Origin of the sequence: Nocardia sp. NPDC127526, from assembly GCF_042672265.1 — a bacterium.
Classification (GTDB): Bacteria; Actinomycetota; Actinomycetes; order Mycobacteriales; family Mycobacteriaceae; genus Nocardia.
In genome coordinates, this window is record NZ_JBHXVO010000004.1 from 1 (window position 1) to 229425 (window position 229425).

Annotated in this window: 213 protein-coding genes and 1 riboswitch (1 of these 214 only partly in view); of the genes, 105 read left to right on the top strand and 108 right to left on the bottom strand. The window is 68.3% G+C overall.

The genetic code is table 11. The annotated features are described in order from the left end of the window. Positions 1-46: 46 nt before the first annotated feature. The 6 genes from hisG to ACFVIV_RS08845 all read right to left on the bottom strand — a co-directional run bounded on the left by hisG (position 47) and on the right by ACFVIV_RS08845 (position 5580). A complete protein-coding gene (gene hisG, locus ACFVIV_RS08820) occupies positions 47-898 on the bottom strand; it encodes an ATP phosphoribosyltransferase (protein WP_379194223.1) in 852 nt (283 codons plus the stop codon). A gap of 108 nt (positions 899-1006) precedes the next feature. Further along, positions 1007-1270, bottom strand: coding sequence for a phosphoribosyl-ATP diphosphatase (locus ACFVIV_RS08825; RefSeq protein WP_029923562.1), 264 nt, complete (start codon positions 1268-1270; stop codon positions 1007-1009). 200 nt (positions 1271-1470) lie between these two features. After that, the gene (locus ACFVIV_RS08830) at positions 1471-2052 is read right to left on the bottom strand and encodes a TerD family protein (RefSeq protein ID WP_379194224.1); all 582 of its coding nucleotides are present in this window, start codon (positions 2050-2052) and stop codon (positions 1471-1473) included. A 64-nt stretch (positions 2053-2116) separates the two neighbouring features. Continuing rightward, entirely contained in the window at positions 2117-3919 is a 1803-nt protein-coding gene (locus ACFVIV_RS08835) for a choline/carnitine O-acyltransferase (protein ID WP_379194225.1), read from the bottom strand. Then, a complete protein-coding gene (locus ACFVIV_RS08840; protein ID WP_379194226.1) occupies positions 3916-4740 on the bottom strand; it encodes a class I SAM-dependent methyltransferase in 825 nt (274 codons plus the stop codon). The genes ACFVIV_RS08835 and ACFVIV_RS08840 overlap by 4 nt, the downstream gene beginning before the upstream one ends. Before the next feature lie 12 nt (positions 4741-4752). Next, a complete protein-coding gene (locus tag ACFVIV_RS08845) occupies positions 4753-5580 on the bottom strand; it encodes an arpA protein (RefSeq protein WP_379194227.1) in 828 nt (275 codons plus the stop codon). 268 nt (positions 5581-5848) lie between these two features. On the opposite strand from ACFVIV_RS08845, the gene ACFVIV_RS08850 reads away from it, so the two are divergent. Together ACFVIV_RS08850 and ACFVIV_RS08855 are read left to right on the top strand one after the other, a co-directional pair. Further along, complete coding sequence (locus ACFVIV_RS08850; RefSeq protein WP_379194228.1) at positions 5849-7234, top strand: NAD(P)/FAD-dependent oxidoreductase; 1386 nt, start codon at positions 5849-5851, stop codon at positions 7232-7234. 121 nt (positions 7235-7355) lie between these two features. Then, on the top strand, positions 7356-8282 hold the full coding sequence (locus tag ACFVIV_RS08855) for a toprim domain-containing protein (RefSeq protein ID WP_379194229.1): 927 nt from the start codon (positions 7356-7358) through the stop codon (positions 8280-8282). Between the two features lie 2 nt (positions 8283-8284). Here ACFVIV_RS08855 and ACFVIV_RS08860 read toward each other — a convergent pair whose 3' ends face one another. Continuing rightward, positions 8285-8647, bottom strand: a complete 363-nt coding sequence (locus ACFVIV_RS08860) for an MmcQ/YjbR family DNA-binding protein (protein ID WP_379194230.1) — start codon at positions 8645-8647, stop codon at positions 8285-8287. Positions 8648-8748: 101 nt separating this feature from the next. On the opposite strand from ACFVIV_RS08860, the gene ACFVIV_RS08865 reads away from it, so the two are divergent. Continuing rightward, the gene (locus ACFVIV_RS08865; protein ID WP_379194915.1) at positions 8749-9261 is read left to right on the top strand and encodes a DinB family protein; all 513 of its coding nucleotides are present in this window, start codon (positions 8749-8751) and stop codon (positions 9259-9261) included. On the opposite strand, the gene ACFVIV_RS08870 is transcribed toward ACFVIV_RS08865, so the two are convergent. From ACFVIV_RS08870 to ACFVIV_RS08885, 4 genes are all read right to left on the bottom strand, one after another. After that, positions 9207-9875 (bottom strand): alpha/beta fold hydrolase, encoded by a 669-nt coding sequence (locus ACFVIV_RS08870; protein WP_379194231.1) that lies wholly within the window; start codon positions 9873-9875, stop codon positions 9207-9209. The genes ACFVIV_RS08865 and ACFVIV_RS08870 overlap by 55 nt on opposite strands. Positions 9876-9905: 30 nt before the next feature. After that, positions 9906-10871 (bottom strand): alpha/beta hydrolase, encoded by a 966-nt coding sequence (locus ACFVIV_RS08875; protein ID WP_379194232.1) that lies wholly within the window; start codon positions 10869-10871, stop codon positions 9906-9908. A 38-nt stretch (positions 10872-10909) separates the two neighbouring features. Beyond that, entirely contained in the window at positions 10910-11275 is a 366-nt protein-coding gene (locus tag ACFVIV_RS08880; RefSeq protein WP_379194233.1) for an alpha/beta fold hydrolase, read from the bottom strand. Positions 11276-11377: 102 nt separating this feature from the next. Continuing rightward, a complete protein-coding gene (locus ACFVIV_RS08885) occupies positions 11378-12355 on the bottom strand; it encodes a GlxA family transcriptional regulator (RefSeq protein ID WP_379194234.1) in 978 nt (325 codons plus the stop codon). A 138-nt stretch (positions 12356-12493) separates the two neighbouring features. On the opposite strand from ACFVIV_RS08885, the gene ACFVIV_RS08890 reads away from it, so the two are divergent. Further along, on the top strand, positions 12494-12646 hold the full coding sequence (locus tag ACFVIV_RS08890; RefSeq protein ID WP_379194235.1) for a hypothetical protein: 153 nt from the start codon (positions 12494-12496) through the stop codon (positions 12644-12646). Between the two features lie 10 nt (positions 12647-12656). Here ACFVIV_RS08890 and ACFVIV_RS08895 read toward each other — a convergent pair whose 3' ends face one another. The 5 genes from ACFVIV_RS08895 to metH all read right to left on the bottom strand — a co-directional run bounded on the left by ACFVIV_RS08895 (position 12657) and on the right by metH (position 20227). After that, positions 12657-12839 (bottom strand): hypothetical protein, encoded by a 183-nt coding sequence (locus ACFVIV_RS08895; RefSeq protein WP_379194236.1) that lies wholly within the window; start codon positions 12837-12839, stop codon positions 12657-12659. Between the two features lie 85 nt (positions 12840-12924). Beyond that, positions 12925-13953, bottom strand: coding sequence for an alpha/beta hydrolase (locus ACFVIV_RS08900; protein WP_379194237.1), 1029 nt, complete (start codon positions 13951-13953; stop codon positions 12925-12927). 156 nt (positions 13954-14109) lie between these two features. Then, entirely contained in the window at positions 14110-14784 is a 675-nt protein-coding gene (locus ACFVIV_RS08905; protein WP_379194238.1) for an HAD family hydrolase, read from the bottom strand. Between the two features lie 121 nt (positions 14785-14905). Beyond that, positions 14906-16570, bottom strand: a complete 1665-nt coding sequence (locus ACFVIV_RS08910; RefSeq protein WP_379194239.1) for a serine/threonine-protein kinase — start codon at positions 16568-16570, stop codon at positions 14906-14908. Positions 16571-16648: 78 nt separating this feature from the next. Continuing rightward, complete coding sequence (gene metH, locus ACFVIV_RS08915) at positions 16649-20227, bottom strand: methionine synthase (RefSeq protein WP_379194240.1); 3579 nt, start codon at positions 20225-20227, stop codon at positions 16649-16651. Between the two features lie 173 nt (positions 20228-20400). On the opposite strand from metH, the gene ACFVIV_RS08920 reads away from it, so the two are divergent. Further along, positions 20401-21294 (top strand): PAC2 family protein, encoded by an 894-nt coding sequence (locus ACFVIV_RS08920; protein ID WP_379194241.1) that lies wholly within the window; start codon positions 20401-20403, stop codon positions 21292-21294. Between the two features lie 39 nt (positions 21295-21333). On the opposite strand, the gene ACFVIV_RS08925 is transcribed toward ACFVIV_RS08920, so the two are convergent. Continuing rightward, positions 21334-21639 carry a hypothetical protein gene (locus ACFVIV_RS08925; RefSeq protein WP_379194242.1) on the bottom strand — a complete coding sequence of 102 codons (306 nt, stop codon included), beginning with the start codon at positions 21637-21639 and terminating at the stop codon, positions 21334-21336. A gap of 191 nt (positions 21640-21830) precedes the next feature. On the opposite strand from ACFVIV_RS08925, the gene ACFVIV_RS08930 reads away from it, so the two are divergent. Genes ACFVIV_RS08930 through ACFVIV_RS08940 form a run of 3 tightly spaced genes read left to right on the top strand, consistent with a single transcriptional unit; the run spans position 21831 to position 26125 of the window. Then, on the top strand, positions 21831-23024 hold the full coding sequence (locus ACFVIV_RS08930) for an XRE family transcriptional regulator (protein WP_379194243.1): 1194 nt from the start codon (positions 21831-21833) through the stop codon (positions 23022-23024). A gap of 24 nt (positions 23025-23048) precedes the next feature. Beyond that, entirely contained in the window at positions 23049-23831 is a 783-nt protein-coding gene (locus ACFVIV_RS08935; protein WP_379194244.1) for a DUF2127 domain-containing protein, read from the top strand. Positions 23832-23884: 53 nt separating this feature from the next. Next, the gene (locus ACFVIV_RS08940) at positions 23885-26125 is read left to right on the top strand and encodes a serine/threonine-protein kinase (RefSeq protein ID WP_379194245.1); all 2241 of its coding nucleotides are present in this window, start codon (positions 23885-23887) and stop codon (positions 26123-26125) included. A 6-nt stretch (positions 26126-26131) separates the two neighbouring features. Here the strand turns inward: ACFVIV_RS08940 and ACFVIV_RS08945 are convergent, their stop codons facing one another. Further along, complete coding sequence (locus ACFVIV_RS08945) at positions 26132-27367, bottom strand: MFS transporter (RefSeq protein WP_379194246.1); 1236 nt, start codon at positions 27365-27367, stop codon at positions 26132-26134. A gap of 105 nt (positions 27368-27472) precedes the next feature. On the opposite strand from ACFVIV_RS08945, the gene ACFVIV_RS08950 reads away from it, so the two are divergent. Next, positions 27473-28363 (top strand): LysR family transcriptional regulator, encoded by an 891-nt coding sequence (locus ACFVIV_RS08950; protein WP_379194247.1) that lies wholly within the window; start codon positions 27473-27475, stop codon positions 28361-28363. 231 nt (positions 28364-28594) lie between these two features. Here the strand turns inward: ACFVIV_RS08950 and ACFVIV_RS08955 are convergent, their stop codons facing one another. Further along, positions 28595-28693, bottom strand: a complete 99-nt coding sequence (locus tag ACFVIV_RS08955) for an AAA family ATPase (protein WP_379194248.1) — start codon at positions 28691-28693, stop codon at positions 28595-28597. Positions 28694-28921: 228 nt separating this feature from the next. Between ACFVIV_RS08955 and ACFVIV_RS08960 the strand changes: the two genes are divergently transcribed. The 4 genes from ACFVIV_RS08960 (at position 28922) to ACFVIV_RS08975 (ending at position 36990) form a co-directional block, all read left to right on the top strand. Continuing rightward, complete coding sequence (locus tag ACFVIV_RS08960; protein ID WP_379194916.1) at positions 28922-30448, top strand: TIGR02677 family protein; 1527 nt, start codon at positions 28922-28924, stop codon at positions 30446-30448. Continuing rightward, the gene (locus ACFVIV_RS08965; RefSeq protein WP_379194249.1) at positions 30448-31842 is read left to right on the top strand and encodes a TIGR02678 family protein; all 1395 of its coding nucleotides are present in this window, start codon (positions 30448-30450) and stop codon (positions 31840-31842) included. The genes ACFVIV_RS08960 and ACFVIV_RS08965 overlap by 1 nt, the downstream gene beginning before the upstream one ends. Next, on the top strand, positions 31842-36425 hold the full coding sequence (locus tag ACFVIV_RS08970) for an SbcC/MukB-like Walker B domain-containing protein (RefSeq protein ID WP_379194250.1): 4584 nt from the start codon (positions 31842-31844) through the stop codon (positions 36423-36425). The genes ACFVIV_RS08965 and ACFVIV_RS08970 overlap by 1 nt, the downstream gene beginning before the upstream one ends. Before the next feature lie 112 nt (positions 36426-36537). Beyond that, positions 36538-36990 (top strand): GNAT family N-acetyltransferase, encoded by a 453-nt coding sequence (locus tag ACFVIV_RS08975; RefSeq protein WP_379194251.1) that lies wholly within the window; start codon positions 36538-36540, stop codon positions 36988-36990. Between the two features lie 284 nt (positions 36991-37274). Here ACFVIV_RS08975 and ACFVIV_RS08980 read toward each other — a convergent pair whose 3' ends face one another. Beyond that, entirely contained in the window at positions 37275-37721 is a 447-nt protein-coding gene (locus ACFVIV_RS08980) for a MarR family winged helix-turn-helix transcriptional regulator (protein ID WP_379194252.1), read from the bottom strand. A gap of 105 nt (positions 37722-37826) precedes the next feature. Between ACFVIV_RS08980 and ACFVIV_RS08985 the strand changes: the two genes are divergently transcribed. Next, positions 37827-39014, top strand: a complete 1188-nt coding sequence (locus ACFVIV_RS08985; RefSeq protein ID WP_379194253.1) for an MFS transporter — start codon at positions 37827-37829, stop codon at positions 39012-39014. A gap of 106 nt (positions 39015-39120) precedes the next feature. Here the strand turns inward: ACFVIV_RS08985 and ACFVIV_RS08990 are convergent, their stop codons facing one another. Beyond that, entirely contained in the window at positions 39121-40569 is a 1449-nt protein-coding gene (locus ACFVIV_RS08990; protein WP_379194254.1) for a lipase maturation factor family protein, read from the bottom strand. 209 nt (positions 40570-40778) lie between these two features. Between ACFVIV_RS08990 and ACFVIV_RS08995 the strand changes: the two genes are divergently transcribed. Then, the gene (locus tag ACFVIV_RS08995; protein WP_379194255.1) at positions 40779-42239 is read left to right on the top strand and encodes an MFS transporter; all 1461 of its coding nucleotides are present in this window, start codon (positions 40779-40781) and stop codon (positions 42237-42239) included. Here the strand turns inward: ACFVIV_RS08995 and ACFVIV_RS09000 are convergent. The 4 genes from ACFVIV_RS09000 to ACFVIV_RS09015 all read right to left on the bottom strand — a co-directional run bounded on the left by ACFVIV_RS09000 (position 42211) and on the right by ACFVIV_RS09015 (position 45458). Continuing rightward, entirely contained in the window at positions 42211-42486 is a 276-nt protein-coding gene (locus tag ACFVIV_RS09000; protein ID WP_379194256.1) for a FeoC-like transcriptional regulator, read from the bottom strand. The genes ACFVIV_RS08995 and ACFVIV_RS09000 overlap by 29 nt on opposite strands. Next, a complete protein-coding gene (feoB, locus tag ACFVIV_RS09005; RefSeq protein WP_379194257.1) occupies positions 42483-44603 on the bottom strand; it encodes a ferrous iron transport protein B in 2121 nt (706 codons plus the stop codon). The genes ACFVIV_RS09000 and feoB overlap by 4 nt, the downstream gene beginning before the upstream one ends. Next, positions 44600-44944 carry a ferrous iron transport protein A gene (locus tag ACFVIV_RS09010; protein ID WP_379194258.1) on the bottom strand — a complete coding sequence of 115 codons (345 nt, stop codon included), beginning with the start codon at positions 44942-44944 and terminating at the stop codon, positions 44600-44602. The genes feoB and ACFVIV_RS09010 overlap by 4 nt, the downstream gene beginning before the upstream one ends. A 97-nt stretch (positions 44945-45041) precedes the next feature. Further along, positions 45042-45458, bottom strand: a complete 417-nt coding sequence (locus ACFVIV_RS09015; protein WP_379194259.1) for a CBS domain-containing protein — start codon at positions 45456-45458, stop codon at positions 45042-45044. Positions 45459-45694: 236 nt separating this feature from the next. On the opposite strand from ACFVIV_RS09015, the gene ACFVIV_RS09020 reads away from it, so the two are divergent. Together ACFVIV_RS09020 and ACFVIV_RS09025 are read left to right on the top strand one after the other, a co-directional pair. Beyond that, positions 45695-45895 (top strand): hypothetical protein, encoded by a 201-nt coding sequence (locus tag ACFVIV_RS09020; protein WP_379194260.1) that lies wholly within the window; start codon positions 45695-45697, stop codon positions 45893-45895. Between the two features lie 267 nt (positions 45896-46162). Next, complete coding sequence (locus tag ACFVIV_RS09025; protein WP_379194261.1) at positions 46163-47362, top strand: hypothetical protein; 1200 nt, start codon at positions 46163-46165, stop codon at positions 47360-47362. Positions 47363-47721: 359 nt separating this feature from the next. Here ACFVIV_RS09025 and ACFVIV_RS09030 read toward each other — a convergent pair whose 3' ends face one another. From ACFVIV_RS09030 to ACFVIV_RS09050, 5 genes are all read right to left on the bottom strand, one after another. After that, a complete protein-coding gene (locus ACFVIV_RS09030) occupies positions 47722-50475 on the bottom strand; it encodes an ATP-binding protein (RefSeq protein WP_379194262.1) in 2754 nt (917 codons plus the stop codon). A gap of 683 nt (positions 50476-51158) precedes the next feature. After that, positions 51159-51434, bottom strand: coding sequence for a hypothetical protein (locus tag ACFVIV_RS09035; protein ID WP_379194263.1), 276 nt, complete (start codon positions 51432-51434; stop codon positions 51159-51161). A gap of 101 nt (positions 51435-51535) precedes the next feature. After that, a complete protein-coding gene (locus ACFVIV_RS09040; RefSeq protein ID WP_379194264.1) occupies positions 51536-52321 on the bottom strand; it encodes a M15 family metallopeptidase in 786 nt (261 codons plus the stop codon). 466 nt (positions 52322-52787) lie between these two features. Beyond that, positions 52788-53213: a M15 family metallopeptidase gene (locus ACFVIV_RS09045; RefSeq protein ID WP_379194918.1), complete on the bottom strand. Its 426-nt coding sequence runs from the start codon at positions 53211-53213 to the stop codon at positions 52788-52790. A gap of 343 nt (positions 53214-53556) precedes the next feature. Next, complete coding sequence (locus ACFVIV_RS09050) at positions 53557-55233, bottom strand: fumarate hydratase (RefSeq protein ID WP_379194265.1); 1677 nt, start codon at positions 55231-55233, stop codon at positions 53557-53559. 225 nt (positions 55234-55458) lie between these two features. Between ACFVIV_RS09050 and ACFVIV_RS09055 the strand changes: the two genes are divergently transcribed. The 7 genes from ACFVIV_RS09055 (at position 55459) to ACFVIV_RS09085 (ending at position 61318) form a co-directional block, all read left to right on the top strand. Continuing rightward, entirely contained in the window at positions 55459-55935 is a 477-nt protein-coding gene (locus ACFVIV_RS09055) for a MarR family winged helix-turn-helix transcriptional regulator (protein ID WP_379194266.1), read from the top strand. Positions 55936-56097: 162 nt separating this feature from the next. Next, positions 56098-56994: an STAS domain-containing protein gene (locus ACFVIV_RS09060; protein WP_379194267.1), complete on the top strand. Its 897-nt coding sequence runs from the start codon at positions 56098-56100 to the stop codon at positions 56992-56994. A 13-nt stretch (positions 56995-57007) separates the two neighbouring features. Continuing rightward, complete coding sequence (locus ACFVIV_RS09065; RefSeq protein WP_379194268.1) at positions 57008-57400, top strand: STAS domain-containing protein; 393 nt, start codon at positions 57008-57010, stop codon at positions 57398-57400. Then, positions 57390-57803 (top strand): ATP-binding protein, encoded by a 414-nt coding sequence (locus ACFVIV_RS09070; protein ID WP_379194920.1) that lies wholly within the window; start codon positions 57390-57392, stop codon positions 57801-57803. The genes ACFVIV_RS09065 and ACFVIV_RS09070 overlap by 11 nt, the downstream gene beginning before the upstream one ends. Further along, positions 57796-58428 carry a SpoIIE family protein phosphatase gene (locus ACFVIV_RS09075; protein ID WP_379194269.1) on the top strand — a complete coding sequence of 211 codons (633 nt, stop codon included), beginning with the start codon at positions 57796-57798 and terminating at the stop codon, positions 58426-58428. Before ACFVIV_RS09070 ends, ACFVIV_RS09075 begins: the two co-directional genes overlap by 8 nt. Further along, entirely contained in the window at positions 58425-60788 is a 2364-nt protein-coding gene (locus ACFVIV_RS09080) for a SpoIIE family protein phosphatase (RefSeq protein ID WP_379194270.1), read from the top strand. Before ACFVIV_RS09075 ends, ACFVIV_RS09080 begins: the two co-directional genes overlap by 4 nt. A gap of 194 nt (positions 60789-60982) precedes the next feature. Then, positions 60983-61318 (top strand): STAS domain-containing protein, encoded by a 336-nt coding sequence (locus ACFVIV_RS09085; RefSeq protein ID WP_379194922.1) that lies wholly within the window; start codon positions 60983-60985, stop codon positions 61316-61318. A 120-nt stretch (positions 61319-61438) separates the two neighbouring features. On the opposite strand, the gene ACFVIV_RS09090 is transcribed toward ACFVIV_RS09085, so the two are convergent. After that, on the bottom strand, positions 61439-62476 hold the full coding sequence (locus ACFVIV_RS09090) for an LLM class F420-dependent oxidoreductase (RefSeq protein ID WP_379194271.1): 1038 nt from the start codon (positions 62474-62476) through the stop codon (positions 61439-61441). 111 nt (positions 62477-62587) lie between these two features. Between ACFVIV_RS09090 and ACFVIV_RS09095 the strand changes: the two genes are divergently transcribed. Further along, positions 62588-63238 (top strand): cyclodeaminase/cyclohydrolase family protein, encoded by a 651-nt coding sequence (locus ACFVIV_RS09095; protein WP_379194272.1) that lies wholly within the window; start codon positions 62588-62590, stop codon positions 63236-63238. A gap of 147 nt (positions 63239-63385) precedes the next feature. Further along, the gene (locus ACFVIV_RS09100; protein ID WP_379194273.1) at positions 63386-64135 is read left to right on the top strand and encodes a L,D-transpeptidase family protein; all 750 of its coding nucleotides are present in this window, start codon (positions 63386-63388) and stop codon (positions 64133-64135) included. A gap of 64 nt (positions 64136-64199) precedes the next feature. Here ACFVIV_RS09100 and ACFVIV_RS09105 read toward each other — a convergent pair whose 3' ends face one another. Further along, entirely contained in the window at positions 64200-65048 is an 849-nt protein-coding gene (locus ACFVIV_RS09105; RefSeq protein WP_379194274.1) for a bifunctional 5,10-methylenetetrahydrofolate dehydrogenase/5,10-methenyltetrahydrofolate cyclohydrolase, read from the bottom strand. A gap of 265 nt (positions 65049-65313) precedes the next feature. Between ACFVIV_RS09105 and ACFVIV_RS09110 the strand changes: the two genes are divergently transcribed. Continuing rightward, entirely contained in the window at positions 65314-66174 is an 861-nt protein-coding gene (locus ACFVIV_RS09110; protein WP_379194275.1) for a YdcF family protein, read from the top strand. Between the two features lie 63 nt (positions 66175-66237). Next, complete coding sequence (locus ACFVIV_RS09115) at positions 66238-67110, top strand: putative protein N(5)-glutamine methyltransferase (protein ID WP_379194276.1); 873 nt, start codon at positions 66238-66240, stop codon at positions 67108-67110. A 20-nt stretch (positions 67111-67130) separates the two neighbouring features. Here ACFVIV_RS09115 and ACFVIV_RS09120 read toward each other — a convergent pair whose 3' ends face one another. After that, positions 67131-67724, bottom strand: a complete 594-nt coding sequence (locus ACFVIV_RS09120; protein WP_379194277.1) for a TetR/AcrR family transcriptional regulator — start codon at positions 67722-67724, stop codon at positions 67131-67133. Between the two features lie 74 nt (positions 67725-67798). Here ACFVIV_RS09120 and ACFVIV_RS09125 point away from each other — a divergent pair, with 74 nt between their 5' ends. Beyond that, the gene (locus tag ACFVIV_RS09125) at positions 67799-68389 is read left to right on the top strand and encodes a hypothetical protein (RefSeq protein WP_379194278.1); all 591 of its coding nucleotides are present in this window, start codon (positions 67799-67801) and stop codon (positions 68387-68389) included. Between the two features lie 25 nt (positions 68390-68414). Continuing rightward, positions 68415-69131, top strand: a complete 717-nt coding sequence (locus tag ACFVIV_RS09130) for an HAD family hydrolase (protein WP_379194279.1) — start codon at positions 68415-68417, stop codon at positions 69129-69131. Here the strand turns inward: ACFVIV_RS09130 and ACFVIV_RS09135 are convergent. Together ACFVIV_RS09135 and ACFVIV_RS09140 are read right to left on the bottom strand one after the other, a co-directional pair. Continuing rightward, entirely contained in the window at positions 69098-69922 is an 825-nt protein-coding gene (locus ACFVIV_RS09135; protein WP_379194280.1) for an SDR family oxidoreductase, read from the bottom strand. The two genes, ACFVIV_RS09130 and ACFVIV_RS09135, sit on opposite strands and share 34 nt — an antisense overlap. A gap of 29 nt (positions 69923-69951) precedes the next feature. Further along, positions 69952-71523 (bottom strand): succinic semialdehyde dehydrogenase, encoded by a 1572-nt coding sequence (locus ACFVIV_RS09140; RefSeq protein ID WP_379194281.1) that lies wholly within the window; start codon positions 71521-71523, stop codon positions 69952-69954. A 91-nt stretch (positions 71524-71614) separates the two neighbouring features. Here ACFVIV_RS09140 and ACFVIV_RS09145 point away from each other — a divergent pair, with 91 nt between their 5' ends. Genes ACFVIV_RS09145 through ACFVIV_RS09160 form a run of 4 tightly spaced genes read left to right on the top strand, consistent with a single transcriptional unit; the run spans position 71615 to position 73951 of the window. After that, on the top strand, positions 71615-72313 hold the full coding sequence (locus tag ACFVIV_RS09145) for a TetR/AcrR family transcriptional regulator (protein WP_379194282.1): 699 nt from the start codon (positions 71615-71617) through the stop codon (positions 72311-72313). Between the two features lie 59 nt (positions 72314-72372). Next, positions 72373-72813: a GNAT family N-acetyltransferase gene (locus ACFVIV_RS09150; protein ID WP_379194924.1), complete on the top strand. Its 441-nt coding sequence runs from the start codon at positions 72373-72375 to the stop codon at positions 72811-72813. A gap of 24 nt (positions 72814-72837) precedes the next feature. After that, positions 72838-73194: an antibiotic biosynthesis monooxygenase family protein gene (locus tag ACFVIV_RS09155; RefSeq protein WP_379194283.1), complete on the top strand. Its 357-nt coding sequence runs from the start codon at positions 72838-72840 to the stop codon at positions 73192-73194. Between the two features lie 31 nt (positions 73195-73225). Further along, entirely contained in the window at positions 73226-73951 is a 726-nt protein-coding gene (locus ACFVIV_RS09160) for a class I SAM-dependent methyltransferase (RefSeq protein ID WP_379194284.1), read from the top strand. Here the strand turns inward: ACFVIV_RS09160 and ACFVIV_RS09165 are convergent. Both ACFVIV_RS09165 and ACFVIV_RS09170 read right to left on the bottom strand, forming a co-directional pair. Next, positions 73929-74348, bottom strand: coding sequence for a hypothetical protein (locus ACFVIV_RS09165; RefSeq protein WP_379194285.1), 420 nt, complete (start codon positions 74346-74348; stop codon positions 73929-73931). The genes ACFVIV_RS09160 and ACFVIV_RS09165 overlap by 23 nt on opposite strands. Positions 74349-74374: 26 nt before the next feature. Beyond that, positions 74375-74875 (bottom strand): hypothetical protein, encoded by a 501-nt coding sequence (locus ACFVIV_RS09170; RefSeq protein ID WP_379194286.1) that lies wholly within the window; start codon positions 74873-74875, stop codon positions 74375-74377. A 119-nt stretch (positions 74876-74994) separates the two neighbouring features. Here ACFVIV_RS09170 and ACFVIV_RS09175 point away from each other — a divergent pair, with 119 nt between their 5' ends. Continuing rightward, entirely contained in the window at positions 74995-75690 is a 696-nt protein-coding gene (locus ACFVIV_RS09175; RefSeq protein ID WP_379194287.1) for a DUF2993 domain-containing protein, read from the top strand. A gap of 24 nt (positions 75691-75714) precedes the next feature. Here ACFVIV_RS09175 and ACFVIV_RS09180 read toward each other — a convergent pair whose 3' ends face one another. From ACFVIV_RS09180 to hutU, 5 genes are all read right to left on the bottom strand, one after another. Further along, complete coding sequence (locus ACFVIV_RS09180) at positions 75715-76587, bottom strand: alpha/beta fold hydrolase (RefSeq protein ID WP_379194288.1); 873 nt, start codon at positions 76585-76587, stop codon at positions 75715-75717. 86 nt (positions 76588-76673) lie between these two features. After that, entirely contained in the window at positions 76674-77666 is a 993-nt protein-coding gene (gene hutG / locus ACFVIV_RS09185) for a formimidoylglutamase (RefSeq protein WP_379194289.1), read from the bottom strand. Beyond that, positions 77663-78844 carry an imidazolonepropionase gene (gene hutI, locus ACFVIV_RS09190; protein ID WP_379194290.1) on the bottom strand — a complete coding sequence of 394 codons (1182 nt, stop codon included), beginning with the start codon at positions 78842-78844 and terminating at the stop codon, positions 77663-77665. The genes hutG and hutI overlap by 4 nt, the downstream gene beginning before the upstream one ends. Before the next feature lie 12 nt (positions 78845-78856). Then, positions 78857-80287: a purine-cytosine permease family protein gene (locus ACFVIV_RS09195; protein ID WP_379194291.1), complete on the bottom strand. Its 1431-nt coding sequence runs from the start codon at positions 80285-80287 to the stop codon at positions 78857-78859. Positions 80288-80323: 36 nt separating this feature from the next. After that, positions 80324-82000: a urocanate hydratase gene (gene hutU, locus ACFVIV_RS09200; RefSeq protein ID WP_379194292.1), complete on the bottom strand. Its 1677-nt coding sequence runs from the start codon at positions 81998-82000 to the stop codon at positions 80324-80326. A gap of 141 nt (positions 82001-82141) precedes the next feature. Here hutU and hutC point away from each other — a divergent pair, with 141 nt between their 5' ends. Beyond that, positions 82142-82897 (top strand): histidine utilization repressor, encoded by a 756-nt coding sequence (hutC, locus tag ACFVIV_RS09205; RefSeq protein ID WP_379194293.1) that lies wholly within the window; start codon positions 82142-82144, stop codon positions 82895-82897. A gap of 56 nt (positions 82898-82953) precedes the next feature. After that, positions 82954-83418 carry a hypothetical protein gene (locus ACFVIV_RS09210; RefSeq protein ID WP_379194294.1) on the top strand — a complete coding sequence of 155 codons (465 nt, stop codon included), beginning with the start codon at positions 82954-82956 and terminating at the stop codon, positions 83416-83418. Between the two features lie 3 nt (positions 83419-83421). On the opposite strand, the gene ACFVIV_RS09215 is transcribed toward ACFVIV_RS09210, so the two are convergent. The 5 genes from ACFVIV_RS09215 to recC form a co-directional block, all read right to left on the bottom strand. Further along, a complete protein-coding gene (locus ACFVIV_RS09215; RefSeq protein ID WP_379194295.1) occupies positions 83422-84921 on the bottom strand; it encodes a flavin-containing monooxygenase in 1500 nt (499 codons plus the stop codon). A 102-nt stretch (positions 84922-85023) separates the two neighbouring features. After that, positions 85024-85872, bottom strand: coding sequence for an alpha/beta fold hydrolase (locus ACFVIV_RS09220; RefSeq protein ID WP_379194296.1), 849 nt, complete (start codon positions 85870-85872; stop codon positions 85024-85026). A 207-nt stretch (positions 85873-86079) separates the two neighbouring features. Next, a complete protein-coding gene (recD, locus tag ACFVIV_RS09225) occupies positions 86080-87960 on the bottom strand; it encodes an exodeoxyribonuclease V subunit alpha (RefSeq protein WP_379194297.1) in 1881 nt (626 codons plus the stop codon). Positions 87961-88201: 241 nt separating this feature from the next. Further along, positions 88202-91579 (bottom strand): UvrD-helicase domain-containing protein, encoded by a 3378-nt coding sequence (locus ACFVIV_RS09230; RefSeq protein ID WP_379194926.1) that lies wholly within the window; start codon positions 91577-91579, stop codon positions 88202-88204. Positions 91580-92354: 775 nt separating this feature from the next. Then, positions 92355-95663: an exodeoxyribonuclease V subunit gamma gene (gene recC / locus ACFVIV_RS09235; RefSeq protein WP_379194298.1), complete on the bottom strand. Its 3309-nt coding sequence runs from the start codon at positions 95661-95663 to the stop codon at positions 92355-92357. A gap of 199 nt (positions 95664-95862) precedes the next feature. On the opposite strand from recC, the gene ACFVIV_RS09240 reads away from it, so the two are divergent. The 6 genes from ACFVIV_RS09240 to ACFVIV_RS09265 all read left to right on the top strand — a co-directional run bounded on the left by ACFVIV_RS09240 (position 95863) and on the right by ACFVIV_RS09265 (position 101997). Then, positions 95863-96048: a hypothetical protein gene (locus ACFVIV_RS09240; protein ID WP_379194299.1), complete on the top strand. Its 186-nt coding sequence runs from the start codon at positions 95863-95865 to the stop codon at positions 96046-96048. A 281-nt stretch (positions 96049-96329) separates the two neighbouring features. Further along, the gene (locus ACFVIV_RS09245) at positions 96330-97061 is read left to right on the top strand and encodes a tat pathway signal sequence (protein WP_379194300.1); all 732 of its coding nucleotides are present in this window, start codon (positions 96330-96332) and stop codon (positions 97059-97061) included. Between the two features lie 331 nt (positions 97062-97392). Continuing rightward, on the top strand, positions 97393-98397 hold the full coding sequence (locus ACFVIV_RS09250; RefSeq protein WP_379194301.1) for an AraC family transcriptional regulator: 1005 nt from the start codon (positions 97393-97395) through the stop codon (positions 98395-98397). Positions 98398-98544: 147 nt separating this feature from the next. Further along, a complete protein-coding gene (locus ACFVIV_RS09255; protein WP_379194302.1) occupies positions 98545-99993 on the top strand; it encodes an NAD(P)/FAD-dependent oxidoreductase in 1449 nt (482 codons plus the stop codon). Between the two features lie 141 nt (positions 99994-100134). Then, positions 100135-101040, top strand: coding sequence for a hypothetical protein (locus ACFVIV_RS09260; protein ID WP_379194303.1), 906 nt, complete (start codon positions 100135-100137; stop codon positions 101038-101040). A gap of 183 nt (positions 101041-101223) precedes the next feature. Next, positions 101224-101997, top strand: a complete 774-nt coding sequence (locus ACFVIV_RS09265) for a hypothetical protein (protein ID WP_379194304.1) — start codon at positions 101224-101226, stop codon at positions 101995-101997. A 118-nt stretch (positions 101998-102115) separates the two neighbouring features. Here the strand turns inward: ACFVIV_RS09265 and ACFVIV_RS09270 are convergent, their stop codons facing one another. From ACFVIV_RS09270 to ACFVIV_RS09280, 3 genes are read right to left on the bottom strand one after another with little or no spacing between them, the layout of a single operon-like run. Further along, positions 102116-102766, bottom strand: coding sequence for an urease accessory protein UreD (locus ACFVIV_RS09270; protein WP_379194305.1), 651 nt, complete (start codon positions 102764-102766; stop codon positions 102116-102118). Between the two features lie 38 nt (positions 102767-102804). Continuing rightward, complete coding sequence (gene ureG / locus ACFVIV_RS09275) at positions 102805-103518, bottom strand: urease accessory protein UreG (protein ID WP_379194306.1); 714 nt, start codon at positions 103516-103518, stop codon at positions 102805-102807. Positions 103519-103561: 43 nt separating this feature from the next. After that, positions 103562-104767: a pentapeptide repeat-containing protein gene (locus ACFVIV_RS09280; RefSeq protein ID WP_379194307.1), complete on the bottom strand. Its 1206-nt coding sequence runs from the start codon at positions 104765-104767 to the stop codon at positions 103562-103564. Between the two features lie 786 nt (positions 104768-105553). Between ACFVIV_RS09280 and ACFVIV_RS09285 the strand changes: the two genes are divergently transcribed. Both ACFVIV_RS09285 and ACFVIV_RS09290 read left to right on the top strand, forming a co-directional pair. After that, complete coding sequence (locus tag ACFVIV_RS09285; RefSeq protein ID WP_379194308.1) at positions 105554-108064, top strand: hypothetical protein; 2511 nt, start codon at positions 105554-105556, stop codon at positions 108062-108064. After that, positions 108061-109011 carry a hypothetical protein gene (locus ACFVIV_RS09290; protein ID WP_379194309.1) on the top strand — a complete coding sequence of 317 codons (951 nt, stop codon included), beginning with the start codon at positions 108061-108063 and terminating at the stop codon, positions 109009-109011. The genes ACFVIV_RS09285 and ACFVIV_RS09290 overlap by 4 nt, the downstream gene beginning before the upstream one ends. 42 nt (positions 109012-109053) lie before the next feature. Here the strand turns inward: ACFVIV_RS09290 and ACFVIV_RS09295 are convergent, their stop codons facing one another. After that, the gene (locus tag ACFVIV_RS09295) at positions 109054-109686 is read right to left on the bottom strand and encodes an urease accessory protein UreF (protein ID WP_379194310.1); all 633 of its coding nucleotides are present in this window, start codon (positions 109684-109686) and stop codon (positions 109054-109056) included. 133 nt (positions 109687-109819) lie between these two features. Here ACFVIV_RS09295 and ACFVIV_RS09300 point away from each other — a divergent pair, with 133 nt between their 5' ends. Next, positions 109820-110800, top strand: a complete 981-nt coding sequence (locus ACFVIV_RS09300; protein WP_379194311.1) for a zinc-binding dehydrogenase — start codon at positions 109820-109822, stop codon at positions 110798-110800. Positions 110801-110866: 66 nt separating this feature from the next. On the opposite strand, the gene ACFVIV_RS09305 is transcribed toward ACFVIV_RS09300, so the two are convergent. Both ACFVIV_RS09305 and ACFVIV_RS09310 read right to left on the bottom strand, forming a co-directional pair. Then, positions 110867-111766 (bottom strand): SDR family NAD(P)-dependent oxidoreductase, encoded by a 900-nt coding sequence (locus ACFVIV_RS09305; RefSeq protein WP_379194312.1) that lies wholly within the window; start codon positions 111764-111766, stop codon positions 110867-110869. A gap of 27 nt (positions 111767-111793) precedes the next feature. Next, on the bottom strand, positions 111794-113284 hold the full coding sequence (locus ACFVIV_RS09310; protein ID WP_379194313.1) for an MFS transporter: 1491 nt from the start codon (positions 113282-113284) through the stop codon (positions 111794-111796). Positions 113285-113396: 112 nt separating this feature from the next. Here ACFVIV_RS09310 and ACFVIV_RS09315 point away from each other — a divergent pair, with 112 nt between their 5' ends. Both ACFVIV_RS09315 and ACFVIV_RS09320 read left to right on the top strand, forming a co-directional pair. Beyond that, positions 113397-114065, top strand: a complete 669-nt coding sequence (locus tag ACFVIV_RS09315) for a TetR/AcrR family transcriptional regulator (protein ID WP_379194314.1) — start codon at positions 113397-113399, stop codon at positions 114063-114065. A gap of 123 nt (positions 114066-114188) precedes the next feature. Beyond that, positions 114189-114968 (top strand): VOC family protein, encoded by a 780-nt coding sequence (locus tag ACFVIV_RS09320; RefSeq protein WP_379194315.1) that lies wholly within the window; start codon positions 114189-114191, stop codon positions 114966-114968. A 3-nt stretch (positions 114969-114971) separates the two neighbouring features. On the opposite strand, the gene ACFVIV_RS09325 is transcribed toward ACFVIV_RS09320, so the two are convergent. From ACFVIV_RS09325 to ACFVIV_RS09355, 7 genes are all read right to left on the bottom strand, one after another. Then, a complete protein-coding gene (locus tag ACFVIV_RS09325; RefSeq protein ID WP_379194316.1) occupies positions 114972-115385 on the bottom strand; it encodes a YchJ family protein in 414 nt (137 codons plus the stop codon). Positions 115386-115413: 28 nt separating this feature from the next. After that, positions 115414-116082 carry an O-methyltransferase gene (locus tag ACFVIV_RS09330; RefSeq protein ID WP_379194317.1) on the bottom strand — a complete coding sequence of 223 codons (669 nt, stop codon included), beginning with the start codon at positions 116080-116082 and terminating at the stop codon, positions 115414-115416. A gap of 17 nt (positions 116083-116099) precedes the next feature. Beyond that, a complete protein-coding gene (locus ACFVIV_RS09335) occupies positions 116100-117821 on the bottom strand; it encodes an urease subunit alpha (RefSeq protein WP_379194318.1) in 1722 nt (573 codons plus the stop codon). Then, positions 117821-118132 (bottom strand): urease subunit beta, encoded by a 312-nt coding sequence (locus ACFVIV_RS09340; RefSeq protein ID WP_379194319.1) that lies wholly within the window; start codon positions 118130-118132, stop codon positions 117821-117823. Before ACFVIV_RS09340 ends, ACFVIV_RS09335 begins: the two co-directional genes overlap by 1 nt. A 5-nt stretch (positions 118133-118137) precedes the next feature. Beyond that, positions 118138-118440, bottom strand: coding sequence for an urease subunit gamma (locus tag ACFVIV_RS09345; protein WP_369636412.1), 303 nt, complete (start codon positions 118438-118440; stop codon positions 118138-118140). Positions 118441-118560: 120 nt separating this feature from the next. Then, positions 118561-118950, bottom strand: coding sequence for a PaaI family thioesterase (locus ACFVIV_RS09350; RefSeq protein WP_379194928.1), 390 nt, complete (start codon positions 118948-118950; stop codon positions 118561-118563). Positions 118951-119150: 200 nt separating this feature from the next. Continuing rightward, a complete protein-coding gene (locus ACFVIV_RS09355; protein ID WP_379194320.1) occupies positions 119151-119858 on the bottom strand; it encodes a hypothetical protein in 708 nt (235 codons plus the stop codon). Between the two features lie 102 nt (positions 119859-119960). On the opposite strand from ACFVIV_RS09355, the gene ACFVIV_RS09360 reads away from it, so the two are divergent. The 6 genes from ACFVIV_RS09360 to ACFVIV_RS09385 all read left to right on the top strand — a co-directional run bounded on the left by ACFVIV_RS09360 (position 119961) and on the right by ACFVIV_RS09385 (position 126168). Next, complete coding sequence (locus tag ACFVIV_RS09360; RefSeq protein WP_379194321.1) at positions 119961-120998, top strand: FecCD family ABC transporter permease; 1038 nt, start codon at positions 119961-119963, stop codon at positions 120996-120998. A gap of 343 nt (positions 120999-121341) precedes the next feature. Next, positions 121342-122442, top strand: coding sequence for a FecCD family ABC transporter permease (locus ACFVIV_RS09365; RefSeq protein ID WP_379194322.1), 1101 nt, complete (start codon positions 121342-121344; stop codon positions 122440-122442). Further along, positions 122439-123287, top strand: coding sequence for an ABC transporter ATP-binding protein (locus tag ACFVIV_RS09370; RefSeq protein ID WP_379194323.1), 849 nt, complete (start codon positions 122439-122441; stop codon positions 123285-123287). The genes ACFVIV_RS09365 and ACFVIV_RS09370 overlap by 4 nt, the downstream gene beginning before the upstream one ends. A gap of 74 nt (positions 123288-123361) precedes the next feature. Then, on the top strand, positions 123362-123769 hold the full coding sequence (locus ACFVIV_RS09375; protein WP_379194324.1) for a BlaI/MecI/CopY family transcriptional regulator: 408 nt from the start codon (positions 123362-123364) through the stop codon (positions 123767-123769). Between the two features lie 43 nt (positions 123770-123812). Next, positions 123813-124757, top strand: coding sequence for a M48 family metalloprotease (locus tag ACFVIV_RS09380; protein WP_379194325.1), 945 nt, complete (start codon positions 123813-123815; stop codon positions 124755-124757). After that, complete coding sequence (locus tag ACFVIV_RS09385) at positions 124750-126168, top strand: DEAD/DEAH box helicase (protein ID WP_379194326.1); 1419 nt, start codon at positions 124750-124752, stop codon at positions 126166-126168. The genes ACFVIV_RS09380 and ACFVIV_RS09385 overlap by 8 nt, the downstream gene beginning before the upstream one ends. 92 nt (positions 126169-126260) lie before the next feature. On the opposite strand, the gene ACFVIV_RS09390 is transcribed toward ACFVIV_RS09385, so the two are convergent. Further along, complete coding sequence (locus ACFVIV_RS09390; protein ID WP_379194327.1) at positions 126261-126701, bottom strand: nuclear transport factor 2 family protein; 441 nt, start codon at positions 126699-126701, stop codon at positions 126261-126263. A 321-nt stretch (positions 126702-127022) separates the two neighbouring features. Here ACFVIV_RS09390 and ACFVIV_RS09395 point away from each other — a divergent pair, with 321 nt between their 5' ends. The 5 genes from ACFVIV_RS09395 (at position 127023) to ACFVIV_RS09415 (ending at position 132372) form a co-directional block, all read left to right on the top strand. Next, on the top strand, positions 127023-128459 hold the full coding sequence (locus tag ACFVIV_RS09395) for a GuaB1 family IMP dehydrogenase-related protein (protein ID WP_379194328.1): 1437 nt from the start codon (positions 127023-127025) through the stop codon (positions 128457-128459). 328 nt (positions 128460-128787) lie between these two features. Then, a complete protein-coding gene (locus tag ACFVIV_RS09400; RefSeq protein WP_379194329.1) occupies positions 128788-130170 on the top strand; it encodes a hemolysin family protein in 1383 nt (460 codons plus the stop codon). Continuing rightward, complete coding sequence (locus ACFVIV_RS09405) at positions 130163-131227, top strand: hemolysin family protein (protein ID WP_379194330.1); 1065 nt, start codon at positions 130163-130165, stop codon at positions 131225-131227. Before ACFVIV_RS09400 ends, ACFVIV_RS09405 begins: the two co-directional genes overlap by 8 nt. After that, complete coding sequence (locus ACFVIV_RS09410; protein ID WP_379194331.1) at positions 131224-132117, top strand: 3-methyladenine DNA glycosylase; 894 nt, start codon at positions 131224-131226, stop codon at positions 132115-132117. Before ACFVIV_RS09405 ends, ACFVIV_RS09410 begins: the two co-directional genes overlap by 4 nt. Before the next feature lie 6 nt (positions 132118-132123). Next, complete coding sequence (locus tag ACFVIV_RS09415; RefSeq protein WP_379194332.1) at positions 132124-132372, top strand: hypothetical protein; 249 nt, start codon at positions 132124-132126, stop codon at positions 132370-132372. Between the two features lie 21 nt (positions 132373-132393). Here the strand turns inward: ACFVIV_RS09415 and ACFVIV_RS09420 are convergent, their stop codons facing one another. Both ACFVIV_RS09420 and ACFVIV_RS09425 read right to left on the bottom strand, forming a co-directional pair. Beyond that, a complete protein-coding gene (locus ACFVIV_RS09420) occupies positions 132394-133209 on the bottom strand; it encodes an NAD(P)H-binding protein (protein WP_379194333.1) in 816 nt (271 codons plus the stop codon). A gap of 22 nt (positions 133210-133231) precedes the next feature. Next, positions 133232-133375: a hypothetical protein gene (locus tag ACFVIV_RS09425; RefSeq protein WP_379194334.1), complete on the bottom strand. Its 144-nt coding sequence runs from the start codon at positions 133373-133375 to the stop codon at positions 133232-133234. A gap of 264 nt (positions 133376-133639) precedes the next feature. Between ACFVIV_RS09425 and ACFVIV_RS09430 the strand changes: the two genes are divergently transcribed. The 4 genes from ACFVIV_RS09430 (at position 133640) to ACFVIV_RS09445 (ending at position 137479) form a co-directional block, all read left to right on the top strand. After that, the gene (locus ACFVIV_RS09430; RefSeq protein WP_379194930.1) at positions 133640-135145 is read left to right on the top strand and encodes an LVIVD repeat-containing protein; all 1506 of its coding nucleotides are present in this window, start codon (positions 133640-133642) and stop codon (positions 135143-135145) included. After that, a complete protein-coding gene (locus ACFVIV_RS09435) occupies positions 135142-135768 on the top strand; it encodes a DUF305 domain-containing protein (RefSeq protein WP_379194335.1) in 627 nt (208 codons plus the stop codon). Before ACFVIV_RS09430 ends, ACFVIV_RS09435 begins: the two co-directional genes overlap by 4 nt. Before the next feature lie 34 nt (positions 135769-135802). Then, positions 135803-136636: a GNAT family N-acetyltransferase gene (locus tag ACFVIV_RS09440; protein ID WP_379194336.1), complete on the top strand. Its 834-nt coding sequence runs from the start codon at positions 135803-135805 to the stop codon at positions 136634-136636. 99 nt (positions 136637-136735) lie between these two features. After that, positions 136736-137479: a PaaI family thioesterase gene (locus tag ACFVIV_RS09445; RefSeq protein WP_379194337.1), complete on the top strand. Its 744-nt coding sequence runs from the start codon at positions 136736-136738 to the stop codon at positions 137477-137479. Between the two features lie 164 nt (positions 137480-137643). Here ACFVIV_RS09445 and ACFVIV_RS09450 read toward each other — a convergent pair whose 3' ends face one another. Continuing rightward, the gene (locus ACFVIV_RS09450) at positions 137644-138432 is read right to left on the bottom strand and encodes a hypothetical protein (protein ID WP_379194338.1); all 789 of its coding nucleotides are present in this window, start codon (positions 138430-138432) and stop codon (positions 137644-137646) included. 93 nt (positions 138433-138525) lie between these two features. On the opposite strand from ACFVIV_RS09450, the gene ACFVIV_RS09455 reads away from it, so the two are divergent. Continuing rightward, positions 138526-138975, top strand: a complete 450-nt coding sequence (locus ACFVIV_RS09455; protein WP_379194339.1) for a MarR family winged helix-turn-helix transcriptional regulator — start codon at positions 138526-138528, stop codon at positions 138973-138975. Between the two features lie 6 nt (positions 138976-138981). Here ACFVIV_RS09455 and ACFVIV_RS09460 read toward each other — a convergent pair whose 3' ends face one another. Then, positions 138982-139617: an HD domain-containing protein gene (locus ACFVIV_RS09460; protein ID WP_379194340.1), complete on the bottom strand. Its 636-nt coding sequence runs from the start codon at positions 139615-139617 to the stop codon at positions 138982-138984. Between the two features lie 88 nt (positions 139618-139705). On the opposite strand from ACFVIV_RS09460, the gene ACFVIV_RS09465 reads away from it, so the two are divergent. Together ACFVIV_RS09465 and ACFVIV_RS09470 are read left to right on the top strand one after the other, a co-directional pair. Beyond that, positions 139706-140662, top strand: a complete 957-nt coding sequence (locus ACFVIV_RS09465) for a GlxA family transcriptional regulator (protein WP_379194932.1) — start codon at positions 139706-139708, stop codon at positions 140660-140662. A 25-nt stretch (positions 140663-140687) separates the two neighbouring features. Further along, entirely contained in the window at positions 140688-141209 is a 522-nt protein-coding gene (locus ACFVIV_RS09470) for a pyridoxamine 5'-phosphate oxidase family protein (RefSeq protein ID WP_379194341.1), read from the top strand. Between the two features lie 33 nt (positions 141210-141242). Here ACFVIV_RS09470 and ACFVIV_RS09475 read toward each other — a convergent pair whose 3' ends face one another. The 4 genes from ACFVIV_RS09475 to ACFVIV_RS09490 form a co-directional block, all read right to left on the bottom strand. Continuing rightward, positions 141243-141728: a DM13 domain-containing protein gene (locus ACFVIV_RS09475; protein WP_379194342.1), complete on the bottom strand. Its 486-nt coding sequence runs from the start codon at positions 141726-141728 to the stop codon at positions 141243-141245. A 149-nt stretch (positions 141729-141877) separates the two neighbouring features. Next, complete coding sequence (locus ACFVIV_RS09480) at positions 141878-143167, bottom strand: acyl-CoA dehydrogenase family protein (protein ID WP_379194343.1); 1290 nt, start codon at positions 143165-143167, stop codon at positions 141878-141880. 2 nt (positions 143168-143169) lie between these two features. After that, positions 143170-143811 carry a TetR/AcrR family transcriptional regulator gene (locus tag ACFVIV_RS09485; protein ID WP_379194344.1) on the bottom strand — a complete coding sequence of 214 codons (642 nt, stop codon included), beginning with the start codon at positions 143809-143811 and terminating at the stop codon, positions 143170-143172. Beyond that, complete coding sequence (locus tag ACFVIV_RS09490) at positions 143808-144554, bottom strand: SDR family NAD(P)-dependent oxidoreductase (RefSeq protein ID WP_379194345.1); 747 nt, start codon at positions 144552-144554, stop codon at positions 143808-143810. Before ACFVIV_RS09490 ends, ACFVIV_RS09485 begins: the two co-directional genes overlap by 4 nt. A gap of 195 nt (positions 144555-144749) precedes the next feature. Here ACFVIV_RS09490 and ACFVIV_RS09495 point away from each other — a divergent pair, with 195 nt between their 5' ends. The 5 genes from ACFVIV_RS09495 to ACFVIV_RS09515 all read left to right on the top strand — a co-directional run bounded on the left by ACFVIV_RS09495 (position 144750) and on the right by ACFVIV_RS09515 (position 150702). Beyond that, positions 144750-146939, top strand: coding sequence for a malate synthase G (locus ACFVIV_RS09495; RefSeq protein WP_379194347.1), 2190 nt, complete (start codon positions 144750-144752; stop codon positions 146937-146939). Positions 146940-147569: 630 nt separating this feature from the next. Next, positions 147570-148109 (top strand): HNH endonuclease, encoded by a 540-nt coding sequence (locus tag ACFVIV_RS09500; RefSeq protein ID WP_379194349.1) that lies wholly within the window; start codon positions 147570-147572, stop codon positions 148107-148109. 40 nt (positions 148110-148149) lie between these two features. After that, positions 148150-148416 carry a WhiB family transcriptional regulator gene (locus ACFVIV_RS09505; RefSeq protein ID WP_379194351.1) on the top strand — a complete coding sequence of 89 codons (267 nt, stop codon included), beginning with the start codon at positions 148150-148152 and terminating at the stop codon, positions 148414-148416. 186 nt (positions 148417-148602) lie between these two features. Then, the gene (locus ACFVIV_RS09510; RefSeq protein WP_379194353.1) at positions 148603-150216 is read left to right on the top strand and encodes a VWA domain-containing protein; all 1614 of its coding nucleotides are present in this window, start codon (positions 148603-148605) and stop codon (positions 150214-150216) included. A gap of 69 nt (positions 150217-150285) precedes the next feature. Then, the gene (locus ACFVIV_RS09515) at positions 150286-150702 is read left to right on the top strand and encodes a hypothetical protein (protein ID WP_379194355.1); all 417 of its coding nucleotides are present in this window, start codon (positions 150286-150288) and stop codon (positions 150700-150702) included. Positions 150703-150799: 97 nt separating this feature from the next. On the opposite strand, the gene gcvP is transcribed toward ACFVIV_RS09515, so the two are convergent. The 7 genes from gcvP to ACFVIV_RS09550 all read right to left on the bottom strand — a co-directional run bounded on the left by gcvP (position 150800) and on the right by ACFVIV_RS09550 (position 157895). Beyond that, a complete protein-coding gene (gene gcvP / locus ACFVIV_RS09520; protein ID WP_379194357.1) occupies positions 150800-153637 on the bottom strand; it encodes an aminomethyl-transferring glycine dehydrogenase in 2838 nt (945 codons plus the stop codon). 165 nt (positions 153638-153802) lie between these two features. Beyond that, positions 153803-153919, bottom strand: a riboswitch (glycine riboswitch). 105 nt (positions 153920-154024) lie between these two features. Then, complete coding sequence (locus tag ACFVIV_RS09525) at positions 154025-154591, bottom strand: MerR family transcriptional regulator (RefSeq protein WP_379194359.1); 567 nt, start codon at positions 154589-154591, stop codon at positions 154025-154027. 213 nt (positions 154592-154804) lie between these two features. Further along, positions 154805-155278: a bifunctional nuclease family protein gene (locus tag ACFVIV_RS09530; RefSeq protein ID WP_379194361.1), complete on the bottom strand. Its 474-nt coding sequence runs from the start codon at positions 155276-155278 to the stop codon at positions 154805-154807. An 81-nt stretch (positions 155279-155359) separates the two neighbouring features. After that, positions 155360-156118 carry a MerR family transcriptional regulator gene (locus tag ACFVIV_RS09535; RefSeq protein ID WP_379194362.1) on the bottom strand — a complete coding sequence of 253 codons (759 nt, stop codon included), beginning with the start codon at positions 156116-156118 and terminating at the stop codon, positions 155360-155362. A 44-nt stretch (positions 156119-156162) separates the two neighbouring features. Beyond that, entirely contained in the window at positions 156163-156633 is a 471-nt protein-coding gene (locus ACFVIV_RS09540; protein ID WP_379194364.1) for an FHA domain-containing protein, read from the bottom strand. A 185-nt stretch (positions 156634-156818) separates the two neighbouring features. After that, the gene (gene gcvH / locus ACFVIV_RS09545) at positions 156819-157217 is read right to left on the bottom strand and encodes a glycine cleavage system protein GcvH (protein WP_379194366.1); all 399 of its coding nucleotides are present in this window, start codon (positions 157215-157217) and stop codon (positions 156819-156821) included. Positions 157218-157277: 60 nt separating this feature from the next. Continuing rightward, entirely contained in the window at positions 157278-157895 is a 618-nt protein-coding gene (locus ACFVIV_RS09550) for a CDP-alcohol phosphatidyltransferase family protein (protein ID WP_379194368.1), read from the bottom strand. 291 nt (positions 157896-158186) lie between these two features. On the opposite strand from ACFVIV_RS09550, the gene ACFVIV_RS09555 reads away from it, so the two are divergent. The 3 genes from ACFVIV_RS09555 (at position 158187) to ACFVIV_RS09565 (ending at position 162337) form a co-directional block, all read left to right on the top strand. Next, the gene (locus ACFVIV_RS09555; RefSeq protein ID WP_379194370.1) at positions 158187-159887 is read left to right on the top strand and encodes a GMC oxidoreductase; all 1701 of its coding nucleotides are present in this window, start codon (positions 158187-158189) and stop codon (positions 159885-159887) included. A 114-nt stretch (positions 159888-160001) separates the two neighbouring features. Continuing rightward, a complete protein-coding gene (locus tag ACFVIV_RS09560) occupies positions 160002-161378 on the top strand; it encodes a DUF2252 domain-containing protein (protein WP_379194934.1) in 1377 nt (458 codons plus the stop codon). Between the two features lie 56 nt (positions 161379-161434). Then, positions 161435-162337 carry an NERD domain-containing protein gene (locus ACFVIV_RS09565; protein ID WP_379194372.1) on the top strand — a complete coding sequence of 301 codons (903 nt, stop codon included), beginning with the start codon at positions 161435-161437 and terminating at the stop codon, positions 162335-162337. Here the strand turns inward: ACFVIV_RS09565 and ACFVIV_RS09570 are convergent. Together ACFVIV_RS09570 and ACFVIV_RS09575 are read right to left on the bottom strand one after the other, a co-directional pair. Then, positions 162303-162959 (bottom strand): phosphatase PAP2 family protein, encoded by a 657-nt coding sequence (locus ACFVIV_RS09570; protein WP_379194374.1) that lies wholly within the window; start codon positions 162957-162959, stop codon positions 162303-162305. The genes ACFVIV_RS09565 and ACFVIV_RS09570 overlap by 35 nt on opposite strands. 79 nt (positions 162960-163038) lie before the next feature. Then, positions 163039-163674: a class I SAM-dependent methyltransferase gene (locus ACFVIV_RS09575; protein WP_379194376.1), complete on the bottom strand. Its 636-nt coding sequence runs from the start codon at positions 163672-163674 to the stop codon at positions 163039-163041. 117 nt (positions 163675-163791) lie between these two features. Between ACFVIV_RS09575 and ACFVIV_RS09580 the strand changes: the two genes are divergently transcribed. Together ACFVIV_RS09580 and ACFVIV_RS09585 are read left to right on the top strand one after the other, a co-directional pair. Next, positions 163792-164439: an LppP/LprE family lipoprotein gene (locus ACFVIV_RS09580; RefSeq protein WP_379194378.1), complete on the top strand. Its 648-nt coding sequence runs from the start codon at positions 163792-163794 to the stop codon at positions 164437-164439. A gap of 14 nt (positions 164440-164453) precedes the next feature. Beyond that, the gene (locus ACFVIV_RS09585; protein WP_379194380.1) at positions 164454-166253 is read left to right on the top strand and encodes a hypothetical protein; all 1800 of its coding nucleotides are present in this window, start codon (positions 164454-164456) and stop codon (positions 166251-166253) included. Positions 166254-166284: 31 nt separating this feature from the next. Here the strand turns inward: ACFVIV_RS09585 and ACFVIV_RS09590 are convergent, their stop codons facing one another. Continuing rightward, positions 166285-168192 (bottom strand): acyl-CoA dehydrogenase, encoded by a 1908-nt coding sequence (locus ACFVIV_RS09590; protein WP_379194382.1) that lies wholly within the window; start codon positions 168190-168192, stop codon positions 166285-166287. A 112-nt stretch (positions 168193-168304) separates the two neighbouring features. Between ACFVIV_RS09590 and ACFVIV_RS09595 the strand changes: the two genes are divergently transcribed. After that, positions 168305-169723, top strand: coding sequence for a threonine/serine exporter ThrE family protein (locus ACFVIV_RS09595; RefSeq protein WP_379194936.1), 1419 nt, complete (start codon positions 168305-168307; stop codon positions 169721-169723). On the opposite strand, the gene ACFVIV_RS09600 is transcribed toward ACFVIV_RS09595, so the two are convergent. Further along, entirely contained in the window at positions 169700-170095 is a 396-nt protein-coding gene (locus ACFVIV_RS09600) for a nuclear transport factor 2 family protein (protein ID WP_379194384.1), read from the bottom strand. The two genes, ACFVIV_RS09595 and ACFVIV_RS09600, sit on opposite strands and share 24 nt — an antisense overlap. A gap of 85 nt (positions 170096-170180) precedes the next feature. On the opposite strand from ACFVIV_RS09600, the gene ACFVIV_RS09605 reads away from it, so the two are divergent. After that, positions 170181-172391, top strand: coding sequence for an MMPL family transporter (locus ACFVIV_RS09605; RefSeq protein ID WP_379194386.1), 2211 nt, complete (start codon positions 170181-170183; stop codon positions 172389-172391). A gap of 5 nt (positions 172392-172396) precedes the next feature. On the opposite strand, the gene ACFVIV_RS09610 is transcribed toward ACFVIV_RS09605, so the two are convergent. Then, entirely contained in the window at positions 172397-172810 is a 414-nt protein-coding gene (locus ACFVIV_RS09610; RefSeq protein WP_379194388.1) for a hypothetical protein, read from the bottom strand. Continuing rightward, positions 172807-173061: a hypothetical protein gene (locus tag ACFVIV_RS09615; protein WP_379194973.1), complete on the bottom strand. Its 255-nt coding sequence runs from the start codon at positions 173059-173061 to the stop codon at positions 172807-172809. Before ACFVIV_RS09615 ends, ACFVIV_RS09610 begins: the two co-directional genes overlap by 4 nt. Between ACFVIV_RS09615 and ACFVIV_RS09620 the strand changes: the two genes are divergently transcribed. Further along, positions 172954-173424 (top strand): hypothetical protein, encoded by a 471-nt coding sequence (locus ACFVIV_RS09620; protein ID WP_379194390.1) that lies wholly within the window; start codon positions 172954-172956, stop codon positions 173422-173424. The genes ACFVIV_RS09615 and ACFVIV_RS09620 overlap by 108 nt on opposite strands. Here ACFVIV_RS09620 and ACFVIV_RS09625 read toward each other — a convergent pair. The 4 genes from ACFVIV_RS09625 to ACFVIV_RS09640 form a co-directional block, all read right to left on the bottom strand. Further along, positions 173405-175048: an alpha-L-fucosidase gene (locus ACFVIV_RS09625; protein WP_379194392.1), complete on the bottom strand. Its 1644-nt coding sequence runs from the start codon at positions 175046-175048 to the stop codon at positions 173405-173407. The genes ACFVIV_RS09620 and ACFVIV_RS09625 overlap by 20 nt on opposite strands. A gap of 59 nt (positions 175049-175107) precedes the next feature. Next, positions 175108-175848, bottom strand: coding sequence for a TetR/AcrR family transcriptional regulator (locus ACFVIV_RS09630; protein ID WP_379194394.1), 741 nt, complete (start codon positions 175846-175848; stop codon positions 175108-175110). Between the two features lie 12 nt (positions 175849-175860). After that, positions 175861-177096: a cytochrome P450 gene (locus ACFVIV_RS09635; protein WP_379194396.1), complete on the bottom strand. Its 1236-nt coding sequence runs from the start codon at positions 177094-177096 to the stop codon at positions 175861-175863. Between the two features lie 156 nt (positions 177097-177252). Next, entirely contained in the window at positions 177253-178764 is a 1512-nt protein-coding gene (locus tag ACFVIV_RS09640) for a sugar transferase (RefSeq protein WP_379194398.1), read from the bottom strand. A 518-nt stretch (positions 178765-179282) separates the two neighbouring features. Here ACFVIV_RS09640 and ACFVIV_RS09645 point away from each other — a divergent pair. Genes ACFVIV_RS09645 through ACFVIV_RS09660 form a run of 4 tightly spaced genes read left to right on the top strand, consistent with a single transcriptional unit; the run spans position 179283 to position 182981 of the window. After that, positions 179283-180524, top strand: a complete 1242-nt coding sequence (locus tag ACFVIV_RS09645) for a methyltransferase domain-containing protein (protein WP_379194400.1) — start codon at positions 179283-179285, stop codon at positions 180522-180524. Further along, positions 180521-181303 (top strand): sugar phosphate nucleotidyltransferase, encoded by a 783-nt coding sequence (locus ACFVIV_RS09650; RefSeq protein ID WP_379194402.1) that lies wholly within the window; start codon positions 180521-180523, stop codon positions 181301-181303. Before ACFVIV_RS09645 ends, ACFVIV_RS09650 begins: the two co-directional genes overlap by 4 nt. Then, complete coding sequence (locus ACFVIV_RS09655) at positions 181300-181950, top strand: PIG-L deacetylase family protein (protein WP_379194404.1); 651 nt, start codon at positions 181300-181302, stop codon at positions 181948-181950. The genes ACFVIV_RS09650 and ACFVIV_RS09655 overlap by 4 nt, the downstream gene beginning before the upstream one ends. Positions 181951-181952: 2 nt before the next feature. Further along, entirely contained in the window at positions 181953-182981 is a 1029-nt protein-coding gene (locus tag ACFVIV_RS09660) for an NAD-dependent epimerase/dehydratase family protein (RefSeq protein WP_379194406.1), read from the top strand. Here ACFVIV_RS09660 and rfbC read toward each other — a convergent pair. Beyond that, positions 182965-183531 carry a dTDP-4-dehydrorhamnose 3,5-epimerase gene (rfbC, locus tag ACFVIV_RS09665; RefSeq protein ID WP_379194408.1) on the bottom strand — a complete coding sequence of 189 codons (567 nt, stop codon included), beginning with the start codon at positions 183529-183531 and terminating at the stop codon, positions 182965-182967. The two genes, ACFVIV_RS09660 and rfbC, sit on opposite strands and share 17 nt — an antisense overlap. A gap of 14 nt (positions 183532-183545) precedes the next feature. On the opposite strand from rfbC, the gene ACFVIV_RS09670 reads away from it, so the two are divergent. Both ACFVIV_RS09670 and ACFVIV_RS09675 read left to right on the top strand, forming a co-directional pair. Further along, positions 183546-184631, top strand: a complete 1086-nt coding sequence (locus ACFVIV_RS09670) for a class I SAM-dependent methyltransferase (protein ID WP_379194410.1) — start codon at positions 183546-183548, stop codon at positions 184629-184631. 112 nt (positions 184632-184743) lie between these two features. After that, a complete protein-coding gene (locus ACFVIV_RS09675) occupies positions 184744-185379 on the top strand; it encodes an MspA family porin (protein ID WP_379194412.1) in 636 nt (211 codons plus the stop codon). 5 nt (positions 185380-185384) lie between these two features. On the opposite strand, the gene ACFVIV_RS09680 is transcribed toward ACFVIV_RS09675, so the two are convergent. The 4 genes from ACFVIV_RS09680 to ACFVIV_RS09695 form a co-directional block, all read right to left on the bottom strand. After that, the gene (locus ACFVIV_RS09680) at positions 185385-186221 is read right to left on the bottom strand and encodes a glycosyltransferase family 2 protein (protein WP_379194414.1); all 837 of its coding nucleotides are present in this window, start codon (positions 186219-186221) and stop codon (positions 185385-185387) included. Positions 186222-186237: 16 nt separating this feature from the next. Continuing rightward, on the bottom strand, positions 186238-187566 hold the full coding sequence (locus tag ACFVIV_RS09685) for a polysaccharide pyruvyl transferase family protein (protein ID WP_379194416.1): 1329 nt from the start codon (positions 187564-187566) through the stop codon (positions 186238-186240). Between the two features lie 76 nt (positions 187567-187642). Next, positions 187643-188767, bottom strand: coding sequence for a serine hydrolase domain-containing protein (locus ACFVIV_RS09690; RefSeq protein WP_379194418.1), 1125 nt, complete (start codon positions 188765-188767; stop codon positions 187643-187645). A 91-nt stretch (positions 188768-188858) separates the two neighbouring features. Next, positions 188859-190382 (bottom strand): serine/threonine-protein kinase, encoded by a 1524-nt coding sequence (locus tag ACFVIV_RS09695; RefSeq protein ID WP_379194420.1) that lies wholly within the window; start codon positions 190380-190382, stop codon positions 188859-188861. 108 nt (positions 190383-190490) lie between these two features. Here ACFVIV_RS09695 and ACFVIV_RS09700 point away from each other — a divergent pair, with 108 nt between their 5' ends. From ACFVIV_RS09700 to ACFVIV_RS09765, 14 genes are all read left to right on the top strand, one after another. Further along, the gene (locus ACFVIV_RS09700; protein ID WP_379194422.1) at positions 190491-191696 is read left to right on the top strand and encodes a hypothetical protein; all 1206 of its coding nucleotides are present in this window, start codon (positions 190491-190493) and stop codon (positions 191694-191696) included. Positions 191697-191710: 14 nt separating this feature from the next. Further along, complete coding sequence (locus tag ACFVIV_RS09705) at positions 191711-192919, top strand: hypothetical protein (protein WP_379194424.1); 1209 nt, start codon at positions 191711-191713, stop codon at positions 192917-192919. Positions 192920-193097: 178 nt separating this feature from the next. Beyond that, a complete protein-coding gene (locus ACFVIV_RS09710; RefSeq protein WP_379194938.1) occupies positions 193098-194141 on the top strand; it encodes a glycosyltransferase family 4 protein in 1044 nt (347 codons plus the stop codon). Next, complete coding sequence (locus ACFVIV_RS09715) at positions 194138-195298, top strand: glycosyltransferase family 4 protein (RefSeq protein ID WP_379194426.1); 1161 nt, start codon at positions 194138-194140, stop codon at positions 195296-195298. The genes ACFVIV_RS09710 and ACFVIV_RS09715 overlap by 4 nt, the downstream gene beginning before the upstream one ends. A gap of 532 nt (positions 195299-195830) precedes the next feature. Next, positions 195831-197105, top strand: a complete 1275-nt coding sequence (locus ACFVIV_RS09720; RefSeq protein ID WP_379194939.1) for a lipopolysaccharide biosynthesis protein — start codon at positions 195831-195833, stop codon at positions 197103-197105. After that, on the top strand, positions 197102-198106 hold the full coding sequence (locus ACFVIV_RS09725) for a glycosyltransferase (RefSeq protein WP_379194428.1): 1005 nt from the start codon (positions 197102-197104) through the stop codon (positions 198104-198106). The genes ACFVIV_RS09720 and ACFVIV_RS09725 overlap by 4 nt, the downstream gene beginning before the upstream one ends. Before the next feature lie 52 nt (positions 198107-198158). Further along, on the top strand, positions 198159-199562 hold the full coding sequence (locus tag ACFVIV_RS09730; RefSeq protein WP_379194430.1) for a hypothetical protein: 1404 nt from the start codon (positions 198159-198161) through the stop codon (positions 199560-199562). Beyond that, positions 199553-200851, top strand: a complete 1299-nt coding sequence (locus ACFVIV_RS09735) for a Wzz/FepE/Etk N-terminal domain-containing protein (RefSeq protein WP_379194432.1) — start codon at positions 199553-199555, stop codon at positions 200849-200851. Before ACFVIV_RS09730 ends, ACFVIV_RS09735 begins: the two co-directional genes overlap by 10 nt. Next, on the top strand, positions 200848-202227 hold the full coding sequence (locus ACFVIV_RS09740; RefSeq protein ID WP_379194434.1) for a glycosyl hydrolase family 28-related protein: 1380 nt from the start codon (positions 200848-200850) through the stop codon (positions 202225-202227). Before ACFVIV_RS09735 ends, ACFVIV_RS09740 begins: the two co-directional genes overlap by 4 nt. Continuing rightward, positions 202224-203507 (top strand): GNAT family N-acetyltransferase, encoded by a 1284-nt coding sequence (locus tag ACFVIV_RS09745; RefSeq protein WP_379194436.1) that lies wholly within the window; start codon positions 202224-202226, stop codon positions 203505-203507. Before ACFVIV_RS09740 ends, ACFVIV_RS09745 begins: the two co-directional genes overlap by 4 nt. Next, complete coding sequence (locus ACFVIV_RS09750; RefSeq protein ID WP_379194438.1) at positions 203497-204831, top strand: glutamate-1-semialdehyde 2,1-aminomutase; 1335 nt, start codon at positions 203497-203499, stop codon at positions 204829-204831. Before ACFVIV_RS09745 ends, ACFVIV_RS09750 begins: the two co-directional genes overlap by 11 nt. A gap of 13 nt (positions 204832-204844) precedes the next feature. Continuing rightward, on the top strand, positions 204845-206176 hold the full coding sequence (locus ACFVIV_RS09755; RefSeq protein WP_379194439.1) for a glycosyltransferase: 1332 nt from the start codon (positions 204845-204847) through the stop codon (positions 206174-206176). A 49-nt stretch (positions 206177-206225) separates the two neighbouring features. Then, positions 206226-207056: an SDR family NAD(P)-dependent oxidoreductase gene (locus tag ACFVIV_RS09760; protein WP_379194441.1), complete on the top strand. Its 831-nt coding sequence runs from the start codon at positions 206226-206228 to the stop codon at positions 207054-207056. 10 nt (positions 207057-207066) lie between these two features. After that, positions 207067-207939, top strand: a complete 873-nt coding sequence (locus ACFVIV_RS09765; protein WP_379194443.1) for an amidohydrolase family protein — start codon at positions 207067-207069, stop codon at positions 207937-207939. Positions 207940-207941: 2 nt separating this feature from the next. On the opposite strand, the gene ACFVIV_RS09770 is transcribed toward ACFVIV_RS09765, so the two are convergent. Then, entirely contained in the window at positions 207942-208103 is a 162-nt protein-coding gene (locus ACFVIV_RS09770) for a hypothetical protein (protein WP_379194445.1), read from the bottom strand. 17 nt (positions 208104-208120) lie between these two features. Between ACFVIV_RS09770 and ACFVIV_RS09775 the strand changes: the two genes are divergently transcribed. Beyond that, on the top strand, positions 208121-208462 hold the full coding sequence (locus tag ACFVIV_RS09775; RefSeq protein WP_379194447.1) for a hypothetical protein: 342 nt from the start codon (positions 208121-208123) through the stop codon (positions 208460-208462). A gap of 59 nt (positions 208463-208521) precedes the next feature. Here ACFVIV_RS09775 and ACFVIV_RS09780 read toward each other — a convergent pair whose 3' ends face one another. Continuing rightward, positions 208522-209526 carry a PHP domain-containing protein gene (locus ACFVIV_RS09780; RefSeq protein ID WP_379194449.1) on the bottom strand — a complete coding sequence of 335 codons (1005 nt, stop codon included), beginning with the start codon at positions 209524-209526 and terminating at the stop codon, positions 208522-208524. An 88-nt stretch (positions 209527-209614) separates the two neighbouring features. Then, positions 209615-210166 carry a Uma2 family endonuclease gene (locus ACFVIV_RS09785; RefSeq protein ID WP_379194450.1) on the bottom strand — a complete coding sequence of 184 codons (552 nt, stop codon included), beginning with the start codon at positions 210164-210166 and terminating at the stop codon, positions 209615-209617. Positions 210167-210596: 430 nt separating this feature from the next. On the opposite strand from ACFVIV_RS09785, the gene ACFVIV_RS09790 reads away from it, so the two are divergent. Next, positions 210597-212651, top strand: a complete 2055-nt coding sequence (locus ACFVIV_RS09790; protein ID WP_379194452.1) for an SDR family oxidoreductase — start codon at positions 210597-210599, stop codon at positions 212649-212651. A gap of 148 nt (positions 212652-212799) precedes the next feature. Here ACFVIV_RS09790 and ACFVIV_RS09795 read toward each other — a convergent pair whose 3' ends face one another. After that, entirely contained in the window at positions 212800-213447 is a 648-nt protein-coding gene (locus ACFVIV_RS09795; protein WP_379194454.1) for a cutinase family protein, read from the bottom strand. Positions 213448-213789: 342 nt separating this feature from the next. Between ACFVIV_RS09795 and ACFVIV_RS09800 the strand changes: the two genes are divergently transcribed. Beyond that, positions 213790-214968, top strand: a complete 1179-nt coding sequence (locus ACFVIV_RS09800; protein ID WP_379194456.1) for an RNA-guided endonuclease InsQ/TnpB family protein — start codon at positions 213790-213792, stop codon at positions 214966-214968. A 55-nt stretch (positions 214969-215023) separates the two neighbouring features. Here ACFVIV_RS09800 and ACFVIV_RS09805 read toward each other — a convergent pair whose 3' ends face one another. Next, positions 215024-215959 carry an alpha/beta fold hydrolase gene (locus tag ACFVIV_RS09805; protein ID WP_379194458.1) on the bottom strand — a complete coding sequence of 312 codons (936 nt, stop codon included), beginning with the start codon at positions 215957-215959 and terminating at the stop codon, positions 215024-215026. Between the two features lie 98 nt (positions 215960-216057). Next, positions 216058-216957: an expansin EXLX1 family cellulose-binding protein gene (locus ACFVIV_RS09810; protein ID WP_379194460.1), complete on the bottom strand. Its 900-nt coding sequence runs from the start codon at positions 216955-216957 to the stop codon at positions 216058-216060. Between the two features lie 202 nt (positions 216958-217159). Between ACFVIV_RS09810 and ACFVIV_RS09815 the strand changes: the two genes are divergently transcribed. Further along, entirely contained in the window at positions 217160-218020 is an 861-nt protein-coding gene (locus ACFVIV_RS09815) for a cyclopropane mycolic acid synthase family methyltransferase (RefSeq protein ID WP_379194462.1), read from the top strand. Here the strand turns inward: ACFVIV_RS09815 and ACFVIV_RS09820 are convergent. Continuing rightward, entirely contained in the window at positions 218013-218990 is a 978-nt protein-coding gene (locus tag ACFVIV_RS09820) for an NAD(P)/FAD-dependent oxidoreductase (RefSeq protein ID WP_379194464.1), read from the bottom strand. The genes ACFVIV_RS09815 and ACFVIV_RS09820 overlap by 8 nt on opposite strands. 83 nt (positions 218991-219073) lie before the next feature. On the opposite strand from ACFVIV_RS09820, the gene ACFVIV_RS09825 reads away from it, so the two are divergent. Beyond that, the gene (locus ACFVIV_RS09825; RefSeq protein WP_379194466.1) at positions 219074-219658 is read left to right on the top strand and encodes a helix-turn-helix domain-containing protein; all 585 of its coding nucleotides are present in this window, start codon (positions 219074-219076) and stop codon (positions 219656-219658) included. 6 nt (positions 219659-219664) lie between these two features. Here ACFVIV_RS09825 and ACFVIV_RS09830 read toward each other — a convergent pair whose 3' ends face one another. Beyond that, a complete protein-coding gene (locus tag ACFVIV_RS09830) occupies positions 219665-220666 on the bottom strand; it encodes a zinc-binding alcohol dehydrogenase family protein (RefSeq protein WP_379194941.1) in 1002 nt (333 codons plus the stop codon). 235 nt (positions 220667-220901) lie between these two features. Between ACFVIV_RS09830 and ACFVIV_RS09835 the strand changes: the two genes are divergently transcribed. Continuing rightward, on the top strand, positions 220902-221681 hold the full coding sequence (locus ACFVIV_RS09835) for an SDR family NAD(P)-dependent oxidoreductase (RefSeq protein WP_379194468.1): 780 nt from the start codon (positions 220902-220904) through the stop codon (positions 221679-221681). 3 nt (positions 221682-221684) lie between these two features. Here ACFVIV_RS09835 and ACFVIV_RS09840 read toward each other — a convergent pair whose 3' ends face one another. The 9 genes in view from ACFVIV_RS09840 to ACFVIV_RS09880 are tightly spaced (at most 12 nt apart) and all read right to left on the bottom strand, a layout consistent with a single transcriptional unit that may run on beyond the window. Then, positions 221685-222326: a TetR/AcrR family transcriptional regulator gene (locus ACFVIV_RS09840; RefSeq protein WP_379194470.1), complete on the bottom strand. Its 642-nt coding sequence runs from the start codon at positions 222324-222326 to the stop codon at positions 221685-221687. Further along, a complete protein-coding gene (locus ACFVIV_RS09845) occupies positions 222323-223024 on the bottom strand; it encodes a TetR/AcrR family transcriptional regulator (protein ID WP_379194943.1) in 702 nt (233 codons plus the stop codon). The genes ACFVIV_RS09840 and ACFVIV_RS09845 overlap by 4 nt, the downstream gene beginning before the upstream one ends. Beyond that, a complete protein-coding gene (locus ACFVIV_RS09850) occupies positions 222964-223647 on the bottom strand; it encodes a hypothetical protein (protein ID WP_379194472.1) in 684 nt (227 codons plus the stop codon). The genes ACFVIV_RS09845 and ACFVIV_RS09850 overlap by 61 nt, the downstream gene beginning before the upstream one ends. 12 nt (positions 223648-223659) lie before the next feature. Then, positions 223660-224610 (bottom strand): MlaD family protein, encoded by a 951-nt coding sequence (locus tag ACFVIV_RS09855; protein WP_379194474.1) that lies wholly within the window; start codon positions 224608-224610, stop codon positions 223660-223662. Then, complete coding sequence (locus ACFVIV_RS09860) at positions 224607-225614, bottom strand: MlaD family protein (protein ID WP_379194476.1); 1008 nt, start codon at positions 225612-225614, stop codon at positions 224607-224609. Before ACFVIV_RS09860 ends, ACFVIV_RS09855 begins: the two co-directional genes overlap by 4 nt. After that, the gene (locus ACFVIV_RS09865; protein WP_379194477.1) at positions 225611-226528 is read right to left on the bottom strand and encodes an MCE family protein; all 918 of its coding nucleotides are present in this window, start codon (positions 226526-226528) and stop codon (positions 225611-225613) included. Before ACFVIV_RS09865 ends, ACFVIV_RS09860 begins: the two co-directional genes overlap by 4 nt. Then, positions 226529-227542, bottom strand: a complete 1014-nt coding sequence (locus tag ACFVIV_RS09870; protein WP_379194479.1) for an MlaD family protein — start codon at positions 227540-227542, stop codon at positions 226529-226531. Continuing rightward, entirely contained in the window at positions 227539-228546 is a 1008-nt protein-coding gene (locus tag ACFVIV_RS09875; protein ID WP_379194481.1) for an MlaD family protein, read from the bottom strand. The genes ACFVIV_RS09870 and ACFVIV_RS09875 overlap by 4 nt, the downstream gene beginning before the upstream one ends. Beyond that, positions 228543-229425: the 3' portion of an MlaD family protein gene (locus tag ACFVIV_RS09880; RefSeq protein ID WP_379194483.1), read on the bottom strand. The gene runs 164 nt beyond the window's last position; the window shows 883 of its 1047 coding nt (coding positions 165-1047); its start codon lies beyond the right edge, outside the window; the stop codon is at positions 228543-228545. The genes ACFVIV_RS09875 and ACFVIV_RS09880 overlap by 4 nt, the downstream gene beginning before the upstream one ends.

The following is a 229425-nucleotide window of genomic DNA, read 5'->3' on the forward strand; positions in this document are numbered from 1 at the left end:
CGCTGCGTTTTCCTCCGCAGCGGGCGCGATCGCGTATGGACTCGATTCAGAAGGCGCGGCAGGACCGGATGTCGGTCGCCAGGATGGCCTTCGCACCCAGTTCCGCGAGCTGATCCATGAGCTCGTTGCCGTTCTTGCGCGGCACCAGCGCGCGCACGGCGACCCAGTCCGGATCGGTGAGCGGGGAGACGGTCGGCGACTCCAGGCCCGGGGTGATGCGGACCGCGGCGTCGAGCAACTCCTTCGGGCAGTCGTAGTCCAGCATCAGGTACTGCTGGGCGAAGACCACGCCCTGGATGCGGGCCACGAGCTGGTTGCGGGCCTTGTCGCGCTGGTCGGCGCCCTTGGCCTCGATGAGTACGCCCTCGGAATCGCAGAGGGTGTCCCCGAAGGCGACGAGGCTGTGCTGGCGCAGGGTGCGGCCGGAGCCGACCACATCGGCGATGGCGTCGGCCACGCCGAGCTGAATGGAGATCTCCACGGCGCCGTCGAGGCGGATGACCTCGGCCTCGATGCCGCGCTTCTGCAGATCGGCCAGCACCAGGTTGGGGTAGGAGGTGGCGATGCGCTTGTCGTAGAGGTCCTCGACCTTCCAGTCGCGGCCGGCGGGGGCGGCGTAGCGGAAGGTGGAGCGGCCGAAGCCGAGCGCCAGGCGTTCCTGGACGGGCGCCCCGGAATCGAGGGCGAGATCGCGGCCGGTAATGCCGAGATCCAGTTCGCCGGAGCCGACGTAGATGGCAATGTCTTTGGGGCGCAAGAAGTAGAACTCGACCTGGTTGGCCGGGTCGAGCACGCTCAGCTCGCGGGAATCGGTGCGCTTGCGGTAGCCCGCTTCGGACAGGATGGCGACGGCGGATTCGGAGAGTGCGCCCTTATTGGGGACGGCGACGCGAAGCATAGGGTGTCCTTTCGGGACGGGTCGGAGGACGATCGGTCGGTGGTCGCGAGGGATTCGGTCGCACCACGCTGGCGGCGCTGCCGGCGCGGTGGCCGAAGAACCGGCGCGTCACAGATGTCGGTAAACGTCCTCGAGCCGCAGTCCGCGGCCCACCATCAGAACCTGCACCCAATACAAGAGCTGGGAGATCTCCTCCGCGAGGGATTCATCGCTCTCGTGCTCGGCGGCGAGCCACACCTCGCCGGCTTCCTCCAGTACCTTCTTGCCCTGCGCATGCACGCCGGCGTCCAGGGCGGCGACGGTGCCGGAACCTTCCGGACGATTGACGGCACGATCCTGCAGCTCGGCGAACAGGGCTTCGAAAGATTTCACGGGAAGACATTCTCGCAGATGACCGCGAACACCCTGCAATTCGCCCGGTCTGCGCGAACCGCTCGACCACATTGCCCGGGTCTGCCCTCCCCTTCGACCACATCGCCCCGGCCACGGTGGCCTGCCCCTCCGCCCCACACAGCCAACCGCCCGGCCACAGTTCATGTGGCCGGGCGGTCTCTCTCTGCTGTGGGAAACGGCTACGCCATGGCGAAGCGCAACAGGGCCTGCATATCGCCCTGTTTGATCTTGCCCTTGCGGTCGAGGACCTCGAGCTGCCAGTTGGGTCCGGTGCGGAAGGCGCGGGCGATGGCATTGGCATTGTCGGCGCCGAGCAGGGACGGCCAGATGTCGGCGACCTGCTGGGTGCTGCCGCCGGTGGCGTCGTAGATCTTGAAGGAGATGTTGTTGGCCTTCTCGAAGCTGGAGCCCTTCTTGAAGGCGGCCGCCACGAAGATGATGGCGTCGATGGCCTGCGGCACATTGCCGAAGGTCACGTGCACGGTCTCGTCGTCACCGGAGGCCGCGCCGGTCTGCTCGTCGCCGGTGTGCACGACCGAACCGTTGCCGAGCGGATCGAGGGAGTCGAGCCCGGCGAAGCGCACCGGCTCGGTGCCCTGCATGAGGATGGCGATCAGATCCAGGTCGACGCCCTTCTTGCGGCGGGCCAGACCCAGCACCCCGCCGCTCGCACCGGAGGACGGGTCCCAGCTGACGCCCACACTCATCTTGGTGATCCCACCGAGATCCGCTGCGCCGTCTTCTTTCCGAAGCGTAATCACGCCTGCCACACTACCGGCGTTTGCGGATCGCGGTGGGGTGCAAAGTTTTAACGGATGGTTTCGATCACACTGCCAGCAGTTCCGCCAGTTCGGCCACCGCGCCGCGCAGCTGCTCGGCGAAGCCGTGCATTTGCTCCGCAACCGATTTCGGCGTGGCGAGGTAGAGATTCCACCGGTCGGGCAGCAGCACGTAGGCGACACCGATGCATCGCTGACTGGTCGATCCGAAACCGAAGTACTCGATATTGACCGAGGGCGCGGAGCTGGTGCTCAGATAGTCGTCGCGCGCGATGCGCCAGCCGGGGCTGTCGTAGAACGCCATGGGACCGTCCGCGTGCAGTTGCGCGCCGCGGCGGCGCTGGATGAGTTGCAGTTCCCACAAATGCTGTTCGGGCGCCTCGCCGCGCTGGCATTCCTGGGCGCGCTGCACGTGCGCCGCGGCGGCGGCCTGCACGGCGGCGCGTTTGCGGTCGGCATCGGCCTCGGGATCGGCCATGACGGCGACGAAGTCCAGGATCTCCGGCGTCACCACGCGCATGGCCTCGGTGCGGCCGTTGCGGTATTGCCGGGTGGCGATGGATTCGTAGGTGGCGCCCGTCAGGCCCTTGCTGCGCTTGTGGGCGAGCTGATAACTCAGCTGCGCGAAGGCGTCGGGGGAGATCCCGAGCTTCTTGATGCGGCCGGTGCCGAAGTCGAAAGAGACCGCGCTGGTGGCGTTCTCGGCCGCGTACTGGGCGAAGGACGCGGCGGCGGAGGCCACGGTCGACTTCTGCTCGGCGTCGAGGGTGAACTCGATCGGCTCGGTGGCGGGCAGGCCCTGCGGTTGCGCGCCGGATTGCGCGGCGTGCTCGGCGACCGGGGACTCCAGCAGCACGTCGACGAAGGACAGGATGGTGGTGCCGTCCAGTCCGCAGTGCTCGACATTGATGCCCGCGCGGCCGTCGGCGAAGACGATGAAGGAGACCGCCTTGTCGAACCAGCGGTTGCCGCTGTCGCCGTGCAGCAGTTGATCGCAGGCGTGCAGGGTATCGCGGGGAGCGAAGTCCTCCAGGCAGATACAGAACAGGGCGGTCTCGATGGTGTCGAGGGCGGCGGCATTCGTGGCGCGCAACTCGGCGTACACCGGGGCCCAGTCGACGCGGGCCAGGGTGGTGAGATGCCCGGGCGAGGAACTGGTCGCCGCCCGCCGCGCGCCCGCCTTCATGACCGAGCGCAGGCCGTCGGTGAGATCCTCGTGCGTATGCGGCACGCCGTTCGGGCCGATGGCGTCCATGCGGAACATATTGCCGCGGTAGAAGACGACGATGTGCCGCGCCTGGGACGGTCCGGGCCATTCCGCGCTGTAGGGCACGCGCACGGTGTCCTGCGGATCACCCGGAATCCGGGTCTCGGAGAACAGGAACTTGTTCTGCGCCATGTTCAGCCGCTGCCCGCGCTGGGTGACCGGCGGAATCTCTTCCTTGTCCAGGCGCAGCTTGTAATCGACCGCCGCGGTCACGATGGCCGCGGCGCGCTCGGCCTGATCGGCGGTGGTGGACGCGGCCAGCACGGTGTCATCGCGGAACAGGAAGAAGAAGTTGGCGTTCAATGCGATTCGATCGCGCCGCCCCAGATACCGCGACGGCCAGAACTCGTCCAGCCAGCTGCCCACGCCGGGCTCGGCGTCGAAGCGCTGCAGATCGGCGTGCAGGGTGCGCGCCGGGCTGTCGGGGCGCAGCAGATCCGCGACGGTCGCCGCGGTGTCGGCGTATTCGGCGCTGGTCAGCAGTGGCGCGCACCAGTGCAGGAAACGCGTGCAGCTCTCCTCCAGGGTGGGCAGCGGCACTCGCGGCAGCTGCTCGTCGTGGGCGAAGGTCCGTTCGCTCAAGGGTGGTCCTCGTGGTCGGTGGATAGATTCGGCCGGGACAGATAGAGCTGGGCGTAGAGCCAGCCGTCGGATTCGAGGCCGGCGGGGTCGATGCCGGCGGCCTCCAGGGTTTGCAGGACCTGGGCCTGTTCATCGGGAGAGGCGAAGCGGCGCTGCCGGAACGCACCGGGGGCGCGCTCGGTACGGTAGCCGAGGGCGGCCAGGCGCGCGGCAATGGGTTCGAAGGAGAACATGCGCAGGACGAAATGCGCCATCCACGGCAGTTTCCCACCGTGCGCCCCGGCCACGCGCAGCAGAGTGCGGTCGGTGATGTAGCCGACGCAGCCGGTGGAGATGACCAGGTCGGCGGTGGCGAGCGTGCGGCGCTGGGTCTCGGTGGGGTCGGCGGTCTCCAGGTCGGCGTGCACGGTGGCGTGCAGGAAGCCGGCGGTGCGGGCGTAGTCGAGGGCCGGGGCGGAGGAGTCCATGCCGATGAAGCGGACGCCGGGCAGGCGGTCGCGGGCGGCCAGCAGCTTCCGATCGTGTTCCACGAGATCGCCTGTGCCGCAGTCACGATAGTGCGTGGCCAGTTCGGCCATGGTCATGTCCAGGCGCAGCAGGGCCGCGTTCACGCCGTAGGAGCAGCCGAGGTCGAGGACGGTGGGCGCGGCGATGCCGGTGCCGGCGCGGTGGTCGGCGAGGAGTTGCTCGAAGTGCGGTTTGGCCAGCTCCGGAATCCGGTAGTCGAGTTCGGACATGCGCGCGTAGTACTCGCGCGGGTCGGGCCGATCGTAGATGTCGTCGAATGACGCTTTTCCGGTGCTGTGCAAGGAAACCGGCACGCTGGTCCTCTTTCAGTCGAGCAATCGGTCGCCGCGGACGCCGCTCGCGGCGAGATGGTCCGGCAGTACGCGGCCGAACAGTTGGCGGGTGCGCTCGGCGGTGCCGACCACGCCGGGGGTGTCGCTGTAGGCGAAGATGGCCGAATGGCGTTGCACCGCACCGCTGACGGGAGCGACGCGGTGCAGGGAGAAACGACCCTGGAACAGTTGCAGGTCGCCGGGGCGTAGCTCGAGCCGGCGGATGAGCCGCTCGGCATGGCCGGTGAGGACCGCGCGCACATCCTCGAGCCGCTCGGCGGTGCGGGAGCGAATATTGGGGCAGTATTCGAAGACGCCGCCGGATTCGGGTTCCTGGGTGAGCATGCTGACGGTGAACTCGTTGGTGTCGAAATGCCAGGGGTGGGACATGCCGGGGGCCACGACATTGAGGCACAGGCCGGCCAGCGGGTCGGTGTACTCGTGCAGTTGGTCGAGGCCGAAGCACTCGGCGACGAAGCGCTGGAAGCGGGGATCGGTGTACAGGCGGTGGATGAGCGCCTCGCGCGGGATCAGATCCCTTGCGACGAAGGCGTTTCCGCGGTGCAGCACGATGCGGCCGGGATGATCGGCGGGCAGGTCGGTGTCGAGCGGGATGTTGTAGGCGTTGACCTGCTCGACCGTGTAGTACGCGTGTGGGGCCAGTTCGACGCCCTCGGTGCGCAGGGTGGTGAGGTCCTCGGGCCGGATGAAACCGCGCAGCACGCAGCAACCGTCGGCGGCCAGTTCCGCGCGCGCCGCCTCGACCGCCGCTGCCCACTGTTCACTGCCGGGGGCATCGAGCGGATAACGCGCGGTATCCACGCCGGGCACCGAGTTGCCCGTTCCCCTGGCATCGCACGCGTCTGCCCAACCCCCTGTCGTAACCATGCCGACCATTCTGGCCATAAATTCCGGCGACACGCCCGGGATGATGCGCGATTGTGGATACTCACTTTTCCTGTGTGCCAAGAGATTACATGTGACACAATTGGCGAGCGCAGTCTTGTGCCATGAGCTTCCACCCGCTTGGCTCGAATCGGGCATTCACCTCGGGATGCCGTCTGCTCCGCGATAGCTCAGGATGCTGTTCATGTCATTCGTCAATGGTTCGGTGTCGTATTGGTTCCGCGAGACGGGCCCGGTCGAGCCGGGCGCGCCGCTCAGCGGGCACGCCCAGGCCGATGTGTGCATTGTCGGGGCCGGGTACACCGGGCTGTGGACGGCCTACTACTTGAAGCAGGCGCAGCCGGATCTGCGGATCGTGATCCTGGAGCGGGAGTTCGCCGGATACGGGGCGTCCGGTCGCAATGGCGGCTGGGTTGTCGGGGAAATAGCCGGCTCGGCCGAAACGTACGCCCGCACGCGCGGCCGGGACGCCGCGGTGCGGTTGCAGCGGGCCATGTTCGACACCGTCGACGAGATCGTGCGTGTCGCGGACGCGGAGGGCATCGACGCGGACTTGGTGCAGAGCGGGCAGATCACGGTGGCGCGCAATGCCGCCCAGCAGGGACGGCTGACCGACACCCTCGAACACGCGCGGCAATGGGGGTGGAGCGAGGAGGATCTGTGCGAGCTCGCACCCGGGGAGCGGATCCGCGTCGCCGGGGCGACGGGCGCACTGTTCACACCGCACTGCGCCCGGGTGCAGCCCGCGAAACTCGTACGCGGACTGGCCGATACGGTCCGCGCGCTGGGCGTGCCCATCTACGAGAACACCACGGTGGACGCCATCCGCCCGCGCACCGCCTTCCACTCCGCGGCCGCCATCACCGCCCGCGGCACCGTGACCGCCGACTACGTGGTGCGCGCCACCGAAGGTTTCACCGCCGCCTTCCCGGCGCACCACCGCGACTGGCTGCCCATGAACAGCTCCATGATCGTCACCGACCCCCTGCCCGACCACGTCTGGCGTGAAATCGATTGGGCCGGAGCCGAACTCCTCGGCGACTTCGCCCACTACTACATGTACGCCCAGCGCACCGCCGACGGCCGCATCGCCTTCGGCGGCCGCGGCAAACCGTACCGCTACGGCAGCCGCATCGATGCCGCCGGCCGCACCCAGCAGTGGACCATCGACGTCCTGCGCGCCACGCTGGCCGACCTGTTCCCCGCCACCGCCGAAATCCCGCTCACCCACGCCTGGTCCGGCGTCCTGGCCGTCCCCCGCGACTGGTGCTCGACCGTGATCCTCGACCACACCACCGGCCTCGGCTACGCGGGCGGCTACACCGGTCACGGCGTGGCCGCCGCCAACCTCGCCGGCCGCACCCTGCGCGACCTGCTGCTCCGTCACGACACCGACCTCACCACCCTGCCCTGGGTCGATTGGCACGTCCGCCGCTGGGAGCCCGAACCCCTGCGCTGGCTGGGCGTCCAGCTCATGTACTCCCTCTACCGCGCCGCCGACCACCGCGAATCCGATCTCCCCCGCACCTCCCGCATCGCCCGCCTGGCCAACCTCCTCTCCGGCCGCTGACCTCGAAAAACCAGCTGCAAGCACACCGGGAAACCGTGTCGTTTTCGTTGTCCGCCAGGGCGGTTCGCGCCGTTTCCAATCCTCGTCAATCCGGGTACACCGGAATGGAGAGGACAGCACCATGGATTCGAACCGCTCCTTCGACACCATCACCAGCGCCCTCACCCGCGTCTCCGGCCCCGGCCGCCGCGGCAGCGCCTGGACCACCTACCTCTGCCCCGTCCACGAAGCCGACGGCCGCCCCCACCACCCCTCCCTCGGCGTCGTCTACAACCACACCCGCCACCGCACCGTCGTGAAATGCTTCGCCGGCTGCCCCGACGAAGCCGTCCTCGACCGCCTGGGCCTGCACATCCGCGACCTCTTCGACCACCCCCGCACCCCCACCCTCCCCCGCCGCCCCTCCTCCCGCCCCGACCTATCCCTGGCCGACCGAGCGATCCTCACCGCCGGTCTCTCCCTCGAAGCCCACAAACCAGACCTCGGCCCCCGCACCGGCCGCCCCCGCCGCCGAGCCGTCTACATCTACCGCTGGCCCGACGGCCGCCCCGCCGGCCGCATAATCCGCGTCCACACCCCTCACCGCCACGGCCACAAGAAATCCTTCTGGCAAGAACACCCCACCCGATCCGGCTGGCGCCCAGGCGGTTTCCCCCGCCTCCCCTTCCACCTACCCGAAGTCCTCGCCGCCATCCACCACTCCCGCGACATCTACATCTGCGAAGGCGAAGCCGACGTCCTGACAGCCACCCACGCCGGCCTGACCGCCACCTGCAACGCCGGCGGCGCCCAAGCCTGGCACCCCGACCACGCCACCTGGCTCGCAGGCGCCCCCCGAGCCCTCATAATCGCCGACCGAGACGCCCCCGGCTACCGCCACGCCACCCGGGTAGCCCAATCCCTCACCCCCCTGATCCCCCACCTCCGCATCCTCCAAGCCCGAGACGGCAAAGACCTCACCGACCACATCAACGCCGGCCACAACATCTCCGACCTGGACCCCGTCCCAATCCTCGACGCCCACTTCAACTCCCACCCGGCGTCATAGGGTCACGGGCGGGAATCCAGTTGGGCGATCAATACTTTGGGGGCGACCATACGGTAGGCGTCCTCGATGATCTCGGCGATTTCGGTCCAGTCGACCGGGATATCCAGGTAGACGCCGAGCCAGCCGCGGTGGCCTACGTAGGGTGGGCGGAAGTAGTGGTCGGGGTTTGCGGCGACCAGTTCTTCCTGGACGCCCGGTGGGGCGGCGCACCAGAGGGCCAGGCGGGTGTCGTGGTGGTGGTCGGCGTACATGACGAAGGATTTCTTGGTGCGGATGAACCAGGTGGGTTCGCCGTGGCTGAGGCGTTCGGTTACTTCGGGGAGGGCGGTGCACAGGGTGCGGACGTGCGCCAAGGGGGTGGGCATGGTCGCAGGTTAGATCGGTGGGGCGGGGATTGCTTGGAGGAATGGGAAGCGGTGGGCGTGGGGTGGAATACGTGGCCGGGGGGAGGTGATTGCATGAGGGTATGACTAGCGCTGAGTTGTTGATCGATGCGTTCGGGCGGGTTCGGGAGAATGTGTATGGGGCTGTCGAGGGGCTGAGTACGGAGGAGTTGGGGGTTCAGCTGGAGCCGGGGGCGAACTCGATTGCTTGGTTGATCTGGCATTTGACTCGGGTGCAGGATGACCACGTCGCCGATGTGGCCGGGCTCGAGCAGGTGTGGACGGCGCAGGGGTGGGCGAAGCGGTTCGAGTTGCCGTTCGATGAGGCGGTTACGGGGTATGGGCAGGCGGCCGGGGAGGTGGGGGCGTTGGCGGGGGTGTCGGCAGAGTTGTTGTTGGGGTACTTCGATGCGGTGCACGAGCAGACTGTGGGATACGTTGCGGGGCTGGTGGATTCGGATCTGCCGCGGGTTGTGGACACTCGGTGGGATCCGCCTGTGACGCTGGGGGTTCGGCTGATCAGTGTTGTCGATGATGACATTCAGCATTCCGGGCAGGCGGCATTCGTTCGCGGGGTGCTGTTGCGCCGGAGGTAGGTAGGCGGAGAGTCACTGAAACGGACGAGCCCGCGCGGGTCCGGTCCGGGACGCCGCGCGGGCTCGACCGCAGGGGTTACTTCGTGGCCGCCAGCACGATCAGGTCGGTGACGGCGTCCGGCTCGGAGACGGAAACCGCGTGGGAGGCGGGGATTTCGACGGTGTGCGCCGAGGCGCGGGCGGCCATGAAGCGCTGGGCTTCCAGGGGGATGTTCTTGTCGTCGGTGGTGAGCAGGGCGGAGGCGGGGATGGTGCGCCAGGCGGTGGCGGTGGCGCCCTGCTGGAGGGCGGACAGGGCGGAGCTGGAAGGCGCTCTCGCCGGTGTCGGGGATGAAGGCGGCGATGTAGACCAGGGCGGTGACGTCGGGGCGGTTCTCGGCGGCGACGGTGATGACGCTGCCGCCGTAGGAGTGGCCGACCAGGACGCACGGGCCGTCGACGCTGTCCAGGACGGCGGCCACGTAGGCGGCGTCGGAGTCCAGGCCGCGCAGCGGGTTGGCGGCGGCGAGGACGGAATAGCCGCGGGCGCGCAGGTTGGCGATGACGCCGTTCCAGCTGGAGGAGTCGGCGAAGGCGCCGTGCACCAGGACGATGGTGGGGGTTTCGGAGGTCATGAACAATCCTTGATGGTCGAAGTCGGGAGATCAGGCCGGGTAGAGGGCCGAGCGCAGCGTCGAGACCGCTTGGGCGACAGCGGCCTTGGCGGCATTGGTGTCGTGCAGGGCGTTGACCATGACGAAGTCGTGGACGATGGCCTGGTAGCGCACCTGGGCGACGGGCACGCCCGCTTCGCGCAGCTTGACCGCGTACGCCTCGCCTTCGTCGCGCAGCACGTCGGCCTCGGCGGTGATGACCAGCGCCGGGGGCAGACCGGTCAGCTGATCGGTGGTGGCGCGCAGCGGCGAGACCGTAATCAGTTCCCGCTCTTCGGCACTGGTCGTGTACTGGTCCCAGAACCACTTCATGCCGTCGCGGGTCAGGAAGTAGCCCTCGGCGAACTCCCGATAGCTGCCGGTGTAGAAATTGGCGTCGGTCACCGGATAGAACAGCACCTGTTGCACGAAGGACACGTCGCCGCGCTCCTTGGCCATGAGCGTCAGCGCGATGGCCATATTGCCGCCCACCGAATCACCGGCCACGGCAATGCGCGAGGAGTCCAGGCCCTGCTCGGCGCCATTGGTGGTGACCCACTGGGCAACCCGGTAGGACTGCTCGTTCGCGACCGGGTAGCGCACCTCCGGCGACCGGTCGTACTCGGGGAACACGACGGCCGCGTGCGCACCGACGGCGAGGTCGCGCACCAGCCGGTCGTGGGTGTGCGCGTCACCGAAAACCCAGCCCGCGCCGTGGGTGTAGACGATTACCGGCAGCGCGCCCTCCGCGCCCTGCGGCTTGACGATGCGAACCCGCACCGACCCGGTCGGGCCGCCGTCGACGGTGATCCACGTTTCGTCGATCTCCGGCTTGAAGATCGGCGCGTCCTGCACCCCGTCGACCGCCTTGCGCCCTTCCTCCGGCGCGAGCTGGTACAGGAACGGCGGTTCGGAGGTCGCGTCGACGAAGGCCTGCGCGGCGGGCTCGAGCGAGATTCCCAGCGGATTTCCGGTCATGACATGCCTTTCTCGAAGGGTGTGAAAAACAGTGCTGTTCAGGACAATTCGGCGGCGGCAGCCGTGATGACGGCAGCGACCTCGGCCGGATGGGACCGCATCACCAGATGCGGTGCGTCGATCTCGACGACGCGCCGCAGCCCGGCGCGCATGTACCCGAATCGCTCGACATCGGGATTGATGGTGCGGTCGGCGCTGGACACGATCCCCCAGGCGGGCTTGGTCTTCCACGCCGCGACCGCCGCGGGCTCGGTGAAGGCCGCGGCCGACAGCGGGTTGTACACCGGCGGCGCGAATACCCGGAATCCTTGGCCGAGCGGCAATTCGGTGATCGGAGCCCAGCCGGCGGCATCGGCGAAGGCGCCGTGCACGAGCACGATGGCGGGAGTTTCGACGTCCGGCATCGGGTTCCTTTCTGCGACACTGCGAGTGGCCGATCGGCCGCATTCAGTCTCGCCGCGGCGCCCGTGTTCGCGCCCCGCCTCACCGGCCGCGAAAACCTCCGATCAGGACACGGCCGCCGCCATGGCCGGCACCGACGCCGTTCCGGTGGACCGGAATCGCTGCTGATACTTGCGCGGCGAAATGCCCAGCCGCGCAACGAATGCCCGGCGCAGCGCCTCACTGCTCCCGAACCCGGCCGCCATGGCCGCCTCGGTCACACCGCATCCGGCGTGCAGCATGTCCCGCGCCGTGCCGAATCGAATGAAGGCGACGTATTCGGCGGGCGATCGCTCCAGCTCCGCCCGGAACAGCCGGGTCAGATGCCGCGGGCTGACCCGCGCGTGCTCGGCCAGCGACTGCACCGTGTGCGGATACGCCGGATCGGCGCAGATCAGATCCACCACCGACCGCAGCAGCGGGCTGCGCGGCGCGGGCCCGGTCAGCGAGGCCGAGAACTGCGACTGCCCGCCCGCGCGCTGCATGTACACCACCAGCAGCTGCGCCACGATCCGCGCGACATCGGCCCCGTGATCCTCCTCGACCATGGCCAGCGCCAGGTCCACGCCCGCCGCCACCCCGGCCGAGCTGTACAGATTCCCGTCCCGCACGAAGATGGCATCCGATTCCACCGTGATCTCCGGAAACCCGCGCGCCAGATCGGCGGCGACCTTCCAGTGCGTGGTGGCCCGCCGCCCGTCGAACAGGCCGAGCTGCGCCAGCACGAAGGCCCCGCTGCAGATCGCGGCCAGCCGCCGGGTATTCCACGACAGGTGCCGCGCGGCCGCCAGCACCTCCGGCGTCACGAACTTCGCCGGCGGCAGCTCACTGCCCGGAATCAAGACGGTGTCGAACCGCCCCGCCTCCGACGCCTTCCCGGCCACCTCCACCCGCACCCCGATCGAGGTCTGCACGCTCTTGCCATCCCAGGAGACCAGCACCGCCCTCGCCGCGCCCGGATCCGCGCGCGCCGCCATGCGCGCGCTGTTCCAGGCCGTGATCGATGATTGCGCCGCCCAACCCGACCGGCGCGGCTGCCTCATGATCAACAGCATTGCCGAACTGGGCGCCCGGATCCCGGAGGTTCCCATCCTGGCCAACCGCGCCACGGCGGCCATGGAGGACGGGGTGGCCGAGCGGCTACGCCCGGCCATGGCGGCCCGCGAGACCACCGTCGACGAGTGGCCCTGTCCGCCCTCAGCGCCAATATCGTGGTGGTCGCCCAGGGCTTGATTCAATTGAGCCGCCTCGATACCCCGCGGGAGCGGCTGGCGGAGATCGCCGAGATCTCCTGCCACGCGCTGCCGGCGGCCTGGGCGGATCACCGCGGGTGATCGCCCGCGGTCAGTCCACCCCGGCGGCGTCGAGCCCCGCGGCCGCGTCGAGACCGAGCATGCGCAGCAGGTGGTCGCAGTCCTCGGCATCGAGGGAATGGCCCGCCACGGTCCGGGCGGCCAGGGCATTCTGCCTGGCACAGGCTGCTTTTTCGGCCGCGCGGGCCTCTTCGAATTCACTGTGTTCGTGCATCAGGCCGGTCATTGGGAGCCCTTCCCGGGACTGCGCCGGGTTGCCGGATCCGAATGGCGTCCGGCCAACTCCGCCTACCCTGACCTTACGGTGCGAGATGGGCGATCAGGTCATCGGTCAGAGATTTCGTGTGATCGCGCCAATACGGCCAGGAGTGGATGCCCGGATCCCAGTAGTCGTAGACGACATTGCCGTAGTTCATCGCACCGAGCTTCTCCTCGAACGCCTTGGTATTGGAGTAGGCGGCCGATTCCAGGAATGCGCCGAAAGCCGTGTCACCGTCGGGCGATTGCTCCGACGGCCCCAGATTGCCTGTGCCGGAGGCGATGTAGAGGCGGGTATTCGCGACGATGTAGGCGGCCGCCATCTCGTACGGGTCGTTGCGCCGCCACAGCGCATGCCAGGGCGGTCCCCACATGCAGTCGATATTGAGCGAGCCCTTCGCCGCCACCGCGAGGCGCATGGCCTCGGGCATGCCCAGGGTCGAGATGTGCGGGAATCCGGAAAGCGATGCGGCGTAGTCGAATTGGCCGGGATGGTGGGCGGCGAGGTTCAAGGCGGCCAGACCGCCCATCGAGACGCCGATGACCGCATTGCCGACCGGGCTCAGGCCGAAGCGCTGCTGCAAGGCGTTGGGCAGGTCGCGGGTGAGGACCGTCTCCCATTTGTAGGCCCGCTCCTGCACCGCGGAATTCGTTTCGGCGGACAGTGATTGCGCGCCGTCCGCCGAACCGGCATCGGGCAGGATCTGGGAGAAGCAGCCCAGACCGGGCGTGCTCGGCGCCTTCCAATCGGTGAAGAAGCTCGTCCGGCCGTTCTGCGGCACAACGACATTGATATTCGCGCCGGTGAGAATCCGCACCAGATCGGTGTCGGTGTCCCAGCCCTTGCCATTGTCGATCGATTCCATCCCGTGCAGCGCGTAGACCACCCGCCCGGTGCTGCCGTCGGCGGCGCGGAAGACCCGGCTGGTGACCGGCCCCATCTCGGAGTCGATGACGAAATCGATCCGATGTGGTTGTGCCCGAGCGGGACCGGCGGCCCCGGTCATAATGGCCGACCCGGCCAGCAGCAGCATGGCGGCCAGCACGGCCCCGCGCCAACGGACCAGCACGGCCCCGCGCCAACGGATACGACACCGGCCTGCGGCGAGCATCAGCTGAATTCCCTTCTCGACCTGCGACAACGGCAACCGACCGGCTGCCGAGCGTAACACCGGCAACAGGTGGTGCCCAGTGAGAAACTCCGGCCGATGCCCGGATCATCCCGATCAGGACGCGCGGCGCTCCAGGAGCAGGCCGTGCAGTTCGGGAACGGTCAAGCCGACCAGGGTTTCCCGGAAGACGCGGCCGGGCGCCTCGGGCACCGAGATCTCGCAGGGGATCACCAGCAGCGCGCAGCCGGCGGCCTCGGCGGCCAGCGCGCCCGTGGGCGAATCCTCGATGGCCACAGCGTTTTCCGCGCGGACGCCGAGCAGTTCGGCCGCACGCAAATATACCGCCGGATCGGGCTTGCCGTGCGCGACCTCGTCCCCGCACACCGAGACGTCGAAGAATTCGCGGCCCAGCGTGTCGAGGCCGTATTCGGTGAGGGAGCGCTTGGTATTGGTGACCAGCGCCATGGGAATCCCGGCCGCGCGCACGGCCGCCAGCGCGTCCTTCGCGCCCGGCCGCCACGGAATCGGCCCGTGGAACAACTCGGTCACCCGGCGCTCGAGCCAGTGCCCCGCCTCGGTCAGCGCCGCCGGGGTGGGGTCCAGGCCGAGGCCGTTGAACATGATCCGCAGCGCGTTCGGCCCCGAGGCGCCGATGAGCGCGTGCCGGATCTCATCGCTCATCGGACGGCCCAGCTCGACCGCCAGTTCGCGAACCGCTATGTCCCAGATCTTCTCCGAGTCGAGCAGTGTCCCGTCCATATCCCACAACACCGCTTCCAAGCGAGTCACCGGGGCACAGCTCCTTCCACGTCCGCATCAAGACCGATTCCCAGGGTATCGGTCCGTGCGGACGGATGATCATGCGCGAAGGGCGCCCGGATGGCTCCGAGCGCCCCGCGATGCCGTCCGGCTACAGCCCGGAGGCCGTGATGAGCAGCCGGCCGGTGGACGAGTCGACCTGGATCCAGCGGCTTTCGCTGGAGACCTGACCGTTCTTCAGCGTGTAGGTCAGGTTCACCACCGCCCGGTTGTCACCGGTCTGCGTGACGCTGCCGACACTGACCGAGGCGATGCTGCTCCAGAACTGCGAATAGGAGTTGAAACCGCCGGTGGACGCCTGATACGACGGCGACAGCATGCTCCACGCACCGTTCACATTGCCCGGCAGCATGCCGTAGTAGCTCTGAATGAACGAGGCCACCGAGGCGGGCTGCGGCGTGGTGGTCGGCGGAGCCGTTGTCGTCGTGGTGGTGGTCGTCGTGGTCGGCGGCGCGGTGGTGGTCGTGGTCGGCGCCTGGGTGGACGGCACCGTCTTGGTCGGCTGGCCGCTGTCCACGGGCGGAATCGCCTGCGGCGAGGTCCCCTCGGTGCCGGGCTCCACCGGCGGCGCGACGGCGCTGGTCCCCGTGGCGATCGGCGGCGTCTCCCCGCCACCGCCGCCCCGGTTGAAGGCCGTCGCAATGACCACGACCAGCAGCACCGCGCCCGCGACGCCCACCGCGATGAGCGCGAGCCGCCGCCGATTCTGTTCCGCCCCACCATTGTTCGTGCCGAACGGCACCATGGGCGCGGGCCGGTCCGGCGCGGTCGCCCGCGCATCCACCCGGGTGCTCCGGTCGATGTGCATCGTCGGATCGGTGGCATTGTTCGGCGCGCCGCCGCGACCACCGGGCAGCACCGTCGTGGCCGACGAACTGTCCACCGCCGCTTCGGCATTCACCGGCAGCACCCTGGTCGGCTGGTGCGGCGCGACGGCCCGCCCGTCCGCCACGGCCTCCAGGCGCTCGGCGGCCTGCACCATGGTGGGCCGGTCCCCCGCCTCCGCGGCCAGCAGCTCCTTCAGCACCGGCCCCAGCGCGCCCGCATTGCGCGGCTCGGGCACCTGCGCCCGCGCCACGGAATGCAATACGGCCAAAGGATTGTCGCCCTCACCGAAGGGCGGCATGCCTTCCACCGCCGCGTACAGCGTGGAGCCCAGCGCGAACACATCCGACGGCGATTCCGGGTTCTCTCCGCGCGCCACCTCCGGCGACAGATACGCCGGTGTGCCCGCGAGGAATCCGGTCGAGGTGACCGTCACATCGCCGACCGCGCGCGAGATGCCGAAGTCGGTGATCTTCACCGTCCCGTCATCGGCCACAAGGATATTCGCGGGTTTCACATCCCGGTGCACGATCCCGGCCTTGTGCGCCGCGGCCAGCGCCGCCGCCACCTTGGCCCCGATGCGCGCCACCTGCGCGGGATCGAGATGCCCCTTCTCCCGCATGAGCGCCGCCAGGCTCACGGCGTCGACGAATTCCATGACCAGCCAGGGCTGGCCGTCCTCCTCCGCCACATCGAACACGGTGACGGCATTGGGGTGGTGCAGCCGCGCGGCGATGCGCCCCTCCCGCATCGCGCGGAGTTTGGCCTCGATGGCCGCCGACCGGGACAGCCCCGGTGCGAGCAGCAGCTGTTTCACCGCGACCGTGCGCCGCAATCGAACGTCGGTCGCGCGCCACACGACCCCCATCGCCCCCGTGCCGATCGGATCCGTTAGTCGGTACCGCCCCGCAATCAGCCGGTCTGAAGTCATGTGGTCGTGCCCCTCCTGCTGGCTTTCGCCGAGCCACCCTGCAACTCTGCGCGAAAGCCCGGAAACCTCGTGAAAATCTTAAGCGTTGAAGTACTTTGCTTCCGGATGCAAGAGTACGAACGCATCCGTGGACTGCTCCGGATGCAGCTGCAGCTCCTCCGACAGAACGACTCCGATCCGACCCGCCTCGAGCAGGTCAACAAGTTTCGCGCGATCCTCGAGGTCCGGGCAGGCGCCGTAACCGAAGGAGTACCGTGCGCCACGGTATCCGAGTTTGAAGTAATCCAGTACATCGGCCGGATCGTCGTCGGCGACGGAATGGCCTTCCAGCACAAGCTCTTCGCGGATCCGGCGATGCCAGAACTCGGCCAGCGCCTCGGTGAGCTGGACGCCGATGCCGTGCACCTCGAGGTAGTCGCGGTAATTGTTCTCCGCGAACAGCACATTGGCGAAATCGGCAATGGGCTGGCCCATGGTGACCAGCTGGAACGGCAGCACATCCACCTGACCGGTTTCGACTGCGCGTTCGCGGGAGCGAATGAAATCGGCGATGCACAGGAACCGGTCCCGCTGCTGGCGCGGGAAGGTGAACCGATAGCGCTCTGGCGCATCGGGTTTCGGCTCGGTGAGAACAATCACATCGTCGCCCTCGGAGACCGCCGGGAAGTAGCCGTACACCACCGCGGCATGCTGGAGCACACCCTCGGCGATGAGCCGGTCCAACCAGTATCGCAGGCGCGGGCGGCCTTCGGTCTCGACAAGTTCCTCATAGCTGGGCCCGTCGCCGCCGCGCTGGCCGCGCAGGCCCCACTGACCCAGGAACAGGGCGCGCTCGTCGAGCAGCCCGGAGTACTCGCCGACCGACAGGCCCTTCACGATGCGGGTCCCCCAGAACGGCGGCGCCGGCACCGGCAGGTCCGCGGCCACGTCCGAGCGCGCGGGCACCTCGACCGGCACCTCCTTGGCGCGCCGCTCCTCGGCAATGCGCTTGGAGCGCTCATGCCTGGCCTTACGTTCGGCGGCCTTCTCACGTTCGGCCACGGCCTCGGGCGAGTCGGGATCGATGCCGCCGCCGCGCTTGACGGTCATGAGCTCGTCCATGAGCCGCAGGCCCTCGAAGGCGTCGCGGGCATACCGCACGTCGCCCTCGTAGACCTCGGTGAGGTCCTGCTCCACGTACGCGCGGGTCAGCGCCGCACCGCCGAGGAGAACGGGGAACTGCTCGGCGACGCCGCGCGTGTTCATCTCCTCGAGGTTCTCCTTCATGACCACGGTGGACTTCACCAGCAGCCCGGACATGCCGATGACATCGGCCTTCTTGTCCACCGCCGCGTCCAGGATGGCCGAAATCGGTTGCTTGATACCGAGGTTCACGACCTCGTAGCCATTATTGGACAGGATGATGTCGACCAGGTTCTTGCCGATGTCGTGCACATCGCCCTTGACGGTGGCGAGCACGATGCGGCCCTTGCCGGAATCGTCGGTGGATTCCATGTGCGGTTCCAGATGCGCCACAGCGGTCTTCATGACCTCCGCGGACTGCAGCACGAAGGGCAGCTGCATCTGACCCGAGCCGAACAGCTCACCGACAGTCTTCATACCGGACAGCAGCGTTTCATTGATGATCCGAAGCGGCGGAACCTCTTTCATGGCCTCATCGAGGTCCTCGCCCAGCCCGTTACGGTCACCGTCGACAATGCGGCGCTCCAGCCGCTCGAACAGCGGCAGCGCGGCCAGCTCCTCGGCGCGCGAGGCCTTCGACGAGGCCGCCGAGACGCCCTCGAACAGCGACATGAGCTTCTGCAGCGGGTCGTAGTCCTCGGCGCGCCGGTCGTAGACCAGATCCAGGGCGGTATCGCGCTGCTCCTCCGGAATCCGGCTCATGGGCAGGATCTTGGAGGCGTGCACAATGGCCGAATCCAGGCCCGCTTCCACGCACTCGTGCATGAACACCGAGTTCAGCACCTGCCGCGCGGCGGCGTTCAGGCCGAAGGAGATATTCGAAAGACCCAGCGTGGTCTGCACATTCGGATGCCGCCGCTTGAGTTCCCGGATGGCCTCGATGGTTTCGATGCCGTCGCGGCGCGACTCCTCCTGGCCGGTGCCCAGGGTGAAGGTCAACGTGTCGATAATGATGTCGGACTCGTCGAGCCCGTAATTGCCGGTGATATCGGCAATCAGGCGCTCGGCGATCTCGACCTTCTTCTCCGCCGTGCGCGCCTGACCCTCTTCGTCGATGGTCAGGGCCACCACGGCCGCACCGTGTTCGGCGACCAGGCGCATGGTCTGCTGGTACCGCGAGTCCGGACCGTCGCCGTCCTCGAAGTTCACCGAGTTGATGGCGCAGCGCCCGCCGAGGTGCTCCAGACCGGCTTGCAGTACCGGGGTTTCGGTGGAGTCCAGCATGATCGGCAGCGTGGAGGCCGTGGCCAGCCGCGAGGCCAGCTGCTCCATATCGCGCACGCCGTCGCGGCCGACGTAGTCGACGCACAGGTCGAGCATGTGCGCGCCGTCGCGGATCTGATCCTTGGCGATATCCAGGCACTTCTGCCAGTCCTCGGCCAGCATGGCCTCACGGAAAGCCTTGGAGCCGTTGGCGTTCGTGCGCTCGCCGATCATCAGGATGGAGGCGTCCTGCTCGAACGGCACCGCGGAGTAGATCGAGGACACGCTCGGCTCGTGCACCGGATTGCGTTGCGCGGGAGTGACTTCGCGCACCGCCTCGGCGACCTGCCGGATGTGCTCGGGCGTGGTGCCGCAGCAGCCGCCGACCAGCGCCAGCCCGAACTCGGAGACGAACTGCCGCATGGCGACCGCCAGCTCCTCCGGCGTCAGCGGGTATTCCGCACCCTTCGCCCCGAGGATCGGCAGACCGGCGTTCGGCATCACCGACACCGGCAGCTGCGCGTGCTTGGACAGGTGCCGCAGATGCTCGCTCATCTCGTCCGGACCGGTCGCGCAGTTCAGGCCGATCATGTCGATGCCGAGCTTCTCCAGCGCGGTGAGCGCCGCCCCGATCTCGGAGCCGACCAGCATGGTGCCGGTGGTCTCCATCGTCACGTGCGTAATGATCGGAATCCGGCGCCCGGCGATCTCCATGGCCCGATGGCTGCCGGTGACCGCGGCCTTCACCTGCAACAGGTCCTGGCAGGTCTCGATCAGGATCGCGTCCGCGCCGCCGTCGAGCATGCCCAGCGCCGCCTCGGAGTAGGCATCGCGCAGCGAGGCATACGGCGCATGGCCGAGGGTCGGCAGCTTGGTGCCCGGCCCCATGGACCCCAGCACATACCGAGGAGTCCCGTCCGCGGACGGTCCCATCTCATCGGCGACCTCACGCGCGAGCCGGGTGCCGCGCTCGGACAGATCCCGAATCCGGTCCGCAATGTCGTAATCGGCCAGGTTGGGCAGATTGCACCCGAACGTATTGGTCTCGACCGCGTCCGCACCCGCCTCGAAGTACGCGCGGTGAATGCTGCGCAGCACGTCGGGACGGGTTTCATTGAGGATCTCATTACAGCCCTCGAGCCCGAGGAAATCGTCGAGCGTCAGATCCGCGGCCTGCAGCATGGTGCCCATCGCACCGTCGCCGATGACGACACGCCGATTGAGCGTGTCGAGAAGGGTGGTGTCGAACTCGGCGCGGGGGGACACAGACATGTACTCAAGAGTAAAGGGAAGCGCGGACAATCCCGGCCTCGGTACTGGCAGAGTCACCTGCGCCCTACCCCGGGCAAGACAATCTGCACAGAATCCGCGGAGGGTGGCCCGGGGCCGAACAAAGACAGTGCGTCGATGGCACATAGGTGAACACCACACCGTAGGCTGACCGGGTGAACGCCAGTGAACCCCCGGTGCCACCCGAATCGGACCTTCCCACATTGCGGGATCCGATACTCGTTGCCGCCTTCGAAGGCTGGAACGACGCCGCCGATGCCGCCAGTGGAGCGGTCGAGCATCTGGAACTGATCTGGGACGCGCAGCCGCTGGCGGAACTCGATTCCGAGGACTACTACGACTATCAGGTGAACCGGCCCACCGTCCGTCAGGTGGACGGGGTGACGCGCGAAATCCACTGGCCGTCGACCATGCTCTCGGTGTGCTCGCCGCCCGGCAGCGACCGGGACGTGGTGCTGCTGCGCGGCGTGGAGCCGAATATGCGGTGGCGCAGCTTCTGCAATGACCTGCTGGAGTTCGTGGAGCAGCTGGATGTGACGACGGTGGTGATCCTCGGCGCTTTACTGGCCGATACCCCGCATACCCGTCCGGTTCCCGTCACCGGCACCGCGTACAGCAAGGAAGCCGCCGAGCGCTTCAACCTGGAGCAGACCCGCTACGAGGGGCCGACCGGTATTACCGGCGTGCTGCAGGACGCCTGCGTGCGCGCGGGTGTGCCGGCCATCTCCTTCTGGGCCGCGGTTCCGCACTATGTGTCACAGCCGCCGAACCCGAAGGCGGTCATCGCGCTGCTGCACCGCGTCGAGGACGTCCTCGATGTCGAGGTGCCGCTCGGCGGTCTGCCCGAGCAGGCCGAGGAGTGGGAGTCCGCGGTCAATGAGATGACCACCGGCGATGAGGAGATCGCCGAGTACGTGCGCTCGCTCGAAGAGCGCGGCGATGCCGAGGTGGACCTCAACGAGGCCATGTCCAAGATCGACGGTGATGCCATCGCCGCGGAATTCGAGAAGTATCTGCGCCGGCGCGGCCGGGGTGGTTTCGGGCTGTAGCCGCTTGTCCCGGACCGGATTTCGGCGGCGGCGCCGGGCTCAGTGCTCCACGGCCCAGACCTGCGCCTCCGCTTCCTGGGCCAGCTTCGCGATCAGAATATCGCGCGGAATCGTCTGGCCGGCAAGGTGATCGAGCGACGGAACCACCACATGGTGGGCATCGGCACGCTTGAGTTCGGCGGTCAGCTCGGCAAACGCCGTGCCATCGCCGGGGGTCGATTCATGGAACGTGGCGGCGAAGCAGAGTCCGGCTGATTGGGCCAGGCTGGTCATCGCGTCTTCCAGCTCGTCACTGCGGCCGTCGGCCAGATCGTCACGCACGTACCCATAGATCAACGCTTCCACCCGAACCTCCGTTGGATTGGGGATCGCTGTTCTTGTCGTGTGCCCACATCGAGCATGGCGTTCTCGAAGATGCAATTGCAGATGTCAACCCACTGACATCCACGTGCCCTATCCGGGTCCATCCAGCGTTAACTGGTGAGATACTACAGAGCGTGTCCGCTGGTGACGATCGACCTGTCTGGGCTGTCCGAATGCGCGCCGAACGCGATGCTCGGGGGTGGTCACAAGCCGACGCCGTGCGCGCCATGCGGGGTAAATCCACCCACAATCTGCCCACCGATTCGACATTGCTACGCAATTGGCGGCGTTGGGAATCGGGCGAATCACGCCCCGACGACTTCTACGCGCCCATTATCGCGGCCGCCTTCGATACGGTGACCGCGGCGTTCTTCCCCAAGGCCCGGCCCAATCGCGATGACGAGCTGTTGTCGGCGACCGGAATGGACACCCTGGAGTTCATCGGACGGCTCCGGATGTCCGATGTCTCCTCCGCGACGCTCGATGCCATCCGCATTACCGCGGACCGGCTGTGTTCCGAATACCCCTGTGCGGACCCGCATGAGCTGCATGCCGAGGGTACGGCATGGCTGCGCCGCATCACCTCGTTATTGGACGGCCGACTTACTCTGGCGCAGCACCGTGAAGTGCTGGTTCTCGCCGGATGGGTTGCCCTACTGGTCGGTTGCGTTGATTACGACCTGGGCTGGCGGACCGCCGCCGAGGCCACCCGGCGGGCCGCGCTGTCGCTGGGCCAGGAGGCCGAGCATGCCGAAATCATTGGCTGGGGAGCCGAAATGGCCGCTTGGTTCGCCCTTACCCAGGCGAACTATCGCGGGGCCATCGAGACCGCCGAGGCGGCGCACGACGCCACGGTGAATCTGGGCGTCGGCGTCCAGCTGGCGGCGCAGCGCGCCAAGGCATGGGCGCGGCTGGGAGATCGGCGCGAGGTGGAAACCGCTCTCGCACAGGGCCGTTCGATCTTGGACAAAATGGACCATCCAGCCAATCTGGACAATCATTTCGTGGTCGATCCGCAGAAGTTCGACTTCTACGCCATGGACTGCTGCCGGGTAGCCGGAGACGACCGCCTCGCCGAAGCCTATGCCCGGCAAGTCATCCTGAATTCAACCCGACCGGACGGTAGCATCCGCAAACCCATGCGGGTTTCCGAGGCGCGGCTCACCCTCGCGGTGGTCGCGGTGCGCGATCGCAATCTCGAGCTCGCCCTCGACGAGGGCATGCGCGCCTTCACCGGCAAGCGCCGCTCCCTGCCGTCGCTCATGTGGATCGCCGGGGAAACGGCGCGGGAAATGATCGAGCGCTTTCCGGGCGATCCGCGCACGCGGACCTATCTCGATCAGCTGCGCGCCTTGGCCGCCGGGTGATTCGGCCCGGTTACTCTCCAGCACATGGACTTCAGTCTGTGGACCTGCGCCGTCCAGGGGCATATGACCTATGCGCCCGAGGAGCCCGACCTGGCCGCGCGGTTGCATGTCCCGACTCCGGCCGGGACGGCGTGGCGCTGTCTGCGCTGCGGTGACTTCACCGTCGGCGAGCCCCGCCACCACGGTCCCGCCGACGATGCCCCCGAGGTCCCGCGCGGCCGGCTGCTGCGCGACCGCTACCTCATGCGGGCGCTGGCGGTGGAACGCGCGCTGCGGGCGCTGGTCTTCATCGCCCTCGCGGGCGGTGTGCTGAAACTGCGCGGCTCGCGCCAATCCTGGAAGGCCACCTGGGATACCGAGCTCCCGCTGCTGCGCCAGCTGGAGGATCAGATCGGCTGGAACCCGGACCATTCCAAGATCATCCGCTGGATCGACAAGGCCTTCACCCTCTCCCCCGCCACGCTGACCTGGATCGCGGCCGGCCTGTTCGCCTATGCCGCAGTCGAACTCATCGAAGCGGTCGGCCTCTGGCTGGTCAAACGCTGGGGCGAGTACTTCGCGGTCATCGCCACCGGTGTGTTCCTGCCCCTGGAGATCTACGAGCTCACCGAGAAGGTCACCGTTTTCCGGGTGGCCGCGCTGCTGATCAATGTGGCCGCCGTCGTCTGGTTGCTGTGGAGCAAGCGGCTGTTCGGAATCAACGGCGGGTCCGCGGCCTATTACGCGGAGCATCACTCCGAGAGCCTGCTCACCGTCGAACGCGCCGCCGTGGCCGCAGCTCCCCCGCACGGTTCGCCACAAACGTAGACCGCGTTTCACAACCCGCAGCAACCACGCGGCGGCGGGGATACGATGCGAAAATGGCTCACCCCGGCACCGCGGGACACGGGGCGACGGTCGCATCCGCCCCGGCGCCGGGCGCTGCCCGCGGCGGCGTGGCCGAGGTGGTGGAGCGGTTCGCCGAAGCCTGGCGCGAGGCGCGCACGCCACCGCCGCTGCCCGCATTCCTGCCCGACTCCCCCGCCATCCGCCGGGTCTCGCTCATCGAGCTGATCAAGGTGGATCTGGCCAATCGGTGGTCGCGCGGCGCCGAACCCAAACGCCTCGCCGACTATGTCGCCGACCTGCCCGAGCTGAGCACCTGGCCGCTGCCGCCGGATCTCATCTACGAGGAATTCCACGTGCGCCGGCGGGCGGGCACCGAGGTCGATGTGGGCGAGTACACCGCCGCGTATCCCGAACAGGCCGAGCAGCTTTCGGAGATGCTGGCCACCGACGACTACCACAGCACGCTCATGGGGCCGGCCGATCCGGTGCGCCTGGACGATCTGGACGTCGGCCAGAAGATCGACGACTTCGATCTGATGGCCGGCCTCGGGCGCGGCGCCTTCGCCCGGGTGTTTCTGGCCCGGCAGCGCTCCATGCAGCGGCTGGTCGCGGTGAAGATCTCGCAGGACAAGGGCACCGAGCCGCAGACCCTCGCGCAGCTCGACCACGACTACATCGTGCGGGTCTTCGATCAGCGGGTGCTGCCCGACCGGCGGCTGCGGCTGCTGTATATGCAGTACGTGCCCGGCGGCACCCTGTTCACCGTGCTTCAAAAGGTGCGCGAGACACCGGCGGAGCAGCGCAACGGCCGCCTGCTGCTCGACGTGATCGACGGTGTCCTGGCGGACAAGGGTGAGATCCGGCCCAGCGAGTCTGCGATCCGGACGGAACTGGCCGGGCTGTCCTGGCCGGAGACCATTGCCTGGCTGGGCAGCCGACTGGCCGCCGCGCTCGACTACGCCGGGCGCAGCGGGGTGCTGCACCGGGATGTCAAACCGGCCAATGTGCTGCTGACCGCCGAGGGCGTACCGAAGCTGGCCGACTTCAATATCAGCTTCAGCGGCAATGTCTCCGGCGACAGCCCGGTCGCCTACTTCGGCGGATCGCTGGCGTACATGTCGCCGGAACAGCTGGCCGTGGTGCACCCGGAGAAGGCCACGACCGCCGCGGACCTCGATGTGCGCTGCGATCTGTTCGCGCTGGCCGTCGTGCTGTGGGAATTGCTCACCGGCCGTAAGCCCTTCGGCGAGGAGACCGTCGACGGCGGGGACCGCACCGCGCTGGACGGCATGCTGGAGCGCCGGTCCGGCAGTCCGGAAGCGCTGCCGTACCAGGATCTTCCGCCGGACTGCCCGGCCGCCCTGCGCCGCGCGCTGGTCCGGGCCCTGGATCCGGAACCGGCGAACCGGTGGGCCAGCGGGGCGGATATGGCGCAGCAGCTGGATGTCTGCATGGATGAGCGGGCGCGCGATCTGGTCGATCCGCCGCCGGGCAGCGGGCGGCTGCGGGCGCGCATGCTCATGCATCCGATCATGGCGGCGGCCATCGCCATACCGAACGCGCTGGCAATCCTGTACAGCTACAACCACAATCGCACGCTGATCATCGACAAGATGGACGCCTACGCCCAGCAGCGCTTCGATCAGATCGCGATCACCACCTACGGCATCTGTTTCCTCATCGGGTTCGTGGTCACCAATGTGCTGCTGGCCAAGTTGTGGCCGATCGCGCGCGGACTGCGCAAGGGTCGGACCTACGACGCGGCGACGCTGGCCCGCGCCCGCACCGACACCCTGCAACTCGGGAAGCGGAACGTATTGACCTGCTTCGCATTGTGGGTGCTGGCCGGGATCGTGGTGCCGGTGTCGGTGACGGCGACCGGCAATCACCTGCCCCCCGAATCGTATGTGCACTTCTTCATCACCCAGATCGTCTGCGGCGCAATCGCCATGGCGTATCCGTACTTCTTGGTGAGTTTCTACGCGGTGCGCTCGCTGTATCCGATGTTCCTGCCGCACGGCGGGCTCGGCGCCGACGACGCGCGGCAGCTGCGCGAATTGGACCGGCGCAGTACGTATTTCCTCGCCATCGCGGCGGCGGTGCCGCTGCTGGGCGTGGCGGGGGCGACGTTCATTCCGGCAGTGGATATTCCGTCGGTCATCGTGCCGCTGCGAGTGCTCTGCGTGGGCAGCGCACTCGCATTCATCGGCGTCTACTGGCTGTTCCGGATGCTGGAGAAGGATCTGGCCGCTTTGGAGCGCATTGTCAGCTGAGCGGGATCAGAGCTGATCGCCGGTGGCGCGTGGCGGCGTACCGACGGCGGCGGTCAGCACGGCCGCGACGGCGAGCAGTCCGCCGAGCCACATCGGAGAGGTGATGCCCAGGTGGTCGGCCGCCAGTCCACCGGCGAGCGCGCCGACGGCGATAGCCGCGTTGAAGACCGCGACGAACAGGGCGGACACGCTTTCGCGGGCGTCGGGGGCGGCGAGGAGCATCCAGGTCTGGGTGCCGACGGAGACGCCGCCGTAGGCCAGACCCCACAGGAGCAGGAGACCGGCGGCGGTCGCGACGGTGCCGCCCAGGGCGGGCAGGACGAGGACGGCGAGCGCCAGCAGCGCGGCGATGGTTATCAGCGTGGCTCGTGGCGACCGGATGGCGCGCGAACCGGCGGCGAAATTGCCGAGCACTCCGGCGATTCCGTAACCCAGCAGCAGCGCGCCGATCGCGGCCGCGCCCGCGCCGCTGACCTGTTCCAGGACGGGACGAATGTAGGTGTAGGCGGCGAAATGGCCGGTGACCAGGAAGGCGACCACCAGCAATCCGGTGCGCACCCGGGGATCGGCCGCGCGGCGCAGGGCACCGCGCAGCGGCAGCGCCTGTTCGGCCGGGAGCGCGGGCAGGACCGCGGCCACGGCGATCAATACCAGCAGTGCCAGTCCGGCCGCCGTCGCGAACGCGGCCCGCCAGCCCGCGAGCGCGCCGAGGAAGGTGCCCGCCGGAATGCCGAGCACCGAGGCCACCGCCACGCCGCTGAAAACGATCGAGGTCGCGGTACCGGCGGAGCGCACCGGAACCAGGCGCACCGCCAGCCCGGCGGCGAGTGCCCACACGCCGCCCATGCCGAGGCCGACGAGCACGCGCGCCGCGATCATGACGCCGAAATTCGGCGCAAGCGCGGCGGCGAGATTGCCGAGCAGCAGGACGGCGAGCAGCGCGCACAGCACCGTGCGGCGGTCGAACCGGCCGAACCAGGCGGTCAGCAGCGGCGCGGAGACCGCGGCGGTCAACCCGGTGACGGTCATGGTCAGCCCGGCCGCGCCCTCGGTGATGCGCAGGTCCGCGCTCACGGGGGTGAGCAGGCCGACCGGCAACATCTCGGAGGTGACCACCGTGAAGGTGCCCAGGCCCACGGTCGCCACGCCCAGCCAGCCGCGCCGGGTCGCGCGCTCGGCTTGTAGATCGTCCCGATTCCCCTGCGCCGGTGGCGTATTCGCGAGGTCTTCGACTCTGGTCATGCCTCCGAGTCAATTGATCGTGCCGGCCGGAAACAACGGCGAAGGTCTCATCGTTCTATGAGCCGGACTCATCGATCGAGGTCCGCCCGGCGGGAGAGGAAGCGAATGACCCTGGAAGCGCGTGAGCTGGAAGCCTTTCTGGCGGTCGCCGACGAACTGCACTTCGGCCGGGCCGCTGAGCGGTTGTACCTCTCCCAGAGCCGCATCAGCCAGCTGCTGCGCGCCCTGGAACAGCGCATCGGCGCACCGCTCGTCGAACGCACCAGCCGCCGCGTCCAGTTGACACCCCTCGGCGCGGATTTCCACGCCCGGCTGCGCCCCGCCTACGCCACCCTGCTCACCGCCATCGACGATGCCCGCGCCGCGGCCCGCGGCGTCACCGGCTTGCTGCGCATCGGCTTTCAGGGCGCGCCCAACGACCACCTGATGCTGGCCCTCGAACTGTTCGGCGAACGCCATCCCGACTGCGCCCTCGAGCTCACCGAAATCCCCCTCGCCGACCCCTTCGGCCCGATCCACCGCAAGGAGGTCGACGCGGGCGTGGTGCTGCTCCCCATGGAGGAGCCCGACCTCGTACTCGGCCAGGTCTTCTCCCGCCATCCCCTGACCCTGGCCGTACCGGGCGGACACCCGTTCGCGCGCCGCCCCGCGGTCTCGGCCGAAGATCTGGCCGACCTCGCACTGATCGGAGTCCGCGAGCCCGCCCCGCAGTACTGGCGCCGCGCGCACGCCCTGGACGTGACCCCGGGCGGTCGACCGGTGCCCTCCGGCCCAGCGGTCGCCACCCTCGAGGAAGGACTGGCCCTGGTGGCAGCCGGTCGCGGCGCCATGCTGCTGTGCCACCCCACCGGCGAATCCCACAACCGACGCTCCGTCCGCTTCGTCCCGATCCTGGGCCTGCCCGACTCCCGCCTCGGCGTGGTCTGGCACCGCACCGCGGAAACCGCTCGCGTGCGCGCATTCTCGCAGGCCGTGGCAGCCGCCGGCCGCGGTTGAGCACCCGCTCGAAGCCGCGGGCAGCCGTCACCGGCAGCGCCGGCGTCGGATCCGAATGTGCTCGGCGCACCGGGTTCTCGTGATGGCGCTGATGAATCCTGGCGGCCGCTACCTCAGGGGCGACAGAGCAGTGCACTACGCGGATTTCCGTCAGGCCCGCCAGAAGCGTCGGTCCGGGACGCCACAGCCGATCCTGGAACGCGGCCTCGGCGACCGCGGTGACCCCGGCTGTCAGCAGCAGCCCAGCGCGCGAGCCAGGGCATGCGCCAGGGTGGTCTTGCCGGACCCGGGCGGGCCGCTCACGACAACGAGCGTGGGCGAACGGGTCACCCGGCAGTTATATCCCGACTGATACGCGCGGGGCGGCTGGTGTGATCGTGCTCTATTTCCCGCCGGAGCGGTGCTGCCGGATTCGCCGGAATGGGCGCGCCGACAGTCGCGGCGATGCCCGGGCGGTCGGCGGGGCGTACTAACCTTCTCCCGGTGAACGAGTCCGCTGACGGATTGCTGCCCGACCCGACGGGGGTCGGCGCCGAGGAGTTTCCGCATGCCGAGCGGCTGCGGCTGTTCTCGTTCGCGACCGCTGAGAAGCGGGGGGATTACCTGTGGGTTCTGCGGGCGTTCGATACCGCGCGGGCGGCGTATGTGGTGCTGTTGCACGCCTCGGACGTTGTCGAGACGCTCAATCGTTGCCCGGGGGCGCCCGCATTGACCGCGACCGAGGTGGGGCCGCTGCTGGAGCAGTTGCACCAATGGGGGGTGCTGGAGCGCAGCTATGACGGGACGCGGGCGGCGACGCTGGCCGAGTACCGGAACCGGCATTACGTGTACCAGTTCTCGCAGGCCGGATATCAGGCATTTCGGGCGGTTTCGGATGTGCTGGCGGCGCGGCTGGACGAGGCGGCGCTGTCGCGGATGGTGTTGCCGGAGCTGCTGGCGGATCTGAATACCCTTGCCGAGGCGAACAAGAGCGGGGATGCGCCGCGGGTGTACCGGGTGCTCAATCGCCTGGACCGGGCACTGTCGGATCTGGCCGAGCGGGCGGCGCACTTCTATCTGACTCTCGGGGATCTGGTGCGGACCACCGAGGCGACGCCGGAGGCATTCCTCGCGCACAAGGATGCGCTGCTGGCGCACATGCGTGAGTTCTCGATGGATCTGGCGCGGTTCGCGCCGCGGCTGGCGACCGCCATTCGTGAGGTCGAGGAGACCGGGGTCGAGGAACTCATCGAGCGGGCGGCCCGCTGCGATGAGCGGGTGCTGCTGAATACCGCCGAGCGGCAAGCGGATTGGCGAGCCCGCTGGCAGGGTCTGCGGGCCTGGTTCCTCGCCGACGGCGAAGCCGCCCTCACCGAATGCGAGCGCCTGCGGGAAGCGACCATGAGCGCCATCGCGGCGGTGCTGTCGCTGCTGCGACGCGTCACCGAGACCCGCAAGGGCGGCGTCAGCCGCGAGTCCGCGCTGCGCCACCTGGCGGGCTGGTTCACCGCCGCACCGACCGCCGATGCCGCGCACGCCCTCTACGACGCCGTCTTCGGACTGGGCCGGCCGCGCCATCTCGCCATGCACCATCCGGATGCCGATGTCATTCCGGCCATCCGATCCTGGTGGGACGCACCGCCTTTGGAGATCGCCCGGACGCTGGCCGAAACCGGCCGTCCGCCGACCCCCGGCGCACCGGCCCGCCTGCAACGCAATGACGCCGGCATCCGCCGTCTGCGCGAAGCCCAGCTCGACGCCCAGCGCGCCCGCGCCGAGGCCGCACGGTCCCTGGCCTCCGCCGACGTCCACGAACGCGAACTCGACGAAAGCGAAACCGAAGTACTGCTGCGGCTCATCGACGCCGCCTCCACCGCCTGGGTGCCGGTCTCCGGACGGGTCTCCGGCACAACGGGATCCGACAGCGGCGTCACCCTCACCGTGTCCGAATGCGAAGGCTCCACGGTGGTCCGCACCGCCCGCGGCCTGCTCCACCTCAACGGCCGTCGCCTCGACGTCCGCGAAACCGCCACCTCCCGCAAGAACTCCGCCGCCCTCAACCGCGCCGCCGCCGCGCGCGGCCAGGCCGGAAAGGAGCGGGGCTGATGCACGCACGATCCATCGATTCGCTGGCCCTGGACAGTTATCAGCGGGCGGCGCGGGTGATTCTGGCGAATCATCTTGTGACGCGGACCTATCCGGATCGGATCGCGCTGCCGCTGTTGCGGCGGTGGGCGACCGAGTTGCGGGAGGATCTGGCGGAGCTGTTCGGGTATCGGCTCGAGATCACCGAGACGACCGCGCGGCTGTTCCCCGTGCTGGACGAGCTGGATTCGGGGCGGCCCGCGCGGACCACCGGTGACCGGGTGTTCGATCGGCGGCGGTACGCGTATCTGGCGCTGGCATTGGCGGCGCTGGGGCGGGCCGGGGATCAGATCACGTTGTCGGAGTTGGCGGATCAGGTGGCGGCGTACACCGAGCGGGTGGAGGGCCTGGAGCTCGCGCCGGATCGTGCGGCGGATCGCGACGCGTTCGTCGATGCGATCGGCTGGCTGGCGGCGCGCGGGGCCGTCACCCTCGCCGATGGTGACGCTGGTGGGTGGGCGTCGGATCCCGAAGCCGGGGAGGCGCTCTACGACATCGATCGCGCCATCGTGTTCGCGCTGTTCCGGCCGCCGCGGGCGCTGCAGCATCTGCACAGTGTGGCCGGGCTGCTGGGCGAGGAGGCCGGGGGCGCGGATACGCGTTCTCCCGCACAGGCGCTCGCGGCGCGCAAGATTCGCCGGGCGCTGGTGGAACAGCCCGTCGTCTACGCCGATGAATGGGAGGAACCGCATCGGTCGCTGCTGGCGCAGGAGAAGCTGGTGGGCGAGGTCGAACTGGTCACCGGATTGAAGGCGGAGCGGCGGGCCGAGGGAGTCGCGCTCATCGACAGTTCTGGGCGATTGTCGGATGTGCGGTTCCCGGGTACGGGCACGCTCGCGCAGGTGGCCTTGCTGCTCGCCGGTGAGATCGCCGATCTGGTGCTCGATATCGACAATCCCGTCGAGCGGCGGGTGCGACCGGAGCGGCCGCTCACCGATCTGGTGGAGCAGCTCGATTCCGCGATTCCGGCGACCACCGTGTTCGCGCCGCTGGCCGATCCCGTGGATATCTTTGCGCCCGAGGAGGATTCGGACACCGAGGAGCAGGAGCCGGAGATTCCGGAGTACCCGTTCATCGAATCGTCCTGGATCCGCGACACCGTGCAGATGCTCACCGACCGCTACGGCGCGACCTTCGCCGCCCAATGGCAGGCCGACGTGCCCGGCCTCACCGCCGAGGTGGTCGGACTGCTGGAGCGGCTGCGGCTGGTCGAACTGGTGGACGGCGGACTGCTCATCCTGCCCGCGCTGGCCCGCTATCGCGGCGCCATCGTCACCATCCGCACCCGCGCGGAGACCGAATTGTTCATCTCGCCAACCGAAGTCGGCGGGGATATCGCAGAGAAGGGGAATTGATGACCGACCTCATTCACGGTGGAGTCCGGTTCGTTCCCACCCGCGCGGGCATCGTCAACCTGTGGGACTACCGGGATCAGGAGTTCTGCTTCGCCGACGGGCGACTGGTGCTGCGCGGGCCCAATGGGTCCGGTAAGACCAAGGCGCTCGAAGTGCTGTTCCCCTTCGTGCTGGACGGGCGCATCGAACCGCGGCGGCTCAACCCGTTCGCGGGTGAAGAGCGCACCATGAAGTCGAACCTGTTGTACCGCAAGCAGGAATCGGCCTACTCCTATGTGTGGATGGAGTTCGCGCGCGGCAACTGGGCCGAGCCGGAGACGGTGACCATCGGCATCGGCATGCGCGCCACCCGCTCCACCGACAAGGTGACCCGCTGGTACTTCGTCGCGGACGGTCGTGTGGGCGTGGACTTCTCACTGCTCGGTCCCGACGACCGCCCGCTCACCCGCAAGCAGCTGGCCGAGCAGATCGGCGGCGACGCCATCGTGGACCGGCCCGTCGAGTATCGCGCCGCCATCGACGCCCGCATGTTCGGTCTCGGCCAGCAGCGCTACGACCAGCTCATCAATCTCATTCTCACGCTGCGCCGCCCGCAGCTGGCCAAGAACCTCGACCCGCGCGGGCTGTCGCAGGCGCTCACCGACGGCCTGCGCCCGCTCGACGAGCAGCTCATCCTGGACGCCGCCCGCTCCTTCAGCGATATGGAGGAGGTCGGCCGCACCCTCGAGGGTCTCGTCCAAGCCGACACCGCCACCCGCGCCTTCGTCGGCGTCTACCGCAAATACCTTGCCGTGCAAGCCAAGACGGATGTCGACCAGGTCCGCACCCGCCTGGACGCGGTCACCCACGCCGGCACCGCCCTGCATGCCGCCGCGGCCCTGCGCCAGCGCCGCGACACCGAGCGCGCCGCCGCCGAAACCCGCGCCGAGGACGCCGACCGCGCCTACGAACAGGCCCTCGCCGACCGCGAAACCCTGCAGCGCTCCAGCGCCTACGAAGGCAAACAGCAGCTCGACGACCTCGCCGACGCCGTCAAGCGTCTCGAAACCTCCTCCGCCGTCCACCACGACAAGTCCCTCAAGGCCCGCCAGACCGTCGACCAGCGCGCCGAGGAATCCGAACGCGCCCAGGCCGCCGTCCAGAACGCCGCCTCCGCCCTCGCCCGCGGCGAAGACGAACTCCGTTCCGCCGCAGAAGAAGCCGGCATCCCCTGGACCTCCCTCCCCGAGCAGTCCCGCGCCGACCACCTCACCACCACCGTCCGCTCCCACGCCGAGGAACGCGACGCCGACGTCCGAGCCGTCCGCCGCGCCCTCACCCTCGTGGACGCCGCCGTCACCGAACGCACCCGCGCCGAACGAGCCACCCAGCGCGCCACCGAACTCCGCGAATCCGCCGCCGCCGACCTCGCCCGAGCCGAAGCCGCCGTCACCCTCGCCCGCGCCAACACCGCAGCCTCCCTCCGCGATTGGTGGGAAACCCACCGCGACGTCTACACCCCCATCCGCGACGGCCTCTTCGAAGCGGTCAACGACGCCCTCGCCCAGGCGGGCACCGAGCATTCCGCCGCGAGCGCCCCGCAAGCCGAGCCCGCACGCTCGGACAAGGGCCGCGGCCGCAAATCCCCCGCGGGGAGTCCGACAGCCCACTCCGAGGAAGGCGAATCAGCCGCAGCGTCCGCTTCGGACGCCGCCCCGGGCCGCTCCGACAATGACAACGGCGGTCCGGGCGGCGCGCGGCCCGCCGCCGAGAGCGGACTTCTCGCGACCTCCGGCGCCAACCCCGCGACCGCCGATCATGCGGACTATGGCGGCACGTTCGACCCGGCCGCCGCAGCGCCGTCGACTCCCGCCGAGGTCCTCGCCGAACGCACCGAGCCGCTGACCGAGGAGATTCGCGGCCGCCGCCAAGAAGCGCGGTCCCGCGCCGCCCAGGCCGCCGCCCGCGCCACCGAGCTGCGCACCGAGCGCGAGCAGGTCGCGGCCGAACGCGACGATGCCCCACCGGCCTTCGCCGCACGCACCGACCTCCGCCCCGAACGCCCCGGCGCACCGCTGTGGCGGCTCGTGCGCTTCGCCGACCACATTGGCCCCGTCCAGGCCGCGGGCATCGAAGCCGCCTTGCAGGCCGCCAACCTCCTCGACGGCTGGGTGTGCGCGGATTCCGAACTCCCCGACCATGCATCCGACCAATTCCTGGTCCCACTGCCCACCGACCAGCGGCCGGAAGGCCGCACACTCGCCGATGTGCTTGTGGTGGAGGACGATTCCGAATCCCTGACCGTGCCACGCCAGACCGTCGCCGACGTACTCGCCTCGATCGCCCTGCACGACGCGGGCAGCGGCACGGCAGCCGCGAACCCGCGTGCCGCCGCGAGTGTCACCGCAGGCGGGTCTTCGAATCGCGAGACGCACAAGGTATCCGGGGTGGCGGCACAGGCGGTCGGCATCGACGGGCGGCTCACGATTGGTACGGACGGCCGGTACCGGCAGGGTGTGCAGGTCGGCCGGCACTGGAAGGCCGATGCCGAGTTCATCGGTACGACCGCGCGGGCACGCCGCCGGGAGCTGCGACTGGGCGAGTTGGCCGCGGCGATCGAGGCGGCCGAAGGTGAGGCGCGGCAGGCCGCGGCCGCGGAGCAGGCGGCGACCGAGGAGCTGGCTCGGATTTCGGCTGCGGCCAAGGCGCTGCCCCGCACGTCCGCCGTCACCGCGGCGTTGCGGGCGGTGTCGGAGGCGGCGGGTGTGTTGCGGTCGCGGTCGGAGGGGGCGGCGCAGGCGGAGCGGGATCTCGATCAGGCCGTTGCCGAGTACACGGCGGCGGACAAGAAGGTTCGGGCGATCGCGGCCGAGCACAAGGCGCCGCGGGATCCGGCGGAGCTGGATGCGCTGGCGGCGGCGGTGCGGCATTTCGAGAATGCGGGCACCGCGCTGTTGCGGCTGCGTGGGGATCATCAGCGGGAGCACGAGCGGGCGCGCGAAGCCACCGACCGGCTGGATGAATCCAAGGATCTGGCTGAGGCTTTCGCGGAGGAAGCGGAGGCCGCGCGCAGCGGGTACGAGGAGCAGTTGCGGAAGCTGGAGACCCTGCGGGAAGCGCTGGGTGCCGGGGCCGCCGATATCGATCGTGAACTGGAGTTGGCGCGGGAGAAGATCGATGCCGCTCGCGCCGAGCAGAAGGCTGCCCGTAAGGCCGCGCACGAGGCGATCGAGGGGGTCGGAACTGCTGAGGGAGCGCATCGGGCAGCACGGGAGACGTTGAGTACCGCGCTTGCCGAATTGCTGGCCGATGTGCGGCATCTGGCGCCGTATGCGCGGCCGGATCTGCTGAGTCTGCTCGGTGCTCCGGCCGAATCACGGTGGCCCAGCAGCGATGCGGCGTGGTCGACGGCCGAGCAGCTGCTGTACCGGATCGAGAACGGGGATCCGGAGTCCGAACCTCGGGTGCTGCCCGAGGAGGTGGCGGAGCTGTTCGAGAACCTGTCCACCGCAACGGCTTCGGTACGCGCGGGTGAAGCCGCTCGGAAGAACACGCGCAGTGCGGTGACCACCGCTCTGCAGGAGTTCGACGCCGCCCTCGCGGCCGCTCGCCAGGATTACCGCCTGCACTGGGACGCCGCCGATGGGCTGACCGTGGTGCAGGTGCACGATGATCACGGTTTGTCCGCGCTCGCCGATTTCGCCGAGCGCATCGGCGCGGCGCGGCGCGATCAGGAGCTGTTGCTCACCGATTCGGAGCGCCGCATTCTCGAGGACGCCCTGCTCACCGGGCTCGCGCAGCAGATTCACGAACGCACGTCCGACGCCCGCGATCTCATCTCCCGCATGGGTATGGAGATGAAGCAGCGCCGCATGTCCTCGGGCAACACCATCGGCGTGCACTGGGTGCTGGCCGACAACCTGTCCGAGCCCGCACGTGCGGTGTGCAAACTCCTCGACCGCGACTCCTCCGAACTCACCCCGGACGATCTGAGCACCATCCGCGCGCACTTCGCCGCCGAGATCCGCGCCGCCCGCGCGTCGCACCCGGAGCGTTCCTTCCCCGAAATCCTCGCGGCCACACTGGATTACCGCACCTGGCGGGTGTTCTCCTTCACCATCGTCACCGCCGACGGCACCGAGGACCGCCTCACCGTCGCCCGGCACAGCGCCCTGTCCGGCGGCGAGCAGTCGGTCTCCCTGCACCTGCCCCTCTTCGCCGCGGCCCACGTCATGCTCGACTCCGCCGACCCGCAGGCCCCCCGCCTGCTGGCCCTCGACGAGGCCTTCGCCGGCGTCGACGACAACGGCCGCAGCGAACTCCTCGGCCTCTCCGTCCAATTCGACCTCGACCTCTTCATGACCGGCTACGACCTCTGGATCACCTACCCCCACGTCCCCGCCTGCGCCCACTACGACCTCGCTCACAGCGCCGCCGAGAACACCGTCAGCGCCACCCTCCTGGTCTGGGACAGCGACGACCTCCTCGCCGAACACGACGGCTCCGATCTCACCGCCGCCCTCGGCTCCCCCAACCGCCGCCGCACCCCCCACACCATCCAAGGCGGCATCACCTTCGACGAAGCCGCCCTAGCCGACGCCTGATCCACCTGGACATACGATCACCGGGAACTGGTGGCGGCATCGCCCGAGAGCACCCCGCCACCAGTTCCCGGTCGGTGCTATTTCACATGTGCGCCACGTAATGTCGGCCGGTGTGACCGACCTCGAGATCCGCCCCGCCACCGCCGCCGACGTCCCCGCCATCGTCGCCCTGCTGGCCGACGACTTCCTCGGCGCCACCCGCGAGAACCCCGACGATCTCGCCCCCTATCTGGATGCCTTCGCCCGCGCGGACGCCGACCCGAATCAGCACATCGTCGTCGCCGAACGCGACGGCCGCGTCGTCGGTACCCTGCAGCTCACCGTAATTCAGGGCCTCTCCCTCAAAGCCGCCAAACGAGCCCAAGTCGAGAGCGTCCGCATCCACCGCGGGGAACGCGGATCAGGCCTCGGCACCATCCTCATGGAGTGGTCCGCGACGCGAGCCCGCGAACTCGGCTGCACCGTCGTACAACTCACCTCGAACGCTCAGCGCACCGACGCCCACCGCTTCTACGAACGCCTGGGTTACGAGCCCACCCACATCGGCTTCAAACTCGCCCTGTGACCGCCCGCCCACCGGCCCGACCCTGAGAAACCCTGTCGCCCTTCGGATTTGGAAGCATTCGCAACCCGAGGCGCTCACGGGATGTCGCGGGACTCCTTGTCGCACACGCTGATCCAGCACGGTGGCGCGGCCCGTTCCGGGCACCACGCGGTCGGCGGCCCGACCAGCCGCACCTCGTGCGCTCGGTCCAACGAGTTCGATTTCGCCGACGGGTGCGGCTGCGGACCGACAGGCAAGGCCCGCTGTGGTGGGTTCCCCTCGGACTGTTCGCCTGCCGAGGAGGGTCAGGTGCGGGCCGGGGTGCGGTGGAGGAAGTCGACCAGGGGTGCGAGTTCGGGGATGGATTCGGCGGCGGTGAGGGCCTGTTCGAGGGCGCGGTCGTGGGTGGGGTGGGCGCGGTCGTAGGTTTCGCGGCCCTTGGGGGTGAGTTCGGTGTAGATGCCGCGGCGGTCGTCGGCGCAGAGGACGCGGACGAGGAGGCCGCGGTCTTCCAGGCGGTTGACCAGGCGGGTAGTGGCGCTGGCGGAGAGGGCGGCGGCGCGGGACAGCTGGGACATGCGCATGTGCCAGCCGTCCTGGCGGGAGAGGGCGTCGAGGACGGTGTATTCGACGACGGAGAGGTCGTGTTCGCGTAGTTCGCGCTCGAGGGCGGTTTCGATGTGGCCGTGCAGGGCGGCCAGGGTGCGCCAGCCGGTGGCCCGCACTTCGATCGCGTCGTCGGCAATTCCCATGGCGACAGCATAGCGCCGACTTGCAATAGTGCGCGTGTGCAATTATCTTCGTGTGCAGTTTGTTGCACACGCGGTATATCGGCGGAAGCTAGGGAAGGAATCGACATGCCACTCGGCCTCATCGCCCTCGCACTCGGGGGTTTCGGAATCGGGCTCACCGAGTTCGTGATCGCGGGTCTGCTGTCCTCGGTGGCGGACGACATGGGCGTTTCGGTGCCCACCGCCGGGTACCTGATCTCCGGATACGCCCTCGCCGTGGTGGTCGGCGCGCTGACGCTGACCCCGGTCGTCAATCGCTGGGAGCCCAAGCGGGCGCTGCAGGTGCTGATGGTGCTGTTCACCGTGGGCAATGCGCTCTCCGCCCTCGCGCCGGGCTATGCCGCGCTGCTGGGCGGTCGCATTCTCGCGGCGCTGGCGCACGGCGCGTTCTTCGGGATCGGCGCGGTGCTGGCGGCCTCGCTGGTCGCGGCGGAGAAGAAGGCGGGCGCCATCTCGATCATGTTCGGCGGCTTGACCATCGCGAACGTCCTGGGTGTGCCGATGGGGACCGTCATCGGGCAGCAGTGGGGCTGGCGCGCGACCTTCGCGGTCATCGCGGTGGTCGGCGTGATCGCCCTGGCCGGTATCACCGCGCTCGTCCCCGCCCAGCCGATCGGCCGTGCCGACCGCCCGAACCTGCGCTCCGAACTGGCCGTCTTCCGTAATGCGCAGGTCTGGTTCTCGCTGTCGCTGACGGTGCTCATCTTCGGCGGCATGTTCGGCGCGTTCATGTACATCGAGCCGCTGCTGACCCGCGTCACCGGTTTCTCCGAGGGCGCCATCCCGTGGCTGCTGGTGCTGTTCGGCCTGGGCCTGTTCGCGGGCAATCTGGTCGGCGGCCGCTGGGCCGACCGCAATCTGTCGCGCACCCTCTTCGGCATGACCCTCGCCCTGGCCGTGGCGCTCGCGGCGTTCGGCCTGCTCGCCGATTACACGATCGCGGCCATCGTGCTGCTGCCGGCCATGGGCTTCTTCGGTTTCGGCGCGACCCCCGGTCTGCAGATGCGGATCATGAACCACGCGGCGGCAGCGCCCACCATGGCCTCCTCGGCCAATATCGCCGCCTTCAATGTCGGCAACTTCCTCGGCGTGTGGCTGTCGGGCCTGGCCATTGCCGCCGGGCTCGGCTGGGGTTCGCCGCTGTGGGTGGGAGCCGGGTTCGCGGTCGCCGGTTTGGCCGTGCTGGCCCTGGCCGGACGTAGCGAGCGCACCCGCACCCCCGACGCCCCGGAGCGGGAATTGGCCACGGTGTAACCACTTCCGCCATCGACCGGGCATCGTGCGAGTTCGCACTCTGCCCGGTCGAACGCTATCCGACCCGCCCCCGCGCAGGCCGCCGCCGTTCCCGCCGACTGAACCGCTACCTGTTGATCTCCTCCGCGGGACCGAAGACGGCGCTGTCCAGCGATAGCGGCGGCACGTATTCGCCGACCAGACTGCGGTGCCACCAGGCGTGCTGGTGCCGCAACTCGTGCATGGTGGTGAAGCGGTAGCGATAGAGCAGGGCGCGCACGTGGCGCGGTGGTGCGTCGCGGAAAGGGTTGGTGCGCAACAGCCGCAAGGTGTCGGGATCGTTTTCGAGTAGTCGATGCAGGAACGCGCCCAGCCAGGGCCGGGCATAGCTGGGCGAGATGGCGGCGAACCACATCAGCCAGTCCAGGCGCAGGTGATACGGGGCCCATTGTCGTGGCATGCGCTGCGGCGCACCGGGTTTGCCCTTGAATCCGTACTCCTCCCACACCGTGTCGTCGGTGACCTCGGCGTCACGGGTGCCCTCGATCGCGACCTCGTGGCGGATGCGCCCGACCGTGCCGAACGCGCCATAGGTGTTGACCAGTCGATAGGCGTTGAAGGACATGTTCATTCGCTGACCGCTCGACAGCATATTGCGCACCGGCCAATAGCTCAGCACCACAACCAGACCCGTGAACGCCACCACCAGCCCGGCGTACCACAGCGGCGGCTCCGGCAGCGCGGGCGGCGCGGGAGCGGGCAGCGCCGATTGGCTGATCACACCGCAGGCCAGCACGATCGTGATCCAGTTCAGCCAGGCGAAGTTGCCCGACAGCACCAGCCACAACTGGGTGACCACGAGAATCCCCGCGGCATAACTGGCGACCGGCTGCGGCGCGAACAATCCGAACGGAACCACCAGCTGCGCAATATGATTCGCACCCGCCTCGACCCGATGCAATGGCTTGGGCAGATGGTGGAAGAACCAGCTCAGCGGCCCCGGCATGGGCTGGGTCTCGTGGTGGTAGAACAGGCAGGTCAGCTTCCGCCAGCAGGCGTCACCGCGCATCTTGATCAGCCCGGCCCCGAATTCCACCCGGAAGACCAGCCAGGCCACCAGCCACACCAGCAGCACCGGCGGCGCGGTCCAGTCATTGCCGAGGAAGATGGCCAGGAATCCGGCCTCGAGCAGCAGCGTCTCCCAGCCGAACGCGTACCAGGCCTGCCCCACATTGACGATCGACAGATACAGCGCCCACAGCGCCAGCCACAGCAGCATGGCCGTCCACAGCGGCACCAGATCGGCCGCGCCGAGCACGATCGCGCCGGCCAGCGCCGCACCGCACCAGCAGACGGCGGCGAAGAATCGATCCGAGTAGTGGAATCGGAAGATGCTCGGCGCCTCGGAGAACGACCGCCGCGCCAGGTAGCGCGGCACCGGCAGCATGCCGTGTTCGCCGATGAGCGCCCGGAACTGCCGGGCGGCCGCCACGAACGCGATCACGTAGAGGGCCGCGATACCGCGCTCCAGGACTTGCCTGGCCAGCCAGTATTCGGATGCCGTGAACCATTCCATGTCCGTATCTCCTCGGACGACGGATACCTGTCCCATCTCCGCATACCCGGACAATTCGCACTATACGACTGTGTGGAGGTTGATGCCGGGCCCTCCGGCCGCGCGGGTACCCGGACACGGCGGGTCGCCGACGTAGGATGACCTCTGCTGTTCGAGCACCACCGCCGCACCACGAGAGTTCGAGACGATCGGGGACGCGAGGAATGGACATGGCCGAACCGGGCGCGACCACGGTGGTCTCCGGCGGCCCCGAACTGTCCCCGGCCCGCAAGCGGATCGTTCTCGGCACCTGCTGCACCGCCGTGCTCATGGCGCAACTGGACAGCACCGCCCTCAATGTCGCCCTGCCGTCCATCGGCCGCGACCTGAACACCTCGATCTCGGGCACCCAGTGGACCGTCGACGCCTATACGGTGGTGCTGGCCAGCCTCATGCTGTTCATGGGCGCACTCGGCGATCGGATCGGCAAACGCCGGGTCTTCCTCATCGGCCTGGTCGTCTTCGCCTGCGGATCCCTGCTGTGCAGCCTCGCGCCCTCCTTCGGCTGGCTGGTCGGGTTCCGGATCTTCCAGGCGATCGGCGGATCGATGCTGAACCCCTCGGCCATCGCCATTATCTCCGGTGTTTTCACCGGTCCCGGACAGCGCGCCCGCGCCCTCGGATTCTGGAGCGGCACAACGGGAATCAGCACCGCCGCCGGACCGGTGGTGGGCGGCTTCCTGGTCGATTCGGCCGGCTGGCAGAGCATCTTCTGGATCAATGTGCCGATCGCGGTGCTCGCCTTCCTGGCGACGCTGCGGTTCATTCCCGGCGCGCGAACCCGGGTCCCGCGCCGCCTGGATCCGGTCGGCCAGCTGCTGGCCACCGGATTCCTCGGCCTGCTCATCTTCGCGATTATCGAAGGGCCGCACCGGGGTTGGCTCTCGGCGGTGACCATCGGCTGTTTCCTCGGCTGTCTCGCCTGCCTGGCCGGGCTGCTGCGCTACGAACCGCGCCACGACCAGCCGCTCATCGATGTGCGCGATTTTCGCTCGCCGCCGTTCACCGGCGCGGTGCTGGTGGCGATCAGCGCCTATGTGGCGGTCGGCGGGTTCCTGTTCCTGAATACCTATTACCTGCAGGACATTCGCAAACTCGACCCGCTGCACGCCGGACTGGAACTGCTGCCCATGGCGGCCGCCATCGCGGTGGCCGGACCACTGTCGGGGCGGCTGACGGCGCTGCGGGGCGCGCGGTTCGCTCTCACCCTGGGCGCGGCCATCACCACGCTGGCCGCGCTGGCGCTCACCTTCACCTTCGAAACCGATCATCCGGTGGTGCGGCTGACCGCCTACGGCTGCCTCGGCGCGGGCGTGGGCATGATGAACACCCCGATCACCGATACCGCCATCTCGGGCCTGCCGCGATCCCGCGCGGGTGTGGCGTCCAGCGTGGCCACCACCTCCCGGCAATTCGGTCAGGCGCTCGGCGTGGCGGTGATCGGCTCCATCATCGCCGGCACCCCGGGCGCGCTCGAGTCGGAGGACGCCTTCCGCGGCCCGGCCACCTCCAGCTGGATCGTCATGACCGGTTTCGCCGTCCTGGCGCTGATCGTCGTCCGCACCATGATCGGCAGGCCGGGACCGCGCGACCGCTCGGAGGTCAGTTCCCTTGCGGCGGACGCGAAGTGATGGCCACCAGCACCGGCCCGGGTTGCACCGTGGTGGAGCAGGCGCCATCGGACGGGCAGCCGCCGCACCCATCGGCCGGGCATCCCGAGGTGACCGGCTCGGCCGACAGCCTGCCCTTGCGCACCCAATAGTCGACCATGGCGTCGACTTCATTGCGGGACACCCCGATTCGCCGGGCGACATCGTCCAGGCCGACGCCGCCCCGCGCCGCGGTGATCTCCGCGAGGACTTCCCGCAGCGCGCTCACCAGAACACCCGCCCGATCTGGAAGACGGCCACGGCCAGCACCCAGGCCACACTCAATTGCAGGGCGACGCTGAACAAGGTCCAGCGCGTGCCGATTTCCTGCCGCATGACCGCCAGCGTCGTCATGCACGGGGTATACGCCAGCAGGAACATCAGGAACGCCAGCACCGCCGGAATCGGATGCCCGCCCGAGGCGTGGTCGAAGGTGGCGCGCAGCGAATCCGCCAGCGGCTGCGGCGCGGCCCCGTCGCCGGGATCGTCCATGCTGTAGGACTGCGCGACGGTGCTGACCACCGCCTCCTTGGCCACGAACCCGCTGACCAGCGCCGCCGAGGCATGCCAATCGTCGAATCCGGCGGGCGCGAAGACCGGCGCCACCGCCGAGGACACCGCGCCGAACATGGAATCCGACGCCGGTACCTCACCGAAGGAACCGCTGCCCGCCGGAATCGAGGACAGCAGCCAGACGGCGGTCACGGTGGCGACGATGATGCCGCTGGCCGTCTTCAGGAACCCGCGCATCTTCTGCCACGTGTGCGTGCCCATCACGCGCAGGCTCGGACGCCGATACGGCGGGAGGTCCAGCACCAGCGGCTCCCCCGCCATATCGCGGAACAGCGTGCCGCGCAGCAGCAATCCGACCAGCACCACCAGCACGATCGAGGTGACGTACATGGCGAACACCACCGTGCCCGCATTGCTGCCGAAGAACACACCGGCCACCAGCACGTAAACCACAAGCCGCGCATTGCAACTGGTGAACGGGATGAGCAGGGCCGTCAGCAGCCGATGCCGCGAGTTGCCCAGCACCCGCGTGCCGGAGATGGCGGGCACGTTGCAGCCGAATCCGACAATGAGCGGCAGGAAGGCGCGGCCGGGCAGGCCCATGGTGCGCATGAGCCGGTCGGCCACGAAGGCCGCGCGGGCCATATAGCCCGAGTCCTCCAGCAGCGCCAGCAGCACGAACATGATGAGCATGAGCGGTACGAAGCTGAGCAACTGGCCGACGCCGTTGATCAATCCGTCCCGGATGAACCCGATGACCGGATCCGGGGCTCCCAGCGCCGCCAGGGCATTCCCGACCTTCCCCGCAACCGTCACGGTGATGAAATCGCCGAGCCAATCCTGCACCGGTTCGGCGACCGTGGTGGTGAGCTGGAAAACGGCCCACATGATGGCGAGGAATACCGGAACGCCCAGCCATCGGGAGGTCAGCACCCGATCCACGCGATCGGTCAGGGTGACCGCGCCGCGATTGCGCGTGACCGCGGCCGTCAATACCTCGTGCGCCCACGCATAGCGCCGTTCGGCGATGACGATCTCCGGATCATCGTCCGGATCAGCCGAGTCGAGCCGGACTATCGCCGCATCGACAGCCTTGCTCGGTGCCGCACCGGCGGTCTCGTCCGCTGCCGCACCAGCGGTGCTGGAGACGGTCACGCCCGCCGGGGCTTCGCCGGCCAGCACCGCCAGCGCCAGCCACCGCGCGGGGTAGCCCTCCGGCAGCAGCGGGGCCAATTCCGCGACGGCGGAATCGATATCGTCGCCGAGGTGCGGCGCGGCCGGAGCAGCGCGCGAGATCATCGCGACGGCAACGGCTTCGGCGAGCGCAGCCATGCCTCGGCCGCCGCGCGGCACGACCGGCACGACCGGAACTCCGAGTGCGGCGGCGAGCCGGGCCGGATCGATATCGGTGCCGCGCCCGGCGGCCACATCGGTCATGGTGAGCGCGACCACGACCGGCAGCTCGGTTTCGAGCAGCTGCGACAGCAGATACAGACTGCGCGCCAGATTGGCCGCGTCGGCGACCGCGACCACCACATCGGGGCGGGCGTCGCCGCTCAGGAGGGCGTCGCGGGTGACGGCCTCGTCCGGGGAGGCCGGCAGCAGGCTGTAGGTGCCGGGCAGGTCGACGAGTTTCACCTCGTTGTCCCCCAGCTTCCAGCCGCCCTCGGCGACGCCCACCGTCGTGCCCGGCCAGTTGCCGACCCGCACCCGCGCCCCGGTGGCCGCATTGAACAGCGTCGATTTGCCCACATTCGGATTGCCGACCAGCGCGACGGTCCCGGTCGCGTCATGGACGGCGGTGCCGGATCCGGTCTCGCAGCAATCACTCATGCCGCGCTCACTTCGATCTGTCGCGCGGTCCCGGCGTCCACGGCCACCCGCGCGTCATCGATCCGCAGAATTCGTCCCCCGAAGGCCCCCACACCCACCACCTCGACGGCGGTACCGGGCAGCAAGCCCATCTCCAGCAAACGCCGCCGATGCCGTCTGTCCCCGATTATCCGATCGATTCGGAATCGTTGTCCCCGAACACTATCCATGAGCGTCACTGCCGGGACCCCCGGTTGCGTCCCGGTAGGTTTGCCTCTCCAAAGCTGTCCACCACTGTTCGGAGCATACTCCGGGCAAATAGTCCCAAATGTCCACTTAGGGACCATGTGCCAGCACTCCATGCCAGGTCAGGAGCGGTTCGGCCCGAATGGGCGAGCCGCCTGTGAGTTCGCTGTGAGTGGTGGGGGACCGAGCGGCGCAGTCCTCTCGCCCCGGGAATCAGCCTTCGGAGATCTCCCCCACCACCCGTCCGGTCTGCTCGGCCGAGGCGGCGCGCGCCACATCGGCCTGCGAGATGATCCCGACCAGTTCATCACCGTCGATCACCGGCACCCGCCGGATCCGATGCTGGGCCATGGTGGTCAGCACCTTCTGCACATCGTCGTCGGCGCGCACCAGCACCGGCACGCCCTGCGCCAGGTCACCCACATGAATCCCGATCGGATCCTTGCGCTCGGCAACGACTTTCACGACGATATCGCGATCGGTCAGCATGCCCTTGAGCTTTCCGTCCTCGCCGCAGATGGGTAGCGCGCCGACATCGATATCGACCATCTTGCGCGCGGCGTCGAGTGCGGTGTCACTGGAGCGGACGCATTCCACGCCGGGCGTCATGATCTCGCGTGCGGTAGTCACGATTGTCCTCCTGATAGCTGTCGAGGGTGAGCCTTTCGTTGTGCGCATACCCGCCCGGCCGCCGCCTACACCGGTCGCCGGCGCTCCGGCCGCAGGTCGGACGCCGGCGTACCGGTGGCGAAATTCCTTGCCGTGTCGCGCAGTTGGGGGCGTAGCTCGCGCATTACCGGGTAGTGCGTCGTCGTGGCGCACTCGACGCCACGACGGAGATACACCGATGCAGTAGGAGGACCGAAATGCCTGACCCGAAGAATCCCGGCCAGTTCGGAAACCGGGAAGACACCGAAGAGCAGGCTCGCCGCGGCGGCAAGGCCAGCAGCGGCAGTTTCGGCGAACCCAATGCCGCCGATCCGAGCGCGGCGGGACGCAAGGGTGCCGCGGCGCAGCCGACCGAAGCAAAGGCCAAGGGCGGCCAGCACAGCCACGGCGGCCGGTAGCCGAGCCTGGCGCACGGGCCGGACGCGAACCGTGTCCGGCCCGTCGCGTTTGCTGCTTTCGGCGGGGTCCGCGGGCGAGCAAACTTCCGCCCCGTAAAGGCCCCAATAGGACAGGGTTTGCGCGTGTCGCGGTGCGGCACGCCGTAAGGATTGGACCTTCGGCAAATCAACAGTTTCGCCGATGGCGCTGCATCGACTAGAAATATGTTCCGTGCCGTTCCCCGAGATCACCTGTCAGCCATCGAAACTCCCTGGACGGGGGTCCAGATGACGATCGAACATCCGCATGAGGACGATGTCTCCCAGCTGGCGCGGCGGGTCGAGAAGGCCCGCGGGCGGCTGGCCTACCAATTCGATCCCGCGCTCACCGAAGCGTTGTCGGAAAACGAGCTCCACGCCGAGCGCGACCTAGCCGAACGCATTCGCGAGCAGGATCGCTCGCAGCGCTGGAAGCAAGCCGAGGCAGCGGCCGCCACGGCCGATCGCGCCCGGCAGACAACCGAAGAGATTGAGAAGGCCGACATTCGAGATCTGCTGCTCGCCCGCAAGGCGATCGCCGCGCAGCGGCGAGAATCCAGCCCGCACGCCAAGCTGGCGTCGCTGTACAAGCATCGCGCGTGGTCGCAGCGCGCGCTCGCCGGTGTGGTCGCGGCCGGAATGCTCTGGTCCGCAGTCAATGTCCAGCACAATATCGCCCCCGGCGGGGCGACCGATCCGCTGTTCTGGTTCAGCTACCTGCTCGAAGGCATGATCAGCGTCTGCCTGGTCATCATCATGATCGGCACCAACAAGGTGGCCGAATGGGGTGTGATCGACAGCCGCAAGCAGGTCGTGGCCGCCGAAGTGGCGCTGCTGTCCCTCACGGTCGTGCTGAACACGTACCCATACCTGCAGTCCGGCAATTGGTACGAGGTCGCCGTGCACGCGATCGCGCCGGTCATGATCGGCGTCGCCCTGCTCATTCACAATGCCGCCAGCGCCCGCTACGGCCTCGCCATCGTGCGTGCGACGGACCAGATCCGGGATATGCCCGATCCGGCCGAACAACTACGCCGCACCCTGCCCACCGTCGTAACCTGGCCCTCCCGTGGGCAATCCGCCTCGGTCCCGGTGCCGACCCCGGCCCTGCCCGCCGCACCCATCGAGCCGGAGCAGGCCGCCGAGCCGGACAAGAAGGCGACCGTCGTCGAGCCCGATCCGGAACCCAAGCGCGAAACCTCCGCGCCCACGGTCAAATCCGCCGACAAGGACCAGCGCACCTCCGCCACCAAGAAGGGCAAATCCCCCGAAGACGAAAAGTCGCCCCTCGCAGACCTCACCGACCCGGTGAACGTCTACGACACCGGCCAGTTCCGCATTGCCGAAACCCTGGAACAGGAACTCGCCGAACTCCAGGCCGCCCGCCGCCGCGCCCGCGCAGCCGCCAAGGCCCGCAACGGCAACTCGGCCACCAAACTCGACGACTGAGCCGGTCCGCCTCGAGCGCTCCGGCTGACGTCACGGGCGTATCTCCACGAGATGCATCGATGCACCGTCGTAGTGCGCCGGGGGCCGCAGCGGTAATCGCCGTGAGATCGACAGCGGCCGTTCCGCTTCGGCCCAGAGCGCGCTCGTTCGCGCGAATACGAAGGCTCGGACCGGCGCGGCGTCTTCGCGTCAGCGCGGCTGCCGGAGCGGTGATCGCGCCGGACTCCGCTGCGGCCGAATCAGCTTCGGACGCCGCGGAGTGCGCCTGTCCGGGGAAACGCGACAGCTCAGCCGACACGGCGCGTCACGTCGCCGCTCGGCTGCCGGCGCTTCGCGCCAGCACTCGGCTGGGCTCCGCGTCAGCGCTCGGCCGCCGGCGCGGTGATCGCGTCGAATTCCGCTGCGGCCGAGTCGGCTTCGGCCGCTCCGAGGCGTCGATAAATCACGAGGGCCGCTTCCAGGGCCACCGCTGCCGACTCCTTCGCGCCCAGGCGGATGCGAGTTCGAGCGGCGGCCTCCAGAGCGCGCGCCTCCTCCAGGTGATTGCCGATCAAGCGAGCCAACCGCAGCGCTTCGTCATGGAACGCGAGGGCGCGCGACGCGTCTCCCGATGCGGCGTGGAGCGAGCCGATCCGGTTGAGCGTCTCCACCTCCACGGTTCGCTGGCCGGTCTTCCGGCAGCTGGCCAGCGCCCGGTACAGCAGATCCTCGGCGCCGCACCCGTCACCGGCCAGATGTCGGCTCCAGCCGAGGTTGCCGAGTGCGTCGGCGCTGCCGACGTCGCTGCCGACGGCCTCGAAGATGTCCAACGCTCGCTGTGCCAGATCGCCGGCGAGATCGAATTCACCGGTGCCGCAATGTAGGCGGCCCAGGATGTTGAGCGCCGATGCGGCGCCGGTTCGATTGCCGAGATCCTGGTAGCACGCCAGGGCCCGATGGGCCGAGTCGAGACCGGCCTGGTAGTCGCCGGTGACGCACTGGACGGCGGCGAGGTTGTTCAGCGCGGCCGCCACACCGGACAGGTTGTCCACCTCTTCGTAGAGCGCCAGGGATTCCTTGATGCCGGAGCCGCAGGCCGCGTAGTCACCGATCAGGTGGTGGTACCAGGCCGCCAGGCTGATGGTGTGAGCGGCTTCGGTGCGGCGGCCGGTGCGGCGGAGCAACCCGGCTGCCGCACGGGTCAGGTCGATGGCCGTGGTGTGGTCGCCGGTCAGCGATCGCACCCAGGCGATGCTGCGCAGCACCACTGCCTCACCGGTGCGATCGACGAGTTCGCGATGGAGCGTCAGCGCCTCCTCCAGGGCCGCCAGGGCCGCCGGATAGTCACCCGTGAGATGACGCACCCAGCCCAGGTCGCTCAGGGATTCGGCCGCACGGGGGCGATCACCCGCGGCCCGGCAGCTGTCCACGGCTCGGCTCAAACCTGCTGCGGCCCCGGGGAAATCGCCGGTCAGCAGCTGGACTCGCGCGAGCGTGCGCAGGCCCGTCGCGAGCAGGCTCGGATCGTCACCGGTGTGGCCGTGCAGTGCGTGGCGCAGCAGGTCGGCGACGGCGGGATAGTGGTCGGCCACGAATCCGGTCGGTCCCAGGTCCTTGAATGCGAAGTTCTCGGCGCTGCGTGCGTTGATGCTGTCCGCGGCGACGGCCCCGCGCTGCCGGATTGCGACCTCGGCGAACCAGGCGTTGTGTAATCGCACTTCACCCACCAGCGCTTCCGTCAGATCGATCGCGTAAGGCAACTGCCCGGCTGCGGCGGCCTGGGTCAGGCAGGCCAGCAGATTCGCGCGTTCGACGCGAAGCCATGCCGAGGCGGTCCCATGGCTGGACAGGTCCGGCCGCGGCGAGGTCGCGGGGCCGTGCGGCGTCGATCGCTCGGGCTCGGCGGCCTGCAGGGCGGTGGAGCGGAAGTAGTCCAGGAGCCGGTCGAGTGCCGCGGCGTGGTCCTCGGCGTCCTCGCGCAGCAGGCTCTGCGCGTATTCACGCACCAGGTCGTGCATGCGGTAGCGACCGAACGCTGTTTCGTCGATCAGATGCTCGATATAGAGCGCCTCCAGGTTCCGGCGCGCCGCGGCGAGGGTCGTGTCGTCCAGGGCGGCAACGGCATACGCGTCGAGGTCCGGGCCGGGGTGTGCGCCCAGCCGCCGGAACAAGCGCTGTCGTTCGGGTGACAGCAGACGATAGGAGGTGGTGAAGGCAGCGCGCACGGCGCGATTCCCGCTATCGAGTTCGTCGAGCCGGTCACGCGTGGAGGCGAATTCGGTGGCGAGTTCGCGCACGGTCCAGTTCGGGTGGTGGGCAAGGCGACCGGCCAGCAGCACGATCGCCAGGGGCAGATGGCCGCACAAGCCGACGATTTCTGCTGCTGCTCCGCTGTCCCCCAGGCTGTTTCGCTGCGCGAGGGTGCAGAACAGCTCACGCGCGGCATCCGGTTCGAGAGCGTTCAAGGTCACCGGGGCCGCGCCGTCCAGCGCGACCAGTCGCCTGCGGCTGGTGATCAGCGTGAGGCAGTTCGCGGACGCGGGCAGCAGCGATTCGATCTGCTCGTGATCCCTCGCGTCGTCGAGGACGAGCAGCACCCGCTTGCCCGCGAGCCGGTCCCGCCACAGATCACGGCGCGCGCCAAGGGTTTCCGGCAGGGCGCGCGGTTCCACGCCCACATCGAGCAGCAGGGTGCCCAGCACGTCCACCGGATCGGCGGTCGGCTGGCCCGGCGTGTGCGCATTGAGCTCGACGAAATATTGTCCGTCCGGATAGTGCTCGGCCAGCAGATGCGCCGCGCGAGTCACCAGGGCGGTCTTACCAATGCCCGGCATGCCGTCGACGGTGTGGATGGACACCACCCCGCCCGGCGCCGCGGCGTCGCGGATCCGCCGCAATTCCGCCTCCCGCCCGATGAAGGTACCGATATCGCGGCGCAGCGCATTGACCACCGCCGCCCGCGAACGACCTTGCCGCCGCGCGGCTTTCCACAACTCCCGCCAGACCCGCACATCCACCAGTTCGGCATCCACCGGCAAATCCGCCGCCCGCGAGAGCTCGATCAGCGTCCGCAGCACCGGCACGAAAGTCTCGAACCGCGACGGCAGATTCCGCCCGGCACGCCAATCACTCAACCGCTGCACCGTCAACGCCCCACGCTGCCCCGGCGCCCGCATACCGCGCGTCCGCCTTTCAGCAGCCGAAACCACCCGCTCGAGCGTGGGATTGCCCGCAGCCGCGAACAAAGCCGTCAATCGGGCGGGAAAAACCAGCCTCGGCGAATCCTCCGCCGCTGCCTCCGAAACATCCAACACCCCCACATGATCTCGTGCGCCCCTCACCCCCCGGTCCCCGCCCGAACCTTTCCGGACCGGAAAACCGCCTCCGCACCCGAATACCCCGGTCAGCTAGCCTTTTTCAGCCGCCCCAACCGGGCACGACATGACGATCCCACACCCCCGCAGGCATTCTCGATCCGCTCGCGCCGCAGCGGAGGGGACGGCGCGAGCCCCCAGCACTTTCCAGCCGCACCGCGGCGACATTCGCGAACGGAGCAATGCGTGAGGATCTCTCCGCAGTTCTCCGTGTGAGCGCTCTCTGAAGGAGCGGCGCCCACGGCTCTTGGCGAGAGCGCGCCCACCGCTCTCCGTGTGGGCGTCATCCACGGCACTGTGCGAGCGGCTGCTCGGGCGCGATGTGCGAGCGGCTCCGAGACGCGTGCGTGAGCAGAGCTCGCTACTTCTCGCGTGGGCGCATCCTGATGCCGTGGGCGCGCGGCTGTCGAGATCGCCGGGCCCCGAACGAGATTCCGCTCCGGTCAGCGGCCGCCCGGATGCTCGACGGGTACCACCACCGCCGGGCGGGGCTGGGCGGGTGTGCCCGAGGTCTGGGCGTAGCCGAGCCAGCCGGTGCCCACGAATACGGCGAGCAGGACGGCGGTCGGGAAGTCGAGGATGAGCCAGCCGGGGGTGAAGGTCGTCTCCCGTGGCGGCCGGGCGGGTGAGCGCTTGCGATGCGAGGTGCGCACCGGGGGCCGTTGCCGCCCCACGGTGCCGTGCTTGACGCGCTGCTGTTCCCTGCCCTGCCTACCCACGCATGCCTCCATAGCTGGAAATGTGCCGAAACCAAGGATGCCGAACCAATGCCCCGCGCACAGCGGCGATCAAGCGGACAACCGAGTGTCCGGACCGATCTTCAGCGCGCGCTGGCGTCGGGTAGTCGAGCCGGGCACGCCACTCCCGGCACGGTGTCGAGCTCGAAATGCCACCACTCGTTGTCGTAGGTCCGGCACAGCCCCCACCGATACCCGTTGTCCTCCAGCCACTGCGCCCCCTCGCGCGGCCCCACATCGATGGCCTCCCCCGACACATGCGTGGACTCCTCCGGCGGCAGCACCCACTGCCGCGCCGCCTCCGGACTCCCGTACCGCGCGATCCCGTCCTCCCACAGCCATTGCTGCTCCCCATACGTGCGGTGACCGGACGTGATCCACACCGTCACCCCCTCGACCGCGGCCGCCTTCTCCGCCTCGGTGAACGCACTCGCCAGCCGCGGATCCAACCCCTCGGTCCCCGCGGCGATCGCGGTCGCGACGGGCAGTGTCGCCTCCACCACCGGCACGGCCGGCTGCCCCCACAACACGAGCGAAAGATCCTCGCGCGCCGTCTTCGCCCCGATGGACGCGATCACCACCCCCGGCAGCAGGCGGGTCGTGCCCGCCGGCGCCCCCGCCTCCGCACTCCCCGCGACGGCAACGTAGGCCCGCGAATCATCTCGCGCCGCACCCAGCGTCGGAGGCAGCCCCAACAGCACGGCAGCCGCCTGCGTATTCTCGGCCTCCGCGTCCGTCGCCGCGGCTTGCCGCAGCACCAGCGGCGGCATCACGGGTGCGAGTGCAGGTTCCCCGGGCGCGCCATGCGCCACCGGCGCCACGCTGCCCGCCAGCCCGGCCAGCAACGCGACGGCGGCACTCCGCCGCATCCCGCGTCGCCCGCGCCCCGCAGGCGTCCCCACACCGACAGGTGTGCGGCCCCGGCCGTTCAGCAGCATCGACTCCCTTTCACATCCGGCTCCCCCGTGCACCTCCCCCACGCCGCGCTCAGGGTAGCCGAGCGGACGGTTGAACCTGCAATCGAGCCGCAACGATAGCCCGAATCCGGCTGCCCAAGGCCCGAATCGCCCGACAAGATCGCCCAACTCCCCCGCCGATCCCCGCAAATCGTTTGGGCAGCACCAGATTCGACTGATATCAGATGCACAGCAGCCACGCGGACTCGCCCGCGCCACGCCCATCGCAGCAACCATGCACCCGGACCCCGGACACACGACCCGCGAACTCGACCAGCGACACCGCTCGATTCGCTGCGGCGGCAGAGGTTTCGCCCCGGCAGGCGTCAGGTGCCGGGTGGACAGCCGGCGGTGGCTCGGTTCGGTGGCAGGTTTCGGGTCAGCGGCCGCTGGCGTCGGGGACGCGGGGTGGGCAGGGGAAGCCGGGGATGGTGGCGATTTCGAAGTGCCACCATTCGTTGTCGTAGGTGCGGCACAGGCCCCAGCGGTTGCCGTTGTCCTCGAGCCATTGGGCGCCGGCTCGGGGGCCCACGTCGATGGCTTCGCCGGTGACGTGGGTGGATTCGCCGGGCGGGAGGACCCAGCGGCGGGCTTCGTCGGGGCTGCCGTAGGTGGCTATGCCGTCGTCCCACATGGCCTGCTGCTCGGCGGGGGTGCGGTAGCCGGAGACGATCCACAGGGGGACGCCGGCGGCGTGGGCCTCTTGGGCGGCGAGCGAATAGGCCAGGGACAGCCAGGGATTGAGGCCGTCGGTTTCAGCGATAGGGGTGGCGGCACCGGCGATCGCCTCGATCGGCGCGCCGATCGATTCGCCGGAAGCGCTTGGCACCGTGGCCGGTTCATCGGAATGACCGTGAGTGGTGGCGGGCGGGGTGGCTTGCGCCTTCGGCAGCAGGGCGGGAGTGGCGACCGTGCCACCCAGTAGCCCGACGCTCGCCAGCAGGGCGGTCGCGGCGGCGCGCCGTACGGCGGCACGCGACTCCATGCCGCGCGCAGCCGTTCCCGTGCCGGGGCGCGAGGCGACCGTGGCGGGTGACCCCGCAGCGGGCGACCGCAGGGCGCGCGAGTCCGGCACGCGCGCGGCTGTGTGCACCGTGCGCACCCGCAGTTCGTCGCGACTGGTCGCCCGCTTCACTTGGCCTCCTGGATCAGACTCGTTCCTTGGATCGCTCGCGCACGCGCAGGGCGATCGGCTTCGAGGTTTCGGCGAAGAAGTCGTTGCCCTTGTCGTCGACGACGATGAAGGCCGGGAAGTCTTCGACCTCGATCTTCCAGACCGCTTCCATGCCGAGTTCAGGGTATTCGAGGACCTCGACGGATTTGATGCAGTCCAGGGCGAGTCGCGCGGCGGGGCCGCCGATGGAGCCGAGGTAGAAGCCGCCGTGTTCCTTGCAGGCCTTGGTGACCTGGGCGGAGCGGTTGCCCTTGGCGAGCATGACGAAGGAACCGCCGGCGGCCTGGAACTGGTCGACGTAGGAGTCCATGCGGCCGGCGGTGGTGGGGCCGAAGGAACCGGAGGCGTAGCCGTCGGGGGTCTTGGCGGGGCCGGCGTAGTAGACGGCCATGTCCCGCATGTACTGCGGCATGGGCTCGCCCGCGTCGAGGCGCTCCTTGATCTTGGCGTGGGCGATGTCGCGCGCCACGACGAGCGGGCCGGTGAGCGAAAGCCGGGTCTTCACCGGGTATTTCGACAACTCGTCGCGGATCTCCGACATCGGCCGGTTCAGGTCGATCTTGACGACGTCGCCGCCGAGGATCTCGTCGGTCTGCTCCGGAAGGTACTGCGCCGGTTCACGTTCCAGCTGCTCCAGGAACACGCCCTCGGGGGTGATCTTGGCCAGGGCCTGCCGGTCCGCCGAGCAGGACACCGCAATGGCGACCGGGCAGGACGCGCCGTGGCGCGGCAGCCGGATGACCCGCACATCGTGGCAGAAGTACTTGCCGCCGAACTGCGCGCCGATGCCGAAGGACTGGGTCAGCTTGAAGACCTGCTCCTCGAGCTCCAGATCGCGGAACCCGTGCGCGGCCATCGAGCCTTCGGTCGGCATATTGTCCAGGTAGTGCGCGGAGGCGTATTTCGCCGTCTTCAAAGCGAATTCCGCACTGGTGCCGCCGATCACGACCGCCAGGTGGTACGGCGGGCACGCCGCGGTCCCCAGCGACCGGATCTTCTCGTCCAGGAACTCCAGCATCCGATCCGGATTCAGGATCGCCTTGGTCTCCTGATACAGGAACGACTTGTTGGCCGACCCGCCGCCCTTGGCCATGAACAGGAACTTGTACGCCGGATGCGCGGGATCGCCCGCGTTGGAGTACAACTCGATCTGCGCCGGCAGATTCGTCCCGGTGTTCTTCTCGTCCCACATGGTGATGGGCGCCAGCTGCGAATACCGCAGGTTCAGCTTGGTGTACGCGTCGTACACGCCGCGCGAAATCCATTCCGCGTCATCGGCTCCGGTGAGCACGCCCTCGGACTTCTTGCCCATCACGATGGCCGTGCCGGTGTCCTGGCACATGGGCAGGATCCCGCCCGCCGAGATATTGACGTTCTTCAGCAGATCCAGCGCCACGAACCGGTCATTGCCACTTGACTCCGGATCGTCGATGATCTTCCGCAATTGCGCCAGATGCGCCGGCCGCAGGTAATGGCTGATGTCGTGCATGGCCTCCGCGGTCAGCATGCTCAGCACCTCGGGCTCCACCTGCAGGAAGGTCCGCCCGCCCGCCTCGAACGTGCTCACACCCTCGGTGGTGAGCAACCGGTACGGCGTGTCGTCGGCACCGATCGGCAGCAGATCCGAGTACAGGAAATCAGGCGCGGTCACGAATCGCACTCCTCGAGCAGGGCTGGGGGCTGTTCAGCCAACGGTTCAAGCACGCAGACTCTACCGAGCGCCCGATCGCCCCCTTTCGCCCAGGCAAGCCTTGCCGGGCGACGTTGCGCGAATCGGCACAGGTTGCACCTTCAAGTCGGGGGGTGTTACCTGTCAGGATGCGCTTGTCTGCGGCGGGGAGGATTTAGCATGACATCAGAACCCGGGAGTGGAATCGTGACCGAAACCCGTTGGCTCGATGATGTCGAGATGCGCGCGTGGCTGGGATACGTGTTCACCCGCGACCTCATCGCCGCGGCCGTCGGACGCGATTCGCTGCGGGAATCCAATCTGACCTATGTGGAGTACACGGTGCTGGCGCGGTTGTCGGACGCGCCGAATCATCGGCGCAGCTTCGCGGAGCTGGCCGCGGTGCTGGAGTGGTCGCAGAGCCGGCTGTCGCATCAGATCACCCGCATGGAGAAGCGCGGGCTGGTGGCGCGTGAGTCCATCCCCGATGACGCCCGCCGCACGGCCGCCGTCCTCACCGACAAGGGGTCGCAGGTGCTCGACGGCGCCGCCCCCGCCCATGTCGACAGTGTCCGCCGCCACATGGTCGACGTCCTCGACCGCACCCAGCTGGCGGCCTTGGCCGACATCTACGACACGTTGCTGGCCCATCATCGAAGACCGGCGACCCGCAATCCGTCCTGAAATATCGCTGGCTACCGGCGTTTGGTTTGGCAGACATCGGGTACTGGGTAAGACTAGGCTCGGCACCGGCTTCCGACGGCGGTCGGCACCGAGCGCACGGTCGGCAAATCGACCGAGTAGTTTGCAACCGACCTGGCCTTAGCGAAAGGGGCAGGAATTTCCATGTCCGACGTGTCCATCGGCCTTTCGGCCGATTCGCTGCCTGCGGGTTCCGTCGACAACCTGCTGCCGCAGCTCGTCGAGCACCTGCGGCAGAACCGCACCGAGCTGCGCGAGGAGTGGGCCCGTCGTATTACCGATGCCCAGCTGCTCACCGCCATGACGCCGGAGGAGATCTTCTCCGAGGCAACCTCCGTCTACGACAACTACGTCGAGGTGCTCGAGACCGGTAGCGTCGAAGCCCTGCAGGCCTACGCCCGCGACCTGTCCGAACGCATCATCCCCAGAGGCGTCGAGACCGACGAAGTGCTGGGCATCGTGCTCTTGCTGCGAGATGTGCTGGCGCGCTCGCTGTTCGAGAAGTATCAGTCGAACTTCAACGTGCTCAACAAGGTGCTCGACGCCTACGAGCCCGCCGCCAACCGCATCGCCAATACCGTGGGCGTGTCGTTCGTGCAGGAGCGCGAGCGCGTTATCCGCCAGCAGCAGGAGGCGATTCGCGAGCTGTCCACCCCGGTGCTCCAGGTGCGTGAACAGCTGCTGATCCTCCCCATCATCGGCGTGCTGGACTCGCAACGCGCCCGCCAGCTGACCGAGCAGCTGCTACGAGCGATTCGCGCCAATCGCGCGAAGGTGGTCGTCATCGACATCACCGGTGTGCCCTCGATCGACTCCACGGTGGCCAACCACCTGGTGCAGACGGTCGACGCCTCCGGCCTGATGGGCGCCAGCGTCATCATCACCGGCCTGTCGTCGGAGATCGCGCTCACCCTGGTGACCATCGGCCTGGACCTGTCGAAGATGAACGCGGTCGGCGACCTCCAGGGCGGCATCGAAGAAGCGGAGCGACTGCTCGGCTACGAGGTGTCACGCGTCACCGATCGCGACGGCGGACGGTAACCGGGGCCCACCCATGCCGGTACCCATTCTGAAACAGGGCACCTATCTCATCGCGTCGGTGCAGTCGGCCCTCACCGATGCGGACACCGAACGCTTGCAAGACGATCTGATGAAGTACGTCAGCAAGTATCGCGCCCAGGGGATCATCGTCGATGTCACGGCAATCGACGTAATGGACTCCTTCGCGGCCAGATCGCTGCGTACCATCGCGCACATGACCAAGCTGCGCGGCGCGGAGACGGTCATCGTCGGCCTGCAACCCGAGGTCGCGTTCGCCATGGTGCAACTCGGCCTCACCTTCGAGGACATGCACACGGCGCTGGACCTGGAGGAGGGTCTGGCCTGGCTCAACCGCAAGATCACAGCCCGTGGCGGCCAACGAGACGGTCGTGATCGTGGCCGCTGAGAACGTGGTGATCGCGGTGAAGGTGTCCAATGACATCGTGACCGCACGGCAAGCGGGGCTGGAGTTGGCAAGCACTCTCGGCTTCTCGCTCTCCGATCGCACCATGATCGCCACCGCCATCTCGGAAGTGGCGCGCAACATCACCAGTTACGCCGGCACCGGGGAGATCCGGTTGCACGTGCAGGATCGGGAGGGTCGCCGCGCCATGGTGGTGCAGGCGCAGGACCAAGGGCCCGGCATCGTCGATATCGACCGGGCCATGGAGGACGGCTACTCCACCGGACGCGGTCTGGGACTTGGTCTTCCGGGTGCGCGCCGGCTCATGGACGGGATGGTCATCACCTCCAATCCGGGGCACGGCACGCTCGTGGAAATGTGGAAGTGGGTGCCCATCGGTGCGTGAGGACGGTTTCATCGGCACGGTCGAATGGGCCGTCGCCGGGCGCGCACTACCCGGGCAGCGAGTCTCGGGGGATCGTTCCGTGGTGCTCGACGCGGGCGGCGGCTCGGTGCTTTTCGCGGTCCTGGACGGGCTGGGCCACGGTGCGGCCGCGGCGGACGCCTCCGATCGCGCGGCGCAGGTGCTGGCCGAGAATCGCGCGGAGCCACTGGATGTGCTGCTGCTGCTGTGCCATCGCGCCATGTCCGACACCCGCGGCGCGGCGGTGTCGCTGGCACTCTTCGACGCCGGTGACCGACTGCACTGGCTCGGCGTCGGCAATGTCGATTCCCGGATCGTCGCCGCGGCGCCCGGCAAACCGGCGGTGCGCGCCGCCATGCTGGTGAGTGCGGGCATCGTCGGCTACCGGCTCCCGGCACACCTGCAGACCCAGACGATTCCGGTGCGCCCGGGCGATCTGCTGCTCATGTCCACCGACGGCATCACCAGTGATTTCGCCGACGGCGTGGATCTGTCCAAACCGACCTCCGAGATCACCGCCGACCTGCTCGCCAAGCACGCCAAGGACACCGACGACGCCCTGGTGCTGGCGGCCCGGCATCGCGGACACACCAAGAGCCCCACATGAGTTCCGTGCTGGCCGCCTTCCGCGACGCGTACACCAACGCGCTCCGGACGCACCTGCGCGCACCGAATCAGACCACCCTGGCCGAGGGTTACGAGTTGGGCCGCCGCGCGCTGGTCGAGGGCGTGAGCATCCTCGATCTGACCGAGCACCACTTCCGCATTCTCGAACAGGAAGGGCTGCTGCCCGCCCCGCACGGCGGCGATCGCGGCGAGGACGCCCTCGAATTCCTGCTGCAGACCATGGCGGCCCTCGACGTGGCCACGCGCGGCTTTCTCGACGGCACCCGCCGCTATGAGCAACAGCGTTCCCGCGCAGACACTCTCGCCGGCCGCGACGCCTTCCGCACCGCCTTGGTGGAGTCCCTGCAGGACGGGTTCTTCGTCGTCGATTCGGCGGGCACCCTCATCGAGGTCAATACCGCCTTCGGCGCGCTGACCGGGTACGGCGCCGACGGTCTGCCCTACCCGCTCCCCCACCCTTGGACCGTGGAAGAAGCGCCGCGCTATCCGGACCTCGGCACCGACGCGGCCCGTTTCGTCATGCCCATCCGGCATCGCGACGGCCGTCGCCTCTGGCTGGCGGTGAGCACCAACTCGCTGGTGAAACCCGAGAACGGCGAACGCATTTTCGTCGGCACCATCCGCGATGTGACCGCCGAGCACGACGCCCAGGCCCGCGATCAGGCCGCCTCCCGCCTGGCCACCGCCGTCGGCGCGGCCACCAGCGTGGTCGAGGTGCTCACCGTCGGCCTGGAGGAACTGCGCCGCGCCGTGGGTGCGGAAGCGGCGGTGGTGTCGGTGTGGCCCAATCGCCACACCGGGCCGGAACTGTATGTCTCCGAGGACACTCCGCCCGATCTCGCGGAGGCGCGCGGAGCCCCGCCCGCGGAGACCCGGGGCGCGCAGTCCGCGGAGTCCCGGGGCGCGCACTCCGGCAACGGCACGGCACGCCGAGCCGCCGATCGCCTGGCGATTCCGCAGAGCGGCGGGGAAACCCGGCAGGTGCTCGACGCCCGGGCGCGGGCCTTGCTGGATCGCGCCCGATTGCGGCCCGGCCGAACCATGTTCGCGATCCCGGAGGGCTCCACCAGCTCCGAAGGCATCGTCGCCCCCCTCGGCGAAACCGGGGATTCGGCGCTGTGGCTGCGGTTCGCCGCGCCACGCGTCATCACTCCCGGTGACTGGGCGCTGTTCTCACTACTGGTCGGGCATCTGAGCCTGGCCGTGCAGCGGGCGCGCAACTTCGACCAGGCCCGCTCCACCTCGCTCACCTTGCAACGCGCCATGCTCGGCCCCATCGAGCTGCCGCCGCTGTTCTCCGTGCACTACGAACCCGCCCTGCCGCCTCTGGAAATCGGCGGCGACTGGTACGACGTGGTGCGCCTGGAGGACGGCACCATGGGCGTCGTGGTCGGCGACTGCGTCGGCCGTGGCCTGTCCGCGGCCGTGGTCATGGGCCAATTGCGCACGGCGGCACGGGCATTGCTGCTGCGCGGCGCGGGCCCGGCGCAGCTGCTGGCCGAGCTCGACACGGTGGCCTCGCGCATTCCAGGCGCCATGTGCACCACGGTCTGCGCCGCCATCCTGGATCCCGTGCGCGGTGTGGTGCGCTACTCCAGCGCCGGGCACATGCCGCCCATTCTCGCCGAACCCGGTACGCACGGAAGACTTCTCGAAGGCGGCCGCTCGGTCCCGCTGGCCACCTTCGAGCCCCCGCGCCGCCCGGAGTCCACCACGGCCATCGCGCCCGGCTCCACGCTGGTGCTGTTCACCGACGGCCTGGTCGAGCAGCGCGGGGTCGACATCGATGAGCGCTTCGTCGAACTCGCCGACGAATTGACCGGCGCCGCCGGGCAATTGCCCCGCGAGGTGGCCGATTCGGTGCTCTCGCGGCTGCGCCCCACCGGCGGCTACGACGATGACGTGGCCATGGTCGTCTACCGGCAGCCGCCCGAACCACTGCACCTGGACGTACCCGCCGACGCCGCCGAGCTGTCGGGCATCCGGCGTGCGCTGCGCACCTGGCTGGCCTCGGCCGCGGTCCCGCACGACACCGCCGTGGACCTGGTCGCGGCGGCCAATGAAGCGTGCAGCAACAGCATCGAGCACGCCTACCTGGACAGTAAGCCGGGCCGGGTGGTGATCGCCGCGGACTGCGGGCTGGACAATCTCACCATCGAGGTCACCGACGGCGGCTCCTGGCGGCCGCTGCCCGAGGATCCCGGCCATCGCGGCCGCGGCATCGCCATGATGCGGGCGTTGACCGACAAGCTCGAGATCGATCATTCCGGCCCCGGCACCCGGGTGCGGATGTCGGTGCGACTTCCGGCCGTCTCCTTCTCGGCGGGCGGACGAATGTGAAGCACCCCCTGCCGACACGCGCTCGGCAGTAGTTTCGGCGCAACGCCGAATCGGTGCGGTACCTGCGATTTTCACAATAACGCGGACTACCGGACCGATACCGAATTGGCAGACGATGCGGCATGAACGGACGGACCATGGCAGATTGTTCTAATGTGACCAACACTTCCGGAGACGGCTATTCAGGCGACGCGATGACCACCAAGGTCACTGTGCACGACGATGTCACCGTGCTCACCGTGGCGGGCGAGGTCGATCTGGCGACGGCGCCGGCCCTCGACAGCGCCATCGATACGACACTCGGCGGTAAACCCGCGGCCCTCGTCATCGATCTGTCCGAGGTCAGCTTCCTCGCCTCGGCGGGCATGGCTGCCCTGGTCGCCGCCCATCAGCGGGCCGGCGGCACGCGGATCGCGGTGGTGGCAGACGGGCCCGCCACCAGCCGCCAGCTCAAGATGACCAGCCTGGATCAGGTGTTCGCCCTGCATCCGACGCTCACCGAGGCGCTCGACGCACTGCGGAGCAATTGAGGTTCGCCGCGTAGCAACTGAGGTCCACCGCGCGGCGACCGAGGTTCGACGCGGAATCAGGCCGGGAGGCGGACTCGGCCCGCCGCAGCGGAGTGCGGCGGGCCGATTCTGCGCGATCGATCAGACCAGCTCGCGCAGCTGCTCGATGAGCTTCACCCGCTCGGCCGCGGTGCCCGCGAGGGGGACCACGTTCAGCACGGTCGCCCCGGCCTCACGGAAGGCCGCCACCCGCTCCTTGACGAAACCGGCGGAGCCGATCAGCGAGATATCGCGGACCAGATCGTCGGGCACCACCTTGACGGCCTCGTCCTTCTTGCCCGCCAGATACAGCTCCTGGATGCGGTCGGCCTCGGCGCCGTAGCCGTACTTGGTGGCCAGGGTGTGGTAGAAGTTCTTGCCCTTGGCGCCCATGCCGCCGATGTAGAGCGCCAGGTGCGGCTTGACGAATTCCCGCAGCGGCTCGACATTGTCGCCGATGGCCAGCGCCGGACCGGCGAACACCTCGAGCTCGCCGAGCGCCGGATCACGCTTGGCCAGACCGGCTTTCACCGACTGCCCCCACACGGCATCGGCCTTCTCCGGCAGGAAGAAGATGGGCTGCCAGCCCTCCGCCATCTCCGCGGCCAGCTCCACGTTCTTCGGGCCCAGCGCCGCCAGCAGCACCGGAATCTTCTCGCGCACAGGGTGATTGATGAGCTTGAGCGACTTGCCCAGGCCGGTGCCCTGCTCGGCGGGCAGCGGGATGTTGTAGTACTTGCCGCTGTATTCCAGCCGCTCGCGCTTCCACACCTTGCGGCAGATCTCGAGCACCTCGCGGGTGCGGCCGATGGGCGCGTCGTAGGGCACGCCGTGGAAGCCCTCGATCACCTGCGGGCCGGACGCGCCGAGGCCCAGGATGTAGCGGCCGTCGGAGACGTAGTCCAAGCCCGCGGCGGTCATGGCAGTCAGCGTGGGCGTGCGGGTGTAGAGCTGCAGGATGCCCGAAGCCAGCTGCACCCGTTCGGTCTTGGCGGCCAGGTAGCCCAGCGCGCTCACGGCGTCGAACGAATACGCCTCCGGCACGAATACGATGTCGAGACCGGCCCGTTCGAGGTCAGCGACCTCAGCGGCCACCTCTTTGAAGCCGTCGGTGTAATTGATCGACAGTCCGATACGCATGACCGGGACCTTACCGACCATGCCGCGCCCCCTTCGCGGCGGCCATGACCGGCAAACCGGTACGGTGTTGCGCGAACGAGTTTCATCGCGAATCACGGGAGGCCCACCCTCATGACTCAGGACGCCGCGCAGGCCATCACCACCTTCGGTGACTCGACACTGCAGGGGTACCTGGATCAACTCGCGGCCAAGGTGCCCGCGCCGGGCGGCGGCGCGGTGGCCGCGCTGCACGCCGCGCAGGGCGCCGCGCTGGTCGCCATGGTGGCGCGCTACACCACCCGCGCCAAGGACGCCGACAATCGCCCGGTCATCGACCGCATCATCGTCGCCGCCGATGTGGCCCGCGATCGCGCCCTGGCCCTGGCCGATGCCGATGCCGCCGCCTTCACCGCGGTCGGCAATGCCTACAAGCTGCCCAAGGACACCGACGAGCAGCAGGCCGCCCGCGCCGCGGCCATTACCGACGCCCTGCTCGGCGCCGCCCGCGTCCCGGCCGCCGTGGTCGCCGAGGCCGACGAGGTGCTTTCGCTGGCAAGGGAACTACTGCCCATCGGCAATCCGAATGTGGTCACCGATATCGGCGCGGCCGCAGATGCCGCCCGGGCCGCGGCGGCCAGCTCGCAGCTGAACATCGCCATCAATGTGGCCTCGCTGGATGCGGGCGCGGGTGCGGAGTTCGCCCCGGTTCTCACCCAGATAGAGGAGCTCCTCGCGCGCGCGGACGCGCTGCACGACGACGTGGTCGCCGCGATCACGCGCTGACCACGGGTTCTCATACCCGACACGATCGCGTCCGCATAGTTTCCACGCCGGTGGGTAGGTCACGAAGCGAGAACATTTCCGGATGGGACTGATCATCAGGTCATAGTCTGGGGATCCAGGACCACACCCTTTCGAAGGGATGGAACCATGCGGAACGCGATAAAGATCTTCATCATCGCTACCGTTGCCGCGGCGGCGGCCGCGTTCGGGTCCGGGGGCGCGGGGGCTGCGTTCGTGACATCCGATTTCCCGGCGGTGCAGGCGATTTCGCCGGGGCCAGGCCAGGTGGTGGGGATTGCCGCACCGGTGGATGTGCGGTTCGCCGAGCCGGTTACCGAGAGAGCCCGGGTGGAGCGGGCCGTCAGCATTCGGGCCGGGACCACGCTCGCCGGGCAATTCAACTGGGTAGACGATCGGCATCTGACATGGACGTCGGCCGGCTACCTTCCCACCTCGGCATCCATCTCGGTGTCGGTGGGTCGCCTGCACACAGAATTCCAGACGAATGCCGGTGTCACGGCCGACGGGGACATGTCCGCCCATACGTTCACGGTGTACATCGGCGGCGCGCCGGTGAACACGATGCCCGCGTCCTATGGGAAACCCGGGTGGGAGACGCCGTCCGGCACCTTCCCGGTGCTGTCGCGGGAGCGCTCGGTCACCTTCGATTCGCGCACCATCGGGATTCCGCTGAATTCCTCCGAGGGCTATCTGATCCAGGGTGAATGGGCCGAGCGTCTGACCTGGGGTGGCGTCTATGTGCACTCGGCGCCGTGGTCGGTGGACTCGCAGGGCTATGCCAATGTCAGCCACGGCTGCATCAATCTGTCGCCCGGCGACGCCGAATGGTTCTACAACACCGTCAGCATCGGTGATCCGGTGACGCTGCACTGGTGACGATCGATCATCAGCGGTTCGGCCCGGGACCTCCGAAAGGTCCCGGGCCGATTCTCGATTGCTCTCAGCGGGCCGCTTCGGCGGCCTGGACCACGTGGCGCATGAGCAGGGCGGTGGTGACGGGGCCGACGCCGCCGGGGACCGGGCTCAGCGCGGCGGCCTTGCCGGTGACCGAGGCCGCGTTCACGTCGCCGGTGATATTGCCGTTCTCGTCCTCATTGGTGCCGACGTCGATGACGACCGCGCCCTCGCGGACGTGGTCGGCGGTGATCAGGCCGGCGCGGCCGACGGCGGCGACCACGACATCGGCGGCGGAGGTGACCGACGGCAGGTCGGTGGTGCGGGAATGGCAGATGGTGACGGTGGCGTTCTCGGCCAGCAGCAGCTGAGCCAGGGGCTTGCCGACCACATTCGAGCGGCCGACGACGGCGACGTGGCGGCCGGCGAGCGGAATCCGATGGAACTTGGCCAGTTCCACGACCGCCTCGGAGGTGGCGGGCGGGAAGCCGGGCAGGCCCGAGGAGAGCAGGCCCAGCGACAGCGGGCTGACGCCGTCGACGTCCTTGGCGGCGGCGATGGCGGGGCTGACATCGTCGAGGCCGATGCCCTTGGGCAGCGGGGTCTGCAGCATGATGGCGTCGACGGCGGCGTCGGCGGAGAGTTCGGCGAGCTTGGCGCGGATCTCCTCGGCGGTGGCGGCCACGCCGAGATCGAGGTTGTCGCAAGCGATCCCATTGCGCTCGGCGGCGCGATTGAGGGACTTCACGTACCAGGCGCTGGCCGGGTCGTCATTGGCGATCACCAGCACCAGCCGGGGGGCGGCGCCGTTCTCGGTGAGCGCGGCGGCGCGCTGCTTGGTGTCGGCATTGATGGCGGCGGCGAGGTCCTTGCCGGTCAACGAAGTCGTGTCCACGGGAGACAACCTTAACGCGCGCCGTCGCGGGGCCCGCGCTCGACGCTGCCCGGCGGGACCCCGTCGCGGCTGTTCGGGACCACAATCGCGCGCGTTCCCCGCTGTGGATGCGGTCAAACCTGGGAAATCACTTCGGCAAATACCCGACAACGGCCGTGTCCAGTCGTATCGTGTCTCCATTCGGTTTCGAGCCAATAGCCAGCAAAGTTCGGAGATAGCCAGCAAAGCGTGTGTGTGACCCTCTCTACGGAAAGGTCGGACAGCAGTGCAGATCGCCAGGCGTTTACCAGCTCTTCTCGCGGCCGCCGCCGCAACCATCACCTTCTTCGGGCCGGGCGCCGCGTTCGCGGATCCCGGTCCGCTCTACAACTCGGCTCAGGAGAACTTCCGCGACGGCGATGAGGGAGCCGGGCTCGCGGACCTGCGCCAATTGCTCGCCGAAGCGCCCGATGACGCGGAGGCGCTGTCGTTGCAGGCCATCTGGTCGGACTACTCCGGGGACCTGATCACCCGGGAAGCCGCCCTCAGCCGCCTCACCGTGGTGGACCCGGAGCTGGCCGACGGCACGCGAAATGTGTTCCGCGCCATCGGCGCCGCCATCGGCACCCTGCCCAATCCGATTCCGGCGCTGGCCGGGCCGGCCACCGGCATCGTCGTGCTCGGCTACGGCCTGCTGCCCGACGGCAGCATGCGGCCCGAGCTCATCAACCGGCTGCAAGCGGCCTGGTTGCAGGCCGTCGCCTCACCGCTGTCGCCCATTGTGGTCACCGGCGGCAACCCGCAGAACGGGATTACCGAGGCGGCCGCCATGCAGAGCTGGCTCATCGGCCGCGGCATTCCCGCCAACCGGGTCATGGCCGAGCATCGCGCCGGTTCCACCGTCGGAAACGCCCTCAACAGCACCGCCATGCTGCGCGACGCCGGGGCCACCAGCGCCATTATCGTGACCTCCCCCAACCACATTCGCCGCGCGGTCGCCGATTTCATTGTCGCGGGCATGCCGGTCGTCGGGGCCACGACCTCCCTGGAACAGCTGGTCTCCCAGCTGCCTCCGCCCGCCCGCAGCGGTCAGCGCGGCATCTATCTCGACGCCACCCGCACCCTGCTGCTCCCCACCCAGCGCTAGCGAGATCCACCCCGCAGGGACCCGCGCTCACCCGGCGCGGGCCCCTGCGTGCACAATTGCCCGGTGAGTACTCCCGATACCGGCACCCTCGTCACCCGACTGCGAGCCGCAGGGTGCGTCTTCGCGGAGGATGAAGCCGAACTGTTGCTGAGCGCCGCCACCGACGCGGACCACCTGGAATCGCTTGTCGTCCAGCGCATTGCCGGATACCCCCTGGAGCACCTGCTGGGCTGGGCCGAATTCCGCGGCCTGAAAGTCGCCGTCGCCGCCGACGTCTTCGTCCCGCGCCAGCGCACCAGCTTCCTCGTCGAGCAGGCAATCAACCTGGGCCGCAGCATGATTCAGCTGCCAGACGCCGCCACACCAGTCCCGCACTCCCCCGCTTCCGAAAGGGCGCTGATAGCACTCGATATGTGCTGCGGCTGCGGCGCATTGGGCATGGCCTTCGCCACCGAGCTGGCCGCCGAGGGAATTCACGTCGACCTCACGGCATCCGATATCGAACCCGCCGCCATCGCCTGTGCCCGCCGCAACCTGGCCCCGCTCGGCGCGCAGGTCTTCGAGGGCGACCTGTTCGACCCGATTCCCGCCGATCTCACTGGGCGCGTGGACATTCTGCTCGCCAACACCCCGTACGTCCCCTCATCGGAAATCGCCTGGATGCCCCCCGAGGCCCGCGACCACGAACCCCGCGCCGCCCTCGACGGCGGCTCCGACGGCCTGGACATCCTGCGCCGCATCGCCGCCGTAGCCACCACCTGGCTCGCCCCCGGCGGCCACCTCCTCGTCGAGGAGAGCGACGAGCAGGCCCCGATCGCCGCCGACGTAATGCGCCACCACGGCCTCGAAGCCCACATCGCCGAGGACGATGAGCTCGGTGCGACCGTGGTGATCGGCACCCGCCCGCAAACATCTTCGGGCCCCGGCAGCCGGTAATCAGGCCACCGGGCCATGAGTCAACGAAGCGGGGCGGCAAGGTCTTTCAGGTAGTCGCGTAGCCGCTGCTCCACCTCGGCCGGGTCGACGGGGACGACCAGGAGGCCGAAGGCGGTGCCGTCGATCCAGGCGTGCAGTCGGGTCGCCTCGGTTTCCACGTCGCGCGTCGGGTGCAGGTCACCGATTTGGGCCAGTAGCGCGCAGAGTTGGCGGCAGAGGTCTTCTACGGCGTGCTGCGCTTTTTCGGCCAGTTCGGCGAGGCGGGGGTGGGCAGGGGCTTCGGCGATGAGGGCGAGGTTGACTCGCATTTCGGCATTGCGGCGGGCATCGAGAGGTAGGAGTTCCAGCAGGATCGCCATGACCACGGCGCGGGGGTCACGCCCACTCGCGTGCGCGGTGACGCGTTGTTCGACATTGGCGTGGACGAGCTGCATGGAGTGGGCCAGCAAGTCGGCTTTGGTGGGGAACATGTGCCGGAGGGAGCCCAGGACGAGGCCGGCTTCGGCGGCCACGGTGCGGAGGGAGACCGCGCTGACGCCGCTGTCGACAATCAGGCGCCAGACGGCTGCCGCGATATCCGCTTTGCGCTGGTCGTGGTCGATCACTTTGGGCACGAGCCGATATTAGCGCAACTGTGCTAGATTGAAGGCGAGGAATTAGCACAGTTGAGCTAGCAAGGGGATGGAAGATGTTCGATCTAGTGGGGGAACACCCCATTGCGGCCGTCATCGTGGCCGCCGAGGTCGGGTTCTGGGTACTGCTGGGACTCGGCCTGCTGCTGCGTTACGTGCTGCGCCTGCGGGCGCTGAGCAATGTTGTGCTGCTGGGGATTCCACTGCTGGCCGTGGTGCTCGTGGTGGCCGTCGGCATCGATCTGCACAATGGCGCGACCGCCGATGCCACGCACGGGCTGGCCGGGCTCTACCTCGGATTCACGCTCGCGTTCGGTCATTCGCTGATGCGGTGGGCCGATGTGCGGGTCGCGCACAGGTTCGCGGGCGGGCCGGCGCCGGTGCAGATCCCGAAGTCCGGTCCGGAGCGGCGCAAGCATGTGTGGCAGGAGTGGTTGCGCGTGGTGAATGCCGCGGTGATCAGTTCGGTGTCGCTGGGCGCGCTGGCGCTGTTCGTCGGCACGCCCGAGCAGGACGCCACGCTGACGTGGTGGATCGGGCGGGTGTGGGTGATCTGCGGGATCTGGTTCCTGTGCGGGCCGGTGTGGGAGATCGGTCGCAGCGACAAGCAGGAGTCCAGTAAGGACCGGGTGGATATCGGCCGCTGAGGCGGGCCGCCGGTAGCGTGGTCGAGTGACTGTGCGCGGGATTCTGTTCGATGTCGACGACACGCTGTTCGATTACTCCGCCTCCGCCAGGGTCGGGGTGATCGAGCATTTGCGGGCCGAGGGGCTGCTGGAGAAATTCGAGTCCGAGGATGCGGCGGCGGAGCTGTGGCGCAGTATCGAGGACGAGGAGTACGCGCGGTTCCGGACGGGGGAGATCACGTTCACGGGTCAGCGGATCGCCCGCACGGAGCGGTTCCTGGCGAGTATCGGTGTCACGGTGGATGATCCGGATGCCTGGTTCTCGGCGTATCTGGTGCAGCGCGATCTCGTCATGGCGGCGTTCCCGGACGCGCTGCCGACCTTGCAGTCCCTGCACGGGCGGGTCGGGCTCGGAGTGGTGTCGAATTCGGTGCGCGCCATGCAGGAACACAAACTGCGGTCCACCGGGCTGCTGCCGTATCTGGGCGAGGCCATTCTGTGCTGTGTGGAATTCGGTGTGGCCAAACCGGATCCGAGCATCTTCCTGGCCGGGTGCGACATGATCGGGCTGCCGCCGGAGCAGGTCGCCTATGTGGGCAATGATTACGAGATCGATGCCATCGCCGCCAGAGACGCCGGCTTGCAGTCGTATTGGCTGGATCGCCGCGGTGGTGCGGCGGTGGATGACGGCATCACCGTCATCCACTCGCTCACCGAGCTGACGAATTCCTATTTCCGGCCGGTGAATTCGTCCATGGAGTGATAGACGCCGACGGTGTTGAGGTAGAAGTCGCGGACCTTCAGCGGCAGCAGGCCGGAGATGGCGCGGTTGAAGCGCGAGGTCCACGGCAGGATCACCAGGGCGGAACCCTTCTTCATTTCGGTCCAGGAGGTTTCGACGACCTCCTCCTGTTCCAGGATGGGGGTGAACAGGAATCCCTTGGCGCCGTCGAACATTCCGGTATTGATGTAGGTCGGGCACACCGTGGTGAACTTGACGTGCTCGTTGCCGGACTGTTCCAGCTCCAGGCGCACCGAATCCGACCAGCCCAGCGCCGCCCACTTGGAGGCCGCGTAGACGCTCATGCGCGGGTTGGACACCAGGCCCGCCGAGGAGGCGATGGTCATGACCCGCGCCTCACCCTTGCCCGCCACCATGGCGGGCAGGAATTCGAGGGTGATGTACATGGGCGCAAGGGAATTGATGGCCATGGTCTTGTCGATGTCGCCGCGGTTCCCGGTCTCCCAGAAGTAGCCGTTGCCGCGCACGATGCCCGCATTGTTGACCAGCACGTCGATGCCGCCCACCTCGGAGCGGACCGCCGCGCCGGCCTCGGCGATGGCCTCGCGGTCGGAGACGTCGACGACGTAGTGGTGGATGCGGCTCGAGCCTGCCGCGGCGAGTTCGGCCGCGGTCTCCTTCAGCGCCGTGTCATTGATATCCCACAGCACCACGTCGGCGGCGCGCTCGCGCACCGCGCGCTGGGCGAATGATTTGCCCAGTCCCATGGCAGCGCCGGTGATCAGGACCTTCTTGCCCTCGACGGTCTTCATGCCTGTGTGTTCCCCTGTCTCTCGCCTGATCACTTCTGCCGCAACGTTTTCATGACACCCAGGTAGAACGTCATGGTCTTGGCCCACAGCTGCTCCGACATGCCCGGCAGCGGGGCGATGGGCAGTACCCGTTGCACCGCGATGGTCTGGGTGTCCACGTATTTCAGCAGGCCCTCGGGGCCGTGGCGGCGGCCGGTGCCGGAAATGCCGAGCCCGCCGGACGGTGCGGCCACCGAACCCCAGGCGGCGATGAAGCCCTCGTTGACGTTCACCGAGCCGGCGTGGATACGGGCGGCGACCTCGCGGGCGCGCTCCGTATCCTTGCTCCACACACTGGCATTGAGGCCGTAGGCGGTGTCGTTGGCCTGGGCGATGGCCTCCTCGTCGCTGGTGACGCGGTAGACCGACACGACCGGGCCGAAGGTCTCCTCGCGGTAGACGGTCATGCCCTCGCGCACGCCCTCGAGGATGGTGGGCTCGTAGAAGTACGGGCCGAGCTCGGGGCGGGCCTTGCCGCCGGCGAGGACCTTCGCGCCCTTGGCGACGGCATCGTCGACATGCTTGCTGACGGTGTCGATCTGGCGTGGGAAGGTCAGGGAGCCGATCTCGTAGTCGAAGTCGAGGCTCTTGCCGAGAGCGAGTTTCTTGGTGTTGGCCACGAATTCGGTGATGAACTGCTCGTACACGGTGTCGTGCACATAGATTCGCTCGATCGATTCGCACAGCTGGCCCGCTGAGGCAAAGCAGGCGCGCACCGCGATCTTGGCGGCGGCCGAGACGTCGGCGTCGGCGAGCACGAGAAGCGGGTTCTTGCCGCCCAATTCGAGGGAGTAGCCGATGAGCCGCTCCCCCGCCTGCTGGGCGATGGTGCGGCCGGTGGCGCTGGAACCGGTGTAGTCGACGTAGTCGGCGCGCGCGATGACCTCGGTGCCGACCACCGCGCCGCGGCCGAGCACCGCCTGCCACAGGCCCTTGGGCAGGCCGGCGCGCTCGGCGATATCGATGGCCAACAACAGGGTCAGCGCGGTCTGATTGTCCGGGCGGCCGATGACCGCATTGCCCGCGAGCAGCGCGGGCAGCGCATCCGAGGCGCCCAGCGCGAGAGGGTAATTCCACGGCGAAATGACCGCGACCACGCCCTTGGGCCGGTTGCGGACCTCGACCTGGGTGAGCACCGGCATGACTCCGCGCGGCTTGCGGTGCGCCAGAATCCTTTTGCCCTCCGCGGCATAGAAGCGGGTGTTCACCGCGACGTCGGAGACCTCGTCGAAGGCGTGCACCCGCGACTTGCCGGTCTCGGTCTGCACGATGTCGAGAATGGTGTCCTGTTCGGCCAGCACCAGATCATGAATGCGCCGCAGCAGCGCCGCCCGCTCCCCCACCGGCACCTTCGCCCACCGCTCCTGCGCCGTGCGCGCCGTCGCGAACGCCTTCTCCACATCGGCTACCGAGGACTGCGGCAGATCGGCGATCTTGCGCCCGGTGGCCGGTGCGAACACCTCCACCGAGGGCGCACCGCCCGCGACGGCATGCCCGAGCAACCGCTGGACCAGGTCGAAGGGAAGCGCATCGGCGGCAGCCAACTGCGGGGCAGTCGTCATTGGTCGCCCTCTCGATAGGAGATGTCCGGGCCGCGGCCCGCAATTTACTGAACATCGGTGTTACATGAACACCAGTGTTAGATTAATACCCGTGACGCCCGTGTCAAGCGCTCCGACGGCCGAATCCAAGGCCACCCCCGCCCGTCGCGGCCGCCCCCCGCAGACGGAGAAGCAGGCCGACCAGGTCCGCGCCCGCATAGTCCTCGCCACCGCCGAGGTCTTCGCCCAGCACGGTTCCCGCGGCCTCAGCGTCGCCCGCATCATCGAATCCGCGGCCCTGGCCCGCCCCACCTTCTACCGCTACTTCGCCAACGCCACCGAACCCCTCCACGCGCTTCTGACGCTGTCCAACGAGGACCTGGTGGGCGGCATCCGCTCCGCCCTCGACCGCACCGTGCAACCGGTCGATCTGGGCATCAACATGATCGAGGCCTACCTGCACTGGGCCAGCGGCCACGGCCCCATGCTCTCCCCCCTCTTCGCCGAACTCCACGACCCCGGCTCCCCCGTCTCGGCCTACCGCGAACGAGCCCTCGACGACATCCGCACCCTGATCCGCGCCAAATTCCGCGAACTCGGCCGCCCCGAACCCACCCCCTTGGACCTCGACACGGCCCTCCAAACCTGCGAATACGTAGTCTTCCGAATCTCCGCCACCGGCGAACCCACCCCCCAAACCATCGCCGCCGCCCGCCTGACCATGATCCGCACCGTCCTGGTAACCCTCGGCCGCCGAGCAGACCTCGAATACGCCCTCACCATCCCCGGCCTCTTCACCGACACCGACTGATCCGAGCCCGCCGCCGACCGCCCCGTTTCGATCTACCGTGCCTCACATTCTCCTGGCCCCTGATCGAAGACTTCACCGAAGATCATTTGCGAGCCCGGGTCACCGAGGAAGAGGCCGAACGCCTCCGCGGCGAGGCCATCAGCCTCGCGATCACCGACGCATCCAACCCTGACCGAATCTGGGGCGGCGCCTCCCTTTTCGACCTCGATTGGACCAATCACCGAGCAGGGATCGGATACTGGCTCACCGCATACGCCCGGCACCAAGGTGCCGCGACCCGATCAGTACGCCTGCTGGCCCACTGGGCCTTCACCAACCTCACAGTCATGCGACTCGAACTAACCTGCGCACCAGAAAATCTCGCCTCCCAACAAGTAGCCGCCCGCTGCGGCTTCACCCGCGAAGGCCTTCTCCGATCGCACATCCCCTTCCAAGGCCGCCGCCACACCGTCCTGTTCAGCCTGCTGCCAACCGACCTACGCCACCCCTCCCCCGACTGACCGATCGCGCTACGATCCGTCTCCGTGCCATCCTCCCCTTCACACGAGCGCCCCCAACCGCCCTACTACGCCGTAATCATCTCCACGCAGCTCCGAGGCGAGGAAACTCCCGATTACCAGCAAATGGCCATCCGCATGACCGAACTCGGCACCAGCCAGCCCGGTTACCTGGGCCGCCAAGGCATGACCGACGGCCAAGGCCGAGACCTGTCGATCATCTACTACCGCGACGAGGAATCCATCCGAGCCTGGAAGGCCGACGTCGAACACCTCGAGGCCCAACGGCTCGGAAAAGAGCGCTGGTACCAGAACTACACAGTCGAAGTAGCACGAGTCGAGAGGGAATACGCTTTCTCGCACGAAACACCCTGCGGCGCATAGTCACCCGCTTGGAAGTGGATAGGCTCGCCGAATGCCTGATGCGATCTTTGCGCACCATCGCCTCGCGCCTGTCTACGACGCCTTCGAAGGCTCTCGCGATGACCTAACGGCTTACCTCGATATCGCCGACGAGCTGAGCGCGGACTTCGTCCTCGACATTGGTTGTGGGACAGGGTGTCTCGCGATTCTGCTCGCTGAAAGCGGCCGCACCGTCGTGGGTGTCGACCCGGCAGAGGCATCTCTCCAGGTTGCGAGGTCGAAGGATGGCGCCGACCGAATCACCTGGCTGCACGGTGATGCGAGCGCCCTGCCGCCGGTCGGTGCCGACCTTGCCGTCATGACCGGGAATGTCGCGCAGGTCTTTCTGACCGATGAGGACTGGTCGCAAACGTTACAGGGCATCCACTCCGCTCTTCGCCCAGGCGGTCATCTCGTGTTCGAAACCAGACGTCCCGAACGCCGAGCCTGGGAACAATGGGCAGCGACTACACCGGTCACCCTCAACGTTCCAAGAATCGGACCGGTGGAACAGAGCCTGCACGTCACCACCGTCCAACTCCCCCTCGTTTCTTTCCGCCACACCTACAAATTCCTCACCGAGAACACCGCCCTCACTTCCGACTCGACACTCCGCTTCCGCAGCCGCGACGAACTCGAATCGAGCCTGACCGCCTGCGGCTACCGCGTGCAGGATGTGCGAGAAGCGCCAGACCGCCCAGACCACGAGTGGGTATTCATCTGCCAGAGTGCCGACTAGGAGGACAGAAACGATTCATGTCGAAGTCGGAACCGATCCCTCCGTCGGCGTCCATCGTGACCGGAACGAGGCGGCCGGTGGAGGTCACCAACCATGCCAGCACGGGCTCGATCGGTGAGTCTGGATCATCTGGCATGTGGGCTCGCTCGCAGCCGTGCCAGCCACCGCCGGGCAGGGCGGTGACCACTTGGTTTGCTTTTTCGAGGTGTGAGAAGTCGGGATAGTCCGAGATCGGTCGTCGTGCACCCATCTCGGGGTCGACGACCAGAGCGGTTCCGGTTGCTGGATCCCACCCATCAACCTCCCACGTGCGTCCGATCAGGGTCTCGGTGCCGCTGAAGATGGCGACCCAGCCGGAGCCGGTGAAATCGTGGTGAATCCGCATGCGCAACATCATTCCCTGCGGCAACCGATTCTGGTTTGTCAGTCGGTGACCGTCAGAGATAGGCGGGTGGCGTGTGTGTAGGAGATCAGGACGAAATCATCCCAGATGTTCGCGTAATAGCCCTCAGGCTGGGTATCGACCTGGGCCGCGAATTGGGGTGTGCCGAGCAGCTTCTCGATATTGTCGGCGAAGGTGTAGATGTGCACGTCCAGTGCGGCGGCAGATGGTGTCGGCCCTCCGGGTGGATCCATTCGCCGGACTGCGTCTCGGAAGTACTGGGACCACTGCGTTGCCGGATGGATCACGTGGATATCGAGAATCGGGTCCGATACCACGCGGCGTACGCGATCGGCTACGGACTCACGACGAATGAGAAGCTCGCCATCCAGTGCGAGCATTGGATCGAGGTAGATGCTGAAGGCGTGATCGGCACCTGTCATTACCTCCTCGAACGGGACGGCAGCATTCGTCGCCGCCCTTCGCATGGCATTGCCTACGAGTTCGCCGCGGTTCTGGGTTGCGTCGGCCTTCTTCCTCACCCGCGAAGTATCTGTCACTGACCGGCTTTGACGCGACCATTCATCGTAGTTGTGGTGGAGGTGGCGGCGGCGGGAGCAGCCGGGCTGCATGATGGTGGGATGAGTGAGCGGGTGAGTGTATGCGGGTAATGCTGGGGTTGATTGTGGTGCTGGCGGTTGCGCTGGTGGTTGGGGATCGGGTTGCGGTGGGGATGGCGGAGGATGAGATTGGGCGGCGGATCGCGTCGGAGTACAGCCTGCCGCAGGAGCCTCAGGTTGATATTCGGGGGTTTCCGTTTTTGACGCAGGCTGTGGACGGGCGGTATGGGGACGTGGGGATTCGGGTTGGGGAGTGGAGTGACGAGAGGATTTCGGTTCGTGAGCTCGAGGTGACGTTGAACGAGGTGGATGCGCCATTGGGGGATTTGCTGGAGAAGCGGACGTCGAATCTTGTTGCGGGGAAGGCTACGGCTACGGCGGTGGTTCCTTATGAGACCGTGCAGAGGTTTGCGCCGGAGGGGGTGGAGTCGATTTCCCATGGGCCGGACGGGCTGCGGGTGAGCGGGACGTTCTCGGTGCAGGGGATTCCGGTGCCCGCGACGGTTGTGGTTACTGTCGCGCCCACTGGTGACGGGATCGAGGTCACTCCGGTTTCGGTGCAGCCTTCGTCGGGTGGGCCGACCATTTCGCTCGCCTTGGTGCGGGAATCGCTCACGTTCGTGGTGCCGTTGCAGCGGTTGCCGCTCGGTGCGCAGGTGACGGATATTCGGCCGGGGGCGGAGGGGCTGCATGTGACGGCTGTGGCTCACGACGTGAAGTTCTCCGATTTGCCGTGAGCGACGGCCGATTTCAGGAGTGAATCAGGTTGTCATCGTGTGTTCGAGGACTGCGGTGGCGTATTGGTGGTGGATGGCGGCGGGGAGGGAGTGGCCCATGCCGGGGATTTCGACGAGCTTCGCGCCGGGGATGAGACCGGCGAGATGGCGGCCGTGGGGTGGCGGGTTGATCGGGTCGCGCAGACCTTGGATGACCAGGGTGGGGGTGGTGATGCCGGGCAGGTCGGGACCGCGGGTGTCCAGGCCGGTGCGGACTTCGGCGTGGGGGTGCTGGGGCCTGGTGTCCGGGCGGCCCGCGTGCTGTTGCGCGGCCAGTTCCGCCGCCCGGAGTTCGGCTTCGTCGTAGAAGTCGCCGGTTATCAGTTGATCGATGTTGGTGGTGGATTCGCCTATTCCGAACGCCAGCTCGACGAACTGACGATTGGGGGTCGGGAGGCCGTCGGGGGTTGGTTCGCCGGTCAATGCGCGGTCCCAGTTGTCGAAGAAGTCGACGCCGAGGGCGAAGCAATTGCTCAAGGTGAGGGTGCGCAGGCGGGAACGATGGTCCAGGGCGAGCAGTTGGGCGATGCCGCCGCCCATGCCGAAACCGGCGACGTGTGCGGTGTCGATCTTCCAGCTGTCGAGCACTGCGACCGTGTCGGCGGCCAGGTCGTCGAATGTGTAGGGGTGGCCGGCGAATTCACGCCAGGTCGACCTGCCGGTGTCGCGGTAGTCGTAGCGGATCACGCGGTGACCGGCGGCCACGAAACGGTTGACCAGCGGGTCCGGCCAACCGGTCGAGGAGAGGGTGTCGCCGGAGAGCAGGAGTAGCGGCGGATCGGCCGGGTTGCCGCGGCTTTCGGTCCACAGTTCGATGTCGCCGACTGCGGTCGCCTGCGCGTTCACCTCGATGATCATTCGATTGCTTCCCCCGATTCGATGACGGAAATGGGCGGCATGAAATCGAAGCTATCCAGAGGAGAAAAGCTCTGCCAGGGGCAGATTCACCGATCGTCAGCGGTGGCCGGCCGGTGGCGGGTGACGATGCGGTGGATGAGGCGGGCCGCAGTGCGGGCCGTCCGGGCATCGATATCGAGGGACGGGTTGAGTTCGGCGACATCGACGGCCGCCAGCTTGCCGCTCACGGCCGCCTGGTCGCAGATGCGCTGGATGACCTCCAGTGGAACGCCGTACGCGGCGGGCGCGCTGACCCCGGGAGCTACCGCGGCGGGGAGCACATCCAGGTCGATGGTGAGGTAGAGCAGGTCGACGGAGTCGAGCAGGTCGGCGATGAAAGCGTCGACGATGCCGAGATCCGTTGGGCCGCACTCCTCGTCGAGGAGGTAGTGCACGCCCAAGCGGTGGGCCGTTTCGAACAGGACGGTGGTGTTGCTCGGCTGGCTGATGCCGACGATGTCGTAGCGGCAGGAAGATCCAGCGGCGCGTTCGGCTTCGAGGATCTGCCGGAAGGGTGTGCCGGAGCTCGGGACCGGCTCGTCCCGGAGGTCGAAATGTGCGTCCAGGTTGAGGATTCCGAGACGCGGCCGGGTGCGACGCAGTCGGGTGGCGGCGACGCCGGAGTAGGTGCCGAAGGCGACCTCGTGCCCGCCGCCGAGAACGACGGGCAACCGGCCGGAGTCGAGGGCGGCGGCGACGGCGCGACCGAGTCGAGCTTGGCCGGATTCCAGGTCGGCATCGGCGACGGCGATGGTTCCGGCGTCCTCGAGGGCGAGCGTCGACGGCAGCGCCATGGAGGCCAGCGCACCACGCAGGGCATCGGGACCAGCGGCCGCGCCGGGGCGGCCCTTGTTACGTCGGACGCCTTCGTCGCTGGCGAAACCGATGAGCACAGAACCGCTTCCGGCTACATCGGGATCGTAGGCACGGATCGCCTGATGCCAGCGCAGATGCTCGGAGGCGTGACCATCAGTGCGGCCGGTCCACGATGTGGGCGGGATATCGACGATGATCTCGGTCGCCGCGGTATCGGTGGTCATGCACCCGCCCCTGTGACCAGAACGCCGTCCTTCCAGACCTCACGCACCAGCGCGACACCCGGACGGTAGGCCAGGTGCAGGTAGGAAGGCGCGTCCAGCGCAATGGCGTCCGCGCGTGCACCGATGCCGAGGTGACCGATATCGTTGCGCCGCAACGCTCGCGCACCGCCCGCCGTGGCCCCCCAGACGGCTTCGGCCGGGGTCATGTGCAGTTCGCGGACCGCGAGCGCAATGCAGAACGGCAGGCTGGTGGTGTAGCTGGTGCCGGGATTGCAATCCGCGCCCAAGGCCACCGTCACGCCGGCGTCCAGGAGGGCGCGAGCGTTCGGATAGGCATTGCGGGTGCAGAAGTCGGCTCCGGGCAGCAGGGTCGCGACTGTCGAACTACTTGCCAGGGCATCGATATCGGCAGCCGTCACGTAGGTCACGTGATCCACCGAGGCCGCCCCCAGCTCGACCGCCAACTGCACGCCGGGACCCTCGCCGAGCTGATTGCCGTGCACCCGAGGGATGAGCCCGTGCGCTACACCGGTTTTCAGCACCGCACGTGACTGCTCCTCGTTGAAGGCTCCCCGTTCGCAGAACACGTCGATCCATTTCGCGTGCGGCGCACAGGCTTCGATCATCTCGTCGCACACCATGGCCACGTAATCATCGGCGCGACCGGCATATTCGGGAGGCGGCACATGCGCGGCCAGCAGTGTCACATCGTCGGTGAACCGCCCCGCGACCTGCGCACTGCGCAATTCATCGCGCGTCGTCTGCCCATACCCGGTCTTGATCTCCACCGTCGTACTGCCCGACCGCAACGCCTCGTTCAACAACCGCCGCACAGTGGCCTCGAGCTGCCCCTCATCGGCGGCTCGCGTGGCCTCGATGGTGGTCCGTATACCACCGGCGGTATACGGCGTCCCGGTCATGCGAGCCGCGAATTCCTCGGCCCGGTCACCGGCGAACACCAGATGGGAATGACTTTCCACGAACCCGGGCAGCAAAGCCCGCCCACCCAGATCCACCCCGTGATCCGCGGCGGGCGCCTGAGCGCTGTCTCCCACCCACGTCACTTTCCCGTCGGCGAAGGCAATGGCGGCATCCTTGCGGACACCCAACACCCCCTCCCCCAGCCCGGGATCATTGGTGACGAGTGTTCCGATATTCGTGACGACGAACGAGCCCACTATCGATTCCTTTCAGTCCCGGGCCATTTCGGCATCGGCCGGATAGATCATCCGCTCGGGCGGATCGGCGCTGCGTTTGGCGAGCGGGTAGTAGATGGCCGCGGTCACCACAATGCCGACGATCCACGAGATATCCGCGCCGCCGAGCATGTCGGTGATCGGCCCGGTGTAGAGCTTGGTCGCCAAGAACGGGATCTGCACGACCACGCCGACGATGTAGCAGCCCAGCGCCGTCGCATTCCAGGCCCCGTAGCGCCCGGAAGGATTGTAGAGCGCCGGAATGTCGATCCGTTCACGCGAAATCAGGTAGTAGTCGATCAAATTGATCGCACTCCACGGCGTGAACACCATGAGCAGCGCCAGCACGAAGTTCTTGAAGTTGTTGAGGAAGTCGGCGCTGGCGGCCAGCGCGATGAGCGTGGACGCGGTGGTGAACCCCAGAATGTAGAGGGTGCGCGCCGTGGTGGAGATGCGCGATCTCGCGTCGAACGCCGTCACCGTGGTCAGCATGGACATGAACCCGCCGTAGGCATTGAGCACATTGACGGTCAGCTTCCCGAGCACGATCACCAGATAGATGAGAATGGCGATGGCCGCCGGACCGGCGAGATCGCCGATGAACCCGACCTGATTCTTCATGAACGCCTTGCCCGCCACCGCCGCGATGAGCGCCCCGAAGGTCATCGACCACTGCGAGCCGATCACCGTGCCCGCGAAGGTGGACCAGAACGTGGCCCGATCACTGGTCGATCGCGGCAGATACCGCGAGTAATCGGCCACATACGGCCCGAACGTCAACTGCCAGCTCGCGCCCAAAGCGACTGCGAACAGGAAGGTGGCCGTCTCGATCCCCTTCACCCCGATATGCGCGGCCACATCGTATTCGCCGAACAGCCGAATCGCCAGATAGGTGAAGCCGATGATCCCCACCACGGTGGCAATCCGCCCGACAATATGAATCAGCTTGTACCCGGTGACCGCGATGAACGCGGTCAACAACCCGAAGATCACCATCCCCAGCTGCGCGCTGTCGATGTGCAGCACCTTGGCGATCGCCTGCCCCGCCAAAACCGTTCCGGTGGCCGCGAATCCGAGATACATGAGGATCGCCAGCAGTAGCGGCACCACCGCACCCCGCACCCCGAACTGGGCGCGACTGGAAATCATCTGCGGCAGCCCGAGTTTCGGCCCCTGTGCGGAGTGCAGCGCCATGACCGCCCCGCCCGCGAGATTGCCGATGAGCAATCCGATGATGGCCCACAGCGCATCCGCCCCGAAGATCACCGCCAGCGCGCCGTCGACGATCGCGGTGATCTGCATATTCGCCCCGAACCACAGCGTGAACTGACTGCGCGGGCTGCCGTGGCGTTCGGCGTCGGGAATGACATCGATGGTGTGGCGTTCGGGGGTCAGAACTACCTCGGCGGGACCGTCGTGCGTCATGGTCTCGGCCTTCTTTCTACTGGCGACAGGGGTGGATCAGTGCTGCTCGGACATGGGGATTCGGACGCCGCGGGTGCGGGCGGTCTCCTGCGCGTGCTCGTAGCCGGCGTCGGCGTGCCGGATGACGCCCATGCCCGGATCATTGGTGAGCACGGCCTCGATCTTGCGGGCCGCCAGCTCGGTGCCATCGGCGATGCACACCTGACCTGCGTGAATGGACCTGCCCATGCCGACGCCGCCGCCGTGATGGATGGACACCCAGGAGGCGCCGGATGCGGTGTTCACCAGGGCATTCAACAACGGCCAGTCGGCAATGGCGTCGGAACCGTCACGCATGGCCTCGGTTTCGCGGTACGGCGAGGCCACCGAGCCCGAATCCAGGTGATCGCGGCCGATGGCGACGGGCGCGGAAAGCTCACCGCTGGCGACCATTTCATTGAACTTCAGCCCGGCGCGATGCCGTTCGCCGTAGCCGAGCCAGCAGATGCGCGCGGGCAGCCCTTCGAAGGCGACCTTCTCCCCCGCCATCGTGATCCACCGCTTCAAATGCTCGTTCTCCGGGAACAATTCGAGAATGGCGCGATCGGTGGCGGCGATATCGGCCGGATCCCCGGACAGCGCGGCCCATCGGAACGGCCCCAGTCCCTCCTCGAACAGCGGGCGAATGTAGGCGGGCACGAAGCCGGGGAAGTCGAAGGCCCGGTCGAAGCCGCCCTTGCGCGCCTCGTCGCGAATGCTGTTGCCGTAGTCGAAGACTTCCGCGCCGCGATCCAGAAAACCCACCATGGCGGCGACGTGCGCGGCCATGGACCGCCGCGCCTGTTCGGTGAACCACACCGGGTCCTGCTCCGCCAGGCGCTTCATATCCGCGAGGGCGACCCCGATCGGCAGGTACGCGAGCGGATCGTGCGCGGAGGTCTGATCGGTGACGATATCGATCGGCGCCGCACGCTCGAGTAGCAGCGGAAACACCTCCGCCGCATTGCCTTCCACGCCGATGGACAGCGGCCGCCGCTCGTCCCGCGCCGCGACCGCCAATGTGAGGGCATGCTCGATGCTGTCGGCCTTCACATCCAGATACTTGTGCGCGATCCGCCGATCGATCCGCGTCACATCGCAATCGACGCAGAGGGCGACGCCCTCGTTCATGGTGACCGCCAGCGGCTGCGCACCGCCCATACCGCCGAGACCCGCGGTGAGCGTGATGGTTCCGGCGAGCGTCCCGCCGAATCGCTTGCGCGCCACCGCCCCGAACGTCTCGTAGGTGCCCTGCAGAATCCCCTGCGTGCCGATGTAGATCCACGACCCGGCCGTCATCTGCCCGTACATGGTCAACCCGAGCTCCTCGAGCCGCCGGAACTCCTCCCAATTCGCCCAGTCCCCCACCAGATTCGAATTGGCGATGAGCACCCGCGGCGCCCACTGGCTGGTCCGGAAGACGCCGACCGGCTTACCGGACTGCACCAGCATGGTCTCGTCGTCCCGCAGCGTCTGCAATGTCGCGACCATGGCGTCGAAGGCCGCCCAGCTGCGCGCCGCCCGTCCGGTGCCGCCGTACACGACCAGGCTGTCCGGATGCTCGGCCACCTCGGGATCGAGATTGTTCATGAGCATGCGCAGCGCGCCCTCCTGCTGCCAGCCCAGGGTGGTGAGCTCGGCGCCGCGGGGTGCGCGCACGGTACGGGCCGGATGGCCGGGGGACGTGATCTCCATTGCAAGTCCTGACTCGATGTGTGCTGGATCGCATTCCCTCTCAGTTGTATAGTCCTGTCTATACAACTGTCAATAGCCGGTCATCCGGGCCGGTAGGCTGCGGGATCGAGCGTTTCGGACGGGCGAGGAGCAGGGACGAGGATGGCAGCGGTGGACGGCGACACGGAGCTCGCCGCACTTTTCGCGCAGGCGGGCGGGACCTCCGCGCCCGCCTATGAGCGGATCAAGAACCTCGTCGCGGCGCAGATCCGGTCCGGGCGCTGGGAGGAAGGCGATCAACTGCCCTCCGAGCACCAGTTCGTGGCCGCACTCGGGTTGTCGCGCATGACGATCAATCGCGCGCTGCGGGAGCTGACCGCCGAGGGCGTCATCGTCCGCAAGATGGGCGTCGGCAGTTTCGTCGCCGCCACCAAGAAGTCCTCACCGCTGTTCGAGGTGCGCAATATCGCCGATGAGATCCAGCAGCGCGGGCACCGCCATCGCACCGAAGTGGTGCTGGTGCGCGCCGAGACCATCGACTCCGCCCACAGCTTCCTGCGGGATTCCATCGGCGGCAGGGGTTTTCATTCGATCCTGGTGCATTTCGAGGACGACACGCCCATTCAGGTGGAGGACCGCTACGTGAATCCGGCCGAGGCGCCGGGCTATCTCGACCAGGACTTCACCGCCACCACGCCCAATGACTATCTGAGCCGGGTCGCGCCGCTGGTGCGCGGTGAGCATGTGGTGGAGGCCGTGCTCGGCAGCCCGGAGGAGTGCCGGCTGCTGCGGATCGACCCGGCCGAACCGTGCCTGCTCATCCGCCGCCGCACCTGGTCCGAGCACGGGCTGGTGAGCGTGGCCCGGCTGGTGCATCCCGGATCCCGCAATCGGCTCGAAGGCGTTTTCGGTCGTTAACCGAACTACGGTTCGCGCGGCGCTTCGCGTTTCCGAAAACGGGAATACCGTGGAGTATGCGTACTTTTGTGCATCTGGCGCTGTTCGCGAGCGCCATTGCCATGGCAGTAGGGGCGTTCGGGCCGCTGGTCGGGGCGGTCGAGGGCAGGAATATCGCATTCGAGGATCTGCGCGACGGCTTCCCGGCCGGGCAGACCCTGGAACAGGTCGACGGGCAGTCCGGGTCCTTCGTGACCTCGGTGACCCTGGCATTGCTGATCATCGCGGCCGTGGTGCTGCTGGCCGCGCTGTTCGGGTCGCGCACCCTGGGCTGGCTGGGCGTACTGGCCGGTGTGGCCGTGCTCGGCGTGCTGGCCTGGCGGCTGGACGAGAGCTTCGGGCTCTTCGACAACTACCGGGACCTGCTCGGCGATACCTGGGGTCTGTATGCGTTCGGCGGCGGGCTCATCGTCGCGCTGCTGGCCTTGCTGATTCCCCGGGAGCGGGCCGCCGCCCACACTCCGCTCCCGGCGCGGTCGTAGCGATCAGCTCTCGGCCTTCTTGGCGGTCGGTACCCGGGCCGCCCCATTGGCGCGCTCGAAGACCATCGACGCGTCGGTGATCTTGCCGTAGCGCAGTTTCGGCAGGTCGCGCAGATAGTTCATATGCAGTTTCCAAGGTGCGCGATCACCCTGTTTGGGGAGGATGTCGAGCGCGCGCAGCACATAGCCGGGTTCGAAGTTCAGGAACGGCGCGGGACCCACCGAGGGATCGCGGACCGGCGTGGCCTTCGCATAGCCCTTGGCGTCCATGTGGCGCAGCAGCCGGACCACGTACTCGCACACCAGATCCGCCTTCAGGGTCCAGGAGGCGTTGGTGTAGCCGATGATGAAGGCGAAGTTGGGGACATCGGAAAGCATCATCGCCTTGTAGGCCATGGCTTTCGGCAGTTCGATCGCGCGGCCGTCGACGGTGAGGTCGAGACCGCCGAACACGCGCAGATTCAAACCCGTTGCGGTGATGATGATGTCGGCGTCGAGATCGCGACCGGAGGCCAGGTGCAGACCGGTTTCGGTGAAGGTGTCGATGGTGTCGGTGACCATCTCCAGCTTGCCGTGGCGGATGGCGCGGAAGAAATCACCATTGGGGGCCAGGCACATCCGCTGATCCCACGGCTTGTAGCGCGGATTGAAATGGGTGTCGATGTCGTAGCCGACGGGCAGCCAGCGCTGCTGCAAGCCGTGGATCCAGGCCCGCATGCGCTTCGGATAGCGTTGCGAGAGTTGATACATGGCGGTGGCGAGCAGCACGTTCTTGGCGCGCGCCAGACCGTAGGCGGTGCGGGCGGGCAGCAGGCGGCGGACGCGGTCGGCGAAGCCGTCGCGTTCGGGCATGGAGATGATGTAGGACGGGGAACGCTGCAACAGGACCACGTGCGCGCCCTGCTCGGTCAGCGCGGGACCGAGGGTGACCGCGGTGGCGCCGGAACCGATCATGACCACGCGCTTGCCCGCCACGTCCAGGCCCTGCGCGGGCCAGTGCTGGGGGTGCACGATCGGGCCCGGAAAGCGGTCCATGCCCGCGAAATCCGGGGTGTACCCCGCGTCGTAGCGGTAGTAGCCCGAGCAGCTGAACAAGAAGTTCGCGGTGATGGTCACCGTGTCGCCGTCATGGTCGGCGGTCACGGTCCACTGGTTGTCCGCGGAGGACCATTCGGCGCGCAGCACCTTGTGCCGGTAGCGGATGTGCTTGTCGATCCCGTTCTCCACGGCGGTATCGCGCACATAGTCCAGAATCGAGTCCCCGTCGGCAATGGCCTTGTCCCCCAGCCACGGCCGGAACCGATAGCCGAGGGTGAACATATCCGAATCGGAGCGAATTCCGGGATAGCGGAACAGGTCCCAGGTGCCGCCCAGCGAATCGCGCATCTCCAGGATCGCGTAGGTCCGCCACGGAAAGGCCCGTTGCAGGTGATACGCGGCGTCCACACCCGATAATCCGGCCCCCACAATGAGCACATCGACGTGCTCGGGCGTGCTGCTCATCGAAACCCCTCGATTCGCACATTTCCGGCGCTCGCGGCCGGGGTGCCCTGCGCACCCGCCCCCAGGGTATCCAGCGCGGCACCCGGATTGGGGTGAAGAGCACTACGAACGCGAGAAGAATTCGCCGATGAGACCGGCCACGCGCTCGGGAGCATTCTTGTCGATGCCGAAATGGTCGAGACCCGGAACGGTAATGCGCTCGCAGTGCGGGATGACGGCCGCTAAAGCGGTGTGATCGGCGTCGGTTTCCGGGCGGCGGTCCTTGTCGCCGTCCATGAGCAGCACCTCGGCGGTGATCTCCTGATAGTGCGGATAGGTATCGTTCAGGCGCGCGATTTCGCGGTGTTCGCGCAGGTTGGCGCCGAGCTGGGCAATGACCATCTCCTTCTCGGGGGCCTTCATGAACAGCGGCAGCGCGCGGCGGAACATCCAGCGCGGGATCTTGCGCATGCCCTCGGGGCCCATATCGCGGACGAATTCGACGAAGGCGTCGAAGGGTTTGTTCTGGTTCAGATGTTTCTCGTACGGATCCATCCACCCGGTGGGCATGGAACCGGCGACCGAGACGCCGGGCTCGTAGAGGGCGAGCTTGCGGCAGGACGGATTGGCGCGAGCGAATTCCAGGGCGACCAACCCGCCGTAGCTGTGGCCGACGAGGAAGGCCGCGCCGGTTTTGTCCTGTAGCGCCTTCACATCGGCGATATCGTCGGCAATGGTGTAGTCCGCGCCCTGTGGGCCGCTGTCACCGCGGCCGCGCCGTTCCATGGTGTGCACCGTGAACGCCGTGCCCAGCGCGTGAGCGAACCGCGTGAACCCGGAGGCCAGCGACAGCGCGCCGGGCACGATGATCACCGCGGGGCCATGGCCGATGGTCAGGTACGCGATCCGCGTACCGTCCGCGGAAATGACGCTATCGCTCGACTGCTCCGGCTGCGGGTTCGATTCCGCCATTGCGATCCCCTCCGACCAGCGACCGTAGACCTGCTGAACAGGCCCGGCTGCAACGGTTTCCGAGCTATCAGCCTACGCCCGGCCGGTCCGCCGCGGTCGCGGTCGCGGGATGTCGCGGCGCGCCCGCACCGCATGTCGCCCCACGCCGGGGCCGGCTGCCCGCGTGTCCGCGTGGGTGCAGCCGCGACCGGGCGCCCTCGCGGGCGACTAGGCGCGCAGGCCGCTGGCTCGGAGCACGCGGCGGGAGATCGCGGCGCGGATGGAATCCTCCGTGCCCAGGACGCGCACATGCTTTCGGGCGCGCGTGATGGCCGTGTACAGCAATTCGCGGGTGAGCAGCGTAGATTCCGGGCCGGGCAGGACAACCGAGACATTGTCGTACTGGCTGCCCTGGCTGCGATGAATGGTCATGGCGTAGACCGTCGTCACCCCCGGGAACTGGGTGGGATGCACGAGATACGGTTCGGTGCCGCGCTGCAGGGCGGCGCGCAGGGTGCCGTCGGGGGCGCGCACGATCACGCCGGTGTCGCCGTTGTAGATCCTGGCCTCGTGATCGTTCGCGGTGACCAGCAGCGGCTGGCCCGGATACCAGTGTCCCGGACCGGGATCGGAGCTGATTCCGGCGGCAGCGACCCAGCCCGCCGCCATGCGATCCCAGCGCTCGACGCCGTACGGGCCTTGGCGGTGCGCGCACAGCAGGCGATGCGATTCGAGGGCGGTCAGCGCGGCGGTGGCGTCGCCGTCGAGCGCGGCGTCGGTGGCCGCCCGCGACGCCCGCAGCACATCCTCGCGCACCTCGGTGATGTCCTCCGGCGTGTGCAGCGACAGTTCCGTGCCTCCAGCTGCCAGCAGCTCGAGCGCCGTGTCCGCGTCCCCGGCACGCACGGCGACGGCGAGATCGGCGATCCGGCCGCCGAACCGCCGCCCGCGGGTAAGGCGCACGATGCCACCCCGCAGCCGATCCCGCTCCCGCACGGACAGCCCGTCGGGATGCGTTGCGCTACCGCGCAGTTCGCCGCCAAGAATGGTGGACAGCGCCGGATTGGCCTTGCCCAGCACCGGTCCCGCGACGAGGTCGGCGAGCACCGCGCCCGCATCCACCGAGGCCAGCTGGTCCGGGTCGCCGACCAGCACCAGGCGCGCATCGGGCCGCACCGCGGGCAGCAAGCGGCTCATCATGGTCAACGACACCATGGAGGTCTCGTCGACCACGATCACGTCGTAGGGCAGCCGGTTGAACTCGTTGTGCCGGAAGCGGCTCGCGCCGCCGCGCTGCCAGCCGAGCAGGCGGTGCAGGGTGGCGGCGGTGAGTTCGGGCAGGCCGATGTCCCCGGCCTGCTCGCGCACCGACTCCTGCAGGCGCGCAGCGGCTTTGCCGGTGGGTGCGGCGAGCGCGATACGCAGCGCGGGCGCGCCGGGGATCGCCTCCTGATGCGCCACGAGCAGAGCCAGGACGCGGGCGATGGTGTGCGTCTTACCCGTGCCCGGGCCGCCCGCGATGACTGTCGTCCATTCCGTGGCGGCCAGGGCGGCCGCCAGTCGCTGCCGGTCCAGCGGTTCGCCGGGCGCGGGCGGATCCGGGAACAGCCGATCCAGTTCACGCCGAACCAATTCCGCGTCGACCATGGGATGGGTGCCCGATCGCTCGGTGAGCACGCGCCGAATGGTCTCCTCCTGCCGGTAATACCGGTCCAGGTACAGCAGCGGCCCCGCCCCGCCGGGCGGATCGATCAACCGCAACGGCCGCAACGGCCCCGCCGGGCTCCCGCACACCAGCGGGCTCACCCGCAATGCCGCGATCACCGCCTCCACATCCGGCCACGGCAGCGTCGCCGGATCGATCGTGGACTCCTCGGTACCCTCGGCATCCACGCCGATCTCGTGCATGCGCCGCACTTCCAGGCACACCGACCCGGACCGCACCGCGCGCACCGCCAGCGCCGTGGCGAACAACACCAGCCCGGACTCCTCCCGCCCGAGCCGCCCCAATCGCAAGGCCACATGCAGGTCGGCGGCCGACAGCACCCCGGCCTCATTGAAGGTCCGCAACGGCCCGGTTCCCCGCTGCGCCAACTGAATCGCCGTCATCGCCCCGCTCCTCGCGCAGTCCCGGCGGCGGGCGCGAGGCACGGCGCCACGAACGACCCGGGCGCCTGATCGACCGTTCGCCCCGTCATTCCGGCGTGTTTATGGCCGGAATCCACCACGCTGCGGGAGATCCCGGCCAAAAGCACGCCGGGATGACGAACAGGAGCCCTGGACGAGGTGTCGGACGCCGTATTCGACAAGGTGGAAGCCCCGGTGGCGGGGCTGTGGCCGATCATGCGCGTCATCGGGTCACCTCGATCTCACCGGCGAGCAGGGCCGACAGTTCCTCGACCAGTGCGGCGGGCGGGTTCCAGTCGAAAACGCCGCAGCCGTCCGGGGTGTCGGGGCCGATCATGCCGCGGACGAACAGGTAGCGGATGCCGCCGAGATGGCGGGCCGGGTCGTAGCCGGGGAGGCGCCAGCGCAGATAGCGGTGCAGGGCAACGGAATACAGGATTGCCTGCAGCGGGTAGTGGGAGCGCATCATTTCGGCGGCCATGCGGTCGCGGGTGTAGTGGGCGACGGTGAGGTCGCCTTGGGCGAGGCGGTTGGTCTTGTAGTCGACGACGTGGAAGCGGGGGCCGTCGGTGCGCAGGACGGCGTCGATGCTGCCGGTGAGGTAGCCGCGCAGCGGGGTGTCGTCGAGGTGGGCAATCTGGTCGGCGTAGGGGGCCAGGATGTCGTCGGGCGGCAGGTGGCGGCGCAGCAGACCGGCGATATCGGGGACGGTGACGCGGGTGGCGGTGGGGTCGTCGCCGCCGGCCAGCGGGAGTTCGAAATCCATTTCGCTGAGGCGGTCGCGGGCGGAAATGTCTGCCAGGCAACCGAATCCGAGGGGCGTGTGCATGACGGCGAGCAGCGCGCCGGCGAGCACCTCCGGGTCGGCGTCGAAGAGTTGTTCGGCGACGGCGTGGTGGCAGCGGGCGCGGAGTTCGGCGGCCAGGTCGGGGGCGTCGGTCTCGATGTACTCCAGGATCTCGTGCACGAGGGTGCCGAATTCCGCGCCGTAGGGCAGCGTGTTCATGAGCGACGGCGCGGCGGCGGGGACGTCGAGTTCATGGTCGAGCACCGAGGGCGTGGCCGGTTCGTCGTCGACGCCGCCGCCGTCGGGCGCATCCCCGGCGGGCATGGCCTCGTGCGCGCCCGCGGTGAGCGCCGAATACGAGGTGCGCCGCCAATTCTGGTCGAGGTGGCGGTCGAAGTGCGCGGCCTCCAGGGTCTCGGCGGCGCTGCCGGTCTCGGCGCGGGGCAGCCGGGCGCGGGTGGCGCGATCCACCGGTTCGACGGTGATGATTCCGGGTTCGGCGGTCGAGGCGGCCCATTCCGAGAACCGTTCCAGGACAACCGAGTCCGCAGGGACCGGCGCTTTGTCGGCGACCACCGGACTGCCCGGTTCGCGGCCCAGGATCATGCGGTGCAGGGGTGCGGTCTGGGTGTCGTAGGCGGGCGCCCACCAGGCCACCACTTGCGCCCCCGCGCGGGTGAGCGCGACGTAGAGCAGCCGCAGTTCCTCGGCGGCCTCCTCGGCTTCGGCCCGCAGGCGCCGGGAGTTGTAGCCCACCGCGTCCGGACCGCCGACATCCAGGACGCGGCGGCCCTGGTCGTCGTGGAACAGCAGGGTCGGCGGGTTGCGCATCTTGGCGGCGTCCCACGCGAACGGCAGGTACACGATGGGGAATTCGAGCCCCTTGCTGGCGTGCACGGTCGCGATCTGCACCGCGGCGGCATCGCGGTCCAGGCGGCGGCTGCGGTCGGCGACGCTGCCGGAAGCCGGATCGCGGACGCGGTCGGCCAGCCAGCGGGTGAGCGCGGACAGGCCCAAACCCTCACGCAGAGCGGCCTCGTCGAGCAGCTGGGCGATCTGGCGCAGGTCGGTGAGCTGCCGCTCGCCGCCTTCCAGGCCGAGCAGACGCGGCGCGAGTTTCGTTTCGGCGCTCATCTTCTCGAAGACGGCCGCGAATCCGGCGCGGGCGAACAGCCGGGCGGAATCGCGCAGTTCGGCGCTGAGGCGGCCCACCAGATCCGCTCCGCCGGCGTCGATATCGACCGCGCTCAACCCGAGCAGGGCGGTTCCGGCCGCGAGCCGCACCCGGTCGGCGCGATGCGGCTGTTCGAGGGCGTGCAGCACCCACAGCCACTCCGCCGCGGCGGTGGTGCCGAAAACGCTTGCTCCACCGGCGAGTACCGAGGCCACCCCGGCGATCTCGAGTTCCTTGCGCACCATGTCCAGCTGATTGCGATTGCGCACCAGGACCGCGATATCGCCCGGGCCGACCGGCCTTTCCTTCGGCGTCCCGGCGTCGATGCGGGTACCGGATTCCAGCAGTCGCACGATATCGGCCGCCACATCGATGGCGATCCGTTCCCGCTGCTTGCCGACGGTCGGATACCCGGACCGGTTCAACGATCCGGCCCCCGTGCGCGGAAAACACCGCAGCCGGAACGGAATCACGGCCTCCGGCTCCCCCGCCAGCCGCGAGAACGGCCGGGTCGCCGAGATCTTGTGCACGGTGATCTCCTTGTGCCCCAAGGCCGCACCGCCGTGCAGGTGTTCCAGCGCCGCCAGCAGACCGGCGTCGCTGCGCCAGTTGGTGGTCAACTCCTTGCGTGCGTCCGCGTGCGCGACCGCGTCGAGATAGCTGAGCACCTCCGCGCCCCGGAAGGCATAGATGGCCTGCTTGGGATCACCGACCAGAACGAGCGTGGCATGCCCGTGGAAGGCACGCCGCAAGATATCCCACTGCAAGGGATCGGTGTCCTGGAACTCGTCCACCAGCGCCACCCGGTACCGATCCCGGATCCGCTGACAGGCCTGCGGCCCGTGCTCGGCATCCGCCAGCACCTCGTGCAACAACACCAGCAGATCATCGAAATCCCGCAGCCCCGCAAGCCTTTTCCGCCGCGCCGTCTCCACCCGCGCCGCCTCCGCGAACGCCACCCGCTCGCCCGCCGGATCGTCGTCGCCCTCCCCCTCGGGCACCAGCACCGCATGCCCGTCCCCCACCGCCGCCGCGGCCAGCCGCTGCGCATCGGCCGGCCCGAACGGCGCATTACCGCGCGCGTACCGGCTCAGATACAGGTCATCGGCCACGGTCGACACCACGTCCCCGATGCCCTCGACCAGCCGGACCCCCGGATCCTGCTCCCCCGCCAGCCCCAGCTCGTCCAGCATCCGCTGACAAAAGCTGTGCGTGGTGGCGATGGTCCCCGCATCGAAATCCGACAAGGCCGCCAGCAGCCGCTCCCGCCGCGCCGCCACCTCGCTGGGCCCCGCCGCCGCCAAATGCTTGACGAGATCATCCCCCTCGGCCCGCGCCCGCTCCGGATCCGCCAGCGCCGCGGCCACTCCCACGAACCGATCCCGAGTCCGCTCCCGCAGCTCCTGCGTCGCCGCCCGGCTGAACGTCACCAACAGCAACTCGGAGATGTCCACCCCCGCCTCGGCCACGAACCGCACCGCCAACCCCACGATGGCGTACGTCTTCCCCGTCCCCGCACTGGCCTCCAGCACAGTGGTCCCCACCGGCAGCGGCCCGGTCAACTCGAACCGATCCCCCGAATCCCCGTGCACCGCGACCACACTCACTCCTCCCGAAGGCGACTCCGCCCCGGCTCGCACACCCGTGCCCCAAAGCCCTTCCCCCGCACCGATTTCCTCGTCGAGTCCGAGCGCCTCGCCACTTTCGGCAGAATCACCGGCTGCGCCGCCGGGTTCCGGCGCCGCATCCCTCTGCACAGCCGATCGCGGTTCCTCCTCCGCCCGCACGCCCGCCAACGGTCCGCCAGCGCCCGGCACCGCCTCGACCTCGAACAGCTCACCGCTCATCTCCGCACCGGCCGTGGATGATTCGGCCCGGCTCGCCTCCGAGCGCACCTCTGCGCCGGTCTCCGATTCCGCTTCCGCCGCCGCAATGGTTGCCGACGCCGCCACTGCGGGTGCCGCTGTCGAGCTCATCGGCCCGTCCGCCGCGGCCGATGCCGCGGCTCCGGGACTGCCACCCGCACCCTCGATCGCCGCTCCGGCGCGGACTGCACGCCTGACCGGCGCCGCCCCGATCCGCTCCGAATCGCCTGTGCTGTGGGAAAACTCATCATCCACGCGACCGATCTCCCGATCCGCACCGGCTCCTTCCTTCCCGGCGGCGGGATCTGCCGCACAGGCGTCGGCGCGGGCCGAACCATCGCGGCCGGAATCGGTACCGTCCGCGGGCGCGGCGGCGGCCGTCCCGAACAGGTCGTCGGTTTCCCCGACCGCGGCGGGGCGGCGGCGGGACCGGTCGCCCGCGCTCGGTTCGGCGCCGCGGCGGGCGCGGGTGGGCGCGGGAGCCGGGGCGAGGTCGGCGAGGGAGAAGAGGTCGTCGGTCATCCGTGCCTTCCGTTTTCCGGGCCGGGGGTCATGGCTGGCTCTGATTCTCGTTGGTGAGCAACGGAATCCAGAGGCGACGCGCCAGCTCTCCGAAGCGAGTGGGTTCGATTGCGCCTTCCTGGGACGGGCCGGTCAGCTGGTGGAAGCGCGGGGCCGGGCCGAGGATGTGGCGGAGGTAGCGGTCGGTGTTGTCACCGTACTTGCCCGCGAATTCCTCTTCGGCGGACTGCAGGGCATCGTCGGGAGGCGCACCGCCGGCGCGGCGTTCGGCGTAGACGGCGGTGGCGGCGGGGGTGATGGGGAGCGGTTCGGTCAGGCCCTCGTCACGCAGGGCGACCAGATCGCGCAGCAGGGTGCGGGCGGTGGCGCAGTCGGGGGCGGTGAGGGTGGATTGCCAGGCGGGGCGGGAGCCCTTGCCGCGGCCGATGGTGATGGCGCGCCAGGATTGGTGGCCCGCGGTGGCGGCCAAGGCGAGCACGCGGACCCAGGCGGCCATGCGGTGTTTGGGGGCCAGGCGGGAGAAGGTGGTGCGCAGCAGGGCGTCGTCGTGGACGTCGGGGACGGTGCCGGTGAGGCGGCGGCCGTCGCCGAGGTCCACGGCGATATCGATGGTGCGGGAAGGGATTTCGTGCAGCGGCTGGGCGACGCGGACGAGGCGGTCCACGGTCGATTCGACATCGTCGAGGACGGCGGCGCCCAGGCCGAAGGGCGGGAGGGTGCCGCGGCGCCATTCGGCGGCGCGCAGGGCATTGGGGTCGACGCCGGTGAGGCGGGCGGACAGCATGCGTTCGCCCATATTCCATTTGGTGAGGCCGTCGAGTTCGATGGGGAGGCGGTCGGCGATCTCCTCCTCGTCCTCGGGGACGCGAATGCCCAAGCGCTGCCACAGGAATGCGCGCACCGGGTGTTCGGCGAAGGAGATCACATCGGACAGTTCGACATCGCCGCGTTCGGCGCCGGGCAAAGGGGCCGCCAGGAACGGCGGGCGCGGCGCGGGCGGCCGACCGGCCGCCAGGGCTCCGGCGAGGGCGACGGTGTCGAAGCTGAAAGGCTTGCCCGGCTGGAAGTTACGGCGATCGAAGGGCTGCAGCGGATGCCGGGTCACGACCTCGCCCATGGCGTCGGCGCCCACATGGGCGCGCACGGTGTCGAGGACTTCCGCCAGCGGGATGGCGGGCGGGCGATGCGCGCCGCTGACCGGATCGGATCCGGTGTGCAGCAACACCAGTCGCTCCCCCGCCGCCATGATGGCGTCGAGGAGCAGCTGGCGGTCCTCGCTGCGCGGGTCGCGGTCGCCGGGGCAGCGGTGCCGGGCGAGGACATCGTCGCCGTCCACGCCGCCGGTGCGCGGGAAGATCTCGTCGTCGAGGCCGAGCAGCACCACGACGCGATGCGGCACCGACCGCATGGGCACCATGGTGCACACCGTCAGCTCGCCGGTGCGGAAGTTGGCGCGGGAGGGCCGCCCGGCCAGCCGCGCCGCCAGCAGGGCGGCAATATCGGTGAGCCGCAAGGGAATCTCGCCCGCGTGCTCGGTCGCCGCGGCCAGTTCGCGCCGTGCCTGCACGCCCATCCAGCCCTGGGTGAGGGGCACATCGGTGAGCAGGTCCAGGGCCCGCCCGAGCACGCTCGCCCATTCGGTGGCCGGCCGCGCGGTGCCGGCCGGTTCGGTCAGCGAGGTGCCGCGCAGATCTCGCAGGCAGACCGCGAGCCGGTCGATGAATTCCGCGAAGCGCCCGGCCAGATCGATGTCATTGGAGTCCACGTCGTCGAGGGGCAGCACGAGATCCAGCCAGTCCTCGGTGGATTCGCCCGCGGCCACGCCCAGCAGGATCCGGTCGACGGCGGCATTGAGGGTGTTCTGCGCGAAATCGCCCAGCCCGAACGCCTGTCGCTGCCGCTGCCCGATCCCCCAGCGCGCACCGGTCTCGGCGGCCCATTCGCGCAGCCGCTCGATATCGTCCTCGTCGAACCCGCAGCGCAGCCGAACCGGTTCCGCCGCAGCCAGATCCAGCACCTCGGTGGCGGTGACGCGGCCGTCGGCGAGCTCCAACAGGGTGCCGATCACATCGAGCAGCGGGTTCACGGCGCGTTGCGCGCGGTCGGCCAGGCGCACCCGCAGGCCGTGTGCGGGATGACCCGGCGCGGCCCCGTCCAGGGACCACTGCCCGAACGCGGCGCGCACCAGCGGCGCGTAGCTCTCGACGTCCGGGCACATGACGATCACGTCGCGCGGTTCCAGAGTCGGGTCGGCGCCGAACAATCCGAGCAGGACGTCGCGCAGCACCTCGACCTGCCGGGCCGCGCCGTGGCAGGAGTGCACGCTGATGGTGCCGTCGGCGAGGGCGGCTTCCGGCATGAGCGACCAGCGGTCCTGCCGGATCGCGGCCTGCAGTTCGCTCAGCAGCGTGCGCGGTCCGAGGTGTTCGAGCAGCGGATGGTAGGTGTCGATGTGGTCGTAGCCCGACAGCCGCTCCTGCAACTCGCGCACATCGCGCCCGAGCGCCGCCAGCAGCGGATGCCGCACCCGCACACCGGAATTCGGGATCACCTCGGCATCGGCCAGCTTGGTCCACAGCGCGGGGCTGGGATGCACCAGCCACAGGTGCACCTGCCGTCCGGCCGACAGCGCCGACAAGACCTCCAACTGGTCGGTCGTCAATCGCGTCACCCCGAACAGCGACAACCGCTCCGGCAGCCCCACCGCGCCCGGCTCCGCCCGCAACCGCGCACACGCCGATTCGAGCCGCTCGGCCGGGCTCGGCACCCCCACCGCATCCCGCAGCCGCCGCCACAACCGCGGCTGCCACAGCAGATCCGCGGGCAAGGCGTTCCCCGCGCCATCGGTATCCGAACCGCCCGCCCAGTCCGTGATCAGGGCCGGGCGCTGCGTCCCATAACTCGCGAACAGTTCCGCGATCCGCGCCGCCGTCGCATACCGCCGCCCCACCCGGTACGCACCCGGATCCCCGTGCCCCAGATGCCGCGCCGGCACCGCCGCCCACGGCTCGTCCAGCACCGAGTCCAGCACCGGCAGCAGCGTCCACACCAATCGCTCCGGCGCCCAGGGATCTTCCTCCGGAGCCATGCCGGTCGCCTCGGCCAGCACGGCCGCCACCAGCCCCGCCGGATCCGCGAAGTCGATATTGGCCGACACCCCGTCGGCCCCCGCACCGCTGCCGAGCACCGCCGACAGCCGCTGATTCAGCCACCGCTCGATCCCCTTGGCCGGCACCGCGACCACTTCCGGGGTGAACGGATCACCGAGCGGATCGGCGAGCAGCTCGGCCAGCGCGTCGGCGAGCGTGTCCGCACGCTCGGCCCGGTGAATGTGCACGAGCTGTGTTTATACAGTCGGCGAACGACATGCAAACACCAAGCGCCGCGGCTCGCCGGGTGACACCCGACACACGCCGAAGATTAGCTAGGGCGCGTCACACCGAAATTCGCATGTGGTATGCGACAGTGCCTTTCGGGGAGGTCGGCAAGTGGCTAGGAAAGGCTGGTAGAAGTCGATGTCTGCGTCGGTGATTCCCATGGTCCCGAGACGCGGGTTCACGGTTCGCCGGGTCGGGGACCGCTGGGAGCTGGTCAACTCGCGCTACTACGGCCGCACCGTCGTCCTGCAATCGTGGCCCAAGGATCGGCACACCGAGGCGTTCGAGCACTGCTATCGCCTCAACGGCCGCACCATCGAGGAACTACGGGCGGCATTCCGCTGATCGGCCCGATCGCGGCAGGGCATGGTGGGCACGATTCGAAACACACTGGGACAGCGGCGTTTCAGTAGCACAAGCAGCGAACTACCTCAAGACGTGCATAGCGGACGTTGTCATGTCTATTGTGGTGCACCGTGCGTTCTCCGATGGCCCGGCGCTCCCGTGTGGCCGCCTCCGCTTGCGTTCTAGCCGCTGCTCTGCTGCCGGCGGCCCCGGCGTTACTTCCTGTCGCCGGCGCGTCGCCGGTCATGACGCAGGGGTGTCAACCCGGCTTCGACTGCGATATGAGCAATCGCATCGCCAAGGTCGACAGCTACCTGAGCACCCGCCCCGGCGTCACCGGATACGTGGTGCGCGACCGCGTCACCGGCGGCATCTACCGGAATGGCAACGCGGACACCATGTTCTGGACCGCCTCCACCATCAAGCTGGCGATCGCGGAGGATCTGCTGAATCGCGCCCGCATCGGCGCCATCACCCTGGACCCGGGCGACCGCGCGCTCATGGAGTCCATGCTGGCAACCTCCAATGACAATGCCGCCGACATCCTGTGGAACAAGTACGCCGGCATCGACCGTATGGCCTTCCAGAACGCCTTCCGCGCCAATGGCATGAGCGGCCTGGTCCCGCTGCCGCCCGTCACCGCGCCCGAGCAGATCAAACTGTTCCCCGACTGGGGTTTCCAGCAGTGCAGCCCCGCGGACCTGGACCGCCTGATGGACAACATCCTCACCCGTATGCACCCCGACGACCGCGCCTACCTGGTCGACCGCATGCGCCAGGTCGACACCAATCAGCACTGGGGCGTGTGGGGCGCGGGCGCGGCCATGCAGCCCGGCCTGAAGAACGGCTGGTCCGCCGAACAGGGCGGCTGGGTCGTCAACTCGGTCGGCTTCGCCGGACCGGGCGAGCGCTACACCCTCGCCATCATGAGCGATCAGGGCGCGGATGGCGGATACGCCGAGGGCGCGGAGACCACCACGCACGTGGCGCAGCTGCTCTTCGCCGGTCGCTGATCCGGAAAAAGGTTGGCACGAAACGAATAACGCGGCCGTCGCGGCCTACCAGCGCAGTACGATAGGACAGCTCTGGTAATCCGAGACGGCGGCATTACTGCCGCCCGACCTGGTGGAGCGGTCATGGCTGAGTACACGGCTGTCGGCCGCGGGGTCAATGAGCCCCCGCGGCGTGACCCGGCGCCGATGACGGGCCACACAGCGGGCACTCGACCCCGGTCGGCCGATATTCCCACCGGAGCGATAAGCATAGGAACCCGAACACCTCCGCATTCGACCGTGGATGCACACCATTCGGCTGCCTGTGCACACCTCACCGATCGCCCACGGCATGAGGCGAATTGACGTGGCCGTACTGCTCGATACCGCGATGGTCGCCGAATGCGATCGCGCAGCCTTGATCGAGTCCGCCTTACAGGCGGCGTCCGCACCGATGCATCTGAGAGTGTCCGACCCGGACAGCGCGGTGCAAGCGCGCATCGAGGCATGGCAATTCGGCAGCGCGACCTTGGTACGCGCGCGAATGGTGGGTTATGCCGCGGTGCGCTCCGCGCAGCAGATCCTGCGGGCCCCGGCATCCGAACTGCAGATCACCGTTCCCCTCGCCGGCATCTGCCGATGGGAACAAGGTGATGTCCGGGGCGAGTTCGGTTCGGAACAGGCATTCGTGACGGACCTCGATCAACCCTTCGAGGCCGAATGGCGCGGCAGCGACATCATCGGTTTGCAGGTTCCGCTGGATCTGCTCGGCGTCACGATCGAAACCTGTCGCCGCGCGGCGGGCGAACTGCGGGCCAGCCCCTTGCACACCCTGGTCGCCACCCATCTCGCGCTCATGGCCGACACCGCCGACAGGGTCGTCGGCGCACCCGCCGCCACCGACCTCGGCGCCGCCTGCGTGGACATGGTCCGAGCCCTGCTCCTCTCGGCCGCAACCGGTAATGGCGCCGCTACGGAGATGCCCGCCGACAGCCTGCTCGCACAGATCCGCGACTACGTCCGCCGGCATCTCACCGATCCGAACCTGACACCCGAGCGCATCGCCCACGCGCATCACATCTCGGTCCGCTACCTGTACAAACTCTGCGCGCGAGCGAACTTCAGCCTGCACGAATGGACCATCGAGCAACGGCTGCAGCACATCCGGCGGGATCTGATCGACCCGAACAACCAGCATCGGACCATTGCCGCCATCGCACAGCAGCACGGCTTCCGCGACCCCTCCCACCTCACCCGCCGCTTCCGCGAGGCCTTCGGCACGACGCCCCGGGAATGGCGCGAGTCCTCCCGTCACGGAGACACGAATGGGCACGGTAACCGCGGCCCTACCCCCTGAAAGACCGTCCATATTGTATTTTCGAGTGGGTTCGCTCGGTCGGTTTCGGGTTTTGGTCCTGATTGGTCCTCGCACCTCACGTCCTACTACCCTGGGGCGTGAAGTGTCGTAGTTTCACCGTCTGGCCTAGGAGCAGGGAAGAACTAGATGAACGCCGATAATTCCGTTGAGCAGCGCCACCGCGTGGTGGTGATCGGGTCCGGGTTCGGTGGACTGTTCGCCTGCAAGCATCTGCGCAAGGCCGACGTCGACATCACCCTGATCTCCAAGACCTCCACCCACCTCTTCCAGCCGCTGCTGTACCAGGTCGCGACCGGCATTCTGTCCGTCGGCGAGATCGCGCCGTCCACCCGCATCGTGCTGCGCAAGCAGAAGAACGTGCGCGTGATCATGGGCGATGTGCACGATATCGACGTCGAGGGCGGGACCGTCACCTCGCGGCTGCTGGACGCGGACACCGTCACGCCGTTCGACAGCCTCATCGTGGCCACCGGCGCGCAGCAGTCGTACTTCGGCAACGACCACTTCGCCACCTACGCGCCGGGCATGAAGACCATCGACGACGCGCTCGAGCTGCGCGCCCGCATCCTGGGCTCCTTCGAGGAGGCCGAGCTGGCCAAGTCGCAGGAGGTCCGGGACCGGTTCATGACCTTCGTGGTGGTCGGCGCGGGACCCACCGGCGTCGAATTGGCCGGGCAGATCGCCGAACTCGCCGACCGCACCCTCGACGGCGCGTTCCGCAATATCGACACCCGCGACGCCCGGGTCATCCTGGTCGAGGGCGCCGGCGCGGTGCTCGCGCCCATGGGTCCCAAGCTGGGCGGCAAGGCGCACAAGCGGCTCGAGAAGATGGGCGTGGAGATCCAGCTCAACGCCATGGTCACCAATGTGGACGCGCGCGGGGTGACCATCAAGGACAAGGACGGCTCCGAGCGGCGCATCGAATCCGCGTGCAAGGTGTGGTCGGCCGGCGTGCAGGCCAGCGAGCTGGGCAAGCTGCTCGCGGAACGGTCCAAGGGCACCGAGGTGGACCGGGCCGGGCGCGTGGTCGTGGAACCGGACCTGACCATCAAGGGCTACCCGAACGTCTTCGTGGTCGGCGACCTCATGTCGGTGCCGGGCGTGCCCGGGCAGGCGCAGGGCGCCATCCAGGGCGGCACCTATGCGGCGCGGGCCATCAAGGCGGAGCTGGACGGGACGCACAAGCCCGAGGATCGCAAGCCGTTCAAGTACTTCGACAAGGGCTCCATGGCCACGGTGTCGCGGTTCAACGCGGTCTGCCAGGTCGGCAAGCTGGAGTTCAGCGGGTTCATCGCGTGGCTGGCGTGGCTGGCGCTGCACCTGTGGTACCTGGTCGGCTTCCGCAGCCGGTTCGTCACCGTGCTCGAATGGTTCGTGTCCTTCCTGGGCCGCCACCGCGGGCAGATGGCCGCCACCGAGCAGTGGGTGTTCGCGCGGCTCGCCCTGGAAGCGCTCGACGATCCCGAGGAAGCGCTCGAGCTCCACAAACAGATCGGCGGCGAAACCCCTACGGGGAACGGCAAACCCGTGGCGAATACACCGACCGGTCCCCAAGCCGGACCCCGTACCGCCTGATCCCACCGTCATAGGGCGCTTGACCCGACCAATCCGGCACACCGGCCGGATCCGAATGTTCGGCATCTGTCGACATTCGTAGAAAGGTCATCCATGGGCAAACGCCAACCGGTTGATCAGTTTTCACCGCGGCGCAGGCGAATGGGCACGCTCGCCATCGCGGGGGCATTGCCACTGGCAGCCGTATTATCCACCGCCGGAACGGCCTCCGCGGAACCCGTGGTCACCGAGGGCGCGCAACCCGCCGTCGTCCTCGACTCGCCGATGGGGCCGCTGACCGTGCCGGTGCCGCCCGCCGTGGCGGAAGGGGTGCGGACGTACCTCGACACCGTGCCCGTCGCGGCGGAGCCGGAAGTCACCGTGGATGCCGAACCCGCAGCGGTCGGCGAGGCCCCGGCGGCCGAGGTGGCGCCGGTCGTGCGGGTGGATCGCAACTCCTCCACCGGAGTGCGCGATATTCCGAACGGTCCGCTCGCGCCGGTGGACGTGCAGGAACTGCGCATGCCGGATCCGGCCGACGCGCGGGTCGTCGCGCCCATCGCCGCGCCGGAGGGCAAGCTGCGCTTCGGCGACACCCAGGTCGATATTCCGCCGTGGCTCACCCCCGATCAGGCGGCTCAGGTCAATGCCCTCGCGGCCGGGACCGAGGCCGAGCTGGCGAGCACCCTCGACGCGGCCGGATTCGAGCCGAGCCGCTCGGATCGGATCGCGGCGCAGACCGTCGGCACGGCCGCGGTCGGCGCGGCCGTGGGCGTGGGCGTGGCCGCGCCCGTGGAGGCCTTCGCGGTCGTCATGGGCGGGTTCGTGGGCGCCATGGCGGGCACGCCGTTCGCACCGGCCGGCTGGGTCTTCGGACCGGCGGTGGGCGCGACCGCGGCCTTCACCCTGGTCGCGGTGCCGGCGGCGACCGTGGGCGCCGGCATCGGCGCGGCGGTCGGCGCGGCGAACGGATTCATGGCTCCGGCAACCGAACCGACGCCCATTGCCGATGCGGTAACCGAGGTTGACGCGGCCGTCGAGACCGTCGAGGCAGCAACGATCGAGTGATTGCCGATTTGTCGGGGCCGGAATCCTCCAACTGGGGTTCCGGCCCCGTTTCCATGTTCGGCCGTCCAAAGAGCTAATTCCGGGCTATGCCAACGTTTTCCGATAGTCCGATTCGGCACCAATCCACCTGACCGACGGGTCCGAATGTCGGGCGTCGATGTTCCCAGGACAGAAAGGTCGTGCATGGCCGCAGGTAAACACCGAGCCCTCAACCCGCATCGCAACAAGGTCGGCAACGTGGTGGCGGCGGGCGCGGTTCCGCTAGTCATGGCGATCGTCGGAACCGGCGCCGCCAACGCTGCACCCGCGCAGCCGAATCCGGTGACCGCGCACGACGACGCGCCCCAGTGGCCCGCCGCCGACGCACCCAATGTGATGCCGTACGAGGGCCTCAATATTCCGGACGAAACGCGCAGCTCCATTCAGTGGTCGCGTCCGGCCCCGGACAAGCGCTACCTGGCGCCGGTCGGTGTGCTGCACCCGCCCGTCCCGGTTCCCGCGGTCCCGCCCATCGCCCCGCCGCCCGGCATGTTCCGCTTCGGCGATGTGCAGGTCCCCGCGCCCGACTGGATCGACAAGGAACAGTCGATCCAGATCAATGACAATGCCGCCATGGTCGAGGCGAATCTCGCCACCTTCCTCGACTCCATCGGCATGGAGCGCAGCCGCTCCGACCGCATTGCCGGACAGACTGTCGGCACCGCGGCCGTGGGCGCCCTGGCCGGAGCCGCCACCGCGGCGCCGTTCGCGCTCACCTCCGCCACCGTCGGCGGGGCCCTCGGCCTCGTGGTCGGTGCGGGCTTCTTCCCGGTAGGCCTCGTCGCCGGTCCCGCCCTGGGCGCCGCCGCCGGTGCCGCCGTCATCACCGTGCCCGCGGCTGTGGCAGGCGCCGCAGTGGGCGCGGCCGTCGGTGCGGTGAACGCGTTCAACGCACCACCGCGCGTCGTCGGCGACTGATTGCCGTTCGGCGACAAGCTATTTGCCGCAGATACGTGATTCGGCGGGAACCGGGGGGTGAGAGTCCGGTTCCCGCCGCGTCGCGAAAGGTCCTGCCACGCGGCTGATATCTGCTCCGCTAGACGCTCAGACGGGACGCCGTGCGGGTGAACAGGGTTCCGCCCGCCGCCAGCGGGAGCAGCGCTTCATCCATGCCGCCGGTTTCCGCCGTGCGGGGATCCGGATACGTGAGTACGCTCTCCAAAGCCCTTGGCCCCGAAAGCGAATCATCGGTGACCGCATCCGCGCCGAGCTCCAGGCGATGCCGCAGCAGCGGGATCGCACCGATATCGGCGCTCAGCTCACCGCTCCAATACCCATGATCCTCCCCCGTGCGCCCGATCTGCACCCGCTCCCGAAGCCGCAGCCGCGCACCCTCTTCCAGCGCTACCGTGGTCACCGTCTCGTGCTCGGCCCCGCCGGCCACCACCGTCGGCTCCGGATCGAACTCCAGCTCCCCGCCCGCCGCGACCTCGAACCGCCAGTGCGCCACCGAAGTCCGCGTCACCCGCCCCGGCAGCGCGATGGTGGCCGCCACCGACCGCACCGTCAACCGCGCCCCCGCCCCCACCACGATCGCGATATCCAGCACATCCCCGCCCAATGGCGTCGCCGCCGTCCCGATCATGTGCACCGTGTCGGGCCCGGTGCGCCGCGCCGCCAGCCCGCCCACCGCGTGAATCCGCGGCAGCGTCCCGGCGGCGGCGACAATCCGCAGCTCAGTGCGCACGCGTCACCGCCGCACCGGCCCCGGCACGTCCCGGCCCATCAATGCGAATGCGCGACACCCGCCGCCGCATCCTGCTCCGCCGCCACCCGCAACTGCTCCCGCACCCACTCCAGCACCGGAGTGGCCGCCGGATCCTCGGTCAGCGAGGTGAACACGAACGGCCGCCCCTCCCGCACCTTCGTCGAATCCCGATCCATCACACCCAGATCCGCCCCCACCATCGGCGCCAGATCCGTCTTGTTGATCACCAGCAGATCCGACCAGGTAACCCCCGGGCCACCCTTGCGCGGCACCTTGTCCCCACCGGCGACGTCCACCACGAAGATCTGCACATCGATCAACCCCGACGAGAACGTGGCGGTGAGGTTGTCCCCACCCGACTCCACCAGAATCAGATCCAGCGGCGGATTCGCCTCGATCAGGTCATCGATAGCGTCCAGGTTCGCCGTAATGTCATCCCGAATAGCGGTATGCGGACACCCGCCCGTCTGCACCGCGGTAATCCGCTCATCCGGCAACACCGCATGCCGCCGCAAGAAATCCGCGTCCTCGGTCGTATAAATGTCATTCGTCAACACGGCCAGCGACAGCTCATCCCGCAACTCCCGGCACAACGCCGCAACCAGCGCCGTCTTCCCGGACCCAACCGGCCCACCGATCCCAACCCGCAACGGCTCCCCCGCCGTCCGCTCCCGCTTGGGCCGATCATGACCGTGATCGTGCGGTTCTCCGTCGATGAAATGAGGTGGCATGCCCCCATCTTGTCCGACCCATGTAAACCACGCGTTACCGGGCTCAGCGCGGCGGCAGGGGCGAAGCCCAGGACGGAGCGAAACCTTCGGGCCATTTCGTCTCGCTGTCGTAGGCCGCCCATGGTCCGGCCGAGAACGTGCAGAGGCGGATACGATCTCCGGCTGCATGGCCTGTGGGCGTATCGCAACCCGGTTGTTCGCCGCCGAAGTAGGTGCCTGTCAGAACTGCATCGGACAGATCTGTTCCGCGCAGATCCGCCCCGCTGAGGTCCGCATCCGTCAGGTCTGCACTGTCGAGCCAGCCATTGCGCAGCTGGGCGTATCGCAGGTCGGCGGCGCGCAGATTTGCCCTGACCATCTGCACATCGTTCAGGTCCGCGCCGCTCAGATTGGCCGCAAACAACTCGGCCCCGTTCACCGTCGCACCTGTCAAACGAGCCGCCACCAGAAAGGCCCCACTGAGCTTCGCGGTGCCGAGATAAGCACCGGTCAGATCTGCGCCCTCGAGTCGGGCTCTGGTGAGGTCAGCGCGAGCCAACTGCGCATCCGTTAAATCCACACTGGGATAGCGAGGGTCGCTCACTTCCACCACCAGGTCGGGGCCCGACCCGTTCGTCTGCCACGCTTGGCGGCCCGCTGCCCCGGTTCCCATCACACCCAAATCGGCCTCATACAGCGTGGCGTCCGACAACTGCGCCGACCGCAGGCTGGCCCCACTCAGCTTCGCGCCTGTCAAGTCGGCTCCGTCCAGCAGCGCACCGGACAATGCGGCCTTCCTCAAATCGGTGCCGGCCAAACACGTACGGACAAGGTCGATCTCGATATCCGGCAAGGGCGTCGCTCGCCGGCCGATGACCGTCAGTGCGGTTTGCACCTCGACCGGCGGACGAGCGACCTCGTGCGGAAGCTGGGCATTACGAACAGCTTCCGAACACGTCTGAAGCATCGGCGCCTTCTCCCGGACGAACGCGCCGATGACATCGAACACCACTCCGCGTTGACGTTCGGAGGTGCGGGCGAACTCCTCGAGCAGGTACAGCCCGCCCATGCGAACGTGAACGTTCTCGTGCCCGAGCTGCTCCACCGCCTTCGTGAATCGCTCGGCGATCTGGCCCTGCTCGGCCAGTCTTTGCTGCTCACTGCTCACCCGCACCGAAGAGCTGGTCAGCACGAGCGCTCCGACGGCGGCTACCGCCGTCGCGAGCGCACCCAACTTGGTCCAGCCGTCCCACGTGGACAGTCTGTGCACGAACCGAACCAGCAACCGCCGCTTGGGAACCGGCTGCGGGCGCATTCGCATCCGCGCGGTCCGCTGTGGAACTCGATGGGCAGGACGGCGACGGGCACGTGCAGGATCAACCCCCGGACTCATGCCGCGATGATTTCATCGAGAACCGCTCCGGCGGAAGTCGATTCGCGTTCGCGGACGCGATATTCGGATGTGCACCCCGACTCGGTTTCGATACGGTGTGGTCGTCGATCGGGAGGTGACGAGCATGACGCTCACTCGTAAGGGGTCACGGCGGATCACGGTGGATGGGGTTGTCTATCGGTGGAGGGTGCGTGGGAGGCCGACGTATGACCAAGGGAATTGCTGGTCGCCGTGTACGTATGCGGTTGAGCTCGCTGAGGGCGGCGGGGCCGTGCTGGTTGTGAAGACTGATCGGCCGCATCCAAGTAATTGGGCGGGGCGGGCAGCGGAGCCGGTGTTGCCGGGGGAAGTTGCCGAGACCATCCGGGTTGCGTTGGGGCGTGGGTGGGTGCCCGGCGGGAAGGGGACGGGCTTTCGGCTCGACATGTCGCGGGGGTTCGAGGCTGGGTTCGGCTCGTAGGTAGCTGGGGAATATCGCGATCCGGCTGTGGTGGGTGGCCGGCGTCGCTACGATCAGGTCAGATACCTGGGCTTACGGTGTGATGCCGGTGGCCGAAGGGGCTGGTTGAGATGGCCGAGCCAAGTTCAGCGGTTGTGTGGCCCGTTCGCTGGGACACCGTGGCGGCGCGGGCCAGGGCCAGGGATTCCGAGATCGATGGCATCGTGAATTCTCCGCTGTTCGCGGCGCATCGCATTCTCGATCGGCTGGCGGGGATGGCGTTCGACGCGCGGGGCGGAGTGTTCGGGGCGGGTGAGGCTTTCGCGGAGGCACTGGCGGAACTGCGGCGTGCCGTTCCGGATCTGGTGCCGGGGATCGCCGGGGAGACGTCGTATCCCAGGGAGGTTTCGCTGCGCATCACGGTCGAGGTCGCTGAAGGGACCGGCGCGGAGGAGACGAGCGGGGCGAAGACGAGCGAGTACCCGGGGGAGGTGGAGAGCGTCGGGGACGGGCGGGCCGGGGACTTGGAGGCCGTGTCCGCGGGGTTGATCGATGCGGAGGGGGTGGGGGCGCTCGGTGAGACCGCGCTGCGGCTGGCGGGGGTTGCGGGGGCGGCGGTGATCCGGCAGTTGTCGACTATCGCGATGATCGCCGAGCGGAGGCTGGACGGGTATCCGTGGGATCCGGGCTATCAGGCCGATCTTTCGATGCTGGCCGACACGCCCGTTGACGACTATGTGGGTGACGGGGCGGGTGAGCAGTCGCGGTGGTGGCCGTCGCTGGATCGGACCGATATCGCGGCGCTGGTGCGGACGTCGCCGACGGTGTGTGAGTTGTCGTATCTGCGGTTGCTGGACGACGATCTGGTGGCGCATCCGCCGCCGGTCGGTGATCCGTTGTCCACCACGGGGATCGAACGGGTCGAGATCGGTGACGCGTGTGGTTCCGCGCCCACCATGACGATTCGCGGGCACGGGTTCGGGACCGCGCCCGCGGCGGGGGTCGGGGTGATCGCGGCGACGTGGGACAGCGTCACGTCGCGAGTCGTGTATCGCAAGATGGCGCTGTCGAGCTGGTCGGACACCGTGATCGTGGTGGCGCTGCCCGGCAATGCGATCTCCGGTACGGCGGCGTTCGCGGATCTGAACTTCATCGCCGACTACAACACGTGGGCCAAGGCGCGGAATCGGCGGCTCAACGATGCCATGCATGCGCGCGGCTGCCCGGGCAACTGGGATGCCGAGGTGCCCTACGAGGACAGTCCGGCGCCGGTGGCGGCCGCGCAGTACAGCGCCGGTAAGCCGCGGGTGCTCGCCGATGTGGCGCCGACGACCGGGCCGGTCGAGCAGTGGAATGCCGGGACGCTGCATCTGCGGACGGGGCAGGCGTTCCGGGTGGCCTGGCAGGGGTTCGGGGGTGACAGCGTCACCGTGCGCGCCTTGGACGCCGGGGCTACGGCCATCCTCTCCGCTTCCGGATATCCCAGTGCGGTAACCGGTTTGAATGCATCGAGCGGGAAGCTGGTGTTGACGGCGACGGCCACGCCGGTGCGCGGGACCTTCGCCGTCGACGCCATCAACCAGTGCGGCACCACCCGCGCCACACTGGCGCTGATCACGACAGGCCCAGCGCTGCAAGCGGCGTCGGTGGCGGTGTTCCAGGGCATCGCCGGCGGCGATGTGGAAGTGCAGGCGGCGACCGGCGGCGAAGCCCTGAATCCCGCTGGCGGGCCCACGATTCCGCTGGTCGCCGATAAACGCAGCGTGGCCGTCATCGACTGGTGGGCCGCGGTGCCGCAAATGCCACCGGGCGAAACCCTCACCGCGTCGGCCACTCTCGAGGTCCACGGCCCGCTGATCGGGCATTTGGGCGTGACCTTGCGGCCGAGTCATTCGACGGCCGATGCGGCGCCGCCGGCATCGGACGTGGAACTGCCATCCGGGCCCGGATTCGCCTCCTTGGCCGCCTATCAGCAGTGGCTGGCGCAGGGCAACAGTCCGCGCACGTTCAATGTCGTACTGCCGCCGGAGATTTGCCAAGGCGGCCCGATCGGATCGACGGGCGTGCCGGGCTGGCTGGTGCTCGAGGCCACCGTGCGGGTGCGCAGCCTGGACGGCCCGAGCTGGACGCTGGAGGCGGGCAACAATGTCACGTTCCATCCCCGCCGCCGCGTCCGCATCCGCTACCGCGCCTGGGGGCGCACCACCAATCTGTCGCCGGGCGAACAACCGCGGCCCGCACCTTCCGATCAAGCGTGCCGGGAGGCATTGCGCGCGGCCGCCAGCCTGCTGCCGATTCCGGACCCGCAGATCCTCACCCTGACCAATTCGCCGGTCGAACAGAACGGGCATCTGATCGAGGACCTCATCGCCGAGCGCGGCGGCACCGCCACCCCGTCCTGGCGGGACGAGATCTGGCTGGTCGTCGGCCCGGTCGGAGTGGGCGGCTACGCACCCGGCCCGTGGGTGGGCGCCACCGACGCGACCGGATTGACCACCGCGCACGAGATCTGCCACCTGTTCGCGCAGAACCACCTGGCGCTGTGCGGGATCGCCGGCGACCCGCCCTCCTCCTTCCCTAACGGCGGGGATGTGGTGGTCCCCGGATACGACATGTGGGGCAATGCGTTCGTGCGCAATGCCCGCGATGTCATGGTCCGCACCTACTGCCCCGAACCCACCTGGCCCAGCCCGGAACGCTGGCGCCGGGTCTTCCTCCAGGTAGGCCGGCCATGAGCGTCGTGCACATCACCGGAACCATCGACCACGGCGGCCATTTCACCCCCGGCTGGTGGGGCAGCGCCCCGGACGACGCGCGAACACCCCCCGGCCCGGCATCCGGCTGGACGGTCCTCGCCACCGACGAGTCCGGCCGGATCCTCGCCCTCGCCCCCGCGGCCATCGAACAGCTCGTGGACTGCCCGGGCAGCGGTGCACCCCTCACCCGCCTCGACGCATTCCTGCCGCTGCCAAGGGAATCCGCGCACCTCGTGGTGCGCCACGACGAGGTGGAGACCTACCGGCGCCCGGTCCCCGCACCCGCCGCCGTCAGCCTCGACCTCACCGCAGTGGGGGGCGCCCGGCTGGCGCGCGATCGGACCGTGCGGATACCCGTCCGCATCGACGGCCCGCCACCACCGCCCGGCGCACATCTCGTCGCCCGTTGGGAGACAACGGGTTCCGGCGATCCATCGGTGCCGCTAGGGCTCATCGACGTCGGCGGCGGCGATCCAGCGCTCGTACCACTCCCCCTCGCCGACCTCCCCGCCGCCGGCCAGTGCCGCCTGACGGTGAGCTACAGCGACGGCACCCGCACGGTCACCGTGTCGAGCCCGGTCCTGGATGTCGAACGACGCCCGGCCTACCCGCGGATCACCCCGCCCGACCCGAATGCGGCACGCTACGACGACGGGCTGCTGGTACTGGAAGGCCGACTCGACGGCGACGGCGACCCCGCCGCACTGCACTGGCGCGTCGACGGCGAGTCGGCCGGAACCGGTCCCCGCGCCGTGGTTTCCCGGCCCACCGCCGGTGCACACACCGTATCCCTGGAGTACGGCCCGCAGCGCGATGAGATCGAAGTATCGGTGTCCCCCGCCCCGGCGGCCGAGCGGCAGTCGTCACGCTGGACTCCGCCTTGGCGTACCGGGCCGGTCCGATCGATCGGCACCTTGCTCGAATAAGCCAATTACTGAGCCCGCTGTGCCCCAGCCGGATTCGCGCGCCTACGACGCAAAGAGCGGCATATCCCGCAGCAAGTGACGCTCAGCCAGGACATCCTGCAGCGGATCGGACAATGCAGCCAAACCCTTGGTCGCTTGGCGGGCCGTCTGGTCGCACACCGCCGCGAGACGAATCGTGCAAGCGGCCACGGCAGCCGGGTCGAGCGCCAGCAATCGCTGTGCCGCAGTGGCCGCACCGGTCATGGTCGTGTACACGACGACCCCGGCGATCTCCTCGGGAGAGGCCCCGGATTCCGCACCGACGACACCGAAAACCGTCGACAGATGCGGCCGCGTTCCCAGGCCCGACCACTGGGCTTGCGGCCAGACCTGCTTCGCCAGGCGGAGCAAGCCGCGCCCCTGGGCGCGGGAGGCGGTGCGAGCCGAGGGGGAAGGCGTGCGCGCGTCCGCCTCGAGCTCGGCACGGGCCGGAGTGAGGGTCTCCGCGCAGACGGCGGCGGCCAGCGAGGCGGCGACCAGACCCGAGGTGCGGATACGGCGGCGCAGATAGAGCTCGACGGTGGGCACATCGCGGAGCAGCCCGGAGGTGATCGCCTCTTCGACGCCGCCGGAGTGGACGTGGCCACCGATCGGCAGGCGCGAGTCGGCGAGGGTGAGCAGCGTAGCCAAGCTCATCGGCGGGTCTCCGGGTAACGCATCGTTCGATAGTAAGCGGTGTCCTCAGGGCCGTCTGACCGCGCACTTGACCTGAACCATGGTTCGGGTTGCAGGCTGGGCGGTGCGATCAGTCGAATCACTAGGAGTTGCCGTGCACGCCATCCGTCTTCATGCGTTCGGACCGGCCGAGAACCTGCGCTACGACGCCGTCGACGATCTCGAACCCGGGTCCGGGCAGGTGCGAATCGCGGTGCAGGCGGCGGGGGTGCACTTCATCGACACCTCGCTGCGGCGGGGAGGTACGGCGGGACCCATTCCATTGCCCGAACTTCCGACCATTCCCGGCCGCGAGGTGGCGGGGACGGTCGATCAGGTCGGGGCGGGAATGGATCAGAGCTGGGTCGGGCGGCCGGTGGTCGCGTACCTCGGGCCGGTGCCGGGCGGGTACGCCGAGCAGGCGGTCACCGATGCCGGACGGCTGCATGCGATTCCGGCGGGGCTCACGCCGGCGGAGGCGGTCGCCATGATCGGGACGGGCCGGACCGCCATGGGCATTCTGCAATTCGCGCCGCCGATCGACACGGACACCGTCGCCGTGGTGACCGCTGCCGCGGGCGGAATCGGCACGCTGCTGGTGCAGTATCTGAAGAATGCTGGGGCGCAGGTCATCGGCCTGGCGGGCGGGGCGGAGAAGGTGGCGATGGTGCGGGGCAATGGCGCGGACCTCGCCGTCGACTACCGGCAACCCGGATGGCTGGATCGGGTGCGCGTCGCGTACGGCGAGCGACCGGCGACCCTGCTCTTCGACGGCGTGGGCGGCGAGATCGCCCGCGCGGCAATCGATCTGCTCGACAAGGGTGGGCAGCGCCTGGATTTCGGCGCGGCATCCGGCTCGGCCGATTTCACCGAGGAAGAGCTCACTTCGCGCGGGGTGATCTCGCGGAATGTACTGGGCCAGCGCATGTTCGAGCAGGCGGGCGGTATCCGCAATCTCGAACTGCGGGCACTCGCCGAAGCCGCCGCCGGGCGCTTGCGCCCTGCCGTGCAACAGTTTCCGCTGGCGGAAGCAGCTGCCGCACATCGCGCGCTGGAGACGCGGGCGACGACCGGAAAGGTCGTGCTCGTCCCCTGAGAGCGCGCGAACTCCGCCGCCGAAGCGGAAACTCATCGCCCCGCTCAGCACCTGAAGGCTGCGAGCTCATCCCTTCAGCGTGCGGAAGCTTCGCTCCATGAACCTTTGCGCCGCCCCGCGCCGCAGATCGGTCCACGCCTGCACGGGCCCGGTCCACCACGGTGAGATCTCGAGGGGTTTGGCGGTGACCGCGTGGCAGATGAGGTCGGCGGCTTCGTCTGCGGTGAGTCCTGGTACGCCGGAGAAGTCGGTGGGTGCGCTCATGCGGGTGTGCACCAGGGGCATGTAGACCGAAGTAGTGGTCACGCCGTCGGCGGCGATTTCCGTTGCCACGGTGCGCAACCAGACGTCGAAGGCGGCTTTCGAGGCGCCGTAGGCGGACCAGCGCGGGGCGGGCGGCATGCGCAGGCCCCAGGTGGACACGTTCACGATGTGTCCCCGACCGCGCTCGCGCATATTCGGCAGGAGGGTGAGGAGCAGGCGTACCGGACCGAGGTAGTTGACGTCGATGGTGCGGGTGAAGTCGTGGAAGCGGTCGTAGGATTTCGCGAGCGACCGGCGGATCGACTTGCCCGCATTATTGATCATGACGTCCACGTGGTCGTGCTCGTCGAGAATGGTGCGGCCCAGTTGTTCGACGGCCTCCATATCGGTGATGTCGGCCTGGTAGACGTGCGCCGTCCCGCCCGCCGCGCCGATTTCCGCGGCCACCTGGTCGAGGTCCTCGCGGGTGCGCGCCACCAGCAGCACGATCGCCCCCGCGGCCGCGAGTTTCTTCGCCGTCACCTTGCCGATGCCGTGCGAGGCGCCGGTCACCAGGATCACGCGCCCGGAGACCGCGTCCCGCAGCGATTTCTCGCGCGGGCGCGAGGTCGGATAGAACAGTCTGGTGGCCACCCGCTCGGCGAGCGGCCGCCCAGTGGTCCCGTTGCGATTCTCCGGATTCGGCGCGGAATTCTCACCCACGCCTCGACTCTAGGACGCCGGACGGGATTACGACCCGGAGTGCGCGGAATTGGCGCGCACCGGCGCCGGCTTGGCCACCAGCGCGATGACCGCCATGACGGCCAGCAGAATCGCGCCCGCGGTGGTCGCGAAATGCATGCCGTGCACGAAAGACGAACGCGCGGAATCGATCAGCGCGGTGTCGTGCCCCGCGCGGGCGATGGTCTCCCCCAGCGTCGGCGCGAAATCGCCGCCGGACCGGAACACCAGCGCCGCCAGCGAACCCAGCAGCGCCAGGCCCAGGCCGTTGCCGAGCTCGAAACTGGTCTCCGAGATGCCCACCGCGGATCCGGCCCGCTCCGGCGGCACCGAGGACACCGACACCTCCGACACCAGCGTGAACGCAATGCCGAAGCCCGCGCCCGCGATCACCGATCCGGCGATGTACCAGCCGATTCCGCCGTCCACGCCCAGTCCCAGCAGCAGCAGATTGCCGACCGCCGCCATACCCAGCGACAGCACGAAGCTGGTCTTGGTGCCGAGCAGATGCCCGATCCGCGAGCCGCCCATCGAGCAGGCGAACACGACAATGGCCATGGGGATGCCCAGCAGTGCCGCCTGCAGGGCGTCGCGCCCGGTGACCGACTGCAAGTACGTGCTGGTCAGGAAGCTCATCCCGGCCAGCGCCAGCATGCCCACGGTGCTGGAGCCGACCGCCACCGAGAACAGTCCGCGCCGGAACAGGCTCAGATCCACCAGCGGTTCGGTCAGGGTCCGCTGCCGCCGGATGAACAGTGTCAGCAACAGCACGCCGACCAGTCCGATGCCCACCGACGGTGCGGTGAACCCGTGCGCCGCGAATTCCTTGATCGCGTACACGACCGGCAGAATGCCGCCGATCGACAGCGCCACGCTCGGCAGGTCCAGGGGCGCGAGGCCCGCCGCGCGATGCTCCGGCAGCAGCAACGGCCCGAAGACCAGCAGCACCAGCAGCACCGGCGTATTGATGAGAAACACCGAACCCCACCAGAATTGGTGCAGCAGCACGCCGCCGATGATCGGCCCCACCGCCGACCCGCCCGCGAAGAACGCCGTCCACACGCCGATGGCGGTATTGCGCGCCCGCTGATCGGGGAACAGCGTGGAAATCAAGGCCAGGCTCGACGGCAGCAGGGTCGCGCCGCCCACGCCCATGAGCGCGCGGGCCGCGATCAGCACCGGCGCGCTCGGCGCGAAAGCCGCCAGCACCGAGGCGATTCCGAAGATGGTCGCACCCGCGAGCAGAATATTGCGCCGCCCGATCCGATCACCCAGATTGCCCATGGTGATCAGCAGCCCGGCGATCAGGAAGCCGTAGATGTCCAGAATCCACAACTGTTCCGTCGCAGAGGGATCCAGGTGCGCGGTGAGGGTCGGCATGGCGAGATACAGCACCGACATATCCATCGACACGAGCAGCACCGGCAGCAGCAATACCGCCAGTCCGGCCCAGGCGCGTCGGGGAGTCTTCGCGGCGGAATGCGCGAGCGTGCTGGTCATCACCTATCCTTCGGGTCGATCCGGGCTTCGAACTGAGGAGCGCGCGTACGACGTACGCGCGGCCGGAGTACAGTGTACGCACAACGGCGCGGGGAAGGGAAGAATTCGTCCGATGACAGAGGCCAAGCTCACCAGGGCCGCCATCGTCGACACCGCCATCGCCCTGGCCGACGAATCCGGGCTCGATGCCCTGTCCATGCGGCGGATCGCCGAGCGCATGGGCGCGGGGGCCATGTCGCTGTACCGGCACGTGCCCAATAAGGACACACTGCTCGCGGAGATGACCGACGAGGTCTCCCGGCGCAATCCCTACCCCTCGCCCGAGGGCCAGGGCTGGACCTGGCGGGACCGGGTGCGCATTGCCGCCGAGGTGGATTGGCGGCTGTATCAAGAACATCCGTGGGTGCTGTTCACCTTCGCGGTGCCGCGCTACAACTTCGGCGAGAACAGCCTCATCGTGCTGAGCTGGCTGGTCGAGGGCTTCCGCGAACTCGGCGTCGACACCCGCGAGGCCACCCGCATGTCGCTGTCGGTGTGGAGCTATATCGCCGGCGTCGCGCTGCAGCAGGTGAGCGCGCGCCTGCTCTCGGCTCGCGACAGCGAGGCCGATGAGCGTTCCGGCCTGGAGGCCCTGCTCGACGGCACGCCCTGCTGGCCGCCCACGCCCGCGCTCGCCGCGCTGGAGGGCACCGGCCGCGCCGATCTGCTCGATCCGGTGGCCATGCTCGATTCCGGTCTCAGCGCACTTTGCGACGGCTTCGAGGCCCGCGCCCGGCGCTAGTCACCCCGTCGCGTGTCGGTGGCGGCGATGAGTTTGCCTGCCGGGCATCGTCTGTACGGATGCACGCGGTGCGGTCCTGCCCGCACTGCGCGCACGAACCGTCTCCGACGACGAGGAGCAACCATGCCTCCCGCTTTCATCCCGGGCACACCCCGCTGGTTCGACGTCAGCGCCCCCGATATCCCCGCCACCGCCGCCTTCTACTGCGACCTGTTCGGCTGGACCGCCCAGGACACCGGTCCCGAGGCCGGTCACTACACCATCCTGCGCCAGGACGACGCCCAGGTCGCGGGCGTCGTCTCGGCCGCCAACCCGGACGGCACCGGGAAACCGGCCGTCTGGCTCCCCTACTTCGCGGTCGCCGATCTCGAAGCCACCACCACCGCCGCGGTCGGTGCCGGCGCGGGCGTCTTCGTCGCGCCCGCCGACGTCTTCGGCCGCCTGAAATTCGCCATTCTCACCGATCCGGACGGCGCGCCCTACGGCCTCGCCCAGCCCATCACCGATCCCGGCACCGAACGCTGGATGGCGCCGAACAATCCCTGCTGGGTCGAATACGCCGCGACCCGCGCCCCCGCCGACGCCCTCGCCCATTACGCGAAGGTCCTCGGCTGGACCCACACCAATGCCGCCTGGGAAACCGCCACCGAAAACCCCTACCAGGCCATCTCTGCCCCGGGCACCGGCGAATTCGGCGGCGCGCACCGGGCCGCCCCCGGCGAACCGGCCCCGTTCTGGTCCATGACCATCCACGTCCCCGATGCCGACGCCACCGTCGCCCGCGCGGTCGAACTGGGCGGCAAGATCATCGACGAACCGAAGGACCTTCCCGGCCCCTCCCGCGTCGGCGTCCTCGCCGATCCGGCGGGCGCGGCCTTCGCCGTCATGGCCTTCCCGCACTGACGATTACGAACCCTCGATCACGCCGTCGAGGTAGACCCACGCCCCGTTGTCGCGGCGGAACCGGCTGTTCTCGTGCAGCACGCCCGCCGCGCCGTGCGATCGATAGTGGGCCCGGAACTCCACCGTGCCCTCGGTGTGGAAGGGCCCGCCGCCGGTCGAGCCGATGATCTCGAGCTCCTCCCAGCGCATCCCCGGGTCGAAATCCACCTCGACCGGCCGGGTCGAGGGGTCCCAGCTGCGCAGCAGATACCCCTCGTCCCGGACGGCGAAGGCGCTGAATCGCGAGCGCATCAACTGCTCGGCGCTGCTCGCCGACACCTCGCCCCGGTGCAGCCGTCCACAGCAGTCGGCATAGTTCGCGGGCAGCCCGCACGGACAGGACTGCGGGACCGGAGTGGAGTTGCGGCGCTTGGACACGCACCCATTCTCCAATCCGGCCCGATCCCTACTCCTCGGGGTCGACGACGACGGCGTAGGCGAAGCCGTCCCAGCCCTTGCTGCCGACGGTTTGCAGGACGGTGGCGTCCAATCGCGGTTCGGCGGCGAACAATTCGATGACATCGCGACTGGCCTGGGCGGCGGCGTCGGGATCGGCGTCGACGATGGCGCCGTGGCGGACCACATTGTCGACGATGATGACCGAGCCGGGGCGGGTGAGTTTCAGCGCCCAGTTCACATAGTTGGAGTTGTTGATCTTGTCGGCGTCGATGAAGACCAGGTCGAAGGGTTCCGGTTTGCGCTGGGCGATAAGGGGCAGGGTTTCCAGGGCGGCCCCGGGTAGCACGTCCACGCGATCCCCGACCCCGGCCCGGTCCAGATTGGCGCGGGCCACCTCGGCGTGATGAGGATCGAATTCGAGAGTGACGACGCGGCCTTCCTTACCGACGGCGCGCGCCAGCCAGGTGGTGCTGTAGCCGCCGAGGGTGCCGATCTCCAGGACTCGTTCCGCGCGCATGGATTTGGCGAGCAGGTAGAGCCACTTGCCCTGCGGCGGCGAGACGTCGATCGCGGGTAAGCCAGCGGCCGCGTTCGCCTCGAGGGTCGCCGAATCCTGGTCTCCCACGACCGTATCCGCGAGGTAGCGGTCCACTTCTGCCCAGTCCGAGTTGCTCATACTGGGCAGTCTGCCACTCAGAACAGAAAATACCTCTGCGCCATGGGCAGTTCGGTGGCGGGCTCCTCCGCCCACACCTCGCCGTCGATGCGCACGGTGAAGGTGTCGGGATCCACCTCGATGCGCGGCATGGCGTCATTGCGGACCATATCGGCCTTGGTGCGCTTGCGAACATTGGCCACCGGCACCAGTTTCCGGTTCACCCGCAGCCGCTCGGCCAGACCGTCCTCGATGGCCTGCTCGGACACGAAATGCAGCGAGGCCCCCGCCGCCACGATGGGCGACGCGCCGAACATGGGGCGCGGCAGCACCGGCTGCGGGGTCGGAATGGAGGCATTGGCGTCACCCATGGCGGCCCAGGCGATCACGCCGCCCTTGAGCACCGCGTGCGGGCGCACCCCGAAGAACGCGGGCTCCCACAGCACCAGATCCGCCAGCTTGCCCACCTCGATCGACCCGATCTCGGCATCCAGGCCGTGCGCCACGGCCGGGCAGATCGTGTACTTGGCGACATAGCGCTGCACCCGGTTGTTGTCGGCCGCCCCGTCGCCCGCCAGCGCGCCGCGCCGGCGCTTCATGACGTGCGCGGTCTGCCAGGTGCGCATGACCACCTCGCCGATGCGGCCCATGGCCTGGGCGTCGCTGCCGATCATGGAGATCGCGCCCATATCGTGCAGCAGATCCTCGGCGGCAATGGTGGAGGGCCGGATGCGGCTCTCCGCGAAGGCCAGATCCTCGGGAATGGACGGGCTCAGGTGATGGCACACCATGAGCATGTCCAGATGCTCGTCCAGGGTGTTCACGGTGTGCGGCCGGGTCGGATTGGTGGAGCTGGGCACCACATTGAGATGCGAAGCGACGGTGATGATGTCGGGCGCGTGCCCGCCGCCCGCGCCCTCGGTGTGATACGAGTGGATGGCCCGGCCGCGAATGGCGGCCAGGGTGTCCTCCACGAATCCGGCCTCGTTCAAGGTGTCCGAGTGCAGCGCCACCTGCACACCCGAGGCGTCGGCCACGGTGAGGCAGGCGTCGATGGCCGCGGGCGTGGTCCCCCAGTCCTCATGCAGTTTGAAAGCCGCCGCGCCGCCGCGCAATTGCTCCCACAGCGCGTCCTGGCTGACGGTATTGCCCTTGCCCAGCAGCACGATGTTCACCGGCCACGAGTCGGTGGCCTCCAGCATGCGGCCCAGATGCCACGCGCCCGGCGTGACCGTGGTGGCCTTGGATCCCTCGGCCGGGCCGGTGCCGCCGCCGATCAGGGTGGTGATGCCGGAACCGATTGCCTCGTCGAGGATCTGGGGACAGATGAAGTGCACGTGGCAGTCGATGGCGCCCGCGGTGACGATGCGGCCGTTACCGGCGATGATCTCGGTCGACGGGCCGACCACCAGATCCGGGTGCACGCCGCTCATGGTGTCGGGATTACCGGCCTTGCCGATGGCGCAGATGCGCCCGTCGCGAATGCCGATGTCCGCCTTGATGATTCCCCAGTGATCGACGATCACCACGCCGGTGATGACGGTGTCCGGGGTGCCCTGCGCCCGGGTGGCGCGCGCCTGGCCCATGGATTCGCGCAGCACCTTGCCGCCGCCGAAGACGGCCTCGTCACCGGCGAGACCCGGTCCGCCGCTGCGGTCCTCGGTGATCTCGATGAGCAGATCGGTGTCCGCCAGCCGGATTCGGTCGCCGACGGTCGGTCCGAACAGTTCGGCGTAGCGGGCGCGGGAGAGTTCGGCCATCAGGCATCCAGCTTTCCGGGTGGGGTGAGGCTGATTCCGTGCACTTCGCGGGTCCCGCCCAGGGGCACCAGCGAAACCCGCTGGCCCAGACCGGGTTCGAACCGCACCGCGGTGCCCGCGGGAATATCGAGGCGGCGGCCGTGCGCGGCCTCGCGATCGAAGCGCAGCGCCGCATTGGCCTGCGGGAAGTGCACGTGCGATCCGACCTGGACCGGCCGGTCACCGGTGTTCACCACATCCAGTTCGATGCGGTCGGCTCCGGGGTTGAGCTCGATAGTGCCTTCGGCACACAGGTATTCACCAGGAATCACGCGCGTCATCCGATCGGGTGGTGGACGGTGACGAGCTTGGTGCCGTCGGGAAAGGTGGCCTCCACCTGGACGTCGTGGATCATCTCCGGCACGCCGTCCATCACGTCGTCGCGGGTGAGCACGGTGCGCCCGGAGGCCATGAGCTCGGCCACGGTCCGCCCGTCGCGCGCCCCCTCCAGGACGTGGTCGGTAATGAGTGCGATCGCCTCGGGGTGATTGAGCTTCAACCCCCGGGCCTGCCGCCGCCGAGCCAATTCGGCCGCGTAACTCAGCAGCAGGCGTTCCTGCTCGTGCGGCGACAAACGCATTCGGGCTCCTCACCGAGGTCGCGGGGCGGGTCGTCGGTCATTCTGGCACGCCCCGCGTTACCTGCATGTTTCGGCGATGTTGCACTGCGCGTCGGCGGAAATCCGCCGCGCGGCCGCGAATCAGTTCTGCGCGTACATGTTCTGCAGCCGCACCTGGCCCCGCGCCACGGTGCGCTCCTGCTCATCGGTGATCACCACGACCCACAGCTGCTGCGACCGCCCGCGATGAATCGGCGTCGCCACCCCGCGCAGCTTGCCCTCGCGCGCCGAGCGCAGGAAGTCGGTGTTGTTGTTCACGCCGACCACGGTGCCGCGCTCGCCCAGCCAGACGCTGGCCGCGAAACTGGCGAGGGATTCGATGACGGTGCAGTACACGCCGCCGTTCACGATGCCGAAAGGCTGGAACTGCTGCGGGGTGACCACCCATTCCGCCGTGACCCGATCCGGGCTGGTCTCGGTGAACTTCAGACCGATGAGGTCGGTGAAGGTGCCCTCGCTCAGCTTGTTCATGAGTTCGGGCGTCACATCGGCCATGGAGCGGATCGATGAGAAGTCAGGCTGCGTCATGAGATCCACCCTGGCACAGGGCCCGGAATACGAAGCGGCGGGCTCCCCCCGAAGGGGAACCCGCCGCGGCAGTGGATCGGGGGTCTCGGCAGCCCTCCGGACTCTCGCTCGATCCTAACGCCGGTTCTCAGTGTAGGTCAGGCTTACCTAACAAAGCAAGCCCTTCGCACCGGCAATCCGCGATCCTCCAAGGCCGCGAGCATGGCCTGGCCGCGCCGCGCGCCCTCGGAGGAGTTGGTGCCCGCCAGCGCCGGAACATAGGTCGCCGCACCGACAATGGATTCCGCGACGAGGGACCAGTAGCGGCGCGCGCCCAGGCCCGAGCAGCGAGCCATGGCCTGCTGGATCAGGATCAGGGCCGGTTCGCTGCGGGCGGCCAGCCAGACGTAGAGGGCGGGCTCGCAGGGCAGGGTCACGATGCCCGGTTCGCCGTCGAGGCGGTCGCCCTCGATCACGCGGATCGTGGTGTCGGCCAGCCCGGCCCAGTCGATGCCGCCGTCATTGTCGGTGTGGATCCACAGGTTCTCCAGGCCGGGATCCCAGGCCCGGCCCTCGGAGACGAGCAGGGCCATGACGCGGCCGACGACCGCGTGAATGAGGGCGGTGGCCACCACCTCGGCGGCGATTCCGGCATCGGTCATCTCGGCGGCGTGACGCCGGTACATGAGCTCGATACGGCCTTCACGAACCCCGTCGGCCAATCGCCACCACCGGCGTTTGCCCTGATCAGCCATGGCGGCAACGGCGTACACGCGCGGATGCTCCGGTTGCAGCGCACGCAGCCGGGCGCACGCGCGGCCGAAGGACAGCCTCATATCGCGAGGGGGGCACACGGTCACGGGTTCGAGCATTCGAACCTCCTCATCACTCGACGTTTGCGGGCCGGAACGGAAGATAGGTTAGGGTTACCATACTTAGATCAGCAATGAACTCATCAGGAGTAGTTCGTCACCGTGCCCGCCGTAGTCACCACCAGACGGCGACGTCTGTCCGGACTTCTGCTGTTGTCCGCGCTCTTGCTGTGCGCACTGGCGGCCAGCATCGCCCTCGGATCGCGGACATTGCCGCTGAATACGGTGTGGGAGGCGCTCACCTGCCCGGGCGGGCTGCCCCTGACGTGCCCGTCCCAGGACGCCGCCGAGCAGATCGTGCGCGAATTGCGGCTGCCGCGAACCGGACTGGCGCTCATTACCGGCCTGGCCCTCGGCATGGCGGGTGCGCTGATTCAGGGCTACACCCGAAACCCGCTGGCAGACGCCGGATTACTCGGACTCAATGCGGGCGCGGCGTTCCTCGCCGCGCTCAGCATTCACCTGTTCGCGCTCACCACCCCGGCGCAATACATCTGGTTCGCCTTCGCGGGCGCGCTCATCGCCGGACTCGTCGTCTTCGGCGTCTCCGCCATCGGCGGCGGCAAGGCCAGCCCGCTGAGCCTGGTGCTCGCCGGTGCGGCCGTGACCGCGTTCCTGCAGGCCATGACCAATGTCGTTGTCCTCATGGACGAGACGGCCCTCAACACCTACCGCTATTGGGTGGTCGGCGATGTCGCCGGGCACGACGCCTCGGTCTTCCGGCAGGTGCTGCCCTTCCTGGCGGTCGGTATGGTCCTGGCCCTGATCGCCGCACCCGGCTTGAACCTGCTCGGCCTCGGCGACGATGTGGCGCGCGGCCTGGGCGTCAACCTCACCCGCAGCCGCATGCTCGGCCTGGCATCGGTCGTCCTGCTCGCCGGCGCCGCCACCGCCGCAGTCGGCCCGATCGCCTTCCTCGGCCTGATCGTCCCGCACCTGGCCCGCGCCCTCACCGGCCCGGATTACCGCTGGCTACTGCCCTATTCGGGCCTCATCGGCGCACTCACCCTGCTCCTCGCGGACACCGTCGGCCGCCTCATCGCACGTCCGGGCGAACTCCAGGCCGGCGTCACCCTGGCAGCGATCGGCGCCCCCTTCTTCATCCTCATGGTGCGCCGCCGAAAGCTGGTGAGCCTGTGAGCCTCTCCCCCGGTCACCTGGGCACGTCCACCCGTCACCCCGGCCTCTCCACCCGCCATCCTGGCCTCTCCACCCGTCACCCCGGCCTCTCCACCCGCCATCCTGGCCTCTCCACCCGTCACCCCGGCCTCTCCACCCGTCACCCCGGCCTCTCCACCCGTCACCCCGGCCTCTCCACCCGTCATCCCGGCGTGCTTGTGGCCGGGATCCACGCCCGCCATACACCGCCCGGCGCGGTAGATTCCGGCCAAAGGCACGCCGGAATGACCAGGGGGCACGCCGCAATGGCCAGATTTCACCAGGAGATGACCGGAGTCCGGGGCACTGCGAAAGTTGGTGGGCTGTGAGCACTTCGACGCCGGCGCCCCCGGCGGTGCGCGCGGTCAGGCCGGCGCTGCGGATCGGCAGGTTCTCGACGGTGCTGCGCATCGGCGCGCTGCTGACCGTCGCGGCCCTCATCGCCCTTCTGCTCGTGCTTTTCGCGCTGGATATCGCCATCGGCGAGTATCGGCTGCCGCTCGGCACGGTGCTGGATGTGCTGGGCGGCGGCGGAACCCGGGCGCAGCGGTTCCTCATTTTGGATTCGCGACTGCCCCGTGCGCTGACGGCCGTCGTGGTCGGTGCGGCGCTGGGGATGGCGGGCGCGATCACGCAGTCGATCCTGCACAATCCGCTGGCCAGTCCGGACATCCTCGGTATCACCGCCGGTGCGAGCGTCGGCGCGGTCCTGGTGATCTCGGGGGCGGGGTTCGCGACCACCGGAGTGATTGTCACGCTGGGCGTTCCGCTCGCGGCGCTGGCCGCGGGCCTGCTCACCGGCGTGGCCATCTACCTGCTGGCGTGGGGGCGCAATGCGTCCGGGGACAGCGGGGTGATGGGATTCCGGTTGGTGCTCATCGGCATCGGGGCGAATGCCGCGCTGCTGGCGGTCGTGAGCTGGTTGCTCACGCGCGCCACGCTCATGGATGCGTCGCGGTCCCAGCATTGGCTGACCGGGTCGCTGAACAAGGCCGACTGGTCCACGCTGTGGCCCGCCGCCATCGGTCTCGCGATCACCCTCACCGTGACCGCCGCCTCGGCCCGCACCCTGGCCGCGCTGCGGTTCGGCAATGACACCACCCGGGTGCTCGGCGTCCGGATCCAAACCCAGCAGGCGGTTCTCATCGGATCCGCCGTCACCGCCACCGCGCTCGCCACGGCCGCCGTCGGCCCGCTGGGCTTCGTCGGCCTGGCCGCGCCGCAGATCGCGCGCCGCCTGCTCCGCACCCCCGGTGAGCCGATCATCGCCTCCGCCCTGATCGGAGCCATTCTGGTGCTGGGCTCGGATCTGGCCTCCCGCACGCTGTTTCCCGTCGACCTGCCCGTCGGCGTGGTGACCGCGGCATTCGGTGCGCCATTCTTGATCTATCTGCTCGTCCGCGCGAACCGGAAGGCGACCCTGTGACCGCCGTCGAAAACCATCACCTCGGCGCCGAGGACATCACCCTCGGCTACGGCGACCGTGTCGTAGTCGACGGGCTCAGCCTTGCTATCGAACCCGGCCTGATCACTACCGTTATCGGGCCGAACGGCTGCGGTAAGTCGACGCTGCTGCGCTCGCTGGGCCGGCTGCTGCGCCCCAAGGCGGGCCGGGTCGTGCTGGACGGCAAGGCCATTTCGACCATGAAGACCAAGGACATCGCTCGCATCGTCGGCATGCTCCCGCAGACTCCGGTCGCCCCGGAGGGTCTCACCGTCGCGGATCTGGTTGCGCGCGGCCGTCATCCGCATCAGTCCTGGCTGCGCCAGTGGTCCGCCGACGACGAAACCGAGGTGACCACCGCGCTCGAGCAGACCGGCATCGCCGATCTCGCCGACCGCACCCTCGACGAGCTGTCCGGCGGCCAGCGTCAGCGCGCCTGGATCTCCATGGCCCTGGCCCAGGGCACCGACATCCTGCTGCTCGACGAGCCCACCACGTATCTGGATCTCGCCCACTCCCTCGAGGTCCTCGATCTCGTCGATCGCCTGCACGACGACTACGGCCGCACGGTCGTCATGGTGCTGCACGATCTCAATCTCGCCATCCGCTACAGCGACCGTCTGGTCGTCATGCACGCCGGCCGCATCGTCGCGCACGGCCGACCGGCCGATATCGTCACCGCCGAGCTGTTGCAGGAAGTTTTCGGCCTGCGCGCCGAAGTCCTCGAAGATCCGGTGTCCGGGCGACCGATGATCGTGCCCATCGGCACCCGGCATGTGCACGGATCCGCGGGCTGCGAAAAAGTTCCGGCCCGCCGCTATGACTAATCCCACACCAGCAACTACCCGGTTACGACGACTTGTAGTACGCATTCGTGTCGTTGTCTCCGTAAACTTGTGGGATGGCAGGTCTTGGTGAACTCGAGAAAGCGGTCATGGACCAGTTGTGGTCGGCCGATGAACCCCAGACGGTGCGGCAGGTCCACGAGGCTCTCGCCGAGCGCCGCGAACTCGCGTACACCACGGTGATGACTGTGCTGCAGCGTCTGGCGAAGAAGAATCTGGTGGTCCAGCAGCGCGACGATCGCGCGCATCGCTACGCCCCCGTGCACACCCGCGACGAACTCGTCGCCTCCCTCATGGTGGACGCCCTCCAGCAAGCCGACGAAGTCGGCAGCCGCCGGGCGGCGCTCGTGCACTTCGTCGAACAAGTCGGAGCCGATGAGGCTGCCGCATTGCGCGATGCACTCGCTAAGCTCGAAGCAACCGAGGCGGCGCGCAAGCAGTCGGGAGATGGCAAGCAGCCTTAAACGACAACCTCGGCCAGACCCCCACAACGTAGTGAGCTGAGGAATGGACGTAACAGCGGCGGTATTCGCCGGTCTCGCATTGTTTCTGGCGGGACCGGCCCCGGCGCTGCTCAGCCGAGCCCAATGGCCCTATCGCAGTCCCCGTGCGGCACTGGTGCTCTGGCAGGCGATCGCGCTCGCGGCCGTGCTGTCGGCATTCAGTTCCGGCCTGGCCATCGCCAGCCGCCTGCTCGTGCCCGGACCCGACGGACGCCCCACCACCACCCCGAGCCAGGAGATCGACGCGCTCGGCCTGCCGCTGTGGCTGGCCTATGTCACCGTCTTCGCGCTCACCCTGCTCATCGGCGCGCGGCTCATCTTCTCGGTGATCCGCGTCGGCGTGCACACCCGGCGGCGCCGGGCCCGGCACCGCATGCTGGTCGACCTGCTGGATCAGAGCGGGGTGGAACGCAAGTCCGCCGATATCCGGGTGCTGGCCGCCGCCGAACCCATTGCCTACTGCCTGCCCGGCATCCGCCAGCGCGTGGTGCTGAGCCAAGGCACCGTGACCAATCTTTCCGATGAGGAGTTGACCGCGATCGTCAGCCACGAACGGTCGCATCTGCGCGCCCGCCACGATCTGGTGCTGGAGGCGTTCACCGCCGCGCACGAGGCCTTCCCGCGGGTGGTGCGCTCCAAATCCGCGCTGGATTCGGTGAAGCTGCTCATCGAACTGCTCGCCGATGATTCGGCGGTCAAGGTCACCGGACCCACTCCCCTGGCCCGCGCCCTGGTGGCCTGCTCCAATTCCCCTGCCCCGCAAGGCGCCATGGCCGTGGGCGGGCCGACCACGCTCATCCGCATCCAGCGCCTGGCCGGACCCATGGGCGATCTGAAGATCGCGGCGGCGGCCTATCTGGCCGCGGCCGCCATCCTGGTGGTGCCGACCCTCGCCGTGGCCATTCCGTGGCTACAGGAACTGAGCCGACTGCTGGTGACGCGTGCCTGAGACCTTTGCGGAGCTGGGTCTTCCGCCGGTGCTGGTGCATGCCCTGCGCCGGGACGGCATCGACAAGCCCTTCCCCATTCAAGCCGCCGTTATTCCCGACATCCTCGCCGGTCACGACGTACTCGGCCGTGCCGCAACGGGTTCGGGCAAAACCCTCGCCTTCGGCCTGCCCATGCTGGTCCGCCTCTTCGGCGCGCCCTCGGCGCCGGGCCGCCCGCGCGGGCTGGTCCTCGCGCCGACGCGCGAGCTGGCCATTCAGATCGAATCCGCGCTGGACGAGCCCGCGTTGTCGCTCGGCCTGCGCATGGCCACGGCCGTCGGCGGTCTGCCGATCAAGAATCAGGAAGAGCGCCTGCGCCGCGGCGTCGACCTGCTCATCGCCACACCCGGCCGCCTCACCGACCTCATCGGCCGCAAGGCCGCCGACCTGTCCGCGGTGCAGGTGGTGACCGTCGACGAGGCCGACCACATGTCCGAGCTCGGCTTCCTGCCGCAGCTCACGGCTGTCCTCAATCGCGTTCCGGAAGACGCCCAGCAACTGCTGTTCTCGGCCACCTTGGACGACACCGTGGACACCCTCATCGAGCGCTACCTCGACTCCCCTGTCCGGCATGCGATCACGGCGCAACCCGGCGGCTCACCCGAAGCCGCTGAGGGAAGCGCGAACTCGGCCACGGTAGATGCCGCTGGTCTCCAGACGCCCGGCGCTCCCTCGTCCGGCGCAGCCGCCGGACCGGGCGCATCCGCACCGGCCATTACCCATTACGCGCTGCACGTCCGCCGCAACGACAAGCGCACGGTCGTCAATGAGATCGCCGCCCGCGCGGGCCGCACCCTGCTGTTCGTGCGCACCCAGTACGCCGCCGACAAACTCGCCCGCCGCCTGCGCGAATCCGGTATCCCCGCCGCCGCGCTGCACGGCGGCAAATCGCAGAACCACCGCAATCGCACGCTGGCCGCCTTCGCTGACGGCACCGCGCCCGTCCTGGTCGCCACCGATGTGGCCGCGCGCGGCATCCACGTCGACGACATCTCCCTCGTCGTGCACGTCGATCCGCCGGAGGACCCGAAGGACTACCTGCATCGCACCGGCCGCACCGCCCGCGCGGGAGCGAGCGGCACCGTGGTCACCGTCGTCACCCCGGACGAGCGCGCGGAGGCCGCCGAGATGGCCCGCCGCGCCAGCGTCACCCTCACCGACGTCGAGGTCCGCCCCGGCGATCGCCGCCTGGCCGAGATCACCGGCGCCCGTCGCCCCTCCGGGCGCCCGGTCCCCGATCCGGCCGTTCCCGTTGCGGCCGAACCCGATTCGCCGCGACCGTCCTTCCGCCCGCGCGTCGATCCGCGCACCGGCAGCCGCCAGCACAATAAGAAACGCAAACCGGGCGCGGCACGCCGCTCCGGGCGCTGAGACCAGGCGGTCCGGCGACACTCCGGCATCACCCTGGACACGCCGAGGGCTTCGCCGCGCCGGACCACGATGGCTATTGCTGAGCTACCCGCTCAGGTGAGGTCGGCATTCCCGTCGATCACCTTGAGGTGGTATTCGAAGCGATCGATCCGCCAGCCCTTGGCGGTGCGCTGGAACCCGAGGTCGTAGCTGCCCACGAAGGTGCGCGTCTTCCCGTGCGCCGCATCGTTCTTCACATGCACGGCAATGGCGTCCGCATGCGCGACGGCGGTGTCGCCGGTGATCTCCACCAGATGGTTTCCGGCCTGGTGGTGCACGGCGTCCAGTCCGCCCAGGCCCTCGGCCCACGCCTCGGTGATGAAGGTGGCGGGACGCTCGGCGCCGGGATCGCCGAATCCGCCGTCGAAGAACACCCGCTCGGCGAAGACGGATTCGAGCAGATCGCCCCAGCGGGCCTGATCGGTATAAACGAACAGCTTGGTGATGGTGTCGCCGATGGCGATGCGGTCGGCGAGCTCGGAGGTGCCTGTCACAGCGCGAAATTACGGCCACCCCGGCAGGCGCGCAACCGGATGCGACCGGCCCGCCGCTCCGCACACTTCCAGCGTCCGGCCGTCCGGAACAACCTTTCGGAATGACAACGTGTTCGACAGCACAGCGTTGCAATGGGCACTGGGTGCCGTCCATGGCCGAGGTGGCCGACTACACTGGTGCGTTGCATGCGTGACACCAGGTAGCGCGCGAAGGGCAATCCGGCCCAGTGGATGACCTTCGGGTGAATTCGTGCCATATACCTGCTATCGGAGCATGGAGAACACGAAAACCCCACGTCAACCTATGGAGCGGCAACAACCGTGCAGTTTCTTCCCGGGCAGAATCCGCCCTACGACTTGACCTACGACGATGTCTTCCTCGTCCCCAGCCGGACGGATGTGACCTCGCGTTTCGATGTCGACCTGTCCTCGAGCGACGGCACCGGGACCACCATTCCGCTGGTCGTCGCCAATATGACCGCCGTCGCCGGCCGCCGCATGGCCGAGACGGTGGCCCGCCGCGGCGGCATCGTGGTGCTGCCGCAGGATCTGCCGATCCCGGCGGCCGCGGACACCATCGCCTTCGTGAAGAGCCGCTCGCTCACCGCCGACACCCCGGTCACCCTGGATCCGGATCAGTCGGTGTCCGATGCGCTGGCGCTGATTCACAAGCGCGCGCACGGCGCCGTCATCGTGGTCGAGGACGGCAAGCCGGTCGGCGTCGTCACCGAGGCCGCCTGCGCGGATGTCGACCGCTTCGCCCGGCTGAGCACCGTGGCCGAGACCGATTTCGTCTCCGCCCCGGCCGACGCCTCGCCGCGTGAGGTCTTCGACCTGCTGCACGCCCGCCATCGCGATCTGGCCGTGCTGGTCAATGCCGACGGCACCCTGGCCGGCGTCATGACCCGCACCGGCACCATTCGCGCCGGCATCTACCAGCCCGCCGTGGACGCGCAGGGCCAGCTGCGCATTGCCGCCGCGGTCGGCATCAACGGCGATGTCCCGGCCAAGGCCAAGGCGCTCGTCGACGCCGGCGCGGACGTGCTGGTCATGGACACCGCGCACGGTCACCAGATCAAGATGCTGGAGGCGCTGCGCTCGGTGGCCGCCCTGGATCTGGGCGTGCCGCTGGTGGCGGGCAATGTGGTCTCCGCCGCGGGCACCCGCGATCTCATCGAGGCCGGCGCGGACATCATCAAGGTCGGTGTGGGCCCCGGCGCCATGTGCACCACCCGCATGATGACCGGTGTGGGCCGGCCGCAGTTCTCGGCCGTGGCCGAATGCGCCGCCGCCGCCAAGGAATTCGGCAAGCACGTGTGGGCCGACGGCGGCGTCCGCCACCCGCGCGATGTGGCGCTGGCCCTCGCGGCGGGCGCGGCGAACGTCATGATCGGTTCCTGGTTCGCGGGCACCTACGAGTCGCCCGGCGATATGCGCATCGACCGCGACGGCAATCGCTACAAGGAGTCCTTCGGCATGGCGTCCAAGCGCGCCGTGGCCGCCCGCACCGCCTCCGATTCCGCCTTCGACCGCGCCCGCAAGGCGCTGTTCGAGGAGGGCATCTCCAGCTCGCGCATGCGCCTGGATCCCGAGCGCCCGGGCGTGGAGGACCTGATCGATCACATCACCTCCGGTGTGCGCAGCTCCTGCACCTACGCCGGCGCCCGCACCCTCGCGGAATTCCACGAGCGGGCCACGCTGGGCGTGCAGTCGGCGGCCGGTTTCGCCGAGGGCCGGCCGCTGCCCTCGGGCTGGTGACCACTCTGTAAGACCGCACAGTCGTTCCCGGCGAGTCGCACCGACTCGCCGGGTTCGATGTGTCCGGGCCGGTCATATCTGTGTCTGAGCCGGTCATACCGGAGGCCGTGCGCCCGAACAATAGCCATCGCGTTTCACCCGGTACCATGTGCGATACCGGACCCGTTCGGCACCACCGAGCGATTGCCGCACCACTACCGTCCTTCGAAAGGAACCAGTTGTCACCCGCGTCCAAGGGCGCCGCTCAGGAGGGCTCCTCTACCGAGCCGGGTGACAAACCCGGCGTTCCCGTTCTCCCAGCACTACACGCGACCGGGCGGTGCTGATCGTGTCGGTCGTGTTCACCGTTCTCAGCCTGCTCGGCTTCATCGCTCTCACCGCCGGAACCGCGCTCTTCGTCGCGGCGGAATTCTCGCTCACGGCCCTGGAACGCAGCACCGTCGAGGCCCACGCCCGCGAGGGCGATCGCCGCGCCCGGCAGGTGCGCCAGGCGCATCGCACACTCTCGTTCCAGCTCTCCGGCGCACAGCTGGGCATCACCATCACCACGCTGATCACCGGCTATATCGCCGAGCCGGTGCTGGCCCGGCTGCTGGAGCCGGCGTTCACCGCCCTCGGCGTGGGCAGCGCTGCCGCACACGGCATTTCGCTGGCCCTGGCGCTGATCCTGGCCACCTCGCTGTCCATGATCTACGGCGAGCTGGTACCCAAGAACATCGCCATCGCCGCGCCGCTGTCCACCGCGCGCACCACCGCGGGGCCGATGATCTGGTTCTCCACCGTCTTCCGCTGGATGATCAATTTCCTCAATGGCACCGCGAACTGGGCCGTGCGCCGGATCGGCATCGAACCGGCCGAGGAACTGCGCTCGGCGCGCTCGCCGCAGGAATTGGGTTCGCTGGTGCGGACTTCCGCGCTGCACGGCGCGCTCGATCAGCGCACCGCGCAGGTGGTGGACCGGTCGCTGCAGTTCGGTGAGCGCAGCGCCGAGGAACTCATGACCCCGCGCGTGAAGATCGAATCCCTCGACAAGGACGACACTCTCGCCGATCTCATCGAGGCCGCGGGCCGCACCGGGTACTCCCGGTTCCCGGTCATCGACGGCGATCTCGACAACACCCTGGGCGTGGTGCACATCAAGCAGACCTTCCTGCATCCGATCAAGGCGCGCCGCACGGTGAAGCTGTCGTCCATCGCGCAGCCGGTGCCGATCGTGCCCGCCAGCCTGGACGGCGACGAGGTGCTCGAGCGCGTGCGCGCCGACGGCATGCAGGTGGCGCTGGTCGTCGACGAATACGGCGGCACCGCGGGCCTGGTCACCATGGAGGACATCATCGAGGAGATTCTCGGCGACGTCCGCGACGAGCACGACGAAGAGGAACTCGATGTGCGCCGCACGGCCGCGGGCTGGGACTGCTCCGGGCTGCTGCGCATCGACGAGGTCTCCCGCACCACCGGATACGACGCCCCCGAGGGCGAATACGAAACCCTCGGCGGCCTGGTGCTGACCCGGCTGGGCCGCATCCCCGAGACCGGTGACGAGGTGCTGCTGCCGCATCCGGGCAGCGGTCACCACAATGGTTTCGAACCGCACACCGACGGCGGCTGGATCGCGAAGGTGGAACGCATGGACGGCCGCCGCATCGACCGGGTGCTGTTGCGCCCGGTGACCGCCGAGGTCCTGGCGAGCTGGGAGCACGACCATGGGTGACCTGTGGGCCATCGGCCTCACCGTGCTGCTGCTGCTCGGCAACGCCTTCTTCGTGGCCGCCGAGTTCGCGCTCATCTCCGCCCGCCGCGACCGGCTGGAAGCCCTTGCCGCACAAGGCAAGCGCGCCGCCCATACGGTGATCGAGGCCGGGCAGAACCTGTCCATGATGCTGGCCGCCGCACAGCTGGGCATCACCATCTGCTCGATTCTGCTGGGCCGCGTCGGCGAACCGGCGGTGGCGCATCTGCTGGAGACGCCGTTCGATCTGCTCGGCGTGCCCGAGCAACTGCTGCACCCGATCTCGTTCGCGCTGGCCCTGACCATCGTGGTGGTGCTGCACATCCTGCTCGGCGAGATGATTCCGAAGAACATCGCCCTGGCCGGTCCGGAACGCGCTGCGCTGCTGCTGGTTCCGGCGCATCTGATGTTCCTGCGGGTGGCGCGGCCGCTGATCGCCGTCTACAACCTGGCGGCGAATCTGACGCTGCGGGCGCTGCGCATCGAGCCCAAGGACGAGCTGGACGCCACGGTCTCCTCGGTGGAGCTGGCCGAGATGTTCGGCGAATCCCATTCCGAGGGCCTGCTCGACGAGGAGGAGCACCGCCGCCTCACCCAGGCGCTGGGCTCCAGTGACCGCATTGTCGCCGATGTCATGGTGCCGCTGGCCAAGACCCGGTCGGTGCCGCTGCGCGGCGACGGCACCACCCTCGGCGATATCGAAACCGCCGTCGCCGAAACGGGATTCTCCCGCTACCCGGTGCGCGCGGCCGACGGCTCCCTGGTGGGCTATCTGCACGTCAAGGATGTCCTGGACCTGGTGGCCGATGACGAGGCGGGCCCGGCGACCCCGATCCCCCGCACCGATATCCGCCCGCTGCCGACGGTGAGCATGGGCACCACCCTGTTCGAGGCCCTGGCCCGCCTGCGCCGCACCAACTCCCACCTCGGCCGCGCGGTCGACAGTCGCGGCAATACCGTCGGCATCGTCGCCCTCGAGGACCTGGTGGAGGAATTCGTCGGCACCGTCCGCGACGCCACCCACCGCATCGCCGAATGATCGGGCACGCATCGCGGCTGCTGCCGGAAACCGAATGGCGCGAGCGGGCCGCGACCCATCGCGCCAAGGTGGACGACCTGGTCGGCCCGTACCTGCGGGCGCGGGCCGACGGGTCCAAGCATCCGGTGATCGACTTCCTGTTCACCTATTACGGCCACAAGCCGGCGCAGCTCAAGAAGTGGCATCCCGGCTGGGGCGTGGCCCTGGCCGGGGCCGCCGAGTACGCCGAATCCCGCGGCTACCACCGGGTTCCGGGCGACGCCCCGGCCTGGACCGCGGATCCGGCCTTCCTGGCCAAGCGCCGCGGCACCCTCGAATTCGTGACGGACCTGCTGACGGCCACCGCCGCCCGGCCCACCCAGCTGTCCTGCTTCGGACTGCACGAGTGGGCCATGGTCTACCGCAGCGACGAGGTGCGCCATCAGCAGGTTCCGCTGCGGCTGGGCCACGCGGGCACCGATGCGGTGGTCGAGTCGATGCAATTGCGCTGCACCCATTTCGACGCCTTCCGGTTCTTCACACCCGAAGCCGTCCCCCTCAATATCGAACCGCTCACCCGCGCGGACCAGATCCATCGCGAACAGCCCGGCTGCCTGCACGCGAATATGGACATCTACAAGTGGGGCTTCAAGCTCACCCCGCTGATCGGCTCCGATCTGCTCTTCGACTGTTTCGAGCTGGCCTGCGCGGCCCGTGAGCTCGACATGAAGGCCAGCCCGTACGATCTCGCCGAGTACGGCTACGACCCGATCCGCATCGAAACGCCCTCGGGCCGCGCCGAATACGTCCGCGCCCAATCCGATATCGCCGCCCGCGCCACGGCCCTGCGCACCCGACTCGCCGAGGCATGCCGGGAACTCCTGGCCGTGGCGGCCACGCCCGGTCCATGATTGGACATGTCGGAAACCAATAAGCACAACTTGGTCTATTTCGAGAATCCGTCCATGCGCGGGCTCTACGAATGCATGGAGGAGTGGCAGGTGCTCAACAAGCGGCGCCTGCTCTCCATCAGCGTGCAGCAGGATCGCGACAATTACTGCTGCATTGCCCTGACCAACCCGACCGAGGTCGTGATCACCAGCGCCGACGGCGCATTCCACGCGCAGGTCAGCCGATTCGGCATGCTCGCCGTCGACGCGCAGTAGCACTCGGCCGACCTGCGCGGCTCAGCGGAAGGCGTCGGCGTGCGCCGTGGCCCATTCGCTGAAGGTGCGCGGAGCGCGGCCCAGGATCTCCGCCACCGTGGGCCGGACGATGGATTCGTCGATGGACCCGTTGACATAGAAGTCGAGGAAGGCGCTCACGTACTCGACGGGGGTGGTTTCCAGCAGTTGGGCGCGCGCCTCCTCGGTGGAAAGACCTTCGCAGGTGAGATCGCGGCCGGTGGTCACGGCGAGAATGGCCACCTGATCGGCGGCGGTGAGCGGCTCCGGACCGGTGGGCCACAGGATTTCGCCGTGATGGCTGTCCGCGCGCAGGACGGCGGCGGCCACCGCGCCGAGGTCCCGCGGATCCAGGACCGCGTTCCGGACCTCGGGGAACGGGGCGCGGACCACGTCCCCGGCCCGCAGTTGCGGCAGCCAGCGCAGGGCATTGGACGCGAAAGCGCAGGGGCGCAGGATGGTCCAGGCCGCACCGCTGTCGATGGCCGCTGCTTCGGCGGCCATCATGTAGGCGGTGATGGCATTGGCGGTGTCGCCGGTGCCGGCCGACACCCCCGAGAGCTGGACGATGTGCTCGACGCCGGCCTTCGCGGCCGCCTGCGCGACGCCCGGATAGCCGGGCAGCAGGAACAGCGCGCGCACGCCCGCGAAATCCAGCGCCTCGGGCGAGGTGAGATCGCCCGCCACGGCTTCCGCGCCTTCGGGCACGACCGCGCGCCCGGGATCGCGCACCAGTGCCCGCACCGGCGCTCCGTCCGCGGCCAGCGCCCGCACCACTTCCGCACCGACATTGCCGGTCGCTCCAGTCACGAGAATCATTGCGCGAGTTCCTTTCACGGGTTCACAGGGTCCGGCCGAAGTGGGCGGCGACGGTATCCGCCACAATGGTGCCCCAGGGCTCCTGGTCGTAGAAATCGAACCGGGTGCCCGCGGTCCAGAAGATATCCTTCGGCCCCGCCAGTCCGGCGTGGAAACGATGCGCCATGCTGCCCGGCTGCCCCGGTCGCCGGCTCCGGGCGCTCCTCGCGGCATTGCCGGATTCGGACGAGATTCCCACCAACCCTACCGAGCGGTCAGTTTTTCTATTACCGTCCCAGACGTTACCGGGGCCACACCGTGCACTTGTGCTGTGCCGCCGGTCACGGATGTAGTGGCTCGTTGAAACGGGGGTACCGCAATGTGGCGGTTCGCGAATGCGCGGCGGTCGAAGCCGGGGATCGTGTTGGTCAGTGCGCTGCTGACGGCGGCCATGCTGCCGATGGGCGGGGCGACGGCGGATTTCCAGTCCGAGTTCGCCGAGGACGTGCAGCAGTTCTTCGATGTCGGGCGCACGGCGGTGCCGCGGGCGGAGTGCGGGGCGGACGCGCTGCCGGAAACCGGTCTGCAGGGCGATGTTCCGGCCGCGGATCGCAATAGCGGACGCAGTACGCAGGGATATCGGTGCAATCTGTCCTTCGTCGGCGGGTATGTCGGCAAGGGCGCGGGAATCACCTCCGCCAGCTTCGAGCACTGCTCCTACACCGGGTCGCTGTTCCCGGGCAATCTGCTCGGGCCCGCGCAGGGCGTGCAGGTCCTCGATGTCTCCGATCCGGCGAATCCGGTGCTGACGGCGACGCTGACCGAACCGGCCATGCTGGCGGGGACGTGGGAGTCACTGAAGGTCAATGCCGAGCGAAAACTGCTGGTGGGCACCGGCGTTCCGCTCGGCGAGGGCGCGGGATATCTCTCGGTCTACGACATCTCCGATTGCGCGCATCCACGGCTGCTGAATCCGGGGCCCGGATCGAATCTGCTCATGCCGCTGCCGATCACGACCCATGAGGGCGGGTTCTCGCCGGACGGGCGGACCTATTGGGCCTCCGGTATCGCACCGGGCTTCGTGAGCGCGGTCGATCTCACCGATCCGGCCGATCCGCACGTGATCTGGCAGGGGCTCACCGGGATCGAGGCGCACGGGTTCGGGATCAGCCCGGACGGCAACCGGATGTACCTGTCGGCGCTGGGCGGGTTCACCGTGCTCGATATCAGCGCGGTGCAGCGGCGGGATCCGAATCCGCAAGTGCCGCACCTGGGCCGGGTGTTCTGGACCGACGGCTGGGCGACCCAGCACAGCATTCCGGTCACCTATGACGGGCAGCCGTACCTGTTCACCGCCGACGAGGGCGGCGCGGGCGGAGTGAAGCTCGTCGACGTCTCCGAGGACGGCAATCCGCGGGTGACGGCCAAGATCAAGCTGGAGATCAACCTGGTCGAGAACCAGGACGCGGCGCTCGCCTCGGCCATGGGCGGCTCGATCTTCTCCTACGACGCGCACTACTGCGCCGCGGACCGCCCGGACAATCCCACCGCGCTGGCCTGCGCCTGGCAGGAATCCGGTATCCGCGTCTTCGATGTGCGCGACCCCTCCGCCATTCGCGAGGTCGCCTACTTCAATCCGCCCGCCCGCACCGGCCGCAATCTCGAACTCTGGAATTCCCCGCACGCCCTGGCCTCCATCATCGGCATTCCCGGTATGGAGTTCCCCTCGGTCGCGCGCGCCATCCTGGAGGGCAAATTCGATCCGGCCCAGGCACTTTCGGCGCGCAGCGGCATGATCGCCTTCGGCGACCTGTCCACCGACTGGTGCTTCTCGCCGCCGGAATGGCACGGCGACCAGCTGTGGACCAGCTGCAACGACAACGGTTTCATGGTGCTGCAGCTGTCCGATGAGGTCTACACTCCACCGGCCGACCAACGCTCCGTGGTGGGCTCATGACGGCCGCCCGCTGGACCCGCGCCGCCGCCCTGACCGCAGTCACCCTGCTCGCGGTCGTCGCGGGCTTCCTGCTGCGGCCCCTGCTCGTCCCCGAAAACCAGTCCGCACCACCGGTTCTGAGCCCCACCGAGATCGGGTTCATCCAGGACATGTCGCTGCACCACCAGCAGGCGCTGTTCATGGTGCAACGCCTGGATCCGGCGGCCGATGCGGGCATCCGCCGCCTCGCCACCCAGATCGCCGATACCCAGCGCACCGAAATCGGCACGCTCAGCGGCTGGTTGCGCCTGGCCAACGCCTCCCCCACCAACCCGAATCCCATGTCCTGGATGCACGGCGAAGATCATGCGGCCCACGGCGATTCGGCGACCATGCCCGGCATGGCCACCCTCGCCGAACTCGACGCGCTCTCCGCCGCCCGCGGCGCGGACGCCGAAACCGTGTTCCTCCAGCTCATGCTGCGCCACCACGCGGGCGGCGTCACCATGGCCGAATCCGCCGACGAGCTCATTACCGCGGGCCCGGTCAAGGAGACGGCGCGCGCGATGATCACTTCCCAGTCCCAGGAGGCCGGGCTGATGACCCTGCTGCTCGCCGAACGGGGAGCACAACCGTTGTCGTAGCCTGACATTGGTTCGATCACCCCTGGGAGGAACCATGTCGTGGACCGTGACCGAGGACCCGGCGGCTTTCGATCGCGCCGCGGGCGCGTACCTGGCGGCCGATCCGATCCGCCACACCATTCCGCTCTCGGTCGTCGCCAATCTCGTGGCCGGGCGCGCGAGCTACGACGCCACGCTGTTCGGTTGGTGGACCGATGAAACCGGCACCGTCACCGCCGCATTCATCCACACCCCGCCCTGGCCGCTCGGGCTCTACGGGGTCCGGGAGCCCGCGGCCGCCGAGCTGGTCCGGGTGCTGGCCGAAGGCGACCACGAGGTCGGCGAGGTGAATGCCGAAGCGGCGACCGCGCACCTGTTCACCGACGCGTGGACCGCCGCGCACGGGCGAAACACCAAGGCCGCCACCGGCATGCGCCTGTATCGCCTGGGCGAGCTCATCGCCCCCGAGCCGCCCCCGTCCGGTGCGGCCCGGCGGGCCGGGCTCGCCGACACCGACCTGATCGCCCGGTGGTTCACCGCATTCCAGGCCGAGACCGGCGGCCCGCCCGCCGACCAGCACCGGTCCGCCACGACCCGTATCGAACTCGGCACCGCCGTCCTCTGGGAGGACGGCGGGCCGGCCGCGGTCGCCTGCTGCTGGCTGCCGTTCCACGGCGTCGCCCGCATTGCTCCGGTCTACACCCCGCCCGCCCGGCGCGGACGCGGCTACGGCGGCGCGGCCACCGCGGCCATCGCCCAGCGCGCCCGGCAGCTGGGCGCACGGGAGGTCGTGCTGTTCGCCGACCTGGCCAATCCCACCAGCAATGCGCTCTACCAGCGCTTGGGATTCCGTCCCGTCGCCGACTTCGCCATTCGCGAGATGTGCTGAGCGCCGACCGCCGCAAACCCGCTCGCACCCCCGCCGAGCCGCTGGGTATCGTCAATCTTGTTCGACGTGCCACCGCGGCCGGGAGAGGTTGATCCACGCATGACCGAGGCCCATCACATGACCGAGGCGCAGCAGCTCACCATTCCGGACCATATTCACGGCTATCCGGATATCGCCTTCGGCGGCTATGTGGCCGGACTGCTCGCCGCACACAGTCCGGCCGACACCGTGCGCGTGGATTTCCGTCGCGCCCTGCACGTCGGCAAGCCGGTGCACCTCATCGAATCCGGTGGCGACCGCGTCGCTCTGGCCGCGCCGGATGGCAGCGTCCTGGTGGAGGCGAGTCCGTCGACTCTCGCCATCACCCCGCCCCCGGCTCCGTCCTGGTCGGTGGCGAAAACCGCCACCGAAACCGCCCTCACCTCCCCCAAACGCCAGGTCACCGACTGCTACGGCTGCGGTATCGCCTGCCCGCCCGGCCGCGGCCTGCGCCTGTTCCCGTGGTCCACCCCCGATCACGACCTGATCGCCGCCGCCTGGACTCCGGACCCGAATCTCGCCGATGCCAATGGCGAACTCCCCGCCGAAGTGGTCTGGTCCGCCCTGGATTGCCCCGGTGGTATCGCTGCGTGGGTCCAATCCGATATGGGTCAGGGCGCGTTCACCGCCGCTCTGACCGCTACCCAGCTCCGCCCGGTACTCGCCGGAGCCGAACACATCTCACATGCCTGGGCGATCCACCGCGACGGCCGCAAGCACACCGTCGGCGTGGCACTTTCCACCGCCGACGGTGAGCTCTGCGCGCTCGCAGAGGCGCTCTGGATCGAACCGAAGGGCGCCTGAGCTCCTGGTCGAAAGTTCCCCTCGTCATTCCGGCGCAAGTTCTCCTCGTCATTCCGGCGCGTCTTTGGCCGGAATCCACGCCCACTGCGCGAGATCCCGGCCAAAGGCACGCCGGGATGACGGGCGGGACTTCTGCCCACCGCCCAACAGTCGGGGCCGCGGTGTCAGTGGCGGGTCAAATCACCGCTGACGACGAAATCGCCGGTGGTGTCGGTGCCGGTCATCAAGATCAGCTGCCGGTCGCCCTGGGTGGCGATGGTCCAGAAGCGCAGTGTCACAGTGGAATCGCCTCGGGTGCAGGTTTGGGCGGGCGGGTCGAGCTTGGCGGTGTTGCCGCGGGCCAGCAGGGTCCAGTGGCAGCCGTCGTCGGTGACGGCCGTGAGGCGGTTGGCGTAATTCCCCGTGAGCGTCACGGTCGCACCGGCTTTCGCAGGCGGGGAGCCGTACTGCCACGCGCCCGCGAAGGGTGCGGCGGCGGCCGGATCGAATTCGGGGACGCGGGTGCGGGCCCCGTGGGCAAGGGTGAACTCGTAGTCGCGGTCGGCGTGATGACTGGTGGCGGTGAGGGACTCGGTTTCGCGGTCGCCGTCGACGCGCACGGTCCATTCGCGCATGGTGTAGAAGGCGCCCAGGACCGGGTTGTGGCAGGTCTGGCCGGGCGGATCGAGAGTCAGGGCGTCGCCGGTGACCCGGAACTGCCAGGTGCAGCCGACGTCGGTGCGGCCGGTGACATGCTCGGAATCGGTTGCGGTGAAAACGATATCGCCGATCTGCGGGCCTTCGGCCCCCTCGGCGAGGCTCAGGGCCGCCATATTGATCTTCGTCGCGCTGTCGGGATAGTCGTAGTTCCAGCGGCCCTCGTAGGCGGCGGCCGGACTCGCGGCAGCGGGCGGCGCGAAGGGCGTCGCGGCAATGGTGGTGAGGAGGAGAAGTGGCAGGAGTGTTCGGAACATGGCTGACCGCCATCCTTCGACTAGATAATCTAGAGGCCAGGTTCACTATATAACTAGAAAACCTAGTAATCAGGATGCCGAGAGGTTAGTGGAATGTCAACGGACAAGGGCGCTTTGGTCGATGCCGTGCTGGCCGGGATCGGGCGCACCGTCGAACGCGGTATGCGGATGAACCAGACCGCGGCCGCGCGACTGGGGATCAATGCGACGGATATGCAGTGCTTGCAGCTGCTGCAATACGGCCCGCGCACCTCGAGTGAACTGGCCAAGCTCATCGGCATGACCACCGCGTCCATGACCGCGCTCATCGATCGCCTGGAGAAGGCCGGATTCGTGACGCGGGTGCGCGACGAACACGATCGACGCCGGGTGCTGGTGCACATCGCGCTCGATCGGGCCCGCGGCGATATCGCCCCGATCTTCGGCCCGCTGATCGGCGGCTGGCGACGATCGCTCGACGGCTACACGGTTCAGGAACTCGCCGTCATCAGCGATTTCCTGAACCGCGTCGAGCGGGGATTCGATGCCGAGCTGGGCGACTAGCCGGATTCACTCGGGCCAGGCGGACCCCTCGATCACATCGACGAAGTTGGGCCGCACGTAGCCGGGCGAGAAACGCTCCAGCACATCGGCTTTCACATTGCCGAAGGTGGTGGCGGGGCGATGGGCGATGCCGTCGGTGAAGGCCGCCAGAATGCGGCGCTTGAAATCGGGGCGCGGATGAGCCGCGACGACCGCCTCGCGGGCCGCGGCCGACAGGTCGTCGAATCCGATTCCGAGAACGTCGTATTCGACGCCCGCGGTCACCAGGGCGATCTCCGGGGCCATGCGGGTGGGGATCTCGGGTGTGGTGTGCAGGGCGATGGCGGTCCACACGGTGTCGGCGGCGGTGTCGGCGATGCCGTGGGACAGCAGGAATCGGCGCGCCTCGTCGGCGCCGTCGATCTCGAAGCGCTGATCGGCCGTGCGGTACTTCCCGGTCAGGCCCAGGTCGTGGAACATGGCGCCGACGTAGAGCAGTTCGGGATCGAAGTCCAGGCCGCGGCGGCGACCTTGCAGCGCGCCGAAGAGGAAAACGCGGCGGGAATGGTCGAAGACCAAGGGGGTGGCGGCTTCTCGCACCAGCTCGGTGGCTTCGCGAATCAGGCGGGTGTCGGGGATGTCGATATCGGCGATGCGTGTCATGCACTGAGCATCGCGGTGCCGGCCACCGACCGGCCATGTCCATCTGGACGGGAACCCCACACATCTGGCCATTATTCTCGGAGCGGTGATCCATCGAAGAATCGCCGTTCTGGCCTACGACGGAGTGCGCCTGCTCGATGTGGCCGCACCGCTCGAAGTACTCAGCACCGCAATCGCATTGGGGGCCGATTACGAACTGACCGTCTGCTCGCCCACCGGACGCGCGGTGAACACCTCGGCGGGTGCGACGCTCGGCGCGAGCGCGTCCTTCGCCGAGCTCAGCGAGGTGCACACGGTGATCGTTCCGGGATCCCCCCGCCTTCCCGCCGCGCCCGCGCCGGTCGAACTCGTCGACGCCATCACCGATCTCGCCGGGACCGCGACCCGCATGACCTCGGTCTGCACCGGCGCCTTCGCCCTGGCCGCCACCGGCCTGCTCGACGGCCGCCGCGCCACCACCCACTGGCGCCACACCGGCGCTCTCGCCCGCGCCTACCCGCGAATCACGGTCGAGCCGGATTCCATCTACGTGCGCGACGGTTCGGTGCTGACCTCGGCCGGCGTCAGCGCCGGCATCGACCTCACCCTCGCCATGGTGGAAGCCGATGCGGGCGCGGAGCTCGCCCGCGAGGTGGCCCGTGACCTGGTGGTCTTCCTGCAACGACCGGGCGGACAGTCCCAGTTCTCGGCGGCCTCGCGGATTCCCCGCCCACCGCACGATCCGCTGCGGATGCTGCTCGACCAGATCGTGGCGGACCCGGCGGCCGATCATTCCTTGTCCAGCATGGCTTCCCGCTCCGCCCTGAGTGTCAGGCACCTCACCCGCTTGTTCCGTGAACATCTCGGCACCACGCCCGCCGCCTTCGTGGAGACCGTACGCCTGGAAGCGGCGCAGGCCCTGCTGGAATCGGGCGAAACCGCCACCCAGGCCGCCCGCCGCTCCGGGCTCGGCAGCGACGAATCCCTGCGCCGAGTGTTCCTGCGCCACTTGGGCGTCACCCCCTCGGCCTACCGCGCCCGCTTCCGTACCGCGCTGGCCCGCTGAAGTGCTGCTCGCCTAGCCTGGACTCATGGACTGGGCCGAGTTCGAGCGGGCGGCACCCGATCTCGCCGCACAGGTCGGCGCGGCGTTCGGCAGGTTCGGATTCGGGCTGGCCGGGACCATCCGGCGCGACGGAACGCCGCGGGTCAGCCCCGTCGAGATCCACTTCGTGCGCGGCCGCTTGATGCTGGCCGTGATCGCCGAGACGCGCAAGGCGCGGGATCTGGCCCGCGATCCGCGCATCCTGATCCGGACGCCGGTGACCGATGCCGCGACGCCGGAATCCGAGAGCACGCTGCGCGGCCGGGTGCGCCCGGCGGCCGACCCCGCCCAGCGGGCGGCGACCGCCGCGGCCATCGAGACCCGCAGCGGCTGGCGGCCACAGGAATCGTGGCGGTTCTTCGCCGTGGACCTGGAAGCCGTGAGCCATGTGGAGTGGCACGGCGACGAAATGCGCCTGACCCGCTGGGACACCACGCGCGGTCTGCGCCCGGCCGAGCGGCGCAGGCTGGACATGGCGGTCAGCGGGTATGTGCGCGTGCCGGACTGACCGTTATGGACCAGCCCGGATCGCGGCTCTGCCTCAGGCGGCCCGCAATTCGGCCGCGCCGAAGGACACGTTGAAGCGGTCGCACCAGATGGTGACGCTGGTCAGTTTGGCCAGGTCGACCTCGGCGGGGATGTCGTAGTTCTGACTGCCCTTGTTGCCCTTGAGGTTTCCGAGTCCCAGGTGCTCGCCGTCATCGAAGACGCGCCAGCCGTCGACGCCCGGGATGACCGGAGCGTCGGCGAGCCAGACGTGCAGGTCGGGGCCGTCGCTGGTATCGAGGTTCTCGAGGCGCAGGACGCGGGTGCCGTCGCCGAGCTGGAGGACGGCGACCGTGCCCGAGGTGGCGTGCTCGTGGGAGATGAAGGTGCCGGTGTAGAGCGTGCGGGTTTCCGGTGCCGGGGCCGCGCCCGGCGTCATCGGGGCGCTGATGGTCGGCGCGGCCTCCTCGACCGTGGTGCTGGTGAACAGGCGCCACGGCTCGAACAGGTACAAGCCGACCACCAGGGCGATGACAGCCACACCTGCCACCACCCAGGTGATGCGAGAGCGTGCGATTCTGCCTGCCGAAACCATTGTTCTGCCTCCACGTGTCGTCTCGACCTGTCAGGTCGATTCAACGCGCCCGGGCCGCGGTCCGATAGGCGGAATCGCCGCTCGTCAGGGATTCGTCAGAGATTGCCGACGGTGTGTTCCAGACGCTGCGCCACCAGTTCCCGCGCCTGCTCGCGCAGGGCCGGGCGATAGCCGCTGGGGTAGACCGGATCGCCGGGCGCGTAGGTCTTGAGGACCTCCTTGGCGAGGGTGATCTTGTGGACCTCGGTGGGCCCGTCCGCGATGGCCATGACCTGCGCGTAGTTCATCATGTCCACGAACGGCAGGTCGGTGCTCACGCCGAGCGCGCCGTGCAGGTGCATGGCCCGCTGGGCGATGTCGTGCATGACCTTGGGCATGGCGACCTTGATGGCGGCGATGTCGTGGCGGACCTTGCGATAGTCCTGTTCCTTGTCGATGCGCCAGGCGGTGCGCAGCACCAGCAGCCGGAACTGCTCCATTTCGATCCAGGCTTCCGCGATCTTCTCCTGGGTCATCTGGAAGCCGCCGAGCACGCCCTTGCGCATGGGCCGCGACACCGCGCGCTCGCACATCATGTCGAACGCCTTGCGCACCATGGCGACCGTGCGCATGGCGTGGTGCACGCGGCCGCCGCCGAGGCGGGTCTGGGCCACGATGAAGCCGAGACCCTCCGCACCGAGCAGGGCGTCGGCGGGGACGCGGACGTCGGTGAAGCGGAGGTGGCCTTCGTTCTCGCTGAAGCCGGGGACGGTGAAGTTCTGCACGATCTCCAGTCCGGGGGTGTCGGCGGGGACGATGAACATGGACAGCCGCTGGTGCGGGTCGGCGTCGGGATCGGTGACGACCATGACGATGTGGAAGCTGGCGAATTCGGCGGCCGAGTTGAACCACTTCTCGCCGTTGATGATCCAGTCGTCGCCGTCGCGCACGGCGCGGGTCTTGAACGCCGTCGGATCCGAGCCGCCGGTGGGCTCGGTCATGACATAGCAGGAGCCGATCTCACCATCGAGCAAGGGCTGCAAATACTTCGCCTTCTGCTCCGGCGTGCCGAAGTGGGCGAGGATCTCGGCATTGCCGGAATCCGGGGCCTGACAACCGAAGACGAGCGGAGCCCACTTCGACGTACCGATGACTTCGTTGAGCAGCGCCAGCTTCAGCTGACCGTAGCCGGGACCACCGAGTTCCGGTCCGAGGTGGCAGGCCCACAGACCCTGCTCTTTCACCTTCTCCTGCAACGGTTTCATGAGCGACCGGACCTCGAGGTTCTTCCGGTCGTAGGGCTCCGGGTAGAGCAGATCGAGGGGTTCGACCTCGGTCTTCACGAACTCCGCGACCCAGTCCAGTTTCTTCTGGTACTCCGGATCGGTTTCGAAATCCCAAGCCATGGTCAGCCTTTCACTTGTTCCGGGGTCGTGGCGACGCCGTCGAGAATGGTGGTGGTGAGCAGGTCGGCGATCTGTTCGGGGGTGCGGTCGCCGTCGGGGCGGTACCAGCGGTTGACCATGTTCAGCATGGCCACCACGCTGTTGGTGATGACGTGATCGCTGCTGCGCAGCTGCCCGGCCGCATGGCCCGCGGCGAAAACCCGGTCCCAGCAGTCCTGGATGCCCTCGCGCAGTTCCTGGAGGTCGGCCTCCCGTTCGGGAGTCAGCGCCCCGGCGTCGCGCAGTGCGATGGTCACCTCGTGCCGATGCTGGATGATCAGCACGACGTGGTCGCGGATCAACCTGCGCAGCTTGACGATCGGTTCGTCCGCGCTCTCGGAGACGGCCGTGGCGGCCTCCAGCATGACCTGGGTGTAGTTGCGCCGGATCTGGAAGAGCAGTTCCTCCTTGGATCCGATGTGGTAGTACAGCGCGCCGCGCTGGATCCCGGCCCGGTCGCCGATCTCGGCCACGCTGGTGGCGTGGAATCCCTTCTCCGCGAACAACTCCATGGCCGCGCGCACGATCCGCTCGCGGGTCTGCCCCGGATTCACCTCCGAGGCGGGTGGCCGTCCGCGCCGCCGTGCCGGGCTCGCGGCGGTCATTGGAATCCGCCGTCGATCGCCAGCGTCGATCCGGTGCAGAACGCCGAGGCCTCCGAGGCCAGGAACAGTGCGGCCCCGACGATATCGCCCGGATCCCCGATCCGGCCGAGCACCGTGTGCCCGGCCATGAACTCCCGCACCTGCGGCGGCCACGACTTGGCGATATCGGTATCGAACGGCCCGCAGCGAATGGTGTTGACCCGCACGGCCGGTCCATAGGTGCGCGCCAGGCCGACGGTCAGCGACTCCACCGCCGCCTTGGCCGCCGCGTACGGCACCGCCATGGGTTCGGGCTGGACCGCCTCCACCGAGGAGATATTGATGATCGAGCCGCCGCCGGCCGCCGCCATCCGCGCCCCGATGAGCGCGGACAGCCGGAATGTTCCTTTGAGGTTGGTGGCGATCACCTTGTCGAACATGGCCTCCGACACCTGGTCCAGGCTCGGATACAGCAGGGACATCCCCGCATTGTTGACCAGCACGTCGACCCGCCCGAACTCCTCGTAGGCGGCCTCGACCAGCGCACCGCACTGCGCCCAGTCCCCGACATTGCACTGCGCCGCCAGCGCCCGCTGCCCGGTCTGGTCCCGCACCTCGGCGGCCAAGGCCGCACACGCCTCGATCTTGCGGCTGGCGATGACCACGTCGGCGCCGGCAGCGGCGAAGGCCAGCACCATTTCCCGCCCCAGCCCGCGACTGCCGCCGGTGACCACAACAACCTTGCCGGACAACGTTTTTCCCATTAACGGCACCTTTGCGCGTCTGATCGAGGAAATGTTCCGCTCAGTACATTAAATGTACCGGGCGATACAATCAAGACCTCGCGAGCGCCCGGGAACCACCCCCGAACAGCGGTGCCGCGCACGACCCGTATTGACCCGCGAGTAACATGACGGGCGTACTTTTTTCCACCCGGCTATCTCGAAACGAGGCAGTAGATGACAGAGCGGATTCAGGTCGGCGGGCTCCAGGTCGCGCGCGTTCTGCACGAGTTCGTGGAGAACGAGGCTCTTCCCGGTACCGGCGTAGACTCCGCCGCGTTCTGGTCGGGTGCCGAGGCCGTCATCAACGACCTCGCTCCCCGCAACCGTGCTCTGCTGGCAGAACGCGACGACATCCAAGCCAAGATCGACGAGTGGCACCGCGCCAACCCCGGCACGGGCTACGACAAGGCTGCCTACAAGCAGTTCCTCACCGAGATCGGCTACCTGCGTCCCGAACCGGCCGATTTCCAGATCGGTACCGAGAACGTGGACGCCGAAATCGCCACCCAGGCCGGACCGCAGCTGGTCGTGCCGGTCATGAACGCCCGCTTCGCCATCAATGCGGCGAACGCGCGCTGGGGTTCGCTGTACGACGCGCTGTACGGCACCGACGCCATCTCCGAGGAGAACGGCGCCGAGAAGGGCTCCGGCTACAACAAGGTTCGCGGTGACAAGGTCATCGAGTGGGCCCGCAACTTCCTCGACGACGCCGTGCCGCTGATCACCGGCTCGCACATCGGCTCGACCAAGTACGCCATCGAGGACGGCGAGCTCGTGGTCGGCCTCGAGGACGGCACCGATATCGGCCTCGCCGATTCCGATGCGCTCGTCGGCTACCTGGGTGATCCGGCCAACCCGACCTCGGTGCTGCTGAAGCACAACGGGCTGCACATCGAGATCCAGATCGATCCGTCCTCCCCGATCGGTGCCACCGACACCGCCGGCGTCAAGGACGTCGTGCTGGAGTCCGCGGTCACCACCATCATGGACTTCGAGGATTCGGTCGCCGCGGTGGACGCCGAGGACAAGGTTCTCTGCTACCACAACTGGCTGGGCCTGATGAAGGGCGAACTGGCCGAAGAGGTTTCCAAGGGCGGCAAGACCTTCACCCGCACCATGAATCCGGACCGCGTGTACACCGCGCTCGACGGCAGTGAGCTCGTGCTGCACGGTCGTTCGCTGCTGTTCGTGCGAAACGTGGGTCACCTCATGACTTCCGACGCCATCCTGGACAAGGACGGCAATGAGGTGCCCGAGGGCATCATGGACGGCCTGATCACGGTGCTGGCCGCCAAGCACGCCCTGGTCGGCGACACCACGCTGAAGAACACCCGCACCGGCTCCATCTACATCGTGAAGCCGAAGATGCACGGTCCGGACGAGGTCGCCTTCACCAATGAGCTGTTCGGCCGCATCGAGGGCGTGGTGGGCCTGCCCGCCAATACCCTCAAGGTCGGCATCATGGACGAGGAGCGCCGCACCACGGTCAACCTGAAGGCGTCCATCCACGCCGCCAAGGACCGCGTGGTCTTCATCAACACCGGCTTCCTGGACCGCACCGGCGACGAGATCCACACCTCCATGGAGGCCGGGCCCATGGTCCGCAAGGCCGAGATGAAGGCCCAGCAGTGGATCAAGTCCTACGAGGACTGGAATGTCGACACCGGCATCGCCACCGGCCTGCCCGGCAAGGCGCAGATCGGCAAGGGCATGTGGGCCATGCCCGACCTGATGGCCGAGATGCTGGTTCAGAAGATCGGCCACCCCAAGTCCGGCGCCAACACCGCCTGGGTCCCCTCGCCCACCGCCGCCACCCTGCACGCCACCCACTACCACCTGGTGGATGTGTTCAAGCGGCAGGCCGAGATCGCCAAGGGCGGCGCCCGCGCCACCGTCGACGAGATCCTCGAGATCCCGCTCGCCCCCAAGACCGACTGGTCCGCGGAGGAGATCCAGCAGGAGCTGGACAACAACTCCCAGGGCATCCTCGGCTACGTGGTCCGCTGGATCGACCAGGGCGTCGGCTGCTCCAAGGTCCCCGACATCAAAGACATCGGCCTCATGGAGGACCGCGCCACCCTGCGCATCTCCTCCCAGCTGATGGCCAACTGGCTGCGCCACGGCATCGTCTCCGAAGCCGACGTCATCGCCTCCCTGGAGCGCATGGCCCCCGTCGTCGACCGCCAGAACGCCGCCGACCCGAGCTACCGCGCGATGTCCCCCGACTTCGCGGGCTCCATCGCCTTCCAGGCCGCCAAGGAACTCGTCCTCGAGGGCACGAAGCAGCCCAACGGCTACACCGAGCCCATCCTGCACCGCCGCCGCCGCGAGGCGAAGGAGTACAACGCCAAGTTCGGCGCGTAATCCGCGCGGCCGCCTCGGCCGAGCAACTCGGGAATCCCCCGGCCGACCGTCGTCGGCCGGGGGATTCTCATTTGCGCCAACGCGTTCCGCACCCTCGCGATCGCGGTTACGCTGCGCTGCGATATCCGCCCGAATGTGAGGTAAGTCGATGGGTTCTACCGTCCTCGATGTCGTCAATCTGGTCCTGGCTCGCGTCAATGCGGCGTGGTCGTGGGCGTCCAGTGGGTCCTCGGGGCCGATGCCACTCTGAGACCTGTAATCCGGGTCTCTCCCGGAACAAAGTCGCCAGCCCCCTCGTTGTGTGTGTACGGCGAGGGGGCTTGCTGCTGTTAACGGCCGGTCCCGGCGGGGCGAAAAAGTCAGCGACAACGGCTGGGCCGTTGTGTCACCATCAGTTTCGAGAATGATCAACCGGCCTGCAGGGCCACTAGCGGCAGAGAGGAGGAGACGGCATGAATCCGGTGTTTCCAGAGCAGCATTCGGTGTTGATGGGATCGCAGGCCCGACTTACGGGCGATATGAAGCGCGATGAGCGCGGCGGCCGGCGTACCAGCCGTCTCCCGGCGCTCGTCTAGCGCAATCCGACTCTCCTTTCTGTTCGATTCTCTTTCACGAAACATGGTGACCTCCATGCTGTTCCGTCATGCCGACCCGGAAATAACCATCGACAACTGGATACACAGCGGCGTGCTCGTGCTCAATGCCTCGTTCGAGGCGCTGCACGAGATCCACGCCGAACGCGCTGTGGTGCTGCTGCTGAGCGGCGCGGCCGAGACCGTGGTCGATCGCGAGCCGTACTTCCCGATTCGCTCGAAGCATGTGGAGATCGCGCTGCCGGAGACCATCCGGCTGACGCGGTACGTGTATCTCGAGCACCGGGTGCTGGTGCACGACGAGAGCCGCGCCACCCTCCCGGCCGTGCTGCGGCGTGACCGGTACCGGTGCGGGTACTGCGCCGGGTGGGCGCGCACGGTTGACCACATTCGGCCGCGGTCGCGGGGTGGGCCGAATACCTGGGCCAACCTGATCGCCGCGTGCGGGCCGTGCAATACCTACAAGGCCGACCGGACTCCGGAGGAGGCCGGGATGCGGCTGCTGTGGGAGCCCAAGGCCCCCAATGACATGGAGAGAAGGCAGCGCCAGATCTGGAAGGACCTGGCCGCCAGCTAAGTGGAAACAAGGTGATCGGACGTGAAAGGAGCGAGATCCGATGACTACAACTGAAGTTCGGGAGCTGAACCTGGCGGATCTGCTCCCCATCTCCGATTCGAAGGACTACTGGGCGCACGCCGCGTGCCAGGGTGACCCCAACCATGAGGCGTGGTTCCCGTACCCGTCGCAGGACTTCGACTACGCGCGAAGCATCTGCGCCGGCTGCCCCATCCGCCGCGAGTGCGGTGAGTTCGCGTCGCGCACCGGCCAGTCCGGTGTGTGGGGCGGGCACGAGTACGACCGCGGCAAGATGATCCGCGACTGAGCGGAACACCGATCGGCGGCCATTCCATCCGGGGTGGCCGCCGATTTCATGCCGGTCGGATTGCGCGTAACCGCCCGGGTCAGGCAGCTAATTTCGCGTGAACATACACTGAAGATCGTGGGTACTCATCGCGCCGCGAGCAGGTCACGAGGTGTCAGCAAGGGACCAATCGTCGCAGTGGTAGCGGTGATCGTGCTAGCTCTGGCCGTCGTCGGCTGGGCCTGGTTGCAGGAACGCTCCAAGGATCGCGACAGCGCGGCCGCCGCGGCGTGCGTGGAGGGCACGGTGACGTTGAATGTCACGGTCGATCCCACCATCGCCGAACCGGTCAAGGCCGCGGCCGAGCGCTTCAATGCGACCAAGCCGCATGTGCGCGACCATTGCGCGCTGGTTGCGGTGCACCCGCAGTCCTCGGCCGCCATGGTGACGGCCTTCGCCGGAGCCGTGGCGAACGCGCCGTGGGATCCGGCGCTGGGCCCGCAGCCCGGTCTGTGGATTCCCGAGTCCATGCGCTCGGTGGAGCTCATGCGCGTGCCGGGGCTCATCGCGGGCACGCCGCAGCCCATCGCCGTCAGCCCGATCGCGCTCGCCGTGCCCGACGAATTGCGCAGGGCCATGGAGACCGCCCAGACGAAGTGGGCGGATCTGCCACGGCTGCAACAAGGTTCGCTGGCCGACCTCGGCCTCCCCGCGTGGGGCCCGCTGCGCCTGGCCATGCCGGCCGGGGACGCGTCCCTGGCCGTGGCCACGGCGGTCGGCTCGGGCGTCTCCGGCACCGATCCCCTCGATGAGACCGCGGCCCGCTCGGGCCAGGTCATCTCGGCCGTCTCCCAGCTCGCGGCGACCGCCCCCGCGGCCAAGGATCCGGCGACCGCGCTCACCGAGCTGGCGGCAGCCCTCGATCCGGCCGCGCCGCTGCACGCCGTCGCGGCCACCGAACAGCAGATCCGCACGAATCCGGGCCTGACCGCCTACCGCCCCGTCGGCAACGGGCCGGTGGACGACTACCCGGCGGCGGAGATCGTCGGCAACTGGGTGAACCAGACCCAGAACCTGGTCGCCGGACTCTTCATCGACTACCTGCGCGCTCCGGAGCAGTCGAAGCTGTTCACCGACAACGGTTTCGGCGCCGCTCCCCCGGCCACCTCGGCCGTCCCCGCCAAGGCCGTGCTGACCCAGGTGCAGCAGGTCCTGGCCAATCCGGTGCTCGGCGTGCACGCCACCGTGCTGCTCGACACCTCGTCGTCCATGTCGACGGCGGAGGGCTCCATGACCCGCCTGGCGAATTCCCTTGCCGCACTGCAGTCCACGATGACCGTCATGCCGCCGGAGTTCGGGCTGGGCGTGTGGACCTACGCCAAGACCACCGACGGCTCCAACCCGTATCGCATCGCCGCCCCGACCGCGGCGCTCACCGATCAGCAGCGCACCGCCGTCACCCAGGCCCTCGGCGCCGTGTCCGCGTCCACCATCGCCCCGGATCGGACATATCCGACGCTGGAAGCCGCCTACCGATCCGCCCTGGAGAACTACACGACCGGGCGCACCAATTCGATCCTGCTGATCACCGACGGCCCCCAGGACGACTCGACCATCACCGGCGAACAGCTGCTCACCGATATCGCCGCTCTCGCCAATCCGGCCAAACCGATCCGTATCGATGTCATCGTGATCGGCGGCAACGGCACCCAAACCCTGCAAACCCTCACCCAGCGAACAGGCGGCAGCTACACCAAGGTCACCTCCTCCAATGACCTCGCGTACGGAACAGCGGTGTCCAAGGCCCTCACCACCCCCTGACCCACACCGTTTGCAACACGACGGTCACGATGTAGCCACCCACCAGCAATCTCGTGGCATATTCACCGCATGGCACACAGTTCAGGTACCGAAGAATCTTCGGTCAAACAGGGATTTGCGGCCGGAACATCCATCGCGGCGGGCATCCTGCTGCTCATCATCGGCGTCCTCGACATCCTCCAGGGCATCTCCGCGGTCGCCTCCGACAACCTCCTGGTCGTCACCGACGACTACGTCTACAAGTTCAACACCACCACCTGGGGCTGGATCCACATCATCATCGGCGCGGTCATCATCATCGCCGCCATCGGCCTCCTGGCCGGCACCACCTGGGGCAAGGTGGCCGCCATCATCCTGGCCGCCCTCGCCATCGTGGAAAACTTCCTCTGGATCCCCTACTACCCCGCCTGGTCCATCCTGATCATCGCCCTGTGCGTGGTCGTCATCTGGGCCGTCTCCACCTGGCACACCGACTCCAAGGTCTAGCGGACTCGTCGCCACCACAGCGAAGCGCCCCACCGGTTCCGGAAACCGATGGGGCGCTCCGTATTTCAGCTACCGAGGCAGCGGCCGAGCCGTGGACCTACTCGCCGTAGGCGTCCAGGGGCGGGCAGGAGCAGACCAGGTTGCGGTCGCCGTAGGCGCCGTCGATGCGGCGGACCGAGGGCCAGACCTTCGGGCGGGGGCTCTTCAGGCCCATGGGGTAGACGGCGGTTTCGCGGCTGTAGGGGTGGTTCCAGTCGCCGACCAGGCTGGCGGCCGTGTGGGGTGCGCCGCGCAGGGGGTTGTCCTCCACCGGCCAGACGCCGGCTTCGACCTGGTCGATCTCGGCCTTGATGGCGATCATGGCGTCGATGAAAGCGTCGATCTCTTCGAGGTTTTCGCTTTCGGTGGGCTCCACCATGAGGGTGCCGGCGACGGGGAAGCTCATGGTGGGGGCGTGGAAGCCGTAGTCGGCCAGGCGCTTTGCGACGTCGTCGACGGTGACACCGGTGCGCTTGGTGATTTCGCGCAGGTCCAGGATGCACTCGTGGGCGACCATGCCGTTGTCACCGGTGTAGAGGACCGGGAAGTGCGGATCGAGCCGTCGCGCAATGTAGTTCGCGGAGGCGATGGCGGTGAGGGTGGCCTTGCGCAGGCCGTCGGCGCCCATCATGCGGATGTAGGACCAGGTGATCGGCAGGATGGAGGCCGAGCCGTACTTGGCCGCGGAGACCGCGTGCGAACCGGATTCCAGGGGGTCGCCCGGGAGGTACTTCGCCAGGTGCTCGCGGACCGCGACCGGACCGACGCCCGGACCGCCGCCGCCGTGCGGGATGCAGAAGGTCTTGTGCAGGTTCAGGTGGCTGACGTCGCCGCCGAAGCGGCCCGGACGGGCAAGGCCGACAAGGGCGTTGAGGTTCGCGCCGTCCACGTAGACCTGGCCGCCGGCGTCGTGGACCATGGCGCAGAGTTCGGCGACCTCGTGCTCGTAGACGCCGTGGGTGGACGGATAGGTGATCATGATGCAGGCCAGGCGGTCGGCGTGGTCGGCGATCTTGGCGCGCAGGTCGTCGAGATCGACGTCGCCGTTCTCGCGGGTCTTCACCACCTCCACGCGCATGCCGACCATGGCGGCCGAGGCGGCATTGGTGCCGTGGGCGCTGGAGGGGATCAGGCAGGTATCGCGGTGGGTGTCACCGCGATCCAGGTGGTAGCGGCGGATGGCCAGCAGCCCGGCGTACTCGCCCTGGCTACCGGCATTGGGCTGCAAGGAGACTCGGTCGTAGCCGGTGACGGCGGTCAGCCAGCCCTCCAGGTCCGCGATGAGCTTGATCAGGCCCGGCGCGTCCTCGACCGGCGCGTACGGGTGGACGCGGTTGAAGCCGGGCCAGGTGATGGATTCCATCTCCGCGGCGGCATTGAGCTTCATGGTGCAGGAGCCGAGCGGAATCATGCTGCGGTCCAGCGCGATGTCCTTGTCCGAGAGCGAACGCAGGTAGCGCAGCATGGCGGTCTCGGTGCGGTAGCGGGTGAATGCCGGGTGGGTCAGGAATTCCGAGGTGCGGACCTCGATGTGCGGGCGCGGCCGGCCGTGGAACAGCGCGCCTTCCGGCCCGACCGGGACCTCCGCGCCGAAGCAGTCGAGCACGGCCACCACATGCGCGTCGGTGGTCGCCTCGTCGCAGGCGATGCCGACGTGATCGGCGTCGACCAGGCGCAGGTTGATGCCGCTCCCCTTGGCCTTGGCCACAATGGCTTCCGCGCCGCCGGGCACGTGCACCAGCACGGTGTCGAAGAAGGTCTGGTGCACGACCGCGTCGCCGAGTCCGGCGGCCAGCCACTGCGCGTGCCCGTGCACCCGCCGCGCGATCTGCTTGAGCCCGTCGGCCCCGTGGTAGGAGGCGTACATGGCGGCCACGATGGCCAGGAGCACCTGCGCGGTGCAGATATTGGAGGTCGCCTTCTCACGGCGAATGTGCTGTTCGCGGGTCTGCAGCGCGAGCCGGTAGGCCACATCGCCGTCCGCGTCCACGGACACGCCGACCAGCCGGCCCGGCAGCTGCCGCGCGTGCTCCGAGCGCACCGCGAGATATCCCGCATGCGGTCCGCCGAATCCGAGCGGCACGCCGAAGCGCTGCGAGGTGCCGAAGCACGCGTCCGCGCCTTGCTCACCGGGCGGCGTAATCAGCGTCATGGCAAGCAGATCCGCGCCCACGGCCACCAGCGCACCGCGCTCGTGGGCGGCCGCGATGACCGCGGTCCAGTCCACGATCCGCCCGGAGGCGCCCGGCTGCTGCACGATCACACCGAAGAACTCGCCCTCGGGCAGCACGCCGCCGGACAGGTCGGCCTCGACGATCTCGATCCCCAGCGGTTCGGCGCGGGTGAACAGGATGGTCCGGGTCTGCGGGAACAGATCGGCGTCGATGAGCAGCCGCGGCGACTTGCTCTTGCGATTGGCCCGCTGCAGCAGCGTCATCGCCTCGGCCGCGGCGGTGGCCTCGTCCAGCATGGACGCATTGGCCACATCCATGCCGGTCAGATCCGAGACCATGGTCTGGAAGTTGAGCAGCGCCTCGAGCCGCCCCTGGCTGATCTCCGGCTGGTACGGCGTGTAGGCGGTGTACCAGGCCGGGTTCTCGATGAGATTGCGCACCAGCACCGGCGGGGTCAGGGTGTCGTAGTACCCGAGCCCGATCATGGTGGTGGCCACCGTATTCGCGTTCGCCAGCGCGGCCAGCTCGGCGAGCGCCTCGTGCTCGCTCACGGCCGGCGGCAGCGCGTCCAGGCCATTGCTTCCGGCGGCGTCGAGAATGCTGGCGGGAATGGCCTTCGCGGCCAGATCATCCAGCGATTCGATGCCGACGACCTGCAGGATGCGGTCGAGTTCGCCCTGGTCGGGCCCGATGTGGCGGTCGGCGAAGGAACGGGTCTGCACGGCAGCTCCAAGGGTGGGCGGGAAGTCGGCCTCGCGGCCGACCGGTCGTCTGCCCTCCCCCTCTGTCCTGGGCGCCTGAGAGATTCAGGCCATCGACAGCGCAAGCGCCGGTGGCCCTTTCACCATGGGCGGGTGGCTCGCGACCACCGCTTTCCAGAGGCGCCGAAACTCCGCACGGTCCCTTGTGCCTGAGAGATTGACGGGGAGGTGCTGCTCCTTCGGCGCCTGTGCTGCCCCACCGGTATTCGGCGGATCGGCTCAGGACTCTCCCGCACGGCTGCGACGCAACGCCAGTCTAATTCGCGCCAAGTTACAGGCGTGTTGCCTGGGCCGGTTTCACACAACAAACGCGCGCTGCCGGGGGCAGCGCGCGTCATCGGGTCCTGTCTAACCGGTCTTGCTCATGCGGGCTTTGCGGCGGAAGGCCAGTTCGTCCTCGGGCCGGTCCGAGGTGCTGCCGGATTCGGCGCGCTCGGCCGGGAAGTTGGCGATGGCCCCGGTGAGCTCGCGCATGGCGCCGCTGACGGCAATGCCGAAGACGCCCTGTCCGCCCTGCAGTAAATCGACGACCTCTTCCGGCGAGGAGCATTCGTAGACGGTGGCCCCATCGGAGAAGAGCGTGATCCCGGCCAGATCCTCGACGCCCCGGCTGCGCAGATGATCCACGGCGATGCGGATGTTCTGCAGTGAGATGCCGGCGTCGAGCAGCCGCTTGACGATCTTGAGAACCAGGATGTCCTTGAAGGAGTACAGCCGCTGGCTGCCCGATCCGGTCGCGCTGCGAATGGACGGGACCACCAGCCCGGTGCGGGCCCAGTAATCGAGCTGACGATAGGTGATCCCGGCCACCTGGCAGGCGCTGGGCACCCGGTAGCCGACGAGGTCGTCCGGCACCGTGTCATCGGGGAACAGCCCAGGCTGCACCACATCCTGCGAGTGCGGTTGATCTCCCACTGACTACTCCCTTACTGCTGGCCTATCAGGGCTCGTGTCCTGGACACTGCGCTGTCCCGGATACTTACTGCATCGACGCTGGAGCGTTGGCCTAACTGTCGAGGCTACTCTCCTGATTGTCTCGGGAGTATCGGGTACCACCAAGCCTGACGGACCGCGTGTTTCTATACCTAAACCTCAGGTCGAGACACGATTTTGCAACGGCCCTGAAGATCAGCTGTCGGTCGCCTTGAAGTCGTCCGGCGACACCGACTCGAGAAACTCCTTGAACTTCTCGACCTCGTCCTCGCGCTCGTCCGGCATGACCAGTCCGGCTTCCTCGAGCACCGCTTCCTCGGCGTAGATCGGGCACCCCACCCGCAGGGCGATGGCGACGGAATCGGACGGGCGCGCGGAGACGCGCAGCTCGTTCTCGAAGACCAGATCGGCGTAGAAGGTGCCCTCCTGCAGATCCACGATCCGCACCTCTTTCAAGGTGTGACCGAGCTCCTTGATGAGGATCTTGATCAGATCGTGGGTCAGCGGCCGGATGGGCGTGACGCCTTCCTGTTCGAGCACGATCGCGGTCGCCTCGGCCTGGCCGATCCAAATCGGTAGGTACCTGTCGCCGGACACCTCGCGGAGCAACAGCACGGGCTGGTTCTGTGGCTGTTCGACACGGATGCCGATCACACGCATTTCGCTCATCGCACTGCCTCCCATAAACTCGCCGGCTGCCCAGCACTGACACCGCGGAGCCTGCCGTATCACCGAGTCTAGGCGAAGATTTCAGCCCCCGAGTGAAGCACGCACCGAGGTCTTCACCAGGCAGGTGTGCAGGGTCAGCGACAGCGCCGCCAACTCGCGCACTGTCTCCTCGGCGCGGGCGCGGGCGTCGGCGTCGCGACTCTTGGCGATGGGCGCGGCGATTTGCGCCACCATCGCGGCCTCGCGATCCGCGGCGAGTTTGAACGCGCGCAGATGCCTTGCTTCCAAACCGAATTCACTCAATGCCTTCGCGGTGCGGGCCAAGGTCACCGCATCCGAATCGAAATACCCGGCGGCGCCGGGGGTGATGAGATTGGCCCGGATGAGCTCGGTCAGGAACTTCTCGTCGATTCCCGCCTGCTCCAGCAGGTCCGCCCGCGGAATCCGGATCTCGTGATCGAACCGGAGTTCCTCGGGCGACACCTCACCGGGCACGACGCCGAGCCGCCGCAGGCGGCTCCCCCCGTTGGCGGACATGGCTTCCCCAACCGCTTCGACGCCCGCCCGGGCGCGGGCTTCGCGTTCCCGCACCCCGAGCGTCGCCGCCCCACTGTCGATCGCTTCGAGCTGTTCCTTGATCACCTTCAGCGGCAGGTACTGATCCCGCTGCGCCGTCAGCACGAACCGCAGGCGCTCCACATCGGCGATGTGGAACCTGCGGTAACCCGAAGGCGTGCGCTCCGGGCTGATCAGCCCCTCGGATTCGAGGAACCGGATCTTGGAGATGGTGATGTCCGGGAAATCCGGACGCAGCAGATCCAACACGGAGCCGATCGACATGCCCCCGCGTGTCCACTGCGCTGCGCCAGTCATTCCAGGTGGTCCTATAGCGTGCCCGCGTCGCTGGTCTGCGGACGGGGCCCGGTCAGGAACACGAGACGGAACTTGCCGATCTGCACCTCGTCGCCGTTCTGCAGCTCCGAGGAATCCACCGGCTCCCGGTTCACATAGGTGCCGTTCAAGCTGCCCACATCGACGACCTGGAAGGTGTCGTCGTCCTGGCGGAACTCCGCGTGCCGGCGGCTGACGGTGACATCGTCGAGAAAGATGTCGCTGTCGGGGTGACGCCCCGCAGAGGTGGTGGGCTGATCCAGCAGGAACCGCGAACCGGCATTCGGGCCGCGCTTGACGACCAGCAGAGCCGCGCCCGCAGGGAGACCCTCGACCCCTTGCACCGGCTGCTCGCCGGTCTGCTCGGTGCGCGACGTGTCGACCTCGTTCAGGAAATCGGCACGGAACACCGAAGTGGTCTCTGCTGCCGTCTCCTGGTAACCCGGGTCTTTGTTCTCGCTCACCCTTGCTCTCCTCCTCGAACCGAATAATCCATGCAAGCAGTTGATGCCTTCAGCGTCACGGCCACCGGCCCTTCAAGCTGTCGGATAGGTCCCGAAAGTCCCGGGCACCGGCTGCCGGCACATCTGTTGGCATTGACCGTACCCTGCCAGGTCGTACCTGTGCAGGTAGAACTGTGAAGGCTCCTTCAGCCTCCGATAACTCCTTGATAACCTGCGGCATCCAGCAGACCGCCGAGCGCCGCGTCGAGCGCTTCGGCCGACTCGACCTCGAGCTCGAACAGCCAGCCGTCGCCGTAGGGATCGGTGTTGAGGGTCTCCGGCGCGCCGGCCAGAAGATCGTTCACCGCAACAACTTTCCCGGCCAGCGGGGCGTAGATGTCCGAGACGCTCTTGGTGGACTCCACTTCGGCGATGCTCTCGCCGGCGTCGGCCTTCTTGTCGGCCTCGGGCAGCTGCACGAAGACGACGTCACCGAGCTGTGACTGGGCGTAGTCGGTGATGCCCACTCGCACCCGGGTCGGTGCCACGGTGCGAACCCATTCGTGCTCTTCGGAGTAGCGCAGGTCCTGGGGTAGGTCGGTCACAGATGGTGTCCTTTCAACGGGCGGTCCTTCCGGGATCGTGGTCGATCCGTGTGCCACACCCTATCCATGCTGATCTTCGTGCGGCACGGGCGGTATCGCTCGGGCCACGGCGACGGCCTTACCGGCGTAGAGGATGCCGGTCCAGACGTACACCGCGGTGCCCCAGATCAAGAATGCACCGCCGAAGGCCCGGCCGAAACCTGCGGCGGCCCAATCCATCTGACCGGCCAGCAGCCAGGGCAGCGCGGACATGAGCGCGAAGGTGGCGGCCTTGCCCAGGTAGATGACCTCGGGGGGCGGCAGGTCGCGGCGCTTGTAGACGGGCAGCAGCAGCGTCAAGATCAGATCTCGACCGACCAGTATGAGAACCACCCACCAGGGCAGAATGCCGCGAATCAGGAAGCCGCCCAGGGTCGCCAGCAGATAAAGCCGGTCCACCAGGGGGTCCAGAATCGCGCCGAGTTTGGAAGACTGATCGAGCAGCCGTGCGAGCTTGCCGTCGAGGAAGTCGGTGACACCGCTGACGACCAGCAGGGCGAACGCCCAGCCGTCGGCCCGCTCGACCAGCAGCAGCCACAGGAAGACGGGGACGCCGATGAGCCGCAGCACGGACAGGACGTTGGGCACGGTGAAGATGCGGTCGCTGTACACCGGTTCGGCGTTCCGCTCGGTTGTCACCCCCCGGTCTTACCACGCTGTGCCTAATTTGCCTCCGCTGCGCTCCGGCGGGTTCGGGGCCTGCAAGCCCGATTTTTCCCTCCCTCCGCTCCTCCGCTTCGCTCCCCCGCTCCACTCAGTCCAAAATCGAGCCGGCCCCGAACCTCGACAGCAATCCACCAATCGCCTTGCCCCGGACGCCCGAGAGCGCATCGACTCTATATGGTGTCCGCCATACCGAGTTGATGAGAGAATGAATACAGCCCTCTCTCATCATCGAAGTAAACAGTCAGTCCTGCGAGAGGAAAGACCATGCCCGACTTCGACTACGACGTCGTAGTGATCGGCTCCGGGTTCGGGGGGAGCGTGAGTGCGCTGCGCCTGACCGAGAAGGGCTACCGGGTGGCCGTGCTGGAATCCGGCCGCCGCTGGAACGCCGAGGACATTCCCAAGACGAACTGGAATGTGCGCAAGGCGATCTGGGCCCCGCGCCTGGGAATGACCGGCACCCAGCGCATCAGCGTGCTCGGCAAGTGCGCGGTGTTCTCCGCCTCCGGCGTGGGCGGCGGATCGCTGATCTACGGCAATACCCTCTACGAGCCGCTGCCGCAGTTCTACACCGACCGGCAGTGGGCGCACATCACCGACTGGAAATCCGAGCTCGCGCCCTATTACGACCAGGCGCAGCGCATGCTCGGCGTGACGCCGAATCCGCGCATCACCCCCGCCGACGAGGTGATTCGCTCGGTGGCCGAGGACCTCGGCGTGGCGCACACCTTCCATGCCACCAATGTGGGCGTGTTCTTCAACGAGGAGAATCCGGGCGTCGAGGTGGACGACCCGTACTTCGGCGGGGCCGGGCCGCGCCGGACCGGGTGCATCCACTGCGCGCGGTGCATGACCGGATGCCCGCACAATGCGAAGAACACCACCCCGAAGAACTATCTGTACCTGGCCGAACAGGCCGGTGCGCACGTGTTCGAACTGACCACCGCCACCAAGGTGCGGCCGCTGGCCGGCGACGACGGCGGGTACGCCATCGAGACGGCGCGCTCGGATCGCTGGGTTCGCAAGCAGCGCAGGGTGTTCACCGCCCAGCAGGTGGTGTTCGCGGCCGCCGCGCTGGGCACCCAGAAGCTGCTGCACCAGATGCGCGACGAGCAGGTGCTGCCGAATCTGTCGCCGCGGCTGGGCGAGCTGACCCGGTCCAATTCCGAGGCCATTCTCAATGTGGTGAGCAATGAGCGCGACGATTTCGCGCAGGGCGTGGCCATCACCTCCTCGATTCATCCCGAGGAGAGCACCCATATCGAGGTGTGCCACTACGGCAAGGGACAGAACGGGCTGTTCCCGCTGTCGGTGCCGATCGTGGACGGCGGGGCGTTCCGGTTCCTGCGGTTCCTGCTGGCCATCCTGCTGCATCCGATCGTGTTCGCGCGCAGCCTCAATGCGCACCGGGCCTCGGAGAAGTCGGTGATCCTGCTGGTCATGCAGTCCCTCGACAATTCGCTGACCTCGTATCGCAAATGGGGGCAGCTCAAGACCCGGCAGGGTACGGGGCAGCCCAATCCGACCTGGATTCCGCTGGCGCACGAGGTCGGGCGGCGGTTCGGCAAGAAGGTGAACGGCGATGTGCACAGCCTGATCATGGATGTGTTCAATATTCCGGCGACCGCGCACTACATCGGCGGATGCGTGATCGGCGAGGGACCGGAATCCGGTGTGGTGGACCCGTATCAGCGGGTGTTCGGGCATCCCGGGCTGCACATCGCCGACGGGTCGGCGGTGACGGCGAATCTGGGCGTGAATCCCTCGCTCACCATTACCGCGCAGGCGGAGCGGGCCATGGCGTTCTGGCCCAATCGGGGTGAGGCCGATCCGCGTCCGGAGCTGGGGGCGCCCTACCGCCGCATCCGCCCGGTGGCGCCCAAACAGCCGACCGTTCCGGAGTTTGCTCCGGGTGCGCTGAAGCTCCCGATCTTCCCTGCCGATCCGGCCATTCCGGTCAACTAGGCGTACCTCCGCCTTCGCTCCGGCCATGCGCGGACTGAGGACGGACTACGTCCGACGGCGCTCGCTAGGCACCACGGCGACCCGCCGGTAAGTTGTGTTTCCGTGAGCTCCAACATGATCGACTTCCGCTCCCCCGTCTCGGCCGAGGAGGTGCGGGCCCGCGGCCGCGCACTGCGGGATCGCACTCCGGTCGGTGCGCGGGATCGGGAGGCGGCCGGGGCGAATCGGCCCGGCGTGCTGGAGTTCCTGGAGACCAGCAATCGCGGGCGGCTGGAGCATTTGATCCCGCTGCGGCACGGGCGCATGGCGGCCTCGCCGTTCACCTTCTTCCGGGGTGCGGCGGGGCTCATGGCCGCCGATCTGGCGGGCGGGCCGACCAGCGGGCTCACCGCGCAGCTGTGCGGTGACGCGCATGCCGCCAATTTCGGGTTGTACGGCACGCCGCGCGGCGAAATCGTCATGGACATCAATGATTTCGACGAGACGGTGCCCGGGCCGTGGGAGTGGGATCTGGAGCGGCTGGCGGCCAGCCTGGTGCTGGCGGGCCGCGAGGGCGGGGCATCCGAGCAGGATTGTTTCGACGCCGCGCGCGACAGCGCCCGCTCCTATCGGCTGGTCATGGCCGTACTGGCCGAGCAGCCTTTCCTCGCCTCGTGGAACGCACTGCCCGATGAATCGGTGCTCGGCCGGGTGCGGGCGGACGCGCTGCTCGACGACTTCCGCAAGGCGGCCAAGAAGGCGCGCAAGAACACCAGCGCCAAGGTGGCGCGCAAGTGGACCGAGCATCTCGAGGATCACGAAACCGGTATCAGCACACACAAATTCGTGGCCGATCCGCCGATTCTGACCACGGTCGAGGAGGCCGTCGCGGAGGCCGTGATCGACGGGCTCACCGAATACGCGGGCACGCTGCGCGAATCGCGGCGGCAGCTGATCGCCCGATACTCGGTGTCCGATATCGCCTTCCGCATCGTGGGCACCGGCAGCGTGGGCCTGCACTCGTATCTGGCGCTGCTGCAGGGCAATGCGGACGAGGTGCTGGTGCTGCAGATCAAGCAGGCGCGGCCCTCGGCGCTCTCGCCGTATCTGCCGCCCGAGCCCGCACGGCACGAGGGTGAGCGAATCGTGCAGTCCACCAGGATGGTTCAGGCCGAGTCCGACATTCTGCTGGGCTGGACCACGCTGCGGCTGGGCGGGGCGGAACTGCCGTTCATCGTGCGGCAGTTCCGGAATCTGAAGGGCAGTATCGATCCGGCGGCCGTGGAACCCGGCGATCTGGACGATTACGGCCGGCTGGCGGGTGCGCTGCTGGCGCGGGCACACCACCGGTCGCTCGATCCGCGCCTGGTCGCAGGCTATCTCGGCGAGTCCGAGGAGTTCGACGAGGCGGTGGCCCGGTTCGCGGTGCGCTATGCCGATCGCACCGAGGCCGATCACGCCGAACTGGTGGCGGCGGTGAAAGACGGCCGCGTGGCGGCCGATACGGAGTGATCCGGCCGCGTACGATGCACTCAGCCGTGTCTTCTCGACGAGGAAGGTGAGAGCCGATGCTCGTCCGCGTGCAGAACACCGCCGGCACCCATGCCGAGAAGGTGCTCATCGATTGGCTGCGCACCTGGAAGGGCCGCGGCGACCCCAAGGGCGTGGCCACCGTCAATTGCAGCCTGTTCCACGGTGATCGGCTCTATCCGTTCGACGCGGTGATCTGGACGCCGACCAGCTGCGTGGTCATCGAGGCCGAGGCGCTGGTGGAGCGCAGCGAGGGCGAGCTCGAGGTCCCGCTCAACGGCCCGTGGCGAATGGGCGACAAGCTCATCGGCTTCGAGGGCGGCGATAAGCGCACTCCGCTGGACAAATCCCGCGATCACACCTTCGCGCTGCAGAACTGGCTGGCCGAACGCGGCCTCGGCCAGCGCGTGGTGCACGGCGCGGTGCTGGTGGTCCCCACGTCCGGCTCGAATGTGCGGGTGCAGCAGCTGTGGAGCGACCCCAGCTTCCAGGTCCTGCTCGGCGACGATCCGCGGCGGCTGCGCGACTACTTCAACACGCTGTCCTCGCGCGGCCGCCCCCAGTGGTCGGCCAATGACGTGGCCTGGGCCTTCCGCGGCCTGGGCATCCTCCCGTACCTGCCCGCACCCCAGGACCTGCTCAACGAGGGCTTCCTGGGCCCGGTCGACATCACCCTCTGGCACGGCGGCCCCCAGCAGGCGCAAGCCGAGGCCTATGCCGAGGAGCAGGCCCGCAAGGAACGCGAAGCCGCCGAGGCGGGCCACCGCCTCACCGTGCCCACCCCGTGGTTCAGCCCGTCCAGGCTGTACCCGCGCCAGCAGGGCGAACTCGAGCTCGGCCGCGGCTTCATGCGATTGATGCTGACCATCGGCATGGTGATCGCCGTGCTCTGGGTGGTCTGGTTCATCATCGCGGGGATCGTGGCCTACGGTCCGCTCTGAGCGCGCAGTACCGCACGGGCAGATACCCGGCCGCCACCAGCGCCACCGCGGCCGCCGCCCCGCCGACCACATCGGACGGGTAGTGATAGCCCATGCCCACCATCCCGACCAGCACCACGGGCAGCACGACCGCCATGACCACCGCCACGGTCACCCGGACCCGCGCCGACTCACTCGCCAGCGCGAAGGCGGTCACCACCGCCACCAGATGCACGGTATGCCCGCTCGGATAAGCCAGATAATTCTCCAGCGGCCGATCCCACAAGGGTTTGAGCAGCAGCGCATTCACCCCGATGGCGAATTCGGGCGCAATGAGCACGAACCCGGCCTGCCACCACTGCCGCCGATAGGCGAACCAGGCGACCCCCGCGAACAACAGCCCGGTGACAACGAGCGCATCACTCGGCGCCACCAGCACCCGATAGATCCCCGCATGCCCGTCGAACGACGAATGGATGTGCTCCCCCACCGCCCGATCGAACCCCGTCGGCCCGCCATCGGCCGGAAAGAACTGCGGCACAACCACGGTCACGAGCACCGCCGCCACGATCAGGGCGGGCAGCGCCGCCCGGCGCGCATACCCCGCAAGCCCGGCGGGCGCGGAATCGGTCGATCGGTTCACCCGAGCACGATAGCGGGATGCCCGGACGAGGCCGGGACAGCACAGCGCCAACCGAGCCTCGGTCCGCCCGCCGCGGGCCTCACTCCGGCCGGCGACAGTAGACGAACAGGTGATTCTCGGGCACGCCATCCCGGTGGTCCGGGACGAACTCGCGTTCCCGCAACTCCAGGATCTCCAGCCCCGCCAACCGCACACGATCCGGATAGTCCGCGGCGGCATAACTGCTGACCCGGGCCGCGTGTCCCATGAACACGATGTCCACCTGTTCCACATCGCCCGGCACCGTGCCCAGTACCAGGTAGCCTCCGGGCCGCAGCCACTCCGCCATTCGATGCAGCGACACATCGATGTCCGCGCGGGTCATCTGCAACAGGGGAAAGAACGCGCACACGGCATCCACACTGCCCGGCTCCACCTGGAATTCGCGCACATCGGCCCGATGGAAGACGGCCTCGGGAACCTGCCGCCGGGCCAGTTCGACCATCACCCCCGAGACATCGATCCCCTCCACCCGGAAGCCCTTGTCGGCGAGCACTCGCGCGGTGGGCACACCGGTGCCGCTTCCGACATCGAGTACCCGAGCCCCCGCCCGCAGGCGCTCACCCAGCCACTCGAGCGCCGCGTGTTGTTCGGGCAGGTGGCCGAACGCCTTCTCATAGTCGGCCCCGAGCAGGTCGAACAGGCGATCAGCAGGCAACGGCGCGTCGGACGGCACGCTCGAAGTCTAGTCCGCGGAAACAGAATTGGGGCATTCGACCGATAGTGGGGGTGTGGGCGGCGGCCTAGCGTCTAGATCGTCAGCATTCGGGTCGGGGAGGAGCCGAGGGAGATCATGAGAATCAAACCGATGGTGTTCGCTGCGCTGGTGACCGGGATCGTGGCTGGTGTCAGCGGGTGCGGGACCACCGTGTCGAACCCGGTGAGCGCTCCGAGCCCGAGCCGGAGCACGACTGCCGCAGCGCCGGAAGAGAACCCGGGCGGGGAAACTCCGGCGGGGAATCAGGGCGGCGATGCGGTGGAGTCGCAGCAACCCACCGTGGCGCCGGTGACGGCGAATCCCGCGCCGAACGGCAGCGGGCACGGATTCTGTTTCGACCTGAACTCGCAGCTGGCGAATGACGCGGTGAGCCGGTTGGCGGTGCCGGCGACCGGGCCGTGGCGGATCGAGTCCGCCAGCGACGATCCGATCTCGCAGGGGTGCGCGGGCACGCTGTCGTGGATGACGGTGCTGTCGGGCGATATTCACCCGTACCTGCACATTCTGTATTTCGCCGATGGCGAGTGGCTCGGCACGGCCACCGCCGAGCCGTACGGGTACACGAAGATACTCGGCAAGACCAAGGACACGGTGCGGGTGCAGTACCAGTGGCTGACCGCCGATGAGCCGCTGTGCTGTCCGCAGGGCGGGCCGAGCGTGGTGAGTTTCACGCTGGCGGGCGGCAAGATTCAGGCCAGCGGGCAGTTCCCGCCGGAGCGGTGAGGGTTCGGGTACGGATGGGGACCGATGCGAGCGCCGCGACCATCGATCGCGTGCAGCTGTCGGTCGCACCGCGAAGAGTGGTGCGTGACAGCGCGGTCGGGGTGTGGGCCGGTCGCATCACTCTGTACACGGGCCTGCTGTCGGTGCTGGTGTTCGGTGTGCTGGCCTTTCAGCGGCGATGGATCAGCGATGACGGCCTGATCGTGGTCCGCGTGGTGCAGCAGATCCTGGCGGGCGCGGGGCCCGACTACAACCCGTTCGAACGTGCCGAGGCGGGCACCAGTCCCTTGTGGGTCTGGCTGCTCGCCGGTGTCGCGGCCGTCTGGCCCGGCGAGATCGATACGGCGGCAGTCGGATTCGGCCTGCTGCTCGCGATGGCGGGCTTGGCGGCGGGTCTGGCCGGGTGTGTGGCATTGCATCGGCAGCGCGGCGAGAAGGGGATGCTGCTGCCGGTGGGTGCGCTGGTGCCGCTCGCGGTCGGCGGGTTCTGGGACTACGCGACCTCGGGATTGGAAACCGGATTGAGCCTGTGCTGGCTCGGATCCGTGTGGTGGTCGCTGGTCTCGACCACCGAAAAGGCCGGCCGGAGGCACGTTTTCGGGACCATGGCGGTGATCGGGCTGGGTCCGTTGATCCGACCCGATTTCGTGCTCGCCGCCATGGTCTTCGGCGCGACGGCGCTGGTGCTGACGCGGCCGGGCCGCCGACGAGGCGTGCAGTACTGCGCCGCCGGCCTGCTGCTGCCCGTCTCCTACGAGGTTTTCCGCGCCGGCTATTACGGAATCCTCGTGCCGCTACCGGCTTTGGCCAAGGAGGCGAGCAACTCACGGTGGACCCAAGGCGTGTCGTACCTCAACGATTTCATGGGCGCCTACCTGCTGTGGATCCCGCTGCTCGTGATCGCCGTCATGAGCACCCGAATGCTCGACCGCACCGTGGTCGATCGCCGCAGTGCGGTGCTGATGGCCGCACCGCCGCTCGTCGCCGGATCCCTCGCCCTCTACCTCGTGCGGGTCGGCGGCGACTACATGCACGCCAGACTGTGGATTCCCGTCCTGTTCGCACTGCTGCTACCGGTCCTGATGGCACCGGTGGACCGAAGCCGCCGCCTGGAATCGATCGGCGTGGCGCTACTCGCCGCCTGGGCGCTGCTCGCCGGCCTGCTCCTCGAACCGCCCTACCACGGAAAGCAATTCGGCCCCACCGGCATCACCGATGAACGCACCTACGAAACAGTGGCCTACAACGACCCCAATCCCACCGCCGAGTCCCGCCGCAAAGACTCCACCTTGATGGCGACCCTCGCCACCTTCACCCACCGCCCCGACCGAACCCTCGTGATGCGCACCCGCATAACCGCCGACGGCCTCCTGTGGACCATCCCCATGTCCCCCACGGTCCCCGATCGCAGCGGCTACTTCTACAACAACATGGGCATAGCCGCCGCCATCATGCCGCTCCAGGGCACCGTCATCGACGTCAACGGCCTCGCCTCCCCCCTCGCCGCCCACCTCCAACTCGAACACCCCGGCCGCCCCGGCCACGAAAAATGGCTCCCCCCAGCCTGGGTCCTGGCCCAATACGCCGATCCGGCCGTCATCCCTCACATGCGCGACACCGAAGACGTCACCAAGGCCCAAGTAGTCGCCGCCCGCGAAGCCCTATCCTGCGGCGCCCTGGCCGAACTGATCGACTCGGTGACCCAGCCCATGACCCTGCCCCGCTTCTGGTCCAACCTCACCGGCTCCCTGTCCCGTACGACCCTCCGCATCCCCCGCGACCCCTTCGCCGCGAAAGCCCAGTTCTGCCAATAGCCTCCCCGTATGGAATGCCCTCGCTGATGCTTCAGGCCAGCATGGCGGCGCGGAGCATCCGTTCGGGGACGCCGAGGCCCTCGATGAGGGTGAGGGCTTGGGGGCGGAGGCGGTCGACGAGTTCGTTCATGCCGCGGCGGACGGCTTTGGCGCGTTCCACGGACATGAAGCGGTGCATGATGTACCAGGCTTGGTTTTGTTCGATGGTGGTGTAGACGTACAGGTCGCAGACGGCTTCGGCCAGTTTGCGGGCCTCGGGGTCCTCGATGCCGGCGATGCCTTCGATGAAGGCTTCCAGGACCAGGCGGTCGATGTGGGCGGCGCCGGCGGTGAGGATGTGGTCCTGGGCGTTGTTGAAGGCTTCGAAGGGGCCGGTTTCCTTGGCGCGGGCGCGCAGGCGGTGGGCGGCGGTGCGGGTGAGGTAGTCCTCGCGGTCGGCGAAGAGCTGGAGCTGAACCTCGCGGCGGGCCAGATCGCCGTCGTCGACGCCTTGGTCGGAGCGGTCGCGCAGGCGCTGGATGAGCTGGCGGACGCCGGTGCGGTCGCGGACCACGTCGCGGGTCATGGTGGAGGCGAAGCGAACCCAGCCCAGGGCATCCAGGTCGCGGACCTCGTCGGCGTAGGCGGTCAGGAGTTCCTTGGCCACGAGCTGGGTCAGGACCACATTGTCGCCTTCGAAGGTGGTGAAGACGTCGGTGTCGGCTTTCAGTGTGACCAAACGGTTTTCGGTGAGGTAGCCGGCGCCGCCGCAGGCTTCGCGGCATTCCTGGATGGCATCGGTGGCGTGGCGTGTTTGCGCCACTTTGAGGCCGGCGGCGCGTTTTTCCAAGGCGCGCTGGGCGTTCGGGTCCAGGTCTTGGCCGGTCTGCACCAGGTGCATGCGGCGGACCAGGTCGTTCTGGGCGAAGGCCAGGGCGTAGGAGCGGGCGATGAGGGGCAGCAGGCGGCGCTGGTGGCTGCGGTAGTCGAGCAGCACGGTTTCCTCGCCGGTGTCGGGATCGGCGAATTGGCGGCGCTTTTCGGCGTAGCGCACGGCAATGCTCAGCCCGAGGCGCGCCGCCGCGGCGGCCGCTCCCCCGACGCTGACGCGACCGCGGACCAGGGTGCCGAGGGTGGTGAAGAAGCGGCGGCTGGGGTTCTCGATCTCGGAGCCGTATGTCCCGTCCGGAGCCACGTCGGCGTACCGGTTGAGCAGGTTCTCACGCGGAATTCGCACCTGGTCGAACATGATTCGCCCATTGTCGACGCCCGGCAGGCCGCCCTTGAGACCACAGTCGGAGGTGGTGACGCCGGGCAGGTCATTGCCGTCCGCGTCGCGGATGGGGACCACGAAGCAGTGCACGCCCTGGCTTTCCCCGCCGGTGATCAGCTGCGCGAAAACCGCTGCCATGCGGGCGTGTTCGGCCGCTCCGCCGATGTAATCCTTGCGCGCCGACGGAGTCGGGCTGTGCACCACGAACTCCTGGGTCGCCGGGTCGTAGGTGGCGGTGGTCTCCAGGTTGGCCACATCGCTGCCGTGGCCGGTTTCGGTCATGGCGAAACAGCCGAGCAGGTCCAGCGACAGCAGCTGTTCGACGAACGGGCGATGGCGTTCGGTGCCGAGGTTCTCCACCGCGCCGCCGAAAAGTCCCCACTGCACACCGCATTTCACCCACAGCGACAGATCGGTGTAGGCGAGCATCTCCAGCGCGGTGACGGCCGCGCCGGGATCGCTGGAGCCGCCGTTCTCGCGGCGGAAGCCCTTCTCGGCCCAGCCGAAGGACGAGACGAGGCGCATCTGCTCGAGCACGCGGGCGCGCGCCGCCCGATAGTCGAGGTAGGGGTCGCCGTAGAGGCGTTCGTCGTCGAGGTGTTCGCGCGCCTTCTCCCGTACTTCTCGCCAGGAGCCGTCGAGGGCCGCGCGTAGGTGGTCCGCTGTCCGATCGCCGTCGCTCGCCATACTGCAAACCCTAGTGCCCTCGATCTACACAACCGGGTGATCTCGGGCACCCGTGTACGTTTTCCCTGTGAGCAACGATCTCGCGACCGAACTCGAAGGGCCCCCGGCCGGGCTGCGCGAACGGTGGCGGCGGCTGCTGAACGGCGTCACCGATCGGCTGGTGGCCGAGCGCCGCGCCACCGTCGACGCCGTGGTCGAGGCGCCCGCGCCGCTGCAGCCGATCGATCTCACCGACGACGCCAAGGTCACCCAGGTACTGGATCTGGCCGAGCGGGTCGGCGAGGTCGTGCTGGATGCCGGCACCGCGGTCACCGACACCTCCGCCCAGATCGAGTTCATCGCCTCCACCTACGGCCTGTCCAATATCGCCATCGACGTCACCTACAACTCCATCCGCATCTCGGTCGACCGCGGCCCGAGCCTGCCGCCGGCGAGCACCATGAGCGTGGTCAACTACCGCTCGCTCGATTTCACCCGGCTCGCGGCCGTCGACCGATTGACCCGCCGCATCCGCCGCGAGCTGCTGCCGCCGGAGGTGGCGCTGGCCGCGCTCGACGAGATCACTTCGGCGCCGCATCCGTACAACCGCTGGTGGTCCACGTTCGGCTGGGCGCTCATGGCGGCGGCGGTGGCGCTGCTGCTCAATGGCGGTCTGCTGATCGCCCTGATCAGTTTCGCCACCACCACCGCCATCGACCGCGCCAATCGCCGGCTCAACAGACGCGGGTTGCCCTTCTTCTTCCAGCACATGGTGGGCGGCGCCATCGCGGCGATACCCGCGGTGCTCATCTCCACGTTCGCGTCGCAGTTGAAATTGGATCCGGCGCTGATCATCGCGGCCGGAATCGCGGTGCTGCTGGCCGGTTTACAACTGGTCGGCGCGGTGGAGGACGCCATTACCGGCGCGCCCATCACCGCGTCGGCCCGCATACTCGAGGTCGTCATGATGACCACCGGCATCATCGCGGGCATCATCTTGACGCTGCGCATTTCCGAGCAGCTCAATTTCACGGTGCCGACGGTCAATATGACGCCGTCGCGAGATCTGGAGAATCTCCCGCTCAAGCTGCTCGCGGGCGCGATCACCTCGCTGGCGTTCGCGCTGGCCTGTTATGCCGAGCGCCGCGCGCTGGCCGCGGCCGCGTTCAGCGGTACGGCGGCCATTGCCGTCTATCTGATGGTTCAGCACGCCGGATTCGGCCCGGTGGTCTCCTCCGGCGTCGCCGCCGTGGTGGTCGGCCTGGCCGGTGGTCTGCTGGCTCGCCGCGCCCTGACCCCGCCGCTGGTGGTCGCGGTCGCCGGTATCACGCCGCTGCTGCCGGGCCTGAAGGTCTATCGCGGCCTGTACGCGCTGCTCAACAGCGAGACGCTGATCGGCTTCAATCAGCTCTTCAGCGCCGGCGCGGTGGGCTGCGCGCTGGCCGCCGGTGTGACGCTGGGCGAATGGATCGCCCGTGACCTGCGCCGCCCGGCGATCATGGAACGCTTCGGTATTCGCAACAAGTTCTCAGGCTGGGGCGACATTCGTTAGCTGTGTCAGCGCGCACAGCCAGCGGCCGTCGCGGTGCACGTAGACGTCGCTGGTCCATTCGTCGGCGTCGAAGCGATTGCCTTGGTAATGGGCGGTATTCACGATGCGGGCGGTGAGCACCGCGGATGCGCCGCAGACGCGAATGCGCGGATCGCCCACGCGTTCCATGGAGGAATGGGTCAGGTCGCCCGCGGCCACCAGCGCCAGGAACTCCCGGCCGGGTGCGATACCGCGCTCGGACACCATGATCCAGTCGTCGGTGACGAATTCGGCAATGCGCGCCGCGTCATTGGCGACGATGGCCACGAGCCAGTTCTCGTGGGCCGCCAGGATCTCCTTCTCGGCGGCGTCGGGTGCGGGCATCTCGGTCATGCGCATACGCTACTGCTCCCTCGCGCGGGCGCCTTGGACGATTGGGAACGGGTGCCGAGTCCGATCTTGCTTGCTACCGTGCGATATGGACCTGTTCGCCCGCTGGGGTGATTTCGCGTGCCGCTGGCGATTCGGGGTCATCGGGATTGTCGCCGCCGGTCTATTGGCTTTGGGCGCTTACGGTTCCGGTCTCGAGGGGGAGCTCAGCTCGGGCGGGCTGGACGATCCCGGCTCGGAGTCGGCGGTGGCCTCGCGGCTGGCGGATGCGGCGTTCGGGCGCAGTCACGATGTGGACGTGGTGGTGCTCTACACCGCGCCCGAGGGCAAGACCGTCGACGACGCGGATCTCAGCCGGGCCGTGGTCGCCAACCTGAACAGCCTGCCGCAGGAGTATCCCGGCGAGATCTCGGGCATCAATGGCGCGTACTGGCCGACGGAGACCGGCAGGGCCAGCGGCCCGGCGCTGGCCACGAAGGACCGGCAGTATGCGATCGCCGCCATCGCATTGCGCGGTGACGACGATACGGCCATGATGCACAACTATCGAAAGGTCAAGGACGCCTTCGATATTCCCGGCGTCAAGGTGCAGGTCGCCGGCTTGCAGGGCTTGGCGGGCGCGCTCACCGACACCGCCGCGGCCGATACACACCGCATGGAACTGCTCGCACTGCCCGTGGTGGCGGTCCTGCTGTTCTTCATCTTCGGCGGGGTGGTCGCCGCCGCGCTGCCATTGATCCTCGGCTTGCTCACCGTCGCGGGCGCGAACGGGATCATGCGCCTGGTCACCAACGTCACCGATGTGAATTCCTTTGTCGGCCCCGTGGTTTCGATGATCGGCGTCGGCCTGGCCATCGACTACGGATTGTTCATCGTGAGCCGGTTCCGCGAGGAGCTGGCCGACGGCTACGACACCCATGCGGCGGTGCGTCGTTCGGTGATGACCGCGGGGCGCACGGTTGTGTTCTCCGCCACCATGATCGTGGTCAGCCTCGGCGGCATGCTGCTGTTCCCGCAGGGCTTCCTGAAGTCCATGGGATATGGCGCGATCGCCACGGTGACCCTCGCCGCGCTGACCGCGGTCACCATCCTGCCCGCCGCCCTGGCGGTGCTCGGCCCGCGCGTGGATGCCTTGGGCTTCAAGCGATTCCGCCGCACCCCGACGGCGGAGGAGATCGAGAATGGCTTCTGGGGGCGCACCACCGATTGGGTCATGCGGCATCCGCTGAAGATCGCCGTGCCCATTGTGCTCGGGCTGTTCCTGCTGATTCTGCCCATGCGCGGCATTGCCTTCGGCGGGTTCAGCGAGAAGTATCTGCCGCCGGACAATCCGGCCCGATTGGCGCAGCAGCAGATCGACATTCACTTTCCGCTGCGCAAATCCGATCCGGTGGAACTGATCCTGGTATCCAGTAATCCGAGCGCTGTCGGTCCGGCCTGGGATCTCGCCAATAAGGCACCGGGGTTGGCGGGCAAGTTCGATCTGCCCATGCGCTCGGCCATCCAGCCGGAGATCTACCGCGCCAAGGCTTTTCTCGCCGACTCCGGCAAGGCCGACGCCACCATCGACTACCTGCGGTCCATCGACGTCCCCGACGGCATGACCCTGCTGGTCGGCGGCGTCCCCGCCATTCAGCACGACAGCATCGAGGCCCTGCTCACCCGGGTGCCCATGATGATCGCGCTGGTCCTGTTGCTGACCGGCCTGCTCATGTTCCTGACCTTCGGCTCGGTCATCCTGCCGATCAAGGCGGCCCTCATGAGCGCCCTGGGGCTGGGTTCCACCCTGGGCATCCTCACCTGGATCTTCATCGACGGCCACGGCGCGACCATCCTGAACTTCACGCCGCAGCCCATCCAGTCCAATGTGCTCGTGCTGATCATCGCGATCATCTACGGCCTGTCGACCGACTACGAGGTATTCCTGCTGTCCCGCATGGTCGAAGCCCGCTCCCGCGGCGCGACCACCGAGGAGGCGATCCGCACGGGCACCGCCCACACCGGCCGCATCATCACCGCCGCGGCCCTGATCCTGCTCGTGGTCACCGGCGCCTTCGCCTTCTCCGATCTGGTGATGATGCAGTACATCGCCTACGGCATGATCGCGGCCCTGTTCATCGACGCCACCATTCTGCGCATGCTGCTGGTCCCGGCCGTCATGAAACTGCTCGGCGACCGCGTGTGGTGGGCCCCGGCCTGGATGAAGCGCATCCAGCAACGGGTCGGCCTGAGCGAACCGGTCCTCGATGACGAGCACCACGCCACCCGCCTCACCGCGACGACTCCGGCCCGCCATTGAGGTCGTCAACCTTGGCGGTACTCGATCAGCCGCACCTGCCACGGTACGACGCCCTTGGCGCGCTCCCACCGCTTCAGGTCCATCGTGAGAATCGAGTAGTCGAGCAGCTTCGCTACCGCCATTGTGTGAGCGGCTGCGATGTCCTCGGGTTCGCCGATCCAGGCCGCCACCCTGGCGATGGCAGTGATGTGGTCGAGCTCCGTGAGGTCGTCGCGGCGAATATGGGGTACACGCTCGACGACGGCGTTGACGTATTCGCATTGCTCGTCGGACAGCCCTGCCTGTGCCATCAGCAGGGCGTTGACGGGCACGGCCATACGGACGGAGCGAGCATCCAGGCTGGCGATCAGGTTGGCGACGTCGTCGTCGCCTTGTGCGAAGGCTCTCAGCAGTGTGTCGTCGAGGACGTAGCCGGTCATTTGGACTCGGCAGCGTCGTCGGCAGCGAGTTCGGCGAGTTCGTCGGCCATCCGGTTGGCGCGGGCAACCGAGTCGGCGTTGGCGGCGGCTTCGGCAAAGCGCTGCTCCAGTAGCATTTTGCGCCGGTCGCGCCGTGCATCATCGTGCGCGAGGAGGGTGAGAATCGTGTCCTCGAGAGTGGATCCTTCGGGCGTTCGAGCCCGCAACTTGTCACGAGTCGCAACGCTGGTCTGAATAGTCGTCTTCGCCATAGCGAAACTATAGCATCCATAGTCGAGTTATGGCGCGGAACCTTTGATCGCTGGGGCGAAGCCGCCGGAGGAGGCCGCGGCCAGCACAGTGTCTCCACCCTCATCCTCCCGACCCTCAACCTGATCGGCTACGCGATCCTCGCGGTAGCCGCCGTCCGCCCCCGAACCGCCTACGATATCCGCTGGTGGGCCACCGCCTTCCCGCTCGGAATGACCTCTGTCGCAACCTATTCCACCGGCACAGCCCTGCACGTCCCCGCCCTGCACACCCTCGGCGCTCTCCTGCCGGCCGTCGCCGTCGCCGCCTGGCTGATCACCCTCGCGGCACTGCTCGCCGAGTCGCTCAGCTCCCGGAAATCTTGATCACCGGCGCGAAGCCGCCGGAGAAGGCCGCGGTCAGCACGGTGTCACCACCCTGCTGTTGCAGGCCGACGGGCTCGTGCGAGCCCAAGAGCTGTGCGTTACCTTGCAGGACAACGTCTTTGATCGTGATCGGGCCGGTCGGGCGGTCGAGCACGGTCACGTAGACGTCGGAGCCGCGCCGGGTGAAGACGACCTTCCCGCCGCTGGCCGTGGCGGCCGAGGACATGCGCCAGGGGCGGGTGCCGTCGACCGCCTCGCGGTTGACCGACATCCACGCGCCGATGGCGTCCAGCCTGCTGAGCTGGGCGGGAACTATCTCGCCCGCTCCCCCGCTGGGCCCCGTATCGAGCAGGAACGTGCCGTTGTTCGCGGCCGCCTGGAGCAGACTGGTCAACAGCGTGTCGGGGGTGGCGTAGTCGGCATCGGTTTCCTGACGATTGAAACCGAAGGAGCCGCCTATGCCGCGGTCCTGCTGCCAGTAGGTGTCCTGGATCGTGTCGAAGCCGGTGTATTCGGGAGTGCGGAAGTCGCTGTGCGGCACCGGGGGTGGGGTGCTGGCTCGGTCGGCTACCCCGGGGTCTGCCCGGAGGGCGCGCTTCATGAGTTGGTCGAAGCACCAGCGCAGGGGTCGCAGGCCCATGACCTGCTGGAGGAAGTTGGCGGTGCGCCAGCGATCGTTGACGACGCCGTCGGGGACGGTGTTGTAGTAGTCGGCCAGCAGGGCGTTGAGGCGCTGTTGGCCCGTGGGCCAGCTGATGTCGTTCCAGAGCAGGTCGGGGCGGTAGCGGTCGATGAGTTCGCGGACCTGGGCCTCGGCGTAGTCGCGGTAGTCGGAGCCGTAGGGCAGGTACGCGTAGTCGCCTAGGGTTTGGACCACCTGCGGCTGGAAGGTCCAGTCGACGCCGCCGGAGTAGTAGAGGCCGAATTTCAGGCCGCGGGCCCGCACAGCGCGGGCGAGTTCGCCGACCACGTCGCGCTTCGCGTGGAAGTCCGGTGCGTGGGGGTTGCGAACCGTGCTGGGCCACAAGGAGTATCCGTCGGCGTACTTGGCGGTGAGGACCACGTAGGAGGCTCCGATGGACCGGAACTTCTCGGCCCAGGCGTCCGGATCCCATTCCGCCAGACCGGCTTCGAACCGCGCGGCGAGGTCGGCGTAGGTGGCGTCGCCGTAGGTGGCGCGGTGGAAGGCGGCGGTGGGTGAATCCGGGTCCTTGATCTGGTTCGCGTAGTCCTCGGCGTAGGGGCTGCGGGTGAGTGCGTGATCGTAGTCCTGGACGAGGGTTTCGTTGAAGGTGCGGCCCTTCGGCGCGAAACCGGGGACCGAGTACGGACCCCAGTGCAGCATGATGCCGAACTTCGCATCCTGAAACCAGGTGGGTAGCGGGTGTTTTCGCAGCGATTCCAGTGAAGCCTCGTACGGACCGGTCGTGGTCATGGCCGCCTTCCCGTCATCGGAACGCGCCCACCACCACGACCCGACGCCCAGCGCCGCCGCGACCACCACGGCCAGGATCACCAGGACGAGGGCCGCCCGCAGCACGAACCGGCCGATCCGGCGCGGCCACGATCGGCCCGGCTGCTTGCCGGGCACCGGGCCCTCGGTCACCGGATGCGCATCGTTCACGCGAAATACGGTAGGTCCGGTGATAGCCGACTGTAATCATCCTCAGGGCCCACGGCGCGTCACACCTGGGTATTACCCCCGGTCAGCCCGATGCTGCGGCCGATATCGGCGAGGGTGGCGTCGAACAGGACGTCCGGGTGCGAGACGTGAATCGGGTAGTTGCCGAAGACTTCCAGGGTCACGTGGCCGTACAGGCGGGCCCAGAACTGGATCATCACGTAGCTCACGCCGAGGTCCAGTTTCTCGGCCGGGAATTTCTGGCCGGAGTCGGCGAGCACCCGCAGCAGATCGGTCTGGAACCGGACCAGGTCGTCGCGCAGCTCGGCGGGGATGAGTTCGGTTGGCGGGGTGACGATCTCGTACTCGTTGAGCAGACGGCCGGCCGCCTCCAGGAACAGGCGGCCCACCGGCTCGCCGAATTGCCGCATGGCGCTGTCGATTCCGGCCGATGCGGGCGAGGCGAAGACCAGGGTGAATTCTCGCCCGTGGGTCAGCGCCCATTCGCGGAAGCCGCGGCAGATGGCGAAGAAGCGCACGCCGGCGTCGTCGGGCACGCCGTCGAGGGCGGCCGCCATATCGCGGGCCAGGTCGAGGCACACATCGCTGCGCACCGCCGCCACCAGGGCCTCCCGCGATTCGTAATAGCGGTACAGCGCGGGAGCGGTGATGCCCAGCTCGCGCGCGATGGCGCGCAGGGTGATGGCGTCCAGGCCCTGCTCCACCAGGAGTGACCGCGCGACGCGCCGGATGTCCGCATCGCTCACCGCGGGCATCCGGCCGCGTCGCTTGGTCTGTGTCATTCGTACTTCCGTTTACTCGTAAGCCACTTGCCAGCTCTTGATGCCATTGAGCCAGCCCGAGCGCAGCCGGACCGGCTCGGAGACCTGGCGCAGGTTCGGCATCACATCGGCGATGGCGTTGAACATGAGGTCGATCTCCAGGCGGGCGAGGTTGGCCCCCACACAGTAGTGCGTTCCGGTGCCGCCGAAACCCACATGCGGGTTCGGGTTGCGCAACACATTGAACTGGTAGGGGTTTTCGAAGTGGCGCTCGTCGAAGTTGGCGGCGCTGTAGAACATGCCGACGCGCTGGCCCTTCTTCAGCTCCTGCCCGCCGAGCACGGTGTCCTGCATGACGGTGCGCTGGAAGGCGACGACAGGCGTTGCCCAGCGCACGATTTCGTCGGGCGCGGTGCGCGGGCGCTGCTCCCGGTAGAGCTCCCACTGCTCGGGGAAGTCCACGAACGCCTTCATGCCGTGGGTGATGGCATTGCGGGTGGTCTCGTTGCCGGCCACCGCCAGCAGGATGACGAACCAGGCGAATTCGTCCGAGGCCAGGCCCTCGCCGTCGACGTCGGCGTTCAACAGCGTGGACATGATGTCCTCGGCCCCGCCCAGATCGACCGGGCACTTGCGCTTCTCCTCGGCCAGATTCCAGGAGTAGCCCATGACCTCGGCGGTGGCGACCTTGTGGTCACCCTCGAAGGTCGGGTCGTTGTAGGAGATCATCTCGTTGGTCCACTGGAAGATCTTGCCGCGATCCTCCTGCGGGATGCCGATGAGCTCGGCAATGGCCTGCAGCGGCAGCTCGCAGGCGACCTGTTCGACGAAGTCGCCGCTGCCGGTCTTCTTGGCCTCGTGCACGATTCGCTCGGCGCGGTCGCGCAGGGCATTGCGCAGGCTCTCCACGGCGCGCGGGGTGAAGCCCTTGGAGATGATGCGGCGCAGCTTGGTGTGGCGGGGCGGATCCTGGTTCAGCAGCAGGAAGCGCTGCACCTCGATCTCTTCGCGCAGGATGTCGCCGTAGAAGCGGATGACGGCGGTGTTCTCCTCCGAGGAGTAGACCTCGGGGGTCTTCGAGATCTCCTTGATGTCCTCGAGCTGGGTGACGGCCCAGTAGCCGTCATCGGTGAAACCGCTGTCCTGCTGGGGGACCCAGTGGACCGGGGACGTGCGGCGAAGTTCGGCGAACTCTTCGACTGGCAGACGCTCGGAAAGCAGATCGGGATCGGTGAAGTCGAAGCCCGACGGGATGGACGGCGCGGACACGGGTACCTCCTTTGGAACACGTTCCAGAGGAGTGAACCACACCACATCACTTTTGTGAACAGGTATTAGTAAATCCCGTTCACTTGATGCGTCAATGGACAAGGAGAGCCCCCGCCGCGTACTGCGGCGGGGGCTCGAATGAGGCTGAGAGGGAAGCTAGTACGCGCCATCACCCCTGGTGACCGCCCCGACAGTCTTCGCGATCAGCAAGAGATCGAGCACCATGGACCAGTTCTCCACGTAGGAAAGATCCAGTCGCATGGCATCATCGGGCGTCAGGTCCGAGCGCCCGCTCACCTGCCACAGACCCGTCACGCCCGGCTTCACCAGCAGCCGCCTGCGCATGACCCCGTCGTAGGAATCCACCTCGCGCTGCACCTGCGGGCGCGGCCCGACGACGCTCATCTCACCGCGCAGCACATTGAAGAACTGGGGTAGCTCGTCGAGGGAGTATTTGCGGATGACCCTGCCGACCGGCGTCACCCGCGGGTCCTCGCGGAGTTTGAAGAACACCGGGTTGCCGCCATTGCCCGCGATGAGCGCGTTGATGTGCGCATCGGCGTCGGCATACATGCTGCGGAACTTGAACATCCGGAACGGCTGGCCGTCGCGGCCGATCCGCTCGGAGCGGTAGAAGACCGGGCCGCGGCTGTCGAGCTTGACCGCGATGGCGATGGCGAGCAGTGTCGGAGCGGTTGCCAGCACCGCCAGCAGGGCGAAGCAGAAGTCGAAGACCTCTTTACGAATCGACTTGGCGCGATCGTATTGCGGCTTCTCCACGTGCAGCATCGGCATATCGGCGACGATGCGGTGGGTGAGCCGGGCGCCGGAGATGTCGACCAGTCCGGGCGCGACAATGAGCTCCACCCCGAGGGGGTCCAATTCCCATGCCATGTGCCGGAAGTCGGCCGGACCCAGGTTGTCGGTGGCGGTGACCGCCACCGTGTCCGCCCCCGTGCGCCGCACCGCGTCGATAACCGAACGGTCGCTTCCCACAATGGGTATCTCCCGCCCGCCCACTTCCAGCGAACTCTCGGCAAGATCGCCCTCGGCATCGCGAGTGCACACGCCGACCACCTGGAATCCGGATTCGGCATCGCGGGAGAAGGCCGCCACCATGGCGCGCGCGGCATCGGGACTGCCGACCACCAGCATGGCCGTGCGGTATTCGCCGCGGGCCCGGCGCTTGGCCACCCGGCTGCGCCAGATGCGGCGCTCGATCATCAGCCCGATCATGCCCAGCGGGAGCGCGATGGCCAGGTAGCCGCGCGCGATATCCACCCGGAGCAGCAGCGAGACAATGGCGACGCCGCCGAACAGCCGCAGCGAGGCCGAGACCACGCGCCGGTATTCCTCTGTGCCGCTGCCGATTACCCGCAGTGACCGGGTGCCGGTGGCGGAGAGCGTGCAGCACCAGGCCAGCGCCAGCACGATCGAGACCGCGGTGTAGCCGACCTCGACCGGGAAGGTCGACGCCAGCGGTGGCGCGGCCGGCCCGCCGAAACGGATTATTTGCGCCGCGCCAATGGCCAGGCACACAACCAGCAAATCGCTGACAGCTAATCGGCGCGCATAATCCCCTTGCCAGCGTTCGCGATCCGAACGCGGTTCCGGCCGCGGCAGCCGGCTCGCGCGCACAGCGCGGCCGGCAGAAATGTCGTAACTCATGAAACGAACGCACCTCCCCCACGGGAGAACTCGGTCCCGATCCCCACTGATCAGTTCCACAGAACGGGCTGACGCCGGTTCCCCAAGGGCTTTCAGACTCATGACAACCGATGGGGCCACCGATCACTTCGGTAGCCAGGGGTCGAATGTTACACACCCGGATCGACGCGGACAGCGAAACCCGCATAGCCCCAATGTTTCCCGGGAAGTCGCGGGCAGCATAGCGACCGGTTTCCCGTTTCCAGCCCCCTATTTCCCCTATTCGCAAAATCGCAGGTCCGCAAGCGCTGGACACGCCGCGTGACCAGCATGTAACCCTTATCGTGCACGACTCGTAAGTTTGCCGACCGAACGCCCGGTTCTGCGGGTCGCAGAAATTTACCCCCTGATCACCATCGCATCACGTCAAGACGGCCAGGGGCCAGGTCAATCCTGTTGTAACGTAAGGCCGGACCGATCCGACCACAGTGCAGCCGGCCTTCCGGTGGTCCGGTCTCGGTGAAAGGTGGGGAAACTGCGTGCAATGCCGTCTTTGTGAATCCAGCAGCCTGATCAGCATTCTCGATCTTGGTGCGACACCGCCCTGCGAGAAGTTCCTGACGGCGTCCGAACTGGATCTGCCGGAGCCGACTTATCCGCTGCATCTGCGGTTGTGCGAGAACTGCCTGCTTTTGCAGATTCCGGCATTGATTACCCCGGAGGAGACTTTCACCGAGTATGCCTACTTTTCGTCCTTTTCGGACAGTTGGGTCAGGCATGCCGAGCACTTCGTGAAACAGGCAATCGCGCGGCTCGGGATGAAAGATTCATCCTTCATGATCGAGGTCGCCAGCAATGACGGCTACCTGCTCCAGCACGCGGTGGCCGCGGGCATCCCCTGCCTGGGCGTCGAGCCGTCGGTGAACGTCGGTGCGGCGGCGCGCGAGAAGGGCGTGCCCACGGTGACCGCCTTCCTGGACGAGCGGCTGGCCGCCGAGATCCGCGCCGAGCACGGCCCGGCGGATCTGGTCGTGGCGAACAATGTGTACGCCCACATTCCGGATCTGCTCGGCTTCACCCGCTCGCTGCGCGCCCTGCTGGCCGATGACGGCTGGCTGTCCATCGAGGTGCACCATGCGCTGAACCTGGTGGCGCTGGGCCAGTTCGACACCATTTATCACGAGCATTTCCAGTACTACACGGTGCTGTCCGCGCAGCGCGCCCTGGCGACGGCGGGCCTGGTGGTGGTCGATGTGGAACTGCTCGGCACGCACGGCGGCTCGCTGCGACTATGGGCCCGCCCCGAGGGCGTCGCCGAACCCTCCGAACGGGTCGCCGAGGTCCTGCGCCTGGAGGCCGAGGCCGGTCTGCACGAGGTGTCCGGCTATCTGGAACTGCGCCCCCGCACCGAGCGCGTGCGCCAGGATCTGCTCCGATTCCTGTTGGACGCCAGGGCTTCCGGCAAACGCGTGGTCGGCTACGGCGCGCCCGGCAAGGGCAACACCCTGCTCAACTACTGCGGCATCCGCACCGATCTGCTCGAGTACACCGTCGACCGCAACCCCTACAAGCACGGTCGCTTCACCCCGGGCACCCGCATACCCATCCACTCCCCCGAGCGCATCGACGCCGACAAACCCGATGTGGTCGTCGTACTGCCCTGGAATCTGGAATCCGAGATCACCGCACAGCTGGCGCACGTCCTGGACCGGGGCGGCGAGCTCGTCTACCCCCTCCCCACCCTGCACAGCGCCCGGCCTGCGGAAAGGCAAGTGAAATGAAGGTCGTACTGTTCTGCGGCGGCTATGGCATGCGCATGCGCAACGGCACCGAGGACATGATTCCCAAACCCATGCAGATGGTCGGCCCGCGCCCGCTCATCTGGCATGTCATGCGGTACTACGCGCACTTCGGGCACAAGGACTTCATCCTGTGCCTGGGCTACGGCGCCGCGCACATCAAGAACTTCTTCCTGACCTATCAGGAGTCGGTCTCCAATGATTTCGTCATTCGCGGCGGCCGGGTGGAGCTGCTGCAATCCGATATCAGCGACTGGACCATCACCTTCGTCGACACCGGGGTGGAATCGCCCATCGGCGAGCGGCTGCGCCGGGTGCGCGAGTATCTGGACGGCGAGCGGTACTTCCTGGCCAACTACGCCGACGTGCTCACCGACGCGCCATTGGACAAGATGATCAACGACTTCCAGGATTCCGGCGCCGCGGCGTCGATGATGATCGTGCCGCCGCAGTCCTCGTTCCACTGCGTGGATGTGAACACCGCCGGCGAAGTCAAGAACATCACCCCCGTCTCGCGGCTGCCCATCTGGGAGAACGGCGGCTACTTCGTGCTCACCCAGGAGGTCTTCGAACTCCTGCCGCCCAATGGCGATCTGGTCGAGGACGCCTGCGGCGCGCTGGCCGCCCAGGGCCGGCTGTTCGGCTATCAGCACCACGGCTTCTGGAAGCCCGCCGACACCTTCAAGGAGCGCGCCGAGCTCGATACCGGATATCAGCGCGGCGACCGGCCCTGGATGGTCTGGGAGCAGTCTCGCCCATGATCCGATTCCACACCGGCGCGATTCGCGAAATCGCGCTGCTGGCAGCGCATTGCGATGACCTGGCCATCGGCATGGGCGGCACCCTGCTGACCCTGGCCGCCGCCGTGCCCGGCGTGCGGATCCGCGCGCTGGTGCTCAGCGGCGCCGGCACCGAGCGGGCCCGCGAGGAGCAGGCCGCGCTGGAATCGTTCTGTCCCGGAGCCGATCTCGATCTGCGCATCCTGGATGTGCCGGACGGCTACGCGCCCGCGCACTGGGAGCGGGTCAAGGACGCGGTGGCGGCCCTGCGGCGCGGCGGCCACGCCGAGGTGGTGTTCGCCCCGCAGCGCGGCGACGCGCATCAGGACCACCGGCTGCTGGCCGAGCTGGCGCCCACGGAGTTCCGCGATCACCTGCTGCTCGGCTACGAGATCCTCAAGTGGGAGAACGATACCCCGCAGCCCACGGTGTTCCATCCACTCGCGGAGGGGGTGGCCGAGCACAAGGCCGCGCTGCTGCTGAAGCACTATCCCTCGCAACGTCATCGGGACTGGTTCGACGAGCAGTCCTTCCTGGCGCTGACGCGGCTGCGCGGCGTGCAGTGCCGCGCGACGCACGCGGAGGCGTTCCTGCTCGACAAGGCCACCCTTACCTTCGGAGGTGCATGATCATGCGTGTTCTCGTCACCGGCCATCAGGGCTATCTGGGCACGGTCATGGTGCCGGTGCTCCAGGAGGCCGGGCATGAGGTCACCGGTCTGGACAGCGGTTTCTTCGCCGAATGCGTGCTCGGCGAGGCTCCGCCCGCACCGCCGGCGCTCGCGGTGGACCTACGGGACGTGACCGTCGATCAGCTGACCGGATTCGATGCCGTCGTGCACCTGGCGGCGCTGTCCAATGATCCGCTCGGCGCGCTGGCGCCGCAGATCACCTACGACATCAATCACCACGCCTCGGTGCGGCTGGCACAGCTGGCCAAACAGGCGGGGGTGCGCCGATTCCTGTACGCCTCCACCTGCTCGGTCTACGGGGCCGCGGGCGACGGGCTGGTCACCGAGGACGCCCCGCTGCGCCCGCTCACCCCGTACGCCGAATCCAAGGTGCGCGTCGAGGACGATGTGGCCGCCATCGCCGATTCCGGTTTCTCCCCGGTGTTCCTGCGCAATGCCACCGCCTTCGGCTTCTCACCGCGGCTGCGCGCCGATATCGTGCTCAACAATCTGGTCGGGTACGCGGTGCTCACCGGTGAGGTGAAGGTCCTCTCCGACGGCACGCCCTGGCGGCCGCTGGTGCACGCGCGCGATATCGCCGCCGCCTTCGCCGTCTGCCTGACCGCGCCCATCGACGCCATCCACTGCCGCGCCTACAACGTCGGCACCGAGGCCAACAACCTCACCGTGGCCGAGATCGCGCGCGCGGTCGTCGACACCGTGCCCGGGTCCACGCTGAACATCACCGGGGAGAGCGGTGCGGACCCGCGCTCCTATCGGGTCGACTTCTCCTACGCCCGCATGGAATTGGGCTTCGAGGCCGCCTGGAGCATTCCCGACGGCGCGGGCGAGCTGTACGGCGAGTACATCGCGCGCGGGCTCACCGCCGAGACCTTCTTCCACCGCTTCACCCGTCTCGCGCACCTGCGATCCCTCCAGGAGTCCGGCGTCCTCGACGAGGAGCTGCGCCGGATCAGGATCGGGGCCTGAGGTGCCGGTCGAGGAGATCGCGCCAGGAGCCCGCGTGCGCATCCCGGTCGGAGACCACGGTCACCGGCTGCGGCCAGGCGATGGCCAGCTCCGGATCGTCGTAGGCGACGCCGATGTCCTCGGCCGGATCGTGCGGGCGGTCGATGCGGTAGCAGACATCGGCCACCGGGCTCAGCGCCTGGAAGCCGTGCAGGAAGCCCGGCGGCACGTACAGGTGCCGGAAGTCGTTGTCGTCCAGCAGGAAAGCCTGCTGGTGGCCGAATGTCGGCGAATCCGGGCGGATGTCGACCAGCACGTCGTGCACCGCGCCGTGGGCGCAGCGCACCAGCTTGGCCTCGCCGCGGCCGAGGCGGCCGTGCATGCCGCGCACCACGCCGCGATAGGACCGCGACTGCGAATCCTGCAGGAAGGTCGCGGCCAGGCCCGGGGTGTCGAGGAAGGCGTCGAACTGCTCGGCGTCGAAGGTCCGGGTGAACAGGCCGCGGCCGTCGCGGAAGGGTTGCGGGGTCAGCACCAGCACGTCGGCGAGCTTGGTGGGTTCGATGCGCACCAGGTCATGGTGCCATGAGCGGGCCGGTGACGCGCGGATGTCGCGGATGCGGCTCCACAACCCTGCACCGGGTGCTGGATCTGGGCAAAATGCCTGCGGCAGACGACTTTCCGGCGCGGGAAACGGTTGCCGACACGGTGCATCCGCTGGCCATGGACCTGTGCGCGGACTGCGGGCTGGCGCAGCTCGCCGAGGACGACACCGTCACCGCCGAACCGCGCGGGGTGGAGCCGCAGGCCCTGCGGGATCAAGCCGCCGACGCCCTGCACCGGGTGGCCGCCGCCGGGCGGCTGTCCGGGCGTACCGTGCGGGAGTTCGGCAGCCCGCACGGCGGCAGCTGGCTGCCCCTGCTCGCCGAGCGCGGGTTCACCGAGACCGCCGGGCCCGCCGATGTCGTCATCGACTGTTTCGGCATCATGCACGAACCCGATCAGCGGGCCGCGTTCGCGGCGCGGGCGGCCGCCACCGCACCCGGCGGCGTGCTGCTGCTCCAATTCCATTCGCTGCACGCCATCGTCTCCCAGGGGCAGTGGAATGCCTTGCGGCACGGGCACTTCGCCTATTACTCGCTGGCCGCATTGCGCCACTTGCTCGAAGACGCCGGGATGTCTCTCGCGACCGCTTGGGAGTTCGAGCTGTACGGCGGCACCATCCTGGTCGCCGCCGTCCATGCACCGGCGGTGGCGGACGAGACGATCACCCGCATCATCGAGGCCGAAGCATCGGTCACCCATCCGGAAACGGTCCGGCGGCTGCAACGCGACGCCGATCGCCAAGCGCGGCTGCTGCGCTCCTGGCTCGACCACGAAAAGGCCACGGGGCGACGTGTTTACGCCTATGGGGCGGCTTCACGCGCGGTCGCGCTCTTCCATCTCGCGGGCCTGGACGCCACGGTGCTGACCGCGGTGGCCGACGCCTCTCCCGCCAAACAGGGGCGGCGCATGCCCGGCTCCGATGTGCCCATTGTCAGCCCCGCCGAACTGGTTGCCGCACAACCGGATCTGGTGCTGCTCACACTGCCCGACCTGCTCCCGGAGGTGCGGTCGCGCTGGCCCGAACTGGAGGGGAGGTGGGTTGTGGATCCGCCCGAATGTCCTTGACCATCAGTGTGATTCATGGCAGATCGGCATAGAATAACAACGTTCGGCAGGGGAATTCTTGTACGCGTAGCTATTACGCGACGCACAACCTGATGAGGGAATGGGGAACATCATGAAGCGTTCGCAGTACATCCGTACACGCGCCACCGCGCGCACCATGGCCGTCGCGGCGGCCCTCACCGTCGGCCTAGCCTTGGGCGCCAGTCCTTCCGGCGCCGCCATCGACAGCACCAACTCCATCGTGGACCGCAACGACCGCACGGTGGAGGCCATCCAGTCCGATACGCGCATCAGTTTCGTGGCGCCGCTGGACGGCAATCCCCTGACCCGCGAATGGTTCCACGACGGGCGCGCCTCGTTCCGGGTGTCCGGCCCGGGCTGCGACAACTGGGAGGGCCGCATCACCCTCGGCTATCAGGTCGGCTATCCCGCCACCCTGGACGGCAAGATCCGCTTCCAGTGGTGGACCCCGAGTCTCGGGCTCGAGCTCGACGACTCCCCCGGCGTCAATCTGGGTCAGCTCATTCCGCAGGCCGGCATCGAGCTGGCGGTCGGTTTCGGTCCGGGCATCCAGACCATCGAGGCCGCCAGCGGCGAGATCTCCGGCAGCGACGGCTTCATCCAGATGTCCGGCTTCCACGGCACCGTGAGCGGGGTGCTCGGGCAGGTCACCATTCGCCCGTGGGTGTCCGTGGTGAGCAGCGCCGGCGATACGGTCGTCACCTACGGTCCGCTCTGGACCATTTAACCCCCTTAGTGCAGCAGTTCCGGGCGGCGGAGGACAGTGGCCGTCGCCCGGATACGAACCCGCTCGGCCGCCGCCCGCGCCAGCCGTAGATCACCGCCGAGCACCGCGCCGCGGCCCACGAACTCCGGATATTCCGTGCCGAGCCGGTGATGGAAGCGCAGCATCTCGGTCAGCTTGCTGACCGTGGAGGTGTTGCTGCACAGGTTGAAACTCGAATTACGCCAGGCGGCGAGCACTTCCGGCATGCCGAAGAAATTCCCGAAGGCGCACACCCGGGCGAAGAGATCCACATCCATCGGGAACACCAGATCGCCGCGGAAGCCGCCGACCCGATCGAAATCCGCCCGCCGGAACACCGCCGCGGCCGTCGGCCCGAAATCGGCGGGCCCGCGCCGGACGATGGTGCGCATGAGCGTGCGCACATCCTGCCGGCCCAGCAGATTCGGCAGTCCGAGCCCGGTCTCCTCCACCGCGCCGTCCTCGTCGATGACCTCGAATTTCGACGAGCAGATCGCTATTCCATTGTCCCCCATGACCTCGAGCTGCTTGTCCAGCGCGCCCGGCAGCAGGATGTCGTCGCTGCACACCACTTTCACCAGGCGTCCGGCGGACAGGAAGACCGCCTTGTTCCAGTTCTCCCCGATCGGCAGCGTCTCGTCATTGCGGTGCACCCGCACGCGCGGGTCGTCGAAGGATTTGGCGATGGTGCCGGTCTCGTCGGCGCTGGCATTGTCGAGGACCAGCACCTCGCATTCGGTGTCCTGCGCCAGAATCGAGCGCAGCGTGGTCTCGAGCGTGCGCGCCGAATTGTAGGCCGGTACGCACACCGACAAGTTGGCCATGACTCCCCCTGCGGTTCTACTCGGCAGTGTCGGGCACGAGCCGGAACACCCGTTCCAGACCCGCGCGGCCGGCGTCGATCTGCTCGACTGCCTTCTGCTGCAGCGTATCCCGCAGTTCCGACGCCGACTCCCACAGTTCCCGAACCGCGCGTGTCAGTTCGGACTCCAGGTTGTCGACGTCGCAGTGCACGATCCGCAATCCGGCGCCGAACATGTCGGCCAGCCCATAGAACTTGTCGTCGTAGTACTGCGAGGCTGTTACAGCGACCGCCGGAATACCTTGGGAGAGTGCGAATACCGCCAGGTGGTAGGCGCTGGTGACGAGTATGCGGCAGCGTGAGACCTGGCGGGCGACATCCGCCGCGCTGCCGCCCCGGCCGATGACCGGCCGCACCCGTGGCGCGCCCGCCAGCAGCGGCAGGGTGTAGGTGCGGTCCTCGGAGTCGTATTCGGAGATGATGAGCGGCGAGAGCGCGACGTCGAACTCCTCGGCCCGCGCCCGCACCACCGCGCCGAGGGTGTCGCGGGCGGAATCGCTGACCTTCGAATAGTCGGCGATGCGCAGGCAGACGCCCAGGTCGGCGCCGATCTCCGGACGCCGCATCCGATAGGAGAATTCGACGGCGTCGTCACCGGTGACCAGGACCGATTCGGCGGGCACGCCCAGTTCGGCCAGCAGTTTTGGCCCGCGCACACCCTCGCGCAGCGCGATCAGATCGACGCCGGGCAGCACCTGCTCCGCGCGGCGCACCAGTTCCGGATGCTGCATGGGCCCGAGTCCCTGGCCGAGCATGACATTCGGGATGCCCAGCCGCTGGGCCTGCTCGAGCAGGTTCAGGGTGCGATGCGCCTGATACAGATCGACGTCGGTCATGTAGCCGCCGCCCTGCGCGATGACCAGCGAGGCGGTCCGGATGGCCGCCGGGACCGGCGGCAGCTCCGGGATGCCCGCGGGCTCCGGTTCGCGTTCCCCGCGCAGCATGTCGCGCACCTGCTTGCGCGCCCCGCGCAGATGATGTTTGGGCACTTCGGTGGCGGCCCGCCACTGCAAAGCCGCAGGACCGACCAGCTTTGTACCGACCAGCGCGTCCACCTGCCCGGCCAATCCGCTTCTGCCCCAATGCCCGCCGGCGGCCGCGAACACCGGTTCGGCCTCGGGCAGGACCGCCCGCAGCACCCGCGGCTGGTCGGTGAGCATGCCGATCCGCGCGCCCGGCCAGCGTTCCCGCAGCCGTTGCACGGTCATCACCATCATGGCGATATCCCCGCGATTGCGTAACCAGTACTCGCCGTTGTCGACGAGTATCCGGTACCCGGCACCATCCCCCGCGCCAGATGTCCCCAACTCGAGATTCCTTCCGGAGCCCGGCAATGCCGGTAGTTCTATGCCGAGCACGAATCCGCAGCGAATCTATCGCAGATCATCGAGGTGCGCACAGCGCAGCATCGACCACCTCGTCGAGGTCGATGTTACGGGAGCGCGCGGCGAGGATATCCGGAATCTGGTTCATGCCCACGGTGACCGATCGCTCGGCGGTTGCCCCGCCGTAGACGAAACTGCCGTGCATGGTGCCGCCATGCCCCCAGGCTTCGCTGCCGCAGGACGTGGTCCAGCGGAAAAGCCCCAGCCCGAAGTCCTCCGAGCGGCGCGCGTCGCCGGTCGTCACGGTGCGCTGCATCTCCGCCAGCTGGGCCGGCGCGACGACTCGCCCCGCCAGCAACGCCATGAAGAATCGATTCAGATCCGCGCCGCTGGACACCATCGCCCCGTCCGGAAGTCCCCAGCCGGGATCGATATCGGTGATGTCGATCCGGACGCCGTCGAATTCGTGGTAGGCCCGCGCATGCGGTCCGCGCAGGACCGATTCCGCCGGATACAGCGGCCAATACGTGTCGTGCAATTCCAGCGGTATGAGAATTCGCCTGGTCACCTCGATTCCCACCGGCATCCCGGTCACCCGCGCGATCAACTGCCCCGCGAGCAGATAGTTGGTATTCGAATACTGCGCCTGCTCCCCCGGCGCGAACTCGGCCGTCTTCCCCATCCCGACGCCGATCAGCTCCTCCACCGGCCGCCCGGCCCGCAGCGCGGCCACCGACTCCAGGTCCAGATCATTGAGGTAGTCCGGGATCCCACTGGTGTGCTGCAACAGATTTCGCACGGTGACGGCATTCCCGTCCCCGCCCGGCGCATGCACCACCCCCGGCAGATACCGCTCCACCGGCGCATCCAACTCGACCCGCCCCTCCCCCACCAGCTGCAACACCACCGCCGCCACAAAAGTCTTGGTATTACTGGCAATCCGCATCTGCGCGTGATCCGGGAACCCTGCCCCCGTCCCGAGATCCCCCACCCCACTGACGATATGCGTATCCACCCCACCCTCGCTGAGCACCAATTGCGCCCCCGGCACCGCCACCCCGGACACAATCGAGTCCAACCCGGTCCGCAGCGTCTCCGCCATCGTGCTCGGCTGCGCCAGAGCACCCTGCCCACCTGTCAGGACCATGACCACCACGGCGACGATCCCCAGAGCAATCCGCATGCGTCCTCCTGCACCGGGACCGGCCTGCGCACCGGCTACCAACTCATACGGGCCACACCCCGAACAGGTTCGAACCCAGGGTAATTCGAAATCAGGCCGGGAACAGCGGGCTGGTGAATTTGGAGCAGAGCCAGCGGCCGTCGACGTAGTCCATGGCCATGGTGATGTTCTCGGTTTCGGTGGTGTCGGGTTTGCCCTGGGTTTGGTTGAGGACCGTGACGTCGGCGGTGAGTTCGTAGTGGGTGCCGGAGCCGGAGGTGACGGTGCAGTTGGCGTTGGTGCCGCGGCTCTTCTCCGAATCGGCCTCCACCAGGAGGCGGACGGTGGGGAGGATGGTTTGGGCTTGGGATTTCCAGGAGCCGGTGGCGCCGGCGAGGACCTTTTCCTGCCAGGCGTCGCCGTTGGCGTAGTCGTAGGTGGACATGAGGAGGGCGTGGTCGCAGGCGGCTCGGATGGCGGCCTCGCGGGAGGGGTCGGTGGCGGAGATGCCCGGGCCGCCTATGTCGGCGGCGCCCCATTTGATATGCAGTGCGCCGGTGCCGAATCCGAGGCCGATGGCCAGGGCCAGGGCCAGGACGAATACCGCTGCGGCGGCGGCCAGCAGGCGCTTGCGGGCGCGGCGAGGCGGGACCGGCGGGGGCGCGGGGCTCAGCTGGAGCGGTGGGTGAGTGCCGGGCTGGGTCGGCGGGCGGCCGGGCTGGGTGATCGCGTAGCCGATCTGTGTCGGCACGCTGGTGTGGTGATCGGTCGGCGCGCCGGGTGGGGCGTAGGCGGGCGGGGCGGCCAGGGCGTGGGCGGCCGCGGCAGCGAGTTCGCCGCAGCTGTTGTAGCGGTGGTCGCGGTTCTTGGCGAGGGCGCGTTCGATGACTTCGTCGAAGGCGATGGGTACGTGGGGGTTTCGCCGGCTGGGGCGTGGGATCGGGCCGTTGAGGTGGCCGTTGACCAGTTGTGCGGTGCTGCCGCCCTGGTACGGGAGTTCGCCGGTGAGCATGTGGAAGAACGTGCAGCCCAGGGCGTAGACGTCGGCGCGCTGGTCGACGTCGGCGCGGAGTTCGAACTGCTCCGGGGAGGCGTATTGGAAGCTGGCGTACATTTCGCCGGTGCGGGTCATGCCGGTGGTCTGGTCGAGGGCCTTGGCGATTCCGAAGTCGGCCAGGAACACCCGTTGCTCCGGGCCCCATTCCAGCAGGATATTGGCGGGTTTCACATCGCGGTGCAGGACGCCGGAGCGGTGCGCGTGGTCCAGGGCCCTGGCGGTTTCGCCGAGGATGCGGACCGCGTGGTCGGGGCGGAGGGCGCCCTCGCGCAGGACGGCGGCCACATCGGTGCCCTCGATGTACTGCATGGCCATCCACAGCCGGTCGGCTTCACGGCCGCGGGCGTAGACGGCGACGATATTCGGATGGCCCAGCCGCGCGGCGGTATCGGCCTCGCGCAGGAAGCGTTCGCGGACCTCGGGCTCGCCGGCCATGGCGGGACTGAGCAGCTTCAAGGCCACCGGGCGCGGCAGATCCCGATCGCGGGCCAGATACACCTCGCCCATGCCGCCGACGCCGAGCAGCCGCTCGATGCGGTAGCCCGCGAATGTCTGCCCCTGCGCGAGAGTCCTCGCCACGACCCCACTACCTCCGAGTACTACATGCTGCCGATCACCGTAACGCACAATCGATAAGGACAGCGGTCCGGTGGACCGAGGCGCACCTGGGGGTTAGTCATGCCGCGCATGTCATTGCGGACGCACCGTGCCATCGTGCTCGTCCTGCTCATCCCGATATCGACCGCGGTCACCGGCTGTGCCGTCAGCGGAACCCCGGTGGCCGGTGAATCCGATGTGCGGGGCCTGGACGTGGGCGCCTACGAGGTGAATCGGCACACCTACGACCAGGATTCGCGCGGGGCGGGCGCATTGCTGGAGGGCATTCGCATGTCCGAGGCGCTGCCGGCGGGACCCGCCATCGACAGTTCGCTCATCGTCGGTCTCGGCGGCGATGTGGTGCTGGACGCCGAGGCCGCCGAGGACAACTATCTCGCCTACGGTTCCGCGGCCGTGCTGAGCCGCCACGAGATGGTGACCGCCTACGGCATGGACACCGGCGATGCCGACTATCCGCCCGGGGAGGACGTGCCCGCGCCGACCACCACCACGGTCAGCGACCTGGTCATGCGCTTTCCCAGCGAAGCCACCGCCAAACTGGCCGCCCGCGAGCTGGAGGATGTCGACTTCGCCTTCGCCGCCGACCAGAACCGCCGGCTGAACCTCGCCGAGTTCCCGGATGCCTACATCCACTGGCGGCCGTCGGTCGCCAGTATCGGAGTCTTCCTGGCGCACAAGGAATTCGTGGTGTCCCTCTACATCCAGCGCCCCAACGCCGACTCCGCGGACCTGTTGAACTGGGTGCGCAAGTCCCTGACCCCGCAGGTGGCGCTGCTGGACAGCTTCGCCGCGACTCCGCAGGACAAACTCGACACCCTGAAGGTGGATCCGGACAATATGCTCGCCCGCGTGGTCACCTCCGACCGCGGCGACCGCACCCCCGATCCCTACACCTTCGCCGTCTACGGGCCGGCCAGCTATATCCACAATGCCTACGAGCAGTCCTTCGCCACCCGCCAGCTCACCGGGGCCGGCGTCGACCGCATAGCGGTGCTCGACAATTCCTGGCTGCACCGCGCCCGGGACACCGCCGCGGCCACCGAACTGCTGAAAGGCTTTGTCGGCGAACTGCCTTCGGAATACAACGGCATCCCGGCCCCCAAGTCGGTGCCGGGCGCGAAGTGCTTCCTCTACAGCGGCGCCGACACGGCCGCGTCCCCCTACCGCTGTTACGTCAGCTACAAGCGCTATCTCGCCGTTCTCAACAGCGATACCGAAGCCGACGTACTCCAGAAGGCGGCCGCCCAATACGCCCTGCTCGCCAACAGCTTGTGATCCGAGGTTTCACCATGTCCCGCAAGACCTTCCGGAGCATCCGCCGCATCGCGCCGGTCCTGCTGGCCGCCGCGCTCACGGGCGTGGCGGGCTGCGCCGTGCCCGGCACTCCGATGGCGGGGGAATCCGATGTGCGCAGTCTCGATATCGGGGCGTACCCCGTGGATCGCCATACCTACGAACAGGATTCGCACGGGGCGGGCGCGCTGCTGGAGGGCATGCGCATGTCCGAGGCCGTGGCCACCGGACCGCGCATCGACCACAGCCTCATCGTGGGCCAGGGCAGCCGGGTCGTGGCCGATGCCGCCGAGGCCGAAGCGGGCTTCCTCGCCGCCGGGTCCGATGCCGTGCTGTCCCGCCACGAATTCGTCGTCGGCTACGGCGCGGGCAGTTCCGACACCCTGGAGCCGACCGACGAAACCCCCACCGCCACCGCGGTTGTCGATCTGGTCATGCGGTTTCCCACCGATGCCGCCGCCAAGGCCGCCGCTCGCGACCTCGAGGACGTCGACTTCGCCTTCGCGCCGGAGCAGAACCAGCGATTGAGCCTGGCCGAGTTCCCGGACGCGTACATCCACTGGCGGCCGTCGGTCGCCAATATCGGCGCCTTCTGGCCGTACGGCGAGTTCATCGTCTCGCTGTTCATCCAGCGTCCCAGCGCCGATTCGGCCGATCTGCTGGAGTGGGTCCGCAAGACCCTCACCGCCCAGCGCGACGTGCTGGACGCGTTCCGCCCGACCGACTCCGGCAAACTCCCCTCGCTCCGGGTGGATCCGGACAATCTGCTCGCGCGGGTGGTCACCTCCCAGCGTGGCTTCCGCACCCCGGATCCGGACAGCTTCGGCGTATACGGACCGTCCCGTTTCGTACACAGCGTCCTCGATTCGGTGCTGAGCGAACGCCTGCTCACCGATGCGGGCGCGGATCGCCTCGCCATTGTCGACAGCGGCTGGATCCTGCGCGCCCGGGATGCGCGTGGCGCGACCGCGCTGGTCAGCGGTATCGCCGGAAGTATCGGAACCGGATTCGATGTCATCGACGGCCCCGCGGGGGTTCCGGGCGCGAAGTGCTTCACACGCAATTCCGAGGGTGATCCCACCAATGCCGGGTTCCGCTGTTATGTCTCGTACAAGCGCTACGCGGCCTTCGTCGACAGCGATGACGAGACCGATGTGCGCCGCAAGGCCGCGGCGCAATACGCCCTGCTCGCCAATAGTCTCTGACGCCGTCGGCCGCGCCATCGCCCCAGCTGAACGGTCGGTTCGTTGCGGATCGATTGCCCGCCTCGCCGGGCGGATTCGCATACACTTGCGCTGCAAGAGTGTTCGAGTCGCGGGCTCGGCTCGGGTGGGCGATGAACCCTGGGGGTGAGGGTTGGTGACTGTGCCGTTTCGGGTGCATATGACGGGGTCGGAGTGGTTCGCCGCGGCGCCGGGCGGGCTCAATCGGTATTTCACCGATCTGTATCTCGCACTGGCCGGGATTCCTGAAATCGATGTCACCGCAATCGCTTTCGGAAACGCACCGGTTGGTGCGCAATCCTGGGGACCCACCGGTGGCAGCACCGCCCGCCGGGTGCGGGCGGCCATCTCCGATCCGCGCGGGCTGCCGCGCGAGACCGTCGTGGACCGGCATTTCTGCCTGTACGGTCCGGCCGCGCTGCGAAATCCGCTGGTAGTGCACTTTCACGGCCCGTGGGCGGCGGAGAGCCGAATGGCCGGTGAGAGCGCCCGGACGGTCCGGGCGAAGTACCTCATCGAACGGCTCCGGTATGCGCGGGCCGATCGGTTCGTCGTGCTGTCCGACCACTTCCGGCGGTTGCTGATCGATGACTATCGCATTCCCGAGCGCAAGGTCCGGATCATTCCGCCCGGTGTGGATCTCGACCGCTTCGCGACCGCCGAACCGACCGTCTCCTCCGGAACGGTGCTGTGCGTGCGCCGCCTCGAACGCCGCATGGGCATCGATGTGCTCATCGGCGCCTGGCCGCGGGTGCGCGCCGCGCATCCGGACGCGCGGCTGGTCATAGTCGGAACCGGGACCGCCGAAACGGAATTGCGTACGCTGGCGGCGGGCGACGAGTCCATCACCTTCACCGGTCCGGTCAGCGATGTCCGGCTCACCCGGTTGTACGCCGCGGCGGATCTGACCGTCGTGCCGTCGCTCGCACTGGAGGGCTTCGGCCTGATCGCCCTCGAATCCCTCGCCGCGGGCCGCCCGCCCATTGTCGCCGACTGCGGCGGCCTGCCCGATTCGGTGCGCGAGCTGGATCCGAGCCTCATTGTGCCGCCCGGCAATGCGGACGCCCTGGCCGCGCGCCTGCGCAGCGCCCTGTCCGGCGAGCGCCCCGGCGCGAAACAGTGCCGGGCCCATGCCGAAACGTTCTCCTGGGCTGTGGCCGCCCGGCGGCACCGGGATCTCTACGCGGAACTGGTCGGACCATGACACCGCTCAAGGCCGTCTTCCTCGCGCACACCGCGGCGCCCTCCGGCGCCGAGCTCGCCACCCTGCGCATGGTGTCGGCCATGCCCGCCGGGCAGACCGCGGTCGTCTACACCGAGGACGGGCCCATGCTGCGCCGCATGGCCGAACGCGGCATCGAAACCCGACTGGTCCGCAATGATTTCGATTCCCGCGCGATGACCATTCGGAAGGCCGGAGTGCGCAGCCTGCTCACCGGAGCCGCCGGCCTGCTGAAACTGGGCTGGGCGCTCGGCGACACGATGCGCGAACTGGAGGCGACGGTGGTGATCGCGAGCAGCTCCAAGGCGCTGCTCATGGGCGCGGTGGCGGCCCGGCGCGCCCGGGTGCCGCTGGTCTGGCATGTGCACGACCGGGTTTCGGCCGACTACTTCGGGCGATGGCTGGCGCTGGTGATCCGGTTGCTCGGGCGGGTGGCGGCGCGCGGATACATCGCGAACAGCCGCGGCACGCTGGCCTCGCTGTGGACCTGGCGCAAACCGGTCCTCGTCGCCTATCCGGGCGTCGAATTCCCCGCGCACGACGACCGTTCCGGGGAGCCCGCCGAACAGCGGCCCCCCGCCGAAACCGTCATCGTGGTGGTCGGCCGGCTGGCGCCGTGGAAGGGCCAGGACCATTTCCTGCGCGCCCTGGCCGGCGTCCGGGTGCTGCCGCGCGATGTGTATCTCGTGGGCGGCGCCTTCTTCGACGAGGAGGCCTACCGCGCGGAACTCGAGGTCCATGCCACCGCCCTGGACCTGCCGGTCACCTTCACCGGCCACGTCGAGGATCCCGAACCCTATCTGCGGCACGCGGATATCCTCGTGCACTGCTCGGTGCTGCCCGAACCGTTCGGTCAGGTGGTGGTGGAGGGCATGCGCGCCGGCTGCGCCGTCATCGCCACCCGGCCGGGCGGTCCGGAGGAGATCGTCGAGCCCGGTCTCAACGGCCTGCTGGTGGACGCGGGCGACCGCGCCGGGCTCACCCACGCCCTGGACACGCTCATCGCCGATCAGGAACTGCGCACCAAGCTCGCCGATGCGGCCCGGGTACGCGCCCGCGACTTCGATGTGGCGCAGACCGCGCGGGCCGTCACCGACTTCCTCACGCGACTGTCCGGAAGCCGGTGGCGCCGTGGATGATCCGACCGAGCCGCTACCCATTGTCGACCCGCCGACCAGGCCCTTGCGAACGCTGGGACGGCTGCGCCAACGGCGTCAGATGCGGCAGGGAATCCCACCGGCTGATCCACGCGGCTTCGAACACGACCGGTCCTCCCGCGATTCGGGTCCCATGATGCGGCCGGGCCTCGCCCGCGACGCACCCGGCCCCCAACCGACCGGTTGGATGTTCGCCGCGGATGCTGGACCGCCCCCGCCAACGGCCTACGCGGACCGAGCGGCCTCGGACTACGCCCTGCTCGGCGAGGATGGACCCCAGCGCGATCCAACCGGCGCGTTCGCGCCCGGGGGCACCGACCAGCCGGGTACCGGCCGGTCGGGCACCAGCCACGCGGACACCGGCGGCCCAGGCTCCAGCCGCACGGGCACTGGTGGCACGGACACAGCCGGCGCGGGCACCGGCGGCACGGACACCGGCAGCGCGCGGGCCGCACCGGCCCCGAGGCGCGGCAGCGGTCGGCATCGCAAACAGGCGACCGGCGGATTCGGTGGTATCGGCGGGATTCTGCGTGATATCGGGCTGGTCACCTTCGGTAAGTACGGGCAGTACATCATCACGCTGGTCACGGTGCCGCTGCTGGCGCGCACGCTCGGTCCGCACGGGACCGGTCTGCTGGCGATCGGCATGTCGTCGTATTTCATCGGTTCGCTGCTGGTCGATCTCGGTGTGACGCAATTCCTGGCGGCGCGCGTGCACGAGGAGGGCACCACCACCCACGACATCAATCGGCTGCGCGGAACCTATCTCGCCATTCGCGCCGTCACCCTGACCGTCATCGGCGTCGCGCTGCTGGGCAGCCTCGCCTTCGGCGCGCATCCGATCCTGCACATGGTGCTGTTGGGCCTGTTCGCCGGTGGCTTCTGGTCGATCTCGGAGGACTGGCTGCTGATCGGCCAGGGCCGATTCGGCTCGTCCACCATGTATCAGGGCGTGGGCCGCATCGGATATCTGATCCTGCTGGTCGCCCTGCTGCCGCGATTTCCCATTGCCGCACTGGCGCTGCTGTGCCTGCTGGTCTCCTCGATCGCCACCGTCACGCTCACCTGGTGGGATTCCATCCGCACCTACGGCCCGCCCGCCCGGCCGCACGGCATCAAGACCGTCCTGCGCATGGCCGCACCGATTTTCACCTCCCGCCTGCTGGTGACCGGCTACGGCCAGGGTTCGGCCGCGGTCTACGGCGCATTCCTGGCTACGGCCTCACTCGGCCTGTACTCCGCCGGCGACCGCCTCGTGCGCGCCATCCAATCCACCCTGGATCCCATCGGTTTCGCGCTGCTGCCGCGGATGGCCAAGCGCAGCAAGGACGATCGATTCTGGCGCAACTCCATCCAGGCGCTCGCCATGTGCGTCGCCCTGGCCTGCGTCGCCACCGCCGTGGTGTGGGCGCTGGCGCCGGTGCTCATCCATCTCATCTTCTCCGACGAGTTCGACGGCGCGATCCCGTTGCTGCGCTTCGAAGTGCTCATCCTGCCCGCCACCACCGTCACCTCCTATGTCACCACGGCCATCCTGCCGGTCAAGCAGGACACCATGGGCGTCCTCATCGGCGCGATCATCGGGACCTGTATCGCGGCCGTCGCCCTGGCCTTCGCGGTGCGCACCGAATCGGTGTGGGCATTGGTCTATGGCACCGTTTCCGCGGAAATCGGCGTCGCCGTGTGGTACATCATCCGGGTACGGTGGCTGATCGTCCGGGAACGGACGAGACGCAGTGGGGCGATCGGACCGGCCGCCGTGCTGATGCACAAGGGGGACTTGGCATGAAGGTCTTGTTCGTCGGCGATGACTGGGTGGGCAGTAACGCGCGCTCGCTCGCCGATGGGTTCCGGCAGGCGGGGCACGAGGTGGTGGTCGTCGACACCACCGCGGTCACGCTGCCGGCGCGGCTGTCGCCGCCGTGGGTGTATTCGAAACTCGCCCATCGGCGAGCGCCGTGGAATGTGCAGGCCGTGCATCGCGAGATCGAGGCCGCGGCGGCGGATTTCGTCCCGGATGTGCTGTTCGCCTTCAAGGCCGTGCATCTCGATCAGCAGCGGCTGCTGGACGCCCCGGCGGCCCTGCACGTGCACTACAGCCCCGACGATGTGTCCAATCCCTACAACACCAGCCCCGAGTACCTCGCGCACGAGTCGCGGTGGGATCTCATCGTCACCACCAAGTGGCACAATGTGCCCGAACTGCGGGCGCGCGGCGCACGCTCCGTGAAATTCGTTCGTAGCGCTTACGATCCGGCATGGCATCGGCCCTGCGCGCGCCGCGGGGCGAAACGATTCCTGGCCGGTTTCATCGGCGCGGTGCGACCGGACCGTCAAGACCTCTTGGTATCCCTGGCGCGCGAGTTCGGCGGCGATATGCTGCTGCGCGGTCCGGGCTGGCGGCGCGTGCGACCGCTGTGGGGCACGGGCGCGAATATCGGCGGGCCGGTCTACGGCGAGCACTTCTCCGCCGCCGTCGCCTCCGTCACCGCCAATCTGGTGCTGCTCAATTCCGACAATCGCGATACCCACACCTGCCGCACCTTCGAAATCCCCGCCGCCGGTGGGCTTTTCGTGGGCGAACGCACCGACGAGCACGCCGAGCTGCTCCAGGACGAAACCGAGGCCTTCCTGTTCTCCGGCCCGGTCGAACTGCGTGACATTCTCGGCCGCTGCGCCCGGTATCCGGATCAGGTCGCCAAGATCGCCGAGGCGGGGCATCGCCGCATCCTCGCCGACGGGCATCGCTATGTGGATCGGGCGCGCGAAATCATCGACGCCCTCGGATGACTCGTAACGACAGGAGATACCGCACGGACATACGGGTGATGGAGGACAGCTGATGGCCCCCGCACACTCCGAGGTTCTGCTCGTCGCCGGCGCGCTGGCGACGATCTTCGTCGCGGCCATGTTTCTGCCGGGCGTGGCCCGGATTTTCCTGATCGCCCAGACCGGCTATTGGACGCTGTCGTATGTGGCGCGCCCGGTGGTGCTGCTGTGGACCGAACCGGAGCCGCATTACGGCGACAATGTGCCCGATCCGCGGCTGGCGCAATTCGGATACGACGACGGCATCGCCCTGATTCTGCGGCCGGTGGCGTTCGGCCTGTGGTTCTATGCGGCGCTGGTCGTCGCCTACACGGTGTGGACCCGAACGCGCACGCGCCGCGATGCGGAGAAGCCGCAACGCACACCGCCGTTCGCGGGCGACCCGGTCTTCGTGCAGACCCTGTTCGTCCTCTACGGCCTCGGCACCCTGGGCCGTCTGGCCGCGGTGGCGACCGGAACCACCGGCACGGCGGGCGAGCTGGAGAGCCCGAACCCGCTGATCAACCTGGTCACCATTCTGGCCACGCTCGGCGCGGTCGGCCTGATCGTGTTCTTCCGCAGTGACAGCGGGCGCACCACCATGCTGGTGCTCGGCGCGATTATCTTCGGTGAGCTGCTGTGGACGGCGACCGTGCAGTCCAAGACGCCCATCATGGGCGCCGCGCTGGCCATCGCGGTCCGCTTCGCCATGACCGGGTGGACGCGCGCGAAAGTCGCCGGGGTGCTGTCGCTCTCGGTGCTCGCGGTCGGCGCGTTCGGCTGGCTGCAATCGTTCAAGACCACCCCGGCCGCCAAGGCCGAGGCCGCGCAGGTCGACGCGCAGTATCCGGAGATCGTGCAGCCGTTCCTGCCGCTGTTGCGCCGGTTCGACCTGCTCGAAGCCGCCACCGATTCCTGGTTCGCCGGACCCGGGTCCTGGCTGACGCCGGGCGAGGTGGTGCGGCACGCCCTCGAAAGCCTGGTGCCCACCCAGCTGCTGGGTGCGGAGAAATTCCGGTCCGGCGCGGCCTGGGCGGTGGAGGTGCGCGGCGGCTCGGTCGACATGTCCACGGTGTCGGTGTCGCTGGCCGAGGGCAATATCAACGAAGGGTACGTGCTGGGCGGCTATATCGGCGTCGCGCTGGGGGTGAGCTTCACCTTCGTGCTGCTGCTGATCTGGGCTCACGCCCTTTACAGCCATTCCTTGGCCCTGGCCATTCTCGGCCTGGCCATGATCGAGGTGCCGGTGCTGTTCGAGCGCGGCATTCTCGGCACCGTCGAAACACTCGGCAAATATCTGCAGGCCGTGGTGCTGGCCTGGCTCGCATATCTCGTCGTCGGGGAATATCGCAGGCGGGTGGACGAATTGTCGGGGGCGCCGCGGCGTCCCGAGACGGCACGGCCATCCGGGAAAACGAGGACAGCGCAATGGGTTTGATCGATTACTGGCATCTGGTCCGGCGGCGGTGGCCGATCATCGTGGCGGGCGCGGTGCTGTGCGTCGCGGCGGCGGCCGGATATGCGCGCACCCTGCCCACCACCTACACGGCCTCGAGCTCGGTGTATGTGTCCATGGCGACCGGGACCTCGGTGAACGACTCCTATCAGGGCGGGCTGGCCGCCCAGCAGCGGGTGCGCTCGTATGTGGATCTGGCCACCAGCGCCACCGTGGCGCAGTTCGTGAAAGATCAACTCGGCCTGAGCATCTCGGTGGACGAGCTACGGAGCAAGATCACCGCGGCGTCGCCGCCGGCGACCACCATCATCGTGGTCACGGCCACCGACTCCACCGCCGACGGGGCGCGCGTGCTGGCCGATGAGGTGGTCTCGCAGTTCCGGGCGCTGGTGTCGCGATTGGAGGCGATCCAGGCCGGGGCCGCGCCCGCCGCGCGCGCCGAGGTGATCGACAAGGCCCGGACGCCGCAGCAACCGACCGGTCCGCAGGAGAAACGCATCTATCTGGTCGGCCTGCTGGCCGGACTCGCACTCGGCCTCGCGGCGGCCTTCGTGCGCGACAAGCTGGACAAGCGATTGCGCACCTCCAATGATCTCGAGGCCATCCTGCCGGTCCCCATCCTCGGGATCATCGATGACGGACGGCCCAATGCCGCCGGCGAACTGCGCCGCCTGCGCACCCGCATCACCGCGGACCCCGACCGGAAAACGGTGCTGCTGACCTCGCTGTCCCAACACTCCGAACCGGATGTGGCCATCGGGCTGGCCCGCACCTTCGCCGATACCGGCGCGCGCGTGGTGCTGGTCGACGCCGACACCACCGGCCACGGCTCCAGCCGCTCGGCCGTCGGCGCCGCGGCCGGGCTCTCCGAACTGCTGCGCAACAGCACCTCCGCCGCGGAGGCCGTCACCACCTGGCCGGAGGTCGGGATCAGTGTGCTGCCACTGGGCGGAATCGACCTGCGCACGCCGGATCTGCTCGACTCCGACCGGCTCGGGGACATCATCTCCAAACTGGGCAGCGAATTCGATGTCATACTCGTCGAGGCCGCCCCGGTGACCGCGGCGGCCGACGCCATCGCGCTGGCGCGCCGCTGCGATGCCACCATCGGCGTCATCGAGCTCGGCGCCACCACCTCCAATCAGGTGCGCGGGGCGCTGGCCACCTTCGGGCACGACAATGAGCGGCTCATCGGCGCGGTGGCCTTCTCGCGGCCGCACAAGGGGTTCCGGAAAGTGCTGCGCAGTCCACTGGCGCTGGTGAAACGGTGAGCGAGGCCGAGGATGGCAAGCCCGAGGCCGTGCGCCGCCGGCGGCTGCTCGCCGCCGGTTTCGGCGCGGCGGCGCTGCTGCCGTTCGCGGCGGCCTGCGGAAGCGGAGATCCCGCGCCCGGCAATGAATTCCGGTCTCCCAACGTGACGGATCAGCCCTCGGCGCGCAATGTGAAGGACTTCGGCGCGGTCGGCGACGGCAGCGCCGACGACACGGCGGCTTTCGCGGCGGCCGCGGCCGTCGACGGGGACAAGCCGCTGGTGCTCTACATTCCCGCCGGCAACTATCTGCTGCGCAGCTTCCCGGCGCTCGACGACTTCGCCACGGTGCTCGGCGACGGGGCCGATGTCACCACCGTGTACTACGACGGCGACGACACCCTCATCTGGTTGCAGCGCAAACAGCGAGTTCGCTTCTCCCGCTTGGGGTTCTATCTGACCGGCGGGAGAGCCACGGCCATGCGGCTGTCGGAATGCTTCCGCTGCTCGCTCGACGCGGTGGTGCTGCGCGGCAATCACCTCGCCGAGAACGCGCCGCGCTATCACGAACAGCGCGGGCTGGTGCTGGATCGGAACACCGGCGGCACCGCCGTTCTCAACAGCGATATCAACAACTTCGGCTTCGGCATCGTCACCTCCTGCATCCAGAACTATGTGACCACCTCCAAGCTGACCAACAACCGGGTCAGCGTGCTGGGCACCGGGGACGATCACAATGCCGGATTGGCCTTGACCAATGTCGAATTCGTCTCCGATTCCGATCCGCGAACCACCGACCGGCACATCAGCATCGACGGGGCCGCCAATGACTGGTGGCTGACGAATGTGTGGTTCGAAGGGGCACAGACTGCCATCTCCGTCGGGGTGCCCGGCGGCGGGCCCGCGCAATTCGGGATGGTCAATTGCAAGGTGGCGGCCCGCGAGGTGTGCCTGGATCTCGTCTACTGCCGGCAGCCGTATCTGGCGAACGTGCAATTCGATCCGGATCTGAACTCGCCGCCCATCGAGGTCCGCATCGATGCCGGGGGCACGCCCGAGGGCACGGCCATCAACCTCATCTCCGGATCCCACGAGGACGTGGATCCGCGCGCGTTCCCCGACGGCTGGCATGTCATCGGGCGCGGGCGCATTCACGGCGCGCGGTTCGCCGGAACCATGGAAGTACAGGCGGGACGCACCGAGACCGACATCATCCAAGCCCAGGATCGCGACGGCGGCATCGTGTCCGCCGTGCTGCCCAGCGGGGCCTATCTGTCCGAACGCAGCGAAGGGGGAATCGTGCTACGGGATTCCGCGGGAACCTACTGGCGACTGTCGGTGGACACCGACGGATCGGTCAAGACCTCGTCGCTGGGCAAGCAGCGACCGCGGTCGTGAACACCCGGCTCGAGCGGGTGCGGCTGGGGCCGGTACAGCTGCACGGGTGCACGGTGGTGTTGCGGGCGCCGCGATTCGCCGATTACACGGCATGGCGGGCGCTGCGTTTGCGGGATCGGGCGTTGATCGAGCCGTTCTGGCTCTCGTCGCCCTTGGCGTGGGAGGAGCGGCACACCGCCAAGGCGTGGGTGCGGGAATGCCTGGAGGCGGCCACGCACGCGCGCACGGGGCAGCGGCTGGCGACCGTGATCGAGATCGACGGGCGGTTCGCCGGGCAGGTGGAGATCGGCGGGATCGACCCGTGGACACGGCAGGCGGAAATGGGCATCTGGATGGATGCCGAGCTGGCGCGGCACGGGTTCGGCGGGCTGGCGGCGGCCCTGCTGCTGGATTTCGGATTCGATGCGCTGGGGCTGGAGCGGATCATCGCGCCGGTGTCGACCAGCAATGCGGCGGCGGCGCGCGGAGCCGAGCAGGTCGGGTATGTGCGGGAGGCGCGCATGGCCCTGCACTTCGATGTGGGCGGGGCGCGGGCCGATCACGATCTGTGGGCGGCCACGCGGGCCGATATTCCGCCGAAGGGGTTCACCGAACGCTGGATCGAGCATGTGCTCACCCGGCGCAGCGGGCCGATCGCGCCGAAACCGCTCGGGGCCGCGGAGATGCCCGGCGCCGCAACGATTCTCCGCGTCGAGGCGCGCTATCGGGCGGGGCAGGTCAGGCGGTTCGTGCAGCGGGCGCTGCCCGCCCGGCCCCTCACCCTGCACCTCGCGGGCTTCCCGGGCGTCGTCCTGCGCACCCCGCGCCCCGGCGATGCCGCCGCCTGGCGTGCCGCGCGCCGTAACGCCGACGCACCCGGAAGCGAATCACAAACCAGCGCCCGCTGGCGCGAATTCGCCCGCCACACAGCGGGAGTGCGCGCGCCACACGGCCTGCTGCTCGTCATCGACGTCGACGGCGCCTACGCCGGGGAAGCCCGGCTGTTCGATCACGACATATTCGACCACAATGCCCGGATTCACCTCTGGGCCGATCCGGCCCGCGCCGACGAGGCGGTCCGCGCGGCCGCACTGCGAGCGCTGCTGGACCACGCGTTCGGCCGGCTCGGGCTGCGGCGCGTGAGCACCGAAATCGAGTCCGCGGACACCGCATCGGCCGCGGTCGCCGCCCGGGCGGGACTGCTGAAAGAAGGAACCATGCGCGATTTCCGCGGCCCCACCGGCCGCCGCGCCGACCACGAGCTGTGGGCGATCACCGGCGGGAGCGACCATGACGCGTGATTTCGCGCGCAGCAATGCCATCCAGGCCCGGCTGCACGATCTGGTGCCCGGCGGGGCGCACACCTATGCCCGGGGCTCGGATCAGTATCCCGAGTCCATGTCGCCGATCCTGGTGCGCGGCAAGGGCGCCCGGGTGTGGGACCGCGACGGCAACGAATACGTCGAATACGGCATGGGATTGCGGTCGGTGACCCTGGGGCACGGGTACGAGCCGGTGGTCGAGGCGGTGTGCCGCGCCATTGCCGACGGCGTCAACTTCTCGCGGCCGACTGAGCTGGAACTGCTTGCCGCACAGGACTTCCTGAGCCTGGTGCCGGGGGCGGACATGGTGAAGTTCGCCAAGAACGGGTCCGATGCCACCACCGCCGCGGTGCGGCTGGCGCGCGCCGCCACCGGGCGGGAGACCGTCGCCGTGTGCGATCAGCCGTTCTTCTCCGTGGACGACTGGTTCATCGGGACGACCGCCATGAACGCGGGAATTCCGGCCGCGCCGACGGTGAAATTCGGGTTCAACGACCTGGATTCGCTCGCCTCGGTGCTGGAGGCCGGTGAGATCGCCTGCGTGATCATGGAACAGGCCACCGCGCTGGTCGAGCCCGCGCCCGGATTCCTGGAAGGCGCGCGCGCCCTGTGCGATCGCCACGGTGCGCTGCTCGTCTTCGACGAGATGATCACCGGATTCCGCTGGGCCCGCGGCGGCGGGCAGCAGCTCTACGGCGTGCGCCCCGACCTGTCGTGCTGGGGCAAGGCCATGGGCAACGGCTTCCCCATCTCCGCGCTGGCCGGCAAACGCGAATACATGGAGCTGGGCGGCCTGCGCACCAGCGCCGACCGCGTCTTCCTGCTCTCCACCACGCACGGCCCCGAAACCGGCGGGCTGGCGGCCTTCCGCGCGGTCGTCGAGGCCTACCGCACCACCGACCCCATCCCCCGCATGGAACGCGCCGGCGAGCGACTGGCCCAGGGCGTCAACACCATTGCCGCCGACCTCGGCATCGCCGACCACCTCCAGGTCGCCGGCCGCCCCTCCTGCTTGGTCTTCCTGACCAAGGACGCGGACGGCAACCCCTCCCAGCCCTACCGCACCCTCTTCCTCCAGGAACTGCTCACCCGCGGCGTCCTGGGCCAATCCTTCGTCGACTCCGCCGCCCACACCGACGCCGACATCGACCTCACCCTCGAAGCCTGCCAGGACGCGGCCGCCGTCTACCGCAAGGCAATCGACAACGGCACCGTCGAAGGCCTCCTCACCGGCCGCCCCGTCGCCCCCGCCCTCCGCCGCACCGCCGCCCCCCGCCACCTCGACGACCGCGGCGACGGATGAACAGGAGACCCCGATGAACGCGCCCCGCATAGCCCTGGTGCATGAGCGCTTCACCGAATACGGCGGCTCCGAAGCCGTCGTCGCCGAATTCCTGAAGACCTGGCCCGGAGCCCGGGTTTTCGCCCCCATAGCCGATAGCAATTGCACCCGAGCGCTTTTCGCCGCCGCAGCGCGGGCGGAGGGAGCGCACACCGGCCACGCCGACCACCTGGACGACCTGGACGCAACCGGGGCTACCGGCCCTCGAGCTGGGGCTCACACCACTGGCCCCCATTCCGAGTTCCGTGTGCCCGGTCATCAGGCTGGGGTTCACGACATCGGCCAGCGAGCTGGGACATACGCGGTCGGCCGCTATGCGGTTGGTCGCGGCGCTGCCGGAGAGGAACGGGTCCACGACACCTGGTTGTCGCGCGCCTACGCCGCTACCGGGGGGCGCTCGCACGCGCCGCTACTGCCCTTCGTGCCCAGGGCATTACGCGGTCTGCCTCTCAACGGGGACTTCGACGCGGTGGTGGTGAGCCACCATGCGTTCGCCACACAGGCGGCCCTTGCCACCACAGCGCCGGTGATCGCGTACGTCCACAGTCCGGCGAGATGGGCCTGGGACAGTGCCTTTCGTGCGCGCGAGGCCGGAGGGCGGGCCGGGCAGCTCGCCCTCACCGCGTTGGGTGCGCTGGCTCGGCACAGTGAGCTGCGGGCCGCGTCGCATCTGACCCACGTCGTCGCCAACTCCCAGGCGGTGGCCGAGCGGGTTCGCGACTGGTGGGGGCTGCCCGCCTCCGTCGTGAATCCGCCTGTGCGCGTTGACCGTTTCTCGCCCGATCCGGCTGTCCCGCGTGAGGACTTCTTCCTCTTCGCCGGGCGCCTGGTCCCCTACAAGCGGCCCGATCTGGCCATCCGCGCCGCCCAGCAGGCCGGTGTCCGCCTGGTCATCCTCGGCGACGGCCGATATCGCCGTCAGCTCGAACCCCTCGCCGGTCCCGAAACCACCTTCCTGGGCGCGGCTTCCGACGAAGTCCTGCTCGACATGTACCGCCGCTGCCGCGCCCTGCTCATGCCGGGCGTGGAGGACTTCGGCATCGTCCCGGTCGAGGCCATGGCCTGCGGCACACCGGTGCTGGCCGTCGGCGAGGGCGGCGCTCTCGACACCGTCATCCCCGGTCTGTCCGGCGAACACATCCCGCACGGCTCCGACGAGTCGGTGGTCGCCGGATTCGCCCGCGTCATGCGTGGTTTCGACACCTCGGCCTACGACTCGGATGCCATCCGCAAGCACGCCATCACCTTCGCTCCCGAGGAATTCCGCAGCCGTATTGCGGAACTTGTGTCGCAATTCAGCCGCTGACCGACTATTCATGGATTGCGGAAGCGATCCATGAACGAGTGGGTGATCAGTGGCTGAATCCGGCAGCGCGACCGACGCGCTCAGGACCGCCGGTGCGAGCGGCGGCGATGCCGCGACCGGCGCGCTCGTCACCGGCAGCGCGGGCGGCAGCGACGTCGCGACCGGCGCGCTCGTCACCGGCGGCGCGGGCGATATCGGCAGCGCGGTGGCGCGCCGCCTGATCGCCGCGGGTCGCCCCGTGCTCATCGCCGACATCGACACGGAGGCGGCGGGAACGCTGGCCGCCGAACTCGGCCCGAAAGCCACTGCCCTGCAACTGGATCTCACCGATTCGGCAAGTCTCGAAGCGGCGGCGACGGCAGCCCGAGGCCGGATCTCCGCCCTCGTCCACTGTGCGGGCGCGGCCATCGTGGAGCCCTTCGAAACCAGCGCGGTCGCCCACTGGGACCTCATGCACCAGGTCAACCTCCGCGGCCCCATGCTGCTGACCCAGCGCCTCCTCCCGGCGCTGCGCGAATCCGCCTCCGCCCGAATAGTTTTCGTCTCCTCCGACGGGGCCCGCGCGGGCGCCGCGGGCGAAGCCGCCTACGCCGCCTCGAAATCGGGCTTGTTCGGTTTCGCGAAATCCCTGGCCCGCGAGGTGGCCCGCGACGCAGTCACCGTCAATGTCGTCTGCCCCGGCCCCATCGAGGGCCGCATGGTCACCCGCACCATGGCATCCCATCAAGGCAAACTGGCCGCCCTCCAACAGGCGATCCCCCTGAAACGCCTGGGCCGCCCCGACGAAGTCGCCTCCCTGATCGCCTGGCTCGCAAGCCCCGAAGCCAGCTACCTCACCGGCCAGCTGATCAGCGTCAGCGGCGGCATAACCATGCACTAAGGAACCGCCCATGCCCACCACCCCCGTCATCGACGCTCACCTCCACCTGTGGGACACCGCCACCCACCCCTGGTACGCCCCCCGCCTGCACGAATTCGTCACCGCCGCAGGCAAACCGGAGATCGCCCACAACTTCCTCCTCCCCGACTACCTCCGCGCCGCAGGCGATACGAACATCGCGGGCCTGGTCCACGTCTCCGCCGCCACCGCTCCCCACGCCTACCTATCCGAAACCCGCTGGATCGACACCCTGGCATCCACCATAGACATCCCCATGGCGGTCATCGCCACGGTCGATCCCACCCTCCCCACCCCAACCCTGTTGTCCCACTTGGAAGAACAGTCCCACTCCCCCGCCTTCCGCGGCATCCGCGTCTACCAGGGCCTCTCCCCCAACACCCCCGCCGCCGATGCGATAGCGAGCTGGCTCCAAGACCGCGACCTCGTCTTCGACCTGGTAGCCCACCCCGGCAACATGCTCGACTGGATCGACTTCCTGGCCGGCTACCCCACCCTCCGCGTAGTCCTCGAACACCTCGGCCTCCCCCAAGACACCGACCCCGACAGCCGATCGACTTGGCACAACGCCCTCTCCCTGGCCGCCAAAGAAACCCAATGGCTCTGCAAACTCTCCGGCCTCGGCATGATCGCCCCCGACCTGACCTGGCCCACCCTCTCCTACTGGCTCGAATCCGCCGTCAACCTCTGGGGCTGGCGCCGCCTCATGTTCGCCTCCAACATGCCCATAGACACCCTCGCCGGCCCCTACCCCACCCTCCTCACCACCATCGACCACCTGGTCACCTCCGACGCCACCGACCAGGAAGCCGACTTCTTCTACCGCACCAACGCCGCCGAAACCTACACCCTCCCCACCCCCTGACATCAAGCGCCGAGCATCAACTCGACCGCCGCATCCATGCCGTATCGGGTGATCAACAGTTCGAGAAGTGCGTCCACCGACATGACAGGATCCCGGCGACGCCGCGAAATCGCCTGCACCGCAGCCAGAGCCCGCACGGGATCCGGCAGCCCGAACGACCCCACGTAAAGTTCCAGATGCCATGGGCATCGATCTCCAGTTGCACAGCGCTCGCCCGCAGTGGCCCGGCCGACGCTCGAAACGCAAGCCGACCCTGGTCCGCGAATCCCACGAGCACGGCGCCGCGCTGGCTCAGGTGATCGAGGAACTTCCTTCCAACACCTCCGGCAAGCTGTGGATGGTCGACCCGTACAACGACACCGTCTTCAATGAGCAAGAGGCCGAGGCTGCACTCCGGGAGATCCCGGATCTGCTGCGCCGCTGCGCCGACGACGCCCGTATCGACGCGGTTCGCGATCTCGCCGCCTTCCTGACCGCCTGCGCCACGACGCCCGGCAGCTACTTGGTGTTCGTCGGCGACTAGTCGGGTCGCCATGGCGAGCGCGGAATCTCCGGCTCGATTCCGATGCGGCGCAGAGCGGTCTAAGAAGATGCCCAGGCCAGCAGTTTGTCTACCGGCCAGGTGTTGATGATGCGGTCGGGGGGTACGGCGTTGTCCAGGGCGCGTTGGGCGCCGTAGGCGAGGAAGTCGAGTTGGCCGGGGGCGTGGGCGTCGGTGTCGATGGAGAAGTCGCAGCCGATTTCGAGGGCTAGTCGCAGGAGGCGGGTGGGTGGGTCGCGGCGTTCCGGGCGGGAGTTGATTTCGACGGCGGTGCCGTGGTCGCGGCAGGCGGTGAAGACTGCTTCGGCGTCGAAGGTGGATTCGGGGCGGAGGCCGCGGGCGCCTTCCACCAGGCGGCCGGTGCAGTGGCCGAGGATGTCGGCTCGGCCGCTGGAGACGGCGCGCACCATTCGCCGGGTCATGGCGGCCGATTCCATTTTGAGTTTGGAGTGGACGCTGGCTACGACGATGTCGAGGCGGTCGAGGAGTTCGGGTTCCTGGTCGAGGGAGCCGTCGTCGAGGATGTCGACTTCGATGCCGGTGAGAATGCGCATAGGGGCGAACCGGTCGCGGAGGTGGTCGATGACGTCGAGTTGCTCGCGCAGGCGTTCGGGTGACAGGCCGTTGGCTACTGTCAGGCGCGGGGAGTGATCGGTGAGGGCGCAGTATTCGTGACCCAGGGCCTGCGCGGTACCCATCATCTCGGCGATGGAGGCCGAGCCGTCGGACCAGTTCGAGTGCACGTGCAGGTCGCCCTTGAGTGCCGCGCGCAATTCCCCGCCACCCAGATCCTTGGCCGCGGCCCGCAATTCGACCAGGGTGTCGGGCTCGCGGCCGGCCCATGCCTGCGCGATCACGGCGGCGGTCTTCGGCCCGATGCCGGGCAGCGACTGCCAGCCGTTGGACTTTCCCAGCTGCTCCCGCTGCGCATCGTCGAGCCGCTCGACAATGTCGGCGGCATTGCGATAGGCCATCACCCGCCGGGAATCCTCGCGGGCCCGGTCCTTGTAGAACGCGATCTGACGCAGAGCGACGACAGGATCCATTCCTCCAGTGTGGCCCCGCGCGCGGAATCAGGCCGCGATCGGACGGGGATAGGGACTCTGCATGGCGCCGCGGCGGGATCCTGATCGATCAGGCGGTGAGGAGTTCCGAGACCAGGCGGCTGCCGGTGAGCTTGTAGTCCGTGCCGGTCAGCTCGTACATGCTGACGAAGCCGTCGAGGTCTTCGGAGGCGGTGTCGCCGCGGACTATCCAGAGGTGGGGAATGCCGAGGGCGGCGTAGACGCGGAGTTTGTCGATGGCTTCGCGGACCTGGGCGTCCTGCCACACGGCTTCGATGACGGCGTGCAGGTGGGCGGGGGCGTGGGTGGTGCTGTGTTTGGCGGGGCGGTGGTCGGGGCGGAAGACCACGCCGTCGGCGACGAAGTTGTGGTGGCCGGGATCGCCGCGGGCGAAGCCGGTGTCGGCGACGTATTGGTCGCCGGCGACCTCGTAGCCGAGACCACGCCAGAATTCCAGGACGTGGAACACGATCCGGGAGTACCAGAACGTGACGGGCATGAGGGTGAGCTCCAATCGGCCGGATCGTAGTTCCCAGGCCCAGCCGCGCGGGACGCGTGGCAGGGCTTCGAATTCGGCGCGGGTGCGCACACCGGTCATCGGAAGGTTCAGCTGTTCGGGCAACGACTCCCTCCCGCGGTACCGGCGCCGACAAGACTGGAACACCATAACCTCAGATTTCGCCCGCAGGGGCTGTCACCAGCAGTTTCACCGCTCGGCGTGGCGATTCGCCAGTCACCGGCGACCCTCAGCTATCGGTCACTTGTCCAGTAGCTGGCCAGTTGCCAAGTGCTGCGGGCGGTTACACCAAACCTGTTGTTACACACAAAAACTCGGGTAGCTCGATGGTGACCATTCACACATGCCCACCGGCCCGCTCTCGGTTGAAGCCGCAATCGGCGACACGTAAAGTTACTCACCAGTTAGGCACGAAGGTGTTCCTACCTCGGCCCGACATTCTGATAGGGGGCCGCACAATCACCGTCCGCATCCACCGACGCATGTCGGACGAACAATGTTGGGCACCAACAGGTTCGCAAAAAAGGAGGGGACGATGGTTTCCTACATCGTCACGGGCGGAACCGGTTTTCTCGGGCGGCGCGTGGTCGCCGGGCTGCTGAACCGCGACAAGACCGCAATCGTGCACGCACTGGTCCGCGAGGCGTCGGTCGCCAAACTGCGGGAGATGGCCGAGGGCTGGGGCGCCCCGGATCGCGTCTTCCCCATGGTCGGCGATCTCACCGCGCCCGGACTGGGGCTGCACGACGAGGCGCCGCGCGCCGATCACGTCATCCACCTCGGCGCGGTCTACGACATGACCGCCGACGAGGACAGCACCTACGCCGCCAATGTGCAGGGCACCCGCGCGGTCGTCGAACTGGCGCGCGAGCTGGGCGCCGTGCTGCACCACGTGTCCTCGGTGGCCGTGGCCGGCGATCACAAGGGCAAGTTCTTCGAGGACGACTTCGATCTGGGCCAGAACCTGGAATCGCCCTATCACCGCACCAAGTTCGAGGCCGAGAAGCTGGTCCGCGAGAGCAAGGACCTGCGCTGGCGGGTGTACCGCCCGGCCATCGTGGTCGGCGATTCCCGCACCGGCGAGATGGACAAGATCGACGGTCCGTACTACTTCTTCCCCGCCATCGCCGGCCTGGCCGCGCTCCCCTCGGAGCTGCCGGTCCCCATGCCGGATCTGGGCGCCACCAATATCGTTCCGGTCGACTACGTCTCGGCCGCCATGGTCGAGCTCATCAACAAGCCGGGCCTGATCGGGCGCACCTTCCACCTCACCAACCCGAAGCCGCAGCCCTTCGCGGAGGTCTACGCGGCACTGGCCCGCGCCGCGGGCGCGCCCGCCGGTTTCGGCACCGTGCCCGGCAGCCACACCGCCCTCAATATCCTCGGCGGCATCCCGGGTGTCACCGGCGTGCGCGATTTCCTGTTGGAGCGCATGGGCATTCCCGCCGAGGTCGCCCCGCACACCGCCTTCGAATCGGAGTTCGCCTCCGATTTCACCCAGGCCCAGCTGCGCGGCGCCGGCATCGAGGTCCCGGCCTTCGAGACCTATGCCGCGACCCTGTGGAACTACTGGCACGCCAACCTGGACCCGGACCGCGCCCGCCGCATCGAGGGCGAGCCGCTCGAGGGCCGCATCGTCCTGGTCACCGGCGCCTCCTCCGGTATCGGCCTGGCCACCGCGCATGCCGTCGCCCGCCGCGGCGCGACCGTGCTCATGGTGGCCCGCACCCGCGAGGATCTGGAGGCCGCCGCCGCCCAGGTCCGTGCGGAAAGCGGCGCCGCCCAGGCGTACACGTGCGACATCACCGATGAGAAGTCGGTCGAGCTGCTCGTCAAGCAGGTGCTGGCCGACCACGATCATGTCGACTACGTGGTCAACAATGCCGGTCGCTCCATCCGCCGCTCGGTGCTCAATTCCACCGACCGCATGCACGATTTCGAGCGCACCATGGCCGTCAACTACTTCGGCGCGGTGCGCATGATCCTGGCCCTGCTGCCGTCGATGCGCGAACGCCGCTTCGGCCACTTCGTGAACATCTCCTCGATCGCCGTGCAGACCAAGGTCCCGCGCTTCGCGGCCTACGTGGCCAGCAAGTCGGCGCTGGACAACTTCAGCGAGATCGCCGCGGTCGAGAACGCCGACGCCGGAATCACGTTCACCTCGGTGCGCATGCCCCTGGTCCGGACCCCCATGATCGCCCCCACCGATCTGTACAAGTCCATCCCGGTGCACACTCCCGAGCAGGCCGCCGAGATCGTCGTGCGCGCACTGGAACACCGCCCCAGCCGCATCGACACCCCGATCGGCACCTTCGCCCAGTTCGTGGATACGGTCATGCCGTCGGTGAAACGCGCCATCCTGCACCAGGGTTTCCGCATGTTCGGTGAGTCCAAGGCGGCCGTCAAGGCAGCGCCCGCCCCGGCCGAGACCGGCGCCGGCTCGGAGCCCGAAACCGCCACGGCCGTAACCGCCACCGGCTCGGCGTCCCGCAGCCCGCTGCTGGCCCTGGCCCCGATCGTGCAGCCGCTCATGGGCCTGCCCACCCCGGCCGCGCGCATCGCCAACAAGATCCCCGGCCTGCACTGGTAGCACCGCGCGCACAAACGATCCGGTCCCGGCGGGAATCTCCCGCCGGGACCGGATTCTGTTGGGGCCGCGGCCATATGAGCATTCGGGCTTCAGTGGTACGAGCCTCTGACAGTTCCCGCTTCGTTGGGGCCCCGCCCCTCCCCGATTCTCAGAGCCGATCGGCCGCGAAGTTCGCCGCCGCGACGAAGCTGTCGCCGTAGGCCACATGCGAGGCCGCGTTCACGCCCGCGCCGCACACCGGATCCCCTCCGGTGCACCAGTTTCCGGTCCGCCACGCGTATTCGCCCGGCACGCCCGCCCCCGCGGCCCGCATGGGATCGCCGAACAGCAGCACCGAGGAGATCCGCCAGCCGAGGTCACCCGGCATCTGCACGCGTCCCGGATACCAGCTCACGGTCCCGGTCCCCAGCGCCGCGTGAATGACCGCCGCGCCTTGGGAGTAGCCGACCAGAACGAAGCGCTGATCCGGGCAGGCGCCGGCCTGATAGCTCATGTGCCCCACCAGATCCTGGGTCCCGGCGCCGAGGTTGAAGCTGTGATCCGCCGGATACGCGACGGGGTACGCACTGGTCGAGACGGGCAACCGATCCTGCAGCATGCCGTACAGCGGATTGCCGACCACATCGCCGAGCCATCCGGGTTCGCCCGTGCCCCGCACCGCTATCACATCCACGTCGGCACACCAGTCCGCGCGGGCCGTGGGTTGCGGAACGAACACGCTCACCGCCAGTAGCAAGGCGGCGAATACCCAAGCTATACGCCAATTTACAGACAGCAACACCTTCCGGTCGCCCATTGTCCTCACCCTCTCACGCCGTTGTGAGAGGCCCGGTGACTCTTGTCAGTGACAAGTGACAAATCAGCGGGCCATGTGACCCAAGGTAGGGAGACCGTCAGGGGGCGGCAACGAATTCTACTGGAGCGATACCTGTTTGATTCCCAACCGTATCCCATTCAAACTTGTTATCTACAAGCTACTTTGAGGCAACGGTCCGGCATACGGGAGGTGTCGGAGCCCGACGTAATTCTAATGCGATCGGAGACCAACGCAGGACGAAGCAGGCCGAGATCGCGTGTTTCCCTGCGTGTCTTGGGAATTCCGCTGCGATCGCAATGCCGCCCGTGTAAGGGTGATCGGGTGAAGCTGACAGTGCAGGTCAAGCTGCTCCCGGACGTGGCGACCTCAGCCGCGCTGAGGGCGACGTTGGCGCTGTGCAACCGCGCCGCGAACCACGTTTCCCGGGTCGCGTTCACCACCGGCACTACCGGAAAGCAATCTCTGCAACGACTCACCTATACCGCAGTCAAGGAGCTCGGGCTGTCAGCTCAACCTGCCCTGCACTGCATTCGCAAGACCGCCGGGGCCTACGCAACATTGCGCGCAAACCTGGCAGCTGGGAACTACGGTCCGGCTGGATCGAAACGGCGCGAACGTGTTGAGGCCAAACCGATCCAGTTTCGCAGGGACGCAGCGCAACCATTCGACGATCGCTGCTTGTCGTGGCAGCTCGACGCTCACACCGTATCCATCTGGACTGTCAGCGGCCGCGCCAAGGACGTTGCCTTCGCCTGCTCGCCGGCACAAGCAAAAACACTCGCCGAATACCGGCACGGCGAATCCGACCTCGTCTACCGGGGCGGGAACTGGTACCTGCTGGCAACCTGCGAGGTCCCTGAGCCCGAGTCGATCGCCCCGACCGGCGGGTTCCTCGGCGTGGATCTGGGCATCGCCAACATCGCCACCACCAGCGACGGTGTCATCCATACGGCCAAGCATGTCAACCAGGTCCGCAACCGCTCCCGGCGTGTACGCCGCCGACTCCAACGGAAAGGAACGAAATCATCGAAACGACGGTTGCGTAGGATCTCCGGCCGTGAAGCGCGCTTCGCGGCCGATACGAACCACTGCATCGCCAAGAGGATCGTGACCGAGGCTCAACGCACCTGTCGCGGTATCGCCCTGGAAGATCTGGGCGGTATTCGCGGAAGGGCACGGCTACGTAAGCCCCAGCGGGTCACGCTCCACTCTTGGAGTTTCGCCCAACTCGGTACCTACATCACCTACAAAGCGAAACGTGTCGGGGTTCCTGTTGTATTTGCCGACCCTCGCTACACCTCCCAGCAATGCTCTGGATGCGGCCATACCGCGAAGAGTAACCGGCCGAACCAGGCCACGTTTAGGTGCACGTCGTGCGGTTTCGCTGAACACGCCGATGTGAATGCAGCCCGCAATATCGCCGCGCGCGGTGTCGTGGGCTGGGCAGTGAGTCACGCTGCCGATGACGCGGCCGAGCCCACGCCAGCCAGGCGCGGGTAAGAGCTGCAAGCTCGGCCTTTCACAGCCGAGAAGTTGACTCTCGATCATCCTATTGTCACCCGCGAGCGGAGCTGACCACCGACCGACAGGCCTCGAGGAGCACCGGGACAAAGACGTCCGCCTCGAGTGCGCAGGCCGCGTGACCGGCCCGCGCCAGGAAGATCTCCGCTCCCGGAATCATTTTCGCCATCTCCAATTGCCGATACACCGGCAGCGCCCGATCGCGCGTCGTGATCACCACGGCCGCGGGCACTTTCAGCGTCGCGAGCCATTCCGAGGAATCGAACCGCCCGATCACCGCCAGCGCCTGCGTCAGCGCCCAGCCGCTCAGGCTGCGCATCTCCCCCATGGCCCAGCGATCCATCCGCCCGACCGGCCACGAGGACTCCGGCAGCACCGGCAGTTTCGACCAGCGCAGCACCGCCCGCCGATAGGCGGTCTCCGACATCGAGGCCGCGACCGCGCCCCAGGCCCGATGGAAGGCCCGCTCCCGCCACTTCTCCTGGAAGCGATAGGTGGTGGCGCACAGGACGAGTCCGCCCACCCGGTCCGGATGCCGGTGCGCGGTCAACTGGGCGATGATGCCGCCCATGGAATAGCCCACCAGAATCGGCTTCTCGACCCCGAGCACATCGGCCAGCGCGATCACATCGTCGGCCAGATCGTCGAGATCGAATCGCTCGGATCGAATTCCGCGACCGTGCCAGCGCTGATCGAACAGCACCACCCGGTACCGCTCATTGAGTTCCTTCAAGGACGGGAACCAGTTCAGCATGGCGGTGGTGACCATCCCGTGCAGCAGCACCACGGTCGGCGCATCCGCGGCCGGTCCCGGCAGATCCACCACATAGGTACTGCCCCGCCCCGGCAGCTCGACCATCGAACCGGTCGGCACCTCGGTCAACCTGGATATCCGCTGCGACAGCCGCCGCCCGCGCCGGGGCGGGCCGTACGGTGGGTCCGTGGACAGCTGCACACTGCGGTTCGTCATCGAAGGCCTCCCGGCGCACCGCCCCCAGCGGGCGAATTGGAACACGTTTCACTCGATGATGCCATAGCCGGGTCACATCGGCGCATACGGAGGGCGGGTCACGAATCGCAGTGGCGGGCGCCCGGAATCACGGTGGTGACGACCATGACCGGCGGAGTGGTGGGCGCCGGTTCGGGCAGGGTGGGCTCCGGAATCGGGTACAGGCGGATACCGGTGAAACGCACGTCACCGCCGTCCAGGGTCAGGCCGCCCACGAGGACCTCGTGACCGTAGACATCGGTCACCAGGGCCGCGAACGGGCCGGGACCGGCGCCGGAGACCGACCAGTAGTTGTCGTAGCCGCGGCGCAGGGGGATCCACTCGCCGCCGGCCTCGGGTCGCAGCGAGATCTGCCGCAGGGGATTTCCATTGCCGGAGAACAAAACTCCCAGCCAGTCCGGGGAGGAGCCCGGCTGCACGCGATAGAACAGCTCCGGGGCGGGATTGGGGTCGCGCACCTTGGTGATCCGGATGGGCACCACACCCTCGGACAGGTGGGCGACCTCCTCGAAGGCCGCCCGGCTCAGATCGTATTGATTGGGGCCGCATCCGGGGCAGCGGTCCACGATCATGGCGCGCACGCTGCCCAGCGGGCCGTCGATGTCGACGTAGGTGCCGCAGGCCGCGGAACCGTCGTATTCCTCGGTCGGGACGCCGATGTAGTAGCCGTCCAGCGGCAGATCCGGCAGCGAGCAGGCCACGCCGGGGGTGAAGGCGTAGAAGCGCGCCTCGCGGTGTTCGACCGCGGGCGCCGCCGTCGTTGGAAGCTGCTGCGGAGTAACCGAACTGGCGGCGGGCGCCGGAAGGGTGACCACCGTGGTGGTGTCCGGCTCGCTGCGGCAGGCCACCGGCTCCGGCCGCATCACCCAGCTCACCGCGCCTATGACTACCACTCCTGCCAGGGCCGTCCACAGCCACGGCCGACCGTTGCGAACCTCTTCGTGACCCGTGCGGTGCATGGGTGTTCCCCAACCTCCGAATAACGTTTGCTGCAACGATGCTGAATTACCTTCAGGAAAGCAGTCGGACCGGTCGCACCGGGCACGAATCGGAAACTCGGAGTGAAAGACTCGGCGTGTCGCCGGTGTGTCATGGATCTAGAACGATTGCGCGCCGTGCCGCGTATGTCCTGGTACCCCTCGACATCCAGGAGCGTGCCGCATGGCCGACCTCGCGCCCTTCTACCAGCAGGTGCAATCCCACTACGACCTGTCCGACGAGTTCTACGCGCTGTTCCTCGACCCCTCCATGACCTACAGCTGCGCGTATTTCACGCATCCGGGGATGACTCTCGAGCAGGCGCAACAGGCCAAGATCGATCTCGCCCTCGGCAAGCTCCGGCTGCAGCCGGGCATGACGGTGCTCGATATCGGATGCGGTTGGGGCGCAACCATGATCCGCGCCGCCCAGGAACGCGGCGCGCGCGTGGTCGGGCTGACGCTGAGCCGCAATCAGTACGACCATGCGCGCGAACGCATCCGGCGGCTCGGGCTGGCCGAGGTGGCCGAGGTGCGGTTGCAGGGCTGGGAGGAATACCACGGCGAGGCGGACCGGATCGTCAGCATCGGCGCCTTCGAGCACTTCCGCAAGCAGCGCTATGCCGAGTTCTTCAAGCGCTGTTACGACATGCTGCCCAGCGACGGTCGCATGCTGCTGCACACCATCATCGGCCATACGCTGGCCGAGCTGCGTGCCCGGAATATCGCCGTCACCCGCGCGGACGCGCTGTTCCACATCTTCATCAAGCGGGAGATCTTCCCCGGCGGGCAGCTGCCCCAGCCGCAGCTGGTGACCACCCACGCCGCCCAGGCCGGATTCCATCTCCAGCGCATCCACTCCCTGCAACCGCACTACGCGCAGACCCTCGACCACTGGGCCCGCGCCCTCGAACGGCATCACGCGGAGGCCGTCCGCCTCACGTCCGAGGAGGTCTATCAGCGGTACATGAAGTACCTCACCGGTTGCGCGCACTACTTCCGCGCCGGCCACCTCGACGTCATGCAGTTCACCTTGATCAAATAGCCGGGACCCGCTGTGCGGCAACGGCTATCCGGGTGTCCTCCGCGACCAGGTCGGCATTGATCTGCGCCGCCGCGAATGCGCCCGCGGCGGCGACGTTTCCGACCTGGGCTGCGATATCGGTGACATTCCCGGCCGCCCACACGCCGGGCACCTCGGTGCGGCCCATGGCATCGACGGGAATGTATTCGCCCATGCCGCTGGCGTGTTCGGACGGATACAACCCGAGCGCGGCCAGCAGTCCGGCGCGGGCGACCATGCGGGTCTGGGTGGCCACCGCCTCCCGGCGCACCACCGTGCCGTCGGCCAGCCGCACACCCGTGAGCCGATCGTTCTCGACCTCGAGGCCGGTCACCTCGCCGGGCACCACGCGGATGCCGCGCGCGGCCAGCTGCTCGGCCTGTTCGCCGGTCGGCGGTTCGGTGGTGTGGGTGAAGAGCACGACATCGTCGCTCAGCTGCCGGAACAGCAGCGCCTGGTGCACGGCCATCGGGCTCGCGGCGATCACCCCGATCGCCCGGTCGCGGACCTCCCAGCCGTGGCAGTACGGGCAGTGCAGCACATCGCGGCCCCAGCGTTCCCGCAGTCCGGGAATCTCGGGCAGCTCGTCGACCACGCCGGTCGCCACCAGCAGCCGCCGCGCCCGCACGGGCCGGCCGTCGGCCAGCGCCACCGTGAATTCCGGTATCCCGTCCGCGTTTTCGTCGCGCGTCGCCGCCACGACCTCGCCCGTCACCACGTGCCCGCCGTACTGCCGCACCTCGGCCCGCCCGCGTTCGAGCAGTTCCGCCGGAGGCATGCCTTCCCGGCCGAGCAGCCCGTGCACGCCCTCGGCCGGGGCATTGCGCGGCGCGCCCGCGTCGATCACCACCACCGAGCGCCTGGATCGGGCGAGCATGAGCGCCCCGTTCAATCCGGCGGCGCCGCCGCCGACGATCACCACGTCGTAGTCGCCCTGCAACTCAAAGGTCATCAAGACCACCTCCTTCGGATACGACCATGCCGGGAAACCGGTCGGCCTGGCAATGTTCTTTGCCGATCTGGCAAACTGGCGGCATGGAGAACATCGACCGGACCCTCGATGCGGTCGGCCCGCGGCTGCGCGCCCTGCGCAAGCAGCGGCAGACCACCCTCGCCGATCTGTCGGAGGCGACCGGCATCTCGGTGAGCACGCTGTCGCGCCTGGAATCCGGGGCCCGCCGCCCGACCCTGGAACAACTGCTGCCGCTGGCCCGCGCGCACGGGGTGACCCTCGACGAGCTGGTCGACGCGCCGCTCACCGGCGATCCGCGCGTGCATCTGCGGCCGATCAAGCACGGCCACATGACCATGCTGCCGCTGACCCGGCGGGCGGGCGGCATCCAGGCCTACAAGATGATCATTCCGGCGCAGACCAAGCGCCAGGAACCGGATCTGAAGGTGCACGAGGGCTACGAGTGGATGTACGTGCTCAACGGCCGGCTGCGGGTCGTGCTCGGCGAGCACGATTTCATCCTCGTGCCGGGGGAAGCCGCAGAGTTCGACACTCATATTCCGCACTGGTTCGGCGCGGCCGACAACGAGCCGGTCGAGTTCCTCAGCCTCTTCGGCAAACAGGGCGAACGCGCGCATATGCGAGCGCAGCCGAAAAGGAAGAGCTGAAAGGGATTACGGCACCAGCACCGCGGCGCCCGCGAACCGCCCGTGGGAGAGATCCGACAGCGCCCGGTCGGCGGTATCGAGCGGATACGGGTGCACCGTCACCTCGATCCGATGCCTGCCCGCGATCGCCAGGAACTCCCGCGCATCACCGCGGGTATTGGCGGTGACCGAGCGAATCTCCCGCTCCTGGAACAGGTGCCGCTGATAGTTCAGCACCGGGATATCGCTCAGGTGAATTCCGGCGATGGACAGGATCCCGCCCCGGTCCAGGGCCTCCAGTGCGGGCGGCACCAACTCGCCCACGGGTGCGAACAGAATCGCCGCGTCCAAGGCCACCGGCGGGCGGTCCGCCGCCCCCTGTACCGACGCCGCCCCCAGCTCGGCCGCCAGCGCCCGCGCCTGCGGATCCCGGGTCATCACATGCACTTCCGCGCCCTCGGCCAGCGCCACCTGTGCCGCGATGTGCGCGCTGCCGCCGAATCCGTAGATCCCCAGCCGCCCGCCCTCGGGCAGCCCGGTCCGCCGCAGTGCCCGGTATCCGATGATGCCCGCGCACAGCAGTGGAGCCAGCTCGATATCCGCGTACCCGGCGGGTAGTGGGAGCGCGTAATCCGCGGGCACCGTGGCGAATTCGGCATAGCCGCCGTCGGCGTCCCACCCCGTGTACAGCGATCGCGGGCACAGGTTCTCCGCGCCGTGCAGACAGAATCGGCACTCCCCGCAGGTGTGGCGCAACCACGCGATCCCGACCCGATCCCCCGGCGCGAACTCGCCATCCGCTGCCGCGCCGACCGCCACGACCTCCCCGACCACCTCGTGCCCGGGCACCACACCCGCCCGATGGACCGGCAGATCCCCTTCCGCCACATGCAGATCCGTCCGGCACACCCCGCACGCCAGCACGCGGACCAGCAGCTCCCCCGCGCCGGGTTCGGGAACGGCGGTGTGCCCCAACGCCATCGGCGCGGTGTCGATCGCGCCGGGCGTCATGACGTGCCACGCCCGCATCGACCGTTGATGCGCTATCTGCCGCACGGTTCCTCCCTGCTGTCGCCGGTCATCGAGTGCGCGTGTGCTTCGCCCTCCTATCCTGCCTCGGTGAAGCGGGCGCCGGCGGCAACCATGCGGTCGACGGTGTAGGACGGGTCGAGCAAGGCTTCGGGGGTGTACACGCCCGGGGCGACGGATCCACCGCGTAGACCGACCTCATCATGGGTTGCCTCGACAGCATAGAGTTTCGCCGGTGACCGCTCACGACTATCTTTCGAGCCTGTTCTCCCTGGAAGGCAGGGTCGCCCTGGTAACCGGCGGCAGCTCCGGAATCGGCAAGGCCATCGCCACCGCTCTCGCCCGCGCGGGCGCGCAAGTCGTCATCGTGGCTCGCGACAAGCACCGGCTCACCGAAACGGCCCGAGACCTCCGCGCCGAGGGCTGCCGAGTTCGTTGGCTCAGCGCAGATCTCGCCGACCGCAACGAGGTAGCCGACGTCGCCGACGAGACTCCGGACGTGTTCGGCCAGGCCCCCGACATCCTGGTGAACTGCGCCGGCGTCAATCTCCGCCCACCCGTCGCAGCCCTGCCGGAGGTCTGGGACACGACCATGGCCGTCAACCTGGTCGCGCCCTTCCTCCTCGGGCAGTCCTTCGGCCCGGAGATGGCGGAACGCGGCTACGGCCGCATCATCCACATCACCTCCCAGCAGGCCCACCGAGCCTTCGCCAACAGCGGCGCCTATGGCGTCTCCAAGGGCGCATTGGAATCCCTGGCCCGCTCCCAAGCCGAGGCCTGGTCACCCTACGGCGTCACCTGCAACACGCTGGTGCCCGGGTTCGTGCCCACGCCGCTGAATGCTCGAATGTCCGCCGATCCGGACATGGTCGCCGCACTCGCCGCCCGCACCCTCATCGGCCGCAACGGCCAGGCCGACGACTTCGCCGGCGCCGCAGTCTTTCTCGCCAGTCCGGCCGCCGCCTACATCACCGGCCAATCCCTCTTCGTCGACGGCGGCTTCTCCGTGCACTAGCGGCTACGCGGCGGGTTCGGTGCCCAGGGCCGAGGTGAGGAAGTCGGTCAGTTGCGTGCGGACGCGGTCGCGGGTCAGGCCGTCGGCGCCGTCGCGGAGGGCGGAGAAGAGGGCCGAGACGAGGATGGAGAGGAGGAATTCGCCGGCCGTGTCGACGTCAAGGTTGGGGTCGAGGAAGCCGTAGCGGAGGCTTTGGCGGACCTGGTCCACGGCTTGCATGCCATAGCGGCGGGCATTGCGGAGGCACCGGTCTATGACGGCGTCGTCTATCGAAGCGGCTTCCAGCAGAAGGAAATTGACCAGACCGGGTTCTGTGGTGGCGAGGTCGAAGCAGCGGTCTATGACGCGGGCGTAACGGGCGGAGAAAGCGGCCAGGGTGGCGGGGACGTCGTCGCCTTCGGGGCCGAGCAGGCTGTCGCGGATGCGGTCGAAGCAATGGTCGATGACGGCGTCGAGGATGTCGCGCTTGTTGTCGAAATAGTTGTAGAAGGTGCCGTGGCTGACGCCGGCGGCGGTGGCTATGTCGTCGACGCTGATGGTGCGGAACCCGCGGGTCATGACCAGGCCGTAGGCGGCGGCGATGAGATCGGCGCGGCGTTGTTCCAGGCGGGCGGCGCGGCGGGTGCTGCGGGCGGTGTCGGTCACGAGGCGACGCTCGGCAGGCGCAGGGCCTTCTCCAGCAGGTGCAGGAGGGTGGCGGTGGTGCGGCGGCGTTCGTGCGGGTCGCTCACGCCGTGCAACTGCCGGAGCAGGCCGGGGCCGACCATCATGACGATGGCGTGCGAGAGCACGCCGGTGTCCAGGTCGGGGCGGATCCAGCCCGCGTCCACGCCGCGGGTGAGTTCGGCGGCGACCAGGGCGGCGGTAATGGCTTCCAGGCCCAGGAGCCGTTGCGCCAGTTCGGGATCGATCGCCCCGGCTTCGACCAGCAGCAGGCGCAGCAGTTGCGGTTCGCGTTCGACGAGGTCGTAGACGCGGTCGGCCGCCGACCGGACCGCGTCGGTGAGTTCGGCGACACTGGTCGCGGTGCCGAGCAATTCGGGCAGCTGCACGGAGGCCATGACCTTCTCTATACCGAAATCGATGACGTGGTCCAGGATTTCGCGTTTGCTGCCGAAGTAGCGATAGACGGTGCCCTGCCCGATCCCGGCGCGCGCGGCCACCGCGGAGATGGCGGTGGCCTCGTAGCCCTGGGCGGTGAACACCTCGTAGGCGGCTTCGATGATTTGCCGGCGCCGCCGCAGCGGAAGCTCGTGCTGCGGCGGCCGGCCTGTGCGGGAGGCTATTTCGCGGCCCCGTCCTTGGTGGCGGCGTCCTTGGGGCCGTAGTCGACGACCACCCAGTCGCCGCCGCTCTTGGCCACCGTGACCACCAGCAGGTTGGGCACGGTGGCCGGCTCCTGCTGCTGAATGTTCTGGGTGCGCTGGGTGGCGTAGACCGTGACCGCGTACTGGTCGTTGCCCTGGGACTCCACCGAGGTGCCGACGACCTCGCCGGTGGCCACGACCTGGGCCTCGGTCATGATCTTGGCCAGGGTGTCGTGCACCTCGTTGTAACGGTTGGCCAGGGCGTCGGAGGTGCCGCGCTGCACGCCGTCGAAGAAGGCGGGCAGATTCTGGTAGTCGTAGGTGAGCGAGCGCAGGGTGTAGTCGCGCGCCACCTCGGCGGCCCGGTCACGGTCGGCCTGAGCGGATTTCAGCGCTTCGAGATCACCGGACGCGCCGTGCCAGAGAATGCCGAGGACGACGGAGACGACGGCCAGGATCGCCGCCGCCGCGGCAGCCAGCGGCAGCAATGGAATCCCGGATCGCTTGCCGGGCTGCGCATCCCGTTCATCCACGACCGGAGCGGCTTTCGCCTCTTCGGGCTTCGCCTCCTCGGCCTTCGCGTCCGCGGCGGGCTTGGCCGGCGACACCGCCTCCGCGGTGGTCTCGGCGTCGTCAGGGGTCTTGTCGTTCTCACTCATGATGCTTTTCTCCTACCGGGGAACGTCGATACCGACATGGGCGGCGCCATCGCCGGGGAATACCGTGGACAGCAGATCGACGATCGATCCGGCGTCCACACGCAGTGGTTTGACCGCGCTGGTCGCGGGCTTCAATACGGTCGCGATATGCCCGAGATCCGGGCCGAGCAGGGAGAGATATCCGTCGATCTTGGCGACCAGCGGACCCAGCGGATCGTCCCAGATGTGCTCGCCCACAATCGAGTAGTTCTGGAATGCGGCAATGATGTGCAGCAGCTCCGGCAGTCCGGTGTCGATATCCCCGGCCGCCGCGCTGATGGTCGGCGCGCGGCCGTCGAACCGGTCGCCGAGGGTCTGCACGTTCGAATACAGGCGGGCGATGGCATCGCGCTTGTCCCGCAACAGGTTCGCGGTACTGATGAGCGCCTTGGTCAGATTGGCGACATCGGCGTCGCGACCCTCGAAGCCGGCGGCCACGGTGGTGGCCAGATGCTCCAGCCGCGCCGGATCCAATTGCGCGGTGAGGGCGTCCATCTTGGCCAGCGCGTCGCCGACCGTGGTGGCGGTGCGGACCTGCCGCGGCGGCACGATACTGCCGTCGTGCAGGTACGGACCCGCGCTGGTCTCGGGCCGGAAGTCGAGGAACTGCTCCCCCGCCGCCGAGAGATTGGCGATCTGCACCGGGGCGTCGACCGGAATCCGGTACTTCGAGTCGTATTCGATCTTCACCGCCAAACCCTTGGCGGTGGCGCTGATATCGCGCACCTTGCCGATCGGCAGCCCGCGCAGGGTCACTTCGGAGGTCTTCATGAGACCGCCGGAGCTGTTCAAAAGCACGGTGACGGTGTTTGTTTCGCGCCGCGGGTCGATATTGAGCACGCCGACGGCCATATAGCTGCCGCAGATCAGCGTCAGCACGGCCAGCAGCGCCATGGACACCGGGCCGGAGAAGGAGAGTTTCATGGCACCATCCCGATGGAACGCAGCGTGGTGACGAGCTGATCGGCCTGCACGTCCGCGGAGACCCGCTGTACCCGCACATCCGGGTTATTGAGGAACGGAATCAGCTTCTCCCGCAACAGGGTGTGAAAGGTCTCGAGGTTGGCCCCGAGCGTGATGTCGGAGTAGGCGATGGTCAGCGCGGTGGGCGCCAGAATCGACACGATGGACCGGAAGTCGCCGGCATAGGGCAGCAGCAGCTCCCCCGCATTGCGGGCCAGCCCGCCGCCGGTGATGATCAGCTTGACCACATTGAGCAGCACATCCGACAGACCGGCCGCGCGATCGGGCCCGAAGGTCAGGATGTCGTCCACCGCGGCCCGGCCGGACTCCAGCTTGCCGGTGATCCGTTGCGCGGAAATCAGGATCCGGTCCAATTCCGCTGTGTGACTCGCCATATCGTCGAGGGCGGCACGTCCGGCCGCATTGATCCGGTCCAGCTCCGCCGGATCGGACGGGAATGCGGCGTTCACATCCGCGACGAGCTGTTGCAGATCCGACCACCGGCCGCCGGTGATGATATTCGACAGCGCCCGCAGGATGTCCTCGACATTGGTGGCCGGAATGGTCTGCTGCACCGGAATGACGTCACCGTTCACGAGGAAGTCGGTGGCGCCGTTCTTGGGCGCTTCCAGGGCGATGTGGATATCGCCCAGGATGGTGCTCTGCCGCAATTCCGCGGTGGTCGTGCGGGGCAGCTTGGCATCGCTCTTCAGCTTCACCGTGGCGACGGCGGTACCGCCGATGAGATCGATGCGCTCGAGCATGCCGATCTCCACGCCCTCGGCGATCACCTTCGCCTTGTCCGGCAGATTCAGCACGGAGCCGAATTCGATGCGGATGGAATAGGTTTCGCCGCTGATGTAGGTGCCCGGAATCGGAATATCGGTGGCCTTGAGTCCGCAGCCGCTCAGCACCAGCGTAGCGGCGGTCAGCGCCGGAACCAGCTTGACGAGTGCGCGCTTCATCGGGCACCCGCCTGCGGCAGGTTCGCGGCCAGCGGCGGCAGCTGGGACAGCAGATCGGTAATGGATCCCTGGTTCCGCTCCAGCAGGTCGTTCAGCTGCGGCAGATACAGATCCAGCAGCGCGTAGACCTGCTGATCGTATTTGCCCACATTGCGGGCCAGCACCGGCAGGAATTCCACGGCGATATCCACGGCGGAGGCGAATTCGGCGGAGAACTCGCCGATCAGCTGCAAGCCCGCGCGCAGATTGTCCAGCACCGCCGCCATATCCGGCCAGTTGGTTATGAACATGGTGGTGAGCTCGTCCAGATTGTCCACCAGCCGACGGAAGACCACATCCTTCTGCGCCGGATCGCCGACCACCGCGGACAACCGCTGCAACAGCTGATTCCACTGCGGCCCGGTGCCGTCGATGGCCCGGTCCGCGGCGGTGAGGGTCTGGTCGAGCAGGGTGTCGCCCGGTTGCCCGCCGGTCAGATCCCCGGCCAGCGTGCCCATGGCGTCCAGCGCTTCGCTGATGCCGATCGGCGTCTTGGTGCGCTCCAGCGGAATGCACTGCGCGGTATCGTATTCCGCGCCGCCGGTATACGGCTTGGTCAATTCCACATGGCGGTCGGTCACAATGGAGCTCGACATGGTGACCGCCTGAATATCGGCGGGCAGTCGCACCTCGTCGCCGATCTCCATGGTGACGCGCATGCGATTGCCCAGCGCCTCGATCTTCGACACGGTGCCGATCTCGACACCGAGCATGGTCACGCTATTGCCCTCGTACAGGCCGACGCTGTCGGTGAATTCGGCGCACACGCTCTGTTTCGTCTCGCGCACCGAACTGTTCGCCCACGTCACCCCGGCCACACCGGCCACCACCACGACGGCGGTGCCGGCGGCGAGTGCTGTTCTACCCCAATTCATTCAGCACGCCTTGCCTTCGTAGGGAATGCACACCTGGATGCCCGCGGCGGGCTCATTCGCCGCCACTTGGACCCCGAGCAGGCCGTTCAGTCTGGCGATCACATCGCGCAGGCCCGCGATCACGGTGTCGAGCCGGCTCGGGTCGGCGAAGACCTTCGAGAACAGCTCCTCGAATTCGGTCACGGTCGGTTCGATGGAATCGCCGTAGGCCATGATCGGGCGGTGCAGGATCAGCAGCAGCCGTTTCACCAGGTTGAACACGCTGACCACATCGTCCTTGCGATTGCCGAGCGAATCGGCGACCGTGCCGAGCTGGCGGACGAAATTGGCCAGAATCGCCTTGTCGGTGGCGATGGCGGCAATGTATTCGTCCGAGATCTGCAGGGTGGTGTTCAGCTGATCGGTGCGCTGCGCCAGCAGGCCGGTGAGCTCATTGGCATTGGTGATCACACTGCGCAGTGCGTTCGGTTCCTGAGTCAACGCCGAGTTGAGCTCGCCGATGGTGGAGCGCATGGTGGCGGCGTCCACCTGACTGAAGATCGGCGTGCCCTTGTCGAGGATGTCGCTGAGCTCGAACGGGGTCGTGGTGCGCTCGGGCGGAATGTGCCGGTCGCCCAGCGCCTTGTCCCCCGCCGGATCCAGCGACAGGTAGTGACCGCCGATGGGGGTCAGCATCTTGACCTCTACCGCCGCCCGATCACCCACGCGCACATCACGATTCACCGTGAAGGCGACCTCGACGTGATCGCCCGCCAGCTCCACCGAGCGGACCTTGCCGACATTGATACCGGCCACGCGGACCTCGTCCCCCGGCCGCGCGCCGCCGGAGACCCGGAAGTCGGCCACATAGGTCTGCTGGCCGATGGGCACCACGTACAGCGCGGCCGCCGTGGTCAGCAGCACCGCGCAGACCGCGACACCCGCGATGCCCCAGCGCAATTGGGTGGGCTGATCGCCACGCCCGGCGATCACGTCCCGGATCAGCTCGCCGATGTACCGCACCAGTGATCTCATTTGCACACCACCAGGTCCTGGCTGTCGAGAATGACGCCCGCTACCGCCGGTAGCGCCGCCTCCCCGTTCGAACACGAAATACGCGGCTGTACACCCTCGCCCGGCACGGACTGATTGAGCCCGGTCACCAGCTGCGGTGCGAGCGCGAGGATTTGGGTCAGCTGATCGGTGGCGGGCACCAGGCGGCGCAGCAGGCCGTCCACCGGACCGTAGGCCACGTCGTAGGCGTCGCGGCCCTCCTCCACGATCGGAATGAGCGGCTTCAGCGTGCGATTGGCGTTGTCGATCGCCTCGAGCATGGTCTGGGTCCGGCTCGAGAACTGGCTCAGAATGCCGCCGAGCTGGTCCACCAGCTGCCCGACCGCCTGCGACTTGCCGCCGATCTCCTCCGACACCAGGCCCAGATTCTGGATGAGCAGCACGATCACGGCCTCGCTGTTGCGCGCGGTCCTGGTGAGCGTCTCCAGATCCGCCAGCACGGGACCGATGCCCGAGCCGTCGCCCTGGATCACCCGCAGGATGTTCTCGCCGAACTGGTTGAGCTGCGCGGGATCCAGGGTCTCGAACATGGGCTTGAAGCCGTTGAAGAGCTTGGACACATCGAAGCTGGGAATGGTCCGCTGCACCGGGATCGTCGCTCCCGGAACCAGTTTCGCCGCCCCCTGCCCCTCGGTGAGCAGCTCCACATAGCGCTGGCCGATGAGGTTCTGATACCGCACCGCGGCCTTGGTGTTCTCGTACACGGGCCGGTCGGCGTCCACGGTGAACTTCACCCGCGCCTGGGCGCCGTCGAGGGTCACCGCCTCCACCTTGCCCACCGCCACGCCGGACATGCGCACCGAATCACCGGTGAACAGGCCCGACACATCGGTGAACACGGCATCGTAGGTCACCTTGTCGCCGGGCACCGGGGTGCGCAGCGCCGTCACGATGAAGACCGAGCAGGCCGAGACGATGAGCAGGAAGACAACGAGTTTGACCGAGGACTTGGCGACGTCGTTCATCGGTCGCCTCCCGGGTCAGCCGGCGCGGGCGCCAGCGAATCGGCCAGATACGGCATGGTTTTCACGATCAGTTCGAGTTGCAGCTGCACCCGGCCGTCCACCACCGGGAAGGCGCCGTCGATGGCGTGCAGCAGATTCGGGATGCGGTTGTAGGCCGGGGTCACGGTGCCCAGCGACACCGCGATGGGAACGGCCAGGTCCAGAATGCCGCCGATGATCTTGTCCAGATCCGGATTGTGCCGCCCCAGCAGATCCGCAATGCCCTTCAGCACAGCCTGATCCACGCCGTCGGTGGCCTTGTTGGTGCGGGCGCGGTTGACCGGATCGCCGAAGTAGGCGCTCTGTTCGAGCACCGCCAGAATGGCGCGGCCCGCCGACGGAGTGATGTCGGCGAAGGCGCCGGTCATATCCGCGCCGATCTCGAGGTAGTGCGACAGCGGCGCGCGCTGGCCGTCGGCCAGGGTGCGGGCGGTCTCGAAGAAGGACTTCAGGACCGGGCCCATGCTCTCGGCATTGTCGAGCATCAGATCGATGAGCCGGCGCATGGTCTCGGAGTCGAGCACCTTGGTGAGCCGGGCCGCGCGCCGGAACACCCCGGCGACGGTGGCATTGGTGGCGTTCTCGCCGATCTGCAGCACGGCATGTTCGCGCAGCGGCCCGCCGCCGTCCCCGTCCACCAATTCGATGGCGCTGGAACCGAATACGTTCGACGAGGTGAACCGGGCGGTGACGTCCTCGGTGAGCGCGCCCGCCTGCTTGCGGTCGATCTCCACCTCGATGCGCTGGCGCCCGTAACCGACGGTCACCACCTCGCGGACGGTGCCGATGGCATACCCGCGGAACTTCACCTCGGCGCCGGGCGCGAGACCCTCACCGAGG

Excerpts from the sequence above, each read along its gene's own strand:
- ACFVIV_RS09240 (WP_379194299.1), top strand. The coding sequence starts at position 95,863 with ATGGTCCCGAGACGCGGGTTCACGGTTCGCCGGGTCGGGGACCGCTGG.
- ACFVIV_RS09330 (WP_379194317.1), bottom strand. The coding sequence starts at position 116,082 with ATGAGCAACTCGGACTGGGCAGAAGTGGACCGCTACCTCGCGGATACG.
- ACFVIV_RS09705 (WP_379194424.1), top strand. The coding sequence starts at position 191,711 with ATGTCCCGCAAGACCTTCCGGAGCATCCGCCGCATCGCGCCGGTCCTG.
- ACFVIV_RS09140 (WP_379194281.1), bottom strand. The coding sequence starts at position 71,523 with ATGACGACTGCCCCGCAGTTGGCTGCCGCCGATGCGCTTCCCTTCGAC.
- ACFVIV_RS09485 (WP_379194344.1), bottom strand. The coding sequence starts at position 143,811 with ATGACCGCCGCGAGCCCGGCACGGCGGCGCGGACGGCCACCCGCCTCG.
- ACFVIV_RS09615 (WP_379194973.1), bottom strand. The coding sequence starts at position 173,061 with ATGGCGAAGACGACTATTCAGACCAGCGTTGCGACTCGTGACAAGTTG.
- ACFVIV_RS08990 (WP_379194254.1), bottom strand. The coding sequence starts at position 40,569 with ATGGAATGGTTCACGGCATCCGAATACTGGCTGGCCAGGCAAGTCCTG.
- ACFVIV_RS08865 (WP_379194915.1), top strand. The coding sequence starts at position 8,749 with ATGACTAGCGCTGAGTTGTTGATCGATGCGTTCGGGCGGGTTCGGGAG.
- ACFVIV_RS09065 (WP_379194268.1), top strand. The coding sequence starts at position 57,008 with ATGCCGGTACCCATTCTGAAACAGGGCACCTATCTCATCGCGTCGGTG.
- ACFVIV_RS09655 (WP_379194404.1), top strand. The coding sequence starts at position 181,300 with ATGATCCGATTCCACACCGGCGCGATTCGCGAAATCGCGCTGCTGGCA.
- ACFVIV_RS09435 (WP_379194335.1), top strand. The coding sequence starts at position 135,142 with ATGACGGCCGCCCGCTGGACCCGCGCCGCCGCCCTGACCGCAGTCACC.
- ACFVIV_RS09450 (WP_379194338.1), bottom strand. The coding sequence starts at position 138,432 with ATGTTCCGAACACTCCTGCCACTTCTCCTCCTCACCACCATTGCCGCG.
- ACFVIV_RS09795 (WP_379194454.1), bottom strand. The coding sequence starts at position 213,447 with ATGGGCGACCGGAAGGTGTTGCTGTCTGTAAATTGGCGTATAGCTTGG.
- ureG (WP_379194306.1), bottom strand. The coding sequence starts at position 103,518 with ATGCCACCTCATTTCATCGACGGAGAACCGCACGATCACGGTCATGAT.
- ACFVIV_RS09825 (WP_379194466.1), top strand. The coding sequence starts at position 219,074 with ATGGAGAACATCGACCGGACCCTCGATGCGGTCGGCCCGCGGCTGCGC.
- ACFVIV_RS09865 (WP_379194477.1), bottom strand. The coding sequence starts at position 226,528 with ATGAATTGGGGTAGAACAGCACTCGCCGCCGGCACCGCCGTCGTGGTG.
- hisG (WP_379194223.1), bottom strand. The coding sequence starts at position 898 with ATGCTTCGCGTCGCCGTCCCCAATAAGGGCGCACTCTCCGAATCCGCC.
- ACFVIV_RS09010 (WP_379194258.1), bottom strand. The coding sequence starts at position 44,944 with ATGGAGTGCTGGCACATGGTCCCTAAGTGGACATTTGGGACTATTTGC.
- ACFVIV_RS09870 (WP_379194479.1), bottom strand. The coding sequence starts at position 227,542 with ATGAGATCACTGGTGCGGTACATCGGCGAGCTGATCCGGGACGTGATC.
- recD (WP_379194297.1), bottom strand. The coding sequence starts at position 87,960 with ATGACGGCGATTCAGTTGGCGCAGCGGGGAACCGGGCCGTTGCGGACC.
- ACFVIV_RS09095 (WP_379194272.1), top strand. The coding sequence starts at position 62,588 with ATGACTCAGGACGCCGCGCAGGCCATCACCACCTTCGGTGACTCGACA.
- ACFVIV_RS09820 (WP_379194464.1), bottom strand. The coding sequence starts at position 218,990 with ATGACCTTTGAGTTGCAGGGCGACTACGACGTGGTGATCGTCGGCGGC.
- ACFVIV_RS09855 (WP_379194474.1), bottom strand. The coding sequence starts at position 224,610 with ATGAAACTCTCCTTCTCCGGCCCGGTGTCCATGGCGCTGCTGGCCGTG.
- ACFVIV_RS09100 (WP_379194273.1), top strand. The coding sequence starts at position 63,386 with ATGCGGAACGCGATAAAGATCTTCATCATCGCTACCGTTGCCGCGGCG.
- ACFVIV_RS09335 (WP_379194318.1), bottom strand. The coding sequence starts at position 117,821 with ATGGCCGAACTCTCCCGCGCCCGCTACGCCGAACTGTTCGGACCGACC.
- ACFVIV_RS09630 (WP_379194394.1), bottom strand. The coding sequence starts at position 175,848 with ATGACACAGACCAAGCGACGCGGCCGGATGCCCGCGGTGAGCGATGCG.
- ACFVIV_RS09755 (WP_379194439.1), top strand. The coding sequence starts at position 204,845 with ATGAACGCGCCCCGCATAGCCCTGGTGCATGAGCGCTTCACCGAATAC.
- ACFVIV_RS09580 (WP_379194378.1), top strand. The coding sequence starts at position 163,792 with ATGAGAATCAAACCGATGGTGTTCGCTGCGCTGGTGACCGGGATCGTG.
- ACFVIV_RS09345 (WP_369636412.1), bottom strand. The coding sequence starts at position 118,440 with ATGCGTTTGTCGCCGCACGAGCAGGAACGCCTGCTGCTGAGTTACGCG.
- ACFVIV_RS09410 (WP_379194331.1), top strand. The coding sequence starts at position 131,224 with ATGATCGGGCACGCATCGCGGCTGCTGCCGGAAACCGAATGGCGCGAG.
- ACFVIV_RS09125 (WP_379194278.1), top strand. The coding sequence starts at position 67,799 with ATGTTCGATCTAGTGGGGGAACACCCCATTGCGGCCGTCATCGTGGCC.
- ACFVIV_RS09405 (WP_379194330.1), top strand. The coding sequence starts at position 130,163 with ATGGGTGACCTGTGGGCCATCGGCCTCACCGTGCTGCTGCTGCTCGGC.
- ACFVIV_RS09315 (WP_379194314.1), top strand. The coding sequence starts at position 113,397 with ATGACAGAGGCCAAGCTCACCAGGGCCGCCATCGTCGACACCGCCATC.
- ACFVIV_RS09715 (WP_379194426.1), top strand. The coding sequence starts at position 194,138 with ATGACACCGCTCAAGGCCGTCTTCCTCGCGCACACCGCGGCGCCCTCC.
- ACFVIV_RS09875 (WP_379194481.1), bottom strand. The coding sequence starts at position 228,546 with ATGAACGACGTCGCCAAGTCCTCGGTCAAACTCGTTGTCTTCCTGCTC.
- ACFVIV_RS09290 (WP_379194309.1), top strand. The coding sequence starts at position 108,061 with ATGAGCGTCGTGCACATCACCGGAACCATCGACCACGGCGGCCATTTC.
- ACFVIV_RS09555 (WP_379194370.1), top strand. The coding sequence starts at position 158,187 with ATGCCCGACTTCGACTACGACGTCGTAGTGATCGGCTCCGGGTTCGGG.
- ACFVIV_RS09535 (WP_379194362.1), bottom strand. The coding sequence starts at position 156,118 with ATGTCGATCGGCTCCGTGTTGGATCTGCTGCGTCCGGATTTCCCGGAC.
- ACFVIV_RS09135 (WP_379194280.1), bottom strand. The coding sequence starts at position 69,922 with ATGAAGACCGTCGAGGGCAAGAAGGTCCTGATCACCGGCGCTGCCATG.
- ACFVIV_RS08875 (WP_379194232.1), bottom strand. The coding sequence starts at position 10,871 with ATGACCGGAAATCCGCTGGGAATCTCGCTCGAGCCCGCCGCGCAGGCC.
- ACFVIV_RS09440 (WP_379194336.1), top strand. The coding sequence starts at position 135,803 with ATGTCGTGGACCGTGACCGAGGACCCGGCGGCTTTCGATCGCGCCGCG.
- ACFVIV_RS09605 (WP_379194386.1), top strand. The coding sequence starts at position 170,181 with ATGGACCTGTTCGCCCGCTGGGGTGATTTCGCGTGCCGCTGGCGATTC.
- ACFVIV_RS09600 (WP_379194384.1), bottom strand. The coding sequence starts at position 170,095 with ATGACCGAGATGCCCGCACCCGACGCCGCCGAGAAGGAGATCCTGGCG.
- ACFVIV_RS09775 (WP_379194447.1), top strand. The coding sequence starts at position 208,121 with ATGGGCATCGATCTCCAGTTGCACAGCGCTCGCCCGCAGTGGCCCGGC.
- ACFVIV_RS09220 (WP_379194296.1), bottom strand. The coding sequence starts at position 85,872 with ATGGCGGAATCGAACCCGCAGCCGGAGCAGTCGAGCGATAGCGTCATT.
- ACFVIV_RS09850 (WP_379194472.1), bottom strand. The coding sequence starts at position 223,647 with ATGAGTGAGAACGACAAGACCCCTGACGACGCCGAGACCACCGCGGAG.
- ACFVIV_RS09060 (WP_379194267.1), top strand. The coding sequence starts at position 56,098 with ATGTCCGACGTGTCCATCGGCCTTTCGGCCGATTCGCTGCCTGCGGGT.
- ACFVIV_RS09210 (WP_379194294.1), top strand. The coding sequence starts at position 82,954 with ATGCGTACTTTTGTGCATCTGGCGCTGTTCGCGAGCGCCATTGCCATG.
- ACFVIV_RS09590 (WP_379194382.1), bottom strand. The coding sequence starts at position 168,192 with ATGGCGAGCGACGGCGATCGGACAGCGGACCACCTACGCGCGGCCCTC.
- ACFVIV_RS09585 (WP_379194380.1), top strand. The coding sequence starts at position 164,454 with ATGGGGACCGATGCGAGCGCCGCGACCATCGATCGCGTGCAGCTGTCG.
- ACFVIV_RS08970 (WP_379194250.1), top strand. The coding sequence starts at position 31,842 with ATGACCGACCTCATTCACGGTGGAGTCCGGTTCGTTCCCACCCGCGCG.
- ACFVIV_RS09610 (WP_379194388.1), bottom strand. The coding sequence starts at position 172,810 with ATGACCGGCTACGTCCTCGACGACACACTGCTGAGAGCCTTCGCACAA.
- ACFVIV_RS09195 (WP_379194291.1), bottom strand. The coding sequence starts at position 80,287 with ATGACGCACGACGGTCCCGCCGAGGTAGTTCTGACCCCCGAACGCCAC.
- hutC (WP_379194293.1), top strand. The coding sequence starts at position 82,142 with ATGGCAGCGGTGGACGGCGACACGGAGCTCGCCGCACTTTTCGCGCAG.
- ACFVIV_RS09445 (WP_379194337.1), top strand. The coding sequence starts at position 136,736 with ATGACCGAGGCCCATCACATGACCGAGGCGCAGCAGCTCACCATTCCG.
- hutG (WP_379194289.1), bottom strand. The coding sequence starts at position 77,666 with ATGACCACCGATACCGCGGCGACCGAGATCATCGTCGATATCCCGCCC.
- ACFVIV_RS09530 (WP_379194361.1), bottom strand. The coding sequence starts at position 155,278 with ATGAGCGAAATGCGTGTGATCGGCATCCGTGTCGAACAGCCACAGAAC.
- ACFVIV_RS09765 (WP_379194443.1), top strand. The coding sequence starts at position 207,067 with ATGCCCACCACCCCCGTCATCGACGCTCACCTCCACCTGTGGGACACC.
- ACFVIV_RS08950 (WP_379194247.1), top strand. The coding sequence starts at position 27,473 with ATGACCCTGGAAGCGCGTGAGCTGGAAGCCTTTCTGGCGGTCGCCGAC.
- ACFVIV_RS09735 (WP_379194432.1), top strand. The coding sequence starts at position 199,553 with ATGGGTTTGATCGATTACTGGCATCTGGTCCGGCGGCGGTGGCCGATC.
- ACFVIV_RS09495 (WP_379194347.1), top strand. The coding sequence starts at position 144,750 with ATGACAGAGCGGATTCAGGTCGGCGGGCTCCAGGTCGCGCGCGTTCTG.
- ACFVIV_RS09265 (WP_379194304.1), top strand. The coding sequence starts at position 101,224 with ATGGCCGCAGGTAAACACCGAGCCCTCAACCCGCATCGCAACAAGGTC.
- ACFVIV_RS09860 (WP_379194476.1), bottom strand. The coding sequence starts at position 225,614 with ATGAAGCGCGCACTCGTCAAGCTGGTTCCGGCGCTGACCGCCGCTACG.
- ACFVIV_RS09670 (WP_379194410.1), top strand. The coding sequence starts at position 183,546 with ATGAGCGGGCCGGTGACGCGCGGATGTCGCGGATGCGGCTCCACAACC.
- ACFVIV_RS09710 (WP_379194938.1), top strand. The coding sequence starts at position 193,098 with ATGACGGGGTCGGAGTGGTTCGCCGCGGCGCCGGGCGGGCTCAATCGG.
- ACFVIV_RS09480 (WP_379194343.1), bottom strand. The coding sequence starts at position 143,167 with ATGGCTTGGGATTTCGAAACCGATCCGGAGTACCAGAAGAAACTGGAC.
- ACFVIV_RS09430 (WP_379194930.1), top strand. The coding sequence starts at position 133,640 with ATGCTGCCGATGGGCGGGGCGACGGCGGATTTCCAGTCCGAGTTCGCC.
- ACFVIV_RS09505 (WP_379194351.1), top strand. The coding sequence starts at position 148,150 with ATGACTACAACTGAAGTTCGGGAGCTGAACCTGGCGGATCTGCTCCCC.
- ACFVIV_RS09250 (WP_379194301.1), top strand. The coding sequence starts at position 97,393 with ATGAGGCGAATTGACGTGGCCGTACTGCTCGATACCGCGATGGTCGCC.
- ACFVIV_RS09560 (WP_379194934.1), top strand. The coding sequence starts at position 160,002 with ATGATCGACTTCCGCTCCCCCGTCTCGGCCGAGGAGGTGCGGGCCCGC.
- ACFVIV_RS09420 (WP_379194333.1), bottom strand. The coding sequence starts at position 133,209 with ATGATTCTCGTGACTGGAGCGACCGGCAATGTCGGTGCGGAAGTGGTG.
- ACFVIV_RS09020 (WP_379194260.1), top strand. The coding sequence starts at position 45,695 with ATGCCTGACCCGAAGAATCCCGGCCAGTTCGGAAACCGGGAAGACACC.
- ACFVIV_RS09375 (WP_379194324.1), top strand. The coding sequence starts at position 123,362 with ATGGCAGGTCTTGGTGAACTCGAGAAAGCGGTCATGGACCAGTTGTGG.
- ACFVIV_RS09640 (WP_379194398.1), bottom strand. The coding sequence starts at position 178,764 with ATGAGTTACGACATTTCTGCCGGCCGCGCTGTGCGCGCGAGCCGGCTG.
- ACFVIV_RS08940 (WP_379194245.1), top strand. The coding sequence starts at position 23,885 with ATGGCTCACCCCGGCACCGCGGGACACGGGGCGACGGTCGCATCCGCC.
- ACFVIV_RS09725 (WP_379194428.1), top strand. The coding sequence starts at position 197,102 with ATGAAGGTCTTGTTCGTCGGCGATGACTGGGTGGGCAGTAACGCGCGC.
- feoB (WP_379194257.1), bottom strand. The coding sequence starts at position 44,603 with ATGAGTGATTGCTGCGAGACCGGATCCGGCACCGCCGTCCATGACGCG.
- ACFVIV_RS08860 (WP_379194230.1), bottom strand. The coding sequence starts at position 8,647 with ATGCCCACCCCCTTGGCGCACGTCCGCACCCTGTGCACCGCCCTCCCC.
- ACFVIV_RS09500 (WP_379194349.1), top strand. The coding sequence starts at position 147,570 with ATGCTGTTCCGTCATGCCGACCCGGAAATAACCATCGACAACTGGATA.
- ACFVIV_RS09830 (WP_379194941.1), bottom strand. The coding sequence starts at position 220,666 with ATGCGGGCGTGGCACGTCATGACGCCCGGCGCGATCGACACCGCGCCG.
- ACFVIV_RS08980 (WP_379194252.1), bottom strand. The coding sequence starts at position 37,721 with ATGGGAATTGCCGACGACGCGATCGAAGTGCGGGCCACCGGCTGGCGC.
- ACFVIV_RS09085 (WP_379194922.1), top strand. The coding sequence starts at position 60,983 with ATGACCACCAAGGTCACTGTGCACGACGATGTCACCGTGCTCACCGTG.
- ACFVIV_RS09255 (WP_379194302.1), top strand. The coding sequence starts at position 98,545 with ATGAACGCCGATAATTCCGTTGAGCAGCGCCACCGCGTGGTGGTGATC.
- ACFVIV_RS09490 (WP_379194345.1), bottom strand. The coding sequence starts at position 144,554 with ATGGGAAAAACGTTGTCCGGCAAGGTTGTTGTGGTCACCGGCGGCAGT.
- ACFVIV_RS09690 (WP_379194418.1), bottom strand. The coding sequence starts at position 188,767 with ATGCGGATTGCTCTGGGGATCGTCGCCGTGGTGGTCATGGTCCTGACA.
- ACFVIV_RS08935 (WP_379194244.1), top strand. The coding sequence starts at position 23,049 with ATGGACTTCAGTCTGTGGACCTGCGCCGTCCAGGGGCATATGACCTAT.
- ACFVIV_RS08985 (WP_379194253.1), top strand. The coding sequence starts at position 37,827 with ATGCCACTCGGCCTCATCGCCCTCGCACTCGGGGGTTTCGGAATCGGG.
- ACFVIV_RS09080 (WP_379194270.1), top strand. The coding sequence starts at position 58,425 with ATGAGTTCCGTGCTGGCCGCCTTCCGCGACGCGTACACCAACGCGCTC.
- ACFVIV_RS08855 (WP_379194229.1), top strand. The coding sequence starts at position 7,356 with ATGGATTCGAACCGCTCCTTCGACACCATCACCAGCGCCCTCACCCGC.
- ACFVIV_RS08895 (WP_379194236.1), bottom strand. The coding sequence starts at position 12,839 with ATGCACGAACACAGTGAATTCGAAGAGGCCCGCGCGGCCGAAAAAGCA.
- ACFVIV_RS09310 (WP_379194313.1), bottom strand. The coding sequence starts at position 113,284 with ATGACCAGCACGCTCGCGCATTCCGCCGCGAAGACTCCCCGACGCGCC.
- ACFVIV_RS09790 (WP_379194452.1), top strand. The coding sequence starts at position 210,597 with ATGGTTTCCTACATCGTCACGGGCGGAACCGGTTTTCTCGGGCGGCGC.
- ACFVIV_RS09660 (WP_379194406.1), top strand. The coding sequence starts at position 181,953 with ATGCGTGTTCTCGTCACCGGCCATCAGGGCTATCTGGGCACGGTCATG.
- ACFVIV_RS09460 (WP_379194340.1), bottom strand. The coding sequence starts at position 139,617 with ATGACACGCATCGCCGATATCGACATCCCCGACACCCGCCTGATTCGC.
- ACFVIV_RS09470 (WP_379194341.1), top strand. The coding sequence starts at position 140,688 with ATGGACTGGGCCGAGTTCGAGCGGGCGGCACCCGATCTCGCCGCACAG.
- ACFVIV_RS08885 (WP_379194234.1), bottom strand. The coding sequence starts at position 12,355 with ATGAGGCAGCCGCGCCGGTCGGGTTGGGCGGCGCAATCATCGATCACG.
- ACFVIV_RS09350 (WP_379194928.1), bottom strand. The coding sequence starts at position 118,950 with ATGAACAAGCTGAGCGAGGGCACCTTCACCGACCTCATCGGTCTGAAG.
- ACFVIV_RS08930 (WP_379194243.1), top strand. The coding sequence starts at position 21,831 with ATGCGCGCCGAACGCGATGCTCGGGGGTGGTCACAAGCCGACGCCGTG.
- ACFVIV_RS09780 (WP_379194449.1), bottom strand. The coding sequence starts at position 209,526 with ATGGATCCTGTCGTCGCTCTGCGTCAGATCGCGTTCTACAAGGACCGG.
- ACFVIV_RS08870 (WP_379194231.1), bottom strand. The coding sequence starts at position 9,875 with ATGACCTCCGAAACCCCCACCATCGTCCTGGTGCACGGCGCCTTCGCC.
- ACFVIV_RS09730 (WP_379194430.1), top strand. The coding sequence starts at position 198,159 with ATGGCCCCCGCACACTCCGAGGTTCTGCTCGTCGCCGGCGCGCTGGCG.
- ACFVIV_RS09165 (WP_379194285.1), bottom strand. The coding sequence starts at position 74,348 with ATGATGTTGCGCATGCGGATTCACCACGATTTCACCGGCTCCGGCTGG.
- ACFVIV_RS09380 (WP_379194325.1), top strand. The coding sequence starts at position 123,813 with ATGGACGTAACAGCGGCGGTATTCGCCGGTCTCGCATTGTTTCTGGCG.
- ACFVIV_RS09320 (WP_379194315.1), top strand. The coding sequence starts at position 114,189 with ATGCCTCCCGCTTTCATCCCGGGCACACCCCGCTGGTTCGACGTCAGC.
- ACFVIV_RS09260 (WP_379194303.1), top strand. The coding sequence starts at position 100,135 with ATGGGCACGCTCGCCATCGCGGGGGCATTGCCACTGGCAGCCGTATTA.
- ACFVIV_RS09815 (WP_379194462.1), top strand. The coding sequence starts at position 217,160 with ATGGCCGACCTCGCGCCCTTCTACCAGCAGGTGCAATCCCACTACGAC.
- ACFVIV_RS08945 (WP_379194246.1), bottom strand. The coding sequence starts at position 27,367 with ATGACCAGAGTCGAAGACCTCGCGAATACGCCACCGGCGCAGGGGAAT.
- ACFVIV_RS09680 (WP_379194414.1), bottom strand. The coding sequence starts at position 186,221 with ATGGCCAACTTGTCGGTGTGCGTACCGGCCTACAATTCGGCGCGCACG.
- ACFVIV_RS08995 (WP_379194255.1), top strand. The coding sequence starts at position 40,779 with ATGGCCGAACCGGGCGCGACCACGGTGGTCTCCGGCGGCCCCGAACTG.
- ACFVIV_RS09040 (WP_379194264.1), bottom strand. The coding sequence starts at position 52,321 with ATGCGGCGGAGTGCCGCCGTCGCGTTGCTGGCCGGGCTGGCGGGCAGC.
- hutU (WP_379194292.1), bottom strand. The coding sequence starts at position 82,000 with ATGGAGATCACGTCCCCCGGCCATCCGGCCCGTACCGTGCGCGCACCC.
- ACFVIV_RS08965 (WP_379194249.1), top strand. The coding sequence starts at position 30,448 with ATGCACGCACGATCCATCGATTCGCTGGCCCTGGACAGTTATCAGCGG.
- ACFVIV_RS09805 (WP_379194458.1), bottom strand. The coding sequence starts at position 215,959 with ATGACGAACCGCAGTGTGCAGCTGTCCACGGACCCACCGTACGGCCCG.
- ACFVIV_RS09455 (WP_379194339.1), top strand. The coding sequence starts at position 138,526 with ATGTCAACGGACAAGGGCGCTTTGGTCGATGCCGTGCTGGCCGGGATC.
- ACFVIV_RS09515 (WP_379194355.1), top strand. The coding sequence starts at position 150,286 with ATGGCACACAGTTCAGGTACCGAAGAATCTTCGGTCAAACAGGGATTT.
- ACFVIV_RS09565 (WP_379194372.1), top strand. The coding sequence starts at position 161,435 with ATGCTCGTCCGCGTGCAGAACACCGCCGGCACCCATGCCGAGAAGGTG.
- ACFVIV_RS09675 (WP_379194412.1), top strand. The coding sequence starts at position 184,744 with ATGAAGCGTTCGCAGTACATCCGTACACGCGCCACCGCGCGCACCATG.
- ACFVIV_RS09700 (WP_379194422.1), top strand. The coding sequence starts at position 190,491 with ATGTCATTGCGGACGCACCGTGCCATCGTGCTCGTCCTGCTCATCCCG.
- ACFVIV_RS09750 (WP_379194438.1), top strand. The coding sequence starts at position 203,497 with ATGACGCGTGATTTCGCGCGCAGCAATGCCATCCAGGCCCGGCTGCAC.
- ACFVIV_RS09415 (WP_379194332.1), top strand. The coding sequence starts at position 132,124 with ATGTCGGAAACCAATAAGCACAACTTGGTCTATTTCGAGAATCCGTCC.
- ACFVIV_RS09175 (WP_379194287.1), top strand. The coding sequence starts at position 74,995 with ATGCGGGTAATGCTGGGGTTGATTGTGGTGCTGGCGGTTGCGCTGGTG.
- ACFVIV_RS09295 (WP_379194310.1), bottom strand. The coding sequence starts at position 109,686 with ATGAGCTTGGCTACGCTGCTCACCCTCGCCGACTCGCGCCTGCCGATC.
- ACFVIV_RS09245 (WP_379194300.1), top strand. The coding sequence starts at position 96,330 with ATGAGCAATCGCATCGCCAAGGTCGACAGCTACCTGAGCACCCGCCCC.
- ACFVIV_RS09425 (WP_379194334.1), bottom strand. The coding sequence starts at position 133,375 with ATGGCGCATCGTTTCCACGCCGGACTGGCGGGGCCGAAGGATATCTTC.
- ACFVIV_RS09650 (WP_379194402.1), top strand. The coding sequence starts at position 180,521 with ATGAAGGTCGTACTGTTCTGCGGCGGCTATGGCATGCGCATGCGCAAC.
- ACFVIV_RS09355 (WP_379194320.1), bottom strand. The coding sequence starts at position 119,858 with ATGCTCGAACCCGTGACCGTGTGCCCCCCTCGCGATATGAGGCTGTCC.
- ACFVIV_RS09215 (WP_379194295.1), bottom strand. The coding sequence starts at position 84,921 with ATGAGCAGCACGCCCGAGCACGTCGATGTGCTCATTGTGGGGGCCGGA.
- ACFVIV_RS09160 (WP_379194284.1), top strand. The coding sequence starts at position 73,226 with ATGCCTGATGCGATCTTTGCGCACCATCGCCTCGCGCCTGTCTACGAC.
- ACFVIV_RS08910 (WP_379194239.1), bottom strand. The coding sequence starts at position 16,570 with ATGACTTCAGACCGGCTGATTGCGGGGCGGTACCGACTAACGGATCCG.
- ACFVIV_RS09180 (WP_379194288.1), bottom strand. The coding sequence starts at position 76,587 with ATGATCATCGAGGTGAACGCGCAGGCGACCGCAGTCGGCGACATCGAA.
- ACFVIV_RS09090 (WP_379194271.1), bottom strand. The coding sequence starts at position 62,476 with ATGCGTATCGGACTGTCGATCAATTACACCGACGGCTTCAAAGAGGTG.
- ACFVIV_RS08880 (WP_379194233.1), bottom strand. The coding sequence starts at position 11,275 with ATGCCGGACGTCGAAACTCCCGCCATCGTGCTCGTGCACGGCGCCTTC.
- metH (WP_379194240.1), bottom strand. The coding sequence starts at position 20,227 with ATGTCTGTGTCCCCCCGCGCCGAGTTCGACACCACCCTTCTCGACACG.
- ACFVIV_RS09025 (WP_379194261.1), top strand. The coding sequence starts at position 46,163 with ATGACGATCGAACATCCGCATGAGGACGATGTCTCCCAGCTGGCGCGG.
- ACFVIV_RS09810 (WP_379194460.1), bottom strand. The coding sequence starts at position 216,957 with ATGCACCGCACGGGTCACGAAGAGGTTCGCAACGGTCGGCCGTGGCTG.
- ACFVIV_RS08850 (WP_379194228.1), top strand. The coding sequence starts at position 5,849 with ATGTCATTCGTCAATGGTTCGGTGTCGTATTGGTTCCGCGAGACGGGC.